Origin of the sequence: Streptomyces sp. NBC_01551 (assembly GCF_026339935.1) — a bacterium.
Classification (GTDB): Bacteria; Actinomycetota; Actinomycetes; order Streptomycetales; family Streptomycetaceae; genus Streptomyces.
In genome coordinates, this window is sequence record NZ_JAPEPX010000001.1 from 2,615,687 (window position 1) to 2,846,372 (window position 230,686).

General features: G+C 73.4%; 177 protein-coding genes, 1 tRNA gene and 3 pseudogenes (1 of these 181 only partly in view). 78 read left to right on the forward strand and 103 right to left on the reverse strand.

The features are described from left to right. Positions 1-198 precede the first annotated feature (198 nt). Complete coding sequence (locus tag OG982_RS11670; protein WP_266948481.1) at positions 199-846, forward strand: Uma2 family endonuclease; 648 nt, start codon at positions 199-201, stop codon at positions 844-846. On the opposite strand, the gene OG982_RS11675 is transcribed toward OG982_RS11670, so the two are convergent. The 3 genes from OG982_RS11675 to OG982_RS11685 form a co-directional block, all read right to left on the reverse strand. Further along, entirely contained in the window at positions 843-1,604 is a 762-nt protein-coding gene (locus tag OG982_RS11675) for a dioxygenase (RefSeq protein ID WP_266949893.1), read from the reverse strand. The genes OG982_RS11670 and OG982_RS11675 overlap by 4 nt on opposite strands. Positions 1,605-1,785: 181 nt before the next feature. Beyond that, positions 1,786-3,324, reverse strand: coding sequence for an MFS transporter (locus OG982_RS11680; protein ID WP_266948482.1), 1,539 nt, complete (start codon positions 3,322-3,324; stop codon positions 1,786-1,788). Between the two features lie 83 nt (positions 3,325-3,407). Then, positions 3,408-4,139, reverse strand: coding sequence for a TetR/AcrR family transcriptional regulator (locus OG982_RS11685; protein WP_266948484.1), 732 nt, complete (start codon positions 4,137-4,139; stop codon positions 3,408-3,410). Positions 4,140-4,455: 316 nt separating this feature from the next. Between OG982_RS11685 and OG982_RS11690 the strand changes: the two genes are divergently transcribed. Beyond that, complete coding sequence (locus OG982_RS11690; RefSeq protein WP_266787639.1) at positions 4,456-5,733, forward strand: M6 family metalloprotease domain-containing protein; 1,278 nt, start codon at positions 4,456-4,458, stop codon at positions 5,731-5,733. A 25-nt stretch (positions 5,734-5,758) separates the two neighbouring features. Here the strand turns inward: OG982_RS11690 and OG982_RS11695 are convergent, their stop codons facing one another. Continuing rightward, entirely contained in the window at positions 5,759-6,670 is a 912-nt protein-coding gene (locus OG982_RS11695) for an endonuclease/exonuclease/phosphatase family protein (RefSeq protein WP_266948485.1), read from the reverse strand. Positions 6,671-6,862: 192 nt separating this feature from the next. Between OG982_RS11695 and OG982_RS11700 the strand changes: the two genes are divergently transcribed. From OG982_RS11700 to OG982_RS11730, 7 genes are all read left to right on the forward strand, one after another. Beyond that, positions 6,863-8,368: a glutamate synthase subunit beta gene (locus tag OG982_RS11700; RefSeq protein WP_266787635.1), complete on the forward strand. Its 1,506-nt coding sequence runs from the start codon at positions 6,863-6,865 to the stop codon at positions 8,366-8,368. Between the two features lie 146 nt (positions 8,369-8,514). Next, positions 8,515-8,640: a hypothetical protein gene (locus tag OG982_RS11705; RefSeq protein WP_266787633.1), complete on the forward strand. Its 126-nt coding sequence runs from the start codon at positions 8,515-8,517 to the stop codon at positions 8,638-8,640. 103 nt (positions 8,641-8,743) lie between these two features. Further along, complete coding sequence (locus tag OG982_RS11710) at positions 8,744-11,971, forward strand: lantibiotic dehydratase (protein WP_266948486.1); 3,228 nt, start codon at positions 8,744-8,746, stop codon at positions 11,969-11,971. A 97-nt stretch (positions 11,972-12,068) separates the two neighbouring features. After that, a complete protein-coding gene (locus tag OG982_RS11715) occupies positions 12,069-13,271 on the forward strand; it encodes a lanthionine synthetase C family protein (protein ID WP_266948487.1) in 1,203 nt (400 codons plus the stop codon). A 40-nt stretch (positions 13,272-13,311) separates the two neighbouring features. Beyond that, on the forward strand, positions 13,312-14,268 hold the full coding sequence (locus OG982_RS11720) for a cupin domain-containing protein (protein ID WP_266948489.1): 957 nt from the start codon (positions 13,312-13,314) through the stop codon (positions 14,266-14,268). Next, a complete protein-coding gene (locus tag OG982_RS11725; RefSeq protein WP_266948490.1) occupies positions 14,265-16,154 on the forward strand; it encodes an ABC transporter ATP-binding protein in 1,890 nt (629 codons plus the stop codon). Before OG982_RS11720 ends, OG982_RS11725 begins: the two co-directional genes overlap by 4 nt. A gap of 97 nt (positions 16,155-16,251) precedes the next feature. Then, positions 16,252-16,476, forward strand: a complete 225-nt coding sequence (locus OG982_RS11730; protein ID WP_266948492.1) for a hypothetical protein — start codon at positions 16,252-16,254, stop codon at positions 16,474-16,476. Between the two features lie 16 nt (positions 16,477-16,492). Here the strand turns inward: OG982_RS11730 and OG982_RS11735 are convergent, their stop codons facing one another. The 4 genes from OG982_RS11735 to OG982_RS11750 all read right to left on the reverse strand — a co-directional run bounded on the left by OG982_RS11735 (position 16,493) and on the right by OG982_RS11750 (position 22,662). Further along, positions 16,493-19,495, reverse strand: a complete 3,003-nt coding sequence (locus OG982_RS11735) for a BTAD domain-containing putative transcriptional regulator (RefSeq protein ID WP_266787625.1) — start codon at positions 19,493-19,495, stop codon at positions 16,493-16,495. A gap of 232 nt (positions 19,496-19,727) precedes the next feature. After that, a complete protein-coding gene (locus OG982_RS11740) occupies positions 19,728-20,537 on the reverse strand; it encodes an AfsR/SARP family transcriptional regulator (RefSeq protein WP_266787624.1) in 810 nt (269 codons plus the stop codon). Positions 20,538-20,742: 205 nt separating this feature from the next. Further along, positions 20,743-21,912, reverse strand: coding sequence for a transposase (locus OG982_RS11745; RefSeq protein WP_266948494.1), 1,170 nt, complete (start codon positions 21,910-21,912; stop codon positions 20,743-20,745). Between the two features lie 114 nt (positions 21,913-22,026). Continuing rightward, complete coding sequence (locus OG982_RS11750) at positions 22,027-22,662, reverse strand: ScbR family autoregulator-binding transcription factor (RefSeq protein WP_266787622.1); 636 nt, start codon at positions 22,660-22,662, stop codon at positions 22,027-22,029. Between the two features lie 126 nt (positions 22,663-22,788). Here OG982_RS11750 and OG982_RS11755 point away from each other — a divergent pair, with 126 nt between their 5' ends. Next, a complete protein-coding gene (locus tag OG982_RS11755) occupies positions 22,789-23,715 on the forward strand; it encodes a ScbA/BarX family gamma-butyrolactone biosynthesis protein (protein WP_266948496.1) in 927 nt (308 codons plus the stop codon). Positions 23,716-23,802: 87 nt separating this feature from the next. Here OG982_RS11755 and OG982_RS11760 read toward each other — a convergent pair whose 3' ends face one another. The 4 genes from OG982_RS11760 to OG982_RS11775 form a co-directional block, all read right to left on the reverse strand. After that, complete coding sequence (locus OG982_RS11760) at positions 23,803-24,567, reverse strand: SDR family NAD(P)-dependent oxidoreductase (protein ID WP_266948498.1); 765 nt, start codon at positions 24,565-24,567, stop codon at positions 23,803-23,805. Then, a complete protein-coding gene (locus OG982_RS11765) occupies positions 24,564-25,091 on the reverse strand; it encodes a hypothetical protein (RefSeq protein ID WP_266787616.1) in 528 nt (175 codons plus the stop codon). Before OG982_RS11765 ends, OG982_RS11760 begins: the two co-directional genes overlap by 4 nt. Before the next feature lie 94 nt (positions 25,092-25,185). Further along, positions 25,186-42,258, reverse strand: a complete 17,073-nt coding sequence (locus OG982_RS11770; protein ID WP_266948499.1) for a type I polyketide synthase — start codon at positions 42,256-42,258, stop codon at positions 25,186-25,188. A gap of 98 nt (positions 42,259-42,356) precedes the next feature. Beyond that, the gene (locus tag OG982_RS11775) at positions 42,357-43,940 is read right to left on the reverse strand and encodes an aspartate aminotransferase family protein (protein ID WP_266948501.1); all 1,584 of its coding nucleotides are present in this window, start codon (positions 43,938-43,940) and stop codon (positions 42,357-42,359) included. 221 nt (positions 43,941-44,161) lie between these two features. Between OG982_RS11775 and OG982_RS11780 the strand changes: the two genes are divergently transcribed. The 3 genes from OG982_RS11780 (at position 44,162) to OG982_RS11790 (ending at position 55,088) form a co-directional block, all read left to right on the forward strand. After that, positions 44,162-48,925: an SDR family NAD(P)-dependent oxidoreductase gene (locus OG982_RS11780; protein WP_266948502.1), complete on the forward strand. Its 4,764-nt coding sequence runs from the start codon at positions 44,162-44,164 to the stop codon at positions 48,923-48,925. Between the two features lie 34 nt (positions 48,926-48,959). Further along, the gene (locus OG982_RS11785) at positions 48,960-54,626 is read left to right on the forward strand and encodes a type I polyketide synthase (protein ID WP_266948504.1); all 5,667 of its coding nucleotides are present in this window, start codon (positions 48,960-48,962) and stop codon (positions 54,624-54,626) included. Between the two features lie 105 nt (positions 54,627-54,731). Continuing rightward, positions 54,732-55,088 carry a nuclear transport factor 2 family protein gene (locus OG982_RS11790; RefSeq protein WP_266787606.1) on the forward strand — a complete coding sequence of 119 codons (357 nt, stop codon included), beginning with the start codon at positions 54,732-54,734 and terminating at the stop codon, positions 55,086-55,088. A 79-nt stretch (positions 55,089-55,167) separates the two neighbouring features. Here the strand turns inward: OG982_RS11790 and OG982_RS11795 are convergent, their stop codons facing one another. The 8 genes from OG982_RS11795 to OG982_RS11830 form a co-directional block, all read right to left on the reverse strand. Beyond that, complete coding sequence (locus OG982_RS11795; protein ID WP_266792012.1) at positions 55,168-56,088, reverse strand: hypothetical protein; 921 nt, start codon at positions 56,086-56,088, stop codon at positions 55,168-55,170. Positions 56,089-56,231: 143 nt separating this feature from the next. After that, positions 56,232-57,371 (reverse strand): cytochrome P450, encoded by a 1,140-nt coding sequence (locus OG982_RS11800; RefSeq protein WP_266787604.1) that lies wholly within the window; start codon positions 57,369-57,371, stop codon positions 56,232-56,234. Positions 57,372-57,469: 98 nt separating this feature from the next. Beyond that, entirely contained in the window at positions 57,470-58,936 is a 1,467-nt protein-coding gene (locus tag OG982_RS11805; protein WP_266787602.1) for an NAD(P)/FAD-dependent oxidoreductase, read from the reverse strand. A 186-nt stretch (positions 58,937-59,122) separates the two neighbouring features. Beyond that, on the reverse strand, positions 59,123-60,016 hold the full coding sequence (locus OG982_RS11810) for an NAD(P)-dependent oxidoreductase (protein WP_266787600.1): 894 nt from the start codon (positions 60,014-60,016) through the stop codon (positions 59,123-59,125). A 69-nt stretch (positions 60,017-60,085) separates the two neighbouring features. Then, complete coding sequence (locus tag OG982_RS11815; protein ID WP_266948506.1) at positions 60,086-60,490, reverse strand: DUF4440 domain-containing protein; 405 nt, start codon at positions 60,488-60,490, stop codon at positions 60,086-60,088. A 78-nt stretch (positions 60,491-60,568) separates the two neighbouring features. After that, complete coding sequence (locus tag OG982_RS11820; RefSeq protein WP_266948507.1) at positions 60,569-63,022, reverse strand: BTAD domain-containing putative transcriptional regulator; 2,454 nt, start codon at positions 63,020-63,022, stop codon at positions 60,569-60,571. Between the two features lie 101 nt (positions 63,023-63,123). Then, positions 63,124-63,909, reverse strand: coding sequence for a thioesterase II family protein (locus OG982_RS11825; RefSeq protein WP_266948509.1), 786 nt, complete (start codon positions 63,907-63,909; stop codon positions 63,124-63,126). Between the two features lie 131 nt (positions 63,910-64,040). Further along, positions 64,041-64,733: a ScbR family autoregulator-binding transcription factor gene (locus tag OG982_RS11830; RefSeq protein WP_266787592.1), complete on the reverse strand. Its 693-nt coding sequence runs from the start codon at positions 64,731-64,733 to the stop codon at positions 64,041-64,043. Between the two features lie 499 nt (positions 64,734-65,232). On the opposite strand from OG982_RS11830, the gene OG982_RS11835 reads away from it, so the two are divergent. Beyond that, positions 65,233-65,305 (forward strand) — tRNA-Arg (locus OG982_RS11835). A 326-nt stretch (positions 65,306-65,631) separates the two neighbouring features. Next, complete coding sequence (locus tag OG982_RS11840; protein ID WP_266948511.1) at positions 65,632-66,462, forward strand: nitroreductase/quinone reductase family protein; 831 nt, start codon at positions 65,632-65,634, stop codon at positions 66,460-66,462. On the opposite strand, the pseudogene OG982_RS11845 reads toward OG982_RS11840, so the two are convergent. The 6 genes and pseudogenes from OG982_RS11845 to OG982_RS11870 form a co-directional block, all read right to left on the reverse strand. Then, positions 66,365-67,579, reverse strand: a pseudogene (locus tag OG982_RS11845) (histidine kinase dimerization/phospho-acceptor domain-containing protein). The gene OG982_RS11840 and the pseudogene OG982_RS11845 overlap by 98 nt on opposite strands. After that, the gene (locus OG982_RS11850) at positions 67,579-67,806 is read right to left on the reverse strand and encodes a hypothetical protein (RefSeq protein WP_266787586.1); all 228 of its coding nucleotides are present in this window, start codon (positions 67,804-67,806) and stop codon (positions 67,579-67,581) included. Before OG982_RS11850 ends, OG982_RS11845 begins: the two are co-directional and overlap by 1 nt. Beyond that, the gene (locus OG982_RS11855; RefSeq protein ID WP_266948512.1) at positions 67,803-68,462 is read right to left on the reverse strand and encodes a sortase; all 660 of its coding nucleotides are present in this window, start codon (positions 68,460-68,462) and stop codon (positions 67,803-67,805) included. Before OG982_RS11855 ends, OG982_RS11850 begins: the two co-directional genes overlap by 4 nt. Before the next feature lie 470 nt (positions 68,463-68,932). Continuing rightward, complete coding sequence (locus OG982_RS11860; RefSeq protein WP_266787582.1) at positions 68,933-69,136, reverse strand: hypothetical protein; 204 nt, start codon at positions 69,134-69,136, stop codon at positions 68,933-68,935. Between the two features lie 99 nt (positions 69,137-69,235). Further along, a complete protein-coding gene (locus tag OG982_RS11865) occupies positions 69,236-71,113 on the reverse strand; it encodes an MFS transporter (RefSeq protein ID WP_266948514.1) in 1,878 nt (625 codons plus the stop codon). Positions 71,114-71,229: 116 nt separating this feature from the next. Continuing rightward, positions 71,230-74,253, reverse strand: a complete 3,024-nt coding sequence (locus OG982_RS11870; protein ID WP_266948516.1) for a D-alanyl-D-alanine carboxypeptidase — start codon at positions 74,251-74,253, stop codon at positions 71,230-71,232. Positions 74,254-74,439: 186 nt separating this feature from the next. On the opposite strand from OG982_RS11870, the gene OG982_RS11875 reads away from it, so the two are divergent. From OG982_RS11875 to OG982_RS11885, 3 genes are all read left to right on the forward strand, one after another. Then, positions 74,440-75,180, forward strand: coding sequence for a GPP34 family phosphoprotein (locus OG982_RS11875; RefSeq protein ID WP_266787578.1), 741 nt, complete (start codon positions 74,440-74,442; stop codon positions 75,178-75,180). Between the two features lie 314 nt (positions 75,181-75,494). Further along, a complete protein-coding gene (locus tag OG982_RS11880; protein ID WP_266787576.1) occupies positions 75,495-76,379 on the forward strand; it encodes a helix-turn-helix transcriptional regulator in 885 nt (294 codons plus the stop codon). 201 nt (positions 76,380-76,580) lie between these two features. After that, the gene (locus OG982_RS11885) at positions 76,581-76,790 is read left to right on the forward strand and encodes a DUF397 domain-containing protein (protein ID WP_266787574.1); all 210 of its coding nucleotides are present in this window, start codon (positions 76,581-76,583) and stop codon (positions 76,788-76,790) included. Between the two features lie 163 nt (positions 76,791-76,953). Here the strand turns inward: OG982_RS11885 and OG982_RS11890 are convergent, their stop codons facing one another. Next, positions 76,954-77,874: a hypothetical protein gene (locus OG982_RS11890; RefSeq protein WP_266948517.1), complete on the reverse strand. Its 921-nt coding sequence runs from the start codon at positions 77,872-77,874 to the stop codon at positions 76,954-76,956. A gap of 118 nt (positions 77,875-77,992) precedes the next feature. Between OG982_RS11890 and OG982_RS11895 the strand changes: the two genes are divergently transcribed. The 3 genes from OG982_RS11895 (at position 77,993) to OG982_RS11905 (ending at position 82,772) form a co-directional block, all read left to right on the forward strand. Next, entirely contained in the window at positions 77,993-79,225 is a 1,233-nt protein-coding gene (locus OG982_RS11895; protein ID WP_266787570.1) for an FG-GAP-like repeat-containing protein, read from the forward strand. Between the two features lie 141 nt (positions 79,226-79,366). Beyond that, a complete protein-coding gene (locus OG982_RS11900; protein WP_266948518.1) occupies positions 79,367-80,155 on the forward strand; it encodes an SDR family oxidoreductase in 789 nt (262 codons plus the stop codon). Positions 80,156-80,195: 40 nt separating this feature from the next. Then, complete coding sequence (locus OG982_RS11905; RefSeq protein ID WP_266948520.1) at positions 80,196-82,772, forward strand: bifunctional FO biosynthesis protein CofGH; 2,577 nt, start codon at positions 80,196-80,198, stop codon at positions 82,770-82,772. A gap of 89 nt (positions 82,773-82,861) precedes the next feature. On the opposite strand, the gene OG982_RS11910 is transcribed toward OG982_RS11905, so the two are convergent. After that, a complete protein-coding gene (locus OG982_RS11910; protein ID WP_266948522.1) occupies positions 82,862-83,947 on the reverse strand; it encodes a tyrosine-protein phosphatase in 1,086 nt (361 codons plus the stop codon). Positions 83,948-84,173: 226 nt separating this feature from the next. On the opposite strand from OG982_RS11910, the gene OG982_RS11915 reads away from it, so the two are divergent. Next, a complete protein-coding gene (locus OG982_RS11915) occupies positions 84,174-85,358 on the forward strand; it encodes an ADP-ribosylglycohydrolase family protein (protein WP_266948523.1) in 1,185 nt (394 codons plus the stop codon). Positions 85,359-85,545: 187 nt separating this feature from the next. Here the strand turns inward: OG982_RS11915 and OG982_RS11920 are convergent, their stop codons facing one another. Then, positions 85,546-86,283 (reverse strand): hypothetical protein, encoded by a 738-nt coding sequence (locus OG982_RS11920; RefSeq protein ID WP_266787560.1) that lies wholly within the window; start codon positions 86,281-86,283, stop codon positions 85,546-85,548. An 86-nt stretch (positions 86,284-86,369) separates the two neighbouring features. On the opposite strand from OG982_RS11920, the gene OG982_RS11925 reads away from it, so the two are divergent. After that, positions 86,370-87,230, forward strand: coding sequence for a TIGR03619 family F420-dependent LLM class oxidoreductase (locus OG982_RS11925; protein ID WP_266787558.1), 861 nt, complete (start codon positions 86,370-86,372; stop codon positions 87,228-87,230). Between the two features lie 52 nt (positions 87,231-87,282). On the opposite strand, the gene OG982_RS11930 is transcribed toward OG982_RS11925, so the two are convergent. Beyond that, positions 87,283-87,762 (reverse strand): ATP-binding protein, encoded by a 480-nt coding sequence (locus OG982_RS11930; RefSeq protein ID WP_266787556.1) that lies wholly within the window; start codon positions 87,760-87,762, stop codon positions 87,283-87,285. 129 nt (positions 87,763-87,891) lie between these two features. Here OG982_RS11930 and OG982_RS11935 point away from each other — a divergent pair, with 129 nt between their 5' ends. Next, a complete protein-coding gene (locus OG982_RS11935) occupies positions 87,892-88,728 on the forward strand; it encodes a helix-turn-helix transcriptional regulator (protein ID WP_266949894.1) in 837 nt (278 codons plus the stop codon). Continuing rightward, positions 88,725-88,967 (forward strand): DUF397 domain-containing protein, encoded by a 243-nt coding sequence (locus tag OG982_RS11940; protein WP_266948525.1) that lies wholly within the window; start codon positions 88,725-88,727, stop codon positions 88,965-88,967. The genes OG982_RS11935 and OG982_RS11940 overlap by 4 nt, the downstream gene beginning before the upstream one ends. On the opposite strand, the gene OG982_RS11945 is transcribed toward OG982_RS11940, so the two are convergent. From OG982_RS11945 to OG982_RS11955, 3 genes are read right to left on the reverse strand one after another with little or no spacing between them, the layout of a single operon-like run. Then, positions 88,964-89,299, reverse strand: coding sequence for a hypothetical protein (locus OG982_RS11945; RefSeq protein ID WP_266787549.1), 336 nt, complete (start codon positions 89,297-89,299; stop codon positions 88,964-88,966). The genes OG982_RS11940 and OG982_RS11945 overlap by 4 nt on opposite strands. A gap of 58 nt (positions 89,300-89,357) precedes the next feature. Continuing rightward, the gene (locus OG982_RS11950; RefSeq protein WP_266787548.1) at positions 89,358-90,152 is read right to left on the reverse strand and encodes a DUF4239 domain-containing protein; all 795 of its coding nucleotides are present in this window, start codon (positions 90,150-90,152) and stop codon (positions 89,358-89,360) included. A 7-nt stretch (positions 90,153-90,159) separates the two neighbouring features. Further along, positions 90,160-90,546, reverse strand: a complete 387-nt coding sequence (locus OG982_RS11955) for a helix-turn-helix domain-containing protein (protein ID WP_266787546.1) — start codon at positions 90,544-90,546, stop codon at positions 90,160-90,162. A gap of 59 nt (positions 90,547-90,605) precedes the next feature. Here OG982_RS11955 and OG982_RS11960 point away from each other — a divergent pair, with 59 nt between their 5' ends. Both OG982_RS11960 and OG982_RS11965 read left to right on the forward strand, forming a co-directional pair. Then, complete coding sequence (locus OG982_RS11960) at positions 90,606-91,226, forward strand: NAD(P)H-binding protein (protein WP_266787544.1); 621 nt, start codon at positions 90,606-90,608, stop codon at positions 91,224-91,226. Continuing rightward, a complete protein-coding gene (locus OG982_RS11965) occupies positions 91,223-91,657 on the forward strand; it encodes a nitroreductase/quinone reductase family protein (RefSeq protein ID WP_266787542.1) in 435 nt (144 codons plus the stop codon). Before OG982_RS11960 ends, OG982_RS11965 begins: the two co-directional genes overlap by 4 nt. Here OG982_RS11965 and OG982_RS11970 read toward each other — a convergent pair. Together OG982_RS11970 and OG982_RS11975 are read right to left on the reverse strand one after the other, a co-directional pair. Continuing rightward, on the reverse strand, positions 91,654-91,944 hold the full coding sequence (locus OG982_RS11970) for a hypothetical protein (RefSeq protein WP_266948526.1): 291 nt from the start codon (positions 91,942-91,944) through the stop codon (positions 91,654-91,656). The genes OG982_RS11965 and OG982_RS11970 overlap by 4 nt on opposite strands. 99 nt (positions 91,945-92,043) lie before the next feature. Next, positions 92,044-93,609, reverse strand: a complete 1,566-nt coding sequence (locus OG982_RS11975; protein WP_266787538.1) for an APC family permease — start codon at positions 93,607-93,609, stop codon at positions 92,044-92,046. A 310-nt stretch (positions 93,610-93,919) separates the two neighbouring features. Here OG982_RS11975 and OG982_RS11980 point away from each other — a divergent pair, with 310 nt between their 5' ends. Continuing rightward, positions 93,920-94,540, forward strand: a complete 621-nt coding sequence (locus OG982_RS11980; protein ID WP_266787536.1) for a hypothetical protein — start codon at positions 93,920-93,922, stop codon at positions 94,538-94,540. 71 nt (positions 94,541-94,611) lie between these two features. On the opposite strand, the gene OG982_RS11985 is transcribed toward OG982_RS11980, so the two are convergent. The 5 genes from OG982_RS11985 to OG982_RS12005 form a co-directional block, all read right to left on the reverse strand. After that, complete coding sequence (locus OG982_RS11985) at positions 94,612-96,099, reverse strand: aldehyde dehydrogenase family protein (protein WP_266787535.1); 1,488 nt, start codon at positions 96,097-96,099, stop codon at positions 94,612-94,614. Further along, a complete protein-coding gene (locus tag OG982_RS11990; RefSeq protein WP_266948528.1) occupies positions 96,096-97,835 on the reverse strand; it encodes an amidohydrolase family protein in 1,740 nt (579 codons plus the stop codon). Before OG982_RS11990 ends, OG982_RS11985 begins: the two co-directional genes overlap by 4 nt. Positions 97,836-98,086: 251 nt before the next feature. Beyond that, positions 98,087-99,208: an LLM class flavin-dependent oxidoreductase gene (locus OG982_RS11995; protein ID WP_266949896.1), complete on the reverse strand. Its 1,122-nt coding sequence runs from the start codon at positions 99,206-99,208 to the stop codon at positions 98,087-98,089. A gap of 104 nt (positions 99,209-99,312) precedes the next feature. Continuing rightward, a complete protein-coding gene (locus OG982_RS12000; protein ID WP_266787533.1) occupies positions 99,313-100,110 on the reverse strand; it encodes an SDR family NAD(P)-dependent oxidoreductase in 798 nt (265 codons plus the stop codon). Positions 100,111-100,127: 17 nt separating this feature from the next. After that, on the reverse strand, positions 100,128-101,075 hold the full coding sequence (locus tag OG982_RS12005) for a TIGR03619 family F420-dependent LLM class oxidoreductase (RefSeq protein ID WP_266787532.1): 948 nt from the start codon (positions 101,073-101,075) through the stop codon (positions 100,128-100,130). A gap of 213 nt (positions 101,076-101,288) precedes the next feature. Between OG982_RS12005 and OG982_RS12010 the strand changes: the two genes are divergently transcribed. Beyond that, positions 101,289-101,975 carry a hypothetical protein gene (locus OG982_RS12010; protein ID WP_266787531.1) on the forward strand — a complete coding sequence of 229 codons (687 nt, stop codon included), beginning with the start codon at positions 101,289-101,291 and terminating at the stop codon, positions 101,973-101,975. Here the strand turns inward: OG982_RS12010 and OG982_RS12015 are convergent. From OG982_RS12015 to OG982_RS12025, 3 genes are read right to left on the reverse strand one after another with little or no spacing between them, the layout of a single operon-like run. Then, positions 101,947-102,765 carry a L,D-transpeptidase family protein gene (locus OG982_RS12015; protein WP_266787530.1) on the reverse strand — a complete coding sequence of 273 codons (819 nt, stop codon included), beginning with the start codon at positions 102,763-102,765 and terminating at the stop codon, positions 101,947-101,949. The two genes, OG982_RS12010 and OG982_RS12015, sit on opposite strands and share 29 nt — an antisense overlap. Before the next feature lie 25 nt (positions 102,766-102,790). Then, complete coding sequence (locus OG982_RS12020; RefSeq protein ID WP_266787529.1) at positions 102,791-104,017, reverse strand: HAMP domain-containing sensor histidine kinase; 1,227 nt, start codon at positions 104,015-104,017, stop codon at positions 102,791-102,793. Between the two features lie 13 nt (positions 104,018-104,030). After that, complete coding sequence (locus OG982_RS12025) at positions 104,031-104,696, reverse strand: response regulator transcription factor (RefSeq protein WP_266787528.1); 666 nt, start codon at positions 104,694-104,696, stop codon at positions 104,031-104,033. A 90-nt stretch (positions 104,697-104,786) separates the two neighbouring features. Between OG982_RS12025 and OG982_RS12030 the strand changes: the two genes are divergently transcribed. The 5 genes from OG982_RS12030 to OG982_RS12050 all read left to right on the forward strand — a co-directional run bounded on the left by OG982_RS12030 (position 104,787) and on the right by OG982_RS12050 (position 109,002). Beyond that, positions 104,787-105,305 (forward strand): hypothetical protein, encoded by a 519-nt coding sequence (locus tag OG982_RS12030; RefSeq protein ID WP_266787527.1) that lies wholly within the window; start codon positions 104,787-104,789, stop codon positions 105,303-105,305. Then, on the forward strand, positions 105,290-106,420 hold the full coding sequence (locus OG982_RS12035) for a peptidoglycan-binding protein (protein WP_266787526.1): 1,131 nt from the start codon (positions 105,290-105,292) through the stop codon (positions 106,418-106,420). Before OG982_RS12030 ends, OG982_RS12035 begins: the two co-directional genes overlap by 16 nt. Positions 106,421-106,437: 17 nt before the next feature. Next, positions 106,438-107,166: an ABC transporter ATP-binding protein gene (locus tag OG982_RS12040; RefSeq protein WP_266792007.1), complete on the forward strand. Its 729-nt coding sequence runs from the start codon at positions 106,438-106,440 to the stop codon at positions 107,164-107,166. Then, positions 107,166-108,371, forward strand: coding sequence for an ABC transporter permease (locus OG982_RS12045; RefSeq protein WP_266787524.1), 1,206 nt, complete (start codon positions 107,166-107,168; stop codon positions 108,369-108,371). The genes OG982_RS12040 and OG982_RS12045 overlap by 1 nt, the downstream gene beginning before the upstream one ends. Positions 108,372-108,534: 163 nt before the next feature. Beyond that, the gene (locus tag OG982_RS12050; protein WP_266787522.1) at positions 108,535-109,002 is read left to right on the forward strand and encodes an NUDIX hydrolase; all 468 of its coding nucleotides are present in this window, start codon (positions 108,535-108,537) and stop codon (positions 109,000-109,002) included. Positions 109,003-109,013: 11 nt separating this feature from the next. Here the strand turns inward: OG982_RS12050 and OG982_RS12055 are convergent, their stop codons facing one another. Then, complete coding sequence (locus OG982_RS12055; protein ID WP_266787520.1) at positions 109,014-109,211, reverse strand: hypothetical protein; 198 nt, start codon at positions 109,209-109,211, stop codon at positions 109,014-109,016. A 107-nt stretch (positions 109,212-109,318) separates the two neighbouring features. On the opposite strand from OG982_RS12055, the gene OG982_RS12060 reads away from it, so the two are divergent. Next, positions 109,319-110,821, forward strand: a complete 1,503-nt coding sequence (locus tag OG982_RS12060) for a Yip1 family protein (protein ID WP_266787518.1) — start codon at positions 109,319-109,321, stop codon at positions 110,819-110,821. 7 nt (positions 110,822-110,828) lie between these two features. Here OG982_RS12060 and OG982_RS12065 read toward each other — a convergent pair whose 3' ends face one another. Further along, positions 110,829-111,707 carry a serine protease gene (locus tag OG982_RS12065; RefSeq protein ID WP_266787516.1) on the reverse strand — a complete coding sequence of 293 codons (879 nt, stop codon included), beginning with the start codon at positions 111,705-111,707 and terminating at the stop codon, positions 110,829-110,831. 193 nt (positions 111,708-111,900) lie between these two features. Between OG982_RS12065 and OG982_RS12070 the strand changes: the two genes are divergently transcribed. Further along, positions 111,901-112,995, forward strand: coding sequence for an alpha/beta fold hydrolase (locus tag OG982_RS12070; RefSeq protein ID WP_266787514.1), 1,095 nt, complete (start codon positions 111,901-111,903; stop codon positions 112,993-112,995). A 67-nt stretch (positions 112,996-113,062) separates the two neighbouring features. On the opposite strand, the gene OG982_RS12075 is transcribed toward OG982_RS12070, so the two are convergent. Next, the gene (locus OG982_RS12075; protein WP_266787512.1) at positions 113,063-114,283 is read right to left on the reverse strand and encodes an amidohydrolase family protein; all 1,221 of its coding nucleotides are present in this window, start codon (positions 114,281-114,283) and stop codon (positions 113,063-113,065) included. 132 nt (positions 114,284-114,415) lie between these two features. On the opposite strand from OG982_RS12075, the gene OG982_RS12080 reads away from it, so the two are divergent. The 3 genes from OG982_RS12080 (at position 114,416) to OG982_RS12090 (ending at position 118,752) form a co-directional block, all read left to right on the forward strand. Next, positions 114,416-117,409, forward strand: a complete 2,994-nt coding sequence (locus OG982_RS12080) for a BTAD domain-containing putative transcriptional regulator (protein ID WP_266787510.1) — start codon at positions 114,416-114,418, stop codon at positions 117,407-117,409. 196 nt (positions 117,410-117,605) lie between these two features. Next, positions 117,606-117,833, forward strand: coding sequence for a hypothetical protein (locus OG982_RS12085; protein ID WP_266787508.1), 228 nt, complete (start codon positions 117,606-117,608; stop codon positions 117,831-117,833). A gap of 196 nt (positions 117,834-118,029) precedes the next feature. After that, a complete protein-coding gene (locus OG982_RS12090; protein WP_266787506.1) occupies positions 118,030-118,752 on the forward strand; it encodes a class I SAM-dependent methyltransferase in 723 nt (240 codons plus the stop codon). 31 nt (positions 118,753-118,783) lie between these two features. On the opposite strand, the gene OG982_RS12095 is transcribed toward OG982_RS12090, so the two are convergent. Next, positions 118,784-120,394 carry a FadD3 family acyl-CoA ligase gene (locus OG982_RS12095; RefSeq protein ID WP_266787504.1) on the reverse strand — a complete coding sequence of 537 codons (1,611 nt, stop codon included), beginning with the start codon at positions 120,392-120,394 and terminating at the stop codon, positions 118,784-118,786. A gap of 86 nt (positions 120,395-120,480) precedes the next feature. On the opposite strand from OG982_RS12095, the gene OG982_RS12100 reads away from it, so the two are divergent. The 3 genes from OG982_RS12100 to OG982_RS12110 all read left to right on the forward strand — a co-directional run bounded on the left by OG982_RS12100 (position 120,481) and on the right by OG982_RS12110 (position 122,946). Next, positions 120,481-121,632 (forward strand): lipid-transfer protein, encoded by a 1,152-nt coding sequence (locus OG982_RS12100; protein ID WP_266787503.1) that lies wholly within the window; start codon positions 120,481-120,483, stop codon positions 121,630-121,632. Positions 121,633-121,747: 115 nt separating this feature from the next. Then, on the forward strand, positions 121,748-122,173 hold the full coding sequence (locus tag OG982_RS12105; protein WP_266792005.1) for a Zn-ribbon domain-containing OB-fold protein: 426 nt from the start codon (positions 121,748-121,750) through the stop codon (positions 122,171-122,173). Continuing rightward, positions 122,170-122,946, forward strand: a complete 777-nt coding sequence (locus OG982_RS12110) for an enoyl-CoA hydratase/isomerase family protein (protein WP_266787501.1) — start codon at positions 122,170-122,172, stop codon at positions 122,944-122,946. Before OG982_RS12105 ends, OG982_RS12110 begins: the two co-directional genes overlap by 4 nt. A gap of 11 nt (positions 122,947-122,957) precedes the next feature. Here the strand turns inward: OG982_RS12110 and OG982_RS12115 are convergent, their stop codons facing one another. Together OG982_RS12115 and OG982_RS12120 are read right to left on the reverse strand one after the other, a co-directional pair. Continuing rightward, positions 122,958-123,575, reverse strand: a complete 618-nt coding sequence (locus OG982_RS12115; protein WP_266787499.1) for a hypothetical protein — start codon at positions 123,573-123,575, stop codon at positions 122,958-122,960. Between the two features lie 41 nt (positions 123,576-123,616). After that, the gene (locus OG982_RS12120) at positions 123,617-124,297 is read right to left on the reverse strand and encodes a TetR/AcrR family transcriptional regulator (protein WP_266787497.1); all 681 of its coding nucleotides are present in this window, start codon (positions 124,295-124,297) and stop codon (positions 123,617-123,619) included. 157 nt (positions 124,298-124,454) lie between these two features. Here OG982_RS12120 and OG982_RS12125 point away from each other — a divergent pair, with 157 nt between their 5' ends. Together OG982_RS12125 and OG982_RS12130 are read left to right on the forward strand one after the other, a co-directional pair. Next, entirely contained in the window at positions 124,455-125,027 is a 573-nt protein-coding gene (locus OG982_RS12125) for an NADPH-dependent FMN reductase (protein ID WP_266787496.1), read from the forward strand. A gap of 138 nt (positions 125,028-125,165) precedes the next feature. Then, positions 125,166-125,740: pseudogene (locus tag OG982_RS12130) on the forward strand (class I SAM-dependent methyltransferase). 121 nt (positions 125,741-125,861) lie between these two features. Here the strand turns inward: OG982_RS12130 and OG982_RS12135 are convergent. The 3 genes from OG982_RS12135 to OG982_RS12145 form a co-directional block, all read right to left on the reverse strand. Continuing rightward, positions 125,862-126,359, reverse strand: coding sequence for a peptidylprolyl isomerase (locus OG982_RS12135; protein WP_266787494.1), 498 nt, complete (start codon positions 126,357-126,359; stop codon positions 125,862-125,864). 125 nt (positions 126,360-126,484) lie between these two features. After that, on the reverse strand, positions 126,485-128,953 hold the full coding sequence (locus OG982_RS12140; protein WP_266787492.1) for a PQQ-binding-like beta-propeller repeat protein: 2,469 nt from the start codon (positions 128,951-128,953) through the stop codon (positions 126,485-126,487). A gap of 132 nt (positions 128,954-129,085) precedes the next feature. Further along, complete coding sequence (locus OG982_RS12145; protein ID WP_266787490.1) at positions 129,086-129,913, reverse strand: VOC family protein; 828 nt, start codon at positions 129,911-129,913, stop codon at positions 129,086-129,088. Positions 129,914-130,191: 278 nt separating this feature from the next. Here OG982_RS12145 and OG982_RS12150 point away from each other — a divergent pair, with 278 nt between their 5' ends. Continuing rightward, on the forward strand, positions 130,192-130,839 hold the full coding sequence (locus OG982_RS12150) for a TetR family transcriptional regulator (RefSeq protein ID WP_266787488.1): 648 nt from the start codon (positions 130,192-130,194) through the stop codon (positions 130,837-130,839). A gap of 111 nt (positions 130,840-130,950) precedes the next feature. Here OG982_RS12150 and OG982_RS12155 read toward each other — a convergent pair whose 3' ends face one another. Further along, positions 130,951-131,424: a nitroreductase family deazaflavin-dependent oxidoreductase gene (locus OG982_RS12155; RefSeq protein WP_266787486.1), complete on the reverse strand. Its 474-nt coding sequence runs from the start codon at positions 131,422-131,424 to the stop codon at positions 130,951-130,953. Then, entirely contained in the window at positions 131,424-132,674 is a 1,251-nt protein-coding gene (locus OG982_RS12160; RefSeq protein ID WP_266787484.1) for an acyl-CoA dehydrogenase family protein, read from the reverse strand. The genes OG982_RS12155 and OG982_RS12160 overlap by 1 nt, the downstream gene beginning before the upstream one ends. 139 nt (positions 132,675-132,813) lie before the next feature. On the opposite strand from OG982_RS12160, the gene OG982_RS12165 reads away from it, so the two are divergent. Further along, entirely contained in the window at positions 132,814-134,034 is a 1,221-nt protein-coding gene (locus OG982_RS12165) for an acetyl-CoA acetyltransferase (RefSeq protein ID WP_266787482.1), read from the forward strand. Positions 134,035-134,237: 203 nt separating this feature from the next. On the opposite strand, the gene OG982_RS12170 is transcribed toward OG982_RS12165, so the two are convergent. Continuing rightward, on the reverse strand, positions 134,238-134,696 hold the full coding sequence (locus OG982_RS12170; protein ID WP_266787480.1) for a hypothetical protein: 459 nt from the start codon (positions 134,694-134,696) through the stop codon (positions 134,238-134,240). Positions 134,697-134,837: 141 nt separating this feature from the next. On the opposite strand from OG982_RS12170, the gene OG982_RS12175 reads away from it, so the two are divergent. Continuing rightward, on the forward strand, positions 134,838-136,181 hold the full coding sequence (locus OG982_RS12175) for a hypothetical protein (protein ID WP_266787478.1): 1,344 nt from the start codon (positions 134,838-134,840) through the stop codon (positions 136,179-136,181). Positions 136,182-136,321: 140 nt separating this feature from the next. Here the strand turns inward: OG982_RS12175 and OG982_RS12180 are convergent, their stop codons facing one another. Then, complete coding sequence (locus tag OG982_RS12180) at positions 136,322-136,909, reverse strand: hypothetical protein (protein ID WP_266787476.1); 588 nt, start codon at positions 136,907-136,909, stop codon at positions 136,322-136,324. Positions 136,910-136,933: 24 nt separating this feature from the next. Here OG982_RS12180 and OG982_RS12185 point away from each other — a divergent pair, with 24 nt between their 5' ends. Continuing rightward, positions 136,934-137,599 carry a pyridoxal 5'-phosphate synthase gene (locus OG982_RS12185; protein ID WP_266787474.1) on the forward strand — a complete coding sequence of 222 codons (666 nt, stop codon included), beginning with the start codon at positions 136,934-136,936 and terminating at the stop codon, positions 137,597-137,599. A gap of 4 nt (positions 137,600-137,603) precedes the next feature. Here the strand turns inward: OG982_RS12185 and OG982_RS12190 are convergent, their stop codons facing one another. From OG982_RS12190 to OG982_RS12200, 3 genes are read right to left on the reverse strand one after another with little or no spacing between them, the layout of a single operon-like run. Continuing rightward, positions 137,604-138,836: a serine hydrolase gene (locus OG982_RS12190; protein WP_266787472.1), complete on the reverse strand. Its 1,233-nt coding sequence runs from the start codon at positions 138,834-138,836 to the stop codon at positions 137,604-137,606. Positions 138,837-138,891: 55 nt separating this feature from the next. Continuing rightward, positions 138,892-139,476: a Zn-ribbon domain-containing OB-fold protein gene (locus OG982_RS12195; RefSeq protein ID WP_266787470.1), complete on the reverse strand. Its 585-nt coding sequence runs from the start codon at positions 139,474-139,476 to the stop codon at positions 138,892-138,894. After that, positions 139,431-139,883, reverse strand: a complete 453-nt coding sequence (locus OG982_RS12200; RefSeq protein ID WP_266787468.1) for a DoxX family membrane protein — start codon at positions 139,881-139,883, stop codon at positions 139,431-139,433. The genes OG982_RS12195 and OG982_RS12200 overlap by 46 nt, the downstream gene beginning before the upstream one ends. A gap of 253 nt (positions 139,884-140,136) precedes the next feature. Here OG982_RS12200 and OG982_RS12205 point away from each other — a divergent pair, with 253 nt between their 5' ends. The 3 genes from OG982_RS12205 to OG982_RS12215 all read left to right on the forward strand — a co-directional run bounded on the left by OG982_RS12205 (position 140,137) and on the right by OG982_RS12215 (position 145,188). Further along, positions 140,137-141,402, forward strand: coding sequence for an NAD(P)/FAD-dependent oxidoreductase (locus OG982_RS12205; protein WP_266948530.1), 1,266 nt, complete (start codon positions 140,137-140,139; stop codon positions 141,400-141,402). Positions 141,403-141,961: 559 nt separating this feature from the next. After that, positions 141,962-144,196, forward strand: coding sequence for an acetate--CoA ligase family protein (locus OG982_RS12210; protein WP_266787464.1), 2,235 nt, complete (start codon positions 141,962-141,964; stop codon positions 144,194-144,196). A gap of 191 nt (positions 144,197-144,387) precedes the next feature. Further along, on the forward strand, positions 144,388-145,188 hold the full coding sequence (locus tag OG982_RS12215; protein ID WP_266787462.1) for an enoyl-CoA hydratase/isomerase family protein: 801 nt from the start codon (positions 144,388-144,390) through the stop codon (positions 145,186-145,188). 18 nt (positions 145,189-145,206) lie between these two features. Here the strand turns inward: OG982_RS12215 and OG982_RS12220 are convergent, their stop codons facing one another. Next, positions 145,207-145,998: a VOC family protein gene (locus OG982_RS12220; RefSeq protein ID WP_266787460.1), complete on the reverse strand. Its 792-nt coding sequence runs from the start codon at positions 145,996-145,998 to the stop codon at positions 145,207-145,209. 291 nt (positions 145,999-146,289) lie between these two features. Further along, on the reverse strand, positions 146,290-147,216 hold the full coding sequence (locus OG982_RS12225; RefSeq protein ID WP_266787458.1) for a hypothetical protein: 927 nt from the start codon (positions 147,214-147,216) through the stop codon (positions 146,290-146,292). Between the two features lie 129 nt (positions 147,217-147,345). Here OG982_RS12225 and OG982_RS12230 point away from each other — a divergent pair, with 129 nt between their 5' ends. Continuing rightward, positions 147,346-147,963, forward strand: coding sequence for a flavin reductase family protein (locus OG982_RS12230; RefSeq protein ID WP_266792004.1), 618 nt, complete (start codon positions 147,346-147,348; stop codon positions 147,961-147,963). Between the two features lie 95 nt (positions 147,964-148,058). Here the strand turns inward: OG982_RS12230 and OG982_RS12235 are convergent, their stop codons facing one another. From OG982_RS12235 to OG982_RS12245, 3 genes are read right to left on the reverse strand one after another with little or no spacing between them, the layout of a single operon-like run. Continuing rightward, positions 148,059-149,126 (reverse strand): Zn-dependent alcohol dehydrogenase, encoded by a 1,068-nt coding sequence (locus tag OG982_RS12235; RefSeq protein WP_266787456.1) that lies wholly within the window; start codon positions 149,124-149,126, stop codon positions 148,059-148,061. Next, complete coding sequence (locus OG982_RS12240) at positions 149,123-150,322, reverse strand: acyl-CoA dehydrogenase family protein (protein WP_266948531.1); 1,200 nt, start codon at positions 150,320-150,322, stop codon at positions 149,123-149,125. The genes OG982_RS12235 and OG982_RS12240 overlap by 4 nt, the downstream gene beginning before the upstream one ends. Positions 150,323-150,333: 11 nt before the next feature. Continuing rightward, positions 150,334-151,254: an SDR family NAD(P)-dependent oxidoreductase gene (locus OG982_RS12245; RefSeq protein ID WP_266792002.1), complete on the reverse strand. Its 921-nt coding sequence runs from the start codon at positions 151,252-151,254 to the stop codon at positions 150,334-150,336. Between the two features lie 131 nt (positions 151,255-151,385). On the opposite strand from OG982_RS12245, the gene OG982_RS12250 reads away from it, so the two are divergent. Continuing rightward, positions 151,386-152,312 (forward strand): cyclase family protein, encoded by a 927-nt coding sequence (locus tag OG982_RS12250; protein ID WP_266948532.1) that lies wholly within the window; start codon positions 151,386-151,388, stop codon positions 152,310-152,312. 39 nt (positions 152,313-152,351) lie between these two features. On the opposite strand, the gene OG982_RS12255 is transcribed toward OG982_RS12250, so the two are convergent. The 5 genes from OG982_RS12255 to OG982_RS12275 all read right to left on the reverse strand — a co-directional run bounded on the left by OG982_RS12255 (position 152,352) and on the right by OG982_RS12275 (position 157,447). Beyond that, entirely contained in the window at positions 152,352-152,972 is a 621-nt protein-coding gene (locus OG982_RS12255; RefSeq protein WP_266948533.1) for a hypothetical protein, read from the reverse strand. Positions 152,973-153,311: 339 nt separating this feature from the next. Next, positions 153,312-153,782 (reverse strand): ATP-binding protein, encoded by a 471-nt coding sequence (locus OG982_RS12260; protein WP_266787450.1) that lies wholly within the window; start codon positions 153,780-153,782, stop codon positions 153,312-153,314. Positions 153,783-154,127: 345 nt separating this feature from the next. Beyond that, positions 154,128-155,099 carry an acyl-CoA dehydrogenase family protein gene (locus OG982_RS12265; RefSeq protein WP_266948534.1) on the reverse strand — a complete coding sequence of 324 codons (972 nt, stop codon included), beginning with the start codon at positions 155,097-155,099 and terminating at the stop codon, positions 154,128-154,130. 6 nt (positions 155,100-155,105) lie between these two features. After that, positions 155,106-156,260: an acyl-CoA dehydrogenase gene (locus OG982_RS12270; RefSeq protein ID WP_266787446.1), complete on the reverse strand. Its 1,155-nt coding sequence runs from the start codon at positions 156,258-156,260 to the stop codon at positions 155,106-155,108. Next, positions 156,260-157,447: an amidohydrolase family protein gene (locus OG982_RS12275; protein ID WP_266948535.1), complete on the reverse strand. Its 1,188-nt coding sequence runs from the start codon at positions 157,445-157,447 to the stop codon at positions 156,260-156,262. The genes OG982_RS12270 and OG982_RS12275 overlap by 1 nt, the downstream gene beginning before the upstream one ends. A gap of 156 nt (positions 157,448-157,603) precedes the next feature. Here OG982_RS12275 and OG982_RS12280 point away from each other — a divergent pair, with 156 nt between their 5' ends. Then, entirely contained in the window at positions 157,604-159,178 is a 1,575-nt protein-coding gene (locus tag OG982_RS12280) for a class I adenylate-forming enzyme family protein (RefSeq protein ID WP_266787442.1), read from the forward strand. Positions 159,179-159,247: 69 nt separating this feature from the next. Here OG982_RS12280 and OG982_RS12285 read toward each other — a convergent pair whose 3' ends face one another. Beyond that, positions 159,248-159,772 (reverse strand): EF-hand domain-containing protein, encoded by a 525-nt coding sequence (locus tag OG982_RS12285; RefSeq protein WP_266787440.1) that lies wholly within the window; start codon positions 159,770-159,772, stop codon positions 159,248-159,250. 288 nt (positions 159,773-160,060) lie between these two features. Here OG982_RS12285 and OG982_RS12290 point away from each other — a divergent pair, with 288 nt between their 5' ends. Together OG982_RS12290 and OG982_RS12295 are read left to right on the forward strand one after the other, a co-directional pair. Beyond that, complete coding sequence (locus OG982_RS12290; RefSeq protein ID WP_266787438.1) at positions 160,061-160,639, forward strand: sigma factor; 579 nt, start codon at positions 160,061-160,063, stop codon at positions 160,637-160,639. Then, positions 160,636-161,868, forward strand: coding sequence for a maleylpyruvate isomerase N-terminal domain-containing protein (locus OG982_RS12295; protein WP_266787436.1), 1,233 nt, complete (start codon positions 160,636-160,638; stop codon positions 161,866-161,868). Before OG982_RS12290 ends, OG982_RS12295 begins: the two co-directional genes overlap by 4 nt. 236 nt (positions 161,869-162,104) lie before the next feature. Here OG982_RS12295 and purU read toward each other — a convergent pair whose 3' ends face one another. Both purU and OG982_RS12305 read right to left on the reverse strand, forming a co-directional pair. Beyond that, positions 162,105-162,980: a formyltetrahydrofolate deformylase gene (purU, locus tag OG982_RS12300; RefSeq protein ID WP_266787434.1), complete on the reverse strand. Its 876-nt coding sequence runs from the start codon at positions 162,978-162,980 to the stop codon at positions 162,105-162,107. Between the two features lie 14 nt (positions 162,981-162,994). Beyond that, the gene (locus tag OG982_RS12305) at positions 162,995-163,441 is read right to left on the reverse strand and encodes a hypothetical protein (protein ID WP_266791999.1); all 447 of its coding nucleotides are present in this window, start codon (positions 163,439-163,441) and stop codon (positions 162,995-162,997) included. Between the two features lie 218 nt (positions 163,442-163,659). Between OG982_RS12305 and OG982_RS12310 the strand changes: the two genes are divergently transcribed. Next, positions 163,660-164,979 carry an ABC transporter substrate-binding protein gene (locus OG982_RS12310; RefSeq protein ID WP_266948536.1) on the forward strand — a complete coding sequence of 440 codons (1,320 nt, stop codon included), beginning with the start codon at positions 163,660-163,662 and terminating at the stop codon, positions 164,977-164,979. A gap of 21 nt (positions 164,980-165,000) precedes the next feature. Here OG982_RS12310 and OG982_RS12315 read toward each other — a convergent pair whose 3' ends face one another. Beyond that, a complete protein-coding gene (locus tag OG982_RS12315) occupies positions 165,001-165,804 on the reverse strand; it encodes a hypothetical protein (RefSeq protein ID WP_266787430.1) in 804 nt (267 codons plus the stop codon). A 930-nt stretch (positions 165,805-166,734) separates the two neighbouring features. Further along, the gene (locus OG982_RS12320) at positions 166,735-168,120 is read right to left on the reverse strand and encodes a transcriptional regulator (protein WP_266948537.1); all 1,386 of its coding nucleotides are present in this window, start codon (positions 168,118-168,120) and stop codon (positions 166,735-166,737) included. Between the two features lie 211 nt (positions 168,121-168,331). Between OG982_RS12320 and OG982_RS12325 the strand changes: the two genes are divergently transcribed. The 5 genes from OG982_RS12325 (at position 168,332) to OG982_RS12345 (ending at position 174,844) form a co-directional block, all read left to right on the forward strand. After that, complete coding sequence (locus tag OG982_RS12325; protein ID WP_266791997.1) at positions 168,332-169,015, forward strand: bifunctional DNA primase/polymerase; 684 nt, start codon at positions 168,332-168,334, stop codon at positions 169,013-169,015. Between the two features lie 137 nt (positions 169,016-169,152). Then, positions 169,153-170,004, forward strand: a complete 852-nt coding sequence (locus OG982_RS12330) for an ABC transporter ATP-binding protein (RefSeq protein ID WP_266787426.1) — start codon at positions 169,153-169,155, stop codon at positions 170,002-170,004. Further along, the gene (locus tag OG982_RS12335) at positions 170,001-171,635 is read left to right on the forward strand and encodes a transporter (RefSeq protein ID WP_266787424.1); all 1,635 of its coding nucleotides are present in this window, start codon (positions 170,001-170,003) and stop codon (positions 171,633-171,635) included. The genes OG982_RS12330 and OG982_RS12335 overlap by 4 nt, the downstream gene beginning before the upstream one ends. 280 nt (positions 171,636-171,915) lie before the next feature. Continuing rightward, complete coding sequence (locus OG982_RS12340; RefSeq protein WP_266787422.1) at positions 171,916-173,064, forward strand: hypothetical protein; 1,149 nt, start codon at positions 171,916-171,918, stop codon at positions 173,062-173,064. A gap of 67 nt (positions 173,065-173,131) precedes the next feature. Next, a complete protein-coding gene (locus tag OG982_RS12345; protein WP_266787420.1) occupies positions 173,132-174,844 on the forward strand; it encodes a glycosyltransferase family 4 protein in 1,713 nt (570 codons plus the stop codon). A gap of 90 nt (positions 174,845-174,934) precedes the next feature. Here the strand turns inward: OG982_RS12345 and OG982_RS12350 are convergent, their stop codons facing one another. From OG982_RS12350 to OG982_RS12365, 4 genes are all read right to left on the reverse strand, one after another. Next, complete coding sequence (locus OG982_RS12350) at positions 174,935-176,197, reverse strand: transglycosylase family protein (protein WP_266787418.1); 1,263 nt, start codon at positions 176,195-176,197, stop codon at positions 174,935-174,937. A 140-nt stretch (positions 176,198-176,337) separates the two neighbouring features. Next, the gene (locus tag OG982_RS12355) at positions 176,338-177,972 is read right to left on the reverse strand and encodes a CHAP domain-containing protein (RefSeq protein WP_266948538.1); all 1,635 of its coding nucleotides are present in this window, start codon (positions 177,970-177,972) and stop codon (positions 176,338-176,340) included. A 249-nt stretch (positions 177,973-178,221) separates the two neighbouring features. Beyond that, positions 178,222-178,386 carry a hypothetical protein gene (locus OG982_RS12360; protein ID WP_266787414.1) on the reverse strand — a complete coding sequence of 55 codons (165 nt, stop codon included), beginning with the start codon at positions 178,384-178,386 and terminating at the stop codon, positions 178,222-178,224. 156 nt (positions 178,387-178,542) lie between these two features. Continuing rightward, entirely contained in the window at positions 178,543-178,905 is a 363-nt protein-coding gene (locus OG982_RS12365; RefSeq protein WP_266787412.1) for a hypothetical protein, read from the reverse strand. Between the two features lie 153 nt (positions 178,906-179,058). On the opposite strand from OG982_RS12365, the gene OG982_RS12370 reads away from it, so the two are divergent. Further along, complete coding sequence (locus OG982_RS12370; protein WP_266787410.1) at positions 179,059-180,054, forward strand: LuxR C-terminal-related transcriptional regulator; 996 nt, start codon at positions 179,059-179,061, stop codon at positions 180,052-180,054. Between the two features lie 20 nt (positions 180,055-180,074). On the opposite strand, the gene OG982_RS12375 is transcribed toward OG982_RS12370, so the two are convergent. Together OG982_RS12375 and OG982_RS12380 are read right to left on the reverse strand one after the other, a co-directional pair. Then, positions 180,075-180,536 carry a carboxymuconolactone decarboxylase family protein gene (locus OG982_RS12375; RefSeq protein ID WP_266787408.1) on the reverse strand — a complete coding sequence of 154 codons (462 nt, stop codon included), beginning with the start codon at positions 180,534-180,536 and terminating at the stop codon, positions 180,075-180,077. Between the two features lie 155 nt (positions 180,537-180,691). Then, on the reverse strand, positions 180,692-181,720 hold the full coding sequence (locus OG982_RS12380; protein WP_266787406.1) for an NADP-dependent oxidoreductase: 1,029 nt from the start codon (positions 181,718-181,720) through the stop codon (positions 180,692-180,694). Positions 181,721-181,846: 126 nt separating this feature from the next. On the opposite strand from OG982_RS12380, the gene OG982_RS12385 reads away from it, so the two are divergent. Then, positions 181,847-185,566, forward strand: a complete 3,720-nt coding sequence (locus OG982_RS12385) for a BTAD domain-containing putative transcriptional regulator (protein WP_266787404.1) — start codon at positions 181,847-181,849, stop codon at positions 185,564-185,566. Between the two features lie 73 nt (positions 185,567-185,639). Beyond that, positions 185,640-185,987 (forward strand): DoxX family protein, encoded by a 348-nt coding sequence (locus OG982_RS12390; RefSeq protein WP_266787402.1) that lies wholly within the window; start codon positions 185,640-185,642, stop codon positions 185,985-185,987. Positions 185,988-186,041: 54 nt separating this feature from the next. Here OG982_RS12390 and OG982_RS12395 read toward each other — a convergent pair whose 3' ends face one another. Beyond that, positions 186,042-186,917, reverse strand: coding sequence for an alpha/beta fold hydrolase (locus OG982_RS12395; RefSeq protein WP_266787400.1), 876 nt, complete (start codon positions 186,915-186,917; stop codon positions 186,042-186,044). Positions 186,918-187,205: 288 nt separating this feature from the next. Next, entirely contained in the window at positions 187,206-187,898 is a 693-nt protein-coding gene (locus OG982_RS12400) for a metal-dependent transcriptional regulator (RefSeq protein ID WP_266787398.1), read from the reverse strand. 310 nt (positions 187,899-188,208) lie between these two features. Here OG982_RS12400 and OG982_RS12405 point away from each other — a divergent pair, with 310 nt between their 5' ends. Further along, positions 188,209-188,964 (forward strand): SIS domain-containing protein, encoded by a 756-nt coding sequence (locus tag OG982_RS12405; RefSeq protein WP_266787396.1) that lies wholly within the window; start codon positions 188,209-188,211, stop codon positions 188,962-188,964. A 133-nt stretch (positions 188,965-189,097) separates the two neighbouring features. On the opposite strand, the gene OG982_RS12410 is transcribed toward OG982_RS12405, so the two are convergent. Both OG982_RS12410 and pdxH read right to left on the reverse strand, forming a co-directional pair. Beyond that, a complete protein-coding gene (locus OG982_RS12410) occupies positions 189,098-190,426 on the reverse strand; it encodes a PAS domain-containing protein (RefSeq protein WP_266787394.1) in 1,329 nt (442 codons plus the stop codon). 449 nt (positions 190,427-190,875) lie between these two features. Then, the gene (gene pdxH, locus OG982_RS12415; protein WP_266787392.1) at positions 190,876-191,538 is read right to left on the reverse strand and encodes a pyridoxamine 5'-phosphate oxidase; all 663 of its coding nucleotides are present in this window, start codon (positions 191,536-191,538) and stop codon (positions 190,876-190,878) included. Between the two features lie 200 nt (positions 191,539-191,738). Between pdxH and OG982_RS12420 the strand changes: the two genes are divergently transcribed. Continuing rightward, positions 191,739-192,845, forward strand: a complete 1,107-nt coding sequence (locus OG982_RS12420; protein ID WP_266787390.1) for a citrate synthase 2 — start codon at positions 191,739-191,741, stop codon at positions 192,843-192,845. A gap of 146 nt (positions 192,846-192,991) precedes the next feature. Here the strand turns inward: OG982_RS12420 and OG982_RS12425 are convergent, their stop codons facing one another. From OG982_RS12425 to OG982_RS12455, 7 genes are all read right to left on the reverse strand, one after another. Next, positions 192,992-193,633: a TetR/AcrR family transcriptional regulator gene (locus OG982_RS12425; protein WP_266787388.1), complete on the reverse strand. Its 642-nt coding sequence runs from the start codon at positions 193,631-193,633 to the stop codon at positions 192,992-192,994. Then, positions 193,621-194,358, reverse strand: coding sequence for an enoyl-CoA hydratase family protein (locus tag OG982_RS12430; RefSeq protein ID WP_266787386.1), 738 nt, complete (start codon positions 194,356-194,358; stop codon positions 193,621-193,623). The genes OG982_RS12425 and OG982_RS12430 overlap by 13 nt, the downstream gene beginning before the upstream one ends. Before the next feature lie 131 nt (positions 194,359-194,489). After that, positions 194,490-195,662 carry an acyl-CoA dehydrogenase family protein gene (locus tag OG982_RS12435; protein WP_266787384.1) on the reverse strand — a complete coding sequence of 391 codons (1,173 nt, stop codon included), beginning with the start codon at positions 195,660-195,662 and terminating at the stop codon, positions 194,490-194,492. Further along, entirely contained in the window at positions 195,659-197,605 is a 1,947-nt protein-coding gene (locus tag OG982_RS12440) for a biotin carboxylase N-terminal domain-containing protein (RefSeq protein WP_323139251.1), read from the reverse strand. The genes OG982_RS12435 and OG982_RS12440 overlap by 4 nt, the downstream gene beginning before the upstream one ends. An 8-nt stretch (positions 197,606-197,613) precedes the next feature. Beyond that, on the reverse strand, positions 197,614-199,212 hold the full coding sequence (locus OG982_RS12445) for an acyl-CoA carboxylase subunit beta (protein WP_266787380.1): 1,599 nt from the start codon (positions 199,210-199,212) through the stop codon (positions 197,614-197,616). Beyond that, a complete protein-coding gene (locus tag OG982_RS12450) occupies positions 199,209-201,077 on the reverse strand; it encodes an acyclic terpene utilization AtuA family protein (RefSeq protein WP_266787378.1) in 1,869 nt (622 codons plus the stop codon). Before OG982_RS12450 ends, OG982_RS12445 begins: the two co-directional genes overlap by 4 nt. After that, on the reverse strand, positions 201,074-201,874 hold the full coding sequence (locus OG982_RS12455) for a TIGR03084 family metal-binding protein (protein WP_266787376.1): 801 nt from the start codon (positions 201,872-201,874) through the stop codon (positions 201,074-201,076). Before OG982_RS12455 ends, OG982_RS12450 begins: the two co-directional genes overlap by 4 nt. 349 nt (positions 201,875-202,223) lie before the next feature. On the opposite strand from OG982_RS12455, the gene OG982_RS12460 reads away from it, so the two are divergent. Then, positions 202,224-203,855, forward strand: a complete 1,632-nt coding sequence (locus OG982_RS12460) for a CocE/NonD family hydrolase (RefSeq protein ID WP_266787374.1) — start codon at positions 202,224-202,226, stop codon at positions 203,853-203,855. Between the two features lie 86 nt (positions 203,856-203,941). On the opposite strand, the pseudogene OG982_RS12465 reads toward OG982_RS12460, so the two are convergent. The 3 genes and pseudogenes from OG982_RS12465 to OG982_RS12475 form a co-directional block, all read right to left on the reverse strand. Then, a pseudogene (locus OG982_RS12465) lies at positions 203,942-204,298 on the reverse strand (DUF1801 domain-containing protein); the annotation flags it as partial. Continuing rightward, positions 204,298-205,248: a DMT family transporter gene (locus OG982_RS12470; RefSeq protein WP_266787372.1), complete on the reverse strand. Its 951-nt coding sequence runs from the start codon at positions 205,246-205,248 to the stop codon at positions 204,298-204,300. The gene OG982_RS12470 and the pseudogene OG982_RS12465, both read right to left, overlap by 1 nt. Before the next feature lie 53 nt (positions 205,249-205,301). Beyond that, the gene (locus OG982_RS12475) at positions 205,302-207,962 is read right to left on the reverse strand and encodes an FAD-binding and (Fe-S)-binding domain-containing protein (RefSeq protein WP_266791996.1); all 2,661 of its coding nucleotides are present in this window, start codon (positions 207,960-207,962) and stop codon (positions 205,302-205,304) included. A 174-nt stretch (positions 207,963-208,136) separates the two neighbouring features. Here OG982_RS12475 and serC point away from each other — a divergent pair, with 174 nt between their 5' ends. Then, a complete protein-coding gene (gene serC / locus OG982_RS12480; protein ID WP_266787370.1) occupies positions 208,137-209,258 on the forward strand; it encodes a phosphoserine transaminase in 1,122 nt (373 codons plus the stop codon). A 165-nt stretch (positions 209,259-209,423) separates the two neighbouring features. Then, positions 209,424-212,567: a sacsin N-terminal ATP-binding-like domain-containing protein gene (locus tag OG982_RS12485; RefSeq protein ID WP_266787368.1), complete on the forward strand. Its 3,144-nt coding sequence runs from the start codon at positions 209,424-209,426 to the stop codon at positions 212,565-212,567. A 4-nt stretch (positions 212,568-212,571) separates the two neighbouring features. Here OG982_RS12485 and OG982_RS12490 read toward each other — a convergent pair whose 3' ends face one another. Continuing rightward, on the reverse strand, positions 212,572-213,564 hold the full coding sequence (locus tag OG982_RS12490) for a DUF5937 family protein (RefSeq protein ID WP_266787366.1): 993 nt from the start codon (positions 213,562-213,564) through the stop codon (positions 212,572-212,574). Between the two features lie 82 nt (positions 213,565-213,646). Here OG982_RS12490 and OG982_RS12495 point away from each other — a divergent pair, with 82 nt between their 5' ends. Further along, positions 213,647-214,840, forward strand: coding sequence for an MFS transporter (locus OG982_RS12495; protein WP_266787364.1), 1,194 nt, complete (start codon positions 213,647-213,649; stop codon positions 214,838-214,840). A gap of 58 nt (positions 214,841-214,898) precedes the next feature. Here the strand turns inward: OG982_RS12495 and OG982_RS12500 are convergent, their stop codons facing one another. Both OG982_RS12500 and OG982_RS12505 read right to left on the reverse strand, forming a co-directional pair. Beyond that, positions 214,899-217,388, reverse strand: a complete 2,490-nt coding sequence (locus tag OG982_RS12500) for a cation-translocating P-type ATPase (protein ID WP_266787362.1) — start codon at positions 217,386-217,388, stop codon at positions 214,899-214,901. Between the two features lie 212 nt (positions 217,389-217,600). Further along, on the reverse strand, positions 217,601-217,912 hold the full coding sequence (locus tag OG982_RS12505; protein WP_266787360.1) for a DUF2530 domain-containing protein: 312 nt from the start codon (positions 217,910-217,912) through the stop codon (positions 217,601-217,603). A 138-nt stretch (positions 217,913-218,050) separates the two neighbouring features. Between OG982_RS12505 and OG982_RS12510 the strand changes: the two genes are divergently transcribed. Beyond that, positions 218,051-219,532: an NCS2 family permease gene (locus OG982_RS12510; RefSeq protein ID WP_266787358.1), complete on the forward strand. Its 1,482-nt coding sequence runs from the start codon at positions 218,051-218,053 to the stop codon at positions 219,530-219,532. Here the strand turns inward: OG982_RS12510 and OG982_RS12515 are convergent. Next, a complete protein-coding gene (locus OG982_RS12515; RefSeq protein WP_249767154.1) occupies positions 219,525-219,707 on the reverse strand; it encodes a BrnA antitoxin family protein in 183 nt (60 codons plus the stop codon). The genes OG982_RS12510 and OG982_RS12515 overlap by 8 nt on opposite strands. A gap of 137 nt (positions 219,708-219,844) precedes the next feature. Here OG982_RS12515 and OG982_RS12520 point away from each other — a divergent pair, with 137 nt between their 5' ends. The 3 genes from OG982_RS12520 (at position 219,845) to thpR (ending at position 222,450) form a co-directional block, all read left to right on the forward strand. After that, on the forward strand, positions 219,845-220,282 hold the full coding sequence (locus tag OG982_RS12520; protein ID WP_073799612.1) for a MarR family winged helix-turn-helix transcriptional regulator: 438 nt from the start codon (positions 219,845-219,847) through the stop codon (positions 220,280-220,282). Positions 220,283-220,307: 25 nt separating this feature from the next. Beyond that, a complete protein-coding gene (locus OG982_RS12525) occupies positions 220,308-221,633 on the forward strand; it encodes an MFS transporter (RefSeq protein ID WP_266787351.1) in 1,326 nt (441 codons plus the stop codon). A 262-nt stretch (positions 221,634-221,895) separates the two neighbouring features. Continuing rightward, positions 221,896-222,450 carry an RNA 2',3'-cyclic phosphodiesterase gene (gene thpR / locus OG982_RS12530; RefSeq protein ID WP_266948540.1) on the forward strand — a complete coding sequence of 185 codons (555 nt, stop codon included), beginning with the start codon at positions 221,896-221,898 and terminating at the stop codon, positions 222,448-222,450. A 232-nt stretch (positions 222,451-222,682) separates the two neighbouring features. Here thpR and OG982_RS12535 read toward each other — a convergent pair whose 3' ends face one another. Both OG982_RS12535 and OG982_RS12540 read right to left on the reverse strand, forming a co-directional pair. Next, positions 222,683-223,672, reverse strand: a complete 990-nt coding sequence (locus OG982_RS12535; protein ID WP_266787347.1) for an aldo/keto reductase — start codon at positions 223,670-223,672, stop codon at positions 222,683-222,685. A gap of 59 nt (positions 223,673-223,731) precedes the next feature. After that, positions 223,732-224,424: a GDSL-type esterase/lipase family protein gene (locus OG982_RS12540; RefSeq protein ID WP_266787345.1), complete on the reverse strand. Its 693-nt coding sequence runs from the start codon at positions 224,422-224,424 to the stop codon at positions 223,732-223,734. 77 nt (positions 224,425-224,501) lie between these two features. Here OG982_RS12540 and OG982_RS12545 point away from each other — a divergent pair, with 77 nt between their 5' ends. Then, positions 224,502-225,518, forward strand: coding sequence for a WD40 repeat domain-containing protein (locus OG982_RS12545; protein ID WP_266787343.1), 1,017 nt, complete (start codon positions 224,502-224,504; stop codon positions 225,516-225,518). Between the two features lie 77 nt (positions 225,519-225,595). Here the strand turns inward: OG982_RS12545 and OG982_RS12550 are convergent, their stop codons facing one another. The 3 genes from OG982_RS12550 to OG982_RS12560 all read right to left on the reverse strand — a co-directional run bounded on the left by OG982_RS12550 (position 225,596) and on the right by OG982_RS12560 (position 228,346). Next, the gene (locus OG982_RS12550) at positions 225,596-227,041 is read right to left on the reverse strand and encodes a flotillin family protein (protein WP_266787341.1); all 1,446 of its coding nucleotides are present in this window, start codon (positions 227,039-227,041) and stop codon (positions 225,596-225,598) included. A 127-nt stretch (positions 227,042-227,168) separates the two neighbouring features. Continuing rightward, positions 227,169-227,393, reverse strand: coding sequence for a hypothetical protein (locus OG982_RS12555; RefSeq protein ID WP_266787339.1), 225 nt, complete (start codon positions 227,391-227,393; stop codon positions 227,169-227,171). Positions 227,394-227,431: 38 nt separating this feature from the next. Next, a complete protein-coding gene (locus OG982_RS12560) occupies positions 227,432-228,346 on the reverse strand; it encodes a DUF3027 domain-containing protein (RefSeq protein ID WP_266787337.1) in 915 nt (304 codons plus the stop codon). A gap of 356 nt (positions 228,347-228,702) precedes the next feature. On the opposite strand from OG982_RS12560, the gene OG982_RS12565 reads away from it, so the two are divergent. Both OG982_RS12565 and OG982_RS12570 read left to right on the forward strand, forming a co-directional pair. Then, a complete protein-coding gene (locus OG982_RS12565; protein ID WP_266787335.1) occupies positions 228,703-230,076 on the forward strand; it encodes an MFS transporter in 1,374 nt (457 codons plus the stop codon). 125 nt (positions 230,077-230,201) lie between these two features. Then, on the forward strand, positions 230,202-230,686 hold the 5' portion of the coding sequence (locus tag OG982_RS12570; RefSeq protein WP_266787333.1) for a DUF2771 domain-containing protein. It continues 4 nt past the right edge of the window; the window shows 485 of its 489 coding nt (coding positions 1-485); the start codon lies at positions 230,202-230,204; its stop codon lies beyond the right edge, outside the window.

The window sequence follows — 230,686 nt, forward strand, 5'->3', positions numbered from 1 at the left end:
CTCGCCGCCTTCCGGTTGCCTGGACAGACGATCGAATACCCGGATTCTCGGCATTCACCCCTTTTCACCCGAGCCTGCGCCACCCGTCCGGGTGAGCCCGTGGCATATCCCTGCGGCATGCGCGGCCCGCTTCCCAGCGTCGGAGCGTCGCTTGTGCCACCCGGTCGGCGGCGCCCACACTTAGAGGAGGTGCTGCACATGACCGCTCTCGCCCACGAGACGCTGGAGGCCGTAATGCCGAAGGTCGCGACTCCCCCGTCGGACCTTGACGACGTCCTGTGGCAGGCATGGAAGGCCATGGAACTCCCCGAGGGCTACCACGCCGAGATCGTCGAGGGGTTCATCGAGGTGTCACCCACGGGTCGCTACTCACACGGCCGGATCGCCAATCGCCTGCGGGACAGGCTGGTCGCGTTCCTCGCAGAGAGCGAGTTCGCCGCCCGCCAGGACATGAACGTCATCCACAAGCGCAAGGTGTGGATCCCGGACGTGTTCATCGCCTTGGAGGACGCCGAGGAACACGTCGTCGAGGACGGTCTCGGGATCGACGCCTCCGGCGTGGAGCTGATCGCCGAAGTGGTCTCGCCCGGCAGGGAGAGCCGCGATCGTGACCGTGACCGGAAGCGACGTGCGTACGCGAAGGCCGGAATTCCCGTGTACCTGATCATCGACGACCACGACGGCCACGGCAGTGTCCGGATGCTGTCCGACCCCGTACCCGACAAGGCGCTGTACGCGTCCGAGGTGCGGATGCCCTACGGGACCGAAGTGATCATCTCCGAGGGGCCCGCCAAGGGCTTCGTCATCGACGAGCGCATCACCGGGGCGCTGCGGGTCAAGGGCTAGCCGAACTGGAGCGAGCGCTTCGAGAGGCCCAGCCAGAAGCCGGATATCGGCGTGCGGGGAGAGGCGAGGTCGGATGCGGCCGCGCCGAGGGTGACGAAGAGCGGGGCGAAGTGCTCCGTGCGGGGGTGGGCCAGGCGGCCGGCCGGGGACGTGTGCTCGAAGTCCAGCAGCGCGTCCACGTCGGCGGCGGCGAGCGCCTCGCGGCCCCACGCGTCGAACTCCGCCGACCAGGCGGGAACGCCCGGGCCCTGGTGGCGCAGGGCCGCCAGGTTGTGGGTGAAGAAGCCGCTGCCCACGATCAGCACCCCCTCGTCGCGCAGCGGAGCCAGCTTGCGCCCGATGTCCATCAGGCGGGCCGGGTCCAGCGTGGGCAGGGAGATCTGCAGGACCGGGATGTCAGCCTCCGGGTACATCTCCACCAGCGGGACGTACGCCCCGTGGTCGAGGCCGCGGGCCGGGACGTCCTGCACCGGGGTGCCGGGGGCCCGCAGCAGCTTCCGAACCGACGCTGCCAGTGCGGGCGCGCCGGGGGCGTCGTAGCGCACCCGGTAGTAGTGCTCGGGGAAGCCCCGGAAGTCGTGGACGAGCGGGACCGGCTCCGTGGCGCCGAGGGCGAGCGGGGCCTCCTCCCAGTGGGCCGAGACCATCAGGATCGCCCGGGGCCGCGGCAGCCGCGCCGACCAGGCGGCGAGTTCGCCCGGCCAGAGCGGGTCGTCGGCCAGCGGGGGCGCGCCGTGGCTCAGGTACAGGGCCGGCATGCGGGTCGTCCCCTCGGGCGCGGGAACGCCGGACACGGGGACCTCGGCAACAGGGACGTCGGGCATGGGCGGGCTCCTCGTTCGTCGGGCGGGGCCGGGGCGCGGCAAAAGACCGACCCCCCTTCGTTCAAATTTGAACGAAGGGGGGTCGGCAGTCATTCCCGCACGCGCGGCGCGGCCGTCAGTGGGCGATCACCGGGATCTTCACCTCGGCCTCGGCGCCGTCGCGGTCGCCGGAGGCCACCGGGGTGCCCGCGCCCGGACGTCCCGTGTTGATCAGGGCGAAGGCGATGGCCGAGCTGGCGACCAGGATGCCGACGGCCCACCAGATGGCCGAGGCGTAGCCCTCGACCATGGCCTGCGCCTGGATCAGCTTCGCCGCCGGGCCGCCCGCCGCGGCCTCGGCCGCGTGGTCGGTCAGGTACGCGGTCGTCGCCGAGGCGGCGATCGTGTTCAGCAGGGCGGTGCCGATCGCGCCGCCCACCTGCTGCGAGGTGTTGACCATCGCGGAGGCCACACCGGCGTCGGCCGGCTGCACCCCGTGCGTGGCCAGGGACATGGCCGGCATGAAGGCCGTACCCATGCCGAGGCCGAGCAGCAGCTGCGCCGGCAGGATCAGCGCCGGGTAGGAGGATCCGACCTCCAGCTGGGTCAGCAGCAGCATGCCGGTGGCGGCGAGCAGGAAGCCCGGGCCCATCAGCAGCCGCGGCGCGACCCGCGTCATCAGCCGGGCGCCGATCTGGGTGGAGCCCGTGATCATGCCCGCGATCATCGGCAGGAAGGCGAAGCCGGTCTTGACGGGCGAGAAGCCCTTCACGACCTGGAGGTAGTACGTCAGGAAGAGGAACAGGCCGAACATCGCGATGACGGCCAGGCCCAGCGAGAGGTAGACACCGCCGCGGTTGCGCTCCAGCAGGACGCGCAGCGGCAGCAGCGGGGACTTCACGCGGGACTCGACGAACACGAACGCGGCGAGCAGCGTCGCGGAGGCGACGAACATGGCCACGGTGACCGTGTCGGACCAGCCGGCCGACTCGGCGCGGGTGAAGCCGTACACCAGCGCGACGAGGCCGAGCGTGGACAGGATCACGCCGGGGATGTCGAGCGGCGCGCGGTTGCGGCCGCCGGCGGGCTCACGGATGACCAGCCAGGCACCCACGGCCGCGGCGATCGCGAACGGGATGTTGACGAAGAAGGTCCAGCGCCAGTTCAGGTACTCGGTGAGGAAGCCGCCGAGGATCAGGCCCACGGCGCCACCGCCACCGGCGATCGCACCGTAGATGCCGAAGGCCTTGGCGCGCTCCTTGGCGTCGGTGAACATGACGGCCAGCAGGGAGAGCGCGGCCGGGGCGAGCAGTGCGCCGAAGGCACCCTGGAGGGCGCGGGCGCCGAGCATCATCGCCTCGCCGTTGGCGGCGCCGCCGAGCGCGGAGGCCAGGGCGAAGCCGATGAGGCCGACGATGAACGCGTTCTTGCGGCCCCACTTGTCGGCGATGCGGCCGCCGAAGAGGAGCAGTCCGCCGAAGGCCAGCGCGTACGCGGTGATGACCCACTGGCGGTTGCCGTCCGAGATGCCGAGGTCGGTCTGGGCGGACGGGAGGGCGATGTTCACGATGGTCGCGTCGAGCACGACCATCAGCTGGGCCAGGGCTATGAAGACGAGTGCCTTCCAGCGGCTGGGGTCGGCAGCCAGCGGCGCGGGCGCGGCTGTTTTTGGCATGGGGATACCCACTCACTGTGCGGAATGACTGAAAAACGGGGTTTGGGCAAGGTTTTCGACGCTAGCGGGCGCGACCCGGGGCGTCACATGGTTTTCTGCCTCAGGACGTCGAGGGTGACGGCCTCGCCCGGCAGTTCCGAGCCCGCCGGGGCCCGCAACCCGTCGAGGAACAGCCCGAGATGACGGTGGACGAACCGGTCCACGTCGAGGCAGGCGGTACCCGGCAGCGGGCGGCTGAGCTGGGACAGGGCCATCATCAGGTCGCCGACGCCGATGTCCGTGCGGACGAGTCCGGCGGCCTGGCCGGCGGCCAGCAGCGTCTCGACGGCCTCTTCCAAGGCGTGTCGGGACGCGAGGAGTTCGGGGTGCTCGCGGTCGAAGTCGTTGGCGAGCATGGGGCACAGGGCGCCGATCCGCTCGTCCGCGGCGGCGTGCGTGAAGCGGCGCAGCGCGGCGAGGGCGTCGGGCTCCTCGGCCAGGGCGAGCTCGGCGTGGACGGTGACCCGGTCCATCACGAAGAGCACCACGTGGTGGACGAGGACGGCCCGGTCGGGGAAGTGCCGGTAGAGGGTGGCGTTGCCGACCCCGGCCCGGCGGGCGATCTCGTCGAGCGGGGCCTCGACGCCCCACTCCACGAACATCTCGCGGGCCGCGGTCAGGATCCGCTCGCGGTTGCGGACGGCGTCGGCGCGCGGCTTCGGAACCCTGGACGGCTTGGCCCGCGACGGCCCCTGCGGGGGCGCGGGCTCGGCCAGGCCCACCGGCGCCCGCGGGGCGGCGCGGGGGGCCGCCGGCGTGGTGGCGGGGCTCTTCATTCCGGGGCCTCCTGGCTCTGGATCGGGCTGAGGTCGGGGTCGGGCTGGGTCGCGCCGGATGGGCCCGTCGCGCTGGCGCGCGGACGGCCGGCGCTCGTACGTCGGCCCCAAACGGGGAGCCGGTCCCCGGTTAGCGGGACCCTCATGCAAACGGGGATTCCGTCCCCGGTTATTTCACTCTCCCATGTGAGCCGGGTCACACGGGTTTTCCCGTTCGGCCCCACTCGACGCGCGGGCGCGCCGCAGCCGACGGAGGGTGAGCCCACGGAGTGCAGACCGGGCCCGGCCGGCTGCCGCGGACCCGAAGGCGATCTCCATGCCGCAGACCCGCCACCGGATACGCACACCACGCCGTACCTGCGTGTACATCGGCCTCACCGCGCTGGCCCTCGGCATCACGGCGACCGCGAGCACCGGGATAGCCAGTCGGCCCCACTCCGCCTCCGGGCCGGTGGCGACCACGGCCGAGTCGGCGCTGGCGCCCTGCCGGATCACCGGCACGATGGGCGTGCAGATGTCCGAGGGCCTGCCGACCCCGGCCGGATACTCCCGCTCGACCGGCGAGGTCCGGGCCCTGAACCTGATGATCGACTTCCCGGACGCCAAGGGCGAGGGCACGGCCGCCGACCGGCTGGCCGAGTTCTTCCCGCAGACGTCCGACTGGTTCCGCACCAGCTCCTACGGTCGGCTGACCTACCGGGCCGAGGCCCCCGTACGGGACTGGCTGCGGATGCCGATGCCGTTCTCGGCGTACGGGATCGAGCGCGGGTCCGCGTACGAGCCGGGCTACCGCCAGCTCGTCGAGCACATCGTGAAGGCCGCCGACCCCGAGGTGGACTTCAGCCGGTACGACCTGGTCAACATCCTGGTCACGCCGAACGCCGGGCCCTCCGCGCTGGACACCGTCCTGTCGGTGACCTTCTCGGGGAACGCCGAGGCACCGATGGCCGACGGGGTTCCGCTCTCCAACACGTCCTTCGTCTACAGCCGGCAGGACGACGGCTCGGGCTCCTACCGGGAGACCGGCTACCGAGTGCTCCCCCACGAGAACGGGCACGTCTTCGGACTGCCGGACCTGTACACCGCCGACGGCGGCGGCGCGGTCGGGCACTGGGACATCATGAGCGAGGACTGGGGCGCCAACAACGACCTGCTGGGCTGGCACAAGTGGAAGCTGGGCTGGCTGGACGGCACGCAGATCAGCTGCGCCGCGAAGTCGGGCGTCAGCGACCACACGCTCACCCCGCTGGCGGTGGAGGGCGGCATGAAGCTGGCCTTCATACCGCTGTCGGAGAGCGCCGGGTACGCGGTGGAGGTGCGGACCCGGGCCGGGAACGACGAGTCCGTGTGCAAGCCGGGCGTGCTCATCTACAAGGTGGACTCGGACGTGGACACCGGGCGCGGCCCGGTGATCGTGTCGGACAGCGCGGCCGCGAGCGGCGGCTGTACGCGGCGGCCCAATGTGCACGCGGAGCTCTCGGACGCGCCCTTCAGGCCGGGCGAGACCTTCACCGACGAGAAGGCGGGCATCAGCGTCTCGGTCGTCGGCGAGCTGCGGGGCGGCGGCTACCAGGTACGGGTGACCCGGCCCTGACCGGGCGCCCGCGCCGGCGGGCCGGTCACCGGAAGCGGAACGAGGCGGCCACCGGGAGGTGGTCGCTGGCCGTCGCCGGCAGGGTCCACGCGGAGACCGGTGTCAGGCCGCGCACCAGGATCTGGTCGATCCGGGCCACCGGGAACGCGGCCGGCCAGCTGAACCCGTAGCCCGCGCCCGCCGCCTCCTGGGCCGAGCGCAGCCCGTTGCCGCCGAGCAGCGGGGCCACGGCGTCGTCGCGGGTGGTGCTGTTGAGGTCGCCGAGCAGCAGGGTGCGGCCGGGCGGGCCGGTGCGCACCTCCTCGGCGAGGCGCAGCGCGGCCGCGTTGCGCCGGCCCGCGGTGAACCCGGCCGCGCGCACGCGCACGGAGGGCAGGTGGGCCACGTACACCGTGACGGGCCCCCGCGGGGTCTCGGCGGTGGCGCGCAGCGCGCGGGGCAGCGGCATGACCGCCAGCGGGCGGGTGTCGCTCAGCGGGTGCCGGCTCCAGAGCCCGACGGTGCCGTGGACGTAGTGGTACGGGTACCGCTCGGCGAGCACCCGCGCGTACGTGGCGGCCGCGGGCTCGACGAGCTCCTGGACGGCGACGAGGTCGGCGCCCGAGGCGGCGAGGGCCCGGGCGGTCCCGGCGGGGTCGGGGTTCACGTCGTCCGCGTTGTGGGTGACGGCGGTGAGATCGGCGGCGGCGCCGGCGGGCGCGCGGTGGTCGGCGAGGAGAGCCGGCCCGAACAGCACGGCCCACGCGAGCGCGGGCACCAGCACCGCGACCAGCGCGACCCGCGAGCGCCGCACCAGCGCGGCGCCGAGCAGCGGCACGACGGCCGCGCCGGTCCAGGGCAGCAGCGTCTGGACCAGGCTGCCGAGGTTCCCGGGCCGGTTGGGTATCCAGGCGTGCAGCACCATCACCGCGCCCAGTCCCCCGGCCAGGGCGGCCACGAGCCGCCCGCGCCCCCCGCCTCCCCCGCGTCTCCCGCGTCTCCCGCTGCGCATCACGTTCCGGATCATGCCTGGTGGACGCCGCGGGACGGGGGTCGCGGTTCCCGGGCCGGCCGGGCGGATCCCGCACGGCGGGACCCGGCGGGAGGTGCGGCGTAGCCTGGTCGGGCGGCGCGAAGAGGGAGGCGGCGCATGACCGATCCGTTCGGGTTCATGAAGATCCCGCGGCGTCCCGTGCCCGCTCGGCCCGTGGTGGAGCGGCTCGCGGACTGGCGGGAGGTGTACGCGGGGCAGGCGCTGCTCCCGCTCGTCTCCGAGCAGGCCGACCGGTGCATGGACTGCGGTCTGCCCTTCTGCCACAGCGGGTGCCCGCTGGGGAACCTGATCCCCGAGTGGAACGCGTACGCGGCCCGCGGCAACTGGCGCGCCGCCTACGACCGGCTGCACGCCACCAACAACTTCCCCGAGGTGACCGGCCGGCTCTGCCCGGCCCCCTGCGAGGACGCCTGCGTGCTGTCGATCAACGCGGACCCGGTGACGATCAAGAACGTGGAGCAGGCCATCGCCGACGAGGGCCTGCGCCGCGGCTACCTCGCGCCGCGCCCCCCGGAGCGGCTCAGCGGGAAGACCGTCGCGGTCATCGGCTCCGGCCCCGCCGGGCTGGCCGCCGCGCAGCAGCTGACGCGCGCCGGGCACACCGTCGCCGTGTACGAGCGCTCCGACCGCCTCGGCGGGCTGCTGCGCTACGGGATACCGGAGTTCAAGCTGGAGAAGGCGCAGCTGGAGCTGCGGATCGGGCAGATGCGGGAGGAGGGGACCGTCTTCCGTACGGGGGTGGACGTCGGGGGCCGGGCCGGGGAGGACGGCGAGGCCCTGGACGCGGCGCGGCTGCGCCGGCGGTTCGACGCCGTGGTCGTCGCGGTCGGCGCCCTGGAGGGCCGGGAGCTGCCCGTACCCGGTCGGGAGCTCCACGGCATCCACCCGGCCATGGAGTACCTGACCTGCGCGAACCGGGTCCAGGAAGGGGACTACCCAGTGTCCCCGGTCAGCGCCGAGGGGCGGCACGTGGTGATCGTCGGCGGCGGGGACACCGGCTCGGACTGCCTGGGCACCGCGCTGCGGCAGGGCGCGCTCTCCGTGGTCCAGCTGGACATCAACCCGCTGCCCGGCGAGAGCCGGCCGGACCACCAGCCGTGGCCGGTGTACCCCAAGGTCTACCGGATCTCCCACGCCCACGAGGAGGCGCGCGGCCGCGAGGGACGCGACCCCCGGCTGTTCGCCAGCGCCACCCTGCGCTTCGAGGGCGACGCGGCGGGCCGGGTGCGGGCCCTGCGGCTGACCGCCGTGGAACCGGTGACCCGGCGGCCGCGCGGCAACAGCGAGCGCGTCCTGCCGGCCGGGCTGGTCCTGCTGGCGCTCGGTTTCAGCGGCCCTGAGCACGCCGGTGGTCTGGCCGACGGGCTCGGCCTGACCCGGGACGCCCGCGGCGCCTTCGCCCGTAGCGCCGGGTTCGCGGCCCTCGGCGGCCCCCGGTCCTCGGGGGTGTTCGTCGCGGGCGACGCGGGACGGGGCCAGTCCCTGGTGGTGTGGGCCATCGCCGAGGGCCGGTCGGCGGCCGCCGCAGTCGACCGCTACCTCACCGGGACCACCGAACTGCCCGCGCCGGTCACGGCGTACGACGTCCCGATGACGGCCTGAGACTCGCCGCGAACGACGTTGATCCGGCGTCGATCCCGCGTCGAACGTACGTCGTTCCGGGCTTCGTACGGTTCTCACATGCCGCCGGGGACAAGCCCGGAGGACGCCGCCGGAGACGGGGGCACACCGCGAAACGAGGAGACGTCATGACCAACGTCAACGAGCTGTTCGAGCTGGACATCATCGAGATCGCCGCCCCCGTCGAGGACGAGCAGGCCGACGCCCAGGCCGCGACCGGCTCCTGGCCGTACTACTGCCGGACCACCATCTAAGGACCGGTCCCGCAGAACCTGAAGTACCAGCAGTACCCACTGGTGAGGCGGCCCGCCCTCGGGCCGCCTCACTTGTTCCCCGGCTCTTTCCTGGAGGCTCCCCGTGGCGGCACCCGCACCCCACCCGGGCGGTGACACCCCTGATCCGTCGACGTTCCGTTGCGCCGACACCCTGCTGTTCCGGGCCGCGCCCCGGCCGCCGGAGCCCGCCGGCACCGAGCCGGACGAGCCCGGCGACCGGGAGGCGGACCTGCGGGCCCGGCTCCGGGCCGCCGCGGCCGACACCCGGCTCCTGGAGGCGGTCTCGCTGGCGAGCCCGTCGCTGAGCCGTACCCTCGACGCGGTGCTCGCCGGGGAGCCGGTCCGCGTCAAGCAACTGCGCCGCGCCGTACGGGCACTGGCCCGCTACCGGCTGCGGATGTCCGGCCGGGCCACGCCGTTCGGGACGATGGCCGGGGTCGCCGCGATCGGCTTCGCCGAGACGGCCAAGGTCGGCTGGGGCGAGCGCCACCGCAAGGCCGTCCGGCCCGACATGGGCTGGCTGACCGAGGTGGTGGCCGCCCTGGAGCGGGAGCCCGCCGTCCTGCGGCCGCTGCGCGTCGTCACCAACGACCTGTGCTTCGTACGGGGCGACCGGCTGGTCGTCCCCTACGTCCCGGCGCCCGGGGCCGGCGTCCGGCCGGCCGCCCAGGAGGTCTCCGTGCGGGCGGGCGAGGTGGTGCGGCGCGTGGCCGAACGCGCCGCCGCGCCCGTGCGGTTCGGGGACCTGCTCGCCGAGCTCCTCGCCGCGTACCCCGGGGCGGCCGCGGCCACCGTGGAGCGGTTGCTCGTTGACCTGATCGGCTCCGAGGTGCTGCTGACGGAGCTGCGCCCGCCGCTGGACGGCGCCGATCCGCTGGGTCACGTACGGGGGCTGCTGGCGCGGGAGGGTGAGCCGCTGCCCGAAGACGTGAGGCGGATCGCCGACGAACTAGCCGTGATTCACGGTGAGTTGGACGCGTACGCGGCGGCCCCGCTGGGCTCCGGGCTCGCGGTGCGGGATTCCGCGCGCCGCCGGATGGCCGGCCTGCACCCCGCCGATCAGCTGCTCCAGGTGGACCTCGGGCTCGACGTGGACGTCCGGCTGCCGGACGTCGTGCGCGCCGAGGTGGAGCGGGCCGCCGAGGCCCTGTGGCGGCTGGCCTCCGCACGGCCGGGGCCGGCCCATCTGCGCCAGTACCACGAGGACTTCCTGGAACGCTACGGCGCCGGACGCTCCGTACCGCTCAAGGAACTCCTCGATCCGGACACCGGCCTCGGCGGTCCGGCCGGGTACCGGCTGCCCGCCACCGCGCGGACCCTGCGCGGCGGGCCGGCCGACCCGACCGGGCCGCAGGAGCAGGACCGGCTGCTGACCGAGCTCGCCCAGGAGGCTTCGCTGAGCGGTGAGCGGGAGATCGTGCTGGACGACGTACTGCTGGCGCGGCTGGCCGGGGACGGTGGCGGGGGTGGTCGCGGGGGCGGTGCCCCGGTGCCACCGCCCTCCTTCGAGATCCTGGCGCAGCTGCTCGCCGACACCCCCGAGGCCCTCGCCGACGGGGACTTCCGGCTGGTCGTCACCGGTGGGGCGCGTACGGCCGGCGCGCACGCCGGACGCTTCGGGTCCGTGCTGGGCGCCGACGACGCCGACGTCACCGAGCTGGTCCGGCGGGTGCCCGGGGGCGCGCCGGGCGCCGTCGCCGCGCAGCTGCGGTTCCCGCCGCCGCGCGGCGCGACCGCCAACGTGGCGCTGGTCCCGCGCCGCCTGGAGCACACCCTCACCCTGGGCGCGTTCGCGGACCGGGGTGACGGCGGTGACGGCGCAGACGGTGGCGGCAGCGGTGGCGGCAGCGACCTGGGCGTGTCCGACCTGGCCGTCGTCGCCGACGTGCACCGGCTCGCCGTGGTCGCGCCCCGGCTGGGCCGCGAGGTCGTCCCCGTCGTCCCCAGCATGCTCGCGACGGTCTGGCACGCGCCGAACGCGGCCCGGTTCCTGCACGAGGTGACCGAGAACGGCCTCCCGGCCTGGCCGCGCTGGCGCTGGGGCACCGCCGACACCCTGCCCTACCTGCCGAGGGTGCGGCGCGGCCGCACCGTGCTCGCCCTGGCCCGCTGGCGCCCGACAGACCCGGCGCTCCAGGACCGGACCACCGCCCCGGGCGACTGGGAGCGGCTCTTCGACGCCTGGCGCTCCCGGTGGCGGGTGCCCGACCGGGTCGAGAGCGTCAACGGGGACAACCGCATCGCCCTCGACCTGCGGCGGCCCTTCCACCGCGCGCTGCTGCGCGACGAGTGGCTGCGCCGGCCCGGCGGCGCCCTCCAGGAGCTGCCGGTGAGCTGCGGGCACGGGTGGGGGTGGCTGGCCGACGGTGTGGAGCCGCAGGGGGCCGCGGGCCGGGTCAACGAGATCGCGTTCCCGCTGGTCCGGGCGGCGGCCGCCGCTCCGGCCCTGCGGCCGGTTGCCGCGCCCGCGCCCCGGCGCGCCCGTACCGCCCACGCTCCCGGCTCGCGGTGGCTGTACGCGAAGGTGTACGGCTCGGCCGAGCGCCAGGACGAGATCCTCGCACGCCGGCTGCCGCAACTGCTGGAGCAGCTGCCCGGGGCGGTCGACCGCTGGTTCTACCTCCGCTACGTCGACCCGGACGCCCATCTGCGGCTGCGCTTCCACGGCGACCCCGCCGTGCTCACCGGGGAGCTGCTGCCCCGGCTGAGCGCCTGGTCGGACCGGCTCGCCGCCGACGGGCTCGGGGGCCGGCTGGTCCTGGACACCTACGAACCCGAACTCGAACGCTACGGGGGGCCCGGCGCGGCGGCCGCCGCCGAGCGCGCCTTCCACGCCGACAGCGTCGCCTGCCTGGAGCAGGCCGCGCTGCTGGAGCGCCGCGAACTGACCCTGGACCGGACCGTGCTGACCGCCCTCGGGTACATCGACCTGGCCTGCCGCCTCGCCGGTACGGCACAGGGCGTGCGCCACCTCGTCGAGCGCGCGGCGCCGCCCGGGGCCGCCGAGCCCGCGCGCGCCGCCAAGGACCTGGCCCGCGAGCTGGCCGACCCGCTCGGCGGCTGGCGTCAGCTGCGCGCCCTGCCCGGCGGCCCGGCGCTGCTGGCCTGCTGGGAGCGGCGCGCGCCCGCCCTGGCCGGGTACGGGGCGCTGCTGCGGGAAGTCGGCTCCGGCCCGGGGCCGTTGGACGCGCTGCTGCACATGCACCACAACCGGCTGACCGGCATCGACCGCCCCGCCGAGGAGCGCTCCTTCGCCCTGGCCGCCGTGGCGCTGCGCAGCCGCCTCGACCGAGCGCGGGCGCAGGCGTGAGCGCGCGGGGGACGACGCCCTGCGCGGGCGGGCCGCCGCCGCCGTGGCGAGCGTCGCCCGGCGGCTCGCGCACCCCGGGGCGGCGGAGCATCCGGACGTGTCCGCGTTCCGCGCGGCGAGCCTCAGCGACGGCGCGCCGGGCATCACGCTGCTCCACGCCGAGCTGGCGCGCACGGACGCGGCCCACCGGGACGCCGCCCAGCGGTGGGTACGGCGCGCCGCCGCGCTCACCGCGCTCGCCGGGAAGGCGCCGGCCCCCGGCCCGCAGGGGCTGTACGGGCCGCTGGCCGCGCTGTCGTTCGCCCTGCACCGGGCGGCGGCCGGCCCGGGCGCGCAGAGCACGGCCCGCGCCCACCTGCGCGACCAGGTGGCCGAACTGGCGAACGCCCGCGCCGCCCGCGAGGAACGCCGCCTCGGCGAGAACCCCGGCGGCGCCTGCGGGTTCACGAGTTTCACCGCGTACGACGTGATCAGCGGGCAGAGCGGGCTCGGGGCGCATCTGCTGGAGGTGGGCCGACCGGCCGAGGCCGCGCTCGGGCGGGTGCTGCGGGCGCTGGGGGCGCTCGGCAGGCCCGTGCCCGCCCCCGACCGGATGCTGCCCGGCTGGTGGGTGGCGCTCGACGGCGCCTCGTACCGCCCGGTGGCCCCGGCGGACGGGCACGCCAACCTGGGCATGGCCCACGGCGTGCCCGGCCCGCTGGCGCTGCTGGCCCTCGCCTGGCGGCAGGGGGTACGGGTGCCCGGCCAGCGGGCCGCGATCACCGGCCTCGCCGAATGGCTCCTCGCCCGGCGCCGCGCGGACGACGCCGGCTCCTGGTGGCCCGGCCAGGTGTCCCTGGGGCCCGCGCAGCCGGAGCCCGGCCGGCCCTCCTGGTGCTACGGGACCCCGGGCATCGCCCGGGCCCTGCAGCTGGCGGGCCTCGCCCTGGAGGTGCCGCACTGGCAGGAGGCCGCCGTCGGGGCGCTGCGGGCCGCGCTGGTCCGCGCCGACCTGGCGCAGACGGCCGAGGCCGGGCTCTGCCACGGGCTGGCCGGGCTGCTCCAGATCACCTGGCGCACCGCCCGCGACAGCGGCGACCCCGAACTCGCGGCGCACCTGCCGCGGCTGGCCGCCCGGCTGCTGGAACTCGTCGACGAGGACGCGCCGTTCGCCTTCGCCACCGCCCCGGGCGAGCGCCCGCCCGACGAGCACCCGGGCGGTTTCCTCACCGGCGCCGCCGGGGCGGCGCTCGCCCTGCACACCTTCGCCTCGGACAGCGCGCCCGCGACCCGCTGGGACCGCGCGCTGCTGCTGGCCTGACCCACGGATCCGCATCATGCCGACACAGAGAAGAGGCCCCATGCGCCGGGACGAACTCACCCGCTGGGTGGGCGACACGGACGCCTTCCTCGACCGCCACTGGCGTTCCGCTCCCGCCGTCTTCCGGCCCGGCGCCGACGCCGGACCGGCCGCCCCGCTCTCCCTGGAGGAGATCGACGCGGCCGTCGCGGGCGGGCTGCTGCGCGTGCCGCACCTCGAACTCGCCCGGGCGGGCGACCCGGTGCACTCCTCCCGCTACACCCGGGCCCGCACCGTCGCGGGGGTCACCACCCCCGGGTACGCCGACCCGGACCGGGTACGGGAGCTGCTCGCCGAGGGCGCCACCCTGGTGCTGCGCAACGTCGAGCACTGGCATCCGGCGACGCGGGCGCTGACCCGCCGCCTGGAGGGCGAACTCGGCCGCCGTGTCGAGGCGTTCGCCTTCGTCACCCCGCCGGGCGCGCAGGGCCTGGACCTGCACCGCGACGACGCCGACGTGCTGCTGCTCCAGGGCACCGGCAGCAAGCGCTGGACGGTCCGCGGCGGCCCCACCGGCCCCGACTGGGGTCCGGGCGAGGTCGCCGACGGGGGCCCGGCCCTGCTCGCGGACACCCTGGGCCCGGGGGAGGTGCTGTACATCCCCCGGGGCTTCGCCCACGAGGCGGTGGGCAGCGAGGGACTCTCCTCACACCTCTCCCTCACGATCCGGGAGGTGGGCACCCAGCAGCTGTTCGCCTCGTTGCAGCGCCTGTTGCTGGACGGGCTGCCGCTGCCGGCCCGCCCGTTGGACGAGGCCGCCCTGCACGCGGCCGCCGAGCTGCTGCTGGAGCGGTTCCGGACCCGGCTGCCGGAGCTGACCGCCGCGGCCCTGCTGGACCACGCGCGCCGCGCGCAGCTCGCCGAGGGCGCGGTGCCCGGGCTCGGCGGGGACCCGGGGATCGCGGCGCTGGCCGCGCGGCTCGGGTCACCGCGGGACCCGGCGGCGAGCGCCGCATGAGCGGCGGCGCCGAAGCCCTGCTCGGCACGCCGGGGGCCGAGCGTCGCACGACGCCCGGGCCCGGATCCGCGCCTGACCTCGCGCCCGGCCACGAAGCCGAACCCGCGCCCGAACCCGCGCCGACGCCCGGGCCCGCGCCGGCGCCCGGGTCGGCGTCCGGGTTGCGGCTGCTGCTGACTCGGCATCTGCGCCCGCACCGGGGTCGGCTCGCGGCGGGCGCGGGGCTCGGGCTGCTCGGCGGGCTGGCCGGCCTCGCCGAGCCGATGGCCGCCAAGGCCCTCATCGACCGGCTGGTCGCGGGCGGTTCGCCGACCGCCTCAGCGATCGGCCTGGGCGCCCTGGTGCTGGCCGCCGTACTGATCACGGCGGCCGGCTCGTACCTGTTGGAGCGGACGGCCGAGGGCGTCGTGCGCACCACCCGCGAGCGCCTCGCCGCCCGGGTGCTGCGGCTGCCGGTGGCCGACATGGACCGCCAGCGCCCCGGCGACCTGGTCGCCCGGCTGACCTCCGACACCGTCCAGCTCCGGGCGGCTGCCGGACAGGCCCTCGCGGTCTGCGCCAACTCGACGCTGATGGTGCTCGGCGGCCTGGCCGCGATGTTCCTGCTCGACCCGGTGCTGGCCGGCGCCACCGTCGCCGTGCTCGGCACCGTCTGCGGGGTCGGCTCGCTCACCCTGCCCCGGATCGGCCGGGCGGCCCGCCGCTCCCAGCAGGTCACCGGCGAGCTCGGGGCCACCCTGGAACGCGCGCTCGGTGCCTTCCGTACCGTCAAGGCGAACGGCCTGGAGGGGCAGGAGACCGAGGCCGCCCGCGCGGCCGCCCGCCGGGCCTGGCGCAGCGGGGTGCACGCGGTCGGCTGGGAGGCGGCCGTCGAGGTCGCCTCGGGGCTCTCCGTACGGCTGGCCTTCCTCACCGTGCTCGGCCTGGGCGGGACACGGGTGGCCACCGGGCGGATGACCATGTCGGCGCTGGTCGCCTTCCTCTTCTACGTCCTGTTCATCGGCCCGCTGCTCACCCAGCTCGCCGGGAGCGCGGGGCTGGTCCAGCGGGGTTCCGCCGCCGCCCTGCGCATCCACGAGATCGAGTCGCTGGCCGTCGAACCGGTCACCGACCGGGCTGCGCGGCCCGGTCCCGCGACACCGGACCCACCGCTCGCGCTGGAGGTGCGCGACGTCTCCTTCGGGTACCCGGGCCGGGACACCACCGTCCTGGACGGCCTCTCGCTCGACGTCCCGGCGGGCGGGCTCACCGCGCTCGTCGGCCCGTCCGGCGCCGGCAAGAGCACCGTGTTCGCCCTGCTGGAGCGGTTCTACGAGCCCTCCTCGGGCCGGATCCTGCTCGACGGGCGCGACGTACGGGACTGGCCGCTGACCGAACTGCGGGCCACCATCGGGTACGTGGAACAGGACGCCCCGGTGCTGTCCGGCACCCTGCGGGACAACCTGCTCCAGTCCGCGCCCGCCGCCTCGCCCGCGCAGCTGCGGGCCGTCCTGGGGCTGACCCGGCTCGACGGGCTCGTGGAGCGGCTGCCCGCCGGCCTGGACACCGAACTCGGGCACCGGGGCACGGCCTTGTCGGGCGGTCAGCGCCAGCGCGTGGCCATCGCGCGCGCCCTGCTGCGCCGGCCCCGGCTGCTGCTGCTGGACGAGGCGACCTCGCAGCTGGACGCCGAGAACGAGCGGGCCCTGCGCGACGCCGTCGCGGACATCGCCCGCCAGACGACGGTCGTGGTGATCGCGCACCGGCTGTCCACTGTCACCGAAGCCCGCCGGATCGTGGTCCTGGAGGGCGGGCGGGCGCGCGCGACGGGGACGCACCGGGAGCTGCTCGCGGGAGACGAGCTGTATGCCCGGCTGGTCCGCACGCAGCTACTGGACGGGTCCTGACCAGGGATTTCGGGCGTTGATCCGGCGTTGATCCGAAATAGACGCGGCCTTCGGATACTTGTCCCGACCACGCTCTTCCGAAGAAGGACTGATCGACATGACCAGTACGCAGAAGCCCGCCTCGGCAGCCCGTTCCGCCCTCGTCCGCCGGAGCCGTGCCCTCCTCGCGGCGGGCGGCCTGGCCCTGGGTCTCGTACTGGCCGGGGCCGGCGCGGCGAGCGCCGACGCACCGCCGCCGCCGCCGTACATCAGTGAGCAGCTCGGCGACCTGGCACCCCCGCAGGACCTCCAGGAAGGCAACTGGAACAGCACCGGCTCCTGACCGGCCGCGCCGCGGCTCAGGCGGGCAGCCCGGCCAGCAGTTCCTCCACGTCCGCCACGTCCGGCAGGCCGAGCCGGGCGAACAGCGCCGACGCGCTGAGCAGCCGGCTCCTGGCCTCCCCGGCGCGGCCGCGTTCGGCCAGCGTCCGGCCGAGCACCACCAGCGCGTGCCCGCTGTCCCGGTCGGAGCCGAGGTCCTCGCACAGCAGCAGCGCCGCCTCCGCCTGCTCCTGGGCCTCCTCGTGCCGGCCCACCGCGCGCAGCGTGTCGGCCATCCGGTACCGGGCGTGCGCCACCCGCTGCCGGATCCCCGCGGGCCCGGCGACGGCCAGACATTCGCCGTACCGCACGATGGCCTCCTCGTACCGTCCCGTGGCGTGCAGCGCGAGCCCGAGGACGTAGAGGGCGTAACAGATGCCGTGCCGGTCGTCCATCTCCCGCAGCCCGGGCAGTACGGCCTCGCAGGCCGGGACGGCCTCGTGGGCGCGGCCGCTGCGCACCCGGGCGAGGGCCGCGTTGACCGTCGTGGCGTACTCGCCGGAACGGTGGTCGAGTTCCCTGGCCAGCGCGATGGCCTCGTCGAAGCAGGCGATCGCCTCGTCGAAGCGGCGCAGGAACTGGGCGACGAGGCCGAGGTCGTTGAGGGCCTGGCGCAGAACGACGGTGTCGCCGGCCTCGCGGCAGGCCAGTACGGCGAGCCGGGCCTCGGTCTCGGCCTCCGTGAGCCGGGTGTCCTTGAGCGCGATCGTCCCGCACAGGAAACGGGCCCGGCCCTCGGCCTTGCGGTCGCCGCGGCGGGCCGCGGCCTCGGCGAGCAGCTGTCCGGTGGGGGCGAGCTGGCCGTAGCGGGTGTCCTGGTGGAAGGGGCTCAGGGCGATCAGCAGGTCGATGGCGGCGCGCAGGCCGGACCGGGCGGCGGTGTCGGCGGCCGCGGGGCCCGCGTCGGCGGCGGAACCGGCGTCGGCCGCGGTGCCGGGGTCGGCCGCGGCCGCGAGCTGCGCCGCCAGTGCGAGCGCGGTCTCCGACTCGGTCAGCGCCCAGGCCCGGGCGGGCCCCAGCCCGGTGAAGGACGGCGGGGCCGTACGCAGCGGGCCCAGCGCCCCCGCGACGGGATCACCCGGTACGGCGTGCCGGAACGCGGCGCACGCGGTGGCGAGCAGGTGGTCCAGGAGCCGGTGGAGGGCCTCGCACACCTCGGCGCGGTCGGCCTCGGCGCACTGCCGGCCGAAGTCGCGCAGCAGGTCGTGGAAGCGGTACCGCCCGGGGGTGGGCGACTCCAGCATCGCCACGTCCACCAGGGACTCCAGTACCTCCTCCACGTGGAACTCGTCGGCGCCGAGCGCCGCCGCGGCGGAGGCGAGGCCGATGCCGGGCCCGTCCAGGCAGGCCAGCACCCGGAAGGCGCGGGCCTGTTCGGCGGAGAGCTGGCGGTAGCCGAGCTCGAAGACGGGGGCGATGGCCAGGTCGCCGACGCGCAGCTCGTTCAGGCGGCGCCGCTCGTCGGCCAGCCGGGTGGCGAGCAGGGCGACCGTCCAGCGGGGGCGGGCGGCGAGCCGCGCGGCCACGATACGGACGGCCAGCGGCAGGAACCCGCAGGTGGCGACGAGGTCGCGGGCGGTGTCGGGCTCGGCGGCCAGCCGGTCGGGGCCGATCACCCGGCCGAACAGTTCCAGCGCCTCGGGGAGGTCGAAGACGTCCAGGTCGACCTGGTGGCGGGCGGGCAGCGCGGCCAGCCGGGGCCGGCTGGTGACCAGGACGGCGCACTGGCCCGGGCCGGGCAGCAGTGGGCGTACCTGGGCGGCGTCGCGCGCGTTGTCGAGGACGACCAGCAGCCGTCGGCCGGCGGTCATCGACCGGAACAGCGCCGCCCGGCCCTCGGCGTCGGCGGGAAGGCCGTCCGCGGTGACCCCGAGGGCGCCGAGGAAGCCGGCCAGCACGTGGCCGGGGTCGCAGGGGTCGTGGGCGTCGGTGCCGCGCAGGTCGGCGTACAGCTGGCCGTCGGGGAAGCGGTCGCGTACCCGGTCGGCGGTGTGGAGGGCGAGGGCGGTCTTGCCGACGCCGCCCATGCCGCAGATCAGCGCGACGGCCGGCCCGCCGTCGCCGGCCGCCGGGGTCAGGGCCTCGACGAGGCTCCGTACGAGGGCGGCCCGGCCGGTGAAGTCGGCGGGCGCGCCGGGCGTCTGCGCGGGCACGGTCGCCGCCTCCGGCTCGGCGGGCTCGGCGGGCTCGGCGGACTCGGCCGCGGGAGCGAGCGCGACGGGGTGGACCGGCTCCCTCTCACCCTCGCCGTTCAGGATGCGCTGGTGCAGCTCGACCAGCTCCGGCCCCGGTTCCAGCCCGATCTCGCTGATCAGCTCCTGGCGGGCGGTGCGGAACACGTTCAGGGCGTCGGCCTGCCGGCCGGTGCGGCACAGGGCCCGCATCAGCAGCGCGACGGGGCGCTCCCGCAGCGGGTGTTCGGAGGTCAGCAGCCGCAGGTCGGGCACGGCCGCCGCCTCACCGCCCGACTCGATGTCCAGCTCCAGGCGGTCCTCCAAGAGACTGAGCCGCAGCTCCTCCAGGCGGGAGCGCTGCCGCTCGGCGAACGGCCCGGGCAGGGCGGCGAGCGGCTCCCCCTGCCACAGCCCGAGCGCCTCCCGCAGCAGCTTGGCGGCGGCCTCCCGGCGCCCCGCGGCCCGTTCGACTGCGGCCCGGGCGGCGAGTTCCTCGGCCTCCTGCACGTCGAGGAACGGCTTCGGCAGCACCAGCCGGTACCCGTCGCCGACCGAGACGAGCACCCCGGGCTCCGCGAGCACCTTCCGCCACCGCCAGGCGTACGTCCGCAGGGTGGTCACGGCCGCGTTCGGCGGCTCCTCGCCCCACAGCGCGTCGACGAGCTCCGCCAGCCCGGCCCCGTGCCCCGACCTCAGCAGCAGCACCGCCAGCATGGCCTGCTGCTGTGGCGTCCCCGTGCCGAGCGGCTGGTCCCCCCGGTACGCCCGCATCGGCCCCAGCAACGAGAACCGCACCCCTGCCGTCATTCCGCCCCCTGTAGTCGCCATCGCCCCCGGCGTGGTCCCCGATCATGTCAAGGCGCCGCCGAGGCCGATGCGAGGGCGGCCGACTTGTCCGTGAACCACCCCCGAAACGGCCCGAACCACCGCGAACCGAGCCTGCCGGCCGGTGCTGCCGGGCTCGCCCGCTGCCCAGCAGGACGGCTCCGGCCCGACGCGGGTTGCCTGGGCGGCAGGGGGGATCGGCGCGCGGGGCCGGTCAGCTGGCGACCGCGTTCACCCACAGCGAGGCGACGGCGGAGTCGGACGCGGCGCCCTTGCGGGTCCTGCGCCGCACCGCGTCGCGGTCGTCCACGTGCAGGATCTCGGCCTGCAAGCGCCGCAGTTCCGCGGAGGGCTCCAGGCCCAGCTCGCGCTTGAGGATGGTGTACAGGTTCTGGTAGGCCTGCAGGGCCTCGCCGCGGCGGCCCGCGCGGTGCAGGGCCGAGATGAGCTGGCCGTGGAACCATTCGTGCAGCGGGTGGTCGTTGACCAGGGCGCGCAGCTCCGGGAGGAACTCCCGGTAGCGGCCCAGCCGGTTCTCGGTCTCCACGCGCAACTCAAGGGCGCGGATCCGGAGTTCTTCGAGGTGGGCGATGCGCCCGGTGAGCACCCCTCCGACGGACACGTTGCCCAGCATGGGCCCGCGCCACAGAGCCTGGGCGCGCCCGAGGTGCTTCGCCGCCGCTTCCGGGGATCCCTGCGTGAGCTCCCACTGGGCCCGGCGCACGCAGCGCTCGAAGACGAGCACGTCGACCTCGTCGTCGTCGATGTCCAGGCGGTAACCGGGCGCTTGGGTCACCAGCAGCGCGCGTGCCGAGGCGTCCGCCCGGGCGTCGTCGAGCATCCCGCGCGCGTGGTAGACGTGCGTCTGCAGGGTCCGGATCGCGTTGCCCGGCGCGTCCTCGCCCCACAGTTCCCTGACGAGCGTGTCGGTGCCCACGGCCTCGCGCGGCTGCAGCGCCAGCACCGCCAGCATCTGGCACATCTTGGGTGCCTTCGGAGCGTGCGTCCGGTTGTCATCGGTCACGAGCTCGAAGGGTCCTATGAGGTTGAACCGCACTACGCACGCTCCTGTTTCCGGCGCCCCCGCCCCCGCGACGGTGCTGAGTGGTGATCCCGACGGTAAGGAACCGGGGCCGTCAGGGCACCACGCCAAAGAGGGAGAGTGTCATATTACCGGACGGTAGGTAGGTTAAATTGGCCCGGCCGACCCCCGGCCTCAGACCTCGGCCTCAGACCTCGGGCGGCGACAGCCTCGCGCCCCGCATGGCGGCGGCATGATGGGCCACCGAAGCCAGGGTGATATGACGGTGCCATCCGGGGAACGAACGCCCCGCGAAGTCCTTCATGCCCACGCCCTCCGAGATGGCGGCGAAGTCGCGGGCCACCACGGACGGCAGCCTGGTGAGCCGCAGCAGCGTCGCCGGCGAAGGGGCGTCGGCGCCCGTCAGCCACGCGTCGCCGCCCGTCAGCCACAGCCGCGGATCCGCCGCGCCGGCGCGCCACTCCCCCACGAGCAGCATGCCGTCCGCCCTTCCGCCGGGCGGCGCGAGCACGGGGATCGTCGCCGCCATCGTCGGCCCGTCCCCCGGGTTGACCCGGTGCCTGAGGCGGGTCAACGCCGCGGCGAGCTCTCCCGCCGTCCGCCCCCGATCGCCGTACTTGGGCAGCCTGCCGCGGTCCAGGCGCAGTGGGGTCTCGGCTGCCACCCGTACGAGATGGGCCAGGCCCGCGGCCGACAGATGGCGGGCCAGGCCCACCGCGTCGACACCTTCGACGTCCACCACGACGGGGCCGGCCCGGACCCCGGTGGCGACGACGACCTGGGCCACCGACTCGCGCACGCACGCCTCCAGGCTCCCGGCGGTGACGTCCGAGGGGATGCCGGCCCGCCGTCGCAGCGGATCCGCCAGCCAGCGGTCGCTGAGCCGCAGCCGCCAGTCGACGGGCACGGCGGAGCGCCCCGAGGCCAGCCAGGTCCCCAGCGCCCGCTGGCCGTTGACGGCCTGCCCCAGATGAGGCAGGTACTGCTGGTCGACACCGATCGAGTGCGGGCCGACCTTGGGAATCACCGTGGACCTGATGACCCAGGCCTCCGGCGCCAGCGTCCGCTGGACGTGCCGGGCCAGGGCCTGGCGGATGGGCATCCAGCCCCACGGCGACGTGGTGATGAAGTGGTGCACGCTCTGCTGCGCCGCCGCCCCGTCGAACTGGCCGGCGATGTTGCGCAGCGTCTTGCGCCCAGGCAGCGCCAGCAGGCCGCGGACGTACTGTTCCGCCTTGAGGCGCTGGTCGGCGCGGTGCAGCGAGCCGAACAAGTGGGCGCTGAGCTCCGCTTCCAGCAGGGGGTGCGAGGGCCGCTCTTCCCCTGTGCCGTCATGGCGGCGAACGTTCCGGTTCATGGACCCCCCACGATGCGATGTCCCCAATAGAGGTCAGTCATCCGGTTTCTTTATACAGGGGCACCTCTCGGACCGGGGAGAGCCGCCCGCCGACGGACTCTCGCACGGGTTCGGTCACGAAACCGACGGGGCCGCCGCGAGCAACCGCTCGGCGCGGTAAGGGGAGGTGTCCAGTTTCGCCAGGACGCCGGCGCAGGCGATGTTGGGCAGCAGCAGCGCCAGCAGGCTGGAGATCTCTTCGGACAGGTCGCGGTCCGGCAGCGTCTCCGTGATCAGCTGCACTCCGGTCCACGCACCGACGAGCAGCCGGGCCGTCTCGTCCGGATCGACGTGAGGCAACAGCTCGCCCCGCTCCTTGGCGTCGTTCAGCAGCTCGCCCCCCACCACGATCCAGTCGGGCCACCGGGTGCCGAACAGGCTGCGGGCCTTGGGGTCGACGGACAGCCTGATGGAGGCGCTGAGCACCGGCTCCCGGGGCAGGCGGTAGGCCAGGAGCAGCGCCGCGTCCACCCACTCCTGCAGCTTGAACGTCTGCGGGGCGACCCCCACCAGGGTCACCGCCTCGTCGAGCACGGCCCGCGCCAGCTGCTCCTTGGAGGTGAAGTGGAAGTACAGCCCGCCTCGCGTGAGTTGGATGCGCTCGATGAGCCCACCGATGGTGGTCGCGTCGTAGCCCAGTTCGTTGAACATCTCGGCAGCGGTCTCGAGGATCACCCTGCGCGTGCGCACCGCACGCTCCTGCCTAGCCAACTCGCGCCTCCATGACGCTCCCTTTACTAGTGCTTGAACTCACATTTACCTCTGGCCAATACCGACCGGAGAGCCGGTACTTTAACAGCGCATCTACAACTGCAGAGACAGGGGGGCCGGGGGGCCTTGTCGGAAATAGCCGTTGCACCGCGTCATTCGAACCATCAACAGCCGAGCTCTTGCCTTGGGCGGGCGTCTCCTCTGGGTGCGTACACGCACCTGCGGCGCGACGAGTCGATACTCGTCGTCGACTGGGAACGCAGCGGGGCGCACGCCTTCACCCTGAACATCAAGTGGCCCGCCGTCCAAGGGGGCCTGCCCTACGATCCGCGCATCCTCGCCCAGACCATCCGGCAGAGCGGTCTGGTCATAGCCCACGCCGAGTACGACGTCCCGCTGAACCACCAGACGGTGCTCAACACCCTGGACGTCACCATCCCACCGGGCTTCCGGGCTCCTGCCGACCGGACCTCGGCCCTGCGCGTCGAGCTCGACGTGGCGCGGCCGAAGCGCGGCTGGAGGAATCCCAACCCCCTGCGCGTGCGCCTGCGCATCCTGCACGGGGACGTCACCGTGGCACGGGTGGATTCCGAGTTCGGCTGGATATCGCCGCCGGCCTACCGGCGCCTGCGGGGCGAGTACGCCAGTGCCACCTGGGACGACCGGCCGGTTCCGGCCCCCGTCGCCCCTGGGCTCGTCGGGCGGCACGACACCGCCGACGTGGTCCTGTCGCCCGCCGTCGCACCGGACCGGTGGCTGCTGCGCAACGTCGTTGCCAACACCCTTCTCTTCGACCACCCGGTCGACCACGTGCCGGGGCTCGTCCTGCTGGAGGCGGCGCACCAGGCGGCGCACGCGCTCGTCGCCCCGGCTCCGTTCGCACCCACCCGGGTCTCCACCCGCTACGCACGCTACGTCGAGTTCGACCGGCCCTGCTGGATCGAGGCCGAGCTCCTCCCCGCGCCCGCCCCGGACGGGTTACGCGTCCGGGTCCGGGGGGTCCAGGACGGGGAGACCGCGTTCACGGTCGATCTCGACGGCAAGACGCGCTGAATCCCGCGTGTGTCCGGGCGGGCATCCGCCCGCCCGGACACACGGGGTCACCGGGTCACCGGGTCACCGGGTCACCGGGTCAACAGGTCACTGGTTGACGAATCCGCCGTCCACCGGCAGGACGGTGCCCGTCAGGAACGGGCAGCGGTCGCTGAGCAGCCAGGCGGCCGCGGCGGCGATCTCCTCGGGCTCCGCCGTACGCCCCTGAGGCGTCAGCGAGTTGGCGAGTTTTTCGAGGCCGGGGTTGCGTCCGAACCAATCGGTGGTGATCTCGCTGCGCGTGGTTCCGGGGGCCACCGCGTTCACGCGGATGCCCTGCTTGGCGTACTCGTCGGCCGCGGCCCGGGTGAAACCGATGACCGCGTGCTTGGAGGCGATGTAGGGAGCCGCGGTGGGGATGGCCACCAGGCCGCCCACGCTGCTGTTGTTGACGATCGAGCCGCCGCCGGTCGCCAGCATCGCCGCGATCTCGTGCCGCAGGCAGTTGAAGACGCCCCGGACGTTGATGTCCATGATGCTGTCGTACACCTCGTCCGACATGAGGTGCAGCGGGGTGCGGTCGCCGCCGATTCCCGCGTTGTTGAACGCCGAGTCGAGCCGCCCGTACTCGCCCACGGCGAAGTCGACCGCCTTGGCCGCGTCCTGGGAGAGGGACATGTCACCGACCACGTACGCGGCTTCGGCACCCTCACCGCGCAGTTCCTCGACGAGCGCGGCCAGCCGGTCCTCCCTCCGGGCGGTCAACACCACCGTCGCGCCTTCACGGGCGAACACCCTCGCCGATGCCGCGCCTATCCCACTGCTCGCCCCCGTGACGAGAACTACTTTTCCCGCAAGAAGATCACTGGTCATGGCTGAAGTCTGACAGGCCCGCCGGTCAGCGAGGTTTCCCGCACCGACCCGCCGAGGGCGCGAAGCAGCGCGGCCGGCCGGAGCCGGGAGTCCTCGAACGTCCCCTGCTCCAGCCCCACCAGCACCGCGCACTCCAGCAGCAGGGCGACGACGAACTCATCGCCCGGGAGCGGTGGTTCCGCGTCCGGACCGCAAGGCGGGACCCGGCCCCGCTCCGGCGCGACGAGCCCGAACGCCTCCGTCAGCAGCTCCCGGGCACGGCGCACCGCCGCGGACCGCGCCGCGGCGTCGTCACGGCCTTGGCGGGCGAGGGCGGCCGGCAGGCAGGCGGCGAAGCGCCGGAGCACCGCGGCCGCGTAGGGATCGGGCAGTTCCCCGCCGCCGGAGGGCCGTCCGGGCCGCGTCCGGGCCCGTAGCGCCATCGACCTCGCCAGTCCCTCGTTCAGCGCGTCCACGAAGCGCTGCCCGATGGCAGCTGTCCGGATCTCGCTGTTCCTCGTTTCGTTTCCCGTTCCGTCAGGCATGTCCCGTCCCCCTCCCGGGCGGTCGGCCGGGCCCCGGTGCGCACACCACGGCTCGGCCGACCGCCCAGGCAGCCCTGCTCGTCAGGTAATCCGGTCAGTCGAGTTCGTCGACGAGGGCGAACAGCTCCTCGTCGGCCGCGTCGTCCAGGTCCTTGGCGAACTGCTCTTCCAAGGTCGCGCCGGGCGCGGCGCCGCCGAGCAGTCCCCGAAGCCGTTCCACCGCGTCCGGGGCGAGTTGTCCGTCGCGAATCAGTACCTCCAACTGGTTCAGGAGAGGGGCGGTTCGCCTGGCCGCCAGAAGGCCGCGCAGGTTCTCGGCCAGGGTGGACGGCGTCGGGTAGTCGAACACCATCGTGGTCGGCAGGCGTTCGCCGGTGGCGGCCGCGAGCCGGTTGCGCAGTTCGACCGCGGTCAGGGAGTCGAGACCCAGCTCGGTGAACGGAGTCTCGGACGTGATCGCGGACGCGTCCTCGTGCCCCAGGGCGACGGCGACCTCGCGGCGCACCAGGTCGAGCACCGCGCCCGGCTGTTCCCACGCGACCTCGGACGGCTCCCGGGCGGGTCGCTGCCGGTCGGCGCGAGCCGCCGCGACCTGTCCTCGGCGGGGCACGAGGTCCCGCAGCACCGAGGGCGGGTTCGGGGCCGCCCCGAGGACCGCCCGGTCGATCCCGGTCACGGCGAACACCGCGCCGCGGGCGTCGGCGGCCGCCGGGCCGACGATCGCCGAGGTGGCGACGTCGAAGGCGGCCAGCGCGTCCGGTACGGCGATCGGACGCAGCCCGAGCGCGTGGATCCGCCGCAGGTCGGCTTCGGACAGTCCGTCGCCCATCCCGGTCTCCCACAGCCCCCAGGCCAGCGAGACCGTGGGCAGACCGAGCGCGTGGCGGTACTCGGCCAGGCCGTCCAGGAAGGTGTTCCCGGCCGCGTAGTTCGCCTGTCCCGCGGTGCCGAGCAGGCCGGCGATCGACGAGTACAGCACCAGGGGGGTCTCCCCGGCCGCCTCGTGCAGATGCCAGGCGGCATCGATCTTGGGCCGGAGCACGGCGTCGACCTGCTCGGGCGTGAGCCCGTCCACCGTGCCGTCGGACAGCGTGCCGGCGGCGTGGACGAAGGCGACGGGGCGGTACCGCTCGACGAGGGCGGCCAGCGCCTCCCCGTCGGCGACGTCGCACGCCGCCGCGGTGATCTCGACGTCGGCCCCCGCACCCTCGATCCGCGGAGCGGTCCCGCTCCGGCTGACCAGCAGCAGCGACCGGGCGCCGTGCCGCTCCACCAGGTGCCGGGCCAGCGCCGTGCCGAGCGCGCCGCTCGCACCGGTGATCATGACGGTGCCCTCGCCCCAGGGGATCGCCGTCGGTTGCGGTTTCAGCGGCTCCCCCGGTACGGGCTCGGCCGGCCGCTGGTGGCGGACCAGCCTCGGGACGAGGACCTCCTCGCCCCGGATCCGCACCTGCGGCTCGTCACCGCTGCCGGAGGCGGCCAGGACCTTCCCGACGGCGTCCCGGACGTCGCCGGAACCGTCCCAGTCGGGGTGGTCCACCAGGACGAACCGCCCGGGGTGTTCCGTCGCGGCGCTGAGCACCAGGCCGCGGACGCCGGCGTGGGCGAGGTCGGAGCCGACCACGACGGCGAGCGTGCCGGCTCCGTCGGCCTCCAGCCGGTCGCGCAGCACACCGAGGGTGTGGTGGACGGCGTGCCGGGCGCGCCGCGGCAGGTCGCCGCCCGTGCCGGCCTCGGCCTGCACCACCTCGTACGCGGCTGCGTCCGCCGGCGTCCCGGCGGGTGCGCCGGCCGTGTCCAGCCCGCGCCAGACGGGGGTGAACAGCAGGTTCTCGCCGGCGGCGGCCCCGGTGAGGAGACCGGTGAGGGGGCGCAGCACCAACTCGTCCACCTCGACCAGGACTTCCCCGTCGGTGTCGGTCACCAGCAGGCGCACCGCGGCGTCGGAACCCGTCGGGGTGATCCGGGCCCGCAGCACCGTCCCGGCCGCCGCCGGGGCGCCGGCGTGGAAGCGCACCCCGGACCAGGCGAACGGCAGGGCGGCGGGCCGGGCTCCGGCCACGTCGGGCAGCAGCGCGTGCAGGACCGCGTCCAGCAGCGCCGGGTGCACGGCGAAGCCGGCTTCGGACGCGTCCGGTTCCCGCTCCGCCTCGACCTCGGCGAACAGCTCCTCGTCGCGCCGCCGCAGGAGTCGCAGCCCCCGGAAGGCGGGGCCGTACTCGTAGCCGTGCTCGGCGACCCGGTCGTACACGCCGGTGAGGTCGATGTCCGTCAGGTCGTCCGGCCACGGCTCGGGCTCCGGCGCGGGCCGGTGTCCTTCGGTGTCGAGCGTTCCGACGGCGTGCCTGGTCCACGGAAGGTCGCCGGAGTCGGCGTCCCCGCTCCGGGAGAAGAGCGTGACGTCGGTGCCGTCGACCACCATCTGGAGGGTGAGCGCGCCGGTCTCCGGCACGACCACCGGTTCGGTGACGGTGAACTGCGCCAGCGCGCCTGCCGACGCGGCCAGTTCGACCAGCGCGGTACCGGGCACGATCACGACGCCCTGGACCCGGTGGTCGGCCAGCCACGGGTGGGTGGCCAGGGACAGCAGGCCGGTCGACACCGTGGTGCCCGCCTCCCCCGTACCGGCCGTGGCGAGGTCGACCGCCGCGCCCAGCAGCGGGTGCTGCGCGGAGCGCAGACCGGCGCCGGTGACGTCGGCGCGTCCGGCCGGGGCGAGCCAGAACCGCTTGCGCTGGAAGGCGTAGGTGGGCACGTCGGCGGGCTTGGCGCCCGGGAACACCGCGCGCCAGTCGATCTCGGCGCCCCTGGTGAACAGGGTGCCGAGGGCCGTGGCGACGGTGTCCGGTTCGGGCTTGCCGGCGCGCCGCAGCGGCACGGCGACCGGGTGGTCCGCCTCGTCGGCGGGGAAACCGGCCGCGATCATGCCGGTGAGCACCGCGTCGGGGCCCACTTCCAGCACCGTGCGCACGCCCTCGTCCCACGCGGTCCGCACCGCTTCGTGGAACCGGACGGTCGCCCTGACCTGGTTCACCCAGTACTCGGGGTCGGTCCAGTCCCCGGCGTGTTCCGCGGTGACCGTGGAGATCGCGGGGATGGTCGGGGCGTGGTAGGTCAGTTCCCGGGCAACGGCCCGGAAGTCGTCCAGCATCGGCTCCATCAGGGGCGAGTGGAAGGCGTGGCTGACCGAGAGCCGCTTGGTGCGCCTCCCCCGGCTGGTGAACTCCTCCTCCACGAAGGCCAGCACCGCCTCCTCGGCGCCGGACAGCACGATCGAGGCCGGGCCGTTGACGGCGGCGATCTCCACCCCGGCGGGCAGCACACGCCCGTCCAGTTCGGCGGCGCTCGCCTCGACGGCGACCATCGCCCCGCCGCGGGGCAGGGCCTGCATCAGGCCGCCGCGGGCGGCGACCAGCCTGGCCGCGTCGGGCAGCGACAGCACGCCGGCGACGTGCGCCGCGGCCAGCTCGCCGATCGAATGGCCGAGCACCAGGTCCGGCCGGATCCCCCAGGACTCCACCAGGCGGAACAGCGCGACCTCCACGGCGAACAGCGCGGGCTGCGCCGTGCCGGTCTCGTCCAGGTCGTCCCCGGTGGCGATGGCGTCCCGGACCACCCGGCGCAGCGGAGCGTCGAAGTGGGCGCAGACCTCGTCGAACGCCGCGGCGAACACCGGGTAGGCGGCCGCCAGTTCGAGCCCCATGCCGATGCGCTGTGCGCCCTGCCCGGTGAACGCGAAGGCCAGCTTGCCCCCCGCCACGCGCACCGGGACCGCGTCCCGCAGGGCCCGGGGGCTCGTCGCCGCGATCCGGTAGGGCATCGCGGAACGGGTGGCGAGCGTGAACGACTCGTCCGCGGTGGACAAGGAGGCGACCCGTTCGGCCTGGTCCGCGAGGGCCCGCTCGGTACGGGCGGACAGCACCCACGGGACCGGGGGCCGCACGGCCGGCGTCTCGGTGCCCGCGGCCGTCTCGGCTTCGGGCTCCTCGATGATCACGTGGGCGTTGGTGCCGCCGAAGCCGAAGGAGGACACGCCGGCCCGGCGGGGGTGCTCCCCGCGCGGCCACGGACGGGCCTCGGTCAGCAGCTCGACCTTGCCCTCCGACCAGTCGACGTGCCGGGACGGGGTGCCCACGTGCAGGGTCGCCGGGGCGATCCCGTGCCGCATGGCCTGGACGACCTTGATGATGCCGCCGACGCCCGCGGCCGCCTGGGCGTGCCCGATGTTCGACTTCAGAGAACCCAGCAGCACCGGGTTCTCGCGGTCGCGCCCGTAGGTGGAGATCACGGCCTGCGCCTCGATCGGGTCACCGAGCTTCGTCCCGGTGCCGTGCGCCTCCACGAGGTCGACGTCGGCCGGGGCCAGGTCGGCGGAGTCCAGCGCGGCCCGGATCACCCGCTCCTGGGCGGGACCGTTCGGCGCGGTCAGGCCGTTGGAGGCGCCGTCGGAGTTGACCGCCGAGCCGCGCAGGACGGCGAGCACCTGGTGGCCGTTGCGCCGGGCGTCCGACAGCTTCTCCAGGAGCAGCATGCCCGCGCCCTCGGACCATCCGGTGCCGTCGGCGTCGTCGGAGAACGACTTGCACCGGCCGTCCTCGGACAGCCCGCGCAGGCGGGAGAACTCCACGAACGGCGTCGGCGTCGCCATCACCGTCGCGCCGCCCGCCACCGCGAGGTCGCACTCGCCGCGCCGCAGCGCGCTCGCGGCCAGGTGCACCGCGACCAGCGAGGACGAGCACGCCGTGTCCACGGTGAGGGTCGGCCCCTCGAACCCGAAGGTGTAGGCGAGCCTGCCGGAGGCGATGCTGCCCGCGCTGCCGCTGTAGAGGTATCCCTGCACCCCGTCCGGCGGCAGGTCCGGCCGGGATCCGTAGTCGCTGTACATGACGCCGACGAACACGCCGGTCCGGCTGCCGCGCAGGCCCTGCGGGTCCAGGCCGGCCTTCTCCACCGCCTCCCAGGTGGTCTCCAGCAGCTGGCGCTGCTGCGGGTCCACGGCCAGCGCCTCGCGCGGCGACATGCCGAAGAACTCCGCGTCGAACAGCTCCGCGTCGTGCAGGAACCCGCCGCGCCGGGTGGTGGAGGTGCCGGGGTGGTCCGGGTCCGGGTGGTGGAGGTCGCTCGGCCAGCCCCGGTTCACCGGGAACTGCGAGGTGGCGTCCCGGCCGTCGGCGACCAGGTGCCACAGGTCCTGCGGCGAGGTGACCCCGCCCGGGTAGCGGCAGGCCATCCCGACGATCGCGATCGGCTCGTCGTGGTCCTGCCCGGCCGCCGCGGACCGTTCCCGGGCCTTCGCGGGAAGCGGTCGCTCCCCGGCCGAGACGAGGGAGCGCAGGTGCTCGGTCAGCGCGGCGGGGGTGGGGTGGTCGAACACCACGGTCGCGGACAGCCGCCGGCCGATCGCGGTGCTCAGCTGGTTGCGCAGTTCGACGGCGGTGAGCGAGTCGAAACCGAGCTCGCTGAAGGGACGGTTCTCCTCGACCTCGGCCGGATCCGCGTAGCCGAGGACCGCGGCGACCTGTTCGCGGACGACCTCCCGGATCGTGGCCGGGTCGAACTCCGCGGCGTCCGCCGGCCGCGGGCGCGGCTCGCCGCCGCGCGCGGGCGCCGGGGCGGCCGCGGCCGGTCCGGCCAGGTCGCGCAGCAGCCCGGGAAGGCCCGTCCGGCCCCGCAGGGCGGGGCGGTCGAACCGGGTCAGGGCCAGTACCGCGGAACCGTCGGCGCCCATCGCGTCGAGGGAGGCGTCGAACAGGCCGAGCGCCTCGGCGGTCTCCAGCGGGCGCAGACCCGTGCGGGCCAGCCGCTGGAGGTCCGTGTCGGTCAGCTGCTCGGACACGCCGCTCGCCTGCGCCCACAGACCCCAGGCGAGGGAGAGCGCGGGCAGGCCGAGTCCGCGGCGGTGCTCGGCGAGGGCGTCCAGGAACGTGTTCGCCGCCGAGTAGTTCGCCTGGCCCGAGGTGCCGAGCAGCCCGGCGACCGAGGAGTACAGGACCAGGGGCCGGTCACCGGCCAGCTCGTGCAGGTGCCAGGCCGCGTCCACCTTGGGGCGCAGCACCGTGTCGATCTGTTCGGCGCTCAGTGCGGTCAGGGTGGAGTCGGCGACCACTCCCGCCGTGTGGACCACCGCCGCCGGCTCGTGTGAGGCGAACACGCCTTCCAGGGCTTGCCGGTCGGTCACGTCGGCGGCCACCAGGCTCACGGCCGCGCCGAGGCCGACCAGCTCGTCGCGCAGTTCGGCCGCGCCGGGCGCGGCCTCGCCCCGGCGGCTGACCAGCACCAGGCTCCGTACCCCGTGCTTGACCACCAGGTGCCGGGCCAGGACGGTGCCGAGGGTGCCGGTCGCGCCGGTGATCAGCACCGGGCCCGCGCTCCAGTCCACGCCGGTCTCCGGGGCACTCGCCCCGGCCCCGGCCGGACGGGCCAGCCGGGGCACCAGGATCCGGTGCTCCCGGATCGCCAGTTCCGGCTCGGGCGTGCGCAGGGCGGTGTCCAGCCGCTCCTCGGTGGCCGACCCGTCGGCCTCGATCAGCACGAACCTGCCGGGGTTCTCCGACTGGGCGCTGCGGACCAGGCCCCGCACGGCGGCGTGCGACAGGTCCGGGGTGATGACGAAGGCGTGCCGGCGGTCGTCGTCCTCGGCGAGGACCGCCCGGAGTTCGCCGAGGACGGTGTGCACCAGGGCCTTCGCGGCCGCCGGAACGTCCTGCGCCGAGCGCTCCGGGTCCCGCGCCGGCTCCGCCGCGACCGGTACCCGGTGCAGGACGGCGGGTTCGAGCGAGTCGTCGGGTCCGGTGGAGTCCCGCCAGAGCACCGTGTGCATCCCGGCGGGCGCGTGGCTCCCCCCGACGGGCAGCAGGGCCAGTTCGTCCACCGTCAGCACCGGGCGGCCGTCCTGGTCGTGGACCAGCAGGTTCGCGGTGTTCCCGCGCACCGTGACCCTGGCGTTCAACGCCGTCGCACCGGACCCGTGACGGGTCACCCCGGTCCACGAGAACGGCAGGACCGGCTGGGCGCCGGGATCGACCACTCCGGGGAGCAGCACGTGCAGCACCGCGTCGAGCAGGGCCGGGTGCACTCCGTACCGGCTCGCCTCGGCCCGGTGGCGCTGCGGCAGTTCCACCCGGGCGAACCGGTCCTCGCCGTCGTGGTGCGCCGCCCGCAGGCCCTGGAACGCCGGGCCGTAGCCGTAGCCGTGCTCGCCCAGCCGCTCGTACACGCCGGCCAGGTCGACCTCGGTTCCGGCCGGTTCGGGCGCGGCCGGGGGCTCCTGCCGCCCGGGTACGAGGACCCCGTGGGCGTGTTGCGTCCACTCGGCCCGCTCGTCGGCCGCGGCACCCTCCCTGGAGTGGATCAGTACCGACCGGCTGCCGCCCGGATCGGGGGCCCCGACCCGGACCTGGACCGAGACGGCTCCGTCCTCGGGCAGGACGAGGGGCGTGGTGAAGGTCAGTTCGGCCACCGTCGGGCAGTCCACCCGCGCCCCGGCGTGCAGTGCCATGTCCAGCAGCGCCGTGCCGGGGACGAGGACCTCGCCGCGGATGCGGTGGTCGCCGATCCATCCGGTGGCGCTGATCTCGCCCGTCAGGACGGTCGTGCCGTCGACGAGGTCCATCGCGGTGTCCAGCAGCGGGTACGGGGAGGACGGGTCCTCCAGCCAGTACCGGCGGTGCTGGAACGGGTAGCGCGGCAACGGGACGGGCCCGGCTGCCGGGAGCGCCGCCGGCCAGTCGACCGGTACGCCGCGCACGTGCAGGGCGCCGAGCGCGGCGAACGCGCTCTCCACGTCGCTGCGTCCGGAACGCAGCATCGACACCGAGGTGCCGGCGCCCTCGCCGTCCTCCTCGTCCGCGACCGCCTGGGCGACCATCGCGGTCAGCACGGCGTTCGGGCCGAGCTCGACGAACTCGGTCACACCGTCGCGCCGCAGGGTGCGCACGCCGTCGAAGAACCGGACGGCTTCGCGGACATGGCTCACCCAGTAGTCCGGTGAGGTCAGCTGATCGGCGGTGGCGATCTCCCCGGTCACGTTCGAGACGACCGGGATCCGGGGCTCGTGGAAGGTGACGGTCTCCAGTGCGGCCCGGAAGCCGGCCAGCACCTCGTCCATGTGCGGGGAGTGGAAGGCGTGGCTGACGGAGAGCCGCCGGGTCCGCCGGCCCTGCCCCGACCAGTGTCCGCTCACCGCGGCGACCGCGGCCTCGTCGCCCGACACGACGACGGACCGGGGGCCGTTCACACCGGCGATGGCCGCCCCGGCGACCAGCGACTCGCGCACCTCTTCCTCGGTGGCCTCCAGTGCGGCCATCGCCCCGTCGTCGCGGGCGGACTGCATCGCGGCGCCCCGGGCGGCGACCAGGCGGCAGGCGTCGGGCAGGTCGAACACGCCGGCCACGTGCGCCGCGGCCACCTCGCCGACCGAATGGCCGAGCAGGTAGTCCGGGGTGACCCCGTGGTGCTCGGCGAACCGGTGGAGCGCCACCTCCACGGCGAACAGAGCGGCCTGGGTGTAGGCGGTCTGGTCGAGCAGGGCCGAGTCCGCGCTGTCGGGCCCGGCGAACAGCACGGCGCGCAGCGGCCGCTCCAGCAGCGGATCGAGGTGCGCGCACACCTCGTCGAGCGCGGCCCGGTACACCGGGGAGCGCTCGTACAACTCCTGGCCCATACCGGCCCGTTGTGCTCCCTGTCCGGTGAACAGGAACGCGGTCGCGCCCCGGCCCGCGCCGTTGCCCCGCACCACGCCCGGCCCGCCGGACGTGCCCGTCGCGACGGCGTCGAGGCCGCGCAGCAGGGTGTCCCGGTCGGCGCCGAGCACGACGGCCCGCTGGTCGAGCCGGGCGCGCCGGGTGGCGAGGGTGGCGGCGACGTCGGCGACGTCGAGGCCGGGGTGTTCGTCCAGGTGGGTCCGCAGCTGCGCGGCGCGGGTGCGCAGTGCCTGCTCGGTCCGGGCCGACAGCACCAGCGCCGTCGTCGGGTGGGCGGCGCCCTGCGGCTCGGCCGCAGCGGAGGGTCCGGCGGGCGTGCGGGCGCCACGGGTGAGGTCCTCGGCCTGTTCGAGGATCACGTGGGCGTTGGTGCCGCTGATCCCGAACGCGGACACCGCGGCGCGGCGCGGCCGGTCGAGGTCCGGCCAGTCCTGCTGTTCGGCGAGCAGCTCGATCGCGCCCGCGGACCAGTCCACGTGCGGCGACGGCTCGCCGAGGTGCAGGGTGCGGGGCTGGATGCCGTGGCGCATCGCCTGGACCATCTTGATCACCCCGCCGACCCCGGCGGCCGCCTGGGCGTGCCCGAGGTTCGACTTCAGCGAACCGAGGCGCAGGGGTTCGTCGCGGTCCTGCCCGTAGGTCGCCAGCAGTGCCTGTGCCTCGATGGGGTCACCGAGGCGGGTGCCGGTGCCGTGCGCCTCGACCAGGTCGACGTCACCGCTCGACAGGCCGGCGTCTGCGAGGGCGGAGCGGATCACCCGCTCCTGGGAGGGTCCGTTGGGCGCGGTCAGGCCGTTGGAGGCGCCGTCGGAGTTCACCGCCGAGCCGCGCAGCACCGCGAGCACCTGGTGTCCGTTGCGGCGTGCGTCCGAGAGCCGTTCCACGAGGAGCAGGCCGACCCCTTCCGACCAGCCCGTGCCGTCGGCGTCGGCCGAGAACGACTTGCACCGGCCGTCCACGGAGAGGCCGTTCTGCCGGGAGAACTCGACGAACGTGCTCGGCCCGGCCATCACGGTGACCCCGCCCGCCAGGGCCAGGTCCACCTCGCCCGAGCGCAGCGCGTTCGCGGCGAGGTGCAGCGCGACCAGCGACGACGAGCACGCGGTGTCCACGGTGATCGCCGGGCCCTCCAGCCCGTATACGTAGGCCAGTCGTCCGGAGATCACGCTGGAGGTGTTGCCCGCCAGGAGGAAGCCCTCCACCTCGCGCGGGGTCGCCGGGAGCCGCGAGGCGTAGTCGTCGTACATCACGCCGGTGAACACGCCGGTCCGGCTTCCGCGCAGGACGGCCGGGTCGAGCCCGGCGTCCTCGAAGGTCTCCCACGCGGTTTCGAGCAGCATGCGCTGCTGCGGGTCGGTGGCGAGCGCCTCCCGCGGCGACATGTCGAAGAACGCCGCGTCGAACAGGTCCGCCTCGTGCAGGAATCCGCCGTGCCGGGTGTAGCTGGTGCCGGAGTGGTCCGGATCGGGGTGGTAGAGCCGGTCGAGGTCCCAGCCCCGGTTGGTCGGGAACTCGGAGATCGCGTCCCGCCCCTCCAGCACCAGCTGCCACAGGTCATCCGCCGAGCGGACTCCGCCGGGATAGCGGCAGGCCATGCCGACGATCGCGATCGGCTCGTCGGTCCGGCCGCCCTTGCCCCGGCCCGGTCGCCGCGCGTCCCCGGCCCGCCGCGTGCCCGGGGCCGTGTTCGCGTCCTCGGCCAGGAACGCGGCCAGCGCCTGGGGGGTGGGGTGGTCGAAGACCAGGGTGGCCGGGAGCTGCCGCCCGGTGGCCGCGATCAGCCGGTTGCGCAGGTCGACGCCGGCCAGCGAGTCGAATCCCTGCTCGCGGAACGCCTTGCTCACGTCGAGCGCGTTCGGGTTCGCGAGCCCGAGCACCGCGGCCGTGGCCGCCCGTACGAGTTCCAGCGCCTGCTTCTCGGTCAGCGCGTGCCCCGCGCGCCCGGCCGGCTCGGTCCTGGCGGGCCGGCGCCGGCGGACCAGGCCGCGCAGTACGGCCGGTACCGAGTCGCCGCCGGCGAGCCCGGTCAGCGCCAGGGCGGCGGGGACCGGCAGCGCCGCGTCCCCGGACACCGCCCGGTCGAACAGGGCGAGCCCCTGCCCGGCGGTCAGCGGCGCCACCCCGGACCGGGTCCAGCGGCCCAGGTCGGCCTCGCCCAAGGACTGGCCCATGCCCTCCTGCCACAGGCCCCAGGCCAGTGACGTGCCGGCCAGGCCGAGGGCGCGGCGGTGCGCGGCCAGGGAGTCCAGATAGGTGTTGGCGGCCGCGTAGTTGGCCTGGCCGGCCGTGCCCAGCAGACCGGAGATCGAGGAGAACAGCACGAAGGCGGCGAGTTCCCGGTCCGCGGTCAGTTCGTGCAGGTACCGCGCGGCGTCCGCCTTGGCGGCCATGACCGTGCCGATCCGCTCCTCGGTCAGCGCCGTGACGGTGGCGTCGGCGAGCACCCCGGCGGTGTGGATCACCGCGGTCAGGGGCGCGTCGGCCGGCACGTCCGCGATCAGTGCGGCCAGCGCCGCCCGGTCCGTCACGTCCACGGCGACCACGCGCGCGCCGTCCAGCTCCGCCGTCAGCTCGGCCGCGCCGGGTGCGTCCGGGCCGCGCCGGCTGACCAGCAGCAGGTTCCGCACGCCGTGCCGGTGGTGGAGGTGCCGGGCGACGAGCCCGCCCAGCGCGCCGGTGGCGCCGGTGATCAGGACCGTGCCGTCGGGGTTCCATCCGAGGCCCGGCCCGGCGGCGCCGTCGGCGTCCGCGGCGGGGGCGGGGGCGGCCTTGGACAGCCGGGGCACCAGGAGCGCGCCGTCGCGCACGGCGACCTGCGGCTCCCCGGTCCGTACCGCCGCGTCGACGGCGGCGGCCGTGTCCCGCTCGGCGGCTCCGCCGCCCGCGCCGTCGGCGACGTCCACCACGACGAACTGGTCCGGGTACTCGCTCTGGGCGGTGCGCACCAGGCCCCACACCGCGGCCGCGGCCGGAGCGGTGACCGGCTCACCCGGTACGACGGCCATCGCGTCGCGGGTGACCAGGACCAGCCGCTCGTCGCGGTCGTGCTCGGCGGCCACCCACTCCTGGATCTCCCGGAGGGACCGGGCGACCGCGGCCGCCGGGTCGTCGGTCGGGGCGACCTCGACGAGGGTCGGCCGCAGGGCGTCGCCGCCGCCGGCCGGGGCGGCGTCCGCCCGGCGCCAGGTCAGCTCGTACATCGGCGCCGCGCCCGCGCCGTCGCGGGCCGAGGCCCGCAAGGCCAGGCCGTCGACGGTGGCCACCGGGGCTCCCGTCGCGTCGGCGAGCAGCAGTTCGTACGTGTCGCCGCCTGCCGGGGTGATCCGGGCACGGAACTCCGTGCCGCCGACGGCGCCGGTGTGGGCCCGCACCCCGCTCCAGGCGAACGGCAGGCGCGTCCCCTCCCCGCCGTCGACCAGGCCCAGCACGATCGGGTGCAGCACCGCGTCCACGAGCGCCGGGTGCAGCAGGAACCCGGGTTCCGCGCCGAAGACCCCGTCGGGGAACCCGACCTCGGCGTAGAGGGTGTCACCGTCGCGGTACACCGCACGCAGGCCGCGGAAGAGGCCCGAGTAGTCGTACCCCCGCTCGGCGAGGAGCCCGTAGGCGTCGTCGACCGGCACCGGGTCCGCGGCCGGCGGCCACTCCAGCCGGTCGGCCGGGTCGGGCGCGAGGCCCGGGTCGGTGTCCACGAGCAGCCCGGACGCGTGCCGGGTCCATTCCTGTTCCCCGTCCCGCCGGGAGTGGATCGCCAGCTGCCGGTCGCGCACGGTGACCTGGATCTGGACGGAGCCGGATCCGGGGAGTTCGAGCGGGCTCTCCAGCGTCAGGTCCGCCACCTCGGGCAGTCCCAGCCGTTCCCCGGCGAACAGCGCCAGCTCCAGGAACGCCGTTCCGGGCAGCAGGGGCGAGCCGTTGATCGCGTGCCCGGCCAGCCACGGGTAGTCGGCCAGCGAAAGGGTGCCCGCCAGCACCACCGCGTCCCGGTCGACCAGCTCGACGACCGAGTCGAGCAGCGGATGCCCCGAGGCGCCGCGCGCCGACCGAGGCGCCAGCCAGTACCGCTCGCGCTGGAACGGGTGGGTGGGCTCCTCGCCCCGGACCCGGGCCATCGCCGCGGCGAGGACCTCCGCCTCGGAACCGGCGGACCTGCCGAGCGGGATGACCCGGGTGATGCCGGCGGACCTGATCAGCGGGGTCAGCGCGGCCGACGGTCCGGCCTCGACGAACACGGCCGCGCCGGCGTCGCGCAGGGCCGTGACGGCGTCGTGGAACCGTACGGTGCCGCGGATCTGGGTGACCCAGTGCTCGGCGTACCCGCTCACGTCGTCCGGGAGCGGCCGCCCGGTCACCGTGGAGATCACCGGGATCCGCGGCGGCAGGTGGCCGATCGACTCGGCGACCGCCCGGAACTCGTCGAGCACCTCGTCCATGTGGGGCGAGTGGAAGGCGTGGCTGACGGTCAGCCGGGTGACCCGGCGCCCGCGCTCGCGCCAGCCGGCGGCGACGCTCTCGGTGGCGTCGGCGTCACCGGCGAGGACCACCGACACGGGGCCGTTCACCGCGGCCACGACGACTCCGTCGACCAGGGTCGCGGCGATCTCGGCCTCGGTGGCCTCCACGGCGATCATCGCCCCGCCCGAGCGGGCCCGCTGCATCAGCCGGCCCCGCGCGGCCACCAGCTTCGCCGCGTCCGGCAGGGAGAACACGCCGGCCACGTAGGCCGCGGCCAGCTCGCCGATGGAGTGCCCGGCCAGCAGATCGGCGGCGAGCCCCTGCGAGGCGGCCAGTTCCGCCAGCGCCACCTCGAAGGCGAACAGCGCCGGCTGGGTGTAGCGGGTCTGGTGCAGTTCCGAGTCGGCGCCGGTGTCGGCGCCGAACATCAGCTCCTTGAGCGGCCGGTCCAGATGGGGCTCGAACGCGGCGCACACCTCGTCGAGGGCGCGGGCGAACACCGGGAACTCCTCGTACAGTTCGCGGCCCATGCCGGGGCGCTGCGCCCCCTGGCCGGTGAAGACCAGCGCCGTCGGGGTCTTCTCGCCCTGTTCGAGGACGACGTGGGCGTTGGTGCCGCTGATGCCGAAGGCCGACACGCTCGCGCGCAGCGGCCGGTCGGTCCGCTGCCACTGCCTGGACCGCGCCAGCAGTTCGACCCGGCCGGACGTCCAGTCCACCCGGGAGGTCGGGACGTCGGCGTGCAGGGTCCGCGGCAGCACCTCGTGCCGCATGGCCTGGACGACCTTGATCACGCCGGCCACACCGGCCGCCGCCTGGGCGTGGCCGATGTTCGACTTCAGCGAACCCAGGTACAGCGGGGCGTCGCGGTCCTGCCCGTAGGTGGCGAGGATCGCCTCGGCCTCGATGGGGTCGCCGAGCGAGGTTCCGGTGCCGTGCGCCTCCAGCAGGTCCACGTCGGAGCCGGTCAGGTCGGCGTCGGCGAGCGCGGAGGTGATCAGCCGCTGCTGGGACAGACCGCTGGGCGCGGTCAGGCCGTTGGAGGCGCCGTCGGAGTTGACGGCGCTGCCGCGGATCACGGCGAGCACCGGGTGACCGCTGCGCCGGGCGTCCGACAGCCGCTCCAGCACCAGCATGCCCACGCCCTCGGCCCACCCGGTTCCGTCGGCCTCGTCCGAGAACGGCTTGCACCGCCCGTCGGCGGCCAGCCCGTGCTGCGTGGAGAACTCCTCGAACATGCCGGGCGTGGCCATCACGGCCACGCCGCCGGCGAGCGCCGCCGAGGCCTCGCCGTCGCGCAGGGCCCGCACCGCCAGGTGCAGGGCGACCAGTGAGGAGGAGCAGGCCGTGTCCACGGTGAGCGTCGGCCCGACGAACCCGAACTGGTAGGCGAGGCGGCCCGAGAGCACGCTGGTCGTGGTGCCGGTCAGCACGTAGCCCTTGACGTCGTCGCCCGCCTCGTGCATCCGCGGGCCGTAGTCGGAGGCCGTGCCGCCGACGAACACGCCGGTGTGGCTGCCCCGCAGGGACTTCGGGTCGATCCCGGCCCGCTCCAGGGCCTCCCAGCCCGTCTGCAGCAGCAGCCGCTGCTGCGGGTCCATGGCCAGCGCCTCCCGGGGGGAGATGCCGAAGAACGCCGCGTCGAACTCGGCGGCGGTGTCGAGGAATCCGCCGACCCGGGAGTAGCCGTCACCGGGCTGCCAGCCGCGGTCGGCCGGGAAGGTGCCGATCACGTTCCGTTCCTCGGACACCACCCGCCACAGGTCCTCGGGGGATTCGATCCCGCCCGGGAAACGGCAGGCCATGCCGACGATCGCGATCGCGTCGTCGTCCGGGTCCCGGCCGGAGAAGGTGCTCGTGCGTCCGGCCGCCCCGGGCGCGTACGAGTCCCTCGCCGTGCTCCCGGACCCGGTCCCGGTCCCGGTCTCGGTGAAGTAGGCGATGAGTTCCTGGGGCGTCGGGTAGTCGAACAGCAGGCCGCTGGAGAGCGCGCGCCCGGTGGCGACGGACAGGTTCTCGATCAGTTCCACGGTCATCAGCGACGAGAAGCCGAGATCGCGGAAGTTCGTGTCCAGCTCGACGGCGTCCGGGTCACCCTCCCCGAGGGCCGCCGCCACCTGGGCCTTGACCAGGGCGTCGGCGTCCGTGGCGGCCGCGCCGGCGCTCCCGGCGCCCTGCTCCGGGCTCCGGTGTTCGCCGGTCCAGTACCGCTCCCGCTGGAAGGGGTAGCCGGGCAGCCGGACCCGCCGGGCCCGCGCGTCCGCGTACGCGGCCGTCCAGTCGACGTCCGCGCCGCCGACGAACTCGGCGGCGAGTGCGGTCAGTTCCGCGAGCGGCCCGTCGCCGTGGCCGGCGGCCGCGGGCCCGGCCTCGGCGGCGTCCGCGGCCTCGGCCTCGGCCGAGATCACGTGCGGCGCGGACGTCCCGTTCGCCACCGCGTCCAGCCCGCTGCGCAGGTCTTCGGCGCTGGAGGCGAGGACGACGGCCCGGTGCCGGAACGTCGTTCTGGTGGTCGCCAGGGAGAACCCGAGGTCGTACGGGGTGAGGTCGGCGTCCCGCAGGAGGGCGGCGTGCGCGCGCAACGCGGCCCGGGTCCGGCCCGAGACGGGAACCGGAACCGGCCGGGCGTCCGGCTCGCCGGGCGCGCGCTCGGGAGCCTCTTGCCCGGGAGCCGCCCGCCCGGTGGTGGCCGGCGGTTCGCTCACGACCAGGTGGGCGTTGGTGCCGCCCATGCCGAAGGAGGAGACCCCGGCGATCAGCTGCCGGTCCGGGTGCGGCCAGTCGGAGAGGTCCGTGTGGACCCGCAGTCCGAGGTCGTCGAGCGGGATGTCCGGGTTGGGGGTCTGGAAGTTCAGGGTCGCGGGAAGCCGCCGGTGGCTGATGCCGAGCACGGTCTTGAGCAGCCCGGTGATCCCGGCAGCGCCTTCGAGGTGCCCGATGTTGGTCTTGACCGACCCCACGAGCAGCGGGTCTTCCTCGCCGGCGGCGCCGTCCGCGCGCCGCCCCGAGAAGACCGCGCCCAGCGCGGCCGCCTCGATCGGGTCGCCGACCGGGGTCCCGGTGCCGTGCAGTTCGACGTACTGCACCTGGTCCGGGCTGACGCCGGCCCGCCGCAGCGCGGCCTGGATCACCCGCTCCTGCGCCTGGGGGCTCGGCACGGTCAGGCCGGGGGTGGCGCCGTCGTTGTTCACGGCGCTGCCGCGAATGACCGCGTAGACGTCGTCCCCGTCGGCCAGGGCCGCCGCCAGCGGCTTGAGCACCATGACCACGGCGCCCTCGCCCCGGACGTACCCGTTGGCCCGGGCGTCGAAGACGTAGCTGTGTCCGTCCGGCGAGAGGCCGCCGAAGCGCTGGGCCCCCAGCGCCCCCTCCGCGAGGAGGTTGAGGTTCACACCGGCCGCGATGGCGACGGGCGATTCGCCCGACCGTACGCTCTGGGCGGCGAGATGGACCGCGACCAGCGACGAGGACTGCGCCGTGTCCACCACGACGCTCGGGCCGCGCAGGTCCAAGGCGTAGGAGACCCGGTTGGCGATGACGGCGCGGTGCGTACCCGTGTTCGTGTGCTGCGTGATCGCGCCGTCGCCGCTGCTCAGCACCAGGCCGGCGTAGTCGTCGCGCAGCGAGCCGACGAACACCGAGGCGGCCGAACCGGCCAGGTCGGCGGGGACTATGCCGGCGTCCTCCAGCGCGGCCCAGGCCAGCTCCAGTACGAGCCGCTGCTGCGGGTCCATCGCGGCGGCTTCCCGTGCGGAGATCCCGAAGAATCCGGCGTCGAAGTCGCCGACCCCGTCCAGGAACGCCCCGAAGCGGGTGCCGCCGTCGTAACGGACGGAATCCGAGATCCGGTCCCGCCGGCCCTTCGGTATTTCGGTGATCGAATTGCGGCTGTCGCTCAGCAGATCCCAGAACTCGTCCGCACCGGTCGCCCCGGGCAGTCGGCAGGACACTCCGACAATCGCAACCGGCTCGCCACGACCGTCCTCGTAACCGTCATGCCATGTCGTCATGTAAAACAGCTCTTTCCTTTACGATTCCAGACAGCCGCAATACGGTTCCCGGTGCGCGCGGGCGCACCGGGAACCGTCAATCCGATCTCCGAAATTCCTCAGGGCAGCAGGGCGGCGCCGTTCTGTTCCCGGAGTACGTCCAGCAGTGCGCGCAGCGCCGATTCCAGCCGGTCGATCTCGGCGTCCGTGATGTGGACGGACGGCTCCAGCCGCAGCGTGTTCGTGGCGCTCGCGGTCGGCAGGACGCGCACGGCGTGGACGCGCAGCAGGTAGCCGGACAGCAGGTAGCCGAGGAGGCCCGCGCGGGACTGCTCGGCGATGACCGCCGACGGGGAATCCGACTGGTCGTGGAACTCCAGGCCGATCATCAGGCCCTTGCCGCGGACCTCCTTGACGAGCTCGCCGAACTCCGCCCGCAGCTTCAGGAGCATCTGCGTCAGCCGCTCCCCGCGCTCCGCCGCCATGCGGTAGACCTTGCCGTCCTCCGCTTCCAGGAGGTCCACGGTCCGGTCGGCGATCAGCGTGGAGAAGGCGTCCTTCGCGAAGGTCGAGCTGTGCACCAGCTCGAACTCCTTGCGGTAGCGGGAGCCGCGCACCAGCGTGATCGCCGCCTTGGCGATCCCGCCGCCCAGGCTCTTGGCGAGGGTGTAGTAGTCGCCCTGGAGGCCGAGGTGCGAACTGGCGAAGAAGGCGCCGGTGCGGCCCATGCCGCTCTGCACCTCGTCGACGATGATCGGGACGTCGGCCGCCTCGCACGCCTGCCGGATGCGCTGGGCGGTCTCCCGGTCGAACGGCCTGATCCCGGCCTCGCCCTGCACCGGTTCGAGGACGAACGCGGCGATGACCGGCAGTTCCCGCTCGACGACGCGCACCTCACGGCCGTCGACCGCGAGGTCGAACAGGCTCTTGCGCTCCGACTCGACGGCCTTGGCCGGCGCGTCCGGTTCGTGCACCGCGACGAACCGGCACTGCGCGGCCAGTGACGTGAACGGGGTCCGGAAACCGGGGTTGTGGGTCAGCTGGACGCTGCCGACCAGCTTCCCGTGGAACGAGCCCTCCGGCGCCAGGAACACCGGCGCCGTCGCCATGCGCGCACCGTTGACGCGCCGGATCCCGGCGATCACCTCGTCCGCCGAGGCACCGAGGGGCAGGGCCGCGGCCGCGCCCAGGCGCTCGAACGGCTCGCCGCCGACGACCCCGGCGCCGCCGGCCACGGCCGTACCGGCCGCCTCCAGGTTCTCCTCGATCGCCTCGGCCAGTTCGGCCAGCTTCGCGACCCGGTCGAACTCGGCGTGCTTCATCGCGATCTCGACGGCCTCCGCGCCGCTGTTGGCGAAGATCGCGGAGTAGGGCTCCGAGGTGGCGAACTCGCGCCTGAGGACGGCGTTGACCTTCTGGGCGAGGGTGTTGGCGTACGGGTGCTTGGAGAACTGCGCGTGGACGGGCACCCCCTGGTCCAGCAGTTCCTTCGCGTATCCGACGATGTCGGGATTGTTGTGCCCGACGATCGTCGAACCGTAGCCGCCGACGAGGTCGAGCACCGACACCTCGCGCCCCGCGTCGTCACGGTAGAAGAGGCTGTCCTTTTCCGCCCTGGAAAAGTGGACGCTCAGGCCGAGCGAGGCGAGCAGACCCCCGATATAGGGTTCCGCGAGATCGCTTTCTTCGATTTCCGGGATCATTTTTAAGTCCGGTTCCCAACCTTTGAGGGCCTACGTGCCCGGCACGCTACCCGTCCCTTCTCACGGCCCTGTAATCGCTCGCTCACTGGCGCATCAGCCCGAAGTCACCGGAAGTCCACGCACCGGACAAGAGTGCGGAATTACCGGATCGGGACAACGCCCGGGCGACAATGCCGAAGTCCGGTGCCTCTCCTGAGGCGATTTTGGAAAGCTGAGGGCAAATGAGCACTGACGAAAAACAACTCCGCCAGTACCTCAAGCGTGCTGTCGCCGATGCCCAGGCCAGCCGCAGGCGGCTGCGCGAGATGGAGGAGAAGGACCGGGAGCCCATCGCGATCGTCGGGATGGCGTGCCGGTACCCCGGCGGCGTCGACTCGCCGGAACGCCTGTGGCAGGTGGTCGCCGACGGCGTGGACGCCGTGACCCCGTTCCCCGAGCAGCGCGGCTGGCCCCTGGACCGGCTCTACCACCCCGATCCCGACAGCCTCGGCAAGTCCTACACCGACCAGGGCGGATTCCTCCACGACGCGGACAAGTTCGACCCGGAGTTCTTCGGCATGTCGCCGCGGGAGGCGCTGGCCACCGACCCGCAGCAGCGCCTGCTGCTGGAGACGGCGTGGGAGAGCTTCGAACGGGCCGGAATCGCCGCCGACTCGGTCCGCGGCAGCCGGACGGGCGTGTTCATCGGGTCGATGTACCACGACTACGGGTCGCGCCCGCACCTGCCGCCCGAGGAGTTCGAGGGCTACCTCTACAGCGGGAGCGCCGGCAGCGTCGCGTCGGGCAGGCTGTCGTACGTGTTCGGCCTGGAGGGCCCGGCCGTCACCGTCGACACGGCGTGCTCCTCCTCCCTGGTCGCCCTGCACCTCGCGGCGGCCGCGCTGCGTCGCGGGGAGTGCGACCTGGCCCTGGCCGGCGGCGTGACGGTGATGTCCACGCCGCAGGCGTTCGTCGAGTTCTCCCGGCTGCGCGGCCTGTCCGCCGACGGCAGGTGCAAGTCCTTCGCGGCCTCCGCCGACGGCACGGGCTGGGCCGAAGGCGCCGGACTCGTACTGGTGGAGCGGCTCTCCGACGCCCGGAACAACGGCCACGAGGTCCTCGCCGTGATCACCGGATCGGCGATCAACCAGGACGGCGCCAGCAACGGCCTGAGCGCGCCCAACGGTCCCGCCCAGGAGCGGGTGATCCGCCAGGCGCTCGCGAGCGCCGGACTCACCACCGCCGACGTCGACATGGTCGAGGCACACGGCACCGGAACGCCGCTCGGCGACCCGATCGAGGCCAACGCGCTGCTCGCCACCTACGGCCGCGACCGGCCGGCGGATCAGCCGCTGCGGCTCGGATCGCTCAAGTCCAACATCGGGCACACGCAGGCCGCCGCCGGCGTCGGCGGCGTGATCAAGATGGTCCAGGCCATCCACCACGGCGTCATGCCCAAGACCCTGCACGCCGAGGACTCGACGCCGCACGTCGACTGGAGCACCGGCGCGCTGAGCCTGCTCACCGAGGCGCGGGACTGGCCGGTGTCGGACAGGCCGCGCCGCGCCGCCGTCTCCGCGTTCGGGTTCAGCGGCACCAACGCGCACGTCATCGTCGAACAGGCCCCGCAGCACGTCCCGGAGGAGGAGCAGGCCTCCGCGCCCGCGGCGGCCCCGGCGCCCGCCGCCGTGACGCCGCCGGTCCTGCCGTACGTCCTGTCGGCCCGCTCCCCCCAGGCGCTGCGCGCCCAGGCCGAGCGCATCGGCTCGCTCCTCGCCGAACGGCCCGACGTCGACCTGCTCGGCCTGTCCCACTCGCTGGCCACCACCCGTTCCGCGCTGCGTCACCGCGCGGTGGCGCTCGCGTCCGGCCGGGCCGAGCTGCTGGAGGGCCTCGCCGCACTGGCGGACGACAGCGCCGGCACGATCGTCGGTACCAAGGACGAGGGCAAGCTCGCCTTCATGTTCACCGGCGGAGGCGCGCAGCGCATCGGCATGGCGCGCGAACTGGCCCAGACCTTCCCGGTGTTCGCCGAGGCCTTCGACGAGGTCTGCGCGGCCCTCGACGAGCACCTGCCCCGACCGCTGCGCTCGGTGATCGAGTCCGGCGACGAGCTGGACCAGATCGACTACACCCTCGCCGCCCTCTTCGCGGTCGGCGTGGCGCTGTTCCGCCTCTACGAGACGTGGGGGGTGCACCCCGACTACCTGGTGGGCCACTCGACGGGCGAGCTGATAGCCGCCCACCTCGCGGGCGTGCTGTCGCTGCCCGACGCGGCGGTCCTGGTGACCGCCCGCGGACGCCTGATGCGCTCCCTGCCGGAGGGCGGCGCGATGATCGCCGTCGAGGCGACCGAGGAGGAGGTGCGCGAGACCCTCGACCCGGAGGGGCGGGCGGTCATCGGCACCATCAACGGCCCGCGCGCGGTGGTCCTTTCGGGCGACGAGGACGCCGTCCACGCCGTCGCGGCGATCTGGCGGGAACGCGGCCGCAACACCAAGGTCCTGCCGATCCTGCGGGCCTCGCACTCGCACCGGATGGACCCGATCCTCGACGAGTTCCGCGACATCGCCAAGGAACTCAGCTTCCACCGGGCGCGGATCGGCATCGTCTCCACGGTCACCGGCCAGGTGGAGAACGGGGACGCCTGGACCACGGCCGACTACTGGGTGGACCAGATCCGCAACCCGGTGCGCTTCGTCGACGCGGTGCGCACCCTGGAGGCGGAGGGCGTCACCACGCTGCTGGAGCTGGGCCCCGACGGGGTCCTCTCGGCGATGGCCGCCGCCAGCGTCGACCACGCGGTCGCGGTTCCCGCCATGCGCAAGAAGCAGCCCGAGTCGCAGACGGTGGTCAACGCGCTCGGCGTGCTGTACGCCCGGGGCGTGCCGGTCGACTGGCCGGCGTTCTTCTCCGGGACCGGCGCGGGCCGGATCGACCTGCCGACCTACCCCTTCCAGCGCGAGCGCTACTGGCTGGAGCCGTCGGCGGAACTCGCGACCGCGGCGGGCGCGGAGGACGGCGAGCCGGGTCCCCTCGGCGCGCTCCACCGCGTCGGCTGGATCCCGGACGTGGTCCGGCCGTCCGCCCGGGCGGCGACCTGGGCGAGGCTCGGGCGCTCCCGCGGCGAGGACGGCGAGGTCCCGTCGTACGAGAACCTGGCGGCCTTCGGCGCCGCGCTCGACTCCGGGATCCGGGTCCAGGCCCTCCTCGTACCGCTGGAGAGCGGCCGGGGCGACGACGGGGCGCCGGCCGCGGTCCCCGGGTCCGCCGACGCCGCGCACCGGCTCGCCCGGCGCGCGATGACCCTCGTCCAGCAATGGCTGGCCGACGACCGGTTCGCCGGGACCCGCCTGGTCCTGGTCACCAGGGGCGCCGTCGCCACGGCGGACACCGAGGCACCCGACCCGGCCGCCGCGGCGGTGTGGGGTCTGGTCCGGTCCGCGCAGTCGGAGGCACCCGACCGGATCACGCTCGTGGACACCGACATCGACACCGACACCGAAGGCGGCACCGAGCCGGTTCCGCCGGCCCTGCTCGCCTCCCTGCTCTCCGCCGACGAACCGCAGGCCGCCGTCCGGGCCGGCCAGGTCCGCGTCCCGCGGCTGAGCCGGATCCGCTCCTCCGAGGTGCGCACGGGCGGGGGCGGCCCGGTGTGGGATCCGGACGGCACCGTCCTGATCACCGGCGGCACCGGCGTCCTCGGCTCCACCTTCGCCCGCCACCTCGTCACCGAGCACGGCGTCCGACACCTCCTGCTGGCGAGCCGCTCGGGCGCGGGGGCCGCGGGAGCTGCCGGTCTGCGGACCGAACTGACCGGGCTCGGCGCCACGGTCGACATCGTCGCCTGCGACGTCTCGGACCGGGAAGCCCTCACCGTGCTGCTCGCGGGGGTCCCCACCAACCGGCCGCTGAGCGCGATCGTCCACGCGGCGGGCATCGTGGACAACGGCCTGCTGACGTCCATGACACCGGAGCGGCTGGACTCCGTCCTGCGCCCCAAGGCCGACGCCGCGTGGCACCTGCACGACCTGACGCGCGAAGCGGACCTGTCGGCCTTCGTCCTGTTCTCCTCGGCCGTCGCCCTGTTCGGCGGACCCGGGCAGGCGAACCACGCCGCCGCCGGCGCGTACCTCGACGCCCTCGCCGAGCACCGCCGGGCCCAGGGGCTGCCCGCGACCTCGCTGGCGTGGGGGATGTGGGACGTCGACGGCGGCATCAACGCGGGCGTCGGCGACGTCGACCGCGCCCGCCTCGCCAGGGACGGCTTCACCCCGATCGCCGCGGCGCGGGGGACGGCGCTCTTCGACGCCGCGCTGCTGACGGCCCGGCCCGCGCCGGCCGTCACGCCGCTCGACCTGGACGTGCTGCGGGCGCTCGACCGGGTTCCCCCGCTGCTGCGGGCGCTGGTGCCGCCGCGCGGCCGCCCCTCGGCGGCCGCCGCCGAGGCACCGGTGGCGGACCGGCTCTCCCGGATGACGGGTGCCGAGCGCGAGGAGTTCGTCCTCGACCTCGTCCGCGGCACCGTGGCCGCCGTACTGGGCTTGGGCGACCCGGACGCGATCGATCCCGAACAGCCCTTCCGGGAGCTGGGCTTCGACTCGCTCACCGCGGTGGAGATGCGCAACCGGCTGAACACCAGCACCGGTTCCCGGCTGCCGGCCACGGCGGTGTTCGACCACCCCACTCCGTCGAAGCTCGCCGAGTTCCTGCTCTCGCGCCTCGCGGCGGACAGCGCGCCGGACCCCGCGGCGCGGCCGCGCCCGACCGCGCTCGCCGCGCTGGACGAGCTGGAGGACGTCCTCGCGGCCGGCGACGCCACCGGCATCGACGGTGACCGCGACGAGATCACCGTCCGGCTCCAGACGCTGCTGTCGCGGTGGCTGGAGACCGGCACGACGCCGGGGGACGGATCCGACGCGGACCCGGCCGACCCGCTCGAATCGGCGTCGACCGCCGAACTGCTCGACTTCATCGACAACGAGCTCGGCCGCGCCAAGCACTGACTCCCGCCCGACTTCTGGAACAGGTAAAGCCCTCATGGTGGAAGAGAAGAAGCTCGCGGACTATCTGAAGTGGGTCACCGCCGACCTGCGGAAAGCCAGAGCGCGCATCGCGGAACTGGAGTCCGGCCGGGCCGAACCGATCGCGATCGTCGGCATGGCCTGCCGCTACCCGGGCGGCGTGCGCTCGGCCGATGACCTGTGGAAGCTCGTCGCGGACGGCCGGGACGGCGTCACCGATTTCCCCGCGGACCGCGGCTGGGACGTCGACGCGCTCTACGACCCCGACCCGGACGTCCCGGGCACCACGTACACCCGGGAAGGCGGCTTCCTCCACGGAGCGACCGAGTTCGACGCCGCGTTCTTCGGCATCTCGCCGCGCGAGGCGCTCTCGATGGACCCCCAGCAGAGGGTGCTGCTGGAGACCGCCTGGGAGACCTTCGAACACGCGCGGATCGACCCGACCACCCTCAAGGGCTCCGACGTCGGTGTCTTCGTCGGCGCCGTGGAGCAGTCCTACCTGGGGCTGGCCGGGCCGGAGGAGTTCGAGGGGTACCTGCTGACGAGCAAGCTCGCCAGCGTCGTCTCCGGCCGCGTCTCCTACGCCTTCGGCTTCGAGGGCCCCTCCATGACCGTGGACACGGCGTGCTCGTCGTCCCTGGTCGCGATGCACCTGGCGGCGCAGTCGCTGCGCGCCGCCGAGTCGAGCCTCGCGCTCGTCGGCGGCGTCACGATCGCCGCGAGCCCCGGCGGGTTCGTGGACTTCTCCCGCCAGCGCGGCCTGGCCCCCGACGGCCGGTGCAAGTCGTTCGCCGCCGCCGCCGACGGCACCAGCTGGGCGGAGGGCGTCGGGCTGATCCTGCTCGAACGGCTCAGTGACGCCGTGAGCAACGGGCACCGGGTGCTGGCCGTGCTGCGCTCGTCGGCCGTCAACTCCGACGGCGCCTCCAACGGCCTCACCGCCCCCAGCGGCCCCTCGCAGGAACGGGTCATCCGCACCGCGCTCGCCGGCGCGCGCCTGGACGCCGCCGACGTGGACGTCGTGGAGGCGCACGGCACCGGCACCCGGCTCGGCGACCCCATCGAGGCGCAGGCGCTGCTGGCCACCTACGGCGCCGCGCACGCCCCCGAACGCCCCCTCTACCTGGGGTCGCTGAAGTCCAACATCGGACACTCGGTGGCGGCGGCCGGCGTGGGCGGCGTGATCAAGATGGTCCAGGCGATGCGGCACCGGCAGCTGCCGCGGACCCTGCACGTCGACGAGCCGACACCGCTGGTCGACTGGTCCGAGGGCGCGGTCGAGCTGCTCACCGAGCAGCGTCCGTGGCCGCGGACGGGCAGGCCCCGCCGTGCGGCGGTCTCCTCCTTCGGGGTCAGCGGCACCAACGCGCACGTGATCCTGGAGCAGGCTCCCGAGGAGGAGACGGGCGAGGCGGAGACGGGCGAGAGCCCGGCGGCGGCGCCCGGGCTCGTCCCGCTGCCGCTGTCCGCCAAGAGCCGGCCGGCCCTGGCCGCCCAGGCCCGCAACCTGATCGCGTACGTCGAGGACAACCCCGGTCTGTCCGCGGCCGACCTGGCCTACTCGACGGCCACCACCCGCGCGGCCCTGCCGCACCGGGCCGTGGTGGTCGGTCCCGACGCCGGGTCGCTGCTCGCGGCCCTGCGCCCGCTGGCCGCCGAAGGCGCCCGGACCGCGAGCGCCGTAGCGCCGGGCAAGGGCGGCCGGCTGGCCTTCCTCTTCACCGGCCAGGGCGCGCAGCGCGTCGCCATGGGCAAGCGGCTGTACGAGGAGTTCCCGGAGTTCGCCAAGGCCTTCGACGCGGTCTGCGCCCACCTCGACCCGCACCTGGAGCAGCCGCTGCACGAGGTGCTGGACGACGAGAGCCGTCTGACCCGGACCCGGTACGCCCAGCCGGCGCTGTTCGCGCTGGAGGTCGCCCTGTTCCGGCTCTTCGAGGCGTGGGGGATCAGCCCGGACTACCTCGCCGGCCACTCGATCGGCGAGCTGTCCGCCGCGCACGTGGCCGGAGTGCTGTCGCTGCCGGACGCGGCGGCCGTGGTCGCCGCGCGCGGCCGGCTCATGCAGGCGCTGCCGGAGGGCGGCGCGATGGCCGCGCTGCAGGCCACCGAGGACGAGATCACGCCACTGCTGCGCTCCGACGGCGCCGTGGCCATCGCCGCGCTCAACGGCCCGGTGTCGACCGTGGTCTCCGGCGACCGGGACGCGGTCGAGGAGATCAGCGAGACCGTACGGTCCTGGGGACGCCGCGCCAAGCGGCTGACCGTCAGCCACGCCTTCCACTCGCCGCTCATGGATCCGATGCTGGAGGAGTTCGGCCGGGTGCTGCGCACGGTCACCCTGAACGCGCCGGACATCCCCATCGTGTCGACGCTCACCGGCGAGCTCGCCACCGAGGAACAGCTGCGGTCGCCGCAGTACTGGGTGGACCAGGTCCGCCGGCCGGTCCGCTTCCTCGACGCGACCCGCACCCTGAGCGACCGGAACGTGAGCGTCACCCTGGAGCTGGGCCCGGCCGGAGTCCTCTCCGCCCTGGTCGCCGAGAGCGCGCCGATCACCCCCGTGGCCGCGGTGCGGAGCGGCCAGGACGAGGCACACGGCGCCGTCGCCGCGCTCGGCGGGCTCTGGTCCGCCGGGGTCCCCGTCGACTGGAGCGCCTTCTTCGCCGGGACCGGGGCGCGGCGGGTCGACCTGCCGACCTACCCGTTCCAGCGGGAGCGGTACTGGCTCAAGCCCGACGCGGTCTCCGCCGCGGCGACCACCGTGACGGGGCCGCGGGACTCGCTGCTCCGCGTCGACTGGGCCCCGGTCACCGCGACCGTACCGGCCGCGGCCACAGCGCCGGCGCCGGCGCCGGCGACGCTGCGCTTCGGCGGTACCGAGCTCCCCGACGAGCCGGAATTCGCCCCCGGCGCGGTCTTCGACGAGGTGGCGGACGCGCTGGCCGCGCTCGACTCGGACACGCCGTACGAGGCCCTGGTCGTCCCGATGGTCTTCCCCCCGGGCGCGGACGTGCCCGGGCGCGCCGAGGAGAGCACGCGGCGGGCGCTGACCCTGCTCCAGTCGTGGCTGGCGGACGACCGCACCGCCGAGGTCCCGCTGGTCGTGCTGACCCGTGGGGCCGTGTCCACCGACCACGACGGCACGGACGTCTCGGACCTCGTCGCCGCACCGCTGTGGGGGCTGCTGCGATCGGCCCAGTCGGAGGCGCCCGGCCGGGTCGTGCTCGTCGACGTGGACACGGACCCGGCATCCCTGGCGGCCCTGCCGTCGGTCCTGGGGTCGGTCCTGGGCGCCGGCCGGCCGCAGGCCGCCGTCCGCTCCGGCCAAGTGCTCGTACCCGGCGTGGCCAAGCTCCCCCCGGGCGGCGAACCGCGGACCGGCGCCCTGTGGCGCTCCGGCGGCACCGTGCTGATCACCGGCGGGACCGGGGCGCTCGGCGGGCTGTTCGCCCGTCACCTGGTCCGCACGCACGGAGTGTCCCGGCTGCTGCTGGTCAGCCGCCGGGGACCGGAGGCGGACGGCGCCGCCGAACTGGCCGCCGACCTCACCGCACTCGGCGCACAGGTACGCGTCGTCGCCTGTGACCCCGCCGACCGGGAGGCACTCGCCGCGCTGCTGGACGCCATCCCGGACGAGCACCCGCTCACCGGCGTCGTGCACGCCGCGGGCGTCCTGGACGACGGCATGATCCCGGACCTGACACCGGAGCGGATGTCGACCGTCCTGCGGCCGAAGGTGCGTGCCGCGTGGAACCTGCACGAGCTCACCCTCGACCGGGACCTGGACGCCTTCGTCCTGTTCTCGTCCGTCGCGGGCGTCATCGGCGGCACCGGCCAGGCCAACTACGCCGCCGCCAACACCTTCCTCGACGCGCTGGCCGCCCACCGCCGCGGACTCGGGCTGCCGGCGACCTCGCTGGCCTGGGGGCTGTGGGCGCACGAGCGCGGGATGAGCGGGCACCTGACCCGCGGCGAACTCGACCGGATCGCCCGCTCCGGGCTGCTCACCATCACCGAGGACAGCGGGCCGGAGCTGCTCGACCTGGCGCTGCGGACCGACCGGCCCGCGCTGGTCGTCACCCCCGTCGACCTGACCGCCCTGCGGTCCAACGCCCGGCGGGCGCCGCTCCTGCTGCGCCGGCTGGTCGAGAACGCCGACGCGGGCTCCGACGGGTCCCCGTCCGAGGACGAGCTGCTGCCCGAGCGGCTGGCGGGTCTGTCCCCGTCGGGCCGGCGGGACGTGGTCGCCGACTTCCTCCACCGCGAAGTGGCCCTGGTGCTGGGGCACTCGGCGCCGGGCGCGATCGAGGAACACCAGCGCTTCTCCGACTCCGGCTTCGACTCGCTCACCTCGGTGGAGCTGCGCAACCGGCTCGCGGAGGCGACCGGTCTGAAGCTGCCGCCCTCGCTGGTCTTCGAACACCCCACGCCCGAGAAGCTGGTGGAGCACCTCTGCACACTGCTGGCCGTCGCGACCGGGGAGGCCGCCGGCGCCGCCGACGTCGACTTCGCCGCCGAGGTCCACCTCGACGAGGACGTCCGGCCGGCCGGCGAGGTCAGCCGGGTGGCCACGGACCCCTCCGAGATCCTGCTCACCGGCGCCACCGGATTCCTCGGCGCGTTCCTGCTCCGCGACCTGATGCGCTCGACCACGGCCACCGTGCACTGCCTGGTGCGCGGTGAGGACCGGGCCGGTGCGACCCGCCGGCTGCACGAGAACCTGGCCTGGTACCAGGTCTGGGACGACATCGACCCGTCCCGGCTCTCCGTCGTCGTCGGCGACCTGACCGCGACCCGACTGGGCCTGACCGAGGAGGAGTTCGACGACCTCTCCCGCCGGGTCGACGTCGTCTACCACGCCGGAGCGACGGTCAGCTGGGTGCGGCCCTACACGGCGCTCGCGCCGGGCAACGTGGGCGGCACCCGGGAGGTCCTGCGGCTGGCCGCGGCGCACCGGACGGTTCCGGTGCACTACGTGTCGACGACCGGGGTGTTCCCCGCACCCGGCCCCGACGCCGCCGCGGCCACCGTGGGCGACCCGACCGGACCCGGACACCTGCTGCACAACGGGTACCTGCGGAGCAAGTGGGTGGCCGAGCAGGTCATCGAGATCGCCAGGGACCGGGGGCTGCCCGTCTCGGTCTACCGGGTGGACGTCGTCTGCGGCGACCGGGTCACCGGCGCCTGCCAGACCAAGGACTTCGTCTGGCTGAGCCTCAAGGGCCTGCTGGAGGCCGGGGCGGTACCGGAGAGCCTGGCCGGCGTCCTCCACATGGTCCCGGTGGACTACGTCAGCGCGGCGATCACGGCACTGGCGGCCCGTCAGGACACCGCGAGCCGGACCTTCCACCTCTACAACCGGCAGGACCAGACCTTCACCGAGTTCGTCGGACACCTCAGGTCCTTCGGCTACGACCTGCCGGAACTGGACTGGGACGCGTGGTCGGCCCGGGTGCGCGCGGACCGCAAGAACGCCGTCGTCCCGCTGCTGGACTCGTTCGAGGGGATGAACGCGGGGAGCGGCACGACCACCTACCCGCCGATCGACGTGTCGGACACGGAGGAAGCTCTGCGCGGCACCGGCATCGAATGCCCGCCGATCGACCGGGAACTGTTCGACAAATACGTGAGTTTCTTCGTCCGCGCCGGATATTTCCCGTCGCACCTGCCCAGTTCACTCTGATTTCCACTCCCACCGAGCCCACTCTCGCCCTGCGGTGAGAGTGGGCTCGCTGTTTGGCCGAAAACCCGTACGCCCGAGCCGGACCGAAAGGCCTAGTCTTTTACCATGGACAAGAACGCCGTCACCAAGCTCGTCGAAAAATACATCGCGATGTGGAACGAATCGGATTCCCGGGCCCGGCAGGCTTTGCTCGCCGACGTATTCACCCCGGACGCCACGTACACCGACCCGACCATCGCCGCGGACGGCGCCGCGGCCATCGACCAGTACCTTTCCGTGGCCCAGAAGAACTTCACCGGGATGCGCTTCAGCCACGGCACGGTGCTCACCCACCACGGCGCCGTCCACTTCTCGTGGCAGGTCGGCCCCGCGGGCGGCGCACCGGTGGCCAGCGGCTTCGACGTGGCCTGGTTCGAGGGCGGCCGGATCAGCCGGCTGCACGGCTTCTTCAACGGCTTCTGAGACAACGAGAACGCGGCCCGGTGTTCGAGGAACACCGGGCCGCGAGCGTGATGCGGGTCAGCAGGGGGACGCGGGACCGCTACGTGAGCTCCTTGACGGCGCCGACCGCTTCGGCGGCGTCGGGTGCGGTCTCCCCCGGAGGGGAGGCCGGAGCCCGCAGGGACCCGTAGGTCCCGAGCACGGCGGCCACCAGGATCAGACCGGCCAACCCCAGCGTCACACCGTCGGGGTGGACCAGCGGCTGGCCCCGCAGCGCCTGCCAGAACAGCAGGGCGAAGACGCAGGCGTACACCCCCGAGGCGAGCAGGACCAGGCGCAGCCGCACCCGGTCGTCCGCGAGGCGGGTGAAGCGCGGTGCGAGGGCGACCAGCACCATGACCAGCACCGGCAGCAGCTGTAGCGCGTGCATGCCGAAGAAGTGCGGGATCCGCAGATCGCCGCCCGCGGTCGACCAGCCGGTCAGCGCCATGGAGGGGCCGCCGTCCGGCACGCCGATGCTGTGCGCGCCGACCACCTTGGAGACGCCGCTCTGCTGCCCCGGCGCGGGCCGGTCCATCAGGAACCCGACGGCGGTCCCGGCCAGCGCCAGCACGATCCCGCAGCGCATCGCCCAGGTGGAGGCGCGGTCGGCGATGCGGGAGCGGAGCAGCAGCACGGCGAGGGCGAACGTGGCGAGCCACAGGAAGATGACCGCGCCGCCCATCACGTTGTACATCGCCGCGTCGAAGGGCGTCTCGTAGTTGAAGTGGCTGCGCTTCCCGCGCGCCGCCTGCCCCGTGATGATCACGATCTCGATGACGCACGCGACCGCGACGACCGTCCCCGCCCACCAGGCCACGCGGCGGCCGCGGGGCAGGAGCGACAGCATCCAGGACAGGGTGAGGCAGTACGCCGCGAAGGAGACCGTGAACTTGAACGGCTTGTACCAGAGGGGCGCGTCCAGCAGGACGCGGTCGTCGACGACGAGTCCCACCGCGCACAGGACCGCCATCGGCACCATCGCCGCGGCGCTCAGCACCAGCGGCCGGTGCCATGACCGCCACGACGCCGACGGCCACGCCGCCGCAACCGTTGAAGACGGGGTCGTTGGAGGGGTCGTTGAAGGGGGCGTTGAAGGGGTCGTTGAAGAAGACACGCCTCCCCCTACCTGCGGCCGGCGGAACCGGATATCCGTACCGGCAGCCGCCTGGGGCAGATGATCTGCATCGGGTCCTCGAACTCCACACCGGCCGCGTGGTCCACGGAGATGTCGTCGAAGCGGTCGAACAGCGCGTTGAGCGCGATCTTCGCCTCCAGCCGGGCCAGCGGAGCGCCGAGGCAGAAGTGGATGCCCTGCCCGAAGGCGATGTGTCCGCTGGTGTCGCGGTGGATGTCGAAGCGGTCCGGGTCCGGGAAACGCAGCGGGTCCCGGTTGGCCGCGCCGCTCCACAGGGTCACCAGCTCGCCCTTGCCGATCGCGTGCCCGCCGAGCTCGGTCTCGGTGGTGGTCACGCGCGCCATCCGGGAGAACGGCGGGTACAGCCGCATCAGCTCCTCAATGGCGTTGGGCAGCAGTTCGCGGTCGGCGCGCAGGGCCGCGTACGCCTCGGGGTGGCGGTCGAAGGTGATGACCGCGTTGCCGAGCAGCGCCATGGAGGCGGCGTGGCCGGCGAACAGGGTGAGGCCGATCAGGCCGATCAGGTCCCCGTCGCGCAGCGGCTTGTCGTCGATGGTGGCCCGGGCCAGCCCGCTGATCACGTTGTCGCCGGGGTTCTCCCGGCACCTGCGGACGTGTTCGAGGATGTACGCGTTCATCTCCCGGATGGCGGGGACGATGTCGGACTCCATCACCTCCGGCGGCACGGTCGCCGCGTCGAGCGCGCCCAGTGCGTCGCCCCACGCCCGGTACATCGGCACGTCCTCGGCCGGCAGGCCGAGCATCTCGGCGACCACGATGATCGGCAGCGGGTAGGCCACCTCGCCGATCAGGTCGAAGGTGTCCGATCCCGAGACCCCGTCGAGCAGGGAGTCGACGGTCCGGCCGATCCGGTCGGACAGGCCCGCCACCGCGCGCGGGGTGAAGGCGTGGCTGATCGCCCGGCGGAGCTTGCGGTGATGGGGCGCGTCGTTGGTGACCAGGTTGCCCGCGAGGAACAGGTCGAAATCGGGCTGCGGTTCGTTGTACAGCCGAACCGTGTCCGAGGAGAACGTGTTCGGGTCGGTGAGGACCCGGGTGATGTCGGCGTGGCGGAACAACTGCCACCCGTATTCATCGTCGTGGTGTACCGGATTCTTTTCGTGCATCTCACGGAACCAGGAAAAGAGCGAGTCCACTGGTTCGGTTACGGATTTAACTGTCGACGGCATGGCTACCCCTGATCCGACTGGCACTGGGTGGTTGTTTACAGGCCGACCATGGAGCGGTAGATCTTGGGATCGACGTTCGGCACCGCGAGGCCCCGGGTGTTCGGCGCGACCGACGGCGTCGGCGACAGCGTGGGCGAGCCGGCGACCCTGAGCCCCGCTTCGATGGCGCCGTCCATGTATCCGCTCCAGCCGAGGGCGACGTCGTCGCCGCAGAACTTGACCTTCCCGAAGGGCTGGCCGATCGCCCGGTGCAGCTTCGTCAGCTGGGAGGGCTGCCGGTACGCGGGCCCGCCGAGGGAGAATTCGTCCGCCTGCCAGTCGCACACGGTGTAGGCGCGCAGCTTCGCCGACGGCAGGATCCGCCGTACCGCGGTCTCGACCGCCGCCTGGTTCGCGACGTTCAAGGTGTTGTCGACCGTGAACGCCACGACGGGAGCGTTCTCGTTCATCCGGCCCAGGATGACGAAGGGGTGGTCCTCGGGCGCCTCGGCGATGAACCGGTCGGCGGGGGTGGCCAGGTCCAGCCAGAGCTTCTTCTGGCGCGGCACGCCGTACCCCTGGGCGGTGGCGTCCCGGTGCGCCTGCGGCAGCACCGGGTTGAAGGTGATCTTCTTCCAGACGTTGACCGGCACCGCCATGACGACCTCGGCGGCGGTGTAGGCCGCGCCCGCCCGGGTGACCACCTTCACCTGGCCGTTCTGCTGGGTGACGGAGGCGACCGGGGACTTGAGCTTGAGGTCCGGCTTGCCGTCCGCCAGGAGCGCGTTGGCCAGCGCGATGGTCCCCTGCTCCATGCGGTAGGTGTTGATCGCGGAGAAGCCCTCGTAGCTCCAGCCCGACAGCGCCCACCACTGGGCCAGTTCGAGCAGCGAGCCGCGCGAGGTCGGCGCACCGTACAGCCCGGTGGTGCTGGTCATCCGGATCTCGTCCTCGGGCGCGTAGGCCAGCTGGTTGAGCCGGTCGCGCAGGGACAGCCGGTCCAGCGGCCCCAGGAGGTCTTCCCGGGTGAACGGCTGGTAGGGCTTGGGGAAGTAGTCCCGCGAGCCCTCGAAGAAGGGCGTGAACAGCTCGCCCTGGCGCGTGTAGGCCGTGACCGGGTCGAATTCGGCGAACCCGCTCGTGGTCGGCATGAGGACGCGCTCGGGCCCCGCGTCGGCCACGATCTTCAGTTTGTAGCGCGATATCTCACGCCAGACGTGCGGCTGCTTCGGGTCGACCCAGGCACCGCCGCGCTCGATCTGGTAGTCGTTGAACGTGTCGGTCCACGTGCGCCCGCCGATGCGGTCGCGCGCCTCCAGCACGAGTACGCGCTGGCCCTTCGCCCGCAGTTCGCGGGCAGCGGTGAGACCGGAGAGCCCGGCCCCGACGACGATGGTGTCGTAGTTCTGCCGGCCGGTGAGGTCCCCGCCCTCGGCGGCCTCGGCGAGCCCGGGAAATCCCGCGCCGAGCGCCGTTCCGGCGATGGCCAGGCCACCCGCCTTGAGCGCCGCCCTCCTGGACACCGTACGGCGAGGCGCGGCTCTGGTCGCTTTTCCGTTTCCGTTTCCGTTTCCGTCGAACACGAAATTCCCCCGTTGACCATGGAAGCGTTGGAGTGGTTTACAGGACTTCGGGCAAAGCCGGGAAACCCGGGCGCGGAATTCCGCGATCAGGTTTCCGGCTTCGCCCGTTGCGGTGCAGGGAAGAAATCAGGCGGAGGGCTTGCGGAACTGCTTGATCATCGCCGCGTAGCTGTCCTCGGCATTGCCGTCGGCGACGGCGCGCTTGGCCAGTTCCAGGAAGAAACTCGGCAGCTCGGTGTTCACGCCGAGCGCCTGGCTCTCCTCCAGCAGGTGCTGCATTCCGCCCACGTGGACGTTGATGGTGGCGTCGGTGGCCGGGAACTCGCCCTCGTCGAGCTGCTGGGCGTACGCCGAGGCGTAGCCGGCGGTGACGTTGATCGCGACGGTGGCCAGCTCGGCGAACGTCGTCGCCTTGACCTTCGCGGTGCCCAGCAGCGCGGCACCGTGCAGGAAGCTGTTCAGGACGCCCCACATGATGCTGAGCACGGACATGTCGTACAGGGCCGACAGGCCGTGGTCCTCGTCGAGGTAGAGCGAGCCGGCCTCGCCGAGCACCTGCAGGGTCGCCTGGTGCTGCTCGAAGGCGGCCTTCGGGCCGGAGTACAGCAGCGTGGCTTCCTCGGTGCCGATGGCCTGGGGAAGTGCCAGGATCGCACCGTCGAGGTAGGCGACGCCGAGCTTGCCCGCCCACTCGGCGCTCTCGCGGGCCTGCGTGGAGCTGGCCGTGGTGAGGTTGACCAGGGTGCGGCCCGCCAGCGACGCGCCGACCGGGTCCAGCAGGCCGTGCACGGCGTCGTAGTCCGAGACGCAGACGACGACGAGCGGGCTCGCCTCCACCGCGCTCTTGACCGAGTCGGCGAGGGTGGCGCCCTTGGCGACGAGCTCCTCGGCCTTGCCGGCCGAACGGTTCCAGACGGTGGTCGGGTGGCCCTTCGCCAGGAAGGCCGCGGCGAGCGCCTGGCCCATCAGGCCCAGGCCGACCACGGTGACCGGCGACTCGGAGGCAGAAACAGTGGACACAGGTACATCTCCGTACTTCGTGCGGCGTCCGCCGCGATGGGTGTCTTCGATCGTTCGCCGCTCTCGCGGTCAGCCCTGGGCGGCGTCGTCCTCAGCGGTCCACGGGCCGCTCACCCCGAAGGGGTTGTCCACGCGGTAGCGCCAGAACCCGTCCGCGCCCTTGTGCAGGACGTCGATGGCCACGCCCTCCAGCTGCTCCGGCTCGCCGTTCGTGTCGAGGGCCTGCATCTGCCACTCGACCACGAGCATCGCGGTGTCGCCGACCACCAGCTGCTGGCGCACGGTCGCTTCCACCGAGGGCTTGCGGGTCTTCAGGAACTCGACGACATAATCACGGCGCTCCTGGCCGTAGACCGGAAATCCCGGCTCCCACACGCCGACCGCGTCGTCGGTGTACATCGCGTTCACCGCGTTCGCGTCACCGGAGTTGAACGCCTTTCCGAACGCCTCCTGATGGTCTTCAATGTCAGTCACCAGCCAGTAACTGTTTTCGGACACGACGCATTCACTCCCATTCATTGTCGACAGCACCTGCACAGATCGGCTCGGACGCTACCAGCGCGAGTTCCCCGCCCCGGTCCCCTGCCGGTAATCGCGAACGGACGTACAAGACCCCGATTTGATTACCGGGGAATGACCGCTTCCCCTCGGCCTTTCCCGCACGGGGGCGGGCGTTCTCGTGTCACGGCCGCCGGGGCCCCGCGACCCTTCGCTGCGGGCCGCGGAGAGCAGGAACTCGACCAGCTGCTCATTGGTGATCCGCTCGGGCCGGTCCAGCGTGACCGTCGTGGTGTGGCTCTTGCCGCCGGCCCAGGACGGCCTGCGAGCCAGCAGCTCGGGCCCGGCGCAGGCGACCACGAACAGCGGCCCGGCACCGGCGGAGTCCGCCAGTTCCCCGACGGCGTCCAGGGCCGCGTCCGGGACGTGGTGCAGGTCGTCGACGCACAGCACCAGGGGGCGCCGCTGCGCGGCCTCCAGCAGGAACTCCCGCCATACGTCGAGGACTTCCTCCGGGCTCGGCGCCTCGGAGCGGCCGTCGGCGCGGCCGGGGTATTCGGCGCTGCCGCGAACATCAGCGCTGCCGCGAACATCGGCGCCACCGTGGACGTCGGCGCCACCGCTGGCGATGAGGGCCCGCAGCCGGGGCAGCCGCTGCTCCACCGTCCGCGCGGAGAGGTAGAGGGCGCGTACCTCGCGCTCCAGGGCGGCCAGCGCGGTGGCCTCGTCGTCCTCGGGCCTGATGCCGCAGTACGCCGCGAGGAGCCGGCCCGGCACCGCCAGCGGCATGGCGCCGCCGCCTTCGGGGGCGCGTGCGCTCAGGACGAGGGGCGCGTCCGGCTGCTCGGCGACCCAGCGCCCGAACTCGCCCAGCAGCCGGCTCTTCCCGGTGCCGCTCTCGCCGAGGACCGTGACCAGATGGGGCACGGCGCGGTGCCGGGTGCGCTTCACCAGGCCGCGCAGGACGTCGAGTTCGACCGCCTGCTCGGCGGACTCCGCGCCGTCGGCCCCGCCGGCGCTCGCCCCCAGCGCGTGCCAGCTCACGGTCGGCGCGTCACAACGGCGGTAGCGGACGGCGCGTTCGCTCGCGCGGCGGACGGCGTCGCTGACCCGCACCTCGCCCGCGGGCACGTCGCACAGCAGCGCCTGGGACTCGTCGAGGACCGCTCCGACGGCGGTCGGCGCCCGCTCCCGGCCGCGCCGACGCAGCAGCACCTCGCCCGTCGTCACCGCGGCGTGCACCGTCGACCGGGCGGTCTCGGAGCCCGCTCCCGCCGGAACGTCGAGGACGTCGCGGATCGCGAGGGCCGCGAGAACGGCCTGGCGCGCGTCGTCCTCGTGCGGGTCGTCGAGCCCGAACAGGCCCAGGGACACCGAGCCGATGGAGGCGGTCACGGTGCCGCCGAAGCGCTCGATCTGCTCCTTGACGAGCAGCGCGGCCCCGTCGAGGAGGTCGTCGAGTTCCCGGTCGACGCCGCTGCCGAGCGAGGGCGCGATACGGGTGCGCACGGAGACGACACTGACCTGGCGGCGCTCGGTGCTCGCGCGCGGCTGCGCCGCGTCGGCGCCCGGCTCCTCGCTCCCGGCCCACGTCGGCTGCTGCGCGGCGGCCGGACGCGGGAGGTGCACCGGAGCCGGAGTGTCGCGTACCGGCGCGGCGAGCGTGACGTGCTCCCGGGCGCCGCCCTCACCCTTCGCCCCGTACGGGGGCGGGGCGTACCGGGCCGGCGCGCGGCCGAGGGCGAGCGCCGGGTCCTGGGTGAGGATCCGCTGCTGGAGCCGCTGCAGACCGCGGCCCGGCTCAAGGCCCAGGTCCTCGACGACCACGGCCCGTACGCGGCTGTAGACGCCGAGCGCGTCGGCCTGTCGGCCGCACCGGTACAGGGCGAGCATCAGCTGGGCGCACGAGCGCTCCCGCAGCGGCTCGGCCCGCACCGTGGTCTCCAGCTCCGAGAGGACCTCGTGGTGGCGGCCGCAGGCCAACTGCGCCTCGAAGTAGTCCTCCAGCACGTCCAGGCGGGTGTTCTGCACCGCGGCCAGTTCGTGCCACTCGACCCCCCGCTCCACCAGGTCGGCGAGGGCGGGCCCGCGCCACAGCGCCAGCGCGTCGCGCAGCAGCGACGCCGCCGCCTCCGGGTGGCCCTTGGCCAGCTTGTCCCGGCCCTGGGCGACCCAGCTGTGGAAGAGGTGCAGGTCCACCCGCTCCGGATCGACCCGCATCATGTAGCCGGGCGGCTGGGTCAGCAGCGCCGCGCCCGCCGGGTTGCCCGCGCCGTGTGCGGACGACAGCACGCCGCGCAGGCCGTAGACCGCGTTCTGCAGGATCTTGCGTGCCGTCACGGGGGCTTCGTCCACCCCCCACAGGGCGTTCAGCAGGCGGCTGGTGGCCACCACCTTGTTCGGCTGGAGAAGCAGGAAGCCGAGCGTGGCGCGCTGCTTGGTGCCGCCGAGCACCACCGTCCTGTCGTTGTCGACCACTTCCATCGGACCCAGCAATCGGAACTGCATCGAATCGAATCCCCCGGTCATCCGCCCAAGATCACGTCATCAGACTGCAAGACGCCGGTCCAAGCGCACACAAATCTCGGACAAGCCGGTTCAGGAGACGGTCAGGTTCGGGGAAGGGGCAGATCGACGGCCGTCAGGTCCCCGGTGAGCGCCCCGGCCACTGCCCTGGCCAGCGCGGGCAGCTGCCCGTCCAGGTAGAAGTGGCCGCCGGGGAAGACGTCGAGGCTGGTCGGCGCGGTGGTGAAGTCCCGCCAGGCGGACGCCTGGGCCACGCTCACCACCGGGTCGCTGTCGCCGACGTACACGCTGAACGGGACGTCCAGCGGCTCCCCTTCCCGCCACGCGTACGCCCCGATCGCCCGGTAGTCGGCGCGTAGGGCGGGCATGACCATCTGCCGCAGCTCCGGGTCGTCCAGGACGGCCGGCGTGGTCCCGCCGAGCCGGCGCACCGCCGCCAGCACGTCGGCGTCCGTGGACATCCGGTCGTGCCGGCCGGGGTGGAGCGTCGGGGCTCCCCTGCCGGACAGGAACAGCCGGACGGGCCCGGCGACGCCGAGATCCCTGAGCCGGCGGGCGGTCTCGTAGGCGAGGAGGGCGCCCATGCTGTGCCCGAAGAAGGCGTACGTGCCGCGCAGTTCGCGGCTCACCTCGGCGGCGAGGGAGTCGGCGAGCTCCCCGATGTCGGCGACCGGCCGCTCGCTCCTGCGGTCCTGACGGCCGGGATACTGCGCGGCGAGGATCCCGACGCCGGGCGCGAGCGCGCGGGCCAGCGGCAGGTAGGCGCTGGCCGCGCCGCCCGCGTGGGGAAAGCACACCAGCGTGGCCCGGCTCGCGGAGGCGGAGTTCCCTCCGGGAGGAGCGAACCTGCGAAACCACTCGCTGCCCATGCCGCGTTCCCCGTTTCCGTCACTCGCCGTCGCCCACCGCCGGGGCCGAACGGCACCCACGATCCGGCCCGACGCTCAACGCGCGTCCAAACACCGCACAAAGCCGCTGCTCGGACGGGGCGGGAACGGAATCAGCAGTAGGCGGGATTCCCGCAGATCCCCGCCATGTCCCGGTAGCCGGACCACCCCTCGCCCCGGGCACACGCCGCCGCGCCGCTCCCCTCGGGGCTCAGGTGCTCCCGCGCCGCCTCGGTCGACAACTGGGGCAGCATCAGCCGCCAGAAGCGCGTGACGGCGCGCCGCGCCTCCCACTCCACGCCGGTGCGGTTCAGGACGTCGAAACCGGCGCACACGGCCGCGATGGTGAACACGGCGTCCTCGATCGCCACGCCCGGTTCGAGGCTGCCCTGGTCCCTGGCCACGGTGAGCATCAGCTGGACCCAGTCCTGCCAGTGCTCCCACAGGTTGACGACGCTGTGCCAGGTCCGGTCGCAGCCGAGGCCGAACCCCGCGCGCAGCACCGGGTCGTCGCGCAGGGTGCGGGCGAGGGTGTGCGAGGTGTCGATGAGGAGCTGGAGCGGGGCGGGGTGGCGCAGCGGCACCTGCCCGGTGACGTGCAGCAGCACCTGGGCCGCGACCAGTTCGACCGCTTCCCCGAGCGCCTTCTTGTTCTTGAAGTGGAAGTGCAGCGCTCCGTTGCTCACACCGGCCCGGGAACTGATCGTGGCGATGGACGCCTCGCCGTAGCCGACGCGGTCGAACGCCTCGGCGGCCGAGCGGATCAGTTCCTGGCGAGTGCGAAGGGCACGGTGCTGCCTGGCCATGTGGCGCTCCGATGGAAGGTCGTGATCAGTTTCTGCGCACGAGAACATGCCACAGAGTAATCGCGGGTAACCAGCGGGTAAGTTCTGCCGAGAACAGCCTGACCGGACCCTGACCGTCTACGTCCCGGCCACCCGCCCCCCTCGCAGGACGGCGCACTCCCCCTCAGCCCCGGGAAACACGCCCCCAACCGGCCACGCACACCACACACCCCCCTCCCCCCATGGCCGGGACACCCCGCCCCCCGGCCCCCCAACCTGGCGCGAAACCACACCCTTCACCCCGACGACTCCGCCACCCGCGCCGACCCCGGGAGCAGACCCTGATCACCGCCAAGGCCGCCGGGGCCGACTTCACGGACACCCACCAGAGCGACGCGTCTGCCGTGCCGGAGCCGCGAGCGCACCGTGAGACCTCACCCACCGACCGTAGTCCGGTACTGATCGGCCCAACCCGCTACACTGACCGCGGTGGCCCACCCCTTCACGGCCCGGCCACCCCGCCTTCGTAGCTCAGGGGATAGAGCACCGCTCTCCTAAAGCGGGTGTCGCAGGTTCGAATCCTGCCGGGGGCACGAGCGAGGAGACCTCCAGCCGGTCACGGCTGGGGGTCTTCGGCGTTTCCGGGAGGGGCTTCTCGGGGTCTTCTCGGGGGCCGGGAGCAGGCGTTCGTTCTCCCAGAGGCGGGTGGGTGGGCAGCAGTTGGGCTGCCGGTGGTGTGGTTTTATGGGTGGGTGCCACGTGGGCCGCCTACTGAGATGTGGGCCGGGCGGATTCCGGGTGAGCGCCTGTTCGTGAAGGACCGGGTCATGGGCGTGTTCGCCACCGGCTACGGGTGAGTTCCGCGGTTGTTCTGCTGCCGTCATGCATGCACGGAGACACCGCGAGAGGTCATTGGTTCATGTCGTTCAATCAGGCTGTCATAGAGGAATTCCGAGCCAACGCCGGCAAGGTCGGCGGGCCCTTCGAAGGGGCCGAGCTCCTTCTGCTCACCACCACCGGGGCGCGCTCCGGGCGGGAGCACACCGCGCCGCTGGGGTGTGTGCGCGGGCCGGGAGGGCAGGGGGTGTACGTCGTCGGGTCCGCGGCCGGGGCCGACCGGCACCCGGACTGGTATCACAATCTGCTCGCGCGTCCCCTCGTACGGGTCGAGGCCGGGACCGAGGACTACGAGGCCGTGGCCGTGCCCGCCGAAGGGGCGCGGCGGGAGGAGCTGTTCGCGCACGTCGTGCGGGAGGAGCCCGGGTACGGGGAGTACCAGAGGAAGACGCGGCGCGTGATCCCCGTCGTGGAGTTGCAGCGCACGCACGGGGCCGGGAGCGAGGAGGGCGGCGTCGCGGGCATGGTCGTGCGGGTGCACGGGTGGCTGCGGACGCAGATCGGCGAGATCCTGCGGCTGCCCGCCGGTGAGGCCGCCGCGCCGGTCGGGATGCAGCTGCGCCAGCACTGCCTGGCCTTCTGCCAGACCCTGGACGCCCACCACACCGGGGAGGACGCCGGGCTGTTCCCGTGGCTCGCCGGGCAGCATCCGCAGCTCGCCGGGTTCTTCCGGCGGCTGGGGGACGAGCACCGGGAGATGGCCCGGATGCAGCAGGAGCTCGGCGAGGCGCTCCGCCGGGATCAGGGCGGGGCCGTCAGGCGGGAGTTGGAGGTGCTCGGCCGGCGGCTGCTGGCGCATCTCGACCGCGAGGAGGCCGAACTGCTGCCGGTGCTGCGGGCGCTGGGAGCCTGAGGCGCGCCTCGGCGCCGCCCGAAGCGGGGTTGTGGAACGCCGGGGTGGCGCCGAGGGCCTCGGACTGGCCCGCCGCGATGGTCAGGCCGAGGCCGTGGCCCTTGTTCATGCCCTCCGTACGGAACCGCTGGGGCCCGTCGCGAGCAGGTACTCCGGATAGCCCGGGCCCGCGTCGGTGACGGTCAGCGTGGCGCGGCCGTCCGCCGCGACCGCGACGGCCACCGCAACCGGCGCCGACAGCGACGTGCGCGTCCCCGACGCGCGGATCGCGCGGGCCGCGAGCTCGCCCAGGTCGTACGAGTCCAGCCAGCCGGGAGATCTCCTGCAGGTCATCCGTCAGCGCGCGCATCGCCCGCACCCGGTCCCGTACCAGTGCGGCCGGCCGGCCCGGCGGGAACAGCTCGGCGGCCGCGTTCAGGCCGGTCAGCGGGGTGCGCAGCTCGTGGGCGACGTCCGCGGTGAAACGCTGCTCGGCCTCCAGCTCGCGCTGGAGCGAGGGCGCCATGGTGTCCAGCGCCCCCGACACCGCCGCGACCTCGTCCCGGTTGCGCGGCGCGTCGTTGACGCGGGCGTCCAGGTCGCCGGAGGTGATCCGGCGGGCCACCTGCGCCGTCTGGAGCAGCCGCCGGGTGATGCGGGTGACGCCGAAAGCGCCGATGAGCAGGGTGGCGCCGATGGCGAGCACGGAGGGGCCGACGAGGGCCCGGTCCAGGTCGGCGATGGCCCGCTCGCTGCCGCTGTAGTCGACCGCGGCGGCGATCACGCCGTCGTGGTCGGCCGGTCCGGCGGCCCACATCGCGGGCTTGCCCCGGTGCTCCCCGACGGCGGTGCCGCGCTTCCCGCTCGCCGCCAGGGCGCGCAGTTCCCCGGGCAGGCCCGCCGGATCGATGCCCTCGCCGGGCGGTATGGGCGCGCCGGCCTCGTAGGACGTGACGGTGTGCGTGAGACGGGCCAGGGCCTTGTCGCGGGCGACTCCGGTGGCCTGGTGGGTCATCGCGCCGTGCACGAGCCCGCCGAGGAGCGCCGCGAGGCCGCAGCACATCAGGGTGATGAAGACCGCGGCCTTCCAGGTCAGCGTGGAGGCCCGGGCGGGGAGCCGGGCCCGGAGGCGACGCATCAGCGGGTTCCCCTCGCGCTCCGGACGACCTCCGTCAGCCGGGGCGCCGGCCGCCCGGCCGATACGCCGACCCCCGGGACCGGCTCGGGCGGCCCGTGGGCCACGCTCTCGGACGGCTCGGACGGCCCGTACGCCACGCTCTCGGCCGACTCGGCCGACTCGGGCGGCGTCGGCGGCCGCTCGGGCCACAGCCGGTCGGGGCCCTGGGCGCGCGGGCGCGGGATCACGCCACCAGATCGGCGTAGAAGATGACGTTGTTGGTGCGGTGGCCGTCCTTGATCTCACCGCCGCAGGTCAGCAGGCGCAGCTCGGCGCGCCGGGTCGGCCCGTAGACCTTGTCGGTCGGGAAGTCCTTCTTGTTGACGTCCTCGATCTCGCGGATCTTGAAGGCGGCGGTCTTCCCGTCCTCGCGCGGCACCTCGATCCGGTCGCCGAGCTTGATCTTCTTGACGTCCTTCATCAGCGCCGGCCCGTGAGCGGTGTCGAAGTGCGCGACGAGCACGGCGACGCCCTTCTCGCCCGGCGTGACGCCGCCCGTCCACCAGCCGGGGGTGTCGGCGTCCGTGTCCGCGTCGGGTACGCCGAGCTCTCCCGTGGCCGCGTCCACCTTGAGGTCGAGCATCTTCTTCGCGTCCACCCCGGCCGCGTCGATCCTCATGCCGGTCGGGCGCGACTTCGGGAGCGAGAGCCCGGTGTCCGCCACCGGAGCGGCGGCGGCCGTGCTGCCGACCTTCGGGTCCGGGGCGAGCTCCGGACCGCCCGCGGCCGCGGCGCCACCGCAGGCCGCGAGGGCGCCGGACACGGCGACCGCGAGGGCGGTGGTGGTGGCGACGCGGCGGGCCCGGCGGGTGCGGCGGCAGACGGGATCGAGGGTGCGGGTCATGGAAGTACTCCGGTCGGGGCGGATGGGCGGGGCAGGCGGGCGGGGCGGACGGGCCGGGCAGACGGGCCGGGCAGACGGGCCGGGCAGACGGGCCGGGCAGACGGGCCGGGCGGGGTCAGCCGGCCCCGGTACCGGTCGTGGCGCGGCATCGCGAAGCCGAGCCCCGCCGCGCCCCGCCGACGGCGGCCAGAGCGGCGCTGCCTGCGATCACGACGGTGCGGCCCCGGACCTCGGCCTCGCGACGCCCTCAGCGACGCACTCGGCGACGCACTCGGCGACGCCCTCAGCGACAACCGAAACGCTACGGGGGTGACGTCTAGACCATCCGTCGGACATGTAACAGTTGTCCGGATCCTCCCCGCCGAAGCCGTTAAGCCGACGCCCGACGAAGGCCACTCCCGACCGGCGGCAAAAAGCCCTCCCGGTCGAAACCGGAAGGGCCGAGGGCCGGACAGGGGGGATCGCGGGGATCAGCTCAGGCCGCGACTGCGTTCACCGATGCGGTCACCCTGCGGGGTGCCCGAGCGCTTGAGCTCCGCCTTCGTGTGCGCACCGCCCTTGACCTTGCTCCGTACCGGACCCTCGAAGCCGTGGCCCTGCGTGCGGCGCTCCTGGTTGGACTCCAGCGCCTTCGCGACAGCCGTCCGGAAATCCTGCTTCTGCTCTTTGCTCATCCCGTCGTCAACTCCCTCGGGAAGCACCCAATCGGACTATTGGGATCGTATGCAGATATGGCGGCAAACGCACCCGGACCGAACGCAAAGAAAAATGGATCAAGGCCGGGGCGGAGCGGGGCGGACCGGTGGCCCCAGCGTCTGCGTCACCAGCTCCTCCGGGCACGGCGTCCCCCGCGGGAGCTGGTACTTCGCCGCCACCCGGTACTCGCCGGCCGCCGGCGCCAGCAGCTCCGTCCACACGTCGCCCTCGACGTCCGGGGCCGCCTTGAACAGGCACCCGGCCGTGTTCGGCTGCTTCGCCTGCGGCGGCGCCACCGGCTTCCCCGCGCCGTCCACCAGCCCCAGCCACGGCGAATGCGGGATCCGCACCAGCACCCGCCCGGGCTGCTTCACGTCGATGACCAGCCGGTCGGCGCTCGCCCGCACCACCGTCGCGGGCCCGGCGACCAGGTCCGTCGGCTCGTGGACCTTGAACAGCCGCCAGTTCCGGTCGCCCCACACCTGCTGGAGGTACGGGAGCCCCTCACCCACCAGCTTCGCCTCGTCCTCGCCGCCCGAGTCGGGTTTGTCGGCGGGCAGCACCACGTAGTGCACGGCCCAGCGGTCCAGCCAGGCCCGGTAGCTCGCGGCACTGAGGGAGTCGTCGTAGAAGATCGGGTTCCGCTCCAGGTCGGCCTGCCGGTTCCAGCCGCGCGCGAGGTTCACGTACGAGGGGAAGGCCGACGACTCGCGGTGGCTGCTGGCCGGGACCACCTCGACCCGGCCGCGGTCGGCGCCCGCCTTCTGGAGCTGGTCGACGAGCGGGGCGAGCTCGCGGTTCCATGCCGCCACCGGAGTGGTGCGGACGATGTCCGTGATGCTGTTGGACGTGATCCAGACGTTCAGGCCGACGAAGGCGAGCAGCAGCCCGTACCACTGCCGCGAGCGCGGCACGGCGTACGGGAGGGCCGCGAGGGCCACGGCCGCGCCGAACAGCATGATCATCCGGGTGACGTTGGAGCCGACCTGGGAGTCGATCAGCCAGGTCAGCAGTACCCCGAGCGCGTACACGCCCGAGGCGATGCGGACCGTCTTCCACCGCTTCGGCACCAGGACCAGGAGCGCCACCGCGAACACGAACGGCGGCGCGGCCGAGCCGATCTTCATCGGCTGCGTGCCGGAGAACGGGAACAGCCAGGCCGACAGCCCGACCACCGCCACCGGGGCCAGCCCCAGCGCGTAGGCGCCCGGGCGCCGCCCGCTCAGGAACAGCGCGGCCGCGATCACCCCGAGGAACAGCCCGGCGACCGGACTGGCGGCGGTCGCGAGACCGGCCAGCGGGGCCGCGACGGCGGCCTTGGCCCAACGGCGCTCGGCCCACTTGCGGGGCCAGCAGAACACGGCGGCGACCGCGCCGAGCGCGAACACCACGCCGAGCCCGAAGGTGACGCGGCCGGACATGGCGTTGCACAGCAGCCCGTACACCCCGGCGAGGGCCGGCCACAGCGGCTGCCGGACGACGCCCCGGCAGCGGGTCAGGATCAGCGCGAACAGCCCCGCCGAGAGGGTGCCGGCGATCATCATCGTGGTCCGGACGCCGATCATGTACATCACGTACGGCGAGACGACGCTGTACGAGACCGGGTGCATGCCGCCGTACCAGGCGAGGTTGTACGCCGAGTCGGGGTGGCGGCCGACGAACTCGGCCCACGCGTCCTGCGCGGCGAGGTCGCCGCCGCTGTTGGCGAAGCTGAAGAACCAGGCGATGTGCAAGGCCGCGGCGACGGCGGAGGCGACGGCCACCGGGTGCCGGTGGGCCCAGCCGAGGGCGCCGCGCGCACGGCCCCGTATGCCGGCGCCGTCGTCGGACACGGCGGAATCGGCCGGGACGCCCTTCGCCGGATCCCGGCGCGGGCCCGGCCCGGCCCCCTGCTCCTGCCTCTGCTGCTCAGCGGTGGTCACTGCCGACGCACACTCCCCAACACCTGACGACATACGACGACGACACCCTGGTCCCGGGTCCCGGGTCCCGGGTCCCGGGTCCGTAGACGCGCTCCGGCGCCCCGGGGTTGCCCGGGGCGCCGGTTCACGCGGTCACGCGGTCACCCGCTCTAGCCGACGCGGGTCAGCTTGCTGCCGATGCCCGGCGCGGCCAGGTCGCTCTTCAGCGCCACCGGCACCTTCACCTGGCTGGCGCCCTCACCGACGGTCAGCACGCCGACCTCGGTGCCGGCCCCGGCGGTCTGGGGAAGCTTGGTGCCGCCGCTGCCCAGCTTGACGTTGACGGTGAGGGTCGGCCAGCCGACCGCCTCCACGTCGGCGGTCGCGACGACCGGGGTGTGGCCGCCGAGGCCGTCGTCCACGTACCCGACGACATCGCCCTTCTTCACGACCGGCGCGTTCGTCAGCATCTTCTGCGTGGACAGCATGATCTGCCTGCTGGCGTCGATGGCGGTCCCCAGGATCGGTACGCCGTGCTGGCCGAGGACCGCGCCGACGATCAGCTGGTTGGTCTCGCCGACCTTCTTCTCCGCGGCGAAGAGCAGGTTGCCGCCGGCCTTCGTGGTGGAGCCGGTCTTGATGCCGAGCGAGCCGTTGAAGGGGATCAGGTCGTTGTAGTTCCGCCAGGACTTGCCGGACTGGTCGGTCCACTTGGGCAGCTTGGTGATCGCGATCAGCTCCGGCATCTCGACGATCTTGAGACCGAGCTTGACCTGGTCCTCGGCGGTGCTGACCGTGGTCGCGTCCAGACCCGAGGGGTCCGTGTACGTGGTGTTGGTCATGCCGAGTTCCTTGGCGGTGTCGTTCATCTTCTTGACGAACGCCTCCTGGTCACCGTTGCTGTCCCAGCGCGCGAGGAGCCGCGCGACGTTGTTGGCGGACGGGATCATGATCGCGGCGAGGGCGTCGTACTGCGAGATCTGCTCGCCCGCCTTGAGGGTGTTGACCGTCGACTCGCCCTCGGACTCCTTCTTGCCGTCGTCCACCGCGGTCTTGTCGATGTCGATCATCGCGCCCTTTTCCCCCTTCTTGAGGGGGTGGCCCTTGAGGATCACGTACGCGGTCATCGCCTTGGCGACACTGCCGATCGCGACGGGCTTCTGCTCGCCGAAGGTGCCGACGGTGCCGAGGCCGGCCGCCGCCATGTAGGCCTGACCCTCCTTCGGCCACGGCAGCGTCGGGGCGCCGCCGTCGAAGGTGTACGTGTTCTTCGCGGTCATCGTGAGCTTCGGCTCGGGCAGCGGGCGGACCAGCTGCACGACGGCGAGGATGACGGCCAGGAGGCCGACGATCGGCGCGTAGATCTTGAAGCGCCGGACGGTGGTGCGGAGCGGGCTCGGCGGCGGGGGCGGGTTGTTCGTCAGGTCCGCGAGCATGTCGAGCGGCGGCTTCGGCGGCAGCGGCTGCTGCGTGGTCCGCTCGCCGGGCTCCAGCGACACCGGCGGCGGCGCCGGGCGGGACGCGGCCGGGGGTTTCGGCGCGGCCGTACCCTCGCCGCGCAGCGGCACGAACGTACTGGACCCCGCGGGTCCGGAGCCGGGCTTCCTGGCGGCGTCGCCGCCCGGCTGGGCGGGCTTGCCCGCGTCCGGCTTCACCGGGGCCGGCTTCACCGCGCGGAACACGGCGGTCTTCTCACTGTCCGCCGGCTCACCGGCGTCGCCGGGCTTGGCGGGAGCCGGCGTCGGCTTCACGACACCGAAGGCGGTCGTCCGCCGGTCGGCCTCCGGCTTGGCGGGCTTGGCGTCATCCGCGGGCTTGGCATCATCCGCGGGCTTGGCAGCGTCGGCCGGCTTGGCAGCGTCGGCGGGCTTGGCAGCCTTAACGGCGTCCGCCGGCTTCACCGCGCGGAACACCGCGGTGCGCTCACTGTCCGCCGGCTCGCCCCCGTCGGCCGGCTTGGCCGGGGCGGGCTTGGCGACACCGAACGCGGTCCGCTGGTCGGTGCCCGGCTTGGCATCACCGGCGGGCTTCGCGGAGGCGGACGGGCTCGCGGGCTTGGCGGCGTCCGCCGGCTTCACCGCGCGGAACACCGCGGTGCGCTCACTGTCCGCCGGCTCGCCCCCGTCGGCCGGCTTGGCCGGGGCGGGCTTGGCCGGGGCGGGCTTGGCGACACCGAACGCGGTCTTCGGCTCATCGGCGGGCGCCGGCTTGGCGGAAGCGGAGTCCTCGGCCTTGGCCTTGGCCTTGTCCTCGGCGGGCTTCGGCATCCGGAACACGGCCGTGCGCTCGCTGTCCACCGGCTCGTCGGCAGCAGCCGGCTTCTCCGGGCTCGGCTTCACGACGCCGAAGGCGGTGGTCCGCTGGTCCGCGCCACCGGCGGGCTGCGCGGAAGCGGAACCCTCACCCTCGGCCGGCTTCGGCTTCACGACGCCGAAGGCCGTCGTCCGCTGATCGGCGTCCGGCTTGGCACCACCGGCGAGGCGCTCGGAAGCGGAACGGTCGGCATCGGCCGGCTTCGGCTTCACCACGCCGAAGGCGGTGGTCCGCTGGTCCGAACCACCGGCGGGCTGCGCGGAAGCGGAACCCTTGGCCTCAACCTCGGCGGGCTTCGGCGCGCGGAAGACGGCCGTGCGCTCGCTGTCCACCGGCTCATCGGCGGCAGCCGGCCGCGCAGAAGCGGAGCCGCGCTTCGCGGCGTCCGACGCCGTCACCCGGTCGTCCCCGGTCGGCTTCACCGGAGCGGAACCCTTGGCCTCGCTCGGCCGGTCGGCGGGGTCGGCGGAATCCGACCCGGCATCACCGGCCGGCCGTACGGAAGCGGAACCCTCGGCCGGATCCGTTTCCACCCGACCGGGCGACCCGGAACCGGACCCGGTGCCGGACGCGTCCCCGGATTTGGAGGCGGATGCGGACCCGGAGCCGGAGCCAGGGTCGGATTCAGAGTCGGAGTCGGAGTCGGAGTCGGAGTCGGCGTCGGAGGAGGATTCGGCGTCGGCGTCAGCACCGCCGGCGGCACCGGCACCGGCACCGTTCTCGGACTCCGAGGCGACCCACGCCGCCACCGCGTCCCGCAACGGGTCAACACCCTCCGGCTCCGGTTCGGGATCCCGCGGCCGGAACACCGACAGCCTCGGGTCGCGCCCCTCCCCCACCGCACCTTCATCTACCGACTTGTCGGGGGACTCGCCCGCCACCAGTTCCTCCTCGATCGCCGTCCGGCTGCTGTCCGAACCGTCTAACAGTGTCCCGTCTAGGGGGCATCGCCGACCCGCTAGACGAGAACGACATAGCTGCCGGTTCCCCCACAAAGCGGCCAGGCGCTCTCGACAGATGAATGTGAGAGGCGTCACCCTGTCACTCATCCACGCGGGGAGGCATGGATGGGCAGGAGCCGCAGAACAATTCCGGAGGAGCTTCTGCTGCTCGCCTTGGACCCGACCACGGGAACCACGGCGCAGCCGCAGTCGCTCGACCTCGGCCTGGCCGGGGCACAGCTAGTAGAGCTGGCTCTGGCAGGACGGATAGCCCCTGACGGGGATCGTATCGCCGTGGTGATGCCACGGCCGACAGGAGATCCGACTCTGGACTCCGCACTGGAACTGCTGCGCAGACGCGGCAGCCCGGTACGGGCCGTCCACTGGATCGGCGGACCCCGGCTGGGGCTCCGCCAGATTTACCTCGCGCACCTGGAGCGCTGCGGCATGGTCCATGCCGTCGCGGGACAGATGTGCGGGGTGCTGCCGACGACTCGCTACCAGGCGACCGACACGGCGATCAGCCGGGAGATCCGTGCCCGGCTCGACAGTGCGATCCGCACCGGCGTACCGCCGGACCCGCGGACCGCGGCGCTTGCCGCACTGGCCCACGCGGTCGGACTCGGCAAGCACCTGTACCCCGGCAACGAGGGGCGGTCGTCCAGGTCCCGGCTGCGGGACCTGATCCGGCACGACCCGATGGGCGGTCTGGTGGCGCACGCCGTCATGGACGTCCAGAACGGTGTGGCGGCGCAGCCACGCCGCGACCGCGCACCGGCGGCCCCGCCGCCCGCCCGGGCGACGGCGAACGGCGTTCCGCTCCAGCCGCGCCGGACGGGTGCGATGGCCCGCGCGGCCGCGCACTGATCCACGCGCCGCTGCGTCGGCGACACCCGCACAGCAGTGCCCGTACCGCCTGCCACACCCCTTGACCCACGGCAGGCATTCGTACGACCGCAACGCCATCACCGCGGCCGGCGTCCCCCAAAGACCCGGTTCCGGAACCGCCAGCGCGCGGGGTGGCGAGGCCGGTTCGCCGGCCCCGCCACCCCGCGCGTCTGTGTTTCCCGGCCGTTCTCCGGCGCCGCCGCGCCCTTCGGTGGCAGTCTGCTGAACGTCAGACACGCAGAGAGAACAGAACAGAACCGACAGAACGAGAAGAAGGCGGAGGTGCCGTTCAAGTGGCGTCCAATGTCAATCCCACCGTCCGACGCCGCCGACTGGGCATGGAGTTGCGCAAGCTCCGCGAAGACAAGGGCATGACGGCCGAGCAGGTCGCCGAGCGCCTCCTCGTCTCCCAGTCGAAGATCAGCCGACTCGAGAACGGCCGCCGTTCCATCAGCCAGCGCGATGTCCGCGACCTGTGCGACGTGTACGAGGTGGAGGACCGCAGGCTCGTCGACTCCCTCATGCAGATGGCCAAGGACTCCCGTCAGCAGGGCTGGTGGCACGCCTTCGGCGACATCCCGTACAGCGTGTACATCGGCCTGGAGACGGACGCCGCCAGCCTGCGCACGTACGAGCCCCTGGTGATCCCCGGTCTGCTCCAGACCCCGGAGTACGCCCAGGCCCTGGTCCGCGGCGCGTGGCCGGAGACCGCCCCCGCCGACGTGGACAAGCGCGTCCAGGTCCGCATGCACCGCCAGAAGCGGCTCTCGGAGACCGACAACAACAACCCGGAGCTCGGGCCGCTGCGCCTTTGGGCGGTCATCGACGAGGCGGCGCTGCGCCGGTACGTGGGTGACGCCCAGTTGATGACCCGGCAGCTGGAGTACTTGATAGAGCAGTCGGAGAAGCCGCACGTCACGGTCCAGGTGATGCCCTTCACGATGGGTGCGCACCCCGGCGTGAACGGCCAGTACGCGATTTTGGAATTCCCGGACGCCTCGGACTCGACCGTCGTCTACATCGAGGGCGTGACGAGCGATCTGTACCTGGAGAAGGCCAACGACGTTCAGAAATACAGCGTGATGTACGAGCATCTGCGCGCCCAGGCCCTCAATGTCGATCAGACCCGGCAGTTCATCTCGGGAATCATCGACCACTATGCGGGCAAGGAGCAGTAAATCCGGAGGAATCCGGCCAGGTCGCGAGGCGGGCCCGTACGGTACACCGTCGATCCCCAGCCACAGAAGACCTGAATGGAATATGCCACTCGGTCGGGTGAACGCCCTCTTCACCCGCCGAGTGCGGCGGGTAGCGTCGATCACGTCGGCCGGGGAAATGGCCGGCAGTCACCGGAACTACTCGCTGAACCGGAGAGAAACATGGCTATTCGTCAGGGCGCCACGGAAAACTGGACCAAGTCCTCCTACTCCGCGAACGGCGCCTGCGTCGAGGTCAAGTCCCCCGTCACGGAAGCGATCGCGGTGCGCGACTCGAAGGCGACGGACGGTCCGTCCCTCACCTTCGCGCCGGGATCCTGGACCTCGTTCGTCGCCGACGTCACCGAGGGCCGGCTGGGACGTCTCGCCTGAACGTCGAGGCGCACATCCCAGCCACCGCTCCACGAACGATCAGCGCCACCAGCACCACAGGAACGACACGCACCACCCGCAGTACTGACTGGAGCCCTCTCGTCCGGCCCGCCGTCCTGGCCGAGGGGGCTCGGCCATGCCCGGCGTGTCGCACCGGCCGCGGCTACCGCCGCAACCGGTCCACGTACCGGTCCGTCCCCGGCACGGTCGGGATGAACGGAGCCACCAGCTCCACCCGGCCCAGCCCAGCCCCTGCGACCTCCGTGTCCAGCCCCTCGAAGCGGTCCCAGCAGGTACGCGGATCCGCCTCCAGGAACCACAGCAGGGTCAGCCGGGTGTCGATCCCCTCGACCTGCTTCACGTAGGTCATCCGGTCCCCCGGCAGCGGCGTCGGCCGGAACACCGTCACCATCGCCGCCGGGGACCCCGCCAGCCGCCGCGGCAGGGCCCGCGAGCGCAGCCACTCCAGCAGCTCGGCCCGCTGTGCGGGCCCCTCGGCGTCGACGACCTGCACCACGAGCCCCGCGTACGGGTGGTCGAGGGCGTGGAAGTCCCGGGGGCCGGTGGCCCCGTCGCGGTAGACCGTCGCCACGTGGTCCTGGAAGGCCGTGAAGACGTGCGTGCGGTCCTGGTAGACGCGGCCGTCTCGGTTCAGCCGCTTGTTGATCCCGACGGTCCACTTCATGTGCTCGTCGTAGCGGCCCTCGGTCACCCAGTACGTGGAGATGTAACACCCCGCGGTGACCGGCTGGGCGACCGCCGACTTCTCCGGGTAGCGCAGCTCCTGCAGCTCCCGGGTCGCCACCCAGCGGCGCCCGGCGTACATCCAGGGCATGGCCATCGCCCCGGCGTAGTAGTGGTCGTCCTCGTACCAGCGGTTGTAGGCGTACTCGTGGCCCGGGTGCGGTTCGACCATGGTGATCAGCGCGTGTCCGGGCCTGACCCCGTACGGCCCCACGGCCGCGAGCTCGGCGTACGCGTCGACCCGGGTGTCGTCCTGCCCGGCGGCCTGTCCTGCCGCCCGTCCTGCTGCCTGTCCTGCTGCCTGTCCTGCTCCCAGCCCTGCTGTCTCTTCGGTCGTCATGGGACCGGTGTATCTGATGGAGCATCAGTTGGGGAGATGTCCGACCCCTCCTCCTTCCGGCCGGCGGCCCGGCGCTAATCTGCCTCGCACATCACCATCAGGGGGGAAGCGCTCACACATGCGCACTGCACTTCTGCGCGGGCTGGCCACAGGGCTCGGCCTCGCGATCGGCGGCCTGGGTCTGGCCGCCACCACGGCGGCGCCCGCCCAGGCCGCCCCGGCCAAGTACGAGAACTGCCCGACCGGCTACTTCTGCGCCTGGACGAACGACGCCGCGACCGGGCCGATGCTCAAGGTCAACACGGACCAGCCGACCCTCGGCGCGTTCGACAACAAGATGTGGGCCACGAGCAACCGCACCGACAAGATCGCCTGCCTGTACTCGGAGCCCAACTACGGGTTCGGCTCCTACTGGGCGGACCGGCCGAACGGGCCCGGCGGCGGCTCGTCCGGCCCGGCCGAGTCCGACAAGAGCTCGATCAAGTTCGTGCTCACCGACCGCGAGTGCGGCCTCAACGCCTACCCGCGCTGGTACGCCGAGACCTCGCCGGTCAAGACCGGCTTCGGCGACCTCGACAACGACCGGCGCTCCGACGTCCTCGTCCGCGACGAGGCCGGCCGGCTGTGGTTCCTGCCCGGCGACGGCACGGGCAAGAAGGTCGGCAGCGGCGGCTGGAACGGCATGAGCGCCCTGACCCGGCACGGCGACTTCACCGGCGACGGCAAGGAGGACGTCGTCGCGCGCGAGGCGTCCACCGGCAAGCTGTGGCTGTACCCGGGCGAGGGCAACGGCTGGCTCGGCGACCGCAAGCTCATCGGCAGCGGCGGCTGGAACGGCATGTCGCTGATCACCGCGTTCGGCGACCACACGGGCGACGGCCGCAGCGACGTGGTCGCGCGCGAGACCTCCACCGGCAAGCTCTGGCTCTACCCGGGCACCGCCTCGGGCCTGGCCGACCGGGTCCTGATCGGGCGCAGCGGCTGGGGCGTCATGAACGCGCTCGTCGGCGCGGGCGACATGAACGGCGACGGACGTCCCGACCTGGTCGCGCGCGAGACCTCGACCGGGAAGCTCTGGCTCTACCCGGGCACCGCCTCGGGCCTGGCCGACCGGGTGCTGATCGGCCGCAGCGGCTGGAACGTCATGGAGACGTTCCTGGCGGTCGGCGACTACTCGGGCGACGGTCTGGTCGACCTCGCGACGGTCACCAACGACAAGTACACGGCCGACGGCTGGTCGGTGTCGGGCCACCCGGGCTGGCTCCTGTCCTACACGGGCCGGGGCAACGGGCTCGTGAACGACCGCGTGCAGGTGGACGGCGACTGGTACCGCCTGAACGGCTCCTTCTAGCAGCACCCGCACGACCCGCGCGGCCCGCGTTCGCCACCCAGGCGGACGCGGGCCGCTGCGCGTCCCCCTTCCCTCCTCCGCCACCACCCCCTACCCTGACGCCCCGTCAGATATGGCCCAGCCGCCCCCGGAGGACCCGTCATGCCGTTGTTGCGAGGGAAGACCGTCATCGTCTCCGGCGTCGGGGCCGGGCTCGGGCACCAGGTGGCCGCCGCCGTCGTGCGCGACGGGGGGAACGCCGTGCTCGGGGCGCGGACCGAGGCGAATCTGGCCAAGGCCGCCGCCGAGATCGACCCGGACGGCGCCCACACCGCGTACCGGCCCACCGACATCACCGACGAGGCGCAGTGCGAGGCCCTCGCCGCCTTGGCGCAGGAGCGCTTCGGCGGGGTCGACGCCGTCGTGCACGTCGCCGCCTGGGACTCCTACTTCGGCGGGATCGAGGACGCCGATTTCGGGACCTGGCAGCAGATCGTCGACGTCAACCTGCTCGGCACGCTGAGGATGACCCGCGCGTGTCTGCCCGCGCTCAAGGAGGCCGGCGGCGGCTCCGTCGTCATCATCGGCACCCAGTCCGCCGTGGCGGCCCCCAACGAGGTGCAGCAGGCCGCCTACGCCGCCTCCAAGGGGGCTCTGACCTCAGCCATGTACTCCATGGCCCGCGAGCTCGGCCCCCACCGGATCCGGGTCAACACCGTGCTCCCCGGCTGGATGTGGGGACCTCCGGTGCAGGCGTTCGTCACCTTCACCGCCCACACCGAGGGCGTTCCCGAGGCCGAGGTGCACGCCCGCCTCACCGAGCGGATGGCGCTTCCGGACCTCGCCACCGACGGGGACGTGGCCGACGCCGCCGTCTTCCTCGCCTCCGACCGGGCCAGGGCGATAACCGGCCAGTCGCTGCTGGTCAACGCCGGTGAGGTGATGCGGTGACGCCCTCCACCACCGTACGGACGGATCGTATGCTCGGGCCATGACCACTCCGAGTGACGCTCCGACCGACAACGCGATGCGCCGCGCGCTCCGGCGGGCCCGCGACGGCGTCGCGCTCGACGCGACCGAGGCGGCCGTACTCCTCCAGGCGCGCGGCGAGGCCCTCACCGACCTCGCCGCCTCAGCCGCCCGGGTCCGCGACGCCGGCCTCGCCGCCGCCGGGCGGCCGGGCGTCATCACGTACTCGCGCAAGGTCTTCATCCCGCTGACGCGCCTGTGTCGTGACAAGTGCCACTACTGCACCTTCGTCACCGTCCCCGGCAAGCTCCGCAAGGCCGGCCACGGCATGTACCTCTCCCCCGACGAGGTCCTCGACATCGCCCGCCAGGGCGCGGCCATGGGCTGCAAGGAGGCCCTGTTCACCCTCGGCGACCGCCCCGAGGACCGCTGGCCGGAGGCCCGCGAGTGGCTCGACGCGCACGGCTACGACGACACCCTCGCCTACGTACGGGCCATGGCGATCCGCGTCCTGGAGGAGACGGGGCTGCTCCCCCACCTCAACCCCGGGGTCCTGTCCTGGTCCGAGCTCCAGCGCCTCAAGCCCGTCGCGCCGTCCATGGGCATGATGCTGGAGACCACCGCCACCCGCCTGTGGTCCGAGCCCGGCGGCCCCCACCACGGCTCCCCCGACAAGGACCCCGCCGTCCGGCTGCGCGTCCTGGAGGACGCGGGCCGCTCCAACGTGCCGTTCACCACCGGGGTCCTGATCGGCATCGGCGAGTCCTACGAGGAGCGCGCCGACGCGTTCTTCGAGCTCCGCCGGATCCAGCGCAGCTACCACGGCATCCAGGAAGTCATCGTCCAGAACTTCCGGGCCAAGCCCGACACCGCCATGCGCGGCATGCCCGACGCCGAGCTGGAGGAGCTCGCCGCCGCCATCGCGGTGGCCCGCCACATCCTCGGCCCGTCGGCCCGCATCCAGGCCCCGCCGAACCTGGTCGACGCCGAGTACGCCCTGCTGATCGGCGCCGGCATCGACGACTGGGGCGGCGTCTCGCCGCTCACCCCCGACCACGTCAACCCCGAGCGGCCCTGGCCGCACATCGAGGAGCTGGCGGAGCGCACCGCCGCCGCGGGCTTCGCGCTGCGCGAGCGGCTCACCGTCTACCCGGAGTTCCTCCAGCGCGGCGAGCCCTGGCTGGACCCCCGCCTGCTGCCGCACGTACGGGCGCTGGCCGACGGGGAGACCGGGCTGGCGGACGAGTCGGCGGCCGTGGAGGGCCGGCCGTGGCAGGAGCCCGACGAGGGCTTCACCGCGTACGGGCGCACCGACCTGCACACCTCGATCGACACCGAGGGCCGCACCGGCGACCGCCGCGAGGACTTCGACCACGTCTACGGCGACTGGGAGGCGCTGCGCGAGGCCGCGGCCCCCGGGATGGTGCCCCAGCGCATCGACACCGACGTACGGGCGGCCCTCGCGCAGGCGGCCGACGATCCGACGAACCTCACCGACGACCAGGCCCTCGCCCTGCTGCACGCGGACGGCCCGGCGCTGGACGCGCTGTGCCGGATCGCGGACGACCTGCGCAAGTCGGTGGTGGGCGACGAGGTCACGTACATCGTCACCCGGAACATCAACTTCACCAACGTCTGCTACACCGGCTGCCGGTTCTGCGCGTTCGCGCAGCGCCGTACGGACGCCGACGCGTACACCCTCTCCCTGGACCAGGTCGCGGACCGCGCGGCCCAGGCCTGGGACGTGGGCGCGGTCGAGGTCTGCATGCAGGGCGGCATCCACCCGGACCTGCCGGGCACGGCGTACTTCGACATCGCGCGGGCGGTGAAGGAGCGGGTCCCGGGCATGCACGTGCACGCGTTCTCGCCGATGGAGGTCGTCAACGGCGCGACGCGCACGGGCATGTCGGTACGGGACTGGCTGACGGCGGCCAAGGAGGCCGGGCTGGACTCCATCCCGGGCACGGCGGCGGAGATCCTGGACGACGAGGTCCGCTGGGTGCTCACCAAGGGCAAGCTGCCCACGGCGGACTGGATCGACGTCATCACCACGGCGCACGAGCTGGGCATCCGCTCCTCCTCCACCATGATGTACGGGCACGTGGACCAGCCCCGCCACTGGCTCGGCCACTTGCGCACCCTGGCCCGGATCCAGCAGCGGACCGGTGGCTTCACGGAGTTCGTGACGCTCCCGTTCATCCACACCAACGCCCCCGTGTACCTCGCGGGCATCGCCCGCCCGGGCCCGACGGTCCGCGACAACCGGGCGGTGACGGCGATGGCCCGGATCCTGCTGCACCCGCACATCACCAACATCCAGACGAGCTGGGTGAAGCTGGGCGCGGAGGGCGCGGCCGAAATGCTGCGGTCGGGCGCGAACGACCTCGGCGGGACGCTGATGGAGGAGACCATCTCGCGGATGGCCGGATCGAGTTACGGCTCGTACAAGTCGGTACGGGACCTGATCGCGGTCGCGGAGGCGGCCGGCCGTCCCGCGAAGGCCCGTACGACGCTGTACGGGGAAGTGCCGCGGGAACGTCAGCGGGCGGCCGCGGCCTCGGACGGGCACCTGCCGGAGCTGCTGCCCGTCCTGGACTGACGCCCGTCCTGGACCGACGCCGGGGTGACGCGTACGGGAAGAGCCCGGCCGGGACAGCCGGCCGGGCTCTTGTCCCGTGTCGAGCGGTGTCAGCCGACGAGCAGGTCCCGCTTCAGTTCCTTGAGCTCGCGGGCGTCGACCCCGAGCCCGTTCTTCAGGTAGCGGTCGAAGGTGCCGTACTCCGCCTTGACCTCGTCGTAGCCGGAGTTCAGGTACTCGGGGCGGACGTCGAGGAGCGGCTTGTACACGGCGGCCTGGGCGGCCGGGAGGTGCGAGAGGATCGCGTCGTTGGCGGCCTTGCGGTAGTCGTTGCTGGCCAGGTAGTCGGCCATCACCGTCTCCTGCGGGACGCCGAGGGCGGTCAGCAGGGTGGCGTTCGCCCAGCCCGTGCGGTCCTTGCCGGCGGTGCAGTGGAAGAGGGCGGAGCGGCCGCGGTCGTTCTGGACGCCCTCGAAGACCTGCGTGTAGGCCTTCTTGCCGCCGTCGCCGCTGACCATGGCCTTCTCGGCGTCGATCATGCTCTTGACGGCCTCGTCCGGGGACTTCGGCATGGTCTGGAAGGACGGGGAGCCCGCGAACACGTCGGCGACGACGTACGCGGCGCCGGCCGGGACCTTGTCGGCGTCCTTGGTGCGCTCGTCCTGCATGCGCAGGTCGAAGACGGTCTTGACGCGCAGCCGCTGGAGCTTGGCGAGGTCGTTCGCGGTGAGCTTGTGCAGGGCGTCCGAGCGGTAGATCTCGCCCATCTTGACCCACTGGCCGTTGGTGGTGCGGTAGCCGCCCGCGTCACGGAAGTTGGCGGTGCCCTCCAGCGTGATCAGCCGGTCGGCCAGGCGCAGGCCCTCGCCGCGCTCCGGCTTGAAGTCGAACCACTGGCGGTCGGCGGCGGGCAGGCCCTTGACCACGGCCTGGCCCTGGGCGCCGCCCTTGGCGACGACCTTGCCGTTCGCCTTGATCTCGACGCGCTTGATGCCCTTGGCGGTCCACTTCAGCGTGTAGGAGCCGTCGGCTCCGGCGGTGACGGTGGCCTCGGTGAACGGGATGGCGGGCTGGTTGTGCCGGTGGCCGTCGTTCCAGGGGAAGTCCCAGCCGGAGGCGGAGGCGGCGGGGGCCACGACCAGGGATGCGGTGAGCGCGGAGGCGACGACGGTCGCGGCGAGGAGTGCCTTCTTCATGCCCTTGAGGCTGGGCGCCCGCGGGAAACCTCACATGAACGGGGAGTGGCCGAAAACAGCCGGCCCGACGGACAGTGGCAAAACGTGCCACATGATCAATTCATGCCGTGAACACTTCGCTTTCCGGCCGTTCTCCGGTCACTTACGGGCTGTCCGACTCTCCGCTTCCGGTTTCGACCGGACATGTCCACTACAGTGCGCGCCAGAGCCAGCGGGGGGAATCGGCATGGACACGACGGCTACGACGGCCGCCACGGAAACGGGCACATCGGCGACGGCGACGGGAGTGACCGCGACCGCCCTGTGGGGCCGCGCCGAGCAGCAGGACTTCCGCAGCCGTGTCCGCGGCGCCCTCCTCGGCTCCGCCATCGGCGACGCCCTCGGCGCCCCCGTCGCCGGCCTCACCCTCACCGGCATCCGCGAGACCCACGGCCCCCGGGGCCTGACCGAACTCGCCCCCGCCTACGGCCGCCGGGGCGCCGTCACCGCCTCCACCCAGCTCACCCTCTTCACCGTCGACGGCCTGATCCGCGCCCACGTACGCCGCGACACCGGCGCCTGGCACCCGCCGACCGACATCCACCGCGCCCACCGCCGCTGGCTGGCGACCCAGCACGACTGGGGCCCCGACGAGCGGCGCAAGGACAACGGCTGGCTGGCCCGGGAGGAGTGGCTCTACGCCCGCCGGGCCCCCGACCGGGCCTGCATGACCGGCTTCGCCGACGACGTCCTCGGCACCCCCGACCGGCCGAAGAACCCGACCGCGCGCACCGCGGCCGCCGCCGCCCGCTCGGCGCCGTTCGGGCTGCTGGTGGGCTGGGAGCCCGCGCTGGTGTTCCAGCTCGCCGTGGAATGCGCCGCGCAGAGCCACGGGCATCCTTGCGCGTACCTCTCCGCCGGGGCCTTCGCCGTGATCGTCCACGGCCTGACCCGGGGCGAGCCGCTGCACGCCGCCGTCCAGCGCGCCCTCGCCCTGCTCGCCACCCGCCCCGCGCACGAGCCCGTCACGGACGCCCTGCAGCGCGCGCTCGCCGCCGTCACCGGCGCCGCGCCCGGACCCGAGGTCGTCGCGTCCCTCTCCCCGGGCGACGGCCGCGACGGCCATGCCGCCGAGGACGCCCTCGCCGTCGCCGTTTACAGCGCCCTCGTCGCCGAGGACATCCCGCACGGCCTGCGCCTCGCCGTCAACCACGCCGGCGACTCCGCCGCCACCGGCGCGCTCTGCGGGGCGCTGCTCGGCGCCCTGCACGGCGAGACCGCCCTGCCGCCCGGCTGGCTCACCGACCTCCAGGGCCGCGCCACCCTCCTGGAGGCGGCCGACGACTTCGCCCTGGAGATGACCCAGGGCCCGGCCCTCCACGGCCCGACCACCCCGGCCCCCTCCTGGCTCACCCGCTACCCCCGCGACTGACCGCACGCCTACGGCCGCCCACTCGGGGCCGACGGATCACGCGGGCCACCCGGGCACGGGCGGCAGGTCACGCGCGCCACACGGCCCGGCTCACGGAACACGCGGGCCACCCGGGCACGGGGCGGCAGGTCACGCGCGCCCACCCGGGCACGGCCCGCGCCCGGCTGCCCCTCGGTCGTCCGGGCGGCTAGCCCCGCGGCACCACCCACAGCGCCTCGCCCACCGCGCAGAGTTCCCCGGCCGCGGTGGCGAGCGCCGTGCCCACCGTGTACTTGCGGCCGCCGCTCTCCCGCATCCAGGCGTACGAGACCAGCCCCGCCCCCGCGAGGACCGGCACCGGCCGCAGCAGCCGCGCCGTCAGCGCCGCCGTCACCGCCCCGGCCGGCCGCCCGTCGAGCAGCCGCCCGGCCGCGTTCCCCGGGCAGTCCAGCGCGCCCCACACCAGCTCGTCCGGCAGCGTCCCCGCCCCTGCGGCGAGTTCGGGTCCCGGCGTCCACGCGGCGGCGACCACGTCCCGCCCGGCCACCCGCCCGCAGTGCAGCCGCAGCCCCGTCCCCGGCGTCCGGTCCAGCCCGCAGCCGAAGCAGTCGACCTGCCCCTCCGGCGGCGCCGCCCGGTACGCCTCGGCCGCCGCCGACGCCTGCGCCCAGGACGGCACCGGCGGCAGCTCCCCGGCCTCCCACGGCACCGGGAGCGCGGCCGCCAGCAGCAGCTCCCCGTCCATCAGCGCGCTGCCGCCGTCCGGGGCCTCGGCGAAGGACACCGCCGTCCCGACCGGCACGGGCCGCCGGAAGTCGACCCGTACCGCCTCCGCACCCACCCGGGCCGCCAGGACGCCCGCCACGTACCCGCCGAACGCCACCCCCGGATACCCGTGCAGCCGCTCCGGCACCGTGATCGTCTTCGCGTCCGTTCCGTCACCCATGCCCGCCACTTCCTCACTCGCCCCCTGCCGCGTTCGCACGGAACGCCGTACGTTGGCCGCCCCACGTATCGGAGGTGCCATCACTCATGCGGATCGCCGCGACCATCTTCCTCACCGACCGCACCGTCTCCCCCACCAGCCTCGCCCGGACGCTCGAAGAGCGCGGCTTCTCCGGCCTCTACCTCCCGGAGCACACCCACATCCCCGTCGCCCGCGACACCGCCGCGCCCATGGGCGGCGAACTCCCGGAGATGTACGGACGCACCCTCGACCCGTTCGTCGCCCTCGGGCAGGCCGCCGCCGTGACCGAGCGGCTGCACCTGGGCACCGGCATCACCCTGGTGGCCCAGCACGACCCGATCGGCCTCGCGAAGCAGGCGGCCACCCTGGACCACCTCTCCGGCGGCCGCCTCACGCTCGGCATCGGCTACGGATGGAACGTCGAGGAGGCCGCCGACCACGGCGTCGAGTGGCGCACCCGCCGCGAACTGGTCCGGGACAAGATGGCGCTGATGCGCGCGCTGTGGGCGCCGCAGCCGACCGCGTACGTCGGCCAGTTCTGCTCCGTCGAGGCCAGCGCGGCGTACCCCAAGCCGGTCCAGGCCCCCCGCGACCTCGGCGGCGGCCAGCCCCTGTACGGCCCCCGCACACTGCTCGGCGGCTCGGCCGGCCCGAAGCTGTTCGCAGCGATCGCCGACCACGGCGACGGCTGGATGCCGATCGGCGGACGCGGCCTGACCGAGTCCCTGCCGGTGCTGCGGGAGGTCTGGGAGACGGCGGGCCGGGACCCGAAGTCGCTCCGGATCGTCCCGTACGCGATCCAACCGAGCCCGGGCAAGCTGGCCCACTACGCCGACCTGGGCATCGACGAGGTCGTCGTCCAGCTCCCGTCGGCCACGGAGGCGGAACTCCTGCCAGTACTGGACGAGTTCGCGCAGTACCTCTGACGCCCCTGAGACCAGGGGGCCGTCGTCCGGGAGGGCTTCGGCCCGGAGGAGTTCACGAAGAGCGGCGCGATGCCGACGCCGCCCCTGAAGACGCCGGTCCTGCCGAAGCCCTGAGGCTGAGCTCGGCCCACACCGTCTTGCCGACGACGCGGTCGCAGACGCCCCAGCCGACGGCGACCGCGTCGACGAGCCGCAGCCCGTACCCGGACTCGGCCTGGTACGCGTGCGGGGCGACCTCCGGCCGCCGGTCCCGCCGCGCGTCGGAGACCTCGATGCGGAGCACCCCCTCCAGCAGCACCATCCGCAACTCGAAGCCCCGACCCGGAACCAGGCCGTGGACAACGGCGTTGGCGGCGAGCTCGGCGACGAGGAGCCCGGCGTCGTCGGAGACCCGGGTGCGCTCGGGAATCCCCCAGTCGTGCAGCTGGACGAGCGCCAGCTGCCGGGCGAGCCGGGCGCCCCGGCGGGTGGCGCTGAAACGCTGAGTGAACACGCGTACGAGGGTCCGGGCGGGGCCGGAAGGTGCGGTCATGGCGACCAACGTCCCGCCCGGCCTGGCGAGTTACCAGCGCTTCAACTACTACTTTTGAACTGTACGAGTTCACTCCCTGGACAGTGGGGGTTACGGTCCGTGAACATTTCGTTCGGGGAGGTGACCGCCATGGTGAGCGACGACGACAGCGGTGACTACGAGGGCAAATCCGATGCCAACCTGCGGAACTTCGGCGCAACGGTCAAGGCGTTCCGCAAGCGGGCTGGGTTAACACAGGAGCAACTAGCGCCGCTGGTCGGCTACTCGGTGCAGTACGTGGGATCGGTCGAGCAGGGCCGACGACATCCCTCCAGGAGGTTCGTCGACCGGGCAGAGGTGGCGCTCGACGCTTTCGGCGTGATCGAGATCGCAGCCAGGGAGCTGAGCCGACGCCGGGGCATCGCGTCCTGGTTCCACAGGTGGGCGGAGCTGGAAGAGGAAGCCGTCACGCTCAACACGTACGAGTGCCGATCGATCCCAGGCCTCCTTCAAACGGAGCGCTACGCACGCACGTTGATCGAGGACGTCCCACCCGTTCCCTCGCAGGAAGAGGTGGAGGCCCGTGTTTCAGCCCGCATGGAGCGCCAGGAAATACTCCGCCGCACGCCTCTCACGACCTTCAGCTTCATCATCGAGCTATCCGTGATCGAACGGCAGACAGGCGGGCCGGAGGTAACCAAGGAGCTGATCGACCACCTGCTGGAGTGCGCGGCGCTGCCCAATGTCGACATCCAGATCATGCCGACGATCCAGCCTCACCACTCGGGCACAGGCGGCCCCTTCTGCACGCTCGAAACCAGTGAGCATCAGTGGGTGGGCTACAGCGAAGGTCCGAAGTCAGGACGGGTAATCTCCGACCCGAAAGAGGTCAGCGCACTCAACCAGCGGTATGCCAAACTTCGCATCCAGGCCCTCAACCCTGCGGACAGCGTGGGCCTGTTGATGCGAATGCGAGGAAGACTGTGAACAGCTCCCAGTTGCGGTGGTTCAAGAGCAGCTACAGCAGCAGCGAGGGCGACAACTGCGTCGAGGTAGCCCTCTCCTGGCACAAGTCCACGTACAGCGGCAGCGAGGGTGACGACTGCGTCGAGGTCGCCTCCTGCGCCGACACCGTGCACATCCGCGACTCCAAGCTCACCGCGAGCCCCGAGCTGGCCGTCGGGCCCGCCTCCTGGACCGCGTTCCTGAGCGACGTCACCCGCTAGGGCGGCGGAATCGGTCCCGGGGCGGCGACGCCCGCCGCGGGGCGCCAAAAGCGCCCGTCGGGCAAGGCCTGACGGGCGCCGAGGAAGTAGTCGACATCGCGCTGGAACGCGAGGCCCGGGACGGCCCGGCACAGGTGGGGCCAGATGCTCGGCGCCACGTGGTACTCGCCGGCCACCATCCAGGGGTCGTCGCCCAGCACGAACAGGTGCCGGATCTCCAGGAACTGGTCCCGGGACAACGAGACGGACTGCGCTATCTCCTCGTCCGCGCCGAAGCCGGTCAGGTCCCAGACGAGGTTGTACCCGTCGGCGAATGGATAGTCGCTGCTCACGGCCTCAAGCTAGGCCGCCCCCACCCGCACCCGCACCTGCTTTTCGGCCCGCCGGCGACTACGACGCCGGCCAGAACTGGGCCAGCGCAGCCTCCTTGTACGGGGCCGGGGTGACGCTCAGCTCGCCCGCGAAGGGACGGTCCAGGACCATCACCAGCAGCAGGCTGAAGCCGATCAGCCCGGCCACCGCCGACACGAACACCAGCTGCATCTTCAGGCTCCGCAGCCCGAACAGGAACGTCAGCGGCAGGATCACCAGCGCGCCCCCGTACACCAGCACCTGCATCAGCGCCGGCAGGGACGTTTCGGCCATCGTGATGCGGGCCCGGCGCTGCGCCGCGACGTCGTTGAGGTGACTGGCGGCCTCCTGGTAGAAGGTCTCGCTGCGCGTGCCGACGGGTTCGTACGCCTGGAGCGCGGTGTACATGGCGTGCGTCTGCTGAGCGGTGGCGTCGTAGCTTGGCCGGCCCTCGCGCATCAGCGGCCACTGCACCTCGACGACGGCGTGGGCGTAGTCCCCGACGGCCCTCTCGACGCGCGCTCGTTCGGCGGGCGGGAAGGCCTCGGCGCTGCGGACGACGAGGGCCAGGTCGGTGGCTTCCGTCGCCACGATGGTCTGGGTGTTCTCCAACTGCGTCCAGAGGGTGACGACGACGAACGCGAGGATGATCCCGTAGATCGCGCCGAACATGCCGAGGGCGACGCCGACCATCTCGTTGTGCTCGCCGCCCGCGAGGTGCGGGAAGCGGCGGCGCGCGGCGAGGCTGCCGCCGACGGCTAGGGCGACGAAGCCGCCGACGAGGACGACGCCGAGCGAGAAGGTGCTGAGGTGGTTGAGCAACCAGAGGATCATGCGCTGTTCAACGACCGCCCCCGCCCGAGGACCCGCCCGCCTCCTGGGCGTCGATCAGCTCGTCCCAGTGTTCCCGGGTCCAGTCGCAGGCAGCGTCCAGCGGGCCGAGCAGGCCGCGGCCGAGCGGGGTGAGGGCGTAGTCGACGCGGCGCTCGGGGGTTTCGTACGCGGTGCGGGTGACGAAGCCGTCGCGCTCCAGCCCGCGCAGGGACTGCGTCAGGGACTTGGAGGTGATGCCGCGGATCGGGACCTTGAGCTCGGAGAAGCGGCGCGGGCCGGCCTCCAGGCAGCGCAGGATCAGGGTGGCCCACTTGTCGCCGACACGGAACGGGACGAGCGGCGACGGGCACACGGGGTCGAACATCTCCGGGTCCAGGGGCGGCGGTGTCGTCATGATCGACACCGTAGGCCGGTATCCGATCGGTAACCAGCCCCTTCCCTACGCTCGCCCGCATGACGAAGAAGCAGACGCATCCGAAGCAGCGGAAGATCATCGTGTTCGGCGCCGGCGGTCGGGTCGGGCGGGCCGCGGTCGCGCGGGCGCGGGCACTGGGGTACGAGGTCACACCGGCGGGCCGGGCCGACGGGGACGTGACCTCGGCGGCGGACGTTGCCCGGCTGGCGGCGGGCCACGACGCGGCCGTGGCCGCGGTGTACGACGCCCAGGCGGCACCCGGGGTGTTCTTCCCGGCGGTGGCGCGGGCGCTGGCCGAGGGGCTCCCGCGGGCGGGGGTGCGGCGGCTCGTGTCGGTCGGGCTGGCCTCCGTCCTGCCCACCGCGTCCGGGACCCTGCTGATGGACACCGCCGGGTATCCGCAGGAGTGGCGGGAGTTCTACGTCGGCCACGCGGCCGGTACCGAGGCCTTGCGGGCGGCCGCTCCGACGGGGCTGGACTGGGCGGTCCTGAGCCCGGCGGGCGACTTCGACCACGCGGGCGGGGCGGGCGGCGGATACGCGCTCGCCCCGGCCGACGCCGACGCCCGCGTCTCCCAGGCGGCCTTCGCGCGGGCCCTGCTGGCCGAGATCGAGGCGCCGTCGCTGCACGGCACGCACGCGGGGGTGGTCGCGGCGTGACGGCGACGGAATCCGTGACGGACAGCCCGAACGCGTGGGTCGCGGAGCACATCCGCCGCTTCGAGGAGACCGGCGGCCGCCCGCGGCCCGGGATCTCGGACCTGCTGCTGACCACCCGGGGCCGCCGCTCGGGGCTGCTGCGCCGCACGGCGCTGGCATACGTACGACACGGGGACGCCTACGTCCTGACGGCCTCGAACGCGGGCGCGGACCGTCACCCGGCCTGGTACCTGAACCTGGCCGCCGACCCGGCCGTGACCCTGCGGGTCGGCGCGGAGGAGTTCCCGGCGGCGGCCCGCCGCGCGAGCCCGGCCGAGGCGGAGCGGCTGTGGCCGGCGGTGGTGGCCGCGATGCCCTCGTACGCGGCGTACCGGGAGGCGACGGCGCGCGAGATCCCGCTGGTGCTGGTCACCCGTACGGAGTCCGGCTAGCCGACCTTCGGGGCGTGCGGGAGGCCGGACTTGAGGGCCGGTCCGGCGCCCGAGAGGGAGCCCTCCGTCGCCTGCGTGGTGGACCCGACGGCCGTCGCGGCCGCACCGACGGCCGTCTTCGTGTCCCGGACGGTCGACCCGGGGTGGTCGACGATCTCGCCGACGCGCTGCGTGATCGGCGGCCCCTTGATCTCGGGCCCCTCCGCGTGCGCGGCAACGGGCGTCAGGGCCAGCGCGGCCCCACCGGACAGAACCAGAGCGGCAAGGCCGCGCTTCATGAATGCCATGCCCTCCCCAACGACCCGCCACCCCAGGGGTCACCGCCCCACGCGGACGGCCCCGGATCGGGGGGTCCGGGGCCGTGGGACGACTCGGGTGGGGTGGGGTCAGTCTTCGACCACCAGGGCCGGGGTGGACTTCGTCAGGACCTGGCCGCGGAAGAAGGCGGGGCTGCGGCGCTCCGTGACGAACATGATCACCAGGCCGAGGGCCAGCAGGCCGACGCCGATGACGAAGACGCTGCCGACGCCGAGGACGGTGGAGCCGGAGCCGTACGACGGATTCCACATGTCGATCAGGGTCTTGAAGAAGACCGAGGCGAGGAGGAGGCCGCCCAGCACCGGGAAGACGCCCTTGAAGAACAGGTCGCGGGCGGAGCGGCGCAGCTCGCCGCGGAAGTACCAGGCGCAGGCGAAGGCCGTCAGCGAGTAGTAGAAGCAGATCATCAGGCCGAGCGCGAAGATCGTGTCGGTGAGGACGTTCTCGCTGAGCAGGGTCATCACGGTGTAGAAGACGCCGGTCGCGACGCCCGCCATGACGGTGGCGCGGCCGGGGGTCTTGAAGCGCGGGTGGACCTTGGCGTAGGAGGGCGGCAGCGCCTCGTACGTGGACATGGCCAGGACCGTGCGGGCGACCGGGATGAAGGTGGTCTGGAGCGACGCGGCCGCGGAGGCGAGCACGGCGACGAAGAGCAGGATGCCGAGCACCGGGCCCATCACCGGGCCGGCGAGGGCGGCGAAGACGTTGTCGGAGGTCTCCGGGTTGCCGAGGCCGAGGCCCTGGTCGCCGGAGCCGACGGCCATCTGCGCGGCGATGCCGGTGGCCAGGTACGAGCCGACCAGGACGACCATCGCGATGAGCGAGGCGCGGCCGGGGGTCTTGGCGGAGCCGGTGGTCTCCTCGTTGGTGGCCAGGCAGGCGTCCCAGCCCCAGTACATGAAGATCGAGAGCGAGAGTCCGGCGGTGAAGGCCGCCATGGACTCGACCGCGAAGGGGTTCATCCACTGCCAGGAGAAGTCCAGGCCGGTGTCGAAGGTGCCGGCCGAGGCCTTCTGGAAGGCCATCGCGACGAAGATGGCGAGCACCGCGAGCTGGAGGCCGACCAGCGCGTACTGGACGCCCTTGGTGGCGGTCATGCCGCGGTAGCTGATGGCGGTCGCGACGGCGATCAGGGTCAGGCAGGTGGCGATGTGGACGAGTTTGTTGTCGTCCAGGGCGGCGATCGACGGGTTGTTCGTGATCTCGCCGGCCAGCAACCAGAAGTAGGAGGTGGCGACGCCGGCCAGGTTGGACAGGACGATGATCGTGGCGATCACCAGGCCCCAGCCGCACATCCAGCCGATCCGCGGGCCGAAGGCCTTGACGGTCCAGGTGAAGGAGGTGCCGCAGTCGGGCACGGCCTTGTTGAGCTCGCGGTAGGCGAAGGCGACCAGGAGCATCGGGAGGAAGCCGGCGAGGAAGACCGCCGGCATCTGGAGTCCGACCTCGCCGGCGGTGGAGCCGAGGGTCGAGGTCAGGCAGTAGACGGGGGCGACGGTGGAGATGCCGATGACCGCGCTTCCCACCAGGCCGACGGACCCCTTGCCGAGGCCCTTGCCGCGCACGTCGCCCTCGCCGCAGGCGACGCCGCTTACCGTGTCTCCGACCTGAGGCCGAACGTCCAGCTGTGTCATGGGTCAGGACGGTAGACGGTGCGGTTTCCACATCCGGATGTTTTGGGTCCGTATCACCACACGGCTGGATGCCTTGAATCTTGAGGCCGAGAGAGTTCGCATTCACGCAATGCAAGGTTCACTTCGACATCCGGCCGCGATTCGCGAGGCACCGGACAGGCCGTTCCGTTATGCGGAAACCGCACTCATGTCCGTTTTGGGCGTTTCCAAACTTTCCCGTGTCAATTTTGGGCAATCTTGCCGCGGACATGACGATCACCCTAGAGTCGCGGCCGTTCAAGGTCATTCACCAAGGGGGATCAACAGCCTCATGCGCATCAAGCCGCTCCTCGCCATCACCGCGACGCTCCTCGCCATCACCGCCTGCGGAAGCGGGGACAGCGGCGTCGGCAGCATCGGTGGCAACCTCGCCGAGGGCGGCGCCGGCGCGGGCGCGGCCCAGCCCGGCAAGGGGCCGGAGCCCCAGGGCTTGATCAAGGCGGGCTCCATGGCCGAGGCCGGCCGCATCGTGGGCAGGTACGCCGAATGCGCCAGGGTCTCCACGACCAAGGAGGGCTCCGCCCCGGGCACGGGCCCGAACGACAAGTACGGCGCCTCGTACTCCGTCACCGAGCGCGGATACTGCAACGACAGCGACGGAACCTCCATCCTCCTCTTCAAGGACGCGAAGGCCTTCCAGACCGCGGTCAAGGCCGACGCCGACAAGGAGTACGCCGAGAACCGGGACGGGCAGCGCAACATGGGCGTGGTCATCGGCCAGGACTTCGCCACCGGCTCCGAGAGCACGGACGTGATGGCGTCCATGCTGAGCGCCAAGAGCGGGATGCTCGTGCTGAACTGCCACCCGGCCTTCAATCCTCCGAGCGGCTACCGCAAGGACCCGGCCCTGGTGAAGGGCTGCGTCCTCACGAACTACCTCTCGGAGGAGTGACGCGCCCGGGAGCGGGTCCGGGGCCGATCGTCCGCGCCCGCTCCCCGCGTCTCAGCCCGCCACAGCCCGTCTCAGCCCGGCCAGACGATCGACTGGATCTCGCTGTACGCGTGCAGCGCGTACGAGCCCACGTCCCGGCCGACCCCGGAGCGCTTGAAGCCGCCGAACGGCGCCTCCATGTTCCGGCCGATCGTGTTGATCCCGACCCCGCCCGCCCGCAGCCGCCGCGCCACCCGGAAGGCACGCGCCGAGTCCCCGGACCAGACGTAGCTCAGCAGGCCGAAGTCGCTGTCGTTGGCGAGCCCGACGGCCTCCTCCTCGCCCGCGTCCCCGTCACCGTCGAAGGGGACCACCACGACCACCGGGCCGAAGATCTCCTCCCGGACCACGCGCATGTCGTTCGTACAGTCCACGAGCAGCGTCGGGGCGACGTAGAACCCCTTGCCCGCCTCCCCCACGACCGGGCGCTCCCCGCCGTACGCGATCCGCGCGCCCTCCTTGCGCCCCAGCTCGACGTACGACTCCACACGGTCCCGGTGCGCCGCCGAGATCACCGGGCCGACCACCGTGCCGCGCACCGCCGGGTCCCCGACCTTCATGAAGGCCAGGTAGCCGGTCAGCTTCTCCACCAGCCGCTCGTACACCGCCCGGTGGACGATCACCCGGGTCGGGGCCGTGCAGATCTGGCCGCTGTAGAAGGAGAAGGTGGTCCCGATCCCCATCACCGCCGCGTCCAGGTCGGCGTCCTCGAAGACGATCGCCGCGCCCTTGCCGCCCAGCTCCATCAGCTGCCGCTTCATCGTCCGGCCGCAGACTTCGGCGATGCGCTGGCCGACGCCCGTCGAGCCGGTGAACGACACCATGTCCACGTACGGGGAGTCGACGGCCGCCTCCCCCACCTCCACCGAGGTGCCGGAGACCACGTTGACCACGCCCGCCGGGACGCCCGCCTCGTGCAGCGCCTGCGCCATCCGGAACACCGACAGCGGGTCCTGCGGGGCCGGCTTGACCACCACCGTGTTGCCCATGGCCAGCGCCGGGGCCACCTTGCCCGCCGGGTTCGCCCACGGGTTGTTGTACGAGGTGATGCAGGTGACCACGCCGACCGGCTGGCGCACCTCCAGCGCGCCCAGGATGCTCGCCTTCCCCATCGGGCCGGCCTCGGTGACCTGCGGCGCGAGCCCCCGCTCCACCGGCTCCAGGGCGCCCTTCGCGTAGCGCCGGAACCGGGACACCCCGACGCCGACCTGCATCCCCCGGGCGATGCCCGTCGGGGCGCCCGTCTCGGCCTGGGCCAGGGCGGCCCACGGCTCGAACTCGCGCTGCATGACGTCGGCGGCCCGGTCCAGGATCGCGGCCCGCGCCTCGGGGCTCGTACGGGACCAGCCCTCGAACGCCTCGGCGGCGGCGCGGGCGGCCTGCGCCACCTGGTCGCGGGAGGCCTCGGGGGCGAGGCCCACCACCGATTCGTCCGCCGGGTTGACCACCTCGTAGTGGCCTCCGGCGGGCTCCACCCACTCCCCGCCGATGTACAGCTGCTGCGGTCCTCGCAAGGTCATCGCGTGCTCACCGTCCTCGTGTCCCGGCCCGAGCGGAGCACGATCCCGGGGATCGCGCCGGTCACCTCGTCGTCGCGGACGGTCTCCACGCCGTTGACGCGGACGGAGACGATGCCGATCGCCCGCGCGTCCAGCCGGGGGCTGTCCCCGGGCAGGTCGTGCACGAGCGTCGCGGGGCCCGCCTCGATCCGCTCCGGGTCGAAGAGCACCAGGTCCGCGTGGAACCCCTCGGCGATGCGGCCGCGCTCGCGCAGGCCGAACAGCTGCGCCGGATCGTCGGTGAGCATCCGTACCGCCTGCTCCAGCGGCACCAGCTTGCGGCCGCGCAGGCAGTCCCCGAGGAAGCGGGTCGTGTACGGGGCGCCGCACATGCGGTCCAGGTGCGCGCCGGCGTCGGAGCCGCCGAGCATCACGTCCTCGTGCTGCCAGGTCTCGGCGCGCAGCGCCCAGGTCGCGGGGTCGTTGTCGGTCGGCATGGGCCACAGGACGGTGCGCAGGTCGTCGTTGGCGCAGATCTCGACGAGGCACTGAAAGGCGTCCTGGCCGCGCTCGGCGGCGATGTCGCCCACGACGCGGCCGGAGAGGCCCTCGTTCTCCTTGCTGTACGTGTCCCCGATGACGTAGCGCCCGAAGCCGGCCAGGCGGCGGAACACGCCGGCCTCCTTGCTGTCGGCGCGGCGCAGCATCTCGGCCCGGGTGACGGGGTCGCGGAGCTTCGCGATCCGCTCGGGGACGGGGAGCGCGAGGATCTCGCCCCAGCCGGGGATGAGGTTGAGCGCGCAGAACGTGCCGAGGGACATGTTCATGGGGGTCAGGATCGGCATGGTCAGCGCGACGATCCGGCCGCCGGACTTGCGGGCGCGCTCGCTCGGCATCAGTTGGCGGGGGACCCGTTCGGGGACGGCGGCGTCGATGGTCAGGACGTTCCAGTTCAGGGGGCGCCCGGCGGCGGCGCTCATCTCGACGAAGAGGTCGATCTCGGCGTCGGAGAACTGGTCGAGGCAGCCGGCGACGATGGCTTCGAGCTGGGTGCCGTCGTGTTCGCCGACGGCTCTCGACAGCGCGAGGAGCTCCGCCGGTTCGGCGTGGCGGGAGGCGACGGGGGCGCCGGCGCCGTCGGAGTGGGTGGAGGACTGGGTGGTGGACAGCCCCCAGGCGCCGGCGTCCATGGCGTCGTGGAGCAGCCCGAGCATCTGCTCCATCTGCTCGGGCGTGGGCCGGCCGCCGACGGCCTCCTCCCCCATCACGTACCTTCGGAGCGCGCAATGCCCGACCATGAACCCGGCGTTGACGGCGATCCGCCCTTCGAGCGCGTCCAGGTACTCCGCGAAGGTGGACCAGGTCCAGTCGACGCCCTCCTCCAGGGCCTTGAGGGCCATGCCCTCGACCTTGCTCATCATGCGGCGGGTGTAGTCGGCGTCCTGCGGGCGGGCCGGGTTGAGGGGCGCGAGAGTGAAACCGCAGTTGCCGCCGGCGACGGTGGTGACGCCGTGGTTCATGGACGGGGTGGCGTAGGGGTCCCAGAACAGCTGGGCGTCGTAGTGCGTGTGGGGGTCGATGAACCCGGGGGTCAGGACGAGCCCGGTGGCGTCCTCGGCGGTCCGGGCCTCCTCCGTTATGGTGCCGGGCCCGGCGATGACGGCGATCCGCCCGTCCCGGATCCCGACGTCGGCGACGTACCCGGCCGCGCCGGTCCCGTCCACGACGGTGGCTCCCTTGATCAGGTGGTCGAGCATGACGTCCCTTCCTCGGTGGACCGCTGCCGTTGCGCTGCCGCTTCTGTTACGGGGACTCCGCCGGCCCCGGCCGACCGGTTCCACCCGGCCCGGCGGCAATTCCGGCCTCAAACGCCGACGAGGCTGATTCCCCCGAGGTCCGGCCGGAGGGGGCGCTGGCCGCTGCCGTGTGCCTCCGGCCGGATCCGGGTGGGGGCCGGGGCCCCCGGGGCGGCGGTCCGGGAAACCGCCGCCCCCGTTCCCCCGCCGGCTCAGACGGCCTGGCGGAAGCGGGTCGTGCGGTGGACCGGGTCCGTGTCTATCTCCGGGATGACGTGCTCACCGATCAGCTTGATCGTCGTCATCGTGTCCTCGTACGAGACCCCCGTCGGCAGGCCGAAGGAGAGCTGGTCCGCGCCCGCCTGCTCCCAGCGCTTGCACTGGGCCTTGACCTCAGAGGGGTCACCGCAGATCAGCAGCTCCTCCGCGATGAGGAGTTCGATGATCTCCGCGTTGTACTCCGGCAGGGTCTCCGGCCACTGCGGGATCGCCTCCGGCCGCGGGAACGTGTCGTGGTAGCGGAACACCAGCGATTGGAAGCGGTTCATGTTCGCGTTGACCGCGATCTCCACCGCCTTGTCGTGCGTCTCCGCACAGATCGCCGTGGAGGTGACCATCACGTTGTCGTTCACGAAGGCCCCGATCGCCTTCGCCTCCTGGATCGCCGTCTTGTACTGCTCCAGCACCCACTCCATGTCGGAGACCTTCTGGACGCTGAACCCGAGGACGCCGAGGCCCTTCTTCGCCGCCATCGCGTACGAGGAGGGCGACCCGGCGGCGTACCACATGGCCGGGTGCGCCTTGCCGTACGGCTTCGGGAAGATCTTGCGGGGCGGGAGCGACCAGTGCTTGCCCTGGAACCCCTCGTATTCCTCCTGGAGGAACATCTTGGGGAACTCCGCGATGGTCTCCTCCCAGATCTCCTTGGTGGCGTTCATGTCCGTGATGCCGGGCAGGAACCCGAGGATCTCGTGGCTGCCGGCACCGCGCCCGGTGCCGAACTCGAAGCGCCCCTTGGAGAGGTGGTCGAGCATGGTGACCTTCTCGGCCACCTTCACCGGGTGGTTGACCGGGGCCAGCGGGTTGAAGATGCCGGAGCCGAGGTGGATGCGCTCGGTGGCGTGGGCGAGGTACGCGAGGAACACCTCGTTCGCCGACAGGTGCGAGTACTCCTCCAGGAAGTGGTGCTCGGAGGCCCAGGCGTACTTGAAGCCGGACTTGTCGGCCTGGATGACGTACTCGGTCTCCTCGACCAGCGCCTTGTGCTCTGCCTCGGGGTCGACCTTGGACCGCGCCTCAGGCACGTATCCCTGCACGAAGAGCCCGAATTCCAAGGGGTTCACCGTCCTTAAGTTTCTGACGTGTCGTCAGATTTGATGTCCCGACTGTTCCACCGCCGAGGCGGGAGCGTCAATACCTGACGCTTCATCAGATGCGCTCAGAGGATGCTGACGCCCGCCATCCAGCCACCGTCGATCACGAACGGCTGGCCGGTGATGTACGAGGAGTCCTCGCTGGTCAGGAAGAGGGCGAGGCGGGCGATCTCCTCCGGCTGCCCGACCCGGCCCATCGGCACGACCCGCTTGTAGAGCTCCGCCATGGCGTCCCTGGCCTCGTCCGTCATCCCGGCCGGATCCAGCAGCCCCGGGTTGGCCATCGGGGTGTCCACGGCCCCCGGGCACATCGCGTTGACCCGGATGCCCCGCGCGGCCAGCTCCAGCGCGGCGACCCGGGTCAGGCCGAGGATCGCCGCCTTGGTGGCCGCGTACGTGCCGACGTAGGCCATGCCCGTCAGGCCGGTGTAGGAGGAGGTGTTGACGATGGTCCCGCCGCCCGCCTCCGCGATCTCGGGGGCAACGGACTTGATGCCGAGGAAGGCGCCGACCTGGTTGACCTGGACCACCTGCTGGAACTCCTCCAGCGGCGTCGCCGTCAGCTCGTTGAAGCGGAGGATGCCGGCGTTGTTGACCAGGCCGTTCACCGGACCGAAGGCCTCCTTCGCGGTGGCGATCGCGGCGGCCCAGTCCTCCTCCCGGCTCACGTCCAGCCGCACGTAGCGGGCGCGGTCCGCTCCGGCCTCCTTGGCTATGTCCTGCGCGACGGCGGCGCCCTGCTCGTCCAGTACGTCGCCGAGCAGCACCGAGGCCCCCTCGGCGGCGAAGAGGCGGGCCTCCTGCTCGCCCTGGCCGCGCGCCGCACCGGTGATGATGACGACGCGCCCGTCCAGCTTGCCCATGCCCGTACCCCTGTTCGCTAGTCGTTGAGGAGCGGGGCGACCCCGTCCCCGAAAGCGGTGATCTGATCGGTGAGTTCGGCGCGGTCGCGGCTGCGGAAGCGGACCTGGATCTGGTCCACGCCGAGCGCCTTGTACGCGCGGAGGGACTCGGCGAGCACCTCCGGCTTTCCGGTGAGCGCCCGCCGGCCGGTGTCCCAGCCGGGCTCGCCCACGTAGAGCGGCTCGGTGATGGCGCCGATCTCGATGGGGGTGGTGACGCCCGCCGCCTGCCGCAGTTCCCCGATACGGGCGATCTGCGCCGGGATCTTGTCCCTCGGGTCGCCCTGCGGGAGCCAGCCGTCACCGCGGACGGCGGCCCGGCGCACGGCGGCGGGCGAGGAGCCGCCGACCCAGACGGGGATCCGTTCCTGGGCGGGGCGGGGCAGCTGCCCGAGGTCCTTGAACGCGAACAGCTCGCCCTCGAACTCCGGGTACTCCTCGGGACCGAGGGCGGCGCGCAGCGCGTCGAGGGTCTCGTCGAGGACGGCCCCGCGGCGGGCGAAGCCGACGCCGAGGGCCTCGAACTCCTCCTGGACGTGCCCGGCGCCTACGCCGAGGATCAGGCGTCCGCCGCAGAGGTGGTCGAGGGTGGCGTACTGCTTGGCGCTGATCAGCGGGTGGCGCAGGCCGACGATGGCGACGTGGCTCAGCAGCCGGACGCGTTCGGTGATCCCGGCCAGGAAGGAGAGGGTGGCGACGGGGTCGTACCAGACGGTGCTCATGGGGCCGGCGAGCCGGCGCGGGATGGCCACGTGGTCGCAGGTGGCCAGGTATCCGAACCCGGCCAGGTCGGCGGCCCGGGCCACCGCGGCGAGGTCGGCGGCGGTGGCCGTCGCCTCCCAGGGCTCGGCGTAGATGGTGCTCTGCGACTGGATCGGGAGCTGCATCCCGTACGCCAGCCGGCCTTCCGCAAACACGCGCGCCATGCCGTCCCCGCCTCGCCTTCGCCTGCGTCTGCCGATTCGTCCCATCGGCGCCGGGGGTCATCGTCGTAGCTGACGGTCCGTCAGGCAAGGGTTTCGACAGCGCCACCCGACCACACGGCCCTACGCTGGGCCGGCGCGCCGACGGCTGAACAGCGGCGGTACCCAGAGGGGGAGCTGGACCGGCGGTTGGCCGGAGGGTGAGGAAGGTCGGGCGTGGAGCTGTTTCTGACGCTGGTCAGCGGAGTGGCGTGGACCGTGGTGTACGTCGAGGCGATCCGGGTCGGGCTGCGGGACCGGACGTACGCGATGCCGGTCGCCGCGCTCGCGCTGAACTTCGCCTGGGAGTCGATCTACGCCGTCAACGAGGTCACGGCCGGGGTGTCCGCGCAGGGCGTCGTCAACGTGGTGTGGGCCGTCGCCGACATCGCCATCATCGGCACCTACCTGCGCTTCGGGCGGGCCGAGCTGCCCGGGTTCGTGACGCGGCCGCTGTTCGCGGGGTGGAGCGGGCTCGTGTTCGCCAGTGCCTTCGCCGTGCAGTGGCTCTTCCTCGCGCACTTCGGGACGCACGACGCGACCCGCTACTCCGCGTTCCTGCAGAACCTGCTGATGTCCGGGCTGTTCATCGCCCTCTACGCCGGACGGCAGGGCCCGCGCGGACAGTCGCTCGTCATCGCGGTGGCGAAGTGGCTGGGGACGCTCGCGCCGACCCTGCTGTTCGGGGTCATCGAGGACTCGCCGTTCATCCTCGGGCTCGGAGTCCTGTGCTCCGTGTTCGACCTGGCGTACATCGGGCTGCTGGTGGGCGGGCGGCGGGGCCTCGGTGCGAGCACGGCCGGCCCCACCGGTGCGGCGGACGGTCCTGGGCCGCTCAGAAGCCGGCCGGGCCCATCGCGATGACCGGGTGGGCGGCCGGGTCCAGGGTCTGCAGGAGCGTCCGCATCGCCTCCTTCGAGATGCCGACGCAGCCCCGCGAGGGGCCGTCGTGGTCCACGTGGAGCCAGATGTTGCCGCCCTTGTCCTCGCCGTCCGGCTGCCTCGGGTCGAGCGGGGACACACCGCGCTCGCGGTTGAAGTCGATCGCGACGACGTAGTCGAAGGCGCCGGCCAGGGACTCTCCGTTCACGCCCTCCCCCGTCGGGACGAAGAGGCGGCTGCGGTCGTACGGGAACCTGGTGCCCGGCGGCTTCGGCAGCAGGCCGCCCGCGTCCGTCAGGGTGAACAAGCCCACCGGCGAGGTCAGGTCCCCCTGCTCCCGCTCGGCCGCCGGGGACCAGCCGTTGGCCCCGTTGCGGGCCGGCCAGGTCACGGCCGGGGTCCAGTCGGCACCCGGCCCGGGCCGGTCGTACAGGGTCACGGTGGACTCCGAGGAGTCCTCCGCCTTTCCGGTGACCAGGACCAGCTGGCGGGCGTCCGCCGGGATGCCGGCCAGGGTCGCCTCGCTGATGCCGGTCAGGCCCTGGAGGGGGTCCCGGTGCGTCACGCGCCCGGCGCGGTCGGCCGCCGCCACGGCCGCCGCGGCCGCCGTCGGGCGGTCGTCGAGCGACGCCCGGGCGGGCCGCGCACCGTCCGGCCTGTCGTGGACGGCGTTGGCCCAGGCAGCCGTGGCGGTCAGCAGGCCGAGCGCGGCCGCGACGGCGACGCGCTTCGACGTACGGGAGCGGGAGCGGACTCGGACGTGCTTGCTCATTGTTCCGACCGTACACAGCGGAGCCTCAGGAGCCGGGGAAGCGGACCCGGATCGTCAGCCCGCCGCCGGGTGCCGGGTTCGCCTCGGCGCGCAGTTTCGCGCCGTGCGCCCGCGCGATCGAGGCCACGATCGACAGGCCCAGCCCGGCGCCCTCGCCCGCGGTGTGCCGGCGCTCGGCGCGCCGCCGGAACGGCTCCAGCAGCCGCGGGACGTCGCCCGGCGCGATCACCGGGCCGGTGTTGGACACCGTCAGCACCCCGTCGCGGGAGGTGGCCAGCGCGATCTCGCCGCCCGGGCTGTTGTGACGTACCGCGTTGACCAGCAGGTTCCGTACCAGATGGCCCAGCAGCGTGCCGTCGCCGGTCACGGTCAGCGGCGCGAGGGCCCGTACGACGGTGAGGCCCGCCGACGCCCGCGCGTCCGCCTCGACCGCGGCCAGCTCGGCCTCCGCGAGGGCAGCGAGATCCACCGGTCGGGCGGATTCCAGCCCCTCCTCCGACACGGCGAGCAGCAGCAGCGACTCGATGAGGTGCTCGCTGGAGTCGGCGACGCCGATCAGCTTGTCGCGGATCCGGGCGACCCGCTCCGGCGGCGGGTCGCCCGCCAGCCCGATCTCGGCGGCCGCCCGCTGGACGGCCAGCGGGGTGCGCAGCTCGTGCGCGGCGTTGGCGGCGAACCGCCGCTGCGCGCCGAGGAGGTCCTCCATCCGGTCGAGCATGCCGTCGAAGGTGTCGGCGAGCCGCTTGAGCTCGCCGGGCGGGGCCTTGAGGCCGATCCGCTCGTGCAGGTTCTCCCCCGACAGGCGGCGCGCCGTCTCGGTGATGACGCCGACGGGGCGCAGCACGCGGCCGGCCATCCACCAGGCCAGCCAGATCGACAGCACGGCGAAGACGGCGAGGGCGATGAGCGAGACGATCAGGAGTTCGTGGAGGGTGGCCGCCTCGACGGCGGTGGAGAGGTTGCGGGTGACGGCCCACTGCTGGAGCTGCTCCTGCGAGGGGGTGGCGGCGCCGGAGGGGGCCCGCTCGGCGGGTGTCGCGGGGATGGCCGGGGCCGCCGTCTGCCCTTCGCGGGCGGCGCGCTCGAAGGCGGTACCGGGGACGACGGTGGTGACGGCGCCGCTGATGCGGGTGTAGAGGGCGCCCCGGAGCAGGAGGTTGATGAGCGCGATCAGGCCGCCGCCCGCGAGGACGAGGAGCGAGCCGTAGAGCACGGTGAGACGGGTGCGCTCGGATTGGATCAGTGCTCTCATCGGATCAGTGCTCTCATCGTGGACCGGTGATCCGGTAGCCCGCCCCCGGGACCGTCTCGATCAGCGCGGGCTCCCCCAGCTTCGCGCGCAGCTTGCTCAGCGTGACCCGTACGGCGTTCGTGCTGTACGAGGTGTCCTCCTCCCACACCTGCTCGATCAGGTCGTCGCTGCTGAGCACGGCCCCGCCGGCCCGCAGCAGCGCCTCCAGGACGGCGAACTCCTTGCGGGACAGCGCCAGCCGGTGCCCGTCGCGGGTCGCGGTGCGCCGCGCGGTGTCGACGGCGACCCCGGCCCGTTCCAGGACGGGCGGCAGCGCGGGCCGGGCGCGCCGGCCCAGGGCCAGGACGCGGGCGAGGAGCTCGTCGTAGGCGAAGGGCTTGGTGAGGTAGTCGTCGGCGCCCAGGCCGAGGCCCTCGACGCGGTCCCGTACGGTCCCGGACGCGGTCAGCATCAGCACCCGGGTCAGCAGCCGCTCGCGCACGACCTGGCGGCAGACCTCGTCGCCGTGCAGGCCGGGCAGATCGCGGTCGAGGACGAGGACGTCGTACGCGCCCAGGCGCAGCCGGCGCAGGGCTTCCAGGCCGTCGCCCGCCTCGTCGACGGCCAGCGCGTCGCGGCGCAGGCCCTCGGCGATCATCTCCCGGAGGAATTCCTCGTCCTCCACCACCAGAACTCGCATGCCGTCCTCTCTACCGGAAGAGGACATTTCCTCGCTGTAAGCGTGGGCGGAGAGAGAAGCGAAACGCGCTCTTCGCGCACGCTCGGCCGCATGAACCGATCCATGACCATGACCATGGCAGCGGCCCTGACCGGGCTGACCCTCTTCGTCACCGCGTGCACGGGCGGCGGCTCCTCGGACGGGAAGAAGGACGGCAAGGACGACGGGAAGACGTCGAACGCGTCGAGCGGGACAGGGAAGGGCTCCGGCACGAGCGGCGCCGACGCCGACAAGGCCCTCAAGACGCGCAAGTGCCTGCGCGAGCACGGCATAGACGCGCCCGACCCGGAGCCGGGCCAGGACCCGCGCGGGATGACGCTCGGCAGCGGCAGCGAGGACCCGGAGGCCCTGAAGAAGGCCTTCGAGGCGTGCGGGATGCAGGCTCCCGGCTCGGGCGAGATGTCGCAGGCCGACAAGGACAAGGCCCTGAAGTGGGCCAAGTGCATGCGGGACAACGGCGTCAACATCCCGGACCCGACCTTCAACGGGAGCGCGATGAGCGCGACGCAGATCCCCGAGGGCCAGGAGAAGGCCTTCGAGGAGGCCCAGAAGAAGTGCGAAGCCGCGTGAGGCGGCGCGGCAGGTGGCTGCTGGGCTCGCTGGCCGTGGTCCTCGCGGTCACGGGCGGCGGGTACGCGGTGACGGCGCGGCCTGGGGCGGCCTCCGACGGGTCGAAGGACCGGCGGGCGGACGGGCTGCCGCCGCAGACCTCGCCGGTGCGGCGCGGGGACCTGAGCTCCGGGCTCAAGGTCGAGGGCACCCTCGGGTACGCGAAGGAGCGCAAGCTGGGCGCGGGCGCGGCCGGGGTCCTGACCTGGGTGGCGGCCGAGGGTGCGGCGATCGAGCGGGACGGGAGGCTGTACGAGGTCAACGGCCGGCCGGTGCGGCTGATGTACGGCTCCACGCCGACGTACCGGACGATGAAGGCGGGGGACAAGGGCGAGGACGTCAAGCAGCTGAAGCGGAACCTGCAGGCGCTCGGCTACGGCGTCGGGCTCGACGCCTCCGACGGCACCTTCACGGCGGGCACGGCCACGGGCGTCAAGCGCTGGCAGAAGTCGCACGGCATGAAGCAGACGGGCGAGGTCGGCAAGGAGGACGTCGCGTTCGCGTCGGGGCCGCAGCGGGTGCAGCGGGCCGACGCGGCGGTCGGCGACGAGCCGGCGCCGGGCAAGGCGGTGCTGACCCTGACGGGGACCGAGCGGATGGTCCGCTTCCAGATGGACGTGGCCAAGGCGGCGGCGTCCGCGAAGCCCGGTGACAAGGTGACGGTCGGCCTGCCGGGCGGCGGGACGGCCACCGGGAAGATCGAGTCGGTGGGATCCACCGCCAACCCGGAGGACCAGGGCGGTCCCGGCGGGGGCGGAGGCGGCGGAGGCGGAGGCGGAGGCGACAAGAAGCCGAAGGTCGAGGTGACCGTCGCCCTCGACGACGCGGACGGGGTCAAGGGCCCCGACCAGTCACCGGTGACCGTCAGCCTGACCGGCGAAACCCGCAAGGGCGTGCTCTCCGTACCCGTGAACGCGCTGCTCGCGCTCTCCGGCGGCGGCTTCGGCGTCCAGGTCGTGGAGAACGGCAGGGTGCGCGAAGTCCCCGTCGAACTCGGCATGTTCGGGCAGGGCCGGGTCGAGGTGAAGGGCGACGGCCTCAAGGAAGGCGCCCAGGTGGGGGTCCCGGCATCGTGACCTCCGAGGACGTGACCCTGCCGAGGGATCCGAGTACGCACGGCCGCGCCGTCGTCGAGCTGACCGGGGTGACGAAGGATTACCCCGGCGGGGTCGCGGCCCTGCGCGGCGTCGACCTGACCGTCATGAGCGGCGAACTCCTGTCCATCGTCGGCCCGTCGGGCTCCGGCAAGTCCACGCTGCTGCACATCGTCGGCACCCTGGACCGGCCGAGCGCCGGCCGGGTCGCCATCGCCGGACACGACATCGCGACCCTGTCCGACCGGGCGCTGTCGGCGCTGCGCTCGCGCCACGTCGGGTTCGTCTTCCAGTCCTTCCACCTGGTGCCGGGCATCAGCGCCAAGGCCAACGTCGCCGAGGGCCTGCTCTACTCCGGGCTCTCCCGGGCCGAGCGCGGCCGCCGGGCGGCGCGGGCGCTGGAGCGGGTCGGCCTCGGCGACCGCATGGACCACCGGCCGCACGAGCTGTCGGGCGGGCAGAAGCAGCGCGTGGCGATCGCGCGGGCGGTCGCGGGCGAGCCGGACCTGCTGCTCGCCGACGAGCCGACGGGCGCGCTGGACACGGCGTCCGGGGAGTCGGTGATGGAGCTGCTGCGCGAACTGAACCGGGACGGGGCCACCATCGCCGTGATCACCCACGACAACGAGATCGCGGCGAGCCTGCCGCGCCAGGTCCGCATCCGCGACGGCGAGATCGTCGCGGACGTCTGGAACGCCGGGCCCATGTCGCACGCGGGGGCCCTCTGATGGCTCGTACGAGGAAGGGGCTGACGCCCCCGCGCCTGACTCCCCGGGACGTCCTGCACGTCGGGTCGGCCGGGCTGCGCTCGCGGCCCATGCGGGTGTTCCTGTCGGCGCTGGGCATCGCCATCGGCATCGCGACGATGATCGCGGTCGTCGGCGTCTCGGCGTCCAGCCAGGCCAAGCTGCTGCGGGAGCTCGACAAGCTGGGTACGAACATGCTGGTCGCGACCCCGGGTCAGTCGATGTTCGCGGGCCAGGACACCAAGCTGCCGAAGGAGGCCCCGGGGATGGTCTCCCGCATCGAGGGCGTCGAGTCGGTCGGCACGACGGGTGACGTGCCGGTGTCGGTACGTCGGTCGGAGAACATCCCGAAGGAGGAGACGGGCGGCATCGCGGTCAAGGCGGCCAAGGACGACCTCCTCAAGACGCTGCGGGCCCGGATGGGCAGCGGCACCTGGCTGAACGCCGCGACGGGCGGCTACCCCTCGGTGGTGCTCGGCAACGTCTCCGCCGCCCGGCTCGGCATCACCGCGCCGGGGCAGCAGGTGTTCATCGCCGGCCAGTACTTCACGGTGATCGGCATCCTGGACCCGATCCCGCTGGCGCCGGAGATCGAGCGCTCGGCGCTGGTCGGCTGGGACGCGGCGGAGCGGCTGCTCGGCTTCGACGGGCACCCCACGGCGGTGTACGAGCGCTCGTCGGACGACCGCGTGGCGGCGGTCCGGGAGCTGATCGCGCGGACGGCCAACCCGCAGACGCCGAGCGCGGTCTCGGTGACCGACCCCTCGGCGGCGCTCCAGGCGAAGGCCGCCACGGAGGGCGCCTTCAGCACCCTCCTGTTGGGGCTGGGCGGCATCGCCCTGCTGGTGGGCGGGGTCGGGGTGGCCAACACCATGATCATCTCGGTGCTGGAGCGGCGCCACGAGATCGGCCTGCGCCGGTCGCTGGGCGCGACCAAGGGACAGGTCCGGATCCAGTTCGTGACGGAGTCCCTGCTCCTGTCGGGCCTCGGCGGCCTGGCCGGCCTGGCCCTCGGCGCGACGGCCACGGCCCTCTACGCCCACGCGGGCGACCTCCCCTGGGTGGTCCCCCTCTGGTCCCTGACGGGGGGCTTCGCCTCCACCCTGGCCATCGGCACCCTGGCGGGCCTCTACCCGGCCACGCGCGCGGCCCGCTTGTCCCCAACCCTGGCCTTGCGGGCGGGGTAGGCGGCGGGGCCCTCGGGGGGCGGGCGGTGCCGGGGGCGGGGTGCCCGTCGGGCCGGCCCGGACCGGAAGGACGGTGAGACTGACGGGAAGCCCCCGCCCCTGTCCGAGTCCGCTCCGCGGAAACTCCAACCCGCCGCCCGCACGCCCGCCGTAGGCTGCTCTGATGCGACCCGGATTCCTCCGCCCCCGTGCCCGAAAGCCCCGTCAGGCAGCGCGACTTGTCGTGCTGGCGCCCAGTGGGGCCGTGTTCCTCTTCCGGGAGGACAACGTCGAGGTCGGCATCCACTGGCTGCCGCCCGGCGGGGGCATCGACCCCGGCGAGAGTCCCGAGGACTGCGTGCGGCGGGAGTTGTGGGAGGAGACCGGGTGGACGGATCTCGCCCCGCAGCGGCTGCTGTGCACGTGGGAGCACGACTTCACCCACCTCGGGGTTCCCGTCCGCCAGCACGAGCACATCTACGTCACCACCGGCCCCGAGCGCGACCCCGTACCGGAGTCCCCGGACGCCCATTGGCGCTGGCTCTCCCCCGACGCGCTCGCCGCGCTCGGCGAACCGCTCTGGCCCCCGCGCCTTCCGGACCTGCTCGCCGACCCTCCAGCGGAGCCGGTCCACCTGGGGCTCCTGGCATAGTTGGCACCCCGTCAGGAGATGGCTTCGCCGTCGTGGGAGCCGCCCACGCAGGTCCATCCGCCTCTAGTCGCGTCGTACTGCGCGCCTCCGCCCTCGGCCTGACACGTCTGCACGTCGACACGGGGCACGGCGGCCTCCACGCCGGGGGCCACCACTCCGAGGGTGGCCAGAATCACCGCAGCGGCAAAGGCCAGAAGTCGTGTGCGCATGGTTCTCTCCTCTGGGACCGAGCCATGGGTTAAGACCAGTTCACCTCACACCGCGCCAAGTCGCACGCCCACGAGCGCCGACCCGGGTTCGGCGTCAGACTGAAGTCATGGCGAACACGCCCGTAGTGGCCGTGGGACGGCCAGACGCTCTCGGCTTGCGGAAAGTCGCGATCGACGGTAAGACCGTCGGCAAGGTGCGCTCCACGAAGGAACTGCAAACGCTCCTGCGCCATGCCGGTCTGGCATTCGGGCCCAATATCCATTGGTCCGGCGGAGGCCCAGACGTCTGGCCGGACCGCTCGTGGCGGCGGTGCCGGCGGTGGGCGACGGGCGCACTCATGGCGGTCGGCCTCCTGCTGACGGCGTACGCACTCAGCAAGATCGGATTCGTGGACGCTTTCGACGCCCTGTCCTTTGCCGGGCGCATCACGGGATTCATCTTCCTCGCCGCCACCGTGGTGGAAGTGCTCGCCGCGGCAGCCACGCTCGACTACTGGCGCAAGCGGGACATACCCTACTCGGGAACGATCATCCTGATCGGCGTCTCGGTCTCCTTCGCCTTCAATTGCCTCCTGCTCTTCGTGCAGATCATCGGCGGGGTTTACACACCGTACCTTTGGCTGTGGATCACCCTCACCCTCTGGGGCGCATGGGCCCTGTGGACACTCATCCGGGGCCGCGCTTGGAACGGACTTCTCAATCCCAGGCGAGTCGCGATCGGGGCGGTCTTCTCCGCCGTCCTCGCCGTCACCAATCTGACCTATTCGCAGGTGTACGTCCCCCACATGACGTCCCCGCTGGTGGAGAGTGCGGCCGAAGTCGGAACGCCAAGCTTCAGCCGGGACCGGACGAGGATGTACCTGCCCGTCCATGTGCACGTAAAGAACTCCGGCGAGATTCCCGTGTACATCATCGGCAGCATCTACTTGATCGACGGCCGACTCTCGGACCGATGCAAGGGTAATGCGGGATATGAGCTGATCGATGCCCGCGAGTTCGTCCAGCCTGCGGGGCGATCACTGGATCCGGGGGAAGAGATCTCAGAAGACGAGGTCCATGAGATGGATTTCCCCCGCCGCTGCACCTCCAAGGACAAGAAAGCAAATCCCACCCAGGACAGATTCGACGCCATCCGGGCCCGGACAGAGGTGCGCGTGGTCAGGAAGGACCGGATGACACTGAACGCCAGCTACGAGCTGTCCAAAAAGACCATCGGGGCACTCACCAAGGAAGGCAAAGCAGATGATCCGGAGGGTCCGAGCGGGCAGTACTTCCGGTATCAGGCCGAGATCTCGAACAGCAATGAGATCCTCAATGTGACCCGAGGTCGACAACGCGTCACGGTGTGGTGGGTATACGACCCCAAGCAGCCGTTCATCTATGTGGACGTGGCGGCACCCGGCCGCCGGAAGGCCTTCGACCCCCATCACCCCACCGCGAACGACGAGGCCAACGACCGGTACGGCCTGGAGGCCGTACCCGGCTCCATGACCCAGAGGCCCTACATGGAGCTCCTGGAGGCGGCCGAAGCCGAGCAGCCCGGCGACGGGGAGCAGAAGACTCCCGACACCGGGCAGTCCCCCGACGCCTCACCCCCGCCCGCCGGCTGACCGGCCGTCACCCACGACGGGAGCCCGCCACCGCCTTCGCGTACAGCTCGGCGGCGTACGGGCCGAAGACCGGGCTCGTCGAGACGTCGTCCGTGTCGCCGCCCGTGAGGACGCCGATTATCTTGCCGTCCCCGGCTATCCACGCGCTGCCGCTGGTGCCGCCCGGGAAGTCCGCGCAGTCGAAGCGCTGCTCCGCCGTCCCCTGGCGCACCGCGGCCGCCGTGCAGGTGCGGGAGACCTTGCGGTCGGCGGGGTAGCCGGTGACCGTGACCTTCTCGCCCGCGCGGCCCGAGGCGTCGAGCTCGGCGCCGCCGGTGAGGTCCTCGATCTCGCGGCCCGAGGCGTCGGGGGCGAGGCGGGCGAACGCCAGGTCGTAGGCCTTGTCGCCGCCGGAGGACCAGCGGGCGTCCTCGTAGACCTCCTCCAGCTTCCACGTGCCGTACGGGGCCTGCCCGTTCGCGTACGCGGGTGCGAAGACGGCCCCGCCGGCGCCTGAGGTTCCGGCCAGCAGGCAGTGTCCGGCGGTGACGATCAGGTTGCGCCCGGGGCTGCGCACGACCGTGGCCGTGCAGAAGTGATCGCCGTCCAGGCCGCCCGCGAACAGCGCGCCGGTGAAGGTCGCGGCGCCGCCCGGGGCGGGCGTGGTCGCCGGCGCCGGAGCCGGTGATCCCGTGCCCGGGGAGGCACCCGGCGTACCGGACAGCTGGGGCTCCTTTGGTGCTTGCGACCGCGAAGGAGACTTCGTCGCGGCACCCCCCGTCGCCCCGGCCTTCGGCTGGGCCGACACCTTGCCCTCCGCCGGCGGCACCACCTTCGTCATCGCCGCCGACGCCCCCAGCGCCGCCGCCACGCACAACACCGCGGTCACCACGGTCCGCTTGTCCATCACAGACACCCCCTCCAGCTTTGCTCTGGCGAAGCATGCCTTGGCGGCACTTCCCCCGCAAGGCGGAGGCGGTCGACAGCGGGCGCCGGCCGCCGGATTCCCGCCACCTCACCCTCCACGCACACCCGTTGACAGGAGGCGACCCCCACCCGACAATAAACCGCATACACCGGACACAGTTTTGGGGGAAACAATGATCGGCACCGTCCTCGCCACCGCCGCCACCGCCGCGGGCGCCCTCGCCCTCCCCGGCGCCGGCCTGCTCGGGCACCGGGCGCTGCGCCGGTCGCGGAACGCGGGGCTGATGCGGATCGACTCCCCCCGCGGCATCGACGAGCAGGGCTTCGTCCGGATCGGCGGCATCGACCAGTGGGTCTCGGTGCGCGGCGAGGACCGGGCCAACCCGGTGATCGTGGAGGTCCACGGCGGCCCCGGCGCCACCAACTCGCCGTACGGCATACGCACCCGCTCCTGGGAGCGGCACTTCACGATCGTCCGCTGGGACATGCGCGGCGCCGGCAAGACCTTCGGCCGCGGCGGAGCCGAGGGGCAGGGCGAGACCACCTTCGAGCGGCTCTACGAGGACGCCCTGGAGGTCACGCGCCACGCGTGCGAGCGGCTCGGCGTGGAGCGGGTCCTGCTGCTCGCGAACTCCTTCGGCACCACCTTCGGGCTGCGCCTGGCCCGCAACCACCCCGAGCTGTACTCGGCGTACGTCGGCACCGACCAGAACGTCCACGACGGCGGCCGCGACACCAGCGGCTACCGGGCGCTGCTGGAGCGGCTGCGCGCGGCCGGCCGGTCGAAGGACGTCAAGACGGTCGAGGCGATGGGCTCCGACCGGCACCGCTGGACGGCGAAGCAGCGGGCGGCGTACGACAAGCTCTGCACGGCGAGCGACCCGCTGACGCTGGACACCCTCAAGAAGGTGGTCCTGGGTTCGATGTGGCTGTCGCCACTGCACTCGCTGCGGGACCTCAGGGACTTCTTCAAGGGGCAGGCCTTCTCGGAGCGCATCACCCCGGCCACCGCCGCGTTCGACGACTGGGCGGACGGCACCGTCTTCGAGGTGCCGTTCTTCCTCTTCCAGGGCGACAGTGACGTGATCACCCCGACGGAGCGCGCCCGGGCCTACTTCGACGACGTGAAGGCCCCGGTCAAGGAGTTCGCCCTGATCGAGAACGCCAGCCACTGGGCGGGCTTCCGCCACCCGGACGCCTTCCTGCACCTCCTCCTGACCCGGGTCCGCCCGGTCATCACCGCCCCGACCCACCCCACGACGGCCTGACGGTCGCCGCGGGGCTCGCCGCAGGGCTCTCGCCGCGGGGCTCGCCGCGATCACGCCGTAGCCGCCGCTACGCCCCCGCCCACAGTCCCTCCTGGGTCAGCCCCAGGAGGTCGATGGCGTTGCCCCGGACGATGCGGTCGATCACGTCCGGGGGCAGGTGGCCCATCTGGGCCTCGCCCACCTCGCGGGATTTCGGCCACGTCGAGTCCGAGTGCGGGTAGTCCGTCTCGTAGAGGACGTTGCCGACGCCGATCGCGTCCAGGTTGCGCAGCCCGAAGGCGTCGTCGAAGAAGCAGCCGAAGACGTGCTCGGCGAAGAGTTCCGACGGCGGGCGCAGCACCTTGTCCGCGACGCCGCCCCAGCCGCGGTTCTCCTCCCAGACCACGTTCGCCCGCTCCAGGATGTACGGGATCCAGCCGATCTGGCCCTCCGCGTACATGATCTTCAGGTTCGGGTAGCGCTCGAACTTGCCGCTCATCAGCCAGTCGACCATCGAGAAGCAGCAGTTGGCGAAGGTGATGGTGGAGCCGACGGCCGGCGGGGCGTCCGCCGAGGTGGACGGCATGCGCGACGAGGAGCCGATGTGCATGGCGATGACCGTGCCGGTCTCGTCGCAGGCCTGTAGGAAGGGGTCCCACTCGTCCGTGTGGATCGAGGGCAGCCCCAGGTGCGGCGGGATCTCCGAGAAGGCGACCGCGCGCACGCCGCGCGCCGCGTTGCGGCGGACCTCGGCGGCGGCCAGCCGGGCGTCCCAGAGCGGGATCAGGGTGAGCGGGATCAGCCGCCCCGCCGCGTCGGGGCCGCACCACTCCTCCACCATCCAGTCGTTGTAGGCGCGCACGCCGAGCAGTCCCAGCTCGCGGTCCCGGGCCTCGGTGAAGGTCTGGCCGCAAAAGCGCGGGAAGGTCGGGAAGCAGAGGGCCGACTGGACGTGGTTGACGTCCATGTCCGCGAGCCGCTCGGGAACCGAGAAGGACCCGGGGCGCATCTGCTCGTACGTGATGACCTCCAGCTTGATCTCGTCGCGGTCGTATCCCACCGCGGTGTCCAGCCGGGTGAGCGGCCGGTGCAGGTCTTCGTAGACCCACCAGTCGCCGATCGGTCCGTCGTCGCCCTTGGCCCCCATCACGGGGGCGAACTTGCCGCCGAGGAAGGTCATTTCCTTCAAGGGGGCGCGGACGACGCGCGGGCCGGTGTCCCGGTACTTGGACGGGAGCCGGTCCCGCCAGACGTGGGGGGGCTCAACCGTGTGGTCGTCCACCGAGATGATCTTCGGGAAGGTCTCCATGTGGTCCACGGTAGCGTTGATCTGACGAACCGTCAGCTACTTGGGAACGGATCGCTCCGCCACGGGCTGACGTGTACGCGCAAGACAGGGCAGACTGACCCTTACACCGACGGAAGGCAGGGGGGATCACAGATGGACGGCATACCGGCCATCCCGCACCAGCGGAACCACCCCGAGACAGCCCCCCGGGCAGCACGCGCAGACACCCCCGGACAGTTCACCGAACCGGCTCCCGGCGGCGCCCGGTTCGCCGTCCTCGGCCCCATCCGCGCCTGGCGCGGCCGTGAGGCGCTGCCCTCCGGCAGCCCCCAGCAGCGCGCCCTGCTCGCCGTGCTGCTGCTCCGCAACGGCCGTACCGCCACCGCGCCCGAGCTCATCGACGCGATCTGGGGCGAGGACCCGCCCCAGCAGGCCCTCGCCACCATCCGCACCTACGCCTCCCGCCTGCGCAAGGTCCTCGACCCCGGGCTGCTCGTCAGCGAGTCCGGCGGATACGCCATCCGGCTGCGCCACATGGAGGCCCTCGACCTCGGCGTGGCCCGCGCCCTGGCCGCCGACGCCGAGAAGGCCCGCGCCGGCGGGGACCGCACCCTCGCCCGTACGCTGCTCGCCCGCACCCTCGACCTCTGGGACGGCGAACCCCTCGCCGGAGTCCCCGGCCCGCACGCCGAGACCGAACGCACCCGTCTCGCCGAGTGGCGCGTCCAGCTGCTGGAGACCCGCCTGGACCTCGACCTGGAGGTCGGCCACCACGCCGAGGCCGTCTCCGAGCTCACCGCGCTGACCGCTGCTCACCCCCTGCGCGAACGGCTGCGCGAGCTGCTGATGCTCGCCCTCTACCGCAGCGGCCGCCAGGCCGAGGCCCTCGCCGTCTACGCCGACACCCGCCGGCTCCTCGCCGAGGAACTCGGCGTCGACCCGCGCCCCGAGCTCTCCGCCCTCCAGCAGCGCATCCTGCGCGCCGACGCCGAACTGGCCCGCGCCGAAGACCCCGCACCGGCCGCCGCCGCCGTCCACGTGAGGCCCGCCCAATTGCCCGCCACCGTGCCGGACTTCACCGGCCGCACCCCCTTCGTCACCGAGCTCGGCCAGATCCTTTCGGGCGCCGAGGGCCAGGTCATGGCCGTCTCCGCGCTCGCGGGCATCGGCGGCGTCGGCAAGACCACCCTCGCCGTGCACGTCGCGCACGCCGCCCGCCCGCACTTCCCCGACGGCCAGCTCTACGTGGACCTCCAGGGCACCGAACCCCGCCCCGCCGAGCCCGAGGCCGTCCTCGGCTCCTTCCTGCGGGCCCTCGGCACCCCCGACACCGCGATCCCCGACTCCCCCGCCGAACGGGCCGCGCTCTACCGCTCCACCCTCGACGGCCGCCGCGTCCTGGTCCTGCTCGACAACGCCCGCGACGCCGCCCAGGTACGGCCGCTGCTGCCGGGCACCGCGGGCTGCGCCGCCCTCGTCACCAGCCGGGTCCGCATGTCGGGCCTCGCCGGGGCCCATCTCGTCGACCTCGACGTGATGAGCCCCGAGGAGGCCCTGCAGCTGTTCACCCGGATCGTGGGCGTCGAGCGCGTCGCCGCCGAACGCCAGGCCGCCCTCGACGTCGTCGGCGCCTGCGGGTTCCTGCCGCTCGCCATCCGCATCGCCGCCTCCCGGCTCGCCGCCCGCCGCACCTGGACCGTCTCGGTCCTGGCCGCCAAGCTCGCCGACGAACGCCGCCGCCTCGACGAGCTCCAGTCCGGCGACCTCGCCGTCAAAGCCACCTTCGAACTCGGCTACGGGCAGCTGGAGCCCGCCCAGCAGCGCGCGTTCCGCCTCCTCGGGCTCGCCGACGGACCCGACATCTCCCTCGCCGCCGCGGCCGCCGTCCTGGACCGGGCCGAGCACGACACCGAGGACCTCCTGGAGGCCCTCGTCGACTGCTCCCTCATCGAATCCGCCGCACCCGGCCGCTACCGCTTCCACGACCTCGTACGCCTCTACGCGCGTGCCTGCGCCGAACGCGACGAACAGCCGCCCAGCGAGCGCGACACCGCCCTGTCCCGACTGCTGGACTTCTACCTCGCCACCGCCTCCCGCGTGTACGCCCTGGAGCGCCCCGGCGACCGTACGGTGGACCACCTGCCGCCCACCGACCGCGCCGGGCTCGTCTTCACCGGCCGCCCCGCCGCCCTCGACTGGCTCTACGGCGAGGCCGACTGCCTCCTGGCCTGCGTCCAGCAGTCCGTGGGCCGGGGCCGGCTCGACCGGTCCGTCGGCCTGCTGATGGCCGCCAAGGACCTCGCCGAGTCCGGGGCCAGCTCCCGGATGTACGAGAACGCCGCCGTCATGGTCCGCGACGCCGCCCGCTCCCTGGGCAACGCCCGCGCCGAGGGCAGGGCCCGTACGACGCTGGCGCAGGCGCAGATCACCGCCGGCCGCTTCGACGCGGCCGTCACCGAGGCCACCACCGCCCTGGAGCTGGGACGGGTCGCCGACGACCCCTGGACCTGCGGCAACGCCCCCAACGAGCGGGGCATCATCGCGATCTACCGCAAGGAGCACGCCGCCGGCGAGGAGGCCCTGAGCCAGGCCCGGGACGCCTTCCGCGCCGACGGGAACCGCCCCGGCGAGGCCAGCGCCCTGTGCAACCTGTCGCGGATCCACCTCGCCCAGGACCGCACCGGCAGCGCCGTCGAGCTCGCCCGCCAGGGCATCGAGATCTACGCCGAACTCGGCCTGGAACTGCGGCTCGCCAACGGGCGCTACGCGCTGGGCCTGGCGCTGAGCCAGGCCGGCCGGTTCCCGGAGGCGCTGGCCCAGTTCACACAGGCGCTGGAGATCTTCCACGACAACCGCCAGCCGCTGTGGGAGGGCGTGACACACTTCCGGCTGGCCGAGGTGCACCTGGCCGCCGGCCGGGCCACGCTCGCCGCCTCGCACGCCGAACAGGCCATCGCGCTGCGCGGCATCGGCGGCGTCTGGAGGCGCGGCACCGTCCTGCAGGTCCTCGGCAAGGCGCTGACGGAGCTGGGGCAGCCGGACCGGGCGAGTGCCTGCTGGCGCGAGGCGCTGGCGATCTACGAGGGACTGGGGTCGCCGGAAGCGTCCGAGGTCAGGATGCTGCTGGCGCTCGCCGCCGCCTCCTGAACGGACGCGTTCATCATTCGTTTATCGCCGGACGGCACTCTGTAGTTGTCGATCCGGCGGACACGGCGGGTGGACGGCTCGACAACAGGAGGGCACCTCCCAGGTGCCGAATCCGCGCAGATCCGTCCGGCGGCCCTCGGGGGAGTCGCCGGGCGGGTCCGCCGGACGACGAACCACATACGTTCAGGAGTGCGCCATGACTGATGCGATCACGCCACAGACGCCGAAGAAGCCGGTGAAGCCGCTCGACAGCCACGCCTCGGGTGCGGAAGCCGCCGCGGACATCCAGACGATGGACAGCCACGCCTCGGGCGAGCCGATCGACCGCCCGGTCCCGCCGGTGAAGCCGCAGGACAGCCACGCGTCCTCCGAGCCGGTGCAGAGCATGGACAGCCACGCCTCCAGCGAGCCGTTCAAGCCGTAACCAGGACTGGCCGCGCGGCGACGGGGGTTCGGCCGCGCGGCCGACAGACCAACGGGGGAAGCGCCTCGGGTCCTACGGGGGGACCGACGGGATCTTGAGGCGACGGGGGAAGACGACGACCGCGGTGGCCCGGAGGGGGAGCCACCGCGGCCGTCGTATCCGCGTGTCCGGACACGGGAGCGCCTAGGCTGAAGGGGTGTTCACCTCCCAGGGGCCCAGTGTCCGCGAGCTGGCCGTGCAGGCCCTCTCCTCCGTCGAGCGGGGCTACGACCTGCTCTCGCCCAAGTTCGACCAGACGCCCTTCCGCACCCCGGACCGGATCCTCGACGCCGTCGAGGAGACCCTGGCGCAGCGGGAGGGCTCCTTCGGCGCCGGGCTGGACCTGTGCTGCGGCACCGGCGCCGGGCTGGGCATGCTGCGCCGGCTGTGCCGGGACCGGGTGACCGGGGTGGACGTCAGCGCCGGGATGCTGGCCGAGGCCGCGCGGGCGCACCCCGACGGGGTGGACTTCGTACGGGCCGACGCGCGGGCGCTGCCGCCCGCGCTGGCGGATTCGTACGACCTGGCGGTCAGCTTCGGGGCCTTCGGGCACTTCCTGCCGGCCGAGCGGCCCGCCCTCTTCGCCGGGGTCCACGCGGCGCTGCGCCCCGGCGGGCTGTTCGCGTTCCCGATCGGGGCGCCGATCCCGACGGGCTCCGGGCTGTGGTGGATGCTGACGGGCTTCGACGCGGCGATGCGGGTGCGCAACGCGGTGTGGCGGCCGCCGTTCGTCATGTACTACCGGACGTTCCCGCTGAGCGGCGTCCGCGCCGACCTGCGCGCGGCCGGGTTCACGGTGGAGACAGCGCCGCTGGAGCACTTCGGGCGCCGGGAGGACGGCAGTCCGCACTGGCGGCTGGTCCTGGCCCGGCGCCCCTGACCGCATCGGACGCTGCGGCGGCGAAGTCGGCTCAGCGCGAGCGGAGTTCCCGCTTCAGCACCTTGCCACTGGCGTTGCGCGGCAGCTCCCCGACGAACTCCACCTCGCGGGGAACCTTGTAGTTGGCCATCTCCCGGCGCGACCAGGCGATCAGGTCGTCGGCGGTGAGGGTGGCGCCGGGGCGCCGCACCGCGTACGCCTTGCCGACCTCGCCGAGCCGCGCGTCGGGGACGCCGACGACCGCGACGTCCGCGATGTCCGGGTGCAGGCCGAGGAGCTGCTCTATCTCGGCGGGGTAGGCGTTGAAGCCGCCGACGATGAACATGTCCTTGATCCGGTCGGTGATGCGCAGGTTGCCGTCCGCGTCGAGGACCCCGACGTCGCCGGTGCGCAGCCAGCCCTCGGGGGTGATGGCCTTCGCGGTCTCGTCCGGGTCCTCGAAGTAGCCCCGCATGACATGGTGGCCGCGCACCCACACCTCGCCCGCCTGCCCGGCCGGCAGTGCCCGGCCGTCGGTGTCCGCGACGATCACCTCGGTGTCGGGGACGGCCCGCCCGGAGGTCTCGGCGATGACCTCGGCCGAGTCGCCGCGCCGGCACATGGTGACGATGCCGCTGGCCTCGGACAGTCCGTACGCGGTGAGCACGGTGGCGATCCGCAGCTCGCCGCGCAGCCGTTCGACCAGGCGCAGCGGGACGACGGCCGCGCCGGTGACGACCAGGCGCAGCGCCGACAGGTCGTGGTGGTCGCGCTGCGGGTGGTCCAGGAGCGACTGGTGCAGGGTGGGCGGCCCGGGGAGTACGGAGATCCGCTCGGCGGCGACGTTGGCGAGGACGGTGTCCACGTTGAAGACGGGCTGCGGGACCATCGTCGCGCCGCGCGTCAGGCAGGCGATGATCCCGGCCTTGTAGCCGAAGGTGTGGAAGAAGGGGTTCACGATCAGGTAGCGGTCGCCCTCGCGCAGTCCGGCCAGCTCGCTCCACACGTCGTAGCAGCGCAGGGTCTGGGCGTGGGTGATGACGGCGCCCTTGGGGCTGCCGGTGGTGCCGGAGGTGAAGACGATGTCGGAGGGGGCGTCGGGGCGGATCGCGTCGGCGCGCTCGCGGACGGCCCCGGCCGCCACGGCGTCCCCGCCGGCCAGGAAGTCCTTCCAGGTGCGGAAGGACTCCGGGGCGTCCTCGGCGAGGACGACGACCTGCTCCAGGTGTTCCAGCCCGGGCAGCGGCCCGGTGCCGGGGCCTTCGGCCGCGGCGCGGCGCAGGGAGGCGACGTAGGAGGTGCCGAGGAAGGTGCCGGTGACGAAGAGGAGCCTGGCGCGGCTGCGCTGGAGGACGTACGCGGCTTCGGCGCCCTTGAAACGGGTGTTGAGGGGGACGAGGACGGCGCCCGCGGAGACGGCGCCGAGGGCGCAGACGATCCACTCCAGGGTGTTGGGCGCCCAGACGGCGACCCGGTCGCCCGGCTCCACCCCGGCGGCCATGCAGGCGGCCGCGGCGCGCTCGACGCGCTCGCCGAGCTGGGCGTAGTCGATCCGGACGCGGCCGTCGACGACGGCCTCGCGGTCGGCGTACCGCAGCGCCGCCTCGCGCACCAGCCCCGCGATGCTGCCCCAGCGCAGATCGCCCCGCGCGTCTTCGGTCATCGCACTCCCCTCCCAGTAGCTGACTATCCGTCAGATTAGCTGTAGCCTTCGCGGCTGTCAGTACTGGCGCAGCCCCGGAGGTGGCGATGGCCATAACACTCAAGGACGCTACGGCGATAGTCGGGATCGGGCAGACGGCCTTTGCCAAACGGCTCCCGCAGTCCGAGAAGGAATTGGCGTGCCGTGCGATTCTGGCCGCCCTCGCGGACGCCGGCATCGCCCCCTCCGAGGTCGACGCCTTCGCCTCGTACACGATGGAGGAGACCGACGAGGTCGAGGTCGCCAAGGCCATCGGCGCCGGCGACGTCACCTTCTTCTCCAAGGTCGGCTACGGCGGCGGCGGCTCCTGCGCCACCGTCGGCCACCTCGCGGCCGCCGTCGCCACCGGGCAGGCGAGCGTGGGCGTCGCCTGGCGCTCCCGCAAACGCGGCTCGGGGCCGCGCCCCTGGAAGAACACCGCCGTACAGCTGCCCACCCCCGGCCAGTGGACCCGCCCGTTCGGGCTGCTGCGGCCGGCCGACGAGATCGGCATGCTGGCCCGGCGCTACATGCACGAGTACGGGGCCACCCGCGAGCACCTGTTCAACGTCGCGATGGCCTGCCGCAACCGGGCCAACGAGAACCCGGCCGCGATGATGTACGAGCGACCGCTGACCCGCGAGATGTACATGACCGCCCGCATGATCAGCGAGCCGCTCTGCCTCTTCGACAACTGTCTGGAGACGGACGGGGCGCTGGCCTGCGTGATCGTCTCCGCCGAGCGGGCCCGGGACTGCCGGCAGAAGCCGGTGTACGTGCACTCCGTGGCCCAGGGGCTGCCCGCCCAGCACCACGGGATGGTCAACTACTGGAACGACGACCCGCTGTCCGGGCCGGCCTGGACCGCCGCCCGGCACCTGTGGAAGCAGGCCGACTTCGGGCCGCAGGACGTGGACGTGGCCCAGATCTACGACGCGTTCACCCCGCTGATCCCGCTGTCCCTGGAGGGCTACGGCTTCTGCGGGCGCGGCGAGGGCGCCGCGTTCACCGAGGGCGGGGCGCTGGAGATGGGCGGCCGGCTGCCCGTCAACACGGGCGGCGGCGGACTCAGCGAGGCCTACGTACACGGCTTCAACCTGATCAACGAGGGCGTCAAGCAACTGCGCGGCATCTCCACCGCACAGGTGCCGGACGCCGCGACCTGCCTGGTGACGGCGGGCGAGGGCGTCCCGACGTCCGCGATCCTGCTGCGAGCCTGAGGAGCGAGCGACGATGACGACGACCCCGGCCGCCGACGCGGCCACTGCTGCCACTGCTGCCACTGCTTCCGCTTCCGCTTCCGCCTCCGCCTCCGCCTCCGCCTCCGCCGACGAGCTGCTGCTTCCCGTCCCGGACGAGGACGGCGCGCCCTTCTGGGAGTACGCCGCCCGGGGCGAGCTGCGGATCCAGGCCTGCGCCTCCTGCGGCAGACTCCGCTTCCCGCCCAGACCGTGCTGCCCGCATTGCCAGTCGTTCGACTCCGAGTGGCGCCTGATGAGCGGACGCGGGCGTATCTGGTCGTACGTCCGGCCGCACCCGCCCCTGCTGCCCGCCTACGCGGCGCAGGCCCCGTACAACGTGATCCTCGTGGAGCTCGCCGACGCGCCGGGGATCCGGCTCGCCGGGAACCTGGTGGCCTCCCCCGACGCCCCGCTCGACTCGGTGGACCCGGGGCGGCTGCGCATCGGCGCCCGGGTCCAGGTCGCGTTCACCGAGACCGGCGGGATGGCCGTGCCCCGCTGGCTGCTGGAGCGGTCGTGACGGTGCGGGTGGAGCGGGACAAGGCGACCGGGGTCGCGGTCGTCACCCTGGACCGGGAGCGCCGGCACAACGCCGTCGACCTGGAGACGGCCGCCGAACTGGCCGCCGTGTGGCGTGAGTTCCGGTTCGAGGACGAGGTGCGGGCGGCGGTGGTGACGGGCGCCGGGACGGCCGCGTTCTGCACCGGCATCGACCGCTCGGTCCAGGTCCCGCAGCCGGGTTCCCCGTACTCGGTCGACGACCCGCTGGTGGCGATCGGCCCGAAGGCCAACGACCTGTGGAAGCCGGTGATCGCCGCCGTCAACGGCATGGCCTGCGGCGGCGCCTTCTACGTCCTGGGCGAGGCGGAGTTCCTGATCGCCTCCGACACGGCGAGCTTCTTCGACCCGCACACCACGTACGGGATGGTCAGCGCCTACGAGGCCGTCTACATGGCGCAGCGGATGCCGTTCGGCGAGGTCGCCCGGATGTCCCTGATGGGCACGGCGGAACGGCTCTCGGCGCGCCGGGCCTACGAGATCGGCCTGGTCTCCGAGCTGACGGCGCCCGGGGAGCTGCTCCCGGCGGCGCTGCGGGCGGCGCAGACTCTGGCCGGATTTCCGACGGAGGGCGTGCAGGGCACCGTACGGGCGCTGTGGTCCGCGAAGCGGGCGGCGCTGCAACAGGCCCTGGACCAGGCGCCGGCGCTTATCGCGCTGGGGAACCTGACTCCGGAGCGGCAGGCCTCGCTGTTCGCGGGGCGGCGGGAGGCGCCGGAGCCCCGGGTGCGGTGAGCGCCGGCCGGTCAGCGGGTGCGCTTGGGCTTCGGCTTGGAGGTGGACTTCGGCTTGGGCTTGCCGATGCCGGAGCCGCCGTCGGTGGAAGTCTCGCCGGGGCTCGCAGTGGCGGTCGGGACGGCGTCGATCCGCCCGATGACGCAGCCGCGCACGTCCCCGGCCTTGGCCGGGAGGTCCATCGGCACCTCCACGGTCCGGCTCTCGCGCGCTTTCAGCGCGACCTCGACGGAGGCGGAGTCGACGCGGCCGGCCGCGCCCTCGAAGACGAGGGGCACCCGGAAGGTGCGGTCGCCCGCCGTGTCGGAGGTGACCTTGAGGGTGGCCTTCGTACGGCCCGGGCCGGCGCAGGTGACGACCTCGGCGTGGGCGGGCGGGGCGGTCGGCGTCGAGGTGGCGGTGGGGGTGGCCGGGGCGGTCGCGTCGGCGCCGCTGCCCCCGCCGCCGCCGTAGGACTTCTTCTTCGGCTTGCCGCTCTTGGAGCTCGAACACCCGCCGCCGCTGCTCTTGCCGTTGCCCTTGCCGCTGCCCTTGCCGTCACTCTTGCCGCCGCTCGACGAGAAGCCCGTGAGCGCCAGTACGACGGCCGCGAGCACCGCCGCGAACCTGATCCGACGTCCAGCCACCATGGCCCGAACCCCTCCCCCGTGGACAACGGCGGGCCACGCTATCAGGAGCCGGCGCGGCCGTACCGGCTGAGGAAGAGGTCCACCCCGAGGCCCGCCCGGTCCCGCAGTTCCGCCTCCGACACCCGGTACGCCGGGTCGAAGGCCTTCGCGAGCTGCGGGACCGACACGGTGACCGCGACCAGCTGCCGGACGGCGAGTTCCACGTCCGGTACGTCGAGCACCCCGCGCGCGACGAGCACCCGGACGGCCTCGACCAGGGGGCTGTTCATGGCGGCGTAGCTGCGCAGGTACCAGAGGCGGCCGAGCTGCGGGAAGCGCTCGGCCTCGCCGATGACGAGGCGGCGCAGCGACGTCAGCCGGTCGCAGAGCTGGAGCCGCATCCAGTCGGCCTGTACCGCGACGAGGGCTTCGCGCAGGTCAGGGGCGCGGGTGAGCATGTTTGCGCAGGGCTCCAGGCCGGCGTAGGCGTTGCCGAGGACGCCGCCGATGACGGCGAGGAAGAGCCGCTCCTTGCTGCCGAAGTGCTTGTACACGGTCGGCTTGGAGACCTCGGCGCGGGAGGCGATGGCGTCGACGGAGGCGGCGCTGTAGCCGCCGGCGAGGAACTCGGCCACGGCGGCCTTGGTGATCGCGCTCCGCTTGGCCCGCGAGACACCGGCCGCGTCGGGGATCACCGGGATCCCGAAGGCGTCGTACACGTCAGTGGCGGCGGGTGCGCTCATGGGACTCACCCTACCCCCGAACTAAACCAAACGGTGTAGTTGCGAGGTTGAACTACACGGTTTAGTCTCATCCCCGTCGAGCCGCCAACAGCCCGACGCAGCACGTGCCTTGCCGACGTCCCGCGACGTCCCGCCGACGCCTTCCCAGGGGGAACCCATGTCCGAGTACAAGATCCTCGCCATCTCCGGCAGCCTGCGCGCCGCCTCGCACAACACCGCCCTGGTGCGCGCCGCACAGAAGCACCAGCCCGGCGGCCTGAACATCGAGATCTACGAGGGCCTGCGCGAGATCCCCCCGTACGACATGGACATCGACAACCCGCAGGACCGCCCGGCGGTCGTCAACGAACTGCGCCGGCTCGTCGCGGAGGCGGACGGCCTGTTCATCGCGACGCCGGAGTTCAACTACTCGATCCCCGGCACCCTGAAGAACGCCATCGACTGGATCAGCACCGACTGGACCAAGACCGAGGGCCTGCCGCTGCTGCGCAAGCCGATCGCGATCTCGGGCGCCGCCCCGACGAACTTCGGCTCGGTCCGCGCCCAGCTGGCGCTGCGCCAGGTGTTCGTGTGGACGGACAGCGACGTCGTCGTCAAGCCCGAGGTCATCCTCTTCCGCTCCTCCGAGCGCTTCGACGAGGCGGGCAACCTGACGGACGAGACCTCGATCGAACTCCTCAAGGGCCTGCTCGGCGCCCTGAAGACGAAGATCGACAAGTCCCGCGCCTGACCCCTCCCGGGCCCGTCCCCGGCCGCCGCCGTACCCCCCAACCCACGGGGGGTACACGCGTTTTGACCGGGAGCGGACCACACCCGACTCCCCTCAGCGGCAGTCGGACGCCCGGGGGAAGTCCGTGGCAATCACCCCATGCCGACACACTCCGTAGGCCCGGAAATCATCGCCTTCTACAGCGAGACGATCAGCGAATCCGACCGGCTGAGCAGCAGCGCGGACGGCTTGCTGGAGATGGTCCGCACCCAAGAGCTGCTGCGGCGCCACCTTCCGATCGCGCCGGCCAAGGTCATCGACATCGGTGGCGGACCCGGCGCGCACGCACGATGGCTGACCAAGGACGGCTACGACGTCGACCCGATCGACCCGGTACCGCGTCACGTCGCGGAGGCTGCCGCCGCCGGGTTCAGCAGCGCGCTCGGCGATGCCCGCGCGTTGTCCGCCGCCGACGACTCGTACGACGTCGCGCTCGTCCTGGGCCCGCTGTACCACCTGCTCGACCCCGGCGACCGCATCCGGGCCCTGCGCGAAGCGGCCACGGCATCGAGGGCCCGGCGTGGTCGGCGCTCAAGGCCGCCGAACAGCACACCGGGAGCAGCCTGGCCGACACGAAGATGTTCGAGGCCGCGCTGACGGCGGCGCAGCTGGCCGAGCCGCACCCGGACCTGCTCGCCGCGAGCTCGCACATGCTCGCCGTGGCCACGGCGTAGCCGGAGCCCCCGCCCCTCGAGCCCCGCCGGGCCCGCGCCCCGGGCCCCGCCGGGCCCGGGCATGACGGCGGCCCCGTCCCGCGAGGGGACGGGGCCGGCCAGCCGTGAAAGGCGGGGAAAATCAGGCGGCTTCGACGACGCCCGAGGCGGCGATCTCGATCTTGCCGCGGGTGGCGCCCGAGGGGGTGCCGAGCTTCTCGATCGTGTCCACGATCTCCTGGCCCTGGACGACCTCGCCGAAGACGACGTGCTTGCCGTCCAGCCACGGGGTGACGACGGTCGTGATGAAGAACTGCGAGCCGTTGGTGTTGCGGCCGGCGTTCGCCATCGACAGCAGGTACGGGCGGTCGTGCTTCAGCTGGAAGTTCTCGTCGGCGAACTTCTCGCCGTAGATGCTCTTGCCACCGGTGCCGTTGTGGTTGGTGAAGTCACCGCCCTGCAGCATGAACTGCGGGATGACGCGGTGGAAGCCGGAGCCCGCGTAGCCGAAGCCGTTCTGGCCGGTGGCCAGCTCGCGGAAGTTCCGCGCGGTCTGCGGGACGACCTCGTCGAAGAGGTTGAAGACGATACGGCCGGCGTCCTGGCCGTCGATCTTGATGTCGAAGTAAACGTTGCTCATGGGGTCCATCCTGTCACTCCCGGTGCCGTACGCGACTCAGCGGGGCCCGGGCGCCGCCCGAACCGGGCACCGGGCCGCGCGCCGGGCCGGGCCCCGCGCGGGCCCGGGCCGGGCGACGTCCCAGGTCAGGTGCTCGTACGGGTGCCGGTTCCCTTGGCCGCGTCCAGGGCGTACACGCAGCGGTCCTTGCTGCACGCGTAGACCACGCCCGCCTCGGCCACCGGGGCACCGGTGATCTCCCCGCCCGTGGCGAGCTTCCAGCGGAGCTGGCCCCCCGCCGCGTCCAGGGTGTACAGGCAGTGGTCCGCCGAGCCGAAGTGCACCCGGCCGTCCGCGACCGCCGGCGGGCCGGTGATCTCGCCGCCCGCCGCGAACCGCCACTTCGGGGTGCCCGTGACCGCGTCCAGGGTGTACAGCGCGCTGCCCGCCCCGAGGTGGACGTTGCCGCCCACGACCAGCACCGGGTCCGAGGACGGCCGCGGCTCGGTCGCGATGCGCCAGCGGTCGGTGCCGGTCAGCGCGTCCAGGGCGTAGACGGTGCCCAGGTGGTCGGCGAGGTAGACCCCGCCGCCCGTGACCGCCGCGCCCGGCGCGAAGGCCGGGGCCGCCAGGAACACCGCCGGGGCCTCGAAGTGCCAGCGGACCCGGCCAGAGGCCCGGTCGACCGACAGCACGCGGGTGCCGGCGCTCACGTAGACGTTGCCGTCGGGCGCGGGAGTGACCCGTACGGGCACGTTCGCGCAGGACGCCGCGTCGCCGACCGGGTACGACCAGGCCTCCAGGCCGGAGCGGGCGTCCAGGGCGCGCAGCCGGGCGTCCTGCCACACGTACACCGTGCCGTCGTGGAGGACGGGGGCCGCCTCCGGGGTCTCGAAGTCGGTCTGCGCGCCGGTCAGCTCCCACAGCTTCTGGCCGTTGGAGGCCTCCCAGCCCTGTACGCCGCCGCCGCGCGTGGCGGTGACGACGGTGCCGCGCTCGGCGCGCAGGGCGTACACCCAGGCGTCGGCGGAGACCCGCCAGCGCTCGGAGCCGTCGGTGGCGTCGAGGGCGAAGAGGGAGGGGCCGTCGGAGGCGTGGATCCTGCCGTCGGCGACGGCCATGGACCAGGCGACGTCGCGCGTCTTGAACTGGCGGCGGCCGCTGGCCACGTCCAGGGCGTGCACCTCGAAGGAGGTGACGTACAGCAGGTCACCGGCGACGGTCGGGGTGCCCCACACCTCGTTGGACATGCGGAAGCGCCACGGCCGCCAGCGGCCGCTGTCCGGTGCGGGAGCGCCGGTACGGGAGCTCGTACGAGGGCCCGCACCGGAAACGGAGGAGACGGAGGAGGCGGAGGAGGCGGAGGAACCCGGCCCGGGGATGCCCGCGACGGCTTCCACCGCCGCCGCCGAGGAGCCGCCCGGCGGGCGCACCCATCCGGTCGCCGAATCCGCCGCGGCCTGCCCGGCCGACGCCACGACGCCCGCCCGCGGACCGGGACCGATCGGCACCGGCGAGCCGCCGAGCCGCACCGGCTCGCCCGAGCGCACCGGGGACATCGGCGGATGGTGCGGGCGCGGCGGGGCCGCGTGCCCGGTGCGCGGGTCCACGTACGGCTCGACGCCGCGCGGGCGGCGGTGGGTGGCCGCCTCGGAACCCGAACCCGAACCCGAACCGGGACCGGGCGACGGGCGCGGGACCGGCGTGGCCGGGGCGGTGCGCTGCCCGGCCCGGCGGGCCTCGATCATCGCGACGGCCCGGCCGGGCAGCCACGCGGAGGCGGTGCCGCTGTCGTCGCCGCCGTCGAAGAGGTGCGGGGCCAGCTGGGCCTGGAGGTCGGCCGGGGTGGGCCGCAGCGTCGCGTCCATCTGCATGCAGGACTCGATCAGCGGCCGCAGCTCCTCGGGGAGCCCCTCCAGGTTGGGGCCCTCGCGCAGCAGCATGAACACCGTCTCCACCGGGTTCGCCCCGTGGTACGGCGGATGCCCGGTCGCGGCGAAGACGAGCGTCGAGCCGAGCGAGAACACGTCGCTGGCGCCCTTGACGCTGCGCGAGTCCTTCGCCTGCTCGGGCGACATGTACGCAGGGGTGCCGACCGCGACGTTCGTCATGGTCAGGCGGGTGTTGGAGACGCCGCTCGCGATGCCGAAGTCGATCACGCGGGGGCCGTCCTCGACGACCAGCACGTTGGACGGCTTCAGGTCGCGGTGCACCAGCCCCGCCCCGTGGATGGACTGCAGCGCCTCGGCGATGCCGGCCGCGAGCCACCGTACGGCCTGGGCGGGCATCGGCCCGCACTCGTTGACGATCTCCTCCAGGGAGGGCGCCGGGACGTACGCGGTCGCCAGCCACGGCACGGCGGCGCGCGGGTCGGCGTCGACGACGGCCGCCGTGTAGAAGCCGGACACCGCGCGCGCGGCCTCCACCTCGCGGGTGAAGCGCACCCGGAACAGCTGGTCCTCGGCGAGCTCGGTGCGCACCGTCTTGATCGCGACTCTGCGTCCGGACGCCGACCGTGCGAGATAGACCAGCCCCATGCCGCCGGCGCCGAGCCGTCCCAGCACCTCGAAGGGGCCGATCCGTCTCGGGTCGTGCTGCGTCAGCTGCTCCACCACTCGCCTCCACACCTCCCCGTACGGACCCTCGCCGGGCCCGTTTCCACCGGTCGCGCGGCGGCACGCGGCGGTCGGCCCCGTGCAGCGTCTCACTCCGGGGCGCCGCCCCGGGGTCGCGCAACCCCGATTCTGTCAGGCCCGCGCCTGCTCCGGTCCCTGCTCAGGCTGTGCTTTCGCACGAGGCTCCGAGAGGATGCCGAAGACGGCCCCCTGATTGTCCGCGAGGACGGCGATCCGCCCGTACGGCGTATCGAAGGGATCGGCCGTGACCCGGCCGCCGAGGCGCTTGGCCGTGGCGACCGTCTGGTCGCAGTCGGGGACCGCGAAGTAGAGCAGGAAGTGCGCCGGCATGATCTCCGGGAAGGCGTCGGTGATCAAGGTCCGGCCGAGGACGGCGGTGTCGGAGCCGGGGGCGCTGCCGGGCGGGGACCAGACCCGGTACTCGACGCCGCTCTCGGGGTCGTCCTGGTCCTCGGGGACGTAGCCGAAGACCTTGGCGTAGAAGACGTCCACGGCGTCGCGGGCGCGGGTGTAGACCTCCGCCCAGCAGTACGTGTACGGCTCCTGCTGGGCGTCGAAGCCGTGGTGGGTGCCGGGCTGCCAGAGGCCGAAGACGGCCCCGCCGGGGTCGGCGGCCATGGCGGCCGTGCCGTACGGGCCGACGGGCTGGGGGTCCATCACCATCTGGCCGCCGGCGGCGCGGATGCGGGCGGCGCAGGCGTAGGCGTCCGAGGTGTACAGGTAGACGCCCCAGACGGTCGGCATCCGGCCGTCGGGCTTGGGGGCGAGGGCGGCGACGTTGCGGCCGAGGCTGTACGCCTGGGTGTAGCCGCCGTACTGGGGTCCCGCGCCGGGGCCGAAGGTCCACCCGAAGAGCTCACCGTAGAAGCGCTTGCCCGCCTCGACGTCCGGGAGGGAGGCGTCGACCCAGCAGGGTGCGCCTTCCGCGAATGCGGCCATGAGCCCGGTTCCTTCCGTTGTGCCCCTGAAACAGGATGTGCCCGAAAACTTGTCCACAGCCTGTTGATAAGACTATTCGGGGGATACGCCACGATACGTACCGGGGCCGATTCCGGCCTCGCCGGCACCGCCCGGCCCCGACGGCACGCCCCCGGCCCCGCCTCACCACCGGGCCCGGGCCGGGCCGATTCCAGCCCCGCGGGCGTGTGAGGCGGCCGGGTAACCCCATTTGCAGGCGGCCGAATCGCGCGCCGATCACCCCTCGGTAAGCTGACGGCATGACAGGACAAGTACGCACCGTCGACGGGCGTGTCGCCGGCCGGCGCGGCCAGGCGACGCGGCAGAAGCTGCTCGACTGCCTCAGCGAGATGCTCAGCTCCTCGCCGTACCGCGACGTCAAGGTGATCGACGTCGCGCGCAAGGCCGGTACCTCCCCCGCGACCTTCTACCAGTATTTCCCGGACGTCGAAGGCGCCGTCCTGGAGATCGCCGAGCAAATGGCCACCGAGGGCGCGCAGTTGACGTCGCTCGTCGAGGGCCGGAACTGGGTCGGCAAGGCCGGCTGGGCGGCGGCCGAGGAACTCGTCGAGGGATTCCTGGACTTCTGGCGGGCCAACGACGCGATCCTCCGGGTCGTCGACCTCGGCGCGGCCGAGGGCGACAAGCGGTTCTACAAGATCCGCATGAAGATCCTGAACTCCGTCACCAACTCCCTCACGGAGTCGATGAAGGAACTCCAGGCCAAGGGCAAGGTCGACAAGGACGTCAGCCCGGCGGCCATGGCGGGATCCCTGGTCGCGATGCTGGCCGCGGTCGCCTCGCACCAGAAGGGCTTCCAGACCTGGGGCGTGAAACAGGCCGAGCTCAAGCCGAACCTGGCGCTGCTCGTGCACCTGGGCATCACCGGCAAGAAGCCGACCAAGTAACGGCGGACCCCGGGGTCTTCCTCCGGGGATCCGCCGCCACGTCAACCACCCGACCACCCGCGGTCAGCCGCTACGCCTGCGGCCCGCCGCTCGCGGCCAGCCGCCCCGCGATCAGCGACGCTCCAGGCGGAACAGCCGGATCTCGCGCTCGATGCGCGCCTGGTACGTCGCGTACGGCGGCCAGAACCCCAGCACCGCCCGCCACGCCGCCGCGCGCTCCTCGCCCTCCAGCAGGCGGGCTCGTACGGCGATGTCCCGACCCTTCCAACTCACGTCCGCGTCGGGGTTCTTGAGGAGGTTCCCGGTCCATGCCGGGTGCCCCGGTCGGCCGAAGTTGGAGCCGATCAGCAGCCAGGTCCTGCCGCCGTCCTCCGGCATGCAGGCGAGCGGCGTGGTGCGCGGCTCGCCGGTCTTGGCGCCCTTGGCGGTGAGGATCACACCGGGGAGCATCTGGGCGCTGAGCATGACCTTGCCGCGGGTCAGCTTGTGCACCGCCTTGTCCAGGGCGGGGATGAAGTGCGGTGCCAGCTTGGCGAACAGCACGGTCGAGGAGACCTTCTGCATGAGCTTGACGCCGGGAGCCATCAGACGGCCACCCTCTCCTGGGTCGGTTGCCGGTCGAACAGGCCCGCCCGTTCCGCGGCGTGCGCCCGGAGCCGGTGGACGGGGCCGAACAGCAGCTCGTCGGCCGCGGCCCGCTTGAAGTAGAGGTGCGCGTCGTGCTCCCAGGTGAAGCCGATGCCGCCGTGCAGCTGGATCGCCTCGCCCGCGGTGATCCGCAGAGCCTCCAGGGCCTGGGCGAGGGCGAGGCCCGCCTGGTCCGGGTCCCAGGCGGCGTAACAGGCCGCCGAGCGGGCCGCCTGGATCTGTACGTAGAGGTCGGCGAGCCGGTGTTTGACCGCCTGGAAGGACCCGACCGGCCGGCCGAACTGCTCGCGCCGGCAGACGTACTCGACCGTGCGGGCGAGCGCCTGCCCGGCCGCGCCGACCGCCTCGGAGGCGAGCACGGCGGCCGCGGTGCATCCGGTGGCGGCGAGCGCGCCCGGCACGTCGACCGCCCCGCCGATCCCCCCGCCGGTCCCGTCGTACGTCCCGCCTCCGGTCCCTTCGCACGTCCCGTCGCCCAGCAACTCGGCCGGTACGTCGCGCAGTTGCACCCGCGCCTGCGGCCGGGTCTCGTCGAGGGCGGTCTGCCGGGTCCGTACGAGGCCGGGCGCGTCCTCCCGCACCAGGAACAGCAGGATCCGGCTGCGGGCGAAGCCGCCGGTGTGCGCGGCGACGAGGAGCAGCCCGGCGCTGTGCCCGTCGAGGACCTGGGCGGCCTCCCCGTAGAGCCGCCAGCCGCCGCCGGCCGCGTCGGCGCGGGCCTGGACCCCGCCGGCGCGACCGCCGCCGGCCCATTCGCCGACGGTGTTGTCGCCGGTCAGCGCGAGGGCGGTGGCCAGGGCCGGGCCGGGGACGACGAGCGCGGCGGTGAGCCCGCCGGCCGCGAGCCGCGGCAGCAGGGCGGAGCGCTGGGCGGCAGTCCCGAGCGCGGTGACCAGCGGCACGGCGAGCGCGGCGGTGGCCAGCAGCGGCGACGGCAGCAGTGCCCGCCCGGTCTCCTCGCAGGCCAGGGCCAGGTCGGCGGGGGTGCAGCCGACGCCTCCGTACTCCTCGGCGACGGCGAGGCCGGGCAGGCCGAGCCGCTCGGAGAGCTGCTGCCACAGCTCCGGGTCGTATCCGGCGACGGTGCGGACGGCGGCCTTGACCTCGTCCGGGCCGCAGCGTTTGCCCAGGATCTCGCGCAGGGTGCGGCGCATCTCGTCCTGCTCCGCGGTGAAGGCGGCGTCCATCGGCGGGCTCCTCCCCGTATCTGACGGGGCGTCATGTTAGGGCGGGGCGGGCGAGATGCACAGGGGGCGGGGGCGCCGGGTCGCCGCGGACTAGAAACTGACGTACCGTCAGTTGTACGGTCGGCTCATGTCGCCTGCCATGTCTGGACCCCTCCACGCCGGCGCCGGGACCGAACCCGCCGCCGCCACCTCCGCGCGCCGCCGCCGGGTCGCGGTCGTCGGCGTCGCCCTGTCGGACTGCGGCCGCGTGGACGGCCCCACCCCCTACGCCCTGCACGCGCAGGCCGCCCGCCGGGCCCTGGCCGACTCCGGCCTCGACCGCTCCGTCATCGACGGCCTCGCCTCGGCGGGCCTCGGCACGCTCGCGCCGGTCGAGGTGGCCGAGTACCTGGGGCTGCGCCCCACCTGGGTCGACTCCACCTCGGTCGGCGGCTCCACCTGGGAGGTCATGGCGGCGCACGCCGCGGACGCGATCGCGGCCGGGCACGCGAACGCCGTGCTCCTGGTCTACGGATCGACGGCCCGGGCCGACATCAAGGCCCGCCGCCGCACCTCGAACCTCTCCTTCGGAGCACGGGGGCCGCTCCAGTTCGAGGTGCCGTACGGGCACACCCTGATCTCCAAGTACGCGATGGCGGCCCGCCGCCACATGCACGAGTACGGGACGACCCTGGAGCAGCTCGCCGCGGTGGCCGTCCAGGCCCGGGCGAACGCGGCGACCAACCCGGACGCGATGTTCCGCGACCCGATCACGGTCGACGACGTCCTGTCGGCCGACATGATCGCGGACCCGTTCACGAAGCTGCACTGCTGCATCCGCTCGGACGGCGGCTGCGCGGTGCTGCTGGCGGCGGAGGACTACGTACCGGACACCGCCAAGTCCCCGGTGTGGATCCTGGGCACGGGCACCTCCGTCTCCCACACCACCATGTCGGAGTGGGAGGACTTCACCGTCTCCCCCGCGGCCGTCTCGGGCCGCCAGGCCTTCGCCCGCGCGGGCCTCACCCCGGCGGACGTGGACCTCGCCGAAATCTACGACGCCTTCACCTACATGACCCTGGTCACCCTGGAGGACCTCGGCTTCTGCGCCAAGGGCGAGGGCGGCGCCTTCGTCGAGAAGGGCCGCCTCCTGCGCGACGGCGAACTCCCGGTCAACACGGACGGCGGCGGCCTCTCGGCCTGCCACCCGGGCATGCGCGGCCTGTTCCTCCTGGTGGAAGCGGTCCGCCAACTCCGCGGCGAGGCGGGCCCGGACCGCCAGGTCACCCGCCGCAACGGCCACCTACCGCAGATCGCCCTCGCCTCGGGCACGGGGGGCTGGTTCTGCTCGTCGGGAACGCTGATCCTGGGACGGGGGTAGGGCCCGCCGCCGCAGGGCGGCGTCCCGCTCCTGGTACCAAGCGGACCGCGTCCGCCTCCCACCGCGTTCCGTACCGGACGACCGAGCCGATCTCCAGGACCGTGCGCTCCTCGTCGAGGTCGAGGTGACGCAGTCTCTTCCGCAGCCCGGTCGACGAACCGCCAGCGCCCCTCCTTGTCCTGAACGGGAATCCATCTGCCGGTTCACCTGGACTCCTCCAGCCGTGCGACCCCCACGCGGACAAGGAGTGCGATCGAGGCCGGGTCGCAGTGGCCGGGGCGGACGCCGGGAACGGCCCAGTAGATCGGCGTATGGGGCGCGTACTCGCAGCGGCTCATGGCCGGGACGCCGAGGTGGGTGCGTGGGGCCAGGCGTTCCACACCGGTTGCGGCGGTCCGCCAGTTGATGTGCGCGTCGGGCCTGATCAGCGCGTAGTAGTTGCGACCGCGGCCGTCGTGGATGACCGGGCCGTCGAGACGGTCGGCGAGCGCGAAGCCGACGTCGTCGCGGTCGGTGGACCCGACGGCCGCGTGCACGACGGCCTCGGGGAGCCGGACCGCGCCGAAGGTCGCCCCCACGGGAATCACGGCGACCCCGCGCTCCGCCCACTCGGCGTACGCCTGCCCCGGATCCGGGTGGCCGCCGGCCAGCCAATCGGTCATACGCGTACGACTGCCCACGACTGCGCTCCCTGCCTTCGTCCCGCTCGGTCACCGTTCAGGTAACCGCGCGACCACTCCCCGCGAGTACCGTTGGAGAGTCGGAGAAGTATGCAAGCCATGCACCTGTCCCGGGAGTTGCTCATGGCGCAACGCTCACGCACACCCAACACCGGCCTCCCCGTGTTGCTCGATCAGGCCGGATGGTCGCGGTCCCAGTTCGCGTCGATCATCAATCGACTCGGCGCGGAGGCCGGGATGAGCCTCAAGTACGGGCAGCCCGCCGTGTCCCAGTGGGTCGCCGGACATGAACCACGCGCGCAGGTCCGGGCGCTCCTCGTCGAAGCGTTCGAACGGAAACTCGGCCGCCCCGTCACCTACGCCGAGGCAGGACTCACGCCACCGGCCGGACCGGGGGAGGCGGACACTGTCCGAGAACTCGTAGACCTCGGAAGGGCCGACATGGATCCGTCCCGACGGCGCGTCATCACGACAGCGGTGTTCTCCGCCGCGCTCGCCATCCCCCTCTTCCCCGAGCTCGCACACGCGGACAGCCCCGACCCGATCAGGCCGGGGAAGGCCACGACCCGTGTCGGCCAAGGCCAGGTCGAGGCCGTCCGGTCCATGACGGACCGGATCGCCGACATCCTCGACGAGCTCGGCGCCGGGCACGCACGCCCCATGGCCGCCGCGTTCCTCGTCAACACCGTGGGCCCCTGGCTCAAGGCCGAGGCGGCCGCCCCCGTACGGCGCAGCATGCTGGCGGCGGCCTCCGACCTGGTCTACCTCACCGGATGGATGGCCATGTACGAGCGCCAACACCGGCTCGGCCAGGACTACTACGTGAGCGCCCTCAAACTGGCCGGCGAGGCCGAGGACCACCTCACCTACTGCCGCACGCTGCGGGGCATGAGCCTCCAGGCATCGAACCTCGGCTACGGCCGCCGAGCCCTGGAGCTCGCGGACTCCGCCGCCGAGGCCGCCCCGGCAGCCGGCCCCCGCCTGGTGGCATTCCTGCGCGGGCAGCAGGCCCACAGCGCGGCGATGGTCGGCGACCGCCGCACCGCCTTCACCCGACTACGCGAGGCCGAGTCGGCCCTCGCCCGCGCCGACGACCGGCGGGAGTCGGTCGGCGGCTACGACCGCACTGCGTACCTCTTCCACGTCGCCCACGTTCTGAACGAGACCAAGGACCTGCCCGGTTCGGTCAGAACCCTGAAGGAGTCGATCCGGGTACAGCCCGCGAACGAACGACAGGGCCGACTGCACTCTTACGGCCTGCTGGCACAGAGGCAGCTGGCCATCGGCCACGTCGAAGCCGCATGCGAGTCCTGGGGCCGGTTCCTCGACGAGTACGAGGGCCTGAGCTCAGCGCGCGGGGACGAGCATTTCGAGGTGATGACACTGCGCCTGAAACCTCACACCAAGGTCCGCGCGGTACGCGAGCTCCGCGACCGCGCACAGATGGTAGGCGCGCTCAAGCGCTGACGCCCAGCACGGGGCAGCTGCGGACGCACGGGGCAGGAGGGCGTCACGATCGTGGGCGTCCCCCGGCGCTGTTCGAGATCGCTCAGTCCACGGGGTCCTGCCGGGTAAGCCCGGCGCCCGGCGCCCGGCGCCCGGCGCCGCTACCAGTTCAGTGCCGCCCCTGGGCGGCCGTTCGGGGTCAGGGGGATGTCGTGGGGGCGGTGGTCCAGGTCGATCAGGCGGATCGTGTCGTGGGAGAGCCACTGCGCCTGGAGGATGCCCTTCGACCAGTCCGACGCGGCGAAGCGGGTCAGCGGCCAGCGGTGGGCCGTGGGGAAGGTGCCCTGGTCCACGTAGACCTGCCAGACCGGGTCCGCCAGCGGTGACGTCAGTTCCACCACCAGGCGCCGGGGTGCCCCGCCCCCGCCGGCCGGGGCCGTGATGTCGTACTCCCGCGCCGGGAAGGGGTCCGAGGCCATCAGCAAGAGCGGGATCGTCAGCGCGGCCAGGAGGGCGACGGCGACCACGGCGGTGACGACCGGCTGCGCGGCGGCGGGGCGCCAGGTCCGCAGCAGGATCCCCGCGGCGAGGGCGAGACCCGCGAGGGGGCCGAGCAGCCACGGGCTGTTCAGCTCCGCGACGACGGCCAGACCGCCCGGGCGCTCGTACAGGCGGCCGACGGTCGCCGCCGCCACGCACATCACCGCGACGCCGATCAGGGCGAGCCCCGCACCCCTTCGTATCCTCATGGGCCCGCACCCTAGCCTGGCCTCATGACCAGCGACTTCCACGCCACCCTGCACGCCCTGCGGGTCTGGGACGGCCCGCTCCCCGCCTTCGACGCCGCGGCCGCGCCGACCGAGCCGCTCCCGCTGTTCCGGGAGTGGTTCGTGCACGCCGCGCGTGCGGGGCAGCCGGAGCCGCACACGATGAGCCTCGCCACGGTGGATTCCGGCGGGCGGCCCGACGTACGCACCCTGATGCTGCACGACGCCGACGACCGCGGCTGGCACTTCGCCACGCACGCCACCAGTGCGAAGGGCCGCCAGCTGGCCGCCCACCCGGACGCCGCGCTGGGCTTCTACTGGCCGGCCGTGGCGCGGCAGGTCCGGATCCGGGGCCGGGTCACCGCCTGTGGGCCCGAGGAGAGCCGGGCCGACCTGGCGGTCCGGTCGCGGGGTGCGCTCGCGGCCGCGCTCACGGGCCGTCAGAGCGAGGTGCTGGGCAGCGCCGAGGAGCTGGCCGAGGCTTCGGCGGCCGCGTGGGAGCGGGCCGGCGCGGAGCCGGACGCCCCGGCTCCGACCTGGACCCGGTACGTCCTGGACGCGGCCGAGGTGGAGTTCTTCCAGGGCGACCCGGCGCGCCGCCACACCCGGCTGCGCTACGTCCGCACCCCGGGCGCCGACGCCGCCTGGACGCGGCAGCTGCTCTGGCCGTAGGCGCTCAGCCGCCGCCCGGCGCCTGAGGCTTGTGCCCCGGGTACACGTGGTCCGGGGTCACGACGGCGGTGACCGCCTGGCCGAAGAGGGTGCTGGGTTCCTGGCCGTCGTAGCGGCTGTCGGTGTTGAGGAGGATGACCATGGTCGCCCGCGCCGGTGGCAGGTAGACCGGCAGCACCTCGTACCCGGGGATCGAGCCGTTGTGGCCGATCCAGCCCTGGACGTCGAAGATGCCCAGCCCGTAGCCGTCGCCCTGGACGTTCATCGGCGTCGTCTTCAGGCGCTCGGCCTGGGTCGCGGGCGTGAGCAGCGTGCCGGTGGCGAGGGTGCGGGCCCAGCTGCGCAGGTCCTGGAGGTCGGAGATCATCGCTCCGGCCGCCCAGGCCCAGGAGGGGTTCCAGTCGGTCGCGTCCTCGACCTTGCCCGAGGCCGTCTGGTTCGTGTAGCCGTGGGCGTACGGAACCGGCATGGCCGCGCTCGTCGGGAAGACGGTGCGGCGCAGCCCGGCCGGCACCAGGACGTCCTGGGTGATGACCTCGTGGAGCGGGCGTCCGGTGATCTTCTCCACCACCAGTCCGAGCAGGATCAGGTTGGTGTTGGAGTAGTCGAATTTCGCCCCCGGCGGGAACTGCACGGGATGGCCGAAGGCGTACGCGAGCAACTGCCTTGGCGTGAAGGACCGTTCGGGATCGGCCTGGAGCTTCTTGATGAAGTCCGCGTCGAGGCTGTAGTTGAACAGCCCGGAGCGCATGCCCGCCAGCTCGCGCAGCGTGATGCGGTCCCCGTTGGGTACGCCGGTCACGTATCTCCCGATGGGGTCGTCCAGCCCGGCCTTGCCCTCGTCGACGAGCTGGAGCAGGGCCGTCACGGTGAAGGTCTTGGTCTCGCTGCCGATCCGTACGTGCAGGTCGGTGGCCATCGGCGCGCGCGTCGCCTTGTCGGCGACCCCGAAGGTACGGACGTACTCGCCCTTGCCGGGGGCCCACAGCCCCACGGTCACGCCCGGCACCCCCGTCTGGCGCATGACCTCGCGCACGGCCGCGTCCAGTTGCGCCGCGACGGCCGGGGTGAGCTGCCGGAACTCCGCGTCGCCGCCCGACGGGGTGGGCGCGGCGGGCAGGGTCGCAGCCCCCGCCGCCTCGTGGGCGGAGCCGGTGGCGACGGCCGGGGCGACGAGCGCGCCCGCGGCGGCGGCGGCCACGCAGGCCCGGCGCAGCCAGGTGTGGGTTGGCTTCACGGCACGCTCTCCCGCCGTCCGACTCCCGCCGTCCGAGGACCCCCGGGCAACACCCTCAGCGTAGGGTCGCGCCACCCCGGTCGCTCGGCGAGCCGTCACCGACGGCCGGCCGGAACACGGCCACCGCCACGCCTTCCGCGGCCCCGCCCACCGCGGCCGCACCCGCCGCCGCGACGCCCCCCGCCACGCTCTCCGCGGCCCCGCCCGCCGCCTCCACCCGGAACGTGACCTCCAGCGGCATGCCGATCCGCAGGTCGGCGTGCGCGCAGTCCACGACCTCCGTCATCATCCGGGGCCCCTCCGCCAGGTCGACCACCGCCGCCACGTACGGGACCCGCGTCCCGAACGGCGGGAGGTCGTTGCGGTGGATCACCGACCAGGTGTACAGCGTGGCGCGGCCGCTCGCCGCCTCCCACGTCACCCGGTCCTCCCCCGCCCAGCAGAACGGGCAGAACTCCCTCGGGTAGTGGTGCGCGCGCCCGCACTCCCCGCAGCGGCGCAGCAGCAGCCGGCCGGTCGCGGCCGCGTCCCAGTAGGGGCGGGTGAAGTCGTCGACGTCGGGCAGGTCGTAGCGGGCGGTCCCGCCGGCGGGGCTCACAGGAACAGTCCCGTCGCCGCGTCGACCGACCAGGTCTGCCATCCCATGGCGAAGAGCGCGACGAGCGAGATGAGGGCCATCATCGCGTTCTGGCCCTGCTCGGCCCAGTCATGGATCATCAGCACCAGGTACAGCAGGTTCAGCAGCAGCCCGCCCACCAGCGCGATCGGCGTCAGGAGCCCGAGGACCAGGCCCAGCCCGAGCGCGAGTTCCGCGTAGACGACGACGTACGCCATCAGGCGCGGCCTCGGCTGGACGACCTTCTCGAAGCCGCCCTTCACGAACGGCCAGCGGTGCTTGCCCGCGACGTCGGCCGCCCAGGCGATGCCGGTGCCGCGCTCGAACCAGCCCTTCTTGTCCTTGTGCCGCCAGCTCTCCAGCCACCACAGGCCGAGGCCTATCCGGAGCACGGCGAGCCATTCGGCCCCACTGAGCCAGATGGTCTGCATCAGCGCCCTCCCTCCCCTCTCGATCTGACGGTACGTCAGTTCACCGGATCCGGACCGATCCCGCAAGGCCCCCCGCAACGGCCACCGGTGCCGCCGCCCACACCCCCGCCCGCCACCGCCCCCCGCACCGCCGCCAGCGGGGACCCCGGCGTCCGTGATCGATCCGCAATCGATTCCCCGCCCGTCCGAGACCCATCAACCCAGCGTGGCGATACGATCACACCTCATGCCCGGAGTCACCACAGCACCCGACATGACCACCCAGCCCCGCCCCGTCTACGTGATCGGCGCCGGGCCCGGCGGCCTCGCCGTCGCCGCCGCGCTGCGCGCACGCGGGGTGCGCGCGGTGGTCGTCGACAAGGCCGACGCCGTCGGCGCCTCCTGGCGGGGGCACTACGACCGGCTCCGCCTGCACACCACCCGCCGCCTCTCCGCCCTGCCCGGACTGGCGATTCCGCGCCGGTTCGGGCGGTGGGTGTCGCGGGACGACGTGGTGCGGTACCTGGAGAAGTACGCCGAGTTCCACGAGCTGGAGCTGGTGACCGGCGTCGAGGTGACGCGCATCGAGCGCGCCCCGGAGGACGGCGGCGACGGCGGCAACGGCAACGGCAGCAGCCACGGCGACCGCGGCGGCCCCGGCTGGCTCCTGCACGCCACCGGCGGCCGGGTGCTGGCCGCCCGGGCCGTGGTCGTGGCCACCGGCTTCAACCACACCCCGCGCCTGCCGGACTGGCCCGGCCGCGACACGTACACCGGGACGCTCACGCACGCCGCCGCCTACCGCAACCCCCGGCCGTACGAGGGCCAGGACGTGCTCGTCGTCGGCGTCGGCAACACCGGCGCCGAGATAGCCGTCGACCTGGCCGGTGGCGGGGCCGCGCGGGTCCGCCTCGCCGTGCGCACCGCCCCGCACATCGTGCGCCGCTCCACCGCCGGCTGGCCGGCCCAGCGCACCGGGATCCTGGTACGGCGGCTGCCCGTACGCCTCGTGGACCGGCTCGGCCGGCTCGTCGCCAAGGCGTCCGTCCCGGACCTGACGGCGTACGGGCTCCCACGCCCGGAGTCCGGCCTGTACAGCAGGGCCCGACAGGGGGCGATACCGGTGCAGGACGTCGGCCTGATCGACGCCGTCCGCACGGGCCGGGTGGAGCCGGTCGCCGCCGTCGAGGCGTTCGACGGCGCCGAGGTGGTGCTCGCGGACGGCTCCCGGATCACCCCGGACGCGGTGGTCGCGGCCACCGGCTACCGGCGCGGCCTGGAGGGCCTGCTCGGCCACCTCGACGTACTGGACGAGCGCGGGCGGCCGCTCACCCACGGCCGGCGCACCCCCGAGCAGGCCCCCGGCCTGTACTTCACCGGGTACACCAACCCCATCAGCGGCATGTTCCGGGAGATGGCGCTGGACGCGGAGAAGATCGCCAAGGCCGTCGCCCGCAGGCTCGGCGTCCGGGCCGCGGCCCGGCGTTCGGCCGAGCTCCTGCCGGACACCGGCCTGCGCCCGGTGGACCCCCCGGCCTGACCCCGCGCCCCCACCCCGGCTCCGGCTCCGACGCCGACGCCGACGGCGACGGCGACGGCGACGGCCGCCGTGACCGCGTGGGCCCGGCCGGGGAACAGCCGGCCGCTCAAACGCCGGACGCCGGACCCCGCGGCGAACTGCGGCGCGAGACCGGGCCGTCCACGCGGAGCGCGATTCGGAACGCCCGCACGACGCGAACGCGCCACGGCGCGGCGGGATCACGGGTACGGTGGCCGCTCCCTCGGCCGCCGCCATCGCCGCGACCGGACGGACGAGCCGACCCGGCCCGGACGGACGAGCCGCCCCCGGCCCGGACGGACGATCCGACCCCGCCCCGACGGCGACCCCGGCCAACGCAGCGGACGCGCCAGACCGGCGCCCCCGCAGAGCGGCCGAATCGGCCCTGGACCCCCTCCCGGGGGATCTGCGACCGTTCCACACATCACCTCCACCAGCTTTCCCGCGCAGGCCTGTTCCTGACGGCGCGTCAGTTCAGTAATCTGACTACGCGTCAGTTAAGGAGTTCACGGAGATCTTCGAGCAGGGAGCGGGCGGAACGATGCTTGGATCTACTCACGGCACCCTCACCACCGACTTCCGCGCACGCGTCGACGCCTGCGGGGAAACCCCCAGGACGGCGGTCCACTCCACCGCGGCACCGTCCGCCGAGGACACCGCCGCGCTCGACGTCAGCGGACGGCCCCTGCGCTCCGAGGTGCCCGACCTGGACCGGTTCTTCCGGCCCGAGTCCGTCGCCGTCATCGGCGCCTCCGACACCGAGGGCAGGCCGAACACCGGGATCACCCGGCAGCTCATCGCCTGGGCGCAGCGCGTCGGCGCCCGGGTCCACCCCGTGCACCCCACCCGTACCAGCGTCTTCGGGCTGCCGTGCCGCGCCTCCGTGGCCGAGCTGCCCGAGCAGGTGGACCTCGCGGTGCTGCTCGTCGCCGACCCGCTGCCCGTCATCGAGGAGCTGGCCGAGGCCAAGGTGAAGTTCGCCGTCGCCTTCGCCTCCGGCTTCGCCGAGACCGGCGACGCGGGCGCCGCCGCGCAGGCCCGGCTCGCCGCCGCCGTCCGGCGCTCCGGGCTGCGGCTGCTCGGCCCCAACACCAACCTCAACGCCTTCGAGCGCTTCCGCGACGACCTCGACGGCCCGGCCATCGCGCTGATCACCCAGTCCGGCCACCAGGGCCGCCCCGTCTACACCCTCCAGGAGCTGGGCATCCGGCTCTCCCACTGGGCGCCCACGGGCAACGAGGCCGACCTGGAGACCTCCGACTTCATCTCCTACTTCGCCGAGCGGCCCGAGGTCGGGGCCATCGCCTGCTACGTCGAGGGCCTCAAGGACGGCCGCCAGTTCCTCCTCGCCGCCGACCGGGCCGCGCGCAACGGGGTCCCCGTCGTCGCCGTCAAGGTCGGCCGTACCGAGACCGGCGCCCGGATGGCCGCCTCCCACACCGGGAAGCTGACCGGCGCGGACACCGTCGTGGACGCCGCCATGCGGCAGTTCGGGGTGATCCGGGTCGACGGGCTGGACGAACTCCAGGACACCGCGGCGCTGCTGGCCCGGGCCCGCAAGCCGCTGGCCGACGGGGTCGTCGTGTACTCCATATCCGGCGGCACCGGCGCGCACTTCTCGGACCTGGCGACCGAGGCGGGGCTGAGCCTCCCCACCCTCCCGCAGGCCAAGCAGGACGAGCTGCACCAGTGGATCCCGCAGTACCTGAACGTCGCCAACCCCGTCGACAACGGCGGCCACCCGGTGGGCGACTGGCGCGGCCGCAAGATCATCGACGCGATCCTGGCCGACCCGTCCGTCGGCGTGCTGATCTGTCCGATCACCGGGCCGTTCCCGCCGATGAGCGACCGGCTCGCGCAGGACCTGGTGGACGCGGCCGAGGCCTCGGACAAGCTCGTCTGCGTCATCTGGGGCTCGCCGGTGGGCACCGAGGAGGCCTACCGCACCACCTTGCTCGGCTCCTCCCGCGTAGCCACCTTCCGTACGTTCGGCAACTGCATCACCGCCGTGCGGGCCTACCTCGGCCACCACCGGTTCACGGCCGGCTACCGCTCCCCCTTCGAGGACGCGCCGCGCACGCCCTCGCCCTCGTACCGCAAGGCGCAGGCGCTGATGCGGCCGGGCCAGCAGCTCAGCGAGCACGCGGCGAAGCAGCTGCTGCGGGCGTACGGGATCCGGGTGCCGCGCGAGCAGCTGGTGACCAGCGCGGCGGCGGCGGTGCGGGCGGCGGGGCTGGTCGGCTACCCGGTGGTGATGAAGGCGTCGGGCCCGCAGCTCGCGCACAAGACGGAGCTCGGGCTGGTGAAGATCGGCCTGACCTCGGCGAGCCAGATCCGGGACGCGTACCGGGAGCTGACCGACATCGCGCGCTACGAGAACGTGCCGCTGGACGGGATCCTGGTCTGCCAGATGGTGGAGCGGGGCGTCGAGATGGTCGTCGGCGTCACCCAGGACGACCTGTTCGGCCCGACGGTGACGGTGGGGCTGGGCGGGGTCCTGGTGGAGGTCCTGCACGACGCGGCGGTACGGGTGCCGCCGTTCGGCGAGGACCAGGCGCGGGCGATGCTGACGGAGCTGCGCGGGCACGCGCTGCTGGAGGGCGTACGGGGGGCTCCGCCGGCGGACGTCGACGCGCTGGTGGAGGTCGTCCTACGGGTCCAGCGGATGGCCCTGGAACTGGGCGACGAGCTCTCCGAGCTGGACATCAACCCGCTGATGGTCCTCCCGCGCGGCCAGGGGGCGGTCGCCCTGGACGCCTTGGCCATCTGCCGCTGACACCCGCACGCCGATGCCCCTGCCACCGAGCCCCGCAACACACCCGGCCCCCGTCCCCGGCCCTGCCTGCGCCGGTGGGCCGGGCGGCCGGCCCGTGTCGCGCGTGCCTGTGGCGGACCCCAGGTCGTTGAGCGGCACCCGCCCCGCAGCACCGGCGTACCACCCAACCACCCCGGAACGGGAGTTCACGTATGACCGGCACCTCCGAGGACGAAGTACTGCACCGCGTCGAGAGCGGCGTCTCGTGGATCACCCTCAACCGGCCCGAGGCCATGAACGCCGTCACCTGGGAGCAGCGTGAGCGCGTCATCGCGCTGCTCGGGGCCGCGTCGGCCGATCCGCAGGTGCGGGCCGTGGTCGTCACCGCGACCGGGAAGGGGTTCTGCGCGGGCGCCGACCTGCGCGCAGGGGCCGCGGGCGGCGAGCGGGTCGCCGGGGACGTCGCGCGGATGATCCGGCTCGGCGCGCAGCGCCTGATCACGGCGGTGCTGGACTGCGAGAAGCCCGTCATCGCCGCCGTCAACGGCACCGCCGCCGGCATCGGCGCCCACCTCGCGCTCGCCTGCGACCTCGTCATCGCCGCCGAACCGGCGCGCTTCATCGAGGTGTTCGTCCGCCGCGGCCTCGTCCCGGACGGCGGCGGCGCGTACCTGCTCCCCCGCCTCGTCGGGCCGCAGAAGGCCAAGGAGCTGATGTTCTTCGGCGACGCCGTCCCGGCGGCGGAGGCCGAGCGGCTCGGGCTCGTCAACCGGGTGGTCCCGGCCGAGGCCCTGGAAGAGACCGCCCGCGCGTGGGCCGAGCGCCTCGCGCAGGGCCCGACCCGCGCGCTGGCGATGACGAAGCGGCTGGTCAACGACTCCCTGGACGGCGGCCGGGCGGCCGCGCTGGCCGCCGAGGCCACCGCTCAGGAGATCAACATGACCACCGCCGACGCCAACGAGGGCGTGGCGAGCTTCGTGGAGCGGCGTACGCCCAAGTACCTCGGCCGGTAGCCGCCGCACCCGCCGCCCCTACATCCGCGGGTCGGGCTTCAGCAGCGCGAACACCGCCCCGAACGGGTCCGCGAGCCAGGAGATCCGGCCGACGTCCGGCACGTCCGCCGCCGGCATCAGCACGGACCCGCCGTTCGCCGTGGCCGCCGCGACCGTGGCGTCGACGTCCGCCGAGTGGAAGTACGGCACCCAGCGCGGCTGCTCGACGCCGCCGCCCGCGCCGTCGCCCATCGGCGCGACCCCGCCGAAGGAGGCCTGCTGCTGGTCGCCGTCCTTGACGCTGAGCACCCGGTACATCATTCCGGGTGCCTGCATGTCCTGGCTGCGCCAGCCGAAGAGGCCCTGGTAGAAGGTGATGGCCGCGAGGGGGTCGGGGACGTGCAGCTCGGCCCAGATCAGCGAGTTCGGGGCGGAGGCGATCCCCAGCCCGGAGGTCTTGCCGGGCTGCCACAGCGCGAACTCGGCGCCCTGCGGGTCGGTGGCCTGCGCCAGCCAGCCCTCGCCCATGACGTCCATGGGCTCCATCCGAACGGTTCCGCCGCCGGTCGTGACGGCCGAGACGGTGGCCTGGATGTCGTCGGCCTTGAAGTGGATCATCCAGGCGGAGGTGGCCCCTTCCTCCGTGAGCGGCCCGAGCGCGGCGACCGTCTTCCCGTCGACCTGGAAGAACCCGTATCCGCCCGCCTCGGGCCCGGCGGAGGTGAACTGCCAGCCGAAGACGGCGCCGTAGAAGGCGGCGGCCGCGTCGGTGTCGGGGCTCCCGAGGTCGAGCCAGTTGGGCGATCCGGTACTGAAGTCGGTTCCGAGCATGAGGTCCTCCTGGAAGACGGGTGGATCGGGCCGGGGGCCACGATGCCGACCTCCCGCGGGGCTGCCCGGCGTAAGGCTTCCGGCGGGGCAGCGGTTTCACCCGTACGGGCGAACCCCGCCGCCCCGCCCAGGACCTGTCGTCACAGTGGCGCCGGTCAGGCCCGCGGCGTCCGGCGCCGTGCATCGCAAGGCGGAGGGGCACCCGCGTACTGGACGTACTCCGGTGCCCCGACAACGCGGCGAGGCGCGGTGCCGGGCGTCGCGGGCCAGGCGCCACTCTGATGACAGGACCTAGGGGCGGTGCAGCGTGATGACCCGGCGGGCGTCCGAGTCGTCGAGGACGGTGAACAGCTCGGGCCGGTCGGCCGTGCCGCCGATCCGCCAGTCCACCATGCGGCCGCAGCTCTCGATCGTGAGCGTGACGCGGTCCCGCGCCCCGCCGGAGGTGCCCAGGCCGCCGGCCGCGCCCTTCGGCTCGAACGCCCATGTCCCGGTCCCCGAGCACGCGTCCCACAGCGCGGTGTTGCGGTTCTCCAGCGGCAGGTTGCCGGCCTCCGCCTCGCCGTTCCCGCCCAGCCGCAGCCGGTGGGCGCCACCGCCCCCGATCCAGCTCCCGACGTACTGGTCCCGCTCCATCCGCGGCGGTTCGTACCCGAGCCAGCCCGTCCGGGCCTGGACGAACGCGCCGACGAGGGCGACGAGCAGGGCGATCCCGGTGAGGGCTCCGACCCGGGCCAGCATCCCGCCCCACCACAGGGACCGGCGACGCGCGTGCCAGGCGGCCACGAGCGGGAGCACCCCGGCCCCCGCGATCCAGACCGCCGCCCAGCCGAACGGGACGTCCCACAGCGCGGTGGCCCACCACGCGTGGGCCGCGGTGACCGCGGCGGCGCAGACCACCACCCGGCCCGTCTCCCACCGCCGGCCCCCCGTGAGCCGCGCCAGCGCCGTCACGGGCAGGCTGAACAGCACCCAGTGCAGGCATCCGGCCAGTGCCAGCAAGGGCAGGCCTCCCGCGAGGACCTCCAGCACGGCCGTCCCGCTCGCGAAGCCGGTCCCGTGGTCGTCGCGCATGCCGGAGGTGGCGAGGAACACCGCCCCCGCCACGATGACCTGCGCCACGAAGGCCAGCTCCGCACCGGTCGCCAGCCGCGACCATCTCCCGCCCCGCGCGGCCGGTTCCGGCGCGGTTTCCCCGTACAGCTCTGGTGTCACCATGGCCCCCACCCCACCAATTGAACACGTTCAATTGGTGGGGACCATACACCTTTTCGGGCCACCCGTCCGCACCCCTTCCCATCTGACGGACCGTCAGCTTCAATCGGCGGTGTGATGGGACACGCAGGGATGGCGGCCACCGTCGTCCGATACCTCAGGTCAGTCGGCTCCCCCACCTCCGCCCTCGCGGAGCAGGAACCCAGCCGAATCGACGCACTGCCGCGGCCCGACCTGCGGGCCGTCGGGGAGGACGAGCGCGCGCCCGTCAGTCCCGCCGAATTCCGGGCCGTGCTCGGGAACTTCGCCAGCGGGGTCACGGTCATCACCGCCCCGGCCGGGGAGGGCGAGGACGGCCCGGCCGGATTCGCCTGCCAGTCCTTCGCCTCGCTGTCCCTGGACCCGCCCCTGGTCACGTTCATGGTGGCCCGTACGTCGACCACCTGGCCCCGGATCGCCCGCGCCGGGGTGTTCTGCGTGAACATCCTGGGCGCCGAACAGGGCGAGCTGTGCCGGTCGTTCGCCGTCAGCGGGGCCGACAAGTTCGCCGGGGTGACCCACGCGCCCGCCCCCGCGACCGGATCGCCGCAGCTGGACGCGGTGCCCGCCTGGATCGACTGCCGCATCCACGCCGTGCACACGGGCGGGGACCACCTGATCGTCGTGGGCCGGGTCGAGGCGATGGGCGCAGCGGGCGAGGGCGCCCCGCTCCTCTTCCACAAGGGCCGCTTCGGCCGCCTCGCGGACTGACCGGAGCGCACCGTCGAACCGGCCGAGGCCCCGCCGGGGGGCGGGGGCCTCGGCCCGGGATCGTGCGGCCGTCGGGCCGTCGGGCCGTCGGGCCGTCAGAAGGTGAGGACCCCGCGGGCCACCCGGCCGTGCGCCGCGTCGTCGGCCGCCTTCGCGAAGTCCTCGACCGGGTAGACCTCCGTCACCAGCTCGTCCAGCAGCAGCCTGCCCTGGCGGTACAGCTCCGCGTACAGCGCGATGTCACGCTGCGGCCGCGAAGACCCGTACCGGCATCCCATGATCGTCTTGTCCAGGTACATGGACGAGACCAGGAACGACGCCTCCTCCTTGAAGCCGGGCACGCCGAGCAGGACCGCCTGCCCGTGCCGGTCCAGCAGGTCGATCGCCTGGCGGATCAGCTTCACGTTGCCCACGCACTCGAAGGCGTGGTCCGCGCCCGTCGGGAGGATCTCGCGGACCGCCGCCGAGGAGTCGGCGGCCGCCGACGCGTCGATGAAGTGCGTCGCCCCGAACTGCCGGGCCACCGCCTCCTTCGCCGGGTTCGCGTCCACCGCCACGATCGTCGTCGCCCCCGCGATCCGGGCGCCCTGGAGCACGTTCAGCCCGATGCCGCCCGTGCCGATCACGACCACCGTGTCCCCGTGGTCGACCTTCGCCCGGTTCAGCACGGCGCCGACGCCCGTCAGGACCCCGCAGCCGATCAGCGCCGCCGACGTCAGCGGGATGTCCGCCGGGATCTTCACCGCCTGCACGGCCCTGACGATCGTCCGCTCCGCGAACGCCGAGTTGGACGCGAACTGGAACAGCGGCTTCCCGCCCCGCGAGAACGGCCGGCCCGGCATCCCGATCGCCTTGCGGCACATCGTCGGCCGGCCCCGGTCGCAGTCCGCGCACGCCCCGCAGTTGGCGAGGGTGGACAGCGACACGTGGTCCCCGGGCGCCACGTGCGTCACACCCGACCCGACGGCCTCGACCACCCCCGCGCCCTCGTGCCCCAGCACCACCGGCGGCGGGAACGGAATCGTCCCGTCGATCACCGACAGGTCGCTGTGGCACAGCCCGGCCGCCGCGATCGCGACGAGCACCTCCCCCGGCCCCGGATCGCGGATCTCCAGATCGTCGACCACCTGGGCCTGCTTGCCGTCGAACACGACGCCTCTCACCTGGACTCCTTAGGCAGGCCGAGCACGCGCTCGGCGATGATGTTCCGCTGGATCTCGTCCGAGCCGCCGTAGATCGTGTCGGCGCGGGTGAACAGGAACAGGCGCTGCTCCTCGTCGAGTCCGCGTTCGTACGGCAGCTCCGGCGCCCAGTCGGCCGACCCGGCCGAGGCCGCCGCGCCGCGCACGGCCACCGCGAGTTCACCGAGCCGCCGGTGCCAGCCGCCCCACAGCAGCTTCGCCACGCTCGGCGCCCCCGGATCCCCGGAGCCGCCCAGCGTCCGCAGCGCGTTCCACCGCATCGTGCGCAGCTCGGCCCACTGCCGCACCAGGCGTTCGCGCAGGACCGGATCCCCCGCGCCCGAGGCCGCGTACGCGGCGAGCACCCGCTCCAGCTCGGCCGCGAACCCGATCTGCTGGACCAGGGTGGAGACGCCCCGCTCCAGCGCGAGCAGGCCCATGGCGACGCTCCAGCCTTCGCCCTCGCCGCCGACGACCTCCGACGCGACCGCCCCGTCGAGGAAGACCTCGTTGAACTCCGAGGTCCCCGACAGCTGCCGGATCGGCCGGACCTCCACCCGGCCGGGCTGGTCCATCCGCACCAGCAGGAACGACAGCCCCCGGTGGCGCCGGGAGCCCGGCTGCGTGCGGGCGAGGACGAAGCACCAGTCGGCCTCGCGGGCGAGCGAGGTCCAGATCTTCTGCCCGGTGACCCGGAACAGCCCGTCGCCGGCGTCCCGTCCCGCCGCCGTACGGACCGCCGCCAGGTCGGAGCCGGCGCCCGGCTCGGAGTACCCCTGGCACCACAGCTCCTCGCCGCGCGCGATCCCGGGCAGGTAGCGAGCCTGCTGCTCCCGGCTCCCGTAGGCGATCAGCGTCGGCGCGAGGAGGTTCTCCCCGATGTGGCCGACCCGGCCGGGGGCGCGCAGCGCCGCGTACTCCTCGGCCCACACCACCTGCCCGGTCAGGGAGAGCCGCTGCTGCCCGTACGTCCCGGCGGGCACCTCCCAGCCCTGCCCGATCCAGCCGCCGCGCCCCAGCTCGCGCTCCCACGCGCGGCGCGCGGCGACCCCCTCGTGCTCGCTGCCCGGCCCGCCGAGACCGACCGCCTGCGCGTACGGGCCCACGAGGTGCTCCGTGAGCCAGCCGCGGGCCCGCCCGCGCAGCTCCTCGTCCTCGGCCCCGAAGCTGAAGTCCACCGGATCCCCTCTTACGCGTTGGGGCGGTCCTTGGCGGCCGCCGCCTTGGCCATGGCCTCCAGCTGCACCAGCATCGGCATCGGGTCGGTGCCCACCGTCCCGGGCAGGAAGTCGGCGATCTTCTCGGGGGTCCAGGCGCCGTCCGCGTACCCGGCGCGCAGTTCGCGCGGCTGCGCCCACACGGCGATCTTCGGGCCGGCGATCGTGTAGACCTGCCCGGTGATCCGTTCGCCGCCGACGGCGACGGCCTTGTCGCTGAGCAGGTACGTGACGAGCGCGGCGACGTCCTCGGGCTCGCCGATCTCCTTGAGCTCCATGGGCACGTTGGCCGACATCCGGGTACGGGCGACGGGCGCGACGGCGTTCGCGGTGACGCCGTACTTGTGCAGGCCCAGGGCGGCGGAGCGGACGAGGGAGATGATCCCGCCCTTGGCCGCGCTGTAGTTGGCCTGGGCCACCGAGCCCTGGTGGTTGCCGCTGGTGAAGCCGATGAGGGTGCCCGAGCCCTGTCGGCGCATGACGGCGGAGGCGGCGCGGAACACGGTGAAGGTGCCCTTGAGGTGGGTGGCGACCACCGGGTCCCACTCCTCCTCGGACATGTTGAACAGCATCCGCTCGCGCAGGATGCCGGCGACGCAGACGACGCCGTCGACGCGGCCGTACTGGGCGAGGGCGGTGTCGACGATGCGCTGTCCGCCGGCCATGGTGGAGATGTCGTCGGCGACGGCGACGGCCTCGCCGCCCGCCGCGACGATCTCCTTCACCACGGCTTCGGCGACCTCGCTGGTGGGTTCGCCGCCCTCGATGCCGACGCCGTAGTCGTTGACGACGACCCTGGCCCCCTGGGCGGCGGCCGCGAGCGCGACGGCCCGGCCGATGCCCCGGCCCGCCCCGGTGACGGCGACGACCTTGCCTGCCAAGAAGTTCCCCACGCTGCCCACGTCCGGCCCCTTCCCACGTTTTCTGACGGACCGTTAGATTCTATGGGCAGTCAGATGCCGCTGCACAAGCCCTCGTTGGGATTGGGATCCGTATTCCGAATGGCAAGGAGCTGGTGAACCACATGGGCATGCCCGCCGCGTTCCACGACATCGCCAAGCGCGTCAACAACTGGGGCCGCTGGGGCGCCGCCGACGAGATCGGCACCCTGAACCTGATCACCGACGAGGTCGTCCGCGCGGCCGCCGCCGAGATCCGCACCGGCCGCCGGATCCCGCTCGCGCTCCCGCTCAAGGAGGACGGCGTCCAGGCCGGCATGATCCCCGGCCGGATCAACCCGCTGCACACGATGGTGCAGATCAACCAGGAGATCTTCGGCCCGGGCACGGTGGCGTGCAGCGACGACGCCGTGACGATGGGCCTCCAGTGCGCGACCCACTGGGACGCCCTGACCCACGTCTCGCACTCGGGGAGGATCTACAACGGCCGCCCCGCCGGGACGATCACCCCGCACGGGCGCGCGGAGTTCAGCGGCATCGACAAGGCCGGCCCCGTCGTCTCGCGCGGGGTCCTGCTGGACGTGGCCCGCGCCAAGGGCCTGGACCGGCTGCCCGGGGGCCACGCGGTGACCCCGGGGGACCTGGCGGAGGCGGAGGAGTTCGCCGGCGTCACGGTCCGCGCCGGGGACATCGTCCTCGTCCGCACCGGCCAGATCCAGGTCTACCTGGCGGGCGACAAGCACGGCTACGGGTTCCCCTCGCCCGGGCTGTCCGTCCACACGCCGCAGTGGTTCCACGCGCGGGACGTGGCGGCCGTCGCCAACGACACCCTGACCTTCGAGATCTTCCCGCCCGAGATCGACGACCTGTGGCTGCCGGTGCACGCGCTGGACCTGGTCGAGATGGGCATGCACCAGGGCCAGAACTGGAATCTCGAAAAGTTGTCCACAGCCTGTGCGGAAGCGCGGCGGTACACGTTCCTGCTCTCCGCGATGCCGGAGCCCTTCGTCGGCGCGGTGGGCACCCCGGTCTCCCCGGTGGCCGTCCTCTGACCGGCGGGCGCCGTCCCCGCCGAGCGGCCGGGCGGAGCCTCAGTGGCCGCCGCGGGGCTCGTGGCAGCCGCCCTCCACGTAGGACCCGTGGGCCTTGACGGACATCGGCGGGGTCAGGTGCCCCGTCACGCACGGGCCGCTCTCCGGGATCGACACGACGAAGGAGAGGTTCGGCGCGGTGCCGTACACGTCCCCGGCGGCCACCTCGTACCCCAGCCCGGTGAGGAGCTCGCTGAGCTTCGCCGCCGTGCCCGGCACGGGAGTCAGCGCCGCCTTGATCCGCGCGGCGTGCGCGTCGCCCCGGCACGCGGCCTGGGGGGAGAGCTCGGCCTGCTTCTTGAAGGCGTGGTTCTCCGCGTACTTGCGCGCCTCGGGGTCGGTGGGCAGGGCGTCCGGCGCGCCGGGGTCCGGCGCGCCCGTGCTCCGGCCCGCGCACCGCGTGGCGACCTCGGGGAAGCGCTTGTCGTGACGGGCCACGGCGGCCGCCGCCTGGGCGGCGTAGTCCACCGTCGGGCTCGCCGCCGGGCTCGCCGCCCCGCTCACGCCCGGGCTCCCGCCCGGGGCGGCGCCGCTTCCGGCGACCGTGGTGCCGCAGGCGGTGAGGGCCAGCAGTCCGGCCGTGAACAGCACGGCACCGGCCGGGTTGGTACGGGGTATCACGGCGTCTCCACGGTCCCTGGGAACGAACCCCGACGGTGGCGGGGCGAGTGCCCCGATTATCGCTTCGGCCGCCCGGCCGGTCCTGAGTACGCGTACTCAGCCCCCGACCCCCGAAACCCCGGCCCCGACCCCGGCCCCACCTCAACCCCGGCCCGACCCCGGCCGGACACCCGGCCCCTGACCTGCGGGTGGCGGCGTGCGTCCGTGCACGCCCCGAGCGCGGCACGGCAGCCGCCACCCCACGACCCGCACTCGTCAAGGCAAGGACCCTTGGCGTCCCCTCGCAACGAATCGTTCACCACCAGGGTGATCAACACATGACGGTCCGTCAACACCTCGTTAGAGGTACACGCGCGGTTCCCGGATCGGCCCACGAATTTCCGACGGCCCCTCAGGGCAGCCGGCAGCCCGGTCCGCGGCCTTCTCCGCGCGGTCGATCTCGCACCAGATCCGCTTGCCGGCGCCCTCGCGCTGCCAGCCCCAGCGGTCCGCCAGACCGTCCACCAGCTCCAGCCCGCGCCCGCCCGTGTCGTCCCCGGCGGCCTGCCGCCGGGCCGGCGCCCGGTCGCTCGCGTCGGCGACCTCGACCCGCACCCCCGGCCCCCCGAACAGCATCCGCAGCACGGCCGGACAGCCCGTGTGCACGACCGCGTTCGTGACCAGCTCGGAGATCAGCAGGATCAGCGTCTCGGCGAGCGGCTCGTCGTCCCCTATGCCGGACCCCGCCAGCCGGGAGCGCGCCCATCGGCGGGCCCGGCCGACCTCTGCGGGGTCCGGTCCTACCTCCAGCTGCACCTGAAGCACCTGCACCGCTCACACCATCCGAACCGGCGGACACTTCGCCTCGCGACGGAACGGGATCACGATCCGTGACCCCCTTGCGGAGCAGCATGGTTGACATACAGTCACCACAACAAGCGCTTCGGGCATATTCCAGCGCGAAGGAGTAGGCGTGGTGCATACTGCGCGACGCTCGCGCCGCTGGGCCGCTCGCATTCCCGGGAGCGTACCGGAGCAGGCCCCCGACTCCCGGCCGCAATGAGTCGGGCGAAGGACACAAACCGATATCAACTCTCTGTAATCAGACATGCGTCCCGCACCGTCCCTCCCGTAACACTGGGCGACCGCCGTCGGGCCCGAGGATGATCGTTCCCGCTACGGCGCGTCCGCATCCGCCGCGATCCGCGACAGCCCGCCCGCCGCCGGATCCGCCTCCGCCGGATCCGCCGCCAGCAGTTCCGCCGCCAGCCGCTCCTCGGCCTCCGCCGCCGTCACCCACTGCTCCGCCCGCACCCACGCCCGCTTCAGGTGCAGGTGCACGTCCGCCTCCCAGGTGAACCCCATCCCGCCGTACACCTGGAGGCAGTCCCGGGCGCCCCGTACCGCCGCCCCGTCCGCCAGCAGCTTCGCCGCCGCGATCTCCCCGGGGTCGGCCGTGACCGCCGCCGCGTACACCGCCGTACGGGCGACCTCGGCCCGCACCAGCATCCCCGCGCACAGGTGCTTGACCGCCTGGAACGCCCCGATCGGCTGCCCGAACTGCTCGCGCTCCCCCGCGTACCGCACCGCCAGCTCCACCGTCCGCAGCGCGCTCCCGAGCTGGAGCGCCGCCGTCAGCAGCGCGCCCGCGTCCCGGTGCTCCGAGACGTCCCCGCGGAGGTCCCCCGCCACCCGGTGCAGCGGGGTCAGCGGGTCCGCCGAGCGCACGGGCTCACCCGAAGGGAGTAACGGCGCGCCGAGCACCGCGTCCGCCTCCGCGAGGTACGAGACCAGTGGCCCGCCGCGTTCCCCCAGGTCGAGCGCCGTCACCACGGCCGTCCCGGCCGCCGCCCCCGGGACCACGCCGGCGGCGAGGTGCGTGGCCACCAGCGGCCCCGGCAGCAATGCCCGCCCGGCCTCCTCGAAGACGAGCACCGCCTCGGGCAGGCCCAGCCCCACCCCGCCCTCGGCCTCCGGCAGGCGCAGGGCGAAGAACCCGGCCGCGCCGAGCTCCCGCCACAGCCCCCGGTCGACCGCGGTCCCGCTGTCGACGGCCGCCCGCAGCGCCTCGCGCCCGAACCGCCCGGCGAGCAGGTCGCGCACGCCCGCGCGCAGGTCCCGCTGGTCCCGCGTCAGCTGGAAGTCCACCGCCCCTCACCGCCCCTTCGGCAGGCCGAGGATGCGCTCGGCGACGATGTTCCGCTGGATCTGCGAGGTGCCCGCCGCGATCGTGTACGAGAGGGACGAGAGCCGGTCCAGGACCCACTCCTCATCCAGCGAGAGCGAGCCCGCGCCCAGCACCTCGGCCGCGGTGTCGTACAGCTCTTGCCGCGCGTGCGAGTACGCCAGCTTGAAGACGCTGCCACCCGTGCCCGGGACCCCGCCGGACCGCTCCGACTCGCTGACGTTCCACTGCGTCAGCCTCCAGAGGGCGCCGAATTCCCCGTAAAGGCGCCCCAGTTTCCTTCGTAGGACGGGGTCGTCCCAGCGGCCGTTGGCCCGGGCGGTGCGCGCCAGCTCGGCGAGGGTGCGCCGGCAGGCGACGACCTCGCCGACGAAGGCGGTGCCCCGCTCGAAGGACAGGGTCACCATCGTGACCCGCCAGCCGTCGTTCTCCGCCCCGACCCTGTTCGCGACCGGCACCCGGACCTCGTCGAGGAACACCTCCGCGAACTCGGTCGATCCCGCGAGGGTGCGCAGGGGCCGGATCGTGACCCCGGGCGCGTCCATCGGCATGGCCAGCCAGGAGATCCCGCGGTGCTTCGCGGCGGCCGGGTCGGTGCGCACCAGCAGCTCGCACCAGTCGGCGACCTCCGCGTGCGAGGTCCAGATCTTCGACCCGGTGATCACGTAGTCGTCTCCGTCGCGCACCGCGCGGGTCCGCAGCGAGGCCAGGTCGGAGCCCGCGTCGGGCTCGCTGAACCCCTGGCACCACACCTCGTCGCCGCGCAGTACGGGCGGCAGCCAGCGCGCCCGCTGCCCGGCTGTGCCCTCGGCCGCGATGGTCGGGCCGGCGTGCAGCAGCCCGACGAAGTTCGCGCCGACGTACGGGGCGCCGGCGCGCTCCGTCTCCTCCAGGAAGATCAGGTGCTGGGTCGGGGTGGCCCCGCGCCCGCCCGCGTCGACGGGCCAGTGCAGTCCGGCGTACCCGGCGTCGTACAGCCTGCGCTGCCAGCCCAGGTCGTAGGCGCGGCGGCCGGGCCAGTCGTCGGGCGACGGCTTCGCGGGCAGCTCGGGCAGCGTCTTGCCGAGCCAGGTGCGCAGCCGGGCGCGGAAGTCCCGCTCCTCCTCGGTGTACGTCAAATCCATCAGACGAGGTCCAGGCCGAGCATCCGGATGGCGTTGCCGCGCATCAGCTTGTGGACCGTCTCGTCGTCGAGGCCCTTGACGTGGTCGAGGGCGACCTCCTTGGTGTGCGGGAAGGTCGAGTCGACGTGCGGGTAGTCGGTCTCGAAGGTGGCGTTGTCGCGGCCGACGACGTCGATCGAGGCGATGCCGTGCTTGTCGCGGAAGAAGCAGCAGAAGATCTGCCGGTAGTAGTACGTGGACGGCGGCTCGGGGATCAGGTCGCGGACCCCGCCCCAGGCGCGGTGCTCCTCCCACACGTCGTCGGCGCGCTCCAGGGCGTACGGGATCCAGCCCATCTGCCCCTCGCTGTACGCCAGCTTCAGGGTCGGGAACTTCACCAGCACCCCGCTGAACAGGAAGTCCATCATCGAGGCCATCGCGTTGTTGAAGCTGAGCGAGGCCTGCACGGCGGGCGGCGCGTCGGGCGAGGCGGCGGGCATCTGCGAGGACGAGCCGATGTGCATGTTGACGACGGTGCCGGTCTCCTGACAGACGGCGAAGAAGGCGTCCCAGTAGCCGGAGTGGATGGAGGGCAGCCCGAGGTGGGTGGGGATCTCGGAGAAGGTCACCGCCCTCACCCCGCGCGCGGCGTTGCGCCGGATCTCGGCGACGGCGAGGTCGATGTCCCAGAGCGGGATGATGCACAGCGGGATCAGCCGGCCGCCGCTGTCGCCGCACCACTCCTCGACCATCCAGTCGTTGTACGCGCGCACACAGGCGAGGGCGACCTCCTTGTCGTGGGCCTCCGCGAAGGTCTGGCCGCAAAAGCGCGGGAAGGTCGGGAAGCACAGCGACGCCTCGACGTGGTTGAGGTCCATGTCGGCGAGCCGCGCCTTGGGGTCCCAGCAGCCGCGCCGCATCTCCTCGCGGGTGATCCCCTCCAGGGTCATCTCGTCGCGGTCGAAGCCGACGGCGGCGATGTTGCGCTTGTACGGGAACTTCAGGTCCTCGTAGATCCACCAGTCGGTCGGCGGGCCGTCCGGGTCCATGGTGATCACGTACTTGCCGCCGGTGTACGCCAGCTCGCCGATGCCGGCGGTCAGCGGCTTGGGCCCGCGGTCGCGGTACCGGGCGGGCAGCCAGACGTCGAAGAGGTGCGCGGGCTCGATCACGTGGTCGTCCACGCTGATGATCCGAGGCAGTTCCATGGTGTCCCCTCGCGCAAGCGGATGGCCGATGGCTTTGGCCGACGTATCTGATGAACCGTCAGAAACAAGCTAGCTCCGCGACCCCTGGACCGACAAGCGTCGGCGCCCTACGCTCTCCGCTTGATCTGACTATCCGTCAGCTATGGGGAGGTTGGGATGCCGGACACCACGGGCACGACCGGCGCGGCGGACACCGCGCGGGAGCTGAGCGCGTCCGGGACCCTGTGGGAGCTCGTCGCCCGACGCGCCGCGCTGACCCCCGACACCCCGGTCCTCATCGAGGCGGCCGACGACCCGGCGCGGGACCGCACCCTCACCTTCGGCGGGCTGCGCGACCGCGCCGAACGCGTCGCCGCAGGCCTCCACCGCATGGGCATCCGCCCCGGCACCGTCGTCGCCTGGCAACTGCCGACCCGCATCGAGACGGTGCTGCTCTCCCTCGCGCTCGCCCGGATCGGCGCCGTCCAGTCACCGGTGATCCCCTTCTACCGGGACCGGGAGGTCGGCTTCGCGCTGCGCGAGTCCAAGGCCGAGTTCTTCGCCGTACCCGGCGTCTGGCGCGGCTACGACCACACCGCCATGGCCCGGCGGCTCGGCGCCCGGGGCGTCTTCGAGGCCTACGACTCCCTCCCGTCCGGGGACCCCGCCACCCTGCCCCCGCCGCCCGCCGACGGCACCTCGGTGCGCTGGATCTACTGGACCTCCGGCACCACCTCCGACCCCAAGGGCGTGCTGCACACCGACCGCTCCCTGATCGCCGGCGGCTCCTGCCTGGCCCACGCCCTGCGCCTCTCCCCGGCGGACGTCGGCTCGATGGCGTTCCCCTTCGCGCACATCGCCGGCCCGGACTACACGGTGATGCTGCTGCTCTACGGGTTCCCGGCGGTGCTGTTCGAGAAGTTCGCGATGCCGGACGCCCTCGACGGGTACCGCCGCCACGGGGTCACGGTCGCCGGCGGCTCCACGGCGTTCTACTCCATGTTCCTGGCCGAGCAGCGCAAGGCCCCTGGAACCCCGCTCATCCCCAGCCTCCGCCTCCTCGCGGGCGGCGGCGCCCCCAAGCCCCCGGAGATCTACCACGCGGTGGTCCGGGAGCTGGGCTGCCGGCTGACGCACGGCTACGGCATGACGGAGGTCCCGATGATCACCATGGGGGATCCGCGGGACACCCCGGAGAACCTGGCGACCACCGAGGGCCGCCCGCCGGCCGGGATGTCGATCCGCGTCACCACCCCCGACGGCGCCCCGCTGCCCGCCGGCGCGGACGGCGAGGTCCGGCTGCGCGGCGAGGCGGTCTGCCAGGGCTACCTGGACCCGGGCCAGAACGCCGACGCCTTCGACGCCGACGGCTACCTGATCACCGGCGACCTCGGCCACCTCACCGAGAGCGGGCACCTGGTCCTCACGGGCCGCAGCAAGGACGTCATCATCCGCAAGGGCGAGAACATCTCGGCGAAGGAGATCGAGGACCTCCTCCACCAGCTCCCGGGCATAGCCGACGTGGCCGTCATCGGCCTCCCCGACCCCGACCGCGGCGAACGCGTCTGCGCCGTCGTCGAACAGCCCCCGGGCGCCGCGGCCCTGACCCTGCCGCAGCTGACGGCGCACCTGCGCGCCCAGGGGCTGTCCCCGCACAAGCTCCCGGAACAGCTGGAGCTGGTGGACGCCCTGCCCCGCAACGACGCGCTGCGCAAGGTGCTCAAGTACAAGCTCCGCGAGCGCTTCGCGTAGGAGCGCGGTTCCTCCTGGCGGTCCCTCTCTGCCTTGCGCGCCTTACGCGTCCTACGCGCCTTGAGCGTCTTACGCGTCCGGGGCCTCGACGCCGCAGTAGCCCGCGAAGGCCGCCAGGATCTCGTCCTCCGAGACGTGCCCGTCGCCGTCCGCGTCCAGGGCCGCCGCCACCTGGGCGGACAGTTCCGCCGGGGTCCCGAGGACGCCCAGGACGCGCGCGACCGCCTCCGGAGACGCGCCCGCGCGGGACGCGTCGGCCGAGGTCACCGCGATCACCGCCCGCAGGAACGGGCGGGCGATCTCCGCGAACCGGTCCGGGCTGTCGCGCAGCCGCTTCGCCGCGCCCGTGATGAACTCCTCGCGGGACACCCGCTGGTCCCCGTCCACGTCCGCGATCCCGGCCATGCCCTGCCAGAACGCCTCGGCGCCGGCGAAGACGGCCTGTCCCTTGTCGGACCGGGCCGCGACGCCGAACTCGGCCAGCACGGCGCGGGCCGCCGCGCTGAAGTCCTCCCGGTCGATGGAGCCGTTCCCGTCCTGGTCGAAGGTGGCGAATCGGGAGGCGATCTTGCGCTCGTACTCTGCGCTGTCCATATTCGATGTTCCGCCTTCACGTGTGCGGTGGGTGTGGTGCCCGGTTCAAGACGAGGCTTCAAGTCAAGGCAGGAGCGTAAGGCCTCAGTGGCCTGCACGTTAAGCGAAGCGGACAAGCAGGTGGCCGCATCGAACCCGCGCACGGGAAGCGCGACGGGGCGCGTACGCGTGTGCCCATGTCCCGCCCCTAGCACGGAGGTCGGGGCTCCGGTCCGGATTCCCGCAAAACGGGCGCGATCTGTCCCGTGGCCAGTACATTCGTTGTGTCGACACACGGCTGGGGGCACTATGCCGAAGGACGTACCACCGCGCTGGGACCGCCGCATGCAGCAGCGCCTCGCCCGCGGCGAGGCCGCCGCGCTCGGGGAGCTGTACGACCGTTTCGCCTCGCTGGTGCACAGCCTGGCGCACCGGGTCCTCGGCGACGAGAAGGCCGCGGACCGGATCACCCGCGAGGTGTTCGGCTACATCTGGGAGAACCCGGACGCCTACGACCCCAAGCAGGGCTCCATGCGCTCCTGGGTCGCCCGGATCACCCAGGGCCAGGCCGTGGCCCGGCTGCGCCAGGCCGAGCTGGGGCGCGGATCCCGCGAGGACCTGGAGCGCAAGGTGGCCAGCGCCAACGCGGCGGCCCGCGCCGACTTCATCGTCACCTCCATGCCCGCGCCGCTGCGGGCCGCACTGGAACTCGCGTACTTCAAACGGCGCGACTACCGCCAGGCCGCCGCCGACCTGAAGATCAGCGAGGACGAGGCGCGGCGCCGGCTGCGGCTCGGGCTGCAACTGCTTTCGACCGCCAACGCCCTGCCCCGGGAGGACGTCGCGCCGCCCGGCTACGGCTCCTCGGGATATGGAACGCCGCGATGACGGGTCCCTCCGACGTGCCCGACGACGGATACGAGCGGCCCGGCGGCGGGACGCGGATACCGGGTCCGCGCGGGGCCGCCGACGACCTGGACCCGCGGCACGCGCCCGACCCGCTGCCCGTCGCGGCGCCGCCGACGCACACCGTGCTGAAGTCCCTGCTCGGGGCGTGGGCGCTGGCCGCGTGTTCGGCGGAGGAGACGCAGGCCGTGGAGGACCACCTGACCGAGTGCGCGCCGTGCGCGGAGGAGGCGCTGCGGCTGCGCGACGCGGTGGGGCTGCTGCACCCCGAGGACAGCCTGGACCTGAAGCCGCTGCTGCGGTCGCGGGTGCTGGAGGACTGCCTGGGCAAGCGGCCGGCGCGGATCCCGGTGCCGGTGTGGGCGAACCCGTACGACACGGAAACGGCCCGGCTGGACGCGCTGCTCCAGGACTTCGGTGACGCGGAGTGGCACACGCCGGTACGGCTGAAGTGGTTCGAGGGCGAGCAACGGCAGTCGCGCCGGACGACGGTGGCCGGGGTCATCGGGCACCTGCTGACGGTGGACGGCATGGTCGCGGCCGCGCTGGGGCTGGAGGACCCGCTGGGCCCGGACGCGCCGCAGGGCAACCCCGCGAAGCGCACGGAGCACTTCTGGAGCGCGGCGGACCGGCCGGTGACGCGGCAGGTGCGCGAGCCGTGGCGGGAGCAGGGGCACACCCTGGTCCGCACGGTGTCGTTCGCGGGCCGCGGGGTCGCGGAACTGGCGGTCGACTACGGGACGTTCGCGCTCCCGCTCGGGGACGCGTTCCTGGAGCGGGCCTTCGAGTGCTGGGTGCACGCGTGGGACATCGCGGAGGCGGTGGACTACCCGTACGACCCGCCGTCGGGGGCGGACCTGCACCGCATGATCGACCTGGCGGCGCGGCTGCTGCCGAGTGCGCTCGCGCACCGGCGCCGGGCGGGCCTGGCGGCCCCGGCCCGCGGCCTGGTGGCGGCGGGCGCGCCCGGCCGCACGCTGCACCTGGAGATCGAGGGCTCGGGCGGCGGCAGCTGGGACATCGCCCTGGACTCCCCGGCGGCGAAGCCGTCGGCGGACCACCGGGTGGCGCACATCGCGCTGGACGGCGGCGAGTTCTGCCAGCTGGCCGCGGGCCACATCTCCCCGGAGGAAGCGGCGGCCGGCCAGCAGGGCGACCGCGAAGCCATCCGCGACGTCCTCTTCGCCGCCGCCTCCCTGAGCCGCCTCTAGCCTCCGGCGCGCGGTCAGACCCGCAACCCCGGCCACGTTCAGCCCGCGACCCCGGCCACGTTCAGCCTCGCCGGCGTTTGAGGCGCGGGGTCCGGGGCAGCGCCCCGGCACCCGGCCCGCAGGCCGGGCCACGACCTGAAACGAGGGTCCCGGCGGAGCCCGGTGCCCCGGCGGAGCCGCAGTCCCTGGGGCTCCGGGTGGCCCGGTTGCGGCCCGGGGCCCGAAGGGCCGCAGGGCTAGGCGAAGACGACGGTGCGGGAGCCGTTCAGGAGGACCCGGTGTTCGCTGTGCCACTTCACGGCGCGGGCGAGCGCCTGGCACTCCACGTCGCGGCCCACCGCCACCAGCTGGTCCGGGGTGACCTCGTGCCCCACCCGCTCGACCTCCTGCTCGATGATCGGCCCCTCGTCGAGGTCCGCCGTCACGTAGTGCGCGGTCGCGCCGATCAGCTTCACGCCCCGCGCATGCGCCTGGTGGTACGGCTTCGCGCCCTTGAAGCTCGGCAGGAACGAGTGGTGGATGTTGATGATCCGCCCGCTCAGCTCCTTGCACAGGGTGTCCGACAGCACCTGCATGTACCGCGCGAGCACCACCAGCTCGACGTTCTCCTCGCGCACCAGCTCCAGCAGCCGCGCCTCCGCCGCCGCCTTCGTGTCCTTCGTCACCGGAATGTGCACGAACGGGATCCCGTACGAGCCGACGAGCTCCTCGAAGTCCGTGTGGTTGGAGACGACCGCCGCGACCTCCACCGGCAGCGCCCCGATGCTCGCCCGGAACAGCAGGTCGTTCAGGCAGTGCCCGAACTTCGACACCATCAGGACGATCCGCATCCGCTCGTCGGAGCGGTGCAGTTCCCAGTCCATCCGGAACGAGTCGCCGATCGCCGCGAAACTGGCCCGCAGCTTTTCCAGCGTCACCGGCGCCTCCGCCGAGAAGTGCACCCGCATGAAGAACAGGCCGGTGTCGTGATCGCCGAACTGACGGCTGTCCTCGATGTTGCATCCGGTCATGAACAGGTAACTGGACACGGCATGCACGATGCCCTGCTTGTCGGGGCAGGACAGGGTGAGAACGTACTGCTGGGGGGCCTGGGGCTGCGGGTCATCGCTCATGACCCCACAGCCTTTCACACCGCGCGGGTGAGGATTCTCAGGGCTTCCAGCGACCGCGGCCGTTCGTCCGGGTCGTCCCCGTCCGCGACCGCCAGCCGTACGTGTGCCTCGCGTGCCGCACGCACCGCCTCGGGCCACGCGTGGTGCTCCAGGTACGTGGACACGGGCGCGTCCGGACCGACCTGGTGCAGGATCCGCAGCACGCGCAGGACCGCCAGGTCGACGAGGGCCGCCTCCTGGGAGTCCCGGAAGATCGTGCCGACGTATTTGTCGGCGGACCAGCTGTCGAGCCAGGTGTCCTCGACGAGCCGGTACACGGCGTCGGTGACGTCTCCGTACCCCGCGGCGCCGGCCAGCCAGGTGTCCTCCTGGAACTCCGGGGCGGAAAGCATGTGCAGCGCCGAGCGCACGTTGCCGCGCCAGCGCCACCACGGCATGTCGTTGAGGGGCATGCCGCCCATGGTGGAGGAGCGGCCACCACGACGGGAAGGGTTCTTCGAACCTTGGGCGATTGTCACGCTTTCGATCGTACGTTCCGGCAATTAGTGATCTTCAGGCAGCTCTCCGTGATCGTCCGGGGCGTCGCGACCGCCCCCTCCCCGGCAGTTCACCTGGAAGTCACCGAATGTTGTGTACACCTCAGGCTCCAGTTACCCGCGGGGCGGAAGGGTGCTGGGACATGACCGATTGGCGACGCGCAGCATCCCTGTCCCGCACCTTCCTGGCCACGGCGGTGGGCGCGTGTCTCGCCGTCGGATGCGGAGTCATCCCCGGAGGCTCGGGAGACTCCGCCGGCACCCTCACGGTCATGACCTTCGCCCCCGAGGGCACGAAGGCGACCAACATGCCCGGAATGCCCGCCATGGCCAAGGCGTACGAGCGCTGGGTCAACTCCAAGGGCGGCATCAACGGCCACAAGCTCCGGGTCCTGACCTGCAACGAGCGCAACACCCCGAACGGCGCCGCCGACTGCGCCCGCCAGGCCATCGCCGAGAAGGCGATCGCGGTCGTCGGCTCGTACAGCCAGCACGGCCGCGCCTTCATGGCCCCGCTGGAGGCCGAGGGAATCCCCTTCATAGGCGGCTACGGAGTCTCCTCCGAGGAGTTCCAGAGCACCCTCTCCTACCCCGTCAACGGCGGCCAGCCCGTCCTCCTCGCCGGCGCCGGACACCAGCTCGGGCGCGCCTGCGGCCAGGTGGCCATCGTCCGCCCGGACACCCTCGCCGGGGACTCGATGCCCGTGCTGCTCAACGCGGGCCTGAAGGCCAACAAGATGGGCGAGGCCTCCGACATCCGCGCCGCCGAGGACACCGCCGACTTCTCCTCGCAGGCCTCGGAGGCCCTGGCCGACACGGGCGGCGGGTCAGCCGGAACCAGCGTCAAGGACAAGGAGAAGGACAAGGACAAGGCGAAGGGCTGCGTCACCGCCGTGCTCGGCGAGCGCACCGAGACGTTCTTCGACGCCTTCCGCCGCGCCGCCGACGACAAGCAGCGCAAGCCGCAGATCTCCTCCGTCCTCGGCAGCGTCAGCCAGGCCCTGGTGAACCGGACCGGCGGCAAGGAGAGCCCCTTCGAGGGCTCGTACCTGACCAGCTGGTACCCCGTCGCCTCGGATCCGCTGTGGGAGCCGATGCGGAAGGTGATCTCCGAGCACTCCTTCGGCGACGACGGCGTGGACCCGGACGACAGCGGCGCGCAGACCACCTGGATCGCGTACACGGTGCTGAACGAGGTCGTGAAGCGGTTCGAGAAGGGCGAGGACATCACTGCGCGGAAGGTCGCGCGGATGCTGAACCAGTCCGAGAAGATCGCGACCGGCGGCCTCACCCCGGACCTGTCCTGGCGCTACCAGGACATGCGCGCCGTCGCCGGATTCCCGCGCATCGTGAACGGGCAGGTCACGTTCCAGATCGTCCAGGCCGGCCGGCTCGTGGCGCAGCCGGGCGAGGAGTCCATGGACATGACCCCGACCCTGGAGCAGGCGCCGCGCGCGGCGTAGTGGGCGCGCGGCGGCCGCTCGTCAGAGCTGGGACTTGTCCCGCTTGGTGAGGCCGTGCTTGGCCGCGATCGTGTTCCACATGGTCGCGGCCGACTCCTTGGCCCGGGTGGCCTCGCCGCTGGCCCGGTTGCCGGCGGCAGCGTTGGCGGTCGGCTTGGCCTGACCGTCCTTGCAGTTCTTCTTGCCGTCGTCGATGTCGTCGGCCCAGGCCGCGTAGCTGTTGTCGGCGTCGGCCGAGGACTGCCAGGCCTTGGTGAGGGCGGCGGACAGCTTGGCGTTGTTGGGGAGCTTGTCGAGCTTGAGCTCCTGGAGCCGGGTGACGAGCTCCTCGCGCTGGCGGGCGGCGTCGTGCAGGTCGTCGGCCGCGCCGTCGAGGTTGCGGCAGCCCTTGATGTCGTCGACGGCCTTGATCACCGAGGCGCGGCTGTCGTTGCTGTCGGCGAGGAGCTTGTCGAGCTGGACGGCCTGGGGGCGGGCCGGGTCGACCGGGGCCTCTCCGCCGGCCGCGGCGGAGCCGTTGGAGCTGGTGGGGGCGGCGGGGGCGGCGCCGGGGTCGGTGTTCTGCGGCTTGTTGTCACTGAGCAGCGCGCCGACGCCGAGCCCGACGACGGCGAGCCCGACGACGACGGCCCCGATGATCGCGGGCGAAACCGACCGCCGGGGCGGCTCGTACCCGCCGGGGGGCGGGGGCGGGGGCCGCAGCGCCGGCGCCGGGGAAGCGTGGACCTGCGGCGGCTGCCGCGTGTGCGCGGCAGCGGCTGCGCCGTCGCTGCGGAACAGCCCGTCGAACCCCTCGGCGGCGTTGGGCGCGGGGCCGGGGGGCACGGGGGGTATGTACTGAGTGGCCGCCTCACCGTGCGCCGGAACGGGCGGGATGTACTGAGTGGCGGCGTCACCATGCGCCGGAACGGGCGGAATGAACTGCGTGGCGGCGTCACCGTGCGCCGGAACGGGCGGAATGAACTGCGTGGCGGCGTCACCATGTCCCACAACGGGCGGAATGTACTGAGTAGCCGCATCACCGTGCGCCGAAACAGGCGGAATGAACTGAGTGGCGGCGTCACCATGCGCCGGAACCGGCGGTATGTACTGGGTGACGGCCTCGGGCAGGGGCGGGTACCCGTACCCGTGCGGGTCCCCGGGGCCCTCGAAGCCGGGGCCGACGACATGTCCGGGCTCGGGTGCGGGCTGCGGGTACCCGTACCCCGGCTGCCCCCACGGCTCACCGCCCTGCGGGACGCCAGGCTGCGGGGCGCGGTGCTGGCCGCTTCCCTGTCCGCTCTCCGACACCGGGACTCCTTCTCCGACTCGCCCGAACCTTCGGAACCGTCGGGTCACGCTACCCGGTCAGCACCACCCCCGGCAGCCCGCACCCCGTTGACCTCTCCCCGCCCCGCCCTTCCACCGTTCCCTGGGCTCCGCCCAGACCCGCGCCTCAAACGCCGGCGGGGCTGGAAGGGACGGCGGGGCCGGAGCCGAGGGGGTGGGGGTGGGGCGGGGTGTTGTCCGGGACGTAAAACGTGATTTGTGGCGCGCAGCACCGCCACACGACGACAGCTCCCGAACAGGCGCCATAAATCATGCAGTCCCGGACAACACCCCGCCCCACCCCCACCCCCGTCTCACCTCACCCCGCCCCGCAGGACCGCCCCGCAGGACCGCCCCACCGAGGCCACCCCGCAGGACCGCCCCACCGAGGCCACGCCCTGCGGGGGCGCCGGGCCGTCCTGGGCTGCGGCCCGGCCAGGGCATCGGCTACGCCACCGACGCAGTCTCCAGGCGGGCGCCGAATTCCCGGACCGCCGCCTCCTCCCGGTACGGCTCCAGGCGGGTGCGGAAGTCGTCCAGGTATTCCGCACCCCGGCGCGAGCGGAGGGAGTTCAGGAGGTCCGCCGCCTTCGTCGCCGTCTGGCACGCCTGTTCCACCTCCCGCTGCTGCACCCGCGCCGCCGCCAGCAGCAGCAGCCCGATCGCCCGGCGCCGCGCCTTCGTCTCCGGCAGGCCCCGCAACGCCTCCTCCGCCCGCCGCGCCGCCGCGTCCGCCTGGCCCAGGTCCCGGTGGCAGTGCGCCAGCTCGTCCGCGAGGTACGCCGTGTCGAAATGCCGGATCCACACCGGGTCGTCCCCCGATTCCGGTTCCGCCCGCTCCAGCGCCGTCACGGCCCGCCCCGCCAGCACCGCCGTCGCCCGGTTGTCGCCCAGCAGCGCGTGCCCCCGCGCCTCCGCCGCGTAGAACATCGCCTCCACCCGCGGCGTGACCTGCCCTCTCGTGCCCTCCTGCGCGGCCCGCGCCAGCTGCGCGATCTCCCGCGGGTTGCCCAGCTCCGCCGCCAGGTGACTCATCGAGGCCGCGAGCACGTACCCCCCGTACGCCCGGTCGCCCGCCGCCTGCGCCAGCCGCAGCGCCTGGATGTAGTACCGCTGCGCCAGCCCCGGCTGCCCGGTGTCGACGGCCATGTACCCGGCCAGTTCCGTCAGCCGCGCCACCGCCGCGAACAGCGCCCGCCCGACCGGCTCCCGGTACGAGCCGCCGATCAGCCCGGACACCACGGAGTTGAGGTAGTGCACGACGACGGGCCGCACGTGCCCGCTGCCGAACCGGTGGTCGAGGTCCTTGAGCGCCTCCGTGGTGGCCATCACGGCCTCCACGTCCGACATCCCGACGCGCGCGCCCCCGCTGCGGGCCACCTGCGCGTCCGCCCCGGTGATCAGCCAGTCGCGGCTCGGCTCGACGAGCGCCGACGAGGCCACGCTCGACCCCGTCAGGAAGTCGCGCCGGCCCACGTCGCTGCGCCACAGCTCGCAGACCTGCTCGATGGCGCCGATGACGGTCGGGGAGAACTGCAGGCCGACGCCGGAGGCGAGGTTCTTGCCGTTGGCCATGCCGATCTCGTCGATGGTGACGGTCCGGCCGAGTTTGCGCCCGAGCGCCTCGGCGATGATGCCGGGAGCCCGGCCGCGTGGCTGCTGGCCGCGCAGCCAGCGGGCCACGGAGGTCTTGTCGTAGCGGAGATCGAGGCCGTGCTCGGCCCCGCACATGTTCACGCGCCGGGCGAGCCCGGCGTTGGAGCACCCGGCTTCCTGGATGAGCGCCTGAAGCCGTTCATTCGGCTGGCGCGCGACGAGAGGCCTGGCTGCCATGAAAACCCCCTGAGGCCGCGGGTGAGCGTTGGAATGATCACTTCCCGCCTGATGTGCGGAGAATCTTCCCCTCTGCGTGGTGTCGCTACCCAAGCCCGGCGCCCCGGCCTTCCACGCGCCCCCGTCCATGCATCGATGCGCCCCGTGTGCAGGATCGATGCTCCGCCCACGGGCCGGTTTACGCCCGTAACCCCCGGTGACCGCGAGAGTTGTGAAGGGCGTGGAAGAGACCATCGGAGTCACGGAGACCGCACCCATCCCCAAGCAGCGCGGCGAGCAGCTGCTGGACCATGCCGTGCGGTACGCGGAAGAACGGCACTGGGACGTCTTCGCCGGCACCTGGCTGGAGCCGGGCGACGGGCGGGAGCTGTGTTCCTGCGGGGCGGAGGACTGCCCCGCGCCCGGCGCCCACCCGGCCGTGAAGGACTGGCAGGCGCTGGCTTCCGGCAGCGCGGTGCAGGTCCGGCGGATCTGGGGGAAGCAGCCGGGCGCCTCGATCCTGCTGCCGACCGGCCGGACCTTCGATGCGATCGACGTGCCGGACTCCGCCGGTTTCCTGGCGCTGGCGCGGCTGCACCGGATGAACCGCACCGTCGGTCCGGTCACGCTCACGCCCGACCACCGCATGCTGTTCTTCGTCCTGCCCGGCGCCGGGGCCAAACTGCCCGACCTGGTGCGCAAGCTCGGCTGGTCGCCGTCCGCACTGGACCTGGTCGCGCGCAGCGAGGGGCAGTACGTGGCCGCTCCCCCGACCCGTTACGGCGGCCGGGGCTCGGTGCAGTGGGCGCAGGCCCCGACGGCCGCGAACCGGTGGCTGCCGGACGTGGAGGAGCTGATCGACGGGCTCGCGTACGCCTGCGGCCGCGACGCGGCGGAGGCCCGCTCCCGCACGTAGCCATGATCCTGAGCTGGACGTTCGTACCCGCGAGTTCATGACATTCGTAACTGCTCAGACCCTTTCCCCGCCTCCTATCGTGAGGAACGCAGGAACGTAGGACCTACGCCTACGGGGACACAGGGAGAGGCGGGCGCATGCCGGACCAGGGTGATGCGGCGGGCTGGACGGACGGGGCGGTAGAGGCGGACGGGGCGCGACCGGCGCCATCCGCCGCCCCCGCCGTGCGGGTCGAGGGGCTGTGGAAGCGGTTCGGCGAGCAGGTGGCCGTCTCGGGGATCGATCTGGAGCTGCCGGCCGGGCAGTTCATCGGCCTCGTCGGGCCGAACGGGGCGGGCAAGACGACGACGCTGTCGATGGTGACGGGGCTGCTGCGCCCGGACATGGGGCGGGTCTTCGTCGCCGGGCACGACGTCTGGGCGGACCCGGCCGAGGTGAAGTCCCGGATCGGGGTGCTGCCGGAGGGGCTGCGGCTGTTCGAGCGGCTGTCGGGCCGCGAACTCCTCGGGTACATGGGCCGGCTGCGGGGGCTGCCGGGCGAGGAGACGGACAAGCGGGCCACGCAGCTGCTGGACGTTCTGGACCTCGCGGGCGCGCAGCACAAGCTGGTCGTGGACTACTCGACGGGCATGCGCAAGAAGATCGGCCTGGCGGCCGCGCTGCTGCACAACCCGCAAGTGCTTTTCCTAGACGAGCCGTTCGAGGGCGTGGACCCGGTGTCGGCGCAGACCATCCGCGGGGTGCTGGAGCGCTACACCTCCTCCGGTGCCACGGTCGTCTTCTCCTCCCACGTGATGGAGCTCGTCGAGTCGCTGTGCGACTGGGTGGCCGTGATGGCCGCCGGCCGGATCCGCGCGGCGGGCCCGCTGGCCGCCGTACGGGGGGACGCGCCCTCTCTGCAGGCCGCGTTCCTGGAGCTGGTCGGCGCGCAGGGCCGGGACTCGGGCGACTCCCTGGAGTGGCTCGGCGGCGGGGCGGCCGCGCGATGAGCACCCTCGCACCCGGGCAGGCACGGGGCGCCTCGCTGACCCCGGTCTTCGTCCGCCTCAAGCTGTCGCTGATCAAGAACGGGCTGAAGGGCTCCTCGAAGCGCAAGGCCGCCTACGTCTCCAGCCTCGTCTTCGCGCTGGTGGTCGGCTTCTTCGTCACGCTGGGCCTGGCGATGCTGCACGGGAACGCCCATGCCGGGACGGTCGTCGTCCTGCTGGCGGCGCTCCTCGCGCTGGGCTGGGCCTTCGTGCCCCTGTTCTTCCCGTCGGGGGACGAGACCCTCGACCCGAGCCGGCTCGTCATGCTGCCGCTGCGGCCGCGGCCGCTGGTGCGGGCCCTGTTCGCGTCCTCACTGGTCGGCATCGGCCCGCTGTTCACGCTCTGCCTGGCGGCCGGGTCGGCCATCGCGGTGGCCCGGGGTCCGGTCGGCGCGCTGGCCGCGGTGCTTGCCGCGCCGCTGCTGCTGCTGGGCTGCGTGGCGCTCGCCCGCGCGGTGGCCACGGCGAACATCCGGCTGCTGACCAGCCGCAAGGGGCGCGACCTGGCGGTGCTCAGCGGCCTGCTGATCGCGGTGGGCGGGCAGGCCGTCAACTTCGGCAGCCAGCGCCTGTTCCAGAACGGCGGCCTGGCGCAGCTGGAGCCCGCCGAGGCGGTGGTGCGCTGGCTGCCGCCCGCGACCGCCGTCGGCATGGTGGACTCGGCGAGCGAGGGCTCGTACGGGGTGGCCGCGGCCCAGCTGGTCCTGACGCTGGCGGCACTGGCGGCGCTGCTGTGGTCCTGGGAGCGCAGCCTGACCAAACTGATGGTCACCCCTGACGGCTCGACGATCGCGGCCTCGGGGCCGGGCACGTCGAAGAAGGCGGCGCGGGAGGGCGGCGCCGGGGGCTTCTGGTCGCTGATGCCGGGCGGCCGCACGGGCGCGGCCATGCAGCGCACGCTGCGCTACGCGGTGCGGGATCCGAAGACCAAGTCGGCGTGGGTGACAGCGCTGGCGATCGGGATGATCGTCCCCGTCGCCAACGCCGTCCAGGGCACCGGCTCGATGTACCTGGCCTGTTTCGGCGCGGGCATGCTCGGCGTCCAGATGTACAACCAGTTCGGGCAGGACACCTCGGCGTTCTGGATGGTCGCGCAGACCGTGTCGACCCCGCGCGACGCGTTCGTCGAACTCCGCGCCCGGGCCTACGCCCTGGCTCTGGTCACCGTCCCGTACACGCTGCTGGTCACGGTGGTCACGGCCGCGCTCGTCGGCGACTGGCGGGACTTCCCGGCGGCGACGGGGCTGGCGCTGGCGCTGCTGGGCTCGATGCTGTGCACGGGCGCGCTGGCCTCAGCCCGCTTCCCGTACTCCATCCCGTCCGAGGGCGCCTTCAAGAACGTCGCGCCGGGTCAGGCCGGGCTCGCCTGGATCGGCATCTTCGGCGGCATGTTCGCGTCGGCGCTGATCTGTTCGCCGGTGATCGCGCTGACGGTCTACGCGGACGGGCCGGGCCGGGAGTCCCTCGGCCTGCTGATGCTCCCGCTGGGTGCCGCCTGGGGCGCCCTGGCCACCTGGACGGGCCTGCGCCTGGCGGCCCCGACGGTGGCGCGCAAGCTGCCGGAGATCCTCCTGGCGGTCAGCAAGGGCTGAGCGGGCCGCGTCCCGTCGCGGGCGCGGAGGCGGGTGAGGGGCGGCTGTCCGGCGGTGACCGGACACCCGCCCTTTCCGTTTCCCTCCACCTGAACGGGCCTCTCGTGATCCGGTCCGGGGACCGCCGACGGGCCCGGTCGGCGAACTCGCGGGCCTGGCACACTCGTCGGCCCGGCTCCCGCGGTCGGGCGGGACGGCAGGCCGAGCGGTATTCACCGGCCGTGTCTTCACCACGATGTGAGAACGTGGGTGAGTTGATCAGTCGTGAAGGAGAGCCGAGATGAGCGGCCAGATGACCCTTGCCGACGCGTACGACGCCGTCTACTCGGCGGCGTCGCGGATGATGTGGGTACAAGAGAACCGCCTGTGGCGCCAGGACAGCCTGGGCGGGGGCTGGCCGGAGGAGCGTCGGCAGGCCTGGCGGGAGTTGGAGGCGTCGCTGAGCGTCTCCGAGCAGGGACTGGAGCCTCAGGAGGGTGAACCGTCCGATCCCACGCGGCATTTGATCTCCCGCCGGGCCGCGGGGCCGGTCGACCGGCCGGTCACGTTCCCGGAGGCGGTCGCGGAGTGGCAGGCCCGGATGGCCGGGGATCCCGGTCCGTACGAGCCGCGGATGGAACCGTACCCGGACGACTACCTGGTGCCGGGGCGGGCGGTGGTCGTCCCTGAGAACCACATGCTGGCCCTGACCGGCCCCTTCCAGGACCTGGCCCACCGGCTGGCCCCGGGGCGGCCCCCGGTGACGATCACCGGGGACACGGCGGAGCTCAGCCGGCTGGTGCATGAGGCCGCCGACGGGCTGCGGGAGGCGCTGGGGGCCCGCGTGCCGACTCCGCACCCCACGGGTGCGGTCAGCGTGGCGCGCGTGTCCCACCGGCCGTCCGATGTGGACGACTTGCAGGCGCGGTACGACGCCCTGGCCCGGGCGGCCTGGCGCGCGTCGGAGAACGTGCCCACCTTGCAGGACATCCGGGAGTCCGGGGACTTCTCGTTCCACCCTGCCGCGTCGAAGGCCGCTCGAGACCTTCAGGACCTTCTGGCCGGGCAGTCGGGTGTGTTCTGGCAGGAGGAACACGATCTGATCGACCCACGCGTGCACACGGTCTCGGGAGTGGACTGGCCCGAGGGCCAGCCGGTCGCCACGTTGATCGCAGCCGAGGCCGAGAGCTTCGGGCGGAGCGTCGCGGCGGGGCTGAGGCCGAGTGCCCCGCGGCCCGGCCAGCGCCGTTTCTACCGCGAGAAGGGAGAGGTGGAGAACGTCGCAATCTCTGCCGTACGGGCGGGAATCCTGGCGGAGATCCTGGACGAGTACGCCGCGAGGATCCACCCGGGAGCGGTGTCCGGCACCATGCACTTCTCCGCTTACGACCTGACGGAGTTCCTCACATCAGGAATCGGCCGCGAGCTGCGGGAAACCGTCGGCTTCTGACACGGGACACATGATGGCTGAGGAATACGGGGGATCGGTGTCGGAGCCGAGGTACAACATTCTCGTCGTGTCGGACAACAGCGGCAGGGGCGAGGGGGGTGTGGAGGTCTTCAACCAGGAACTGGCCGAGGCTCTCGCCCGTCACCACAACGTCACGCTGTTCACGGCCAACCCCGAGATGCCCCAGCACGAGGGCATTCAGAAGGTGGTGACGACACAGCCACCCATGCTCGATCTCGGGCCGGGGGTGGAAGGCGAGCCGGAGCAAATGGAGCGGCGGGACTGGATCAAGTACCTCGCCGGCCAGGAACCGAGGCAGTACGGGCTCGAGGATCCGGCGAGCAAGCCGTACGACATCATCGTCGCGCACTCGCGCTTCTCGGGACCGGCCGCCGTCGAGCTGCGCGAGAACTGGTACCGGGACGCGCGCGTGGTGCACTTCCTGCACACGAGCCCCGAACGGCTCCCCTATGTGAAGGGGTTCACGCCCGAGAAGGCCGAATACAAGGCCGTCAGGGACTCGTCGATCGAACGTGCCGCGATGGGGCGTGCGGACGTCGTGGCCGGAGTCGGTCCTCTCCTGTCGGAAGTGAGCAGGGAGCTCTCCGCGCAGGGCGTGAACGTTCCGCACTCCCACGAGGTCATGCCGGGCACCAGGGTTCAGGATCCGGTGGTGCACGACCCCGCGCCGGAGAGGCTGAACCTCCTGGTCATGGGGCGGGTCGACGACCCCCTCAAGGGCGTGGCGGACGCCGCAAAGGCAGTGAAGCTGCTGAACGAGGCCGGCACCCCTGTCCATCTCACCGTCCGCGGCATCCCCACGGACCGGATGCAGGCCGAACTGGCCAATCTCGGCAGGCTCACCGGTGGCAACGTCACGGTCAAGCCCCGTACGAGCAGCATGGACGAGATCAATGAGGACATCCGGGGCTCGCACGCGGTGATCATGCCCTCGAAGCACGAGGGTTTCGGGATGGTCGCGCCCGAAGGGCTGGCGCACGGTGTTCCCGTACTGGTCAACGAGGAGAGCGGCGCCGCCCGGTTCCTCCAGGATCCGGATCGTGTGCCGCCGGAGATCGGCGGACCGTGCGTGGTGGCCGAGCCCACCGACGGCACCAGCCGTGCCGAGGCCTGGGCCAAGGCGATCGGTGGGCTGTACCAGGACCTCCCGCAGCGCCAGGCCGGCGCGCTGCACCTGCGGGAGACGCTGCAGGAGTACACGTGGGACCACGCTGCGGAAGCCACGGTCGAGGCGGCGATGAGCCAGCCGCCGCTGACCCGGCGGGACCCGCGGTCACTGCTCACCGCGCAGGAACGGGACGCGGCCCGCACGGTCCAGGGGCCGAACGGGCAGTTGCTCAGGCCCGAGGCGCCGGAGCAGGCGCCACAGACGCCGGAACGGGCCGGGCCCGAGATCAGCGCGCAGCGGGACGGACCGGAACAAGCACCACAGGCGCCTCAGGCACCACAGACGCCCCAGCAGGCCGGGCCCGAGACCGCTGCGCAGCCGGAGGCGCCGGCGCAGGACAGTCCTGCGCCCGAACCACCGGTGCCGGCATGGCAGGCGGGCTTCATCCGCAACCGGTCCAAGGCCGCTAGCCCCCGCGCCGCCACTCCCCCGGAGAGCTCGGCGCCGACGTGGCAGGCGGGCTTCACCCGCAAACAGCGCGGTACCGCGTCCCCGGGGCGCGGTGCGGGAGAGGGCGGTACGGGGCGGGGAACCGGGCACCAGCCGCCACCCCCCGAGCTGCCGGGTCCCAGCGGCGGAGTCGAACTGTGACGTGACCTGACCTACCGCCCCGGGCAATGCCGGACAGGCCGGCCTCCGCTCCCGGTGGGGAGAGGGGGCCGGCCTGTCCGGTGAGCCGGGTCAGGAGGCGGTGGGGATCTTCGTGGTGAAGGCGGTCGGGACGCTGACCACGTCGTCGAAGCTGAGCTTGCCGGCACCGAACTGGTCGGCAGTCATGGCCTTCTTCTTGCCGCCCGTGACCTGCCACACCGTGTTGCTGTCCGGGGAGAGGAGCATCGTGCCGTCCACCGGGGCGGCCTGCGCCGCCGCCGACTTCAGCCAGGTGCCCGGGGCGCCCTCCAGCGGACGCTTGTCGTAGCCGAAGGCCGTGAAGTCGGCGTACGTCAGCGGGACCGCGACGCCGCCGGCCATCACGTAGACGGTGGCGTCGGCACCCGAGACGTCCTTGACGATCGAGCCGTTGGCGACCTGCTTGCCGACGGTGGAAGCCAGCCAGTCACTCGGAACACCCATCAGCGAGCGCTTGTCGTAGCCGTTCGCCGTCCACTCGGAGGCCGAGATGAACACGGCCGCGCCGTTGAGCATCACGTAGCGGGACGGGTCCGTGCCCGACTGGTCCATGAGCACGCGGCCGTTGGTCACGCTGCGCTGGACGGCGCCCTTCAGCCAGGCCGTCGGAACGCCCATGTCGGGGCGGGTGTTGTAGCCGTCGGCCGTCCAGTCGGCGGCGGAGATCGGGAGGGCCGCGCCGTCGATCACGACGTAGCGGCCGGCGCCGCCCGCCTGGTCGTGGACCACCGTGCCGGCCGGGGGCGAGGTCGGCAGGCCGTTGAACGCCGCGTTGTCCACGAGCACGATCTTGCTCAGGTCGTACTTGTCGGGGGTGACGTCGGAGGCCGCGACCGGGACGCCGGCGCCGCTGATCATGACCTTGACGTCCGGGCCGTTCGGGGACTTCACGAGCGTGCCGGCGGGCAGGGTGGAGGGGTCCGGGTAGGACGGGGCGCTCGGGTACGGGTTGGCGTGGTCGGCGCCGAGACCGGCGGCGGGGCCGCAGGACGGCCAGGCACCCTGGCCCTGGCCGGCCAGGATCTTCTCGCCCGTCAGGATCTGCTGCTGCTTCGTCGCCTGGTGGGGGTACGCGGCGTACTGCGTGCCGCCGAAGGCGCGCCAGGTCGACATCGAGATCTGGAGGCCGCCGTAGTAGCCGTTGCCGGTGTTGATGCTCCAGTTGCCGCTGGCCTCGCACTGGGCGACCTTGTCCCAGGTCGAGACGGAGGCGGCCGAGGCGCCGGTGCTCGTCAGGAGCGGGGCGGCGACGGCGAGGAGGGCGGTGGCGGTGACGGCGAGGACGGAGTTCTTGCGGGCGGCGACGGAGCGCATCGGGGTTTCCTTCGGGCGGCGGGGCGGGGCGGGGGCGGCGGGCCGGGCGGGCCGGTCCGAGCCGCCCGGCCGGCGGGGCCGGGCGGCTCGGGGGTGGTGCTCAGGAGGCGGTGCTCAGGTGGTGCTCAGGCGACCGGTGCTCAAGAGGCGGTCGGGATCTTCGCCGTGAAGGCGGTCGGGACGCTGACCACGTCGTCGAAGCTGAGCTTGCCGGCACCGAACTGGTCGGCAGTCATGGCCTTCTTCTTGCCGCCCGTGACCTGCCACACCGTGTTGCTGTCCGGGGAGAGGAGCATCGTGCCGTCCACCGGGGCGGCCTGCGCCGCCGCCGACTTCAGCCAGGTGCCCGGGGCGCCCTCCAGCGGACGCTTGTCGTAGCCGAAGGCCGTGAAGTCGGCGTACGTCAGCGGGACCGCGACGCCGCCGGCCATCACGTAGACGGTGGCGTCGGCACCCGAGACGTCCTTGACGATCGAGCCGTTGGCGACCTTCTTGCCGACGGTGGAAGCCAGCCAGTCACCCGGGACGCCCATCAGGGTGCGCTTGTCGTAGCCGTTGGCCGTCCACTCGGCGCCCGAGATCGGCACGGCCGCGCCGTTGAGCATGGCGTAGCGGGACGGGTCCGTGCCCGACTGGTCCATGAGCACGTTGTCGTTCGAGGGGGACTTGGCGATCGCGGCCTTCAGCCACTGGGCCGGGACACCCATCAGGGTCTGCTCGTTGTACTTGTCCTCGGTCCACTCGGCGCCCGAGATGTGCAGGGCAGCGCCGTCGACCATCACGTAGCGGGACGGGTCGGTGCCGGTCTGGTCCATGACCACGATGCCGGTCGGCACGGTGCGCTGCGCGGCGGCCTTCAGCCAGGCGGTCGGGACGCCCATGTCGGCGCGGTTGTTGTAGCCGGCGGCGGTCCAGTCCTCGGCGCCGATCAGCAGGGCGGCGTCGTCGATCATGACGTAGCGGGCGTTGCCGCCGGCCTGGTCGTGGACCACGGTGCCAGCGGGCGGGGCGCTGGGCAGGGCCCGGAACGCGGTGTCGTCGACCGTGACGACCTTGCTGAGGTCGTACTTGTCGGGGGTGACGTCGGAGGCCGCCACCGGAACACCGGATCCGGCGATCATCACCTTGACGTCGGGACCGCTCGGCGACTTCACCAGAGTGCCGGCCGGCAGCGAGGCGGGGTTGGGGTAGCTGGGCGTCGAGGTGCCGGCCGGGGAGATGTAGCCGCTGATGCGCTGGCCCCAGGGGGAGGAGCCGACGCTCCACTTGGTGGTGGAGTAGGTGCTGACGTGGCCCGGGTAGCCGCCCTGGTTGCCGCCGGTGATGGTGACCGTGTTGCCGGAGACGCCGGTGACGACGGCCACGTGGTCGGCGTAGTCGCTGCCGTTGTAGTTGTAGACGACGGCGTCGCCGACGTGCGGGGTGTTGGACAGCGTCCCGTACTTCTTGCCGTAGTCCATGAAGCTCGCCGCCCGGTCGTCCAGGGTGCCGAGGCCCGTGACCCCGTTGCGTGCCCAGACCCAGCCGGCGAAGTCGGCGCACCAGGCGTGGGTCCTGGTGGTGCCGCCGCGGCAGCTGCTGCTCTGGTTGGGACCGCCGACGTAACCGCCGTGGGCACAGGCGCCGTTGCCGTTCTCGGCCTGGGCGGTGGACGAGATGCCGTCCGTGAGCGGCGAGGCTCCGGCCGGGGAGATGGCGACCGTGGTCAGCGCGGTCACGGCCAGGGCCGAGGCGGAGGTGAGGCGGATGGCGATGGTCTTGAGGTTGCGGGACATGGCGAAGCTCCTGAAGGCGAGGAAGGAAGTCTGAGAGCGCCGCGGTGACGGTGTCGGTGACGTGACGGTGTCGGTGACCGTCCGCGGGCGGGCCTGATCGAGGCCGAAGGGGTCGAGCTGCGCCGTGGCACGTGGACGGCTGCCCTGCAGGAGCAGCTGTCAGACGCTGGGCCGGTCGGCGCGGGTGGGGCGAGGCGCGGTGGAGCGAAGGCTCGGTGGAGCGAAAGGGCCGCTGCGGCGGCGGGGCGGCTACTCCCAGGCAGTGGTGTTCTTGCCGGTCGGGGCGGTCTCCCAGGCGGTGGTGGCGGAGACGTGGCTGCTCTGGCCGGCGGTGTGGGCCGTCAGGGCGGGGGTGATGGCGGCGAGGGCAAGGGTGGTGACCGCGGCGGCCTTGACGAGGCGGGTGCGAAGCATGGCAGTGGTCCTTTGCGAGAGCTGGAACGGAAGGGGTGGTCGTCCGGATTCGCGTCCCGCGGTGACGTCTCATCCGGTGGTGCCGGCCGGGTTTCCGTGTTGCTCCCTGCTGGCGATCACTACTTTCGTCGCAGGTCAGAGCGGTTGGAAGGGGGTTCAGATGGACGGAAGCGGCCCTGACCCGATCCGGCCAGCGGGGCCGGAAGGGGACAGCAGCAGCCGCTCGTAGTACGGCGTGACCAGGGGTGCCCCGACCCGGGTGAGCGTCCAGCCGCGCAGCGCGGGCACCACGTCGAGGGCGCGCCGACAGAGCGCCTCCGCGCGGCGCTCCGCCTCCCCGAGGCTGTCGGCGAGCAGGAAGACGCCCACGACGGGGTCGGGCAAGGCGTGCGGATGCGCGGAGACGTGCTCGGCGGGGAGGCCGTCGGCGTCGGCGACCGAGCGAATCAACTCGGCTGCGGCAACGGGGAATTGGGCGCCGGGCGCGGAAGCCCGGAGGCCGGCGTGAACGAGGTACATGAACCCCAGCCTGGCGAATGCCGCCCGTCTCGCGAAGGCCCCGAAGGTGGACACTTCGGGCCCTGGACGGAACCGTCCACCTCATGGTCCGCAAGGCTCCCGCGTGCGATGATCTGACCGACTTCGATCAATACGGCACACACCGGGGGGACTGTGCTGGCCACTCTTGGCCTCGACGCGACTGCGGAGGCCGTCTACCGCACCATGCTCGCGGCGCCGCGCGACGGGGTGAGCGCGCTCGCCTCCCGTCTCGGGGTGTCCGACGCCGACATCCGGCGCAGCCTGGACACGCTCAGCGAACTCGCCCTGATCCGGCCGTCCTACGAGAACGCCGGAGAACTCCGCGCCGTCTCGCCCGAGGTCGGCATGGAGATCCTGATGGCCCGCCAGCAGGCGGAACTCGCGGCCCAGCAGCTGCGCATCGAGGCCTCACGGGCGGCCGCCGCGCAGCTCATCGCGGAGTACGCCGACCTCAGCCCGGCCGCCACCAGCCCGGGGGTCGAGCAGCTCGTCGGCCTCGACGAGATCCGCAACCGGATCTCCGGCCTGGCGCACGGGCTCCAGAGCGAACTGATGACCTTCGCCCCGGGCGGGGGCCACCGCCCGGAGACCCTGGAGGCCTCCAAGCAGAACGACACGGTGCTGCTGAGCCGCGGGGTGCGGATGCGGTCGCTGTTCCAGGACAGCGTGCGCAACAGCCAGAGCACCGTGGCGTACGCGGAGTGGCTGAGCGAGCTCGGCGGGGAGGTGCGGACCGCCCCGGACCTGCCGACCCGCATGATGATCTTCGACGGGACCATCGCCGTGATCCCGGTCAGCAGCGACGACAGCGCGGCGGCGGCCGTCGTGCTCACCGGGCAGGGGACGCTGACGGCCCTGTGCGCGCTCTTCGAGAACGTCTGGTCCGGCGCCCGCACCCTGGGCGCCTCGGAGGAACGCGACGCGGGCGGGCTCAGCGCGCAGGAGCGCACCGTGATCCGGCTGCTGGCGCAGGGCCTGACCGACGAGGCCATCGCCAAGCGCCTCGCGGTCTCCCCCCGCACGGCCCGCCGACTGGCGAACGGGCTGATGGAGCGGCTGGGCGCCGCGAGCCGCTTCGAGTTCGGCGTGCGCGCCGTCCAGCGGGGCTGGCTGCCGCGCACCGAGTAGACGCGGCAGCCGGAGGCGGCTCAGCCCCAGTTGGCGCCGGCCGGCTCCTGGATGGTGGTGTTGATCCGGTTGAAGAAGTTGGTCATGGCGATCATCAGGATGAGCGCGGAGAGCTGCTCCTCCGTGTAGTGGTCGGCGGCCTCGTCCCAGACGTCGTCCGGCACGGCCTGACCGGGGCGATCGGCGATCCGGGTGGCGGCCTCGGTCAGCGCGAGGGCGGCGCGCTCGGCGTCGGTGAAGAAGGGCGCCTCGCGCCAGGCCGCGACCTGGTGCAGCCGCTCCTCGGTCTCCCCGGCCTTCTTCGCGCCCGACACCCCGGCGAACACGCAGGCGCTGCACCCGTTGATCTGGCTGGCGCGCAGGTGGACCAGCTCCATGGTCTGCTGCGGGACGCCGCCCTTGTGCATGGCCTTGTACAGGTTCTGGATGCCCGTCATGGCGTCGGGCAGGACCATGGCCGGGTTCTTCATACGAGCGTTCATCGTGGTGTCTCCTCGGTGTGCGGTTCGCTTCCGTCACTGGGTTGACGGATCGCTCCGCGAGGATGTGACGGGGCAGCGGAAAAAATCTGCCCGCCCTCGCTCGCGGCGCGGTCGCGGCCTGGTCGGGCACCGCTCGGGGCCGCGCGGCCGCGTGGTCAGCGGGAGAGGCGGACCAGCATCTTGCCGGTGTTGGCGCCGGTCAGGACGCCGAGGAAGGCGTCGGGGGCGTGTTCGATGCCCTCGGTGACGGTTTCCTCCGTACGCAGCGTGCCGTCGGCCAGCCAGGACGCCGCCTTGCCGATCCACTCCGGGAACAGGTCGAAGTGGCTGGAGACCAGCATTCCCCGCAGGGTCGCCTCGCGGGCGGCGGCCCGGAAGAGGTTGTCCGGGCCCGGCGCCGGTGCGGACGCGTTGTAGCCGCTGATCGCGCCGACCATCGCGATCCGCCCGCCCTGCCGGACGGCGCCGATGGCCGCCTGGAGGTGGTCGCCGCCGACGGCGTCGAGGTAGACGTCGATGCCCTCGGGGGCGGCCTGCGCCAGCTGGCCGGGCAGGTCGCCCTGCCGGTAGTCGATCGCCGCGTCGTAGCCGAAGACGTCCAGCAGCTTCCTCGTCTTGTGCGGGCCGCCCGCCGAGCCGATGACGCGGGACGCGCCCAGCTGCCGCGCCAGCTGCCCGGCGACGCTGCCGACCGCGCCCGCCGCCGCCGACACGAACACCACGTCGCCCTCCTTCACCGGCGCGGTCCGCGTCAGCGCGGCGTACGCGGTCAGGCCCGTGGTGCCGAGCGGGCCCAGGTAGTCCGCCGGCGTGGCGATCCCGGTGTCGACGACGGTCGCCGCCGCCGCGTCCAGGACGGCGTACTCGCGCCACCCGAGGAAGTGCGAGACGGTCGAGCCGACCGGCACCGCCGCGTCCCGGGAGGCGATCACCTCGCCGACCGCACTGCCCTCCAGGGCGGCGCCGAGGGCGAACGGGGGGATGTAGGAGGGGGCGTCGTCCATCCGGCCCCGCATGTACGGGTCCACCGACATCCAGGTGTTGCGCACCAGGATCTGACCCTCAGCCGGTGCCGGGACCTCGGTGGTGACCAGCGCGAAGTTCCCGGACGCCGGGGCGCCGACGGGGCGGGAGGCGAGGCGGATCTCGCGGGAAACGGTGCGGGGGGTGGCGGTGGTGGTCATGGGGGTGTTCCCTTCGGGTTCGGGCCGCTCGGTCGCGGTCGCGGTCGCGGTGACAGGAACACCATGCGAGAGGCCGCGCACGGATCGCTGACGGTCCGCGCACGGCCCCCAAGTACCGTGGCCCGCATGCGTTTCGAGGTGCTCGGGCCAGTGACCGTACGGACGGACGACGGGACTCCCGTCCCCGTGCCCGAGGCGAAGGTACGGGCGCTGCTCGCCGCGCTGCTCGTGCACCACGGGCGGCCCGTGGCCGTGGACCGGCTGATCGACGACCTGTGGGGCGAGGACGCCCCCGGCAACCCCGGCAACACCCTCCAGACCAAGGTGTCCCAGCTGCGCCGCACCCTCGCCGGGGCCGAGGACGGCGGCCGCGCCCTGGTCGGGTACGGCCCGGCCGGCTACACGTTGCGGGTGTCCGGGGAGGCGGTGGACGCCGCCCGGTTCGAGGAACTCGCCGGCCGCGCCCGCGAGGAGTCCGGCGTACGGACGAAGTCGGCCCTGCTGACGCGGGCGCTCGGGCTGTGGCGCGGGCCGGCCTACGCCGATGTCCGGGACGCCGGCTTCGCCCGCGCGGCCGTCGCCCGCCTGGAGGAGCAGCGGGTCACGGTGCGGGAGGAGCTGGCGGAAGCCCGGCTGGAGCTGGGTGAACACGCGGCTCTCGCCGATGAGTTGAACGGGCTCGCCGGGGAGCACCCGCTGCGCCAGCGGCTGCGGGCCGCGCAGATGCGGGCCCTGTACGGCGCCGGGCGCCAGAGCGAGGCGCTCGCGGTGTACGGGGAGGTACGGACCCGCTTCGCGGAGGAACTCGGCATCGACCCGGGGCCGGAGCTGGCGGCACTGTACGAGGCGATCCTCCGACAGGACCCGACGGCGGCGGCACCGGTGGCGCCGGGGGCGCCGGGGCCGGGGCCGGGGGCGCCGGGGGCGGGGCCGGGGGCGCCGGGGGCGGGGCCGGGGGCGCCGGGGCCGGGGCCGGGGGCGCCGGGTCCGAGGGCGGGGGCCGCCGGGGCGGAGCCGGGGGCGCCGGGGCGGAGGGCGACCACGCCGGGGCCGGAGGCGCCGGGGCGGAGGGCGACCACGCCGGAGCCGGAGGCCGCCGCGCCGGAGCCGTGGGCGATGACGGCCGTACCGGAGTCGGAGGCAGCCGCGCCAGGGGCGGAGGCGGCCGGGGCGGAGCCGGGGGTGCCGGGGCGGAGGGCAGCCGCGCCGGGGCCGGGGCCGGGGGCAGCCGCGCCGCAGGCGGGGGCCGCAGCGGCGGGGCCGGAGGCCTCCGGGGCTGGGGCCGCAGGGGCTGCGGCGGGGGCCGGGGTGTGGGTCGGGGGTGGTTTGCCCGCGTCCGTCGGGGGGCTCGTTGGGCGGGAGGAGGACGTTGCCCGGGTGTGCGCGGCCGTTGAGGCGGGCCGACTCGTCACCCTCACCGGGCCCGGCGGCGTCGGCAAGACCCGGCTCGCGCTGGCGGCGGCGGCCCGGCTGGCGGACGCGCCCGCGTGCTCCGACGGCGTGTGGTTCGTGGAACTCGCCGGGGCGCGCGGGAGTGTGGCCGCGGTGGTCGCCGCCGCGCTCGGGGTGCGCGAAGACGCCGACGGCGCCGGCGGATCCGGGGCGCGGGGCGAGGACGCCGCCCGGGAGCGGCTGGCCGAGGCGATCGGAGCGCGCGGGCTGCTCCTCGTACTCGACAACTGCGAGCACGTCGTGGAAGCCGTCGCCACGCTGGCCGGGGAGCTGCTGCGGCGGGCTCCCGGGCTGCGGGTCCTCGCCACCAGTCAGGAGCCCCTGGCGCTCTCCGGCGAGGTGCTGGAGGCGGTCGCGCCGCTTCCCGAGGCCGAGGCCGTGCGGCTGTTCGCGGCCCGCGCGGCGGCCGCTGCGCCCGGGTTCACGCTGAGCCCCGACAACTCCGAGGCGGTGGCGCTGATCTGCCGCCGCCTCGACGGCATCCCGCTCGCCCTCGAACTGGCGGCCACCCGGGTCCGGGCGCTCGGGGTGCACACGCTGGCCGACCGGCTGCACGACCGGTTCCGGCTGCTCAACCAGGTACGCCGGGACGCGCCCGCGCGGCAGCGGACGCTGCGGGCGGTCATCGACTGGAGCTGGGAGCTGCTGAAGCCGGACGAACGGGTGGCGCTGCGGCGGCTGGCCGTGTTCTGCGGCGGCTTCACCCTGGAGTCGGCCGAGGCGGTGTGCGCGGGCGGGGAGATCGGCACGGACGAGGTGCTGGACCTGGTCACGCGGCTCGTGGACTGCTCGCTGGTGGCGACGGCGTACGGGGGAGACGGGGCGCGCCTGCGGACGCTGGAATCGGTGACCGCGTACGGGCTGGAGCGGCTCGCGGAGGCGGGCGCCGCCGAGGCGGACGCCGTGCGGCTGCGGCACGCCGAGCACTGCACCGCCCTCGCCGAGCGGGCGGCGTCCCATCTGCACGGCCCCGGCCAGCGGGAATGGCTGCGCCGGCTCGACGACGAGTCCCACAACCTGCGGGCCGCGCTGGACCACGCGGTGGCGGCCGGGGCCGGGGATCTGGCCCTGCGTCTGGTCAACGCCCTGGCCTGGTACTGGTGCCTGCGCGGCCGCATCGCCGAGGCGCGCGCGGCGCTGGACGCCGCGCTGGCGTGCGCGACGGCAACCGGAGCCTCCGGGGCGGCAGTCGCCGGCGCCCACGCCCGCCGCGCGGCCTTCGCAGCCCTGGCGGGCACCCCGGACGGGCCCGGGGAAGCGGACCTGGAATCCGCCGACGCGCGGGGCCGCTGGCTCCTGGAATTCGCCCGCCTCGGCTTCGCCGATGCCGGGGCCGGGGCCGGGGCGGGAGAGGACGCCGGGGCGCGAGAGGACGGCGAGGCGGAAGAGGGTGGCGGGGCGCGAGAGGGCGGCGAGGGCCCCACCGCCGGCGGCCCCACCGGCGGCGGCCACCCCGGCGGCGGCGACCCCGGCGAGGGCCACCCCGCCCGCGGCCACGCCTGCGCGGGCCTCGACCGGCTTGTGGCTCAGTTTCGGGGAGTCGGGGACCGGTGGGGGGAGGCGGCCGCGCTCAACGCTCTCGCGACGCGGGCGCTCTACCGGGGCGACCTCGCGGAGCTGCGGCGCAACGCCGAGGCCAGTGCCGCGCTGTTCGCGGAACTCGGTGACCGGTGGGGCCAGTTGCAGGCCTCCGAGCAGCTCGGTGTGCTCGCCGAGCTGGCCGGCGACTACCCGACCGCCGCCCGGCTGCACCGGGAGGGCGTACGCAGTGCGCAGGAACTGGAGCTCTGGACGCAGGTCTCCTTCCGGCTGGCGCGGCAGGGCCGGATCGCCCTGCTGACCGGCGACACCACCCGCGCGGCGGAACTCCACGAGCGGGCCCGGCGGCTCGCCGTGGAGCAGTCACACCGCCCCGCCGAACAGTTCGCGGAGATCGGCCTGGCGCTCGGCGCCCGCCGCGACGGCGACCTGGACGCCGCCGAGGCCCGGCTGCTGCCGTGGCTGGAGTGGAACCGGCGGCTCGGGGTCGATTCCGGGGCGGCGCTGGTCCTCGCGCAGCTCGGGTACGTCGCCGAGCTGCGCGGAGACCGCGGGCGCGCCGAGGAACGGCACCGCGAGGGCCTGGCGGCGGCCCGCCGGTCGGGCGACCCCCGCGCCCTGGCGCTGGCCTTCGAGGGCTTGGCCGGGGCCCTGCCCGCGGGCCGGGCGGCCCACGCCGCGACCCTCCTCGGCGCGGCCGCCGCCCTGCGGAAGTCCGCGGGCACGCCCCTGCCCGAGGCGGAACGCGCCGACGTGGACCGCGCGACGGCCCGCCTGCGCACCACCCTCGGCGACGCCGCTTTCACCGCCGCCTTCACCCGGGGCCGCACCCGGCCCACCGAACCCGACGCGTAGGGCCGTCACACTCGCGCCGCCCGGTTCGTCAGTGGGGTGTCGAACTGAAACCGCCTGACGAGGAGCGCCCCGCATGTCCATCTCCACCGCCGCCACCGCCGTCACCGTTCTCGCCGCCGCCATGGCCGGCTTCTCGGGCTACTCGCTCCTCTCCCGCGCCGCCTGGGTCGTGGAGGCCATGACCGCGTACCGCGTCCCCCGCAGCTGGTGGACCTGGCTCGGCGCGGCCAAGGCCGCCGGCGCCGCGGGACTGCTGCTCGGGCTGTTCGTGCCCGTCATCGGCGTCGTCGCCGCCGTCGCCCTCGTCCTGTACTTCACGGGCGCCGTCGTCACCGTCATCCGCGCCCGCTCGTACGCCCACATCCCCTTCCCGCTGCTCTACGCGGCCCCCGTCATCGGAGCCCTCGTACTCGCCTCCTGAGGGCTCCGCGGTGACGGGGGATCACGGGCTCACGGGCTCACGGGCTCACGGGCTTCACGGACTGCTCTTGACCCCGTCCAGGAACGGCTCCAGCACCGCGCGCCACGCGGTGGGCTGGTCGTAGTGGAGGTAGTGCCCGGCGTCGGGGATCTCGGCGTACTGGCCCTCCGGGAGGACCCGGACCATCTCCTGGGCCTCCGCGCGGCCGAGTTCGCCGTCCAGCCCCCGGACGACCAGCGTCGGGCAGCCGACCTGCGCGAGCTCCTCCCAGTGCGCGTCGTGCACCCAGGTCTCGCGCGCGGTCAGCATCTGGCGGCGGGAGAAGAGCGGACGCCAGCCGTCCGATGCCTGGTGCATGACCTCCGCGAAGAACGCGCCGCGGCCCGGGTCGGGGCGCTCCACCCGGGGATCGTCCTCGCCGAACCAGCGGCGGGCGGCGTCCTGGGTGGGGAAGGGCAGGGGCCAGCGGTGGAACCAGTCCGCCCACTCCTGCTGCGAGGCCTCGCCGAGGGCGGAGGCCCGCATGTCGCAGATGACCAGCGCCCGCACCAGATCGGGGCGGCGGGCGGCGAGCTGCCAGGCGGTGAGGGCTCCCATGGAGTGGCCGATCAGGGTGACGGGCGCCAGGCCCAGCTGATCGATGACGGCCTCCGCGTCGGCGACGAAGGCCTCGCGGGTGTACGGACCGACGGTCGGGCGGTCGCTCTGGCCGTGCCCGCGCTGGTCCAGGGCCACGACCCGGTGACGCTCGGCGAGCCAGCGGGCGGTACCCGTCCAGTGGAAGGCGCGGCCCATCAGGCCGTGGAGTAACAGCACTGCGGGCCGGTCGGGATCCACGGCGGCCACGGCACCCGCGGCGGCCGGTTCCCGGAACTCCCAGGCGGCCAGGCGGACGCCGCCGGACCCCGTCACATCGATGCGCTGTACCACCGCAGATGCACCCCCTTCGCTCCCGGCCAGACTATCGAACCCGTATTCGAAAATGCCTGTCTCGCCGCCAACACCGCTCTTTCGAGTGACCTTCCTCAAGGATTGGCCGCCGCTGCCGAGGGGATCTTTTCAACGGGGAGGCGGGCCGCTCGGGGAAGACGGTCCGAGGGGATGACCTTGAGAGCTCGGGGCTCCAGGTCACCAGGGGAGGATCGGCCCCGGCGCCGTAAAGGCGCCGGGGCCGTCCACGTCAGAGGCCGGATCAGAGGCCGGATCAGCGGCCGGCCGTCAGCGCTTCGCGACGAACACGTGGGAGGCGATCTCCGCGTCCAGCTCGGCGGCCTCGCCGCCGCTGCCGACCAGCACGCCGCCCGGGGACTCGGTCACGCTCACCACCGAACCGGGCTGTACGCCCGCCCGCCGCAGCGTGTACATCAGCTGCGCGTCCGTCTGGATCGGCTCCCCGATCCGCCGGACGACGACGGTCTTGCCCTCGGTGCCCGGGTCCAGCTCGTTCAGGCTGACCATGCCGTCCTCCAGGAACGGATCGGCCTCGGCCTTCTCCCCCAGCTCCTCCAGCCCGGGAATCGGGTTCCCGTACGGCGACTCGGTCGGGTGGCGCAGCAGCTCCAGCACCCGCCGCTCCACCGCCTCGCTCATCACGTGCTCCCAGCGGCAGGCCTCGGCGTGCACCTGCTCCCACTCCAGGCCGATGACGTCGACGAGCAGACACTCGGCGAGCCGGTGCTTGCGCATCACGCGCGTCGCCAGTCGCCGGCCCTCGTCCGTCAGCTCCAGGTGCCGGTCGCTCGCGACCGCCACCAGGCCGTCCCGCTCCATCCGCGCCACGGTCTGGCTCACCGTGGGACCGCTCTGATCGAGCCGCTCGGCGATGCGGGCGCGCATGGGGACCACGCCTTCCTCTTCCAGCTCGAGGATGGTGCGGAGATACATCTCCGTGGTATCGATCAGTCCGGACATTCGTGCCCCTCGGATTGCGTGCGCTGGCCCTGCCCCCAATTCTGACGCATCGCGCCGACAACCGTCCCGTGCCGGGCGTCAAGGGCAGTCCTGGACATCCGTGGATCACCCCCGGGGCACCCACAGGACATCTCCCCCGCCCCTCCCCTCCCTTCAGCCCCGGGATTGACGGCCGTATTGACACGCCCTTGGTCCAGACCGCACGGTGAGCGGCGAGCACGGACACGGGCACGGGCAGGACACGGGCACGGACACGGGCACCCCAACGGCGCACCCCACCGCATCGCACTTCGGAAAGGGCCATCGGCGTATGAGCGAGAGCAAGCTGGCCGGGCAGTTCTTCGACGCCGCCATCGGCCTGCTGGGGCGGGTGCGGGACGAGGAGGGCGAGCGGGTCGCCGAGGCGGGCGTGGTCGTCGCGGAGGCCGTCGCGGCCGGAAACCGGCTGTTCGCGTTCGGTGCCGGCCATTCCTCCCTGCCCGCCCAGGACGTGGTCTACCGGGCCGGCGGGCTCGCCCTGATGAATTTCCTGGCCGTCCCGGGCACCGTCGGCATCGACGTCATGCCGGCCACCCTGGGCAGCGCCCTGGAGCGGGTCGACGGCCTCGCCGGCGCCGTCCTGGACAGCAGCCCGGCCACCGCGGGTGACGTCCTGGTGATCATCTCCCTCTCGGGGCGCAACGCCCTGCCGGTCGAGATGGCCATGAACGCCCGCGCCCTCGGCCTCAAGGTCATCGGCGTCACCTCGGTGGCGTACGCGACGGAGACCAAGTCCCGGCACGCCTCCGGCACCTTCCTCAAGGACCACTGCGACATCGTCCTCGACAGCAAGATCTCCGTCGGCGACGCCGAGCTGAGCCTGGACGGCATCGACGCCCCGTTCGCCCCCGCCTCGACCGTCGTGACCAGCGCGATCATGCAGGCCGTGCTGGCGGCGGCGGCCGGGGAACTCGCCGCACGCGGCGTGGAGCCCCCGCTGCTGCGCTCGGGCAACGTGGACGGCGGCCACGAGTGGAACGGGCGCGTGCTCAAGGAGTACGGCGACCGGATCTTCTTCCGGCACTGACCGGCGGGCGGGCGCCCGGCGCGCCGCGTCCTGCGAGGGCGGGTGCGGACTCAGGACCGTGGCGCCGGGCGCCGGGGCCGCCTGGCCGCCTGGCCGCCTGGCCGCCTGCGGACCCTGATCCGCCGGACACCCGCTACGCGGGCCGGTGCGCCGCCAGGTCCAGGTCCGCCGCGACGCGGGCCGCGACCTCCTCCGCGTACAGGGCGTCGGCGCGCTCGAACGCCGGGCGCGAGGGTCCTCGTAGGAAGGTCAGGGCGCCCAGGGTGCGGCCCCGGCTGCGCAGCACCGTGGACAGCGCGTGCGCCGCTCCCTCCGGCCACTGGCGGGCCCGCGCCCAGGCCTCGTCCGCCCCGCCGCGCGGGGAGCTGCTGCGCACCGGGCCGATCCGGTCCAGCGCCTGCAACGCCGGGTGTCCGGCCTCGTACCGCACCGGGATCGCGCCCGGCCCCGGCAGCAGCAGCGTCATCCCGGACGGCGACACGGCCGAGCGGACGAGCCGCGGCCGCTCGGAATCCGGGCCGCCGGGCCGCTCCAGTACGTCGACCAGCGCATGCTCCGCGAACCCCGCGAGCGCGAAGTCCAGCCGTACGGCGGCCGCCTCCGCCGCGTCCTCGCACTCGGCGGCGGCCCGGCCCGCCCGGTGGAGCTGGTTGGCGCGGAAGCGCAGCTGCCCGGTGTCCAGCTCGGCCCGGCGGGCCTCGGTGACGTCCTGGAACAGCAGGCCCACGCCGAGCGGCACCGGCTCCTCCGCCAGCGGCGAGCCCAGCCGCAGGAACCCGCACCGCCAGCAGCGCCGCCGTACGCCCTCCGGGGTGCGCACCGACACCCACAGCTCCACCGGGGCCGGCGGCGCCCCCTCGGCCAGGACGTGCTGGAGCGCGCCCTCCAGCTCCTCCACGCCCTGGGCCAGCAGCTCCCCGAGCGGCCGCCCCAGCAGCGCGGTGCGCCCGGAGCCGAAGGCGCGGGCGGCGTGCGCGTTGACGACGGCCGGGCGCAGGTCCACGTCGACCAGGACGACGCCCCAGGAGGCGTCGTCCATGAGCGCCTCGCTGAGGGCGATGGAGCGCTCCAGGTCGATCTGCGCGTGGACCTCGCTGAAGGCGCAGTACACGCCGGCGGGTTTCCCGTCGGCGCCCGGCACCCCGGCGGACTGGGTCCGTACGAGCACGCGGCCGCCGTCCTTGGTCAGCAGGGCGAACTCGTGCACCTGGCGGCCCGGCGCGTCCTGCGCGGACATGAGGCGGTCCTGCACGTCATGGGCGTCGGCGGGCCGTACGGCCCAGCCGGCGAACCCGTGCCGCCCCACCGCCTCGGCGGCGGACCAGCCCAGGATCCGCTCGGCCTCGCGGTTCCAGTGGGTGATCACGCCGCCGGAGTCGAACGCGCACAGGGCGGCGTCCATCCCGTCCAACAGCGCTGCGAGCAGATCGTCGGCGGTCTCACTACGTCCGGAAGCACTCACCTGGCACCCCCTGCAGGTGTTCGCGTGTGCGGCACGTCAGATCATTGAACTGGAACGTGACGCATCCCACACCGCTTTCTGCGGATTGGGCACGCGAATTCCGGTCAGGAAGCGTCCCCGTCGCGGACGTAAGCCAGAAATAAATGGTTGTGGCGCCGGAGGTGCGTGCCTAGGCTCTGTCGTACACGAGAAGGGAGGTGGTTCCCGAAATGTACGGAAACCGGACGCGTGAGGTGGCTGCGGGCTAAGCGCCCGTCGTCGCACGCACCCAGTGCGGTGCCCGGCGGGTTCGCCAGGCGCCAATCCCAAGCAGTCACCCGACCCGCGGGCTCGCCGGTACGTCCGGCCGGCTCCTCTCACTGCAGGAGAGGAACCAGAGCCCGCGGGTCGCCTGCGTTTACGCGTACATCGCGTACGGCCCGCCTACGGCGCGTACGGCCCGCCCGGCGTCACGGGCAGAGGCGTTCCACGAGCCACTTCTCGCCGTCGCGGACGTAGCGCAGCCGGTCGTGCAGGCGGTTCTCGTGGCCCTGCCAGAACTCCACCGCGTCGGGGACGACGCGGTAGCCGCCCCATTCCGGCGGGACCGGGACCTGCTCGCCCTCCGGGTAGCGCTCCTCCAGCTCCGCGTAGCGGCGGTCCAGCTCCGCGCGGGAGGCGATCACCCGGGACTGCTCGCTGGCCCACGCGCCCAGCTGGGAGCCATGCGGGCGGGAGCGGAAGTAGGCCGCCGTCTCGTCGCGGCCGGTACGGGTCGCCGTGCCGGTGACGATGACCTGGCGGGCGATGGGGTGCCAGGGGAAGAGCAGCGAGACGTACGGGTTGTCCGCGAGCTCGCGGCCCTTGCGGGAGCCGTAGTTGGTGAAGAAGACGAAGCCCCGCTCGTCGAACTGCTTGAGCAGCACCGTGCGGGAGCTGGGCCGGCCGTCGGCCGTCGCGGTCGAGACGATCATCGCGTTCGGTTCGAAGAGGTGCGCGTTGGCCGCCTGCTGGAACCACCGGGTGAATTGCCGCACGGGGTCGTCCTCAAGGGATTCCTCGGCGACGATTTCCGAGCGGTACTGCTTGCGCATGAGGGCGGGATCAAGGTCCTGATGGGTCACGCCGGTCATCCTGCCGCAGGACGGCGCCCGGCAGTGTGCCGTATGTCACGCTTCCGCACGCCATCCGGAACCGCCAAAATCTTGGGGCCGGTCCGAGGGGCCCCGGAGGGGTCGCCGACGGCCGTGCCGGGCATCAACGGGGATGACCGCGCCGGACCGCGAATCACGCCGGGAGCCGCGCGTGTTCGCACTATCTGAGGAGCCGCCTGATGTCCGACTTCGTACCCGGGCTCGAAGGAGTCGTCGCGTTCGAAACGGAGATCGCCGAACCGGACAAGGAAGGCGGGTCGCTCCGCTACCGCGGGGTGGACATCGAGGACCTGGTCGGGCACGTGTCCTTCGGGAACGTGTGGGGCCTGCTGGTCGACGGTGCGTTCAACCCGGGTCTGCCCGCCGCCGAGCCCTTCCCGATCCCCGTCCACTCCGGTGACATCCGCGTCGACGTGCAGTCCGCGCTCGCCATGCTCGCCCCCGTGTGGGGCCTGAAGCCGCTGCTCGACATCGACGAGCAGACCGCCCGCGACGACCTGGCGCGCGCGGCCGTGATGGCGCTGTCGTACGTCGCCCAGTCCGCCCGCGGGCAGGGCCTGCCGATGGTGCCGCAGAAGGAGATCGACAAGGCCGAGTCGGTCGTCGAGCGGTTCATGATCCGCTGGCGGGGCGAGCCGGACCCCCGGCACGTCAAGGCCGTCGACGCGTACTGGACCTCGGCCGCCGAGCACGGCATGAACGCCTCCACCTTCACCGCCCGGGTGATCGCCTCGACCGGCGCGGACGTCGCCGCCGCCCTGTCGGGCGCCGTCGGCGCCATGTCCGGGCCGCTGCACGGCGGGGCGCCGTCCCGCGTGCTCGGCATGATCGAGGAGATCGAGCGCACCGGCGACGCCGTGGCGTACGTGAAGAAGGCCCTGGACAAGGGCGAGCGGCTGATGGGCTTCGGGCACCGCGTGTACCGCGCCGAGGACCCCCGCGCCCGCGTGCTGCGGCGTACCGCCAAGGAGCTGGACGCGCCGCGCTACGAGGTGGCGGCCGCGCTGGAGAAGGCCGCGCTGGAGGAGCTGCACGCGCGCCGCCCCGACCGGGTGCTCGCGACGAACGTGGAGTTCTGGGCCGCGATCATGCTGGACTTCGCGGAGGTCCCGGCGCACATGTTCACGTCGATGTTCACCTGCGCCCGTACCGCCGGCTGGTCGGCGCACATCCTGGAGCAGAAGCGCACGGGCCGCCTGGTGCGGCCGTCGGCCCGCTACATCGGGCCGGGGGTGCGCAACCCGCGGGAGATCGCCGGTTACGACGACATCGCCGCGACGGCCTGAGCACACGGCCCGAGCACCCGGCCTGAGCACCCGGCCTGAGCACACGGCCCGAGCACTCGGCCCGAGGGCGCTGCCCGAACGCGCCGGAGGCGCCGCACCCCGTACAGCGGGATGCGGCGCCTCCGGCGTTCCGGGCGTGCGCGGTGTCAGCCCAGGGCGGCGTCCAGGATGCGCGACCACTGGGCGACGACGCGGGCGCGGCGGGCGGTGTCGTCGGTGAGGACATTGGCCAGGCCGAGGCCGCGGGCCATGTCCAGGAGGCCCTGGACGGTCTCCCGTACGCCCGGTACCGACTCGTCCGCGCCGAGGAGTTCCACGGCGATGCGGTGGGTCTCGCGGCCGACGCGGGCTTCGAGTTCGGTGACCTGGGGGCGCAGCTGGTCCTCGTTGGAGGCGGCCACCCACAGTTGCAGGGCGGCGCGGAAGAGGGTGCCGGTGTAGAGGTCGACCAGGGCCTCGACGACCGCCGGACGCGGCACGGGCCCCGCGTGGAAGAGCTCGCGCAGGGCGGCGGAGCGTTCCTCGGCCACGTAGGCGACGGCGGCGGTGAAGAGGTCCTCGCGGGTCGGGAAGTGGTACTGGGCGGCCCCGCGCGAGACGCCGGCGCGCTCGGCGACGACGGCGACGGTGGAGCCGGCCCAGCCCTGTTCGGCGAGGCAGGAGACGGCCGCTTCCAGGAGGTGGCGGCGGGTGACCCGGCTGCGCGCCTGCTTGGGGCCGGCGGCGGCCTTGGGGACGTGCTCGGTCCCGGGGTCGCTCTCGGTCCCGGTGTCGCTCACAGCGCCCATGACGGATCCCGGCGCTCGAAGCGGGCGCTGATGCCCTCGCGGGCCTCGTCGGAGGCGAAGTGGCGGGCGGAAAGCTCCGTGAGGGCGGCGCCGTCCCGGTCGAGGGCGGCCCGTACGGGGGCGGTGACCAGGCGCTTGGTCTCGGTGAGGGCGCGCGGGCCGGCCTTGCGCAGGCCGGCGAGGACGGGGGCGAGGGCCTTGTCCACGTCCTCGCCGTGCAGGGTGAGCAGCCCGATGCGTTCGGCCTCGGCCGCGTCGAAGGACTCAGCGGTCAGGAAGTACCGGGCGGCGGCGCGCGGGTCCAGGCGGGGCAGCAGCGGCGCGGAGATGACGGCCGGGACGACGCCGAGGTGGGTCTCGGTGAAGGCGTACGTGGACCGCGGCCCGGCGGCGGCGATGTCGCAGGCGCCGAGCAGGCCGAGGCCGCCCGCGCGGACGTGCCCGGTGACGCGGGCGACGACCGGCTTGGGCAGCTCGGCGATCTCCCGGAGCAGGGCCAGGAAGTCGGCGGGGTCGCAGGGCGTCTTGAGGTCGGCCCCGGCGCAGAAGGTGTTGCCGGTGTGGGTGAGGACGACCGCCCGCACGGCCGGGTCCGCGCCCGCCGCGGCGAGGGCCGCGCGCAGTTCGCCGACCAGGGCCGCGGACAGTGCGTTGCGGTTGGCCGGGGAGTCCAGCGTGAGGGTGGTGACGCCGTGCGTGAACGCTGCGCCGACGAGGGGGGACATGCCGTTCTCCTCCGGAGGTTGTGCGGGTGACGCGGATCGTGCGGGGCCGCCCCGCCGGCCGGACGGCCGACCGGGCCGCCCGGTCCGGTACGGCCCGTCGTGCCGGACCGGGGGCCCCGGGGGTACCCGTCCTAGTAGGACTTGGGGAGGCCCAGGGTCTGGTGCGAGACGAAGTTGAGGATCATCTCGCGGCTGACGGGGGCGATGCGGGCCACCCGCGACGCGGTGACGAGGGACGCCAGGCCGTATTCGCGGGTGAGGCCGTTGCCGCCCAGCGTGTGGACGGACTGGTCCACCGCCTTCACGCAGGCCTCGGCGGCAGCGTACTTGGCCATGTTCGCGGCCTCGCCCGCACCCATGTCGTCGCCGGCGTCGTAGAGGTGGGCGGCCTTCCGCATCATCAGGCGGGCGAGTTCCAGCTCGATGTGGGCGGCGGCGAGGGGGTGGGCGATGGCCTGGTGGGCGCCGATGGCCTCCTTCCACACCTGGCGGGTCTTGGCGTAGTCGACGGCCTTGGCGAGGGCGTAGCGGCCCATGCCGATGGCGAAGGCGGCGGTCATGATGCGCTCGGGGTTGAGTCCGGCGAACAGCTGGAGCAGCCCGGCGTCCTCGTCGCCGACCAGCGCGTCGGCGGGCAGCCGGACCTCGTCGAGGACGAGCTCGAACTGCTTCTCCGCCGCCTGGAGTTCCATGTCGATGACGGAGCGGGAGAAGCCGGGGGTGTCGCGGGGGACGATGAACAGGCAGGGCTTCAGGCTGCCGGTCCTCGCGTCTTCGGTGCGGCCGACGATGAGGGTGGCGTCGGCGATGTCCACGCCGGAGATGAAGACCTTGCGGCCGGTGAGCACCCATTCCTCGCCGTCGCGGCGGGCGGTGGTGGTGATGCGGTGCGAGTTGGAGCCGGCGTCGGGTTCGGTGATGCCGAAGGCCATGGTGCGGCTGCCGTCGGCGAGGCCGGGGAGCCAGGCCCGCTTCTGGGCGTCGGTGCCGAAGCGCGCGATGACCGTGCCGCAGATGGCGGGCGAGACGACCATCATGAGCAGCGGGCAGCCGGCCGCGCCCAGTTCTTCGAGGACGATGGAGAGTTCGGAGATGCCGCCGCCTCCGCCGCCGTACTCCTCGGGGAGGTTGATGCCGAGGTAGCCGAGTTTCGCGGCGTCCGCCCACAGTTCGTCGGGGTGGCCGCCTTCGCGGGCGACGCGGGTGAGGTAGTCGCGGCCGTAGCGCTGCCCGAGGGCGGCGACGGCGGCGCGCAAGGCCTTGTGCTCTTCGGTCTCGACGGTGGTGGCGGTGGCGGGGCTCATGACAGCGGTTCCTCCTGGACTACGGCGAGCAGGGCGCCGAATTCGACCTGGCGGCCGGTGGTGGCGTGGAGCGCGGTGAGCGTGCCGGAGGCGGGCGAGACGATGCGGTGCTCCATCTTCATGGCCTCCAGCCAGAGCAGGGGCTGCCCGGCGGTGACGGGGCTGCCGGGAGCGAGGCCCTCGGCGACGCGGACGACGGTGCCGGGCATGGGGGCGAGCAGCGAGCCGGGTTCGGTGCGGTCCTGGGGGTCGGCGAACCGGGGCACCCGGGTCAGGGTGTGCGCGCCGAGCGCAGAGTCGACGTGGACCTGGGGGCTGTTCGATTTGCGTTTCACGTGGAACATCCGCCGGATCCCGTCGACTTCGAGGGTGACGAGGCCTGGTTCGGCGGCCAGGACCCGGACGCCGGGCTGGTCGACGGGGGCCGGGAGGCCGCCGCGGGTGTGGTGGTAGCGGATCTCGTACGTGCTCTCGCCGGCCCGGTACGAGCGACTCTGCGGCTGGGAGGGCACGTTGCGCCAGCCGCCGAGGCGGGCGGCGAGCGGCGCGTCCGGGGCCGGGGCGGCGTCGGCGAGGGCGGCGGCGAGCGCGGCGAGGCTCAGTGCGCGGGCGGCGTCCGGGGTGTCCTCGGTGAGGGCGGCCAGGTGGCGGTCGTAAAAGCCGGTGTCGAGGCGTCCGGCAGCGAACTCGGGGTGGCGCAGGGAGCGTACGAGGAGTTCGCGGTTGGTGGTCAGCCCGTGGATCCGGGCTTCGGCGAGGGCCCGGGCGAGGGCGCGGACGGCCTCGGCGCGGGTGGGGGCGTGGGCGATGACCTTGGCGAGCATGGGGTCGTAGTGGATGCCGACGGTGTCCCCGTCGGTGAAGCCGGTGTCCACGCGGACCCGGCCGGGGACGGAGAGGGTGTCCAGGACGCCGGTCTGCGGCCGCCAGTCCCGCGCGGGATCCTCGGCGTAGAGGCGGGCCTCGACGGCGTGGCCGCTCGGCTCGGGCGGCGTCGGGGGCAGCGCCCCGCCCTCGGCGACGCGCAGCTGGAGCGCGACGAGGTCGAGGCCGAAGACGGCCTCGGTGACGGGGTGTTCGACCTGGAGGCGGGTGTTCATCTCCAGGAAGTACGGGCGGCCGTCGGCGGTGACGAGGAACTCGACGGTGCCGGCGCCCCGGTAGGAGACGGCGCGGGCGGCGGCCGCGGCGGCCTGGTGGAGGCTCTCGCGCAGGGCATCGGGGAGGCCGGGCGCCGGGGCCTCCTCGATGACCTTCTGGTGGCGCCTCTGGAGGGAGCAGTCCCGGGTTCCGAGCGCCCAGACGGTGCCGCGGGCGTCGGCGAGGACCTGCACCTCGACGTGGCGGCCGCGCTCGACGTAGGGCTCGGCGAAGACCTCGCCGTCGCCGAACGCGGAGCGGGCCTCGGCGCGGGCGCCCTCCAGCTCCTCCTTCAGGCGGTCGAGGTCGCGCACGACGCGCATCCCGCGGCCGCCTCCGCCCGCGGCTGCCTTCAGGAGCAGCGGCAGGTCCGCGGCGGTGGCCGTGGCCGGGTCGACGGGGTCGAGAAGCGGCACCCCGGCGGCGCGCATGAGCTCCTTGGCCCGGGTCTTGGAGGCCATGGCCTCGATGGCCTCGGGCGGCGGGCCGATCCAGGTCAGTCCGGCGTCCTCGACGGCGCGGGCGAAGTCGGCGTTCTCGGAGAGGAACCCGTAGCCGGGGTGGACGGCGTCGGCGCCCGCCGCGAGGGCGGCCTTGATGATCAGGTCGCCGCGCAGGTAGGTGTCGGCGGGGGCCGCGCCGGGCAGGCGTACGGCCGCGTCGGCGTCCCGTACGTGCAGGGCGTCGGCGTCCGGGTCGGAGTGGACGGCGACCGTGGCGAGGCCGAGGGCCCGGGCGGTACGGAAGATCCGTACGGCGATCTCGCTGCGGTTGGCGACCAGGAGGGAGGTCAGGTTCGTCATGTGCGGGCTCACATCCGGAAGACGCCGAAGCCGCCACGGGCGCCCTCGACGGGGGCGTTGTGGACGGCCGACAGGCACAGGCCGAGGACGGTACGGGTGTCGCGCGGGTCGATGACGCCGTCGTCGTAGAGCCGCCCGGACAGGAACATCGGCAGGGACTCGGACTCGATCTGCGCCTCGACGAAGGCGCGCATCCCGGCGTCGGCCTCCTCGTCGTAGGGCAGCCCCTTCGCCTCGGCGGACTGGCGGGCCACGATGGAGAGCACGCCGGCGAGCTGCTGGGGACCCATGACGGCGGACTTGGCGCTGGGCCAGGCGAACAGGAACCGGGGCTCGTAGGCGCGGCCGCACATGCCGTAGTGGCCGGCGCCGTAGGAGGCTCCGACGAGGACGGACAGGTGCGGGACGCGGGAGTTGGAGACCGCGTTGATCATCATCGAGCCGTGCTTGATGATGCCGCCCTGCTCGTACTCCTTGCCGACCATGTAGCCGGTGGTGTTGTGGAGGAACAGGAGTGGGATGTCTCGCTGGTTGGCCAGCTGGATGAACTGGGCGGCCTTCTGCGACTCGGCGCTGAAGAGCACCCCTTGGGCGTTGGCGAGGATGCCGATCGGGTAGCCGTGGAGGGTGGCCCAGCCGGTGACGAGGCTGGTGCCGTAGAGGGGCTTGAACTCGTCGAAGTCGGAGGCGTCGACGAGGCGGGCGATGACCTCGCGGGGGTCGAAGGGCGTCTTGAGGTCGGCCGGGACGATGCCGAGGAGTTCCTCTGGGTCGTACGTCGGCTCCTCGGCGGGCTGCGGATCGGGCCGCGGCTTGCGGTGGTTGAGGCGGGCGACGACGCGGCGGGCCTGGCGGATGGCGTCGTACTCGTCGAGGGCGTAGTAGTCGGCGAGGCCGGAGGTGCGGGCGTGCATGTCGGCTCCGCCGAGGGACTCGTCGTCGCTCTCCTCCCCGGTGGCCATCTTGACGAGCGGCGGACCGCCGAGGAACACCTTGGAGCGGTCCTTGATCATGATGGTGTGGTCGGACATCCCCGGGATGTACGCGCCTCCGGCGGTGGAGTTGCCGAAGACGACGGCGACGGTGGGGATCCCGGCGGCGGACAGCCGCGTCAGGTCGCGGAAGATCGCGCCGCCCGGGATGAAGATCTCCTTCTGGGAGGGGAGATCGGCGCCGCCGGACTCGACGAGGCTGATGCAGGGGAGCCGGTTCTGGCGGGCGATCTCGTTGGCCCGCAGGGCCTTCTTGAGGGTCCAGGGGTTGGAGGCGCCGCCGCGGACGGTGGGGTCGTTGGCGGTGACCAGGCACTCGACGCCCTCGACGGTGCCGATGCCGGTGACGGTGGACGCGCCGACGGGGTACTCGCTGCCCCAGGCGGCGAGCGGGGACAGCTCCAGGAACGGGGTGTCCGGGTCGAGCAGCAGCTCGACCCGCTCGCGGGCCAGGAGCTTGCCGCGGGTGCGGTGACGGGCGGTGTACTTCTCGCCGCCGCCGGCGAGGGCCTTGTCGTGTTCGGCGGCGAGCTCACCGAGCCGTTCGAGCGCGGCGGCGCGGGCCGCAGCGTACTCGGGGGCGAGGGGGTCGACGGCGGTGCCGAGACGGGTCACGGGGTGGCCTCCGGGGCGGGGGCGGGCGGAAGGAGGGCGACGGGGATGTCCGTGTGGCGGGCGCGGAGCCATTCGCCGAGGGCCTTGGCCTGGGGGTCGAAACGGTGGCCGGAGGCGACGCCGTCGCCGAGGAGGCCGGGGACGGTGAAGTTGAGGGCGCGGAGGTGGGGCAGGGCGTGGCGGGTGACGGGGAGACCCGCGGTCTCGGGGAGCAGGGCCTGGAACGCGGCGACGCTCAGCGTGGCGTGGAGCCAGTCCCAGGCGGCGTCGGTCTCGACCCACACGCCGACGTTGGCGTCCCCGCCCTTGTCGCCACTGCGCGCCCCGGCCAATACGCCGAGCGGGGCGCGGACCGTGGGCCCCGCGGGTGCCTGCGGCGGTACGGGCTCCGCAGGTACCTGCGGCGGTACGGGCCCTGCCGGTACCTGCGGCGGTACGGGCCCCGCGGGTACCTGCGGCGGTACGGGCCCTGCGGGGCTTTCCCCCGCCCCGCCCCTTCCCGAAACCGGGGCTGCGCCCCGGACCCCTTCGGGGGCTGCGCCCCCGGACCCTCCCCCGGCTGCCGCCGGGGGTTCCGCCGGCGCCGCGGGAGGCAGGGGCAGGCGGGTGCCGTCCGGGAGGACGGCCGTGTGGGGGACCGACGCTGCCGGGATCTCGGTCGAGGTGAAGACGCCGTACGGCTGGGCCGGGGCCGGAGGGGCCGTGACGTGGAAGCCCGGGTAGCTGGCCAGGGCCAGTTCGATCGCGGCGGCGGTGAGGGTCCGGCCGACCGGGTCGGGGGACGGGTCCCGCACCACCAGACGGAGCAGCGCGCTCGCCGTCTCCTCGGTCGCCGCGTCGGCGTGGTCGGTCCGGGACAACGTCCAGTCCACCACCGCCACGTCCCGCAACGCGTCCGCCAACTGCGCGCGGACGAGATCGGCCTTGGCCTCGACGTCCAGCCCCGTCAGGACGAACACCACCTCGTTGCGCCAGCCCCCGATCCGGGTCACGCCCACCTTCAGGGTGGCCGGCGGCGCCTCGCCCCGGACGCCCGTGATCCCGACCCGGTCCGCCCCCACCGACCGCAGCCGCACCGTGTCCAGCCGGGCCGTCACGTCCGGGCCGAGGTACCGGACGCCCTGCGTCTCGTACAGGAGTTGGGCCGTGACCGTGCCGACGGACACCACCCCGCCCGTGCCCGGGTGCTTGGTGACGACCGACGAGCCGTCCTCGCAGACCTCGGCCAGCGGGAACCCCGGCGTGCGGACGTCGTGCCGGGTGAAGAAGGAGTAGTTGCCGCCCGTCGCCTGCGTCCCGCACTCCAGGACGTGGCCCGCGACCACCGCCCCCGCCAGCCGGTCGTAGTCGTCCGGGGCCCAGTCGAACCACCACGCCGCCGGGCCGCTGACCAGCGCCGCGTCCGTGACCCGGCCCGTCACCACGATGTCCGCGCCCGCCCGCAGGCAGGCGGTGATCCCGGCCCCGCCGAGGTACGCGTTCGCGGTCAGCGCCCCGTCCTCGAAGGGCATCAGGTCGTCGCCCTCTACGTGGGCGACCGAGGCGGGGACGCCCAGCTTGGCCGCGAGCGCGCGGACCGCGTCCGCCAGGCCCGCCGGGTTCAGGCCGCCCGCGTTCGTGACGATCCGTACGCCCCGCTCGTGCGCCAGCCCGAGGCACTCCTCCAGCTGGCGCGGGAAGGTCTTGGCGTAGCCGAGCTCCGGGTTCTTCAGCCGGTCGCGGCCGAGGATCAGCATGGTCAGCTCGGCCAGGTAGTCGCCGGTCAGGACGTCCAGCGGGCCGCCGGTCAGCATCTCGCGCAGCGCGCCGAACCGGTCTCCGTAGAAGCCCGAGGCGTTGCCGATGATCAGCGGGCGCCGGGTCACCGCGAGGCCACCGGGGCGCGGCCGGGGCCCGCCGGGCCCGCGAAGGCCTGGGCGATGTCCAGCCAGCGGTCCGCCTCCGGGCCGGTGGCCGTCAAGGCCAGGTCGGCGCGGTGGGCCCGCTGGGTCACCAGCAGGCAGAAGTCGAGCGCGGGGCCGGTGACCCGCTCGGCCGCGTCCGCCGGGCCGTGGGTCCACGTCCCGCTCCCGTCGGGGGCGACCAGCTCGACCCGGAATTCGGCGGCGGGCGCCGGCAGGCCCCGTACCGCGTAGGCGTAGTCCCGGGCCCGTACCCCGATCCGCGCCACGTGCCGCAGCCGGGCCGTGGGCGTACGGCGCACCCCGAGCGCGTCGGCGACGTCCTGGCCGTGCGCCCAGGTCTCCATCAGCCGGGCGCTGGCCATCGACGCGGCCTTCATCGGCGGTCCGTACCAGGGGAAGCGGATGTCGGGCGAGGCGACGGCGAGCGCCGCGTCGAGGTCGGTACGGGTGTCCCGCCAGCGGTTCAGCAGCTCGGCGGGCGCCAACAGCGCGCCCTCGGCGGCGCCTTCGTCGACGAAGCTCTCGGGCGCGGCGACGGCCTCCTCGACCATCCGCCCGAACCCGCCGGGATCGGTGAGCGAGAGCAGCGCGGCCCGGTCGGTCCAGTGCAGGTGGGCGATCTGGTGGGCGATGCTCCACCCGGGCGCGGGCGTGGGTTCGGCCCAGCCGGGCGCGGGCAACTCCCGTACCAGCTCTTCGAGTTCCCGCCCCTCCTCCCGAAGATCGGCGAAGACGGCGACGGCGGACGGATCGGGCACGGTGCGCTCCCCTTCTCGGCGTGAGGGGAACACTGGCAGCCCGACCCAAAACAATCAAGCATGCTTGCATGATTTGGCGCGGAGTCATCCAGACGTCGGCTGCCGCGCCTGGCGCGATCGCGCCAGGCGCGGCAACGGCCCAGAACGGCAAGGAAATTGACGGACACGCCGCCACCGGCAGGCCCGGGCCCGCCGCGCCCGGCCCGCACGGCGGGGGCGATTTCAGCCGTACGTCGGAAAACCGCGAAAACGTCGCCGATGTCGCGCCGATACTGAATGCTCCGCTCCGGGCCCAGAGCGCGCACACGTTCGTGTCACCCGACGAATTCGACGCAGAGGATGAACTGACGTGGCCTCAGCCGACTTCAACCAGTCTCCCGCATCGCTGTATCCCGAACTCGACGCGACCGCCCTCACCGCCTACGCCACCGCCCTCGAAACCGGCGAGCCCGGTGGGCTCTCCCCCGCGCGGGCCGCCGAGATCGACGCGTTCCGCTCCGTCGCCGTGTTCAGCCGCGGCAAGGTCACCGGCGCCGACGGGGACCTGCTCGACGCCGCGCTGTGGCGGCACACCGGTCCCGAGCCGCGGCCCGTGATCGTGATGCCCTCGCCGTGGACGGACCTGGGCTGGATCACGTACGCCGTCCAGGCCACGCTCTTCGCGGCGCGCGGCTACGACGTCCTCGCCTACACCGCGCGCGGGTTCGGCGCCTCGCAGGGCGAGGTCGAGGTGGCCGGCCCGCTCGACGTCGCCGACGGCAGCCGCGCCCTGGACCACCTCGTCGAGCGCACCGCGGGCCCGGTCACCGGGGTCGGCTTCCTCGGGGACTCGTACGGCTCCGGCATCAGCCAGCTCGTCGCCGCGCACGACACCCGCGTCGACGCGGTGGTGGCGCTCAGCACCTGGGGCGACCTCGGGGAGGTGTTCTACGAGAACTCCACCCGCCACACCGCCGCCGTGCAGGCGCTGCTCGGCGCGGCCGCGCGAGCGCGGCTGAGCCCGCAGACGGAGAGCGTGTTCGAGAACGTCCTCGCCAACCGGGACATCGCCGGCACCCTGCGCTGGGCGGAGCAGCGCTCGCCGCTGCACCACGTCAAGGAGCTCAACCGGCGCCAGGTGCCGGTGTTCTTCTCGCACGCCTGGCACGAGACGCTCTTCCCCGGCAACCAGACCCTGAAGACGTTCAACGAGCTCACCGGCCCCAAGCGGCTCGCCCTCTCCGTCGGCGACCACGCCGGCCCCGAGATGTCCGGCATGCTCGGCCTGCCCAACCGGATCTGGACCGACGCCCACCGCTGGTTCGACCACCACCTCCGGGGCATCGACACCGGCATCGCGGACGAGGGCCAGGTGCTCAGCGAGATCATGTGGAGCCGGGCCCTGGAGCCGCGCCCCGGCTGGCACTCGCTCACCGAGGGGATCCGTCGGCTGTACCTCGGCGACGACGGGGAGCTCACCGGCAAGCCCGAGGCGGGCTGGAGCGCGCGCGTGCTGTGCGGGGTCGACACCCCTGCGACCGTCGCCGACGCGATCGTGCGGTCCGGGTACGCGGAGATGGCCGGGCGCCCGAAGAGCTACCCGGCCCGCGACATCGACCGCACGGTCACGGCGGTGTGGGCCACGCCGCCGGTGGAGGAGATCACCCGGCTGCGCGGCGTACCCCGGCTGCGGGTCACGTACCGGGCCGCGAACCCGGGATCCAGCTTCGTCGCGTACCTCTTCGACCAGGCGCCCGACGGTTCGGCGCGCATCGTCACGCACGCCCCGTACACGGACCTCGGCCCCGAGGCCGACCGCCTGATCAGCGCGGACTTCGAGCTCCAGGCGACCGCGTACGACATCCCGCGCGGGCACCGGCTGCTGCTGGTGTTCGACGCGCTCGACCCGTTCTACGGCGACGCCAACCTGCCGCGCGCGACCCTGTCGTTCACCTCCCCGGAGGCGACGCCGAGCTGCCTGGACCTGCCGCTGGGCGGCTGAGCGGCCCGTACGGGTCACCCCTGCCCGGCCGGACCCCCGTGGCCGGCCGGGCGGATGGGTGGGCGGGTGGGCGGGCCGTCGGCCTGACAGACCGGGCCCGGGGGTGCGGTGGCCGTGGCGTGGAGGAGGTCGCGGACCAGGTCGAAGTCGATCCGGTCCACGCGGCGGAAACGGAGGCAGGCCTTGCCCATGTCGTGGGCGGCGAGGCGCTGCGTGAAGGCGTCGCGGACGTCGGTGCGCATGAGGTAGAAGGAGACGTACTGCTTCTGGTTCGCCCAGGCGATCTCCCCGGCCTCCGCGCCGGTGCGGACGTACGCGGGCATCCCGTACGCCATGCGCTCCTCGAAGCCCGTCAGCTCGGCCAGGCACAGTTCGCGCAGCCGGGTCAGGGCCGTGCGGCGGGCCTCCGGGGCGGCGGCGATGTACTCCTCGACGGGTCCCATCAGCCCACCGCCGCCGACCGCTCGCGGGTCCGGGTCGCGGTACGGGTCCGGGTCTGGGAGCGGACCGCGCCCATGCTGGCCGCGATCACCAGCGCGATCGCCAGCGCGTCCAGCGCCGACATGGCCTGGTGGAGGACCAGGAAGCCCGCCGAGGCGGCGATCGCCGGTTCCAGGCTCATCAGGACCGCGAAGGTCGGGGCCGGGAGGCGGCGCAGGGCGAGCAGTTCCAGGGTGTACGGGAGGACTGACGACAGCACCGCCACGCCGGCGCCGAGGGCCAGGGTGCCGGGGGCCAGCAGTTCGGAGCCGGCTTCGACCGCGCCCAGCGGGAGGGACAGGACCGCCGCGACCGCCATGGCCAGGGCGAGGCCGTCCGCCTGGGGGAAGCGGCGGCCGGTACGGGCGCTGAAGACGATGTACGCCGCCCACATGACGCCCGCGCCGAGGGCGAAGGCGGCGCCGAGGGGGTCGAGGCCGCCGAAGCCGCCGCCGTGCGTGGACAGCAGGACGACGCCGGCCAGGGCCAGGCCGGCCCAGAGCAGGTTCACCAGGCGGCGGGAGACGACGACGGAGAGGGCCAGCGGGCCGAGGACCTCCAGGGTGACGGCCGGGCCGAGCGGGATGCGGTCGATGGCCTGGTAGAAGAGGCCGTTCATGCCGGCCATGGTCACGCCGAACCAGACGACGGTGGTCCAGTCCGAGCGGGAGTACCCGCGCAGCCGGGGGCGGCAGAGCAGGAGCAGAACGACCGCGGCGGCGGCCAGCCGCAGCGTGACGACGCCCGCCGCGCCGACCCTCGGCATGACCATGACCGCGAGGGCGGCACCGAACTGCACCGAGATCCCGGCGGAGATCACGAGCGCGACCGGGCCCAGGGGGGAGGGGCGGGCGGCTGCGGCGGCCGGGGTCCCGGCCGGGGCATTCGTGAGGGATGAGGAGGGTGCGGGCATTTATCCAGACTAAGGGGTGCGTAAGGGTCGGGGCGGGGCGGTGCCTGTTGCCCTTACAGGGCCTCGGCGAGCAGCTCGGCGAGGTGGCGGGCCCGGTACGGGGAGAGCTGGGCGATCTGCGTACGGCAGGAAAAACCGTCGGCGAGGACCGCCGCGCCGTTCGCGTCCGCGTCCGAAAGCGACGGAAGCAGTTGTTCCTCGGCACACGCCATCGAGACGGCGTGGTGGCCCGGCTCGAAGCCGAAGTTCCCGGCGAGGCCGCAGCAGCCGCCGCTGAGCTCGCCGGTGAGGCCGGCGAGGTCGCGGAGCCGGCGGTCGGCGGTGTCGCCGAGGACGGCGTGCTGGTGGCAGTGGGTCTGCCCGGCGACCGGCCGGTCGAGGCGGGGCGGCTGCCAGTGGGGGGCGTACTGCTCCAGGGTCTCGGCGAAGGTGCGGACGGCCGCGGCGAGGTGGTGGGCGCGCGGGTCGTCGGGGAGGAGGGCGGGGAGGTCGGTGCGCAGCGCTGCGGCGCAGCTGGGTTCGAGGACGACGACGGGCCGGTCGGGTAGCTCGCCGAAGGCGCTGAGCGTGCGCCGCAACACCTTGCGAGCGCGGTCGAGCCGGCCGGTGGAGACGTAGGTCAGCCCGCAGCAGACGCGGCGCCGGGGGAGGGACACCTCCAGGCCGGCGGCCTCCAGCACCCGCACGGCGGCCCGGCCGGTCTCCGCGGACAGGTACTCGGTGAAGGTGTCGGGCCACAACGTGACGCGGCCGGCGCTGTGTCCCCGCGCGCGGCTCCCGCCGCCCCGCCCCTTCCCGGCCCCGGGCTCCGCCCGGCGGGAGTGCCACCAGCGGGTGAAAGGGGTGGGGGCCAGTGGGGGTAGGGGGCGGTCGCGGGTCAGGCCCGGGATCGGGAAGTGGCGGGTGGCCGCGTTGGCCAGGCGGGGGGCGCGGGCGGTGGCGATCAGGTGGAGCCAGGCCGGGAGGCCGCCCAGGGTGTAGTGGGACAAGGGGCGGATGCGGCCCGCCCAGTGGTGGTGGAGGAACTCCGCCTTGTACGCGGCCATGTCCACGCCCACCGGGCAGTCGCTGCGGCAGCCCTTGCAGCTCAGGCAGAGGTCAAGGGCCTGCGCGACCTCCCGCGAGCGCCAGCCGTCCGTGACGATCTCCCCCGCCAGCATCTCGTGCAGCAGCCTCGCCCGGCCCCGCGTGGAGTGCCGCTCCTCCCCCGTCGCCCGGTACGACGGGCACATGACCGACGCCCCGCCCACATCCGTGGAGCGGCACTTGGCCACGCCCACGCACCCGGCCACCTCCCCCGCGAGCGCCGTCTCCGGCAGCGCCGCGAAGCGGAGGTTCTCGTCGAGGCGGGCCGGGCGGACCAGGATGCCCGGGTTCATGCCGCCCGCCGGGTCCCACACGTCCTTGTACGCGCCGAAGAGCCGGATGACCTCCGCCCCGTACATCCTCGGCAGGAGCTCCGCCCGCGCCTGCCCGTCCCCGTGCTCCCCGGAGAGGGAGCCCCCGTGCGAGACCACCAGGTCGGCCAGGTCGGTGGAGAAGGCGCGGAAGCGGGCGATCCCCGCCCGCGACACCAGGTCGAAGTCGATGCGGACGTGCACGCAGCCCTCGCCGAAGTGCCCGTACGGAGTGCCCCGCAGCCCGTGCTCCGCCAGCAGCGCGCGGAACTCCCGCAGGTACGCCCCCAGCCGGGCCGGCGGCACCGCGCAGTCCTCCCACCCCGGCCACGCCATCCCCCCGTCCGGCATCCGCGTCGCCGTGCCCGCCGCGTCCTCCCGGATCCGCCACAGCGCCCGCTGCCCCGCCGGGTCCGTCACCAACCGGGAGTCCGCCGCGTCGGCGGCCCGTACGAGGGCCCGCGCCGCGCCCTCGTCCGGCATCTCGACGAACAGCCACGCCCCGCCCCGGGGCAGCCCGCGGGCCCGGCCCACCAGGTCCTGCGCCATGCCCTCCACCGTCAGCGGCCCGAACCCCAGCAGCCCCGCCGCCGCGTCGGCCGCCGCGCTCTCGTCGGCGTAGCCCAGCACCGCGAGCACCGGCGCGCGCGGCGCTTCCACCAGGCGCACCACCGCCTGCGTCACCACCCCCAGCGTCCCCTCGCTCCCGCAGAACGCCCGTGCCACCTCGACGCCCCGCTCGGGCAGCAGCGCGTCCAGGCCGCCATAGCCGGAGATCCGCCGCGAGAACCCGCCGGCCAGGCCCGTGCGCAACACCGCCAGGTTCCCCGCCACCAGTTCCCGCAGGCCCGCCGGCGCGCCCGCCCAGCCCGTCCCGAGCCGGTACGACGAACCGCCGTACGCCGTCACCGCGAGCTCGGCGACGTTGTCGGCGGTGGTCCCCCAGGCGACCGAGTGCGCCCCGCACGCGTTGTTGCCGATCATCCCGCCCAGCGTGCAGCGGGAGTGCGTGGACGGGTCCGGCCCGAAGGTCAGCCCGTGGGGCCGCACCGCGTCCCGAAGCCGGTCGAGCACCAGCCCAGGCTGCACCACGGCCGTCCGCGCCGCCGGGTCCACCGAGACCACCGCGTTCATGTGCCGGGTGAGGTCCAGGACCACGCCGACGCCCGTGGCCTGGCCCGCGATGGACGTCCCGCCGCCGCGCGGCACCACCGGGACCCCGGCGTCGGCGCAGATCCGCAGCGCGGCCGCCACGTCCTCGGCGTCGCGCGGGGCGACGACCCCGACCGGTACCCGCCGGTAGTTCGAGGCGTCCATCGTCGCCAGGGCCCGCGCGGCGGCCCCGAAGTCCACCTCTCCGCGCAGCTCCGCCCGCAATGTCCGTTCGAGTTCCCCGGGTGACGTCACCGCCCCAGCCTCCCACCGGCCGGACGCGTCTCACCGGGTGGACGCGCCTGAGAAGGGTGGACCGGGACCCGATACGCTCCGCTCGTGGCCGAGATCCAGATTCCCGCTGACATCAAGCCCGCCGACGGACGCTTCGGCGCGGGCCCCTCCAAGGTGCGGACCGAGGCGCTGGACGCCCTGGCCGCCACCGGTACCTCCCTGCTCGGAACCTCCCACCGCCAGGCCCCGGTCAAGAACCTGGTCGGCTCGGTGCGGCAGGGCATCCGGGACCTCTTCTCGCTGCCCGAGGGCTACGAGGTGATCCTGGGCAACGGCGGCTCCACCGCCTTCTGGGACGTCGCGACCGCCGGGCTCATCGAGCGCAAGTCCCAGCACCTCACGTTCGGCGAGTTCTCCTCCAAGTTCGCCAAGGCCGCGAAGCTCGCGCCGTGGCTGGACGAGCCGTCGGTGATCTCCTCGGAGCCGGGCACGCACCCGGAGCCGGTCGCCGAGGCGGGCGTGGACGTGTACGCGTACACGCACAACGAGACCTCGACGGGTGTCGCCGCGCCGATCAAGCGCGTCGCGGGCGCCGACGCCGGTTCGCTCGTTCTGGTGGACGCGACCTCGGGCGCCGGCGGTCTGCCGGTGGACATCACCGAGACCGACGTCTACTACTTCGCCCCCCAGAAGTCCTTCGCCTCCGACGGCGGACTGTGGCTGGCGGCCTTCTCCCCGGCGGCCCTGGAGCGCGCGGCCCGCGTGCACGCCTCCGGCAGCCGGCACATCCCGGAGTTCTTCTCGCTGCCGACGGCGATCGACAACTCGCTGAAGAACCAGACGTACAACACCCCGGCGCTGTCCACCCTCTTCCTGCTGAACGAGCAGCTGGAGTGGCTCAACAGCCAGGGCGGCCTGGACTTCGCGACCGGCCGTACGTCGGCCAGCGCGCGGAACCTGTACGGCTGGGCGGAGGCGTCGAAGTACGCGGACCCGTTCGTCGTCGACGCCGACAAGCGCTCCGCCGTCATCGGCACGATCGACTTCCTGGACGACATCGACGCGGCCGCGATCGCCAAGGTGCTGCGCGCCAACGGCATCGTGGACACCGAGCCTTACCGCAAGCTCGGCCGCAACCAGCTCCGCGTCGCGATGTTCCCGGCGATCGACCCGGCGGACGTGCAGGCCCTGACCGCCTGCATCGACTACGTCATCGAGAAGCTCTGACCGCTTGACGCTCCCGCGAAGCCCCCGGCGACCCCCGCGTCCCCGGGGGCTTCGCCGTGCGCGGCGACGGCGCGGCCGCGTAGCGGGCCCACCGGCGAAACCCCGCGTGCCCGGCCGCGATACCTTCGGGACGTTCAGGGCTCGGCGATTCTTGGAGGCAGCGGCGTGAGCGTGCGAGTGACGGCGGCACAGGGCGGCGTGGACCCGTTCGGCACGGCCCGGCTGCGGCGCGGGGTGCTCGACGCGTGGGGCGCGGGCCCGGCCCGGTTCCGCGAGGACGCCAACGCCGAGGAGGACCTGGCGCTCGGCGGCTACCGGGACCGGCTGGTGGTGGAGCTGGCGCAGAACGCCGCAGACGCCGCCGCGCGGGCCGGCGTGCCGGGGCGGATGCGGCTCACCCTGCACCCCGGTGAGGACGGGCACGCGGTGCTGGCCGTCGCCAACACCGGTGCCCCGCTGGACGCGACGGGCGTGGAGTCGCTGAGCACCCTGCGGGCCTCCGCCAAGCGGGAGCCCGCCAAGGGCTCCGGCGAAGGCGGCGGCTCCGGCGACACCGTCGGCCGGTTCGGCGTCGGCTTCGCGGCCGTCCTCGCCGTCACCGACGAACCGGCGGTCCTGGGCCGCCACGGCGGGGTCCGCTGGTCCCTCGCCGAGGCCCGCGAACTCGCCCGCGACGCCGCCAACGGCAGCCCCGGCCTCGGCGACGAGCTGCGCCGGCGCGACGGCCACGTCCCGCTGCTGCGCCTCCCGCTGCCCGCCGAGGGCACCGCGCCCGAGGACTACGACACGGTCGTGGTCCTCCCGCTGCGCGACGCCGCCGCCGAAGGCCTGGCCGAGCGGCTGCTCGCCGGCATCGACGACGCGCTGCTGCTCACCCTGCCCGGGCTGCGCGAGGTCGTCGTCGACACCCCGGCCGACGGCACCCGGACGCTGCTGCGCCGCGACGAGGGCCCGTACACCGTCATCGAGGACTCCCGCACCGGCACCAACCGCTGGCGCACCGTCCGCCACAGCGGCGCCATCGAGCGCGCCCTGCTCGCCGACCGCCCGGTCGAGGAGCGGCTGCGCCCCGTCTGGACGGTGTCCTGGGCGGTCCCCGTCGACACCGACGGCGCGCCCGTACGCCCGGCCACCGCGCCCGTCGTGCACGCGCCGACCCCGACCGACGAGCCGCTCGGCATCCCCGCGCTGCTCATCGCGACCCTCCCGCTGGACACCGCCCGCCGGCATCCCGCGCCGGGCCCGCTGACCGACTTCCTCGTGGAGCGCGCGGCCGACGCCTACGCCGAACTCCTGGGCGCCTGGGACCCCGTGAGCACCGCGCTCGTGGACCTCGTACCCGGCCCGCTCGGCAAGGGCGAGCTCGACGGGGCCCTGCGCGCGGCCGTGCTCCAGCGGCTGCCCCGCACGGCGTTCCTCGCGCCCGCGGCGCCCGCCGAGGAGCCCGAGGAGCGCGCCGCCCTGCGCCCCTTCGAGGCCGAGGTGGTGGAGGGCGCGGGCGCCGACACCGTGCGGGTCCTCGCGGAGGTGCTGCCGACGCTGCTCCCGGCCGGGCTGGAGCGGCGCTCCGAGCTGCGCGCCCTGGGGGTAGGCCGGCTGCCGCTGGGCGACGCCATCGAGCGGATCGCCGGTATCGAGCGCACCCCGGACTGGTGGCACCGGCTCTACGACAGCCTCGCCGGGGTGGACCCGGACCGGCTGTCCGGGCTCCCGGTGCCGCTGGCCGACGGCCGCACCGCGATCGGGCCGCGGCACCTGCTGCTGCCCGCCGCGGACACCCCGGCGAGCCTGGCCCGGCTCGGGCTGAAGGTGGCCCACCCGGACGCCGCGCACCCGCTGCTGGAGAAGCTGGGCGCGCTCCCGGCGACGCCCCGCGCGGTGCTGACCACCCCGCAGGTGCGGGCGGCCGTCGCCGCCTCGCTGGACGCGGGGGAGATCTGGGACGAGGACGCCCTCGACGCCGACGAGCTGGCCGAGGTGGTGCTGGGCCTGGTCCGCGACGCCGACCTGGCCCCCGGTGACGAGCCCTGGCTGGGCGCGCTGGCGCTGCCCGACGAGGACGGCGAACTGACCCCGGCGGGCGAACTCCTGCTGCCCGGTTCGGCGTTGGCCTCGGTGATCCGGGAGGACGAGGTCCCGTACGTGGACGCCGAACTGGCCGCCCGCTGGGACGCCGACACGCTGACCGCCGTGGGCGTGCTGGCCGGCTTCCAGCTGGTCCGCGCCACCGACGTGGTCCTCGACCCCGACGAACTGGAGCCCCGCGACGGGGACTTCGCCGAGCCGGACGACGCGGGCCTGCTGGACGCGGTGGACGTGTGGTGCGAGGACCTGCTGGACCAGCTGCCGCAGACCCCGGTGCCGCCGGTGGCCACGGAGCTGATCGCCGTCCGCGACCTCGACCTGGTCGACGACGACTGCTGGCCGCAGGCGCTGGCCATGCTGGCGCAGCCGCCGCTGCGCGACGCCCTGACCCAGCCCGTACGGATCCTGCTGCCGGACGGCACCACCCAGTCGGTGCGCTCGTACACCGCCTGGTGGCTGCGCGACCACCCGGTGTTCGACGGCCGCCGCCCGGCCGGGCTGCGCGCGGCGGGCGGGGATCCGCTGCTGGAGGGCCTGTACACCTCGGCGGACGCCACCGGCTTCGAGGACGAGCAGGTCCTGCGGGCGCTGGGCGTGCGCACCTCGGTGGCGGCCCTGCTGGAGGAGCCCGGCGGCGCGGCCGAGCTGCTGGGCCGCCTCGCCGACCCGGACCGCGAGGTCTCCGACCGGCAGCTGCACGCCCTGTACGGGGCGCTGGCCGACCTGGATCCCGAGCAGGTGACCCTCCCGGACGAGCTGCGGGCCGTCGTGGACGGGGAGGTCCGCGTGGTGGACGCGGCCGACGCGGTCATCGCGGACGCCCCGGACCTGCTGCCGCTGACGGCGGGGCTGGCGCTGCTGCCGGTGTCCCCGGAGCGGGCGGCCGACCTGGCGGAGCTGCTCCAGGTGCGGCGGCTGTCGCAGACGGTCCCGGCGGAGGTCACCACGCCGGGCGAGGAGCACGACGTACCGGACTCGGTGCGGATCCTGCTGGGCGCTGCGACGCCGGCCACGTACCTGGAGCACGAGGAGCTGATCGCGGGCGGCGTCGAGCTGGACTGGCGCCGCACCCCGGACGGCACCCTGCACGCGGCCACCCTGGAGGGCGTGGCGGCGGGCCTGGCCTGGGCGGCGGGCCAGTGGCCGCGCCGCTTCGAGGTGGCGGCGCTGCTGGAGGACCCGTCGCGCACGGCGGAACTGGCCCGCGACCGCTGGTTCGACTAGGGGTTCACGGGGTTCCCTGCGGGGTCAGCAGGGCGTCCGCGACAGCCGTTCGGGCGTAGAGCACCGAGCGGCCGTTGCGGTGCCCGGTGACCAGGCCCGCGTTGCGCAGGGCCGTGAGGTGCTGGGACACCCCGGCGGCGGACAGCCCGCAGCTGCGGGCGAGTTGGGTGGTCGAGGCCGGGACGTCCAGCTCGGCCAGCAGCTGCGCGCGCGAGCGCCCGAGGACGGCGGCGACGGCCTCGGCGGCGGGGCCGGGCGTACGGGGCTCCCACAGCGCGCCGATCCCCCGTGCGGGATACGCCAGTTGGGGCGGCTCGGGCGCCACCGAGCGGGTCAGCACACGGGGCCAGGCGAAGGCGGAGGGCACCAGCAGCAGCCCGGAGCCGGTCTGGTCCCGGGTCAGCCGGCAGTGCCTGCGGACCAGGCGCAGGGTCCCGGCGTCCCAGCGCACCGATGCGTGGAGCTCGTTCAGCACGTGCGCGGAGCCGTGCTCGGCGACCTGCCGGGCGCGGTGGAAGACGTCGGCCTCCAGCAGCTGCCGGATGCGGGGCCAGTACGGGGCGAGCGCGAGCTCCCAGTACGTCTCGATCTCGGCGCTCACCTTCTCCAGCGCGGCCCCGGGCTCCTCGTGGAGCAGCCTGCGCCGGGGCGAGGGGCCGGACTTGGCGCGGAGCGTGCCGAGGTCGGCGCGGACCTGTTCGGGGGTGCTGCGGCGGATGGCGGCCAGCTCGTCGGCGAGTTCGGGGAAGGGCCCGGCCGGGGTCGGGTTGAGGAAGTCCGCGAGGTAGCCGTCACCCGGGATCAGGGCGGCCAGCCAGCCCCGGTCCAGGCCGGCCCGCATCAGCCGGGGCCGAACCTGCGCGGCCCAACGCCGGTGCAGCGTCGGCTCGGTGGGCTCCCGCAGCAGCCGGAAGCTGGTGACTACCTCCCACATCGGGGAGACCGCGAACCTGGTCTGCGCCAGGTCCGCCGCGGAGAAACTCAGTTCGGACTCCATGCCGTGCCGCCCCCTGCTGCCGTTGGATTCGGCCTGAGCTTAATCAATTCGGCCCCGGGGCACAGGGCCGCACGCTCGTCCCATGCCCTCCACCTTCCGCGGACTCCCGCCCACCGTCTGGACCCTCTTCGCCGGCACGATCGTCAACCGGCTCGGTCACCTCGTCACCCCCTTCCTGGTGTTCCTGCTGGCCGACCGGGGTGTCACCGGCCCCGAGACCTCGTACGTCCTCGGCGCCCTCGGCGCCGGCAACCTGCTCGGCCCGGCGCTCGGCGGGGTGCTCGCCGACCGGATCGGCCGCCGCCCGACCATGCTGATCGGGCTCCTCGGCGCGGCGGCTGCGCAGGGCGCGTTGTTCCTCGCGCCGGGCGTGTGGACGATGGCGGCGGCCGCGCTGCTGCTCAGCTCCGCGTCGGCGACGGTCGGCCCCGCCGCCTACGCGCTGATGGCCGACTCCGTGGACCCCGCGCGGCGCCGACCCGCCTACGCCCTCTTCGGGTGGGGCGTCAACATCGGCACCGCCGTCGCCGGCGTGCTCGGCGGCTTCCTCGCGGCGCACGGCTACTGGCTGCTCTTCGCTGTCGACGCGGGAACCCTGCTCGTCTACGCGACGGTCGTGGCGACCCGGCTGCGCGAGCCGGCCCGTACCCCGGCCGTCCGGGGCGAGAAGAGCACCGGCATCGGCTACGCGGTCGTCTTCCGCGACCGGCTGCTGCTCGCCCTGCTCCCGCTGTTCGGCATCCAGCTGTTCGTGTACTCGCTGACCGAGGTCGCGCTCCCGCTGGCGGTACGCGACAGCGGACTCTCCCCCGCCGTGTACGGGGCGTTGGCGGCGGTCAACGCCGCCGCGGTGGTGGCGCTCCAGCCGCTGGTGACGGCCCGCCTCACCGGGCTCCCGCAGCTCCCTGTGCAGGCGGCGGGCAGCGCGCTGATCGCCGTCGGGGTGGCGCTGACCGGCCTCGCGGACTCCGTCGCCGGGTACGTCGTCTCGGTGGTCGTCTGGTCCCTCGGCGAGGTGGTGGTGGCCGGGATCTCGGCCGCGGTGGTCGCCGACCTCGCCCCGGCCGCCGCCCGCGGCCGCTACCAGGGCGCCTTCAGCTGGACCTGGGGCCTCGCCCGCTTCGCCGCACTCACCCTCGGCGTCACCCTCTACACCGGCCTCGGCGCGGCGGCCCTGTGGTGGACGGCCCTCACCGCCGGCCTCCTCGCGGCGGCCGCCACCCTGTGCCTGCGCACCCGCGTCGCGGCCCGCGTGGCGCACGACCTGGCCGCCTGACCCCGGCGGGGGCGGTCCGGACCGCACAGGGGTCGGTCCGGACCGTCCCCCGCGGGGGTCAGGCGGGGAACTTGCGGTCCACCCAGCGGAAGGTGACCTCGATGAGGAACGCGGCGAGGGCGGCGATGGCGACCGCCGTCCACGGCATCGTCGTCCCGACCAGCTTGAGCTCGAAGAACGACTGGAGCCACGGCACCACCAGCACGATCAGGAACGCCAGGCCCATCGCCCCGACCAGGCCGACGCGCCACCACGTGTACGGGCGGGCGATGATCGCCAGGACCCACATCGAGGTCAGGAACAGCGTCAGCGTCGCCGCGCTGGACTCGGCTTCGAGGGCGCCCTCGCCCGTGTAGTGGTGGCGGGCCACCAGGTACGTCACGAACGTGGCGACGGCCGCGATGACGCCGCCGGGGATCGCGTAGCGCATGACCCGCTTCACGAAGTGCGGTTTCGCGCGCTCCTTGTTCGGGGCCAGGGCCAGGAAGAACGCGGGTACGCCGATGGTCAGCGTGGACAGCAGGGTCAGGTGGCGCGGCAGGAACGGGTACTCCACCTGCCAGCAGACCACCAGGATCGCCAGCAGCACCGAGTACACCGTCTTCGTCAGGAAGAGGGTGGCGACCCGGGTGATGTTGCCGATGACCCGGCGGCCCTCGGCGACCACCGACGGGAGGGTGGAGAAGCTGTTGTTGAGCAGGACGATCTGCGCGACGGCCCGGGTGGCCTCGGAGCCTGAGCCCATCGAGACGCCGATGTCGGCGTCCTTGAGGGCCAGGACGTCGTTGACGCCGTCGCCCGTCATCGCGACGGTGTGGCCGCGGGACTGGAGCGCGCCGACCATGTCCCGCTTCTGCTGCGGGGTGACGCGGCCGAAGACCGCGTTGCCGTCGAGGACCTCGGCCATCTCGGCCCGCTCGGTGGGCAGCTTCCGCGCGTCGACCGTGTTCGTGGCGCCCGGCAGCCCGAGCTTGCCGGCCACCGCGCCGACGGAGATCGCGTTGTCGCCGGAGATGACCTTCGCCTTGACGTTCTGGTCCTCGAAGTAGCGCAGCGTGTCGGCCGCGTCGGGGCGCAGCCGCTGCTCCAGGACGACGAGCGCGGTCGGCCGGACCCCGGTGGCCACGGCCGCGTCGTCGAGTTCGCGGCCGGAGCGGGCCAGCAGGAGGACGCGCAGGCCCTGCTCGTTGAGTCCGTTGATCTCGTCGAGTGCCGGGTCCCCGGCCGGCAGGAGCACGTCGGGGGCGCCGAGCAGCCAGGTGGAGTTCTCGCCGTCGCCCTCGCTGAAGCTGGCGCCGCTGTACTTGCGGGCGGAGGAGAAGGGGAGCGATTCGGTGCAGCGCCACTCGGCGCTGTCGGGGTAGGCGTCGATGATGGCCTGGAGGCTGGCGTTGGGGCGCGGGTCGGACTCGCCGAGCGCGCCGAGGACCTTCTTGACGTACGCCGGCTCCGCGCCGCCCAGCGGCCGCAGCTCGGTGACGTCCATGCCGCCCTCGGTGAGGGTGCCGGTCTTGTCGAGGCAGACGACGTCGACGCGGGCGAGGCCCTCGATGGCGGGCAGTTCCTGCACCAGGCACTGTTTGCGGCCGAGCCGGATGACGCCGATGGCGAAGGCGACCGAGGTGAGCAGGACCAGGCCCTCGGGGATCATCGGGACGATGCCGCCGACGGTGCGGGCGATGGAGTCCTTGAGGTTGTTGTCCTTGACGACGAGCTGGCTGATGATCAGGCCGATCGAGGTCGGGATCATCATCCAGGTGACGTACTTGAGGATGGTGGAGATGCCGGAGCGCAGCTCGGAGTGGACGAGCGTGAACCGGGTGGCCTCTTCGGCCAGCTGGGCGGCGTACGCCTCGCGGCCGACCTTGGTGGCGGTGAACGCGCCGCCGCCGGCGACGACGAACGAGCCGGACATGACGGGGTCGCCGGGCTTCTTCAGGACGGGGTCGGCCTCGCCGGTGAGCAGGGACTCGTCGATCTCCAGGCCCTCGGCCTCGCCGACGGCGCCGTCGACGACGACCTTGTCTCCGGGCCCGAGTTCGATGACGTCGTCGAGGACGATCTCGGAGGTGGAGATCTCGGCGGTCTTGCCGTCGCGGCGGACGCTGGGTTTGACCTCACCGATGACGGCGAGGCCGTCCAGGGTCTTCTTGGCGCGCAGCTCCTGGATGATGCCGATGCCGGTGTTGGCGATGATCACGTAGCCGAAGAGGCTGTCCTGCGGCGGCGCGACGATCAGCATGATCACCCAGAGGACGCCGATGATGGCGTTGAACCGGGTGAAGACGTTGGCGCGGACGATGTCGGCGGTGGAGCGGCTGCTGCGGACGGGGACGTCGTTGACGGCGCCGCGGGCGACGCGTTCGGCGACCTCGGCGGTGGTCAGGCCGCCGGGCTTGAACCGGGGCGCGGGCGGGCGGACCGGGTGTACGGGGTCGAGTTCGGCTCCGGCGTCGATGGCGGTGCCGCCGACCTTGCCGGTGCCGGTGCCGTTGCCGCCGCCTCCCGGCTCGGGTCCCTCGGATTCGATCTTCGCCCGCTGCGTCATGCTTTCGACGGTAAAGGCGCTCGTGGCGCTTCACCCGCCGAGATGTCCGAATATCCGACTTCGGGATGAGCGGAATCGTCCCTGGGTAGCCCGCCGGCCCCGAGGCCCGCCCCGGGTCGCACCACGGCCCGGGGCCGGTCGCCGCCAACCCGGCGACGGCGGCCGCGCCGCGCCGACGCCGGCCGGAGCCACGCCGGTCGGGCCCGGGCCGGTCAGGCCTGAGCCGGGCCTGCGGCGTCGGGGCCGCCGGGCCCGGGTTCCGTCCCCGGCGCGGCCAGCGCATCCGCGTGGCGCTTGAGGGCGGCCTCGCGGCCGCGGACGTACCAGATGCCGATCAGGCCGAGGAAGCCGCCGGCCGCGCAGCACCAGACCCACCACAGCAGGTCCCGGTCGGCGAACCACCCATAGAAGGGGAGCTGGACGAGGAAGAGGGCGAACCAGATGATCGTGCCGCCGGTGACGGTCGCGACGATCGGACCCTCAAGGGGCTCCGGCGCCTCGTGCTTCGCAGTCCATTTCGCCATGCGCTCAAGTCTAGGTGCGCGCGATCGCGGTCTACGCGCGGAGATGGACGCCCTTTCGTTCATGTGTTCATACTGAAACGGTTTGGGCTTGGCCCATTTTCTTCGTATGAATCACCCAATGAGGACGTTGAGGACCGTATGAGCACGTCGGCCCCCGCCCCCGCCGAATCCACCCCCACCCCCGCGGAAAGCGCCCCGGCCCCCGGCGCGCCCCAGGGCGCGTCCGCCCTGGACCGCTACTTCAAGATCTCCGAGCGCGGTTCGACCGTGGCCCGCGAGTTCCGCGGCGGCCTGGCGACCTTCTTCGCGATGGCCTACATCATCGTGCTGAACCCGATCATCCTCGGCAGCGCGAAGGACATGTACGGGCACCAGCTCGACGGCGGCCAGCTCGTCACCGCCACCGTCCTGACGGCGGCGTTCTCCACGCTCCTCATGGGCGTCATCGGCAACGTCCCGATCGCCCTCGCGGCCGGTCTCGGCGTCAACACCGTCGTCGCGCTCCAGCTCGCCCCCCGGATGAGCTGGCCCGACGCCATGGGCATGGTGGTCCTCGCGGGCTTCGTGGTGATGCTGCTGGTCGCCACCGGCCTGCGCGAGCGCGTCATGAACGCCGTCCCGCTGGGCCTGCGCAAGGGCATCGCGATCGGCATCGGCCTGTTCATCATGCTGATCGGCCTGGTCGACTCGGGCTTCGTCACCCGCATCCCGGACGCCGCGCACACCACGGTCCCGCTCCAGCTCGGCACCGACGGCCACCTGCACGGCTGGCCCGTCCTGATCTTCGTCGTCGGCGTGCTGCTGACCCTGGCGCTGCTGATCCGCAAGACGCCGGGCGCGATCCTGATCTCCATCGTGGTCATGACCGTCATCGCGGTCGCCGTCCAGCTGATCGTGGGGCTGCCCGACTCCGGCTGGGGCCTGACCGTGCCCGAGTGGCCCGGCAACCCGGTGGCGGCGCCCGACTTCGGGCTCGTCGGCCAGGTCAGCCTGTTCGGCGGCTTCGAGAAGGTCGGGATGCTGACCGGCGTCCTCTTCGTCTTCACCGTGCTGCTGTCCTGCTTCTTCGACGCGATGGGCACGATCCTCGGCGTCGGCGACGAGGCGAAGCTGATCGACAAGAAGACCGGCGAGTTCCCCGGGATCAACCGGGTCCTGCTGGTCGACGGCCTGGCCGTCGCCTCGGGCGGCGCGACCTCCTCGTCGGCCACCACCTGCTTCGTGGAGTCCACGGCCGGCGTCGGCGAAGGCGCCCGTACGGGCCTGGCGAACGTCGTGACGGGCGGCCTCTTCGCCGTGGCGCTGTTCCTCACCCCGCTCGCCACGATGGTCCCGTCCCAGGCGGCCACCCCGGCGCTCGTGGCGGTCGGCTTCCTGATCCTGGCGGGCTCGGTCAAGGACATCGACTGGAGCGACTTCACCATCGCCGTCCCGGCCTTTCTGGCGATGGTGATGATGCCCTTCACCTACTCGATCACCAACGGCATCGGCATCGGCTTCGTGAGCTTCTGCGCGCTGCGCCTGGCGACGGGCCGGGGCCGCGAGGTCCCGGTGGCCATGTACATCGTGTCGGCGGTGTTCGTCTTCTACTACGCGATGCCCGCGCTGGGCCTCACGTAAGGCCGTAGAACTTCTCCGTCTCGTCGACGGCGGCCTTGAAGCGCTCGTCGAAGTCATCGCGAATGAGCGTCCGGACGACATAGTCCTGGACGCTCATTCCGCGTTTGGCGGCATGGTGCCGGAGCCGGTCGAGCAGCTCCCCGTCTATGCGCATGCTCAGCACATGTGTCCCCATGCCGAAAGGGTCGGGGCACAGGGCGTGGACGCGTGTCGCTTTCCCGAACTCACTCACCCTTACGAGTGATGAGGGTCTCCCTGGGCAGGGCGGATTCCAGTTTTCCTTAGCTAGGGTAATGAGTTACTCTAAACAACATGCGTGACCTTTCCCATGGCGACGACGCTGCCGCCGTGAACGATCTCCGCTCCGCCGTCATGCGGCTGGGCCGGCGCCTGAAACACCAGCGCGTCGACGAATCGCTGAGCCCGACCGAGATGTCGGTGCTCGGCACCCTCGCCCGCTGCGGCCAGGCCACCCCCGGTGAGCTGGCCCGACGCGAGCACGTCCAGCCGCCGTCGATGACGCGCATCGTCGCGCTGCTCGAGGCCAAGGGGCTGGTCACGCTGGAGCCGCACCCGGACGACCGCCGCCAGAAGGTGGTCCGCCAGACGGAGGAGGCCGAGGCGATGCTCGAAGAGAGCCGTCGCAAGCGCAATGCCTTCCTGGCCGGGCTCGCGGCCGAGCTCACCGAGGACGAATGGGCCAAGCTGCGCGCGGCCGCGCCCGTCCTGGAGAAGCTCGCGCACTTGTAACCGCGGACGCCAGGAGGCGAACTTTTTGAGTACGGGACCCGGAGCAGACTCCGCCCCCGACCACACACCCACCCCCAAGAACGAGAACTCGATGTTCTCGTCGCTGAGGATCCGGAACTACCGGCTCTTCGCGACCGGCCAGGTCGTCTCGAACACGGGCACCTGGATGCAGCGCATCGCCCAGGACTGGCTGGTCCTCTCCCTGACCGGCTCCGCATCCGCGGTCGGCATCACGATCGCCCTGCAGTTCCTGCCGATGCTGCTGTTCGGCCTCTACGGAGGCGTACTCGCCGACCGGCTGCCCAAGCGGCCGCTGCTGATCGGCACGCAGACCGCGATGGGCCTGACCGGCCTCGCGCTCGCCGCGCTCACCCTGGCCGGACACGTCCAGGTCTGGCACGTCTACCTCGCGGCCTTCCTGCTCGGCCTCGTCACGGTCGTGGACAACCCGGCCCGGCAGACGTTCGTCTCCGAGATGGTCGGCCCGGCGCAGGTCGCCAACGCGGTCAGCCTGAACTCGGCCAACTTCCAGTCCGCGCGGCTGGTCGGCCCGGCGCTGGCCGGCGTGCTGATCACCGCCGTCGGCTCCGGCTGGGCCTTCCTGCTGAACGGGCTCTCGTTCGCCGCGCCGGTCGCGGGCCTGCTGATGATGCGGACGCGCGAACTGCACCCGGTCGAGCCGCAGCCGCGGGCCAAGGGCCAGCTTCGGGAGGGGCTGCGCTACGTCGCCGGCCGCCCGGAGCTGATCTGGCCGATCGTGCTGGTCGGCTTCATCGGGACGTTCGGGTTCAACTTCCCGATCTGGCTGTCGGCGTTCGTGAGCGACGTGTTCCACGGGGACGCGGGCACGTACGGCCTCTTCAACACCCTGATCGCGGCGGGCTCCCTGGCCGGCGCGCTGCTGGCGGCGCGGCGGGGCCACTCCCGCCTGCGGGTCCTGGTCGCCGCGGCGGTCCTCTTCTCCGTCCTCCTCCTCGTCACGGCCTTCGCCCCCGGCTTCTGGCTGTTCGCGGCGCTGCTGGTGCCGATCGGGATCTTCGGCCTGACGGTGAACGTGACCGCCAACTCCAGCGTGCAGATGGCCACGGACCCGGAGATGCGGGGCCGGGTCATGGCCCTGTTCATGATGGTGTTCACCGGGGGCACCCCGGTGGGGGCCCCGCTGGTGGGCTGGATCACGGACACCTACGGTGCGCGGATCGGCATGGCGGCGGGCGCGGTGGTCTCCCTGGCGGCGGCCCTGACCATCGCCCTGGTCCTCTCCCGGGTCGGCAACCTCCGCCTGCGCGTCTCCCGCCACGCGGGCGTCGCCCTGGTCCCGCGCAAGCGCGACCTGGTCCCCGCCGCCTGACCCTGCGGGGCCGACCGGGCACTGGACGCCCCAGACCCCGGCCCGGCCCCGCCACCCGGCCCGAACCCCCGGGCACCACCCGGCCCCGGTCCGGACCCGCCACCCGGCCCGAACCCCCTGGGGTTCCGCCCCAGACCCCGCGCCTCGAACGCCGGCGGGGCTGGATCATCGCCGACGCAGCCGGACGAGCGCGGCTGGGGCGCGGTGGCGGGGCGGTGGGAATGGGCCGTGTCGTCGGCCGGGGGGCCGTTAGGGTCGGGGGATGAGACTCTTCGCCGCCGTGTTGCCGCCGGCGCAGGCCGTGGCCGAACTGCGCGAGGCCGTGCGGGCGCTGCCCGCGGACGACCGGCTCAGGTGGACCGCGGAAGCGGGCTGGCACTTCACGCTCGCCTTCATGGGCGAGGTGCACGAAGAGGTACTGCCCGATCTGCACGAACGGCTCCGCCGCGCGGCCGCGCGCACCGCCCCCTTCGCGCTCCGCCTCCACAGCTGCGGCCACTTCGGCGACCGCGCCCTCTGGACCGGCGCCGCCGGGGAGCTCGACGCCCTCCGGATGCTCGCCGAGCGCGCCGACGCCGCCGCGCGCCGGGCCGGGGTCCCCATGGAGCAGCACCGCCGCTACACCCCGCACCTCACCCTGGCCCGCAGCAGCCACGCCGTCGACCTCGCCCCGTACCTCGAAGCCCTCCGCCCCTTCGAGGGCACCCGCTGGCAGGTCGGCGAGCTGAGCCTGGTCCGCAGCAACCTCCCCACCTCCGGCATCCCCGGCGAGCGCCCCCGCTACGAGGTCGTCGCCGCCTGGCCCCTGAAGGGGTGACCGGGCGTCGTCCGCCTGACCGCCGGGCTGCTCACCGTGGCGACGACCGGGCCCGCCCCCTCCGTACGGGGGGCGGGCCCGGTCGCGTTACGCTCGAAGGGTGGATCCCAAGACCAGAAACCGTGTCATGGCCGGTGTGCTCGTGCTGATGTTCGTCGTCGTGGCGGTGGCCGCCGCCGTCGGGCAGTAACCCCCCGGCGGCCGCCCGCCGCCACTACCAGGCGAAGGCCTCCTACCAGGCGAAGGCCTCCGGCGACGGACCCGGGCCCGGGAAGATCTCGTCCAGGCCCGCCAGGACCTCCTGCGAGAGCTCCAGCTCCACCGCCCGCAGCGCGGACGCGAGCTGCTCCGGCGTACGCGGGCCGACGATCGGTCCCGTGACCCCCGGGCGGGTCAGCAGCCAGGCCAGCGCCACCTCGCCCGGCTCCAGGCCGTGCTTGGCCAGCAGGTCCTCGTAAGCCTGCACCTGCGACCGTACGGCGCTGTTCGCCAGCGCGTCCGCCGAGCGGCCGGAGGCCGTCCGCCCGGACTCGGCGGCCTTGCGGATCGCGCCGCCCAGCAGGCCCCCGTGCAGCGGGGACCACGGGATGACGCCCAGCCCGTACGCCTCGGCGGCCGGGAGGACCTCCATCTCCGCGCGCCGCTCGGCGAGGTTGTAAAGGCACTGCTCGCTGACCAGGCCGAGCCGGCCGGTCCGCGCCGCCGTCTCGTTCGCCTGGGCGATCTTCCAGCCGGGGAAGTTGGAGGAGCCCGCGTAGAGGATCTTGCCCTGCTGGACCAGGACCTCGATGGCCTGCCAGATCTCCTCGAAGGGGGTCTGCCGGTCCACGTGGTGGAACTGGTAGACGTCGATGTGGTCGGTGTTCAACCGCTTCAGGCTGGCGTCGACGGCGCGCCGGATGTTCAGCGCCGACAGACGGTCGAAGTTGGGCCAGGTCTCGCTCTCGCGGGACATGGAGCCGTAGACCTTGGTCGCGAGGACCGTCTTCTCGCGCCGGCCGCCGCCCTGGGCGAACCAGGTGCCGATGATCTCCTCGGTGCGGCCCTTGTCGGCGCCCCAGCCATACACATTGGCGGTGTCGAAGAAGTTGATGCCCGCGTCGAGGGCGGAGTCCATGATCGCGTGACTTTCGGGCTCCCCCGTCTGGGGGCCGAAGTTCATGGTGCCGAGTACAAGTCGGCTGACCTTGAGACCGGTGCGTCCGAGCTGCGTGTACTTCATGGGGCACTAGCCAACTGCCTGGAGTGCGCTCCAGGCAAGTGCCTCCGACGAACAGCGTGTTACAGACCCCGCGGCGGGCCGTACGGCGCGCCGATGCCCCACGCCTGGTGCAGGACCGCCGCGAACTCCCCGGCGAGGCGGTGCTCGCCGGAGGCGTTGGGGTGCGTGCCGTCGTAGGTGTCGTGGTGGATGTCGTACGAGGCCGGCCGCGCGCCCAGCAGGATCGGCGAGGCGTCGGTGGTCAGGTCGGCGACGGCCTTCGCGAGGAGCTCGTTGAAGCGCGCGACCTGCGCGGCGAAGGGCAGGTCGGACTCGGCCCGGACGTTCGGGATGACGGGGAGCAGGACCATCCGGACGCCGGGGCGGGCGGCGCGGGCCTCCGCGATGAACCGGCGGGCGTTGGCGGCGGTCTGGGCGGCGTCGGTGTAGAAGCCGAGGTCGATCAGGCCGAGGGAGACGAGCAGTACGTCGGCCTTGCCGGCGCGGACGGCGGGGCCGATGAGGGGGGCCATGTGCTGCCAGCCCTCGCCCCAGCCGGCGAGGTGGCGGCGGGCGTGCTCCGGGAAGCCGGGGTCGGCGTACTCATGGCTGGTGGGGGCGTCGGCGAAGGTGTCGTACACCTCGCATCGCGGGCCGACGATCTTGTACGGGCCGCCGAAGGTCGCGTTGAGGTGCTGCCACATCCGGTAGCGCCAGGTGTAGTCGCCGGCGCGTCCGATGGTCATGGAGTCGCCGACGAACATGAAACGCATCCGGTCATCATCGCGGATCGCGCGGCGTGGGCCGCTGTGATGCCGGACACGCGGGGCGGGCTGGCAGGCTTGGGGGTATGCGCCTGCTGCCGCCGTTGACCGCCTTCTCCGCCGCCGCCGTCCTCGCCCTGATGCCGGGGGCGGCCGCCGCCGCTCCCGCCGCCGGGGGCGCCGCCGCCTCGGGGTTCACCATCACCGATCCCCGGATCAAGGAGTCGAGCGGGCTGGCGGCCAGCCGGATCCACCCGGGCGTGTACTGGACGCACAACGACAGCGACGACGGCCCGTACGTGTACGCGGTGGACTCGGCGACGGGCAAGACGGTGGCGCGGGTGACGCTGACGGGGATCGGGAAGCCGCGCGACGTCGAGGCGATCTCACTGGGGCCGGACGGGGCGCTGTACGTCGGGGACATCGGGGACAACCGGGACGGCACCTGGGACCACGTGTGGATCTACCGGTTCCAGGAGCCGAAGGAGCTGCGCGACGCCACGGTCAAGGCGGAGCAGTTCACCGTGCGGTACGAGGGCGGGGCGCGGAACGCGGAGGCGCTGATGGTGCATCCGGTGACGGGGCGGGTGTACATCGCGAGCAAGAGCGAGGACAAGGGCGGGCTGTACGAGGGGCCGGCGACCCTGTCGGCGTCGGGGACGAACGTGTTCCGGCGGGTCGCGGAGATGCCGTGGGTGACGGACGGGGCGTTCTCTCCGGACGGCACGCGGCTGACGGTACGGGGGTACTTCCTGGCCCGGACGTACGCGTGGAAGGACGGGCGGCCGCAGGGGCAGGGGGAGCGGATCGACGCGCCGTGGCAGGGGCAGGCGGAGTCCGTGACGTACACGGCCGACGGCTCCGCCCTGATGTTCGGGGCGGAGGGGGCGTCGAGCCGGGTGGTGGCGGTCCCGGTGGGGTCGTCCTCGTCGAGCCCGTCGGGCTCCCCCACCGCCCCGACGGGCGCGGGCGGCGGCCAGGCGGGCGCGGGCCCGTCCGCTGCCGGGGAGGGCGGCTACACGAAGACCGCCCTCGTCCTGGCCGCGGCGACGGCCCTCGTCTTCGGCGCGAAGCGGGTGTTGCGGCGGCGCCCGAAGCCGTAGCCCTGCGGGGCGCGGGACAGCCACCTGCCCGCGCCCCGGGCCGGCGGAACGCCCGCCGCGCGGGGCCTCCCCCGGGGTTACTGGTCCGTGAGCGGGATCGACTCCGACGGAGTCGGGGCCGGGTTCGGGGGCGGGGTCATCGTTGCCAGGAGCTGGCGGGCCAGGCCGAGGCCGGTGCCGCCCATCGTGAGGGCCTTCGCGAACATCTCCGACATGCCCTCGGCCCCGTTCAGCAGGACCATGTGCTCCACGTTGCCGAACGCGCCCGCGCCCGCCTGGACGATCGCCGGCCAGTTCTCCGCCAGCTGCTGCGCGACCACCGCCTCCTGATTCTCCGCCAGCGCCGCTGCCCGCGCCTTGATGGCGTCCGCCTCGGCCAGACCCTTCGCCTTCGCCGACGCCGCCACCGCGAGGCCCTTCGCCTGGGTGGCGGCCGCCTCCGCCTCACCGGTCGCCCGGGTCGCCTTCGCCGCCGCCAGGCCGCGCGCCTCCGTCGCCGCCGCGTCCGCGGTCGCCGCCGTCGTCACCCGCGTGGCCTCCGCCGCGGCCGCCAGCTCCGTCTCCTTCGCCTTCGCCTGCGCCGCCGAGATGCGCGCGTCGCGTTCGGCCTCGGCGCGGGTACGGGTCTCGTACGCCGCCGCGTCCGCGGGTTTGCGCACGTCCGCCTGGAGCTGCTGCTCGCGCCGGTGCGCCTCCAGCTCCGCGACCCGCGTCTCCTGGACGACGACCTCCTGCCGCGCGGCCGCCTCCGACAGCGGGCCCGCCTGCCGCGCGGTCGCCGCCGCCTTGTCCCGCTCGGCCTGGTAACCCGCCTGGAGGATCTCGCTGTCCCGGGTGGCCTCCGCCATCCGCGCGAACGCCGTCTGCTCCGCCTCCGTCGCCAGCCGGTTCGCCTCGGCCTGCGCGATGCGCGCGTCCCGCTGCACGGCCGCCGCGTGCGGCATCGCCAGGTTCTTGATGTACCCCGTCGGGTCCTCGATCTCGTGGATCTGCAGCGAGTCCACGATCAGCCCGAGCTTCTCCATCTCCGTACCGCAGGCCGCCCGGGTCTGCCCCGTCAGCTTCTCGCGGTCCCGGATCATGTCCTCGACCGTCAACCCGCCCACGATCGACCGCAGATGACCCGCGAAGACGATGTGCACCCGCTCCGGCATCATCTTCTGCTGGTCCAGGAACCGGCGGGCCGCGTTCGCGATCGACACCAGATCGTCGCCGATCTTGAAGATGACGACGCCCTTCACCCGCAGCGGGATGCCCTGGTGCGTCACGCAGTCCACGTTCAGCTGCGTCTCGTTGAGGTCCAGCGACAGTTTCCGCACCGCCTGCACACCCGGCAGCACGAGCGTGCCGCGCCCGGTGACGATCCGGAAGCCCATGCCCTCGCCGAGACCCTCGGTCTTGTGCGTGGAGCCGGATATGACCAGTGCCTCGTTGGGCTCGGCCACCCGCCACATGAGCTTGAACAGGCCGATCAGAGCAATGATGGCGGCGACCACGATCCCCGCCACGACGCCGATAGCCATCGGCAACTCCCCCTCGTCGCGGCGCCGTTCGGCGCCGAAGAAGGCGAGTCTGCGCCTGCCGCCCGCGTGGCGTGAAGACGTCGGCCGGGTCTTGTCGCCATCTTGATACGCACAGGTGGGCGCGGGGTTACTGGTCGTAGGCCGCCATCACGTACACCGTGCGCGGCGGCAGGTACTCGACGACCGTCACCACCGTGCCGACGGGCAGCCGCCGCGAACCCGACCCCGCGACCGGGTGGGCCAGGAAATGCTCGGCGCCGCCCCGGATCCGCACGATGACCTCGCCCACCAGCCCCGGTCCGACCGTGCCCGTCACCCGGCCGGTCATGCCGACCATGTCCTCGTCCCCCATGGGCCGAGGGTAGCGGCCGGGCGCGGCCGGGCCCCCCGTTAGGAGTGGCCCAGATCCGCGGCGGGCAGGTCCGACACCGGTACCGAGCCCGTGTCGCCGGCGGGCGCCGGCCGCAGCGGGAACTCGTCGGTGGCCATGGAGTCCAGTACCGGCGGGGCCGGGCGCAGCGGCTTCGGCATGACCGCGGCCTCCGAGTGGCCGCCGCAGCCGTACGAGAGCGACACCAGGCGGCCGTCGGCGGGGCTGAACTCGTTGGCGCAGACGCCGAACGCCTGGCCCAGCGAGCCGCCGATCGCGACGAGGAACCCGCAGGAGACGCAGGACGCGGGGGCCGCCTGCGCCATCGGGGTCTTCGCGCCGAACGACTCGTCCCAGCGGTCGGCCGCGCTGTGCAGCCCGTAGCGCGACAGGACGCGGGCGCGGCGCATGCCGAGTTCCTCGGCGACGGCCGCGATGGAGCCGCGTACCGGGACCACGGTGCGGTCGGTGACGTCGGCGTCCTCCGCCTCGACCAGTTCGGCCATCTCGGTGGAGACGACCGAGTTCGGCGGCGGTACGTCCTCGCCCGACCAGCCCGGCTCCAGGCGCAGGTCCTCGGCGTCGGTGGGCAGCAGGTCGCCGGGACCCATGTCACCCGGACGCAGCCGCTCGCTCCACGGCACCCACTCGGGTGCCAGCAGGGCGTCCTCGCCGGGCAGGAGCACCGTTTCGTCGAGGGTGACGAGCTTCGCGCGGGACGCGCGGGTCACGGTGACGGCCCAGCGCCAGCCGCGGTAGCCCGGGTCCTTGCACTCGAAGAGGTGCGTGACGACCCGGTCGCCCTCCGCGACGGCGGAGACGTGCTCGCCCACCACTCCGGGAGCAGCGGCTTCCTCGGCCGCGGTGCGGGCGAGGTCTACCGCCTCGGCGCACAGGCGGTCGGGGGTACGGCTTCGCGTCGTCGCAGCACTCACAGGTCTCGTTCTCTCCTACGCCGTCTCACGAGTGCGCCGTCCGTACTGTCGTCCTGAACGACCCGTCGGTCCTGTCCGTACGAGGCGCGGGCGGAGCGGACCAGAGGGCCGCGTCGACGTCCGCACCCGATCGGCCTCGGGCGCACCTACCTGCGATCCATTCTGCGGGATCACGAAGAGGCGCGCGGCCAAGAGCAACCGCCGGTGGCGCGCTACGCACGCTACCTCCTCCGACGCCTTCGGCCCACATGCAAGGTCCGATTCGCGGACAAGCCGGTGGGGTGACGGTGGCCGGCGGACGTCCGGACGCGCCGGGACGGCTCGGGGACGGGTCCGCACGACCCGAGTGGGGCACTATGTCGAGTGTGGCACCCGTACGGTCGTCCGACGACGGCTCGGGACCGGCCAGGAAGGCCGGCCGGGCCGTCGGGCGTGCCCTGCACTTCCCCATCACGGGTACGGCGCGCGGCATCCGGCGCGCCACGCACGCGCACGGGGCCGGCGAATCGGGCCTCGGCAAGCTGATCGAGCTGCACGCGATCAACGGCGCCGGCGACGTGATGATCACGGTCGCGCTGGCGTCGACCGTCTTCTTCTCCGTCCCCACGGACGAGGCGCGCGGCCGGGTGGCCCTTTACCTGGCGATCACGATGGCTCCGTTCACCCTGCTGGCCCCGGTGATCGGGCCGCTGCTGGACCGGCTGCCGCACGGGCGGCGGGCCGCGATGGCCGCGGCGATGCTGGCGCGGGCGCTGCTCGCGGTGATGATGTCGGGCGCGGTCGCCACGGGCGGCATCCAGCTGTATCCGGCGGCGCTCGGCGTGCTGGTGGCGTCGAAGGCGTACGGGGTGGTGCGCAGCGCGGTGGTGCCGAGGCTGCTCCCGCCGAATTTCTCACTCGTCAAGGCGAACTCGCGGGTCACCCTGGCCGGGCTGCTGGCGACGGGCGCGGCGGCGCCGGTCGCGGCGGGGCTGCACATGATCGGGCCCGAGTGGCCGTTGTACGGGGCCTGCGCGATCTTCGTGTGGGGGACGTTCGCGGCGTTCTCGCTGCCGCACAAGGTGGACGAGGCGAAGGGGGAGCGGCGGGCGCGGCTGTCGACGCACGAGGCGCACTCGCAGCGGCCGGGGCTGCGGACGGTGACTCCGTCGGTGCTGTGCGGGCTGCTGGCGAACGCGGCGATGCGGGGGCTGTCGGGGTTCCTGATCTTCTTCCTGGCGTTCCTGCTGCGGGAGCACCCGCTGCCCGGGCAGAGCGCGGCGGTGTCGCTGGGCATCGTGGGCGTCTCGGCGGGCCTGGGCAACGCGTGCGGGACGGCGGCGGGGGCGTGGCTGCGGGCGCGGGCGCCGGAGGTGATCATCGCGGCGGTGCTGTGCATGACGCTGGGGGTCGCGGTGCTGGCGGCGGTGTTCTTCAGCGGGCTGTTCATGGCGGTGCTGGGCGCGACGGCGGGCTTCTGCCAGGCGCTGGCGAAGCTGTCGCTGGACGCGATGATCCAGCGGGACATCCCCGAATCGGTCCGCACCTCGGCGTTCGCCCGCTCGGAGACGCTGCTCCAGATGGCGTGGGTGCTGGGCGGCGCGATCGGCATCGTCCTGCCGCTGAACGGCGTCCTGGGCATGTCGGTCGCGGCGGCCATCGTCGCCCTGGGCACCACCATGGCCCTGCGCGGCGTCCTGGCGGCCCCCCGCGGCCGCCACCCGTCCTCTTCCCGCCCACGAGTGGCGTAACGAGCCCGGCGACAGCGCCCCCGTGGTGCGGGCGACGGGCCCGAAAGGTGGGGATGGGGCGCCGCGCCGGGGGGTGGAGGACCCCGTGCGGCGGGGGAGGGGGGCGGCCCGATAGCCTTCGGCTCATGACCGCACCGCTTTTCTCGGGTAGGGGCCGCCGCAGCGTCGCGGCCCTCGGAGCCGTGTCCGCCGGCCTCCTCCTCCTCTCCGCCTGTGACAAGCCGACGCCGCTGGCGACCGTGACGGTCGGCACCTCGTCGGTGTCCGCCGAAGCCGCCTGCCGTGGCGACGGCAAGGAGCTCTCCATGGAGAAGCTCCAGGAGTGCTTCACCGAGCACACCGGCGCCAAGACCATCAAGTACGGCCGCGGCGACACCCTGCGCCTCGGCGTCGAGCCGGAGATCGTCGAAGACGGCAGCAAGTGGCAGGCCGTGCTGGACGGCAACCCGATCACCGAGCCCTCCTCGAACACCTACCGCAGCTTCCCCGGCGCCGACCTGTTCGCCACCGGCGGCCAGGGCGAGGCCCCGTCCTCGAAGAAGCTGTCGTTCGTCCAGGTCTCCGAGGACGGCAAGCCCCAGGCCGTCTGGAACTTCACCGTCAAGCTCAA

Excerpts from the sequence above, each read along its gene's own strand:
- OG982_RS11680 (WP_266948482.1), bottom strand. The coding sequence starts at position 3,324 with ATGCCAAAAACAGCCGCGCCCGCGCCGCTGGCTGCCGACCCCAGCCGC.
- OG982_RS11935 (WP_266949894.1), top strand. The coding sequence starts at position 87,892 with ATGGTGAGCGACGACGACAGCGGTGACTACGAGGGCAAATCCGATGCC.
- OG982_RS12015 (WP_266787530.1), bottom strand. The coding sequence starts at position 102,765 with ATGAGCAAGCACGTCCGAGTCCGCTCCCGCTCCCGTACGTCGAAGCGC.
- OG982_RS12145 (WP_266787490.1), bottom strand. The coding sequence starts at position 129,913 with ATGGCCGCATTCGCGGAAGGCGCACCCTGCTGGGTCGACGCCTCCCTC.
- OG982_RS12250 (WP_266948532.1), top strand. The coding sequence starts at position 151,386 with ATGGGCATGCCCGCCGCGTTCCACGACATCGCCAAGCGCGTCAACAAC.
- OG982_RS11875 (WP_266787578.1), top strand. The coding sequence starts at position 74,440 with ATGGGCAGGAGCCGCAGAACAATTCCGGAGGAGCTTCTGCTGCTCGCC.
- OG982_RS12555 (WP_266787339.1), bottom strand. The coding sequence starts at position 227,393 with ATGGGGGACGAGGACATGGTCGGCATGACCGGCCGGGTGACGGGCACG.
- OG982_RS12510 (WP_266787358.1), top strand. The coding sequence starts at position 218,051 with ATGAGCACGTCGGCCCCCGCCCCCGCCGAATCCACCCCCACCCCCGCG.
- OG982_RS11955 (WP_266787546.1), bottom strand. The coding sequence starts at position 90,546 with ATGACGACACCGCCGCCCCTGGACCCGGAGATGTTCGACCCCGTGTGC.
- OG982_RS11670 (WP_266948481.1), top strand. The coding sequence starts at position 199 with ATGACCGCTCTCGCCCACGAGACGCTGGAGGCCGTAATGCCGAAGGTC.
- OG982_RS11760 (WP_266948498.1), bottom strand. The coding sequence starts at position 24,567 with ATGACCAGTGATCTTCTTGCGGGAAAAGTAGTTCTCGTCACGGGGGCG.
- OG982_RS11980 (WP_266787536.1), top strand. The coding sequence starts at position 93,920 with ATGCGCATCAAGCCGCTCCTCGCCATCACCGCGACGCTCCTCGCCATC.
- OG982_RS11745 (WP_266948494.1), bottom strand. The coding sequence starts at position 21,912 with ATGAACCGGAACGTTCGCCGCCATGACGGCACAGGGGAAGAGCGGCCC.
- OG982_RS12075 (WP_266787512.1), bottom strand. The coding sequence starts at position 114,283 with ATGGAGACCTTCCCGAAGATCATCTCGGTGGACGACCACACGGTTGAG.
- OG982_RS11985 (WP_266787535.1), bottom strand. The coding sequence starts at position 96,099 with ATGACCTTGCGAGGACCGCAGCAGCTGTACATCGGCGGGGAGTGGGTG.
- OG982_RS11765 (WP_266787616.1), bottom strand. The coding sequence starts at position 25,091 with ATGCCTGACGGAACGGGAAACGAAACGAGGAACAGCGAGATCCGGACA.
- OG982_RS11860 (WP_266787582.1), bottom strand. The coding sequence starts at position 69,136 with ATGAGCAAAGAGCAGAAGCAGGATTTCCGGACGGCTGTCGCGAAGGCG.
- OG982_RS11700 (WP_266787635.1), top strand. The coding sequence starts at position 6,863 with ATGACCGATCCGTTCGGGTTCATGAAGATCCCGCGGCGTCCCGTGCCC.
- OG982_RS12495 (WP_266787364.1), top strand. The coding sequence starts at position 213,647 with ATGCCCTCCACCTTCCGCGGACTCCCGCCCACCGTCTGGACCCTCTTC.
- OG982_RS11855 (WP_266948512.1), bottom strand. The coding sequence starts at position 68,462 with ATGACCCGCACCCTCGATCCCGTCTGCCGCCGCACCCGCCGGGCCCGC.
- OG982_RS12200 (WP_266787468.1), bottom strand. The coding sequence starts at position 139,883 with ATGCAGACCATCTGGCTCAGTGGGGCCGAATGGCTCGCCGTGCTCCGG.
- OG982_RS11905 (WP_266948520.1), top strand. The coding sequence starts at position 80,196 with ATGACCACTCCGAGTGACGCTCCGACCGACAACGCGATGCGCCGCGCG.
- OG982_RS12500 (WP_266787362.1), bottom strand. The coding sequence starts at position 217,388 with ATGACGCAGCGGGCGAAGATCGAATCCGAGGGACCCGAGCCGGGAGGC.
- OG982_RS12060 (WP_266787518.1), top strand. The coding sequence starts at position 109,319 with ATGGCGAACACGCCCGTAGTGGCCGTGGGACGGCCAGACGCTCTCGGC.
- OG982_RS11780 (WP_266948502.1), top strand. The coding sequence starts at position 44,162 with ATGAGCACTGACGAAAAACAACTCCGCCAGTACCTCAAGCGTGCTGTC.
- OG982_RS12050 (WP_266787522.1), top strand. The coding sequence starts at position 108,535 with ATGCGACCCGGATTCCTCCGCCCCCGTGCCCGAAAGCCCCGTCAGGCA.
- OG982_RS11685 (WP_266948484.1), bottom strand. The coding sequence starts at position 4,139 with ATGAAGAGCCCCGCCACCACGCCGGCGGCCCCCCGCGCCGCCCCGCGG.
- OG982_RS12195 (WP_266787470.1), bottom strand. The coding sequence starts at position 139,476 with ATGGCAGACCTGGTCGGTCGACGCGGCGACGGGACTGTTCCTGTGAGC.
- OG982_RS12085 (WP_266787508.1), top strand. The coding sequence starts at position 117,606 with ATGACTGATGCGATCACGCCACAGACGCCGAAGAAGCCGGTGAAGCCG.
- OG982_RS12290 (WP_266787438.1), top strand. The coding sequence starts at position 160,061 with ATGCCGAAGGACGTACCACCGCGCTGGGACCGCCGCATGCAGCAGCGC.
- thpR (WP_266948540.1), top strand. The coding sequence starts at position 221,896 with ATGAGACTCTTCGCCGCCGTGTTGCCGCCGGCGCAGGCCGTGGCCGAA.
- OG982_RS12225 (WP_266787458.1), bottom strand. The coding sequence starts at position 147,216 with ATGGTGACACCAGAGCTGTACGGGGAAACCGCGCCGGAACCGGCCGCG.
- OG982_RS12310 (WP_266948536.1), top strand. The coding sequence starts at position 163,660 with ATGACCGATTGGCGACGCGCAGCATCCCTGTCCCGCACCTTCCTGGCC.
- OG982_RS12030 (WP_266787527.1), top strand. The coding sequence starts at position 104,787 with ATGAACCGATCCATGACCATGACCATGGCAGCGGCCCTGACCGGGCTG.
- OG982_RS12420 (WP_266787390.1), top strand. The coding sequence starts at position 191,739 with ATGTCCGACTTCGTACCCGGGCTCGAAGGAGTCGTCGCGTTCGAAACG.
- OG982_RS12335 (WP_266787424.1), top strand. The coding sequence starts at position 170,001 with ATGAGCACCCTCGCACCCGGGCAGGCACGGGGCGCCTCGCTGACCCCG.
- OG982_RS12070 (WP_266787514.1), top strand. The coding sequence starts at position 111,901 with ATGATCGGCACCGTCCTCGCCACCGCCGCCACCGCCGCGGGCGCCCTC.
- OG982_RS12150 (WP_266787488.1), top strand. The coding sequence starts at position 130,192 with ATGACAGGACAAGTACGCACCGTCGACGGGCGTGTCGCCGGCCGGCGC.
- OG982_RS11720 (WP_266948489.1), top strand. The coding sequence starts at position 13,312 with ATGCGCCGGGACGAACTCACCCGCTGGGTGGGCGACACGGACGCCTTC.
- OG982_RS11825 (WP_266948509.1), bottom strand. The coding sequence starts at position 63,909 with ATGGGCAGCGAGTGGTTTCGCAGGTTCGCTCCTCCCGGAGGGAACTCC.
- OG982_RS11820 (WP_266948507.1), bottom strand. The coding sequence starts at position 63,022 with ATGCAGTTCCGATTGCTGGGTCCGATGGAAGTGGTCGACAACGACAGG.
- OG982_RS12280 (WP_266787442.1), top strand. The coding sequence starts at position 157,604 with ATGCCGGACACCACGGGCACGACCGGCGCGGCGGACACCGCGCGGGAG.
- OG982_RS12185 (WP_266787474.1), top strand. The coding sequence starts at position 136,934 with ATGACCAGCGACTTCCACGCCACCCTGCACGCCCTGCGGGTCTGGGAC.
- OG982_RS12355 (WP_266948538.1), bottom strand. The coding sequence starts at position 177,972 with ATGTCCCGCAACCTCAAGACCATCGCCATCCGCCTCACCTCCGCCTCG.
- OG982_RS11865 (WP_266948514.1), bottom strand. The coding sequence starts at position 71,113 with ATGTCGTCAGGTGTTGGGGAGTGTGCGTCGGCAGTGACCACCGCTGAG.
- OG982_RS12160 (WP_266787484.1), bottom strand. The coding sequence starts at position 132,674 with ATGGACGCCGCCTTCACCGCGGAGCAGGACGAGATGCGCCGCACCCTG.
- OG982_RS11770 (WP_266948499.1), bottom strand. The coding sequence starts at position 42,258 with ATGACGACATGGCATGACGGTTACGAGGACGGTCGTGGCGAGCCGGTT.
- OG982_RS12005 (WP_266787532.1), bottom strand. The coding sequence starts at position 101,075 with ATGGCGCGCGTGTTTGCGGAAGGCCGGCTGGCGTACGGGATGCAGCTC.
- OG982_RS12385 (WP_266787404.1), top strand. The coding sequence starts at position 181,847 with ATGCGTTTCGAGGTGCTCGGGCCAGTGACCGTACGGACGGACGACGGG.
- OG982_RS12125 (WP_266787496.1), top strand. The coding sequence starts at position 124,455 with ATGTCCGAGTACAAGATCCTCGCCATCTCCGGCAGCCTGCGCGCCGCC.
- OG982_RS11925 (WP_266787558.1), top strand. The coding sequence starts at position 86,370 with ATGCGGATCGCCGCGACCATCTTCCTCACCGACCGCACCGTCTCCCCC.
- OG982_RS12490 (WP_266787366.1), bottom strand. The coding sequence starts at position 213,564 with ATGGAGTCCGAACTGAGTTTCTCCGCGGCGGACCTGGCGCAGACCAGG.
- OG982_RS11930 (WP_266787556.1), bottom strand. The coding sequence starts at position 87,762 with ATGACCGCACCTTCCGGCCCCGCCCGGACCCTCGTACGCGTGTTCACT.
- OG982_RS11830 (WP_266787592.1), bottom strand. The coding sequence starts at position 64,733 with ATGGCCAGGCAGCACCGTGCCCTTCGCACTCGCCAGGAACTGATCCGC.
- purU (WP_266787434.1), bottom strand. The coding sequence starts at position 162,980 with ATGAGCGATGACCCGCAGCCCCAGGCCCCCCAGCAGTACGTTCTCACC.
- OG982_RS12045 (WP_266787524.1), top strand. The coding sequence starts at position 107,166 with ATGGCTCGTACGAGGAAGGGGCTGACGCCCCCGCGCCTGACTCCCCGG.
- OG982_RS12540 (WP_266787345.1), bottom strand. The coding sequence starts at position 224,424 with ATGCGTTTCATGTTCGTCGGCGACTCCATGACCATCGGACGCGCCGGC.
- OG982_RS12350 (WP_266787418.1), bottom strand. The coding sequence starts at position 176,197 with ATGCGCTCCGTCGCCGCCCGCAAGAACTCCGTCCTCGCCGTCACCGCC.
- OG982_RS12170 (WP_266787480.1), bottom strand. The coding sequence starts at position 134,696 with ATGACCGATTGGCTGGCCGGCGGCCACCCGGATCCGGGGCAGGCGTAC.
- OG982_RS12545 (WP_266787343.1), top strand. The coding sequence starts at position 224,502 with ATGCGCCTGCTGCCGCCGTTGACCGCCTTCTCCGCCGCCGCCGTCCTC.
- OG982_RS12550 (WP_266787341.1), bottom strand. The coding sequence starts at position 227,041 with ATGGCTATCGGCGTCGTGGCGGGGATCGTGGTCGCCGCCATCATTGCT.
- OG982_RS12400 (WP_266787398.1), bottom strand. The coding sequence starts at position 187,898 with ATGTCCGGACTGATCGATACCACGGAGATGTATCTCCGCACCATCCTC.
- OG982_RS12100 (WP_266787503.1), top strand. The coding sequence starts at position 120,481 with ATGGCCATAACACTCAAGGACGCTACGGCGATAGTCGGGATCGGGCAG.
- OG982_RS11790 (WP_266787606.1), top strand. The coding sequence starts at position 54,732 with ATGGACAAGAACGCCGTCACCAAGCTCGTCGAAAAATACATCGCGATG.
- OG982_RS12380 (WP_266787406.1), bottom strand. The coding sequence starts at position 181,720 with ATGACCACCACCGCCACCCCCCGCACCGTTTCCCGCGAGATCCGCCTC.
- OG982_RS11915 (WP_266948523.1), top strand. The coding sequence starts at position 84,174 with ATGGACACGACGGCTACGACGGCCGCCACGGAAACGGGCACATCGGCG.
- OG982_RS12285 (WP_266787440.1), bottom strand. The coding sequence starts at position 159,772 with ATGGACAGCGCAGAGTACGAGCGCAAGATCGCCTCCCGATTCGCCACC.
- OG982_RS12295 (WP_266787436.1), top strand. The coding sequence starts at position 160,636 with ATGACGGGTCCCTCCGACGTGCCCGACGACGGATACGAGCGGCCCGGC.
- OG982_RS12205 (WP_266948530.1), top strand. The coding sequence starts at position 140,137 with ATGACCACCCAGCCCCGCCCCGTCTACGTGATCGGCGCCGGGCCCGGC.
- OG982_RS12175 (WP_266787478.1), top strand. The coding sequence starts at position 134,838 with ATGGCGCAACGCTCACGCACACCCAACACCGGCCTCCCCGTGTTGCTC.
- OG982_RS11725 (WP_266948490.1), top strand. The coding sequence starts at position 14,265 with ATGAGCGGCGGCGCCGAAGCCCTGCTCGGCACGCCGGGGGCCGAGCGT.
- OG982_RS12520 (WP_073799612.1), top strand. The coding sequence starts at position 219,845 with ATGCGTGACCTTTCCCATGGCGACGACGCTGCCGCCGTGAACGATCTC.
- OG982_RS12430 (WP_266787386.1), bottom strand. The coding sequence starts at position 194,358 with ATGTCCCCCCTCGTCGGCGCAGCGTTCACGCACGGCGTCACCACCCTC.
- OG982_RS11960 (WP_266787544.1), top strand. The coding sequence starts at position 90,606 with ATGACGAAGAAGCAGACGCATCCGAAGCAGCGGAAGATCATCGTGTTC.
- OG982_RS11950 (WP_266787548.1), bottom strand. The coding sequence starts at position 90,152 with ATGATCCTCTGGTTGCTCAACCACCTCAGCACCTTCTCGCTCGGCGTC.
- OG982_RS11895 (WP_266787570.1), top strand. The coding sequence starts at position 77,993 with ATGCGCACTGCACTTCTGCGCGGGCTGGCCACAGGGCTCGGCCTCGCG.
- OG982_RS12065 (WP_266787516.1), bottom strand. The coding sequence starts at position 111,707 with ATGGACAAGCGGACCGTGGTGACCGCGGTGTTGTGCGTGGCGGCGGCG.
- OG982_RS11975 (WP_266787538.1), bottom strand. The coding sequence starts at position 93,609 with ATGACACAGCTGGACGTTCGGCCTCAGGTCGGAGACACGGTAAGCGGC.
- OG982_RS12135 (WP_266787494.1), bottom strand. The coding sequence starts at position 126,359 with ATGAGCAACGTTTACTTCGACATCAAGATCGACGGCCAGGACGCCGGC.
- OG982_RS12535 (WP_266787347.1), bottom strand. The coding sequence starts at position 223,672 with ATGAAGTACACGCAGCTCGGACGCACCGGTCTCAAGGTCAGCCGACTT.
- OG982_RS12220 (WP_266787460.1), bottom strand. The coding sequence starts at position 145,998 with ATGCTCGGAACCGACTTCAGTACCGGATCGCCCAACTGGCTCGACCTC.
- OG982_RS12365 (WP_266787412.1), bottom strand. The coding sequence starts at position 178,905 with ATGTACCTCGTTCACGCCGGCCTCCGGGCTTCCGCGCCCGGCGCCCAA.
- OG982_RS12305 (WP_266791999.1), bottom strand. The coding sequence starts at position 163,441 with ATGGGCGGCATGCCCCTCAACGACATGCCGTGGTGGCGCTGGCGCGGC.
- OG982_RS11800 (WP_266787604.1), bottom strand. The coding sequence starts at position 57,371 with ATGCACGAAAAGAATCCGGTACACCACGACGATGAATACGGGTGGCAG.
- OG982_RS12515 (WP_249767154.1), bottom strand. The coding sequence starts at position 219,707 with ATGGGGACACATGTGCTGAGCATGCGCATAGACGGGGAGCTGCTCGAC.
- OG982_RS11690 (WP_266787639.1), top strand. The coding sequence starts at position 4,456 with ATGCCGCAGACCCGCCACCGGATACGCACACCACGCCGTACCTGCGTG.
- OG982_RS12505 (WP_266787360.1), bottom strand. The coding sequence starts at position 217,912 with ATGGCGAAATGGACTGCGAAGCACGAGGCGCCGGAGCCCCTTGAGGGT.
- OG982_RS12115 (WP_266787499.1), bottom strand. The coding sequence starts at position 123,575 with ATGGTGGCTGGACGTCGGATCAGGTTCGCGGCGGTGCTCGCGGCCGTC.
- OG982_RS12320 (WP_266948537.1), bottom strand. The coding sequence starts at position 168,120 with ATGGCAGCCAGGCCTCTCGTCGCGCGCCAGCCGAATGAACGGCTTCAG.
- OG982_RS11990 (WP_266948528.1), bottom strand. The coding sequence starts at position 97,835 with ATGCTCGACCACCTGATCAAGGGAGCCACCGTCGTGGACGGGACCGGC.
- OG982_RS11900 (WP_266948518.1), top strand. The coding sequence starts at position 79,367 with ATGCCGTTGTTGCGAGGGAAGACCGTCATCGTCTCCGGCGTCGGGGCC.
- OG982_RS11920 (WP_266787560.1), bottom strand. The coding sequence starts at position 86,283 with ATGGGTGACGGAACGGACGCGAAGACGATCACGGTGCCGGAGCGGCTG.
- OG982_RS11730 (WP_266948492.1), top strand. The coding sequence starts at position 16,252 with ATGACCAGTACGCAGAAGCCCGCCTCGGCAGCCCGTTCCGCCCTCGTC.
- OG982_RS12120 (WP_266787497.1), bottom strand. The coding sequence starts at position 124,297 with ATGAGCGCACCCGCCGCCACTGACGTGTACGACGCCTTCGGGATCCCG.
- OG982_RS12375 (WP_266787408.1), bottom strand. The coding sequence starts at position 180,536 with ATGAACGCTCGTATGAAGAACCCGGCCATGGTCCTGCCCGACGCCATG.
- OG982_RS12565 (WP_266787335.1), top strand. The coding sequence starts at position 228,703 with ATGTCGAGTGTGGCACCCGTACGGTCGTCCGACGACGGCTCGGGACCG.
- OG982_RS12000 (WP_266787533.1), bottom strand. The coding sequence starts at position 100,110 with ATGGGCAAGCTGGACGGGCGCGTCGTCATCATCACCGGTGCGGCGCGC.
- OG982_RS11890 (WP_266948517.1), bottom strand. The coding sequence starts at position 77,874 with ATGACGACCGAAGAGACAGCAGGGCTGGGAGCAGGACAGGCAGCAGGA.
- OG982_RS11970 (WP_266948526.1), bottom strand. The coding sequence starts at position 91,944 with ATGGCATTCATGAAGCGCGGCCTTGCCGCTCTGGTTCTGTCCGGTGGG.
- OG982_RS12270 (WP_266787446.1), bottom strand. The coding sequence starts at position 156,260 with ATGGATTTGACGTACACCGAGGAGGAGCGGGACTTCCGCGCCCGGCTG.
- OG982_RS12080 (WP_266787510.1), top strand. The coding sequence starts at position 114,416 with ATGGACGGCATACCGGCCATCCCGCACCAGCGGAACCACCCCGAGACA.
- OG982_RS11735 (WP_266787625.1), bottom strand. The coding sequence starts at position 19,495 with ATGACGGCAGGGGTGCGGTTCTCGTTGCTGGGGCCGATGCGGGCGTAC.
- OG982_RS12435 (WP_266787384.1), bottom strand. The coding sequence starts at position 195,662 with ATGAGCCCCGCCACCGCCACCACCGTCGAGACCGAAGAGCACAAGGCC.
- OG982_RS12165 (WP_266787482.1), top strand. The coding sequence starts at position 132,814 with ATGTCTGGACCCCTCCACGCCGGCGCCGGGACCGAACCCGCCGCCGCC.
- OG982_RS12020 (WP_266787529.1), bottom strand. The coding sequence starts at position 104,017 with ATGAGAGCACTGATCCAATCCGAGCGCACCCGTCTCACCGTGCTCTAC.
- OG982_RS12475 (WP_266791996.1), bottom strand. The coding sequence starts at position 207,962 with ATGGACGCCTCGAACTACCGGCGGGTACCGGTCGGGGTCGTCGCCCCG.
- OG982_RS12155 (WP_266787486.1), bottom strand. The coding sequence starts at position 131,424 with ATGGCTCCCGGCGTCAAGCTCATGCAGAAGGTCTCCTCGACCGTGCTG.
- OG982_RS12405 (WP_266787396.1), top strand. The coding sequence starts at position 188,209 with ATGAGCGAGAGCAAGCTGGCCGGGCAGTTCTTCGACGCCGCCATCGGC.
- OG982_RS12215 (WP_266787462.1), top strand. The coding sequence starts at position 144,388 with ATGACCGGCACCTCCGAGGACGAAGTACTGCACCGCGTCGAGAGCGGC.
- OG982_RS12230 (WP_266792004.1), top strand. The coding sequence starts at position 147,346 with ATGGCGGCCACCGTCGTCCGATACCTCAGGTCAGTCGGCTCCCCCACC.
- OG982_RS12360 (WP_266787414.1), bottom strand. The coding sequence starts at position 178,386 with ATGCTTCGCACCCGCCTCGTCAAGGCCGCCGCGGTCACCACCCTTGCC.
- OG982_RS11910 (WP_266948522.1), bottom strand. The coding sequence starts at position 83,947 with ATGAAGAAGGCACTCCTCGCCGCGACCGTCGTCGCCTCCGCGCTCACC.
- OG982_RS12440 (WP_323139251.1), bottom strand. The coding sequence starts at position 197,605 with ATGACGAACCTGACCTCCCTCCTGGTCGCCAACCGCAGCGAGATCGCC.
- OG982_RS11785 (WP_266948504.1), top strand. The coding sequence starts at position 48,960 with ATGGTGGAAGAGAAGAAGCTCGCGGACTATCTGAAGTGGGTCACCGCC.
- OG982_RS11675 (WP_266949893.1), bottom strand. The coding sequence starts at position 1,604 with ATGCCGGCCCTGTACCTGAGCCACGGCGCGCCCCCGCTGGCCGACGAC.
- OG982_RS12025 (WP_266787528.1), bottom strand. The coding sequence starts at position 104,696 with ATGCGAGTTCTGGTGGTGGAGGACGAGGAATTCCTCCGGGAGATGATC.
- OG982_RS12330 (WP_266787426.1), top strand. The coding sequence starts at position 169,153 with ATGCCGGACCAGGGTGATGCGGCGGGCTGGACGGACGGGGCGGTAGAG.
- pdxH (WP_266787392.1), bottom strand. The coding sequence starts at position 191,538 with ATGACCGGCGTGACCCATCAGGACCTTGATCCCGCCCTCATGCGCAAG.
- OG982_RS11885 (WP_266787574.1), top strand. The coding sequence starts at position 76,581 with ATGGCTATTCGTCAGGGCGCCACGGAAAACTGGACCAAGTCCTCCTAC.
- OG982_RS12425 (WP_266787388.1), bottom strand. The coding sequence starts at position 193,633 with ATGGGCGCTGTGAGCGACACCGGGACCGAGAGCGACCCCGGGACCGAG.
- OG982_RS11840 (WP_266948511.1), top strand. The coding sequence starts at position 65,632 with ATGTCGTTCAATCAGGCTGTCATAGAGGAATTCCGAGCCAACGCCGGC.
- OG982_RS11775 (WP_266948501.1), bottom strand. The coding sequence starts at position 43,940 with ATGATCCCGGAAATCGAAGAAAGCGATCTCGCGGAACCCTATATCGGG.
- OG982_RS12275 (WP_266948535.1), bottom strand. The coding sequence starts at position 157,447 with ATGGAACTGCCTCGGATCATCAGCGTGGACGACCACGTGATCGAGCCC.
- OG982_RS12055 (WP_266787520.1), bottom strand. The coding sequence starts at position 109,211 with ATGCGCACACGACTTCTGGCCTTTGCCGCTGCGGTGATTCTGGCCACC.
- OG982_RS12210 (WP_266787464.1), top strand. The coding sequence starts at position 141,962 with ATGCTTGGATCTACTCACGGCACCCTCACCACCGACTTCCGCGCACGC.
- OG982_RS11795 (WP_266792012.1), bottom strand. The coding sequence starts at position 56,088 with ATGGTGCCGATGGCGGTCCTGTGCGCGGTGGGACTCGTCGTCGACGAC.
- OG982_RS12180 (WP_266787476.1), bottom strand. The coding sequence starts at position 136,909 with ATGAGGATACGAAGGGGTGCGGGGCTCGCCCTGATCGGCGTCGCGGTG.
- OG982_RS12095 (WP_266787504.1), bottom strand. The coding sequence starts at position 120,394 with ATGACCGAAGACGCGCGGGGCGATCTGCGCTGGGGCAGCATCGCGGGG.
- OG982_RS11705 (WP_266787633.1), top strand. The coding sequence starts at position 8,515 with ATGACCAACGTCAACGAGCTGTTCGAGCTGGACATCATCGAGATCGCC.
- OG982_RS12470 (WP_266787372.1), bottom strand. The coding sequence starts at position 205,248 with ATGCCCGCACCCTCCTCATCCCTCACGAATGCCCCGGCCGGGACCCCG.
- OG982_RS12340 (WP_266787422.1), top strand. The coding sequence starts at position 171,916 with ATGAGCGGCCAGATGACCCTTGCCGACGCGTACGACGCCGTCTACTCG.
- OG982_RS12390 (WP_266787402.1), top strand. The coding sequence starts at position 185,640 with ATGTCCATCTCCACCGCCGCCACCGCCGTCACCGTTCTCGCCGCCGCC.